Source organism: Salipiger abyssi (assembly GCF_017311415.1).
Classification (GTDB): domain Bacteria; phylum Pseudomonadota; class Alphaproteobacteria; order Rhodobacterales; family Rhodobacteraceae; genus Salipiger; species Salipiger abyssi_A.
On sequence record NZ_JAEKIS010000008.1, the window covers coordinates 1 to 220,631 of the forward strand.

The 220,631-nt window shown below is 65.5% G+C and carries 209 protein-coding genes; 110 read left to right on the forward strand and 99 right to left on the reverse strand.

Going from position 1 to position 220,631, the window contains the following annotated elements; all coding sequences use genetic code 11:
- Positions 1–88: transposase domain-containing protein (locus I6N89_RS12425; protein WP_207018952.1), on the forward strand; the 88-nt coding region annotated here is incomplete at its 5' end.
- Positions 89–90: 2 nt separating this feature from the next.
- Here I6N89_RS12425 and I6N89_RS12430 read toward each other — a convergent pair.
- On the reverse strand, positions 91–294 hold the full coding sequence (locus I6N89_RS12430; RefSeq protein WP_207018765.1) for a hypothetical protein: 204 nt from the start codon (positions 292–294) through the stop codon (positions 91–93).
- Between the two features lie 337 nt (positions 295–631).
- Positions 632–1,126 carry a flavin reductase family protein gene (locus I6N89_RS12435; protein WP_207018766.1) on the reverse strand — a complete coding sequence of 165 codons (495 nt, stop codon included), beginning with the start codon at positions 1,124–1,126 and terminating at the stop codon, positions 632–634.
- Positions 1,127–1,256: 130 nt separating this feature from the next.
- Here I6N89_RS12435 and I6N89_RS12440 point away from each other — a divergent pair, with 130 nt between their 5' ends.
- Positions 1,257–1,871, forward strand: coding sequence for a TetR/AcrR family transcriptional regulator (locus I6N89_RS12440; RefSeq protein ID WP_207018767.1), 615 nt, complete (start codon positions 1,257–1,259; stop codon positions 1,869–1,871).
- Between the two features lie 65 nt (positions 1,872–1,936).
- On the opposite strand, the gene I6N89_RS12445 is transcribed toward I6N89_RS12440, so the two are convergent.
- The 4 genes from I6N89_RS12445 to I6N89_RS12460 all read right to left on the reverse strand — a co-directional run bounded on the left by I6N89_RS12445 (position 1,937) and on the right by I6N89_RS12460 (position 5,424).
- Positions 1,937–3,115, reverse strand: coding sequence for an acyl-CoA dehydrogenase family protein (locus I6N89_RS12445; RefSeq protein ID WP_207018768.1), 1,179 nt, complete (start codon positions 3,113–3,115; stop codon positions 1,937–1,939).
- A gap of 171 nt (positions 3,116–3,286) precedes the next feature.
- Complete coding sequence (locus tag I6N89_RS12450) at positions 3,287–3,904, reverse strand: isochorismatase family protein (RefSeq protein ID WP_207018769.1); 618 nt, start codon at positions 3,902–3,904, stop codon at positions 3,287–3,289.
- A gap of 113 nt (positions 3,905–4,017) precedes the next feature.
- Entirely contained in the window at positions 4,018–4,596 is a 579-nt protein-coding gene (locus tag I6N89_RS12455) for a TetR/AcrR family transcriptional regulator (protein ID WP_207018770.1), read from the reverse strand.
- 150 nt (positions 4,597–4,746) lie between these two features.
- Positions 4,747–5,424, reverse strand: coding sequence for a TetR/AcrR family transcriptional regulator (locus I6N89_RS12460; protein ID WP_207018771.1), 678 nt, complete (start codon positions 5,422–5,424; stop codon positions 4,747–4,749).
- A 291-nt stretch (positions 5,425–5,715) separates the two neighbouring features.
- Between I6N89_RS12460 and I6N89_RS12465 the strand changes: the two genes are divergently transcribed.
- From I6N89_RS12465 to I6N89_RS12490, 6 genes are all read left to right on the forward strand, one after another.
- The gene (locus tag I6N89_RS12465; protein WP_207018772.1) at positions 5,716–8,697 is read left to right on the forward strand and encodes a molybdopterin-dependent oxidoreductase; all 2,982 of its coding nucleotides are present in this window, start codon (positions 5,716–5,718) and stop codon (positions 8,695–8,697) included.
- The gene (locus tag I6N89_RS12470; protein WP_207018773.1) at positions 8,694–9,530 is read left to right on the forward strand and encodes a 4Fe-4S dicluster domain-containing protein; all 837 of its coding nucleotides are present in this window, start codon (positions 8,694–8,696) and stop codon (positions 9,528–9,530) included. Before I6N89_RS12465 ends, I6N89_RS12470 begins: the two co-directional genes overlap by 4 nt.
- Before the next feature lie 333 nt (positions 9,531–9,863).
- Entirely contained in the window at positions 9,864–10,607 is a 744-nt protein-coding gene (locus I6N89_RS12475) for an SDR family NAD(P)-dependent oxidoreductase (protein ID WP_207018774.1), read from the forward strand.
- 61 nt (positions 10,608–10,668) lie between these two features.
- Complete coding sequence (locus I6N89_RS12480) at positions 10,669–11,421, forward strand: SDR family NAD(P)-dependent oxidoreductase (protein WP_207018775.1); 753 nt, start codon at positions 10,669–10,671, stop codon at positions 11,419–11,421.
- Between the two features lie 24 nt (positions 11,422–11,445).
- The gene (locus I6N89_RS12485; RefSeq protein ID WP_207018776.1) at positions 11,446–11,934 is read left to right on the forward strand and encodes a VOC family protein; all 489 of its coding nucleotides are present in this window, start codon (positions 11,446–11,448) and stop codon (positions 11,932–11,934) included.
- Positions 11,935–12,034: 100 nt separating this feature from the next.
- On the forward strand, positions 12,035–12,739 hold the full coding sequence (locus I6N89_RS12490) for a GntR family transcriptional regulator (protein WP_207018777.1): 705 nt from the start codon (positions 12,035–12,037) through the stop codon (positions 12,737–12,739).
- A 274-nt stretch (positions 12,740–13,013) separates the two neighbouring features.
- Here I6N89_RS12490 and I6N89_RS12495 read toward each other — a convergent pair whose 3' ends face one another.
- The 10 genes from I6N89_RS12495 to cehH all read right to left on the reverse strand — a co-directional run bounded on the left by I6N89_RS12495 (position 13,014) and on the right by cehH (position 23,642).
- On the reverse strand, positions 13,014–13,373 hold the full coding sequence (locus I6N89_RS12495) for a nuclear transport factor 2 family protein (RefSeq protein WP_207018778.1): 360 nt from the start codon (positions 13,371–13,373) through the stop codon (positions 13,014–13,016).
- A 23-nt stretch (positions 13,374–13,396) separates the two neighbouring features.
- Positions 13,397–13,858, reverse strand: coding sequence for a cupin domain-containing protein (locus I6N89_RS12500; RefSeq protein ID WP_207018779.1), 462 nt, complete (start codon positions 13,856–13,858; stop codon positions 13,397–13,399).
- 36 nt (positions 13,859–13,894) lie between these two features.
- Complete coding sequence (locus tag I6N89_RS12505; protein ID WP_207018780.1) at positions 13,895–14,782, reverse strand: VOC family protein; 888 nt, start codon at positions 14,780–14,782, stop codon at positions 13,895–13,897.
- A 12-nt stretch (positions 14,783–14,794) separates the two neighbouring features.
- On the reverse strand, positions 14,795–15,673 hold the full coding sequence (locus tag I6N89_RS12510) for a fumarylacetoacetate hydrolase family protein (RefSeq protein WP_207018781.1): 879 nt from the start codon (positions 15,671–15,673) through the stop codon (positions 14,795–14,797).
- Between the two features lie 17 nt (positions 15,674–15,690).
- The gene (locus I6N89_RS12515) at positions 15,691–16,578 is read right to left on the reverse strand and encodes an NAD(P)-dependent oxidoreductase (RefSeq protein WP_207018782.1); all 888 of its coding nucleotides are present in this window, start codon (positions 16,576–16,578) and stop codon (positions 15,691–15,693) included.
- 350 nt (positions 16,579–16,928) lie between these two features.
- On the reverse strand, positions 16,929–17,756 hold the full coding sequence (locus I6N89_RS25455; protein ID WP_236016594.1) for a universal stress protein: 828 nt from the start codon (positions 17,754–17,756) through the stop codon (positions 16,929–16,931).
- 18 nt (positions 17,757–17,774) lie between these two features.
- Complete coding sequence (locus tag I6N89_RS12525; RefSeq protein WP_207018783.1) at positions 17,775–19,694, reverse strand: TRAP transporter permease; 1,920 nt, start codon at positions 19,692–19,694, stop codon at positions 17,775–17,777.
- 83 nt (positions 19,695–19,777) lie between these two features.
- Positions 19,778–20,746 carry a TAXI family TRAP transporter solute-binding subunit gene (locus I6N89_RS12530; RefSeq protein WP_207018784.1) on the reverse strand — a complete coding sequence of 323 codons (969 nt, stop codon included), beginning with the start codon at positions 20,744–20,746 and terminating at the stop codon, positions 19,778–19,780.
- 28 nt (positions 20,747–20,774) lie between these two features.
- Complete coding sequence (gene cehG, locus I6N89_RS12535) at positions 20,775–22,385, reverse strand: salicylyl--CoA ligase (protein WP_268957321.1); 1,611 nt, start codon at positions 22,383–22,385, stop codon at positions 20,775–20,777.
- 114 nt (positions 22,386–22,499) lie between these two features.
- The gene (gene cehH, locus I6N89_RS12540) at positions 22,500–23,642 is read right to left on the reverse strand and encodes a salicylyl-CoA hydroxylase (protein ID WP_207018786.1); all 1,143 of its coding nucleotides are present in this window, start codon (positions 23,640–23,642) and stop codon (positions 22,500–22,502) included.
- Positions 23,643–23,731: 89 nt separating this feature from the next.
- Here cehH and I6N89_RS12545 point away from each other — a divergent pair, with 89 nt between their 5' ends.
- Both I6N89_RS12545 and I6N89_RS12550 read left to right on the forward strand, forming a co-directional pair.
- On the forward strand, positions 23,732–24,136 hold the full coding sequence (locus I6N89_RS12545) for an acyl-CoA thioesterase (RefSeq protein WP_207018787.1): 405 nt from the start codon (positions 23,732–23,734) through the stop codon (positions 24,134–24,136).
- Positions 24,133–24,912 (forward strand): IclR family transcriptional regulator, encoded by a 780-nt coding sequence (locus I6N89_RS12550; RefSeq protein WP_207018788.1) that lies wholly within the window; start codon positions 24,133–24,135, stop codon positions 24,910–24,912. Before I6N89_RS12545 ends, I6N89_RS12550 begins: the two co-directional genes overlap by 4 nt.
- Positions 24,913–24,916: 4 nt before the next feature.
- On the opposite strand, the gene scpB is transcribed toward I6N89_RS12550, so the two are convergent.
- From scpB to I6N89_RS12585, 7 genes are all read right to left on the reverse strand, one after another.
- A complete protein-coding gene (gene scpB / locus I6N89_RS12555) occupies positions 24,917–25,519 on the reverse strand; it encodes an SMC-Scp complex subunit ScpB (protein WP_207018789.1) in 603 nt (200 codons plus the stop codon).
- 2 nt (positions 25,520–25,521) lie between these two features.
- A complete protein-coding gene (locus tag I6N89_RS12560) occupies positions 25,522–26,412 on the reverse strand; it encodes a DUF1403 family protein (protein ID WP_207018790.1) in 891 nt (296 codons plus the stop codon).
- 747 nt (positions 26,413–27,159) lie between these two features.
- Entirely contained in the window at positions 27,160–28,305 is a 1,146-nt protein-coding gene (locus I6N89_RS12565; protein WP_207018791.1) for a helix-turn-helix domain-containing protein, read from the reverse strand.
- A gap of 242 nt (positions 28,306–28,547) precedes the next feature.
- Positions 28,548–29,507 carry a ParB/RepB/Spo0J family partition protein gene (locus tag I6N89_RS12570; RefSeq protein WP_207018792.1) on the reverse strand — a complete coding sequence of 320 codons (960 nt, stop codon included), beginning with the start codon at positions 29,505–29,507 and terminating at the stop codon, positions 28,548–28,550.
- Complete coding sequence (locus tag I6N89_RS12575) at positions 29,507–30,724, reverse strand: AAA family ATPase (RefSeq protein WP_207018793.1); 1,218 nt, start codon at positions 30,722–30,724, stop codon at positions 29,507–29,509. Before I6N89_RS12575 ends, I6N89_RS12570 begins: the two co-directional genes overlap by 1 nt.
- Before the next feature lie 488 nt (positions 30,725–31,212).
- Positions 31,213–31,659 carry a universal stress protein gene (locus I6N89_RS12580; RefSeq protein ID WP_207018794.1) on the reverse strand — a complete coding sequence of 149 codons (447 nt, stop codon included), beginning with the start codon at positions 31,657–31,659 and terminating at the stop codon, positions 31,213–31,215.
- Positions 31,660–31,711: 52 nt separating this feature from the next.
- Positions 31,712–32,890, reverse strand: coding sequence for an alpha-hydroxy acid oxidase (locus tag I6N89_RS12585; protein ID WP_207018795.1), 1,179 nt, complete (start codon positions 32,888–32,890; stop codon positions 31,712–31,714).
- A gap of 355 nt (positions 32,891–33,245) precedes the next feature.
- On the opposite strand from I6N89_RS12585, the gene I6N89_RS12590 reads away from it, so the two are divergent.
- On the forward strand, positions 33,246–34,895 hold the full coding sequence (locus I6N89_RS12590; RefSeq protein WP_207018796.1) for a thiamine pyrophosphate-requiring protein: 1,650 nt from the start codon (positions 33,246–33,248) through the stop codon (positions 34,893–34,895).
- Between the two features lie 192 nt (positions 34,896–35,087).
- Here the strand turns inward: I6N89_RS12590 and I6N89_RS12595 are convergent, their stop codons facing one another.
- Positions 35,088–36,638 carry an FAD-dependent oxidoreductase gene (locus I6N89_RS12595; RefSeq protein WP_207018797.1) on the reverse strand — a complete coding sequence of 517 codons (1,551 nt, stop codon included), beginning with the start codon at positions 36,636–36,638 and terminating at the stop codon, positions 35,088–35,090.
- 457 nt (positions 36,639–37,095) lie between these two features.
- Here I6N89_RS12595 and I6N89_RS12600 point away from each other — a divergent pair, with 457 nt between their 5' ends.
- From I6N89_RS12600 to I6N89_RS12635, 8 genes are all read left to right on the forward strand, one after another.
- Positions 37,096–38,073 carry a Bug family tripartite tricarboxylate transporter substrate binding protein gene (locus I6N89_RS12600; protein WP_207018798.1) on the forward strand — a complete coding sequence of 326 codons (978 nt, stop codon included), beginning with the start codon at positions 37,096–37,098 and terminating at the stop codon, positions 38,071–38,073.
- Between the two features lie 104 nt (positions 38,074–38,177).
- Positions 38,178–38,639: a tripartite tricarboxylate transporter TctB family protein gene (locus I6N89_RS12605; protein ID WP_207018799.1), complete on the forward strand. Its 462-nt coding sequence runs from the start codon at positions 38,178–38,180 to the stop codon at positions 38,637–38,639.
- A gap of 13 nt (positions 38,640–38,652) precedes the next feature.
- Positions 38,653–40,152, forward strand: a complete 1,500-nt coding sequence (locus I6N89_RS12610; protein WP_207018800.1) for a tripartite tricarboxylate transporter permease — start codon at positions 38,653–38,655, stop codon at positions 40,150–40,152.
- A 33-nt stretch (positions 40,153–40,185) separates the two neighbouring features.
- Positions 40,186–41,094, forward strand: coding sequence for an MqnA/MqnD/SBP family protein (locus I6N89_RS12615; protein ID WP_207018801.1), 909 nt, complete (start codon positions 40,186–40,188; stop codon positions 41,092–41,094).
- Entirely contained in the window at positions 41,094–42,539 is a 1,446-nt protein-coding gene (locus tag I6N89_RS12620) for an FAD-dependent oxidoreductase (RefSeq protein WP_207018802.1), read from the forward strand. Before I6N89_RS12615 ends, I6N89_RS12620 begins: the two co-directional genes overlap by 1 nt.
- A 119-nt stretch (positions 42,540–42,658) precedes the next feature.
- A complete protein-coding gene (locus I6N89_RS12625) occupies positions 42,659–44,125 on the forward strand; it encodes an aldehyde dehydrogenase family protein (protein WP_207018803.1) in 1,467 nt (488 codons plus the stop codon).
- Positions 44,122–45,921, forward strand: a complete 1,800-nt coding sequence (locus tag I6N89_RS12630; protein WP_207018804.1) for a thiamine pyrophosphate-binding protein — start codon at positions 44,122–44,124, stop codon at positions 45,919–45,921. Before I6N89_RS12625 ends, I6N89_RS12630 begins: the two co-directional genes overlap by 4 nt.
- Positions 45,922–45,935: 14 nt before the next feature.
- Positions 45,936–47,387, forward strand: a complete 1,452-nt coding sequence (locus tag I6N89_RS12635) for an aldehyde dehydrogenase family protein (protein ID WP_207018805.1) — start codon at positions 45,936–45,938, stop codon at positions 47,385–47,387.
- 2 nt (positions 47,388–47,389) lie between these two features.
- Here the strand turns inward: I6N89_RS12635 and I6N89_RS12640 are convergent, their stop codons facing one another.
- Positions 47,390–48,454 (reverse strand): alpha-hydroxy acid oxidase, encoded by a 1,065-nt coding sequence (locus I6N89_RS12640; protein ID WP_207018806.1) that lies wholly within the window; start codon positions 48,452–48,454, stop codon positions 47,390–47,392.
- A 97-nt stretch (positions 48,455–48,551) separates the two neighbouring features.
- On the opposite strand from I6N89_RS12640, the gene I6N89_RS12645 reads away from it, so the two are divergent.
- Positions 48,552–49,445 (forward strand): LysR substrate-binding domain-containing protein, encoded by an 894-nt coding sequence (locus I6N89_RS12645; RefSeq protein WP_207018807.1) that lies wholly within the window; start codon positions 48,552–48,554, stop codon positions 49,443–49,445.
- Between the two features lie 101 nt (positions 49,446–49,546).
- A complete protein-coding gene (locus I6N89_RS12650; RefSeq protein WP_207018808.1) occupies positions 49,547–50,191 on the forward strand; it encodes a DUF4286 family protein in 645 nt (214 codons plus the stop codon).
- 267 nt (positions 50,192–50,458) lie between these two features.
- Here the strand turns inward: I6N89_RS12650 and I6N89_RS12655 are convergent, their stop codons facing one another.
- From I6N89_RS12655 to I6N89_RS12680, 6 genes are all read right to left on the reverse strand, one after another.
- Entirely contained in the window at positions 50,459–51,553 is a 1,095-nt protein-coding gene (locus I6N89_RS12655) for a DUF475 domain-containing protein (RefSeq protein WP_207018809.1), read from the reverse strand.
- Between the two features lie 287 nt (positions 51,554–51,840).
- Positions 51,841–52,506: a DUF4286 family protein gene (locus tag I6N89_RS12660; RefSeq protein ID WP_207018810.1), complete on the reverse strand. Its 666-nt coding sequence runs from the start codon at positions 52,504–52,506 to the stop codon at positions 51,841–51,843.
- Positions 52,503–52,937 carry a GlcG/HbpS family heme-binding protein gene (locus tag I6N89_RS12665; protein WP_207018811.1) on the reverse strand — a complete coding sequence of 145 codons (435 nt, stop codon included), beginning with the start codon at positions 52,935–52,937 and terminating at the stop codon, positions 52,503–52,505. The genes I6N89_RS12660 and I6N89_RS12665 overlap by 4 nt, the downstream gene beginning before the upstream one ends.
- 15 nt (positions 52,938–52,952) lie before the next feature.
- Complete coding sequence (locus I6N89_RS12670; RefSeq protein ID WP_207018812.1) at positions 52,953–53,864, reverse strand: dihydrodipicolinate synthase family protein; 912 nt, start codon at positions 53,862–53,864, stop codon at positions 52,953–52,955.
- A 3-nt stretch (positions 53,865–53,867) separates the two neighbouring features.
- The gene (locus I6N89_RS12675) at positions 53,868–55,121 is read right to left on the reverse strand and encodes a flavin-dependent oxidoreductase (RefSeq protein WP_207018813.1); all 1,254 of its coding nucleotides are present in this window, start codon (positions 55,119–55,121) and stop codon (positions 53,868–53,870) included.
- A gap of 422 nt (positions 55,122–55,543) precedes the next feature.
- Positions 55,544–56,434, reverse strand: a complete 891-nt coding sequence (locus I6N89_RS12680; RefSeq protein WP_236016595.1) for a helix-turn-helix domain-containing protein — start codon at positions 56,432–56,434, stop codon at positions 55,544–55,546.
- Positions 56,435–56,486: 52 nt separating this feature from the next.
- Here I6N89_RS12680 and pobA point away from each other — a divergent pair, with 52 nt between their 5' ends.
- Positions 56,487–57,665, forward strand: a complete 1,179-nt coding sequence (gene pobA, locus I6N89_RS12685) for a 4-hydroxybenzoate 3-monooxygenase (protein WP_207018814.1) — start codon at positions 56,487–56,489, stop codon at positions 57,663–57,665.
- Between the two features lie 27 nt (positions 57,666–57,692).
- Here pobA and I6N89_RS12690 read toward each other — a convergent pair whose 3' ends face one another.
- Complete coding sequence (locus I6N89_RS12690) at positions 57,693–58,628, reverse strand: LysR substrate-binding domain-containing protein (protein ID WP_207018815.1); 936 nt, start codon at positions 58,626–58,628, stop codon at positions 57,693–57,695.
- Between the two features lie 164 nt (positions 58,629–58,792).
- On the opposite strand from I6N89_RS12690, the gene I6N89_RS12695 reads away from it, so the two are divergent.
- The 9 genes from I6N89_RS12695 (at position 58,793) to I6N89_RS12735 (ending at position 67,794) form a co-directional block, all read left to right on the forward strand.
- The gene (locus tag I6N89_RS12695; protein ID WP_207018816.1) at positions 58,793–60,400 is read left to right on the forward strand and encodes an ABC transporter substrate-binding protein; all 1,608 of its coding nucleotides are present in this window, start codon (positions 58,793–58,795) and stop codon (positions 60,398–60,400) included.
- Positions 60,397–61,500, forward strand: coding sequence for an NAD(P)/FAD-dependent oxidoreductase (locus tag I6N89_RS12700; protein WP_207018817.1), 1,104 nt, complete (start codon positions 60,397–60,399; stop codon positions 61,498–61,500). Before I6N89_RS12695 ends, I6N89_RS12700 begins: the two co-directional genes overlap by 4 nt.
- 32 nt (positions 61,501–61,532) lie before the next feature.
- Entirely contained in the window at positions 61,533–61,883 is a 351-nt protein-coding gene (locus I6N89_RS12705; protein WP_207018818.1) for a RidA family protein, read from the forward strand.
- Between the two features lie 97 nt (positions 61,884–61,980).
- Positions 61,981–62,988, forward strand: a complete 1,008-nt coding sequence (locus tag I6N89_RS12710) for an ABC transporter permease subunit (RefSeq protein ID WP_207018819.1) — start codon at positions 61,981–61,983, stop codon at positions 62,986–62,988.
- Positions 62,981–63,886, forward strand: coding sequence for an ABC transporter permease subunit (locus tag I6N89_RS12715; protein ID WP_207018820.1), 906 nt, complete (start codon positions 62,981–62,983; stop codon positions 63,884–63,886). Before I6N89_RS12710 ends, I6N89_RS12715 begins: the two co-directional genes overlap by 8 nt.
- Position 63,887: 1 nt before the next feature.
- Positions 63,888–64,709: an ATP-binding cassette domain-containing protein gene (locus I6N89_RS12720; protein ID WP_207018821.1), complete on the forward strand. Its 822-nt coding sequence runs from the start codon at positions 63,888–63,890 to the stop codon at positions 64,707–64,709.
- On the forward strand, positions 64,706–65,563 hold the full coding sequence (locus I6N89_RS12725; RefSeq protein ID WP_207018822.1) for an ATP-binding cassette domain-containing protein: 858 nt from the start codon (positions 64,706–64,708) through the stop codon (positions 65,561–65,563). Before I6N89_RS12720 ends, I6N89_RS12725 begins: the two co-directional genes overlap by 4 nt.
- 12 nt (positions 65,564–65,575) lie before the next feature.
- Positions 65,576–66,679 carry an alpha-hydroxy acid oxidase gene (locus I6N89_RS12730; RefSeq protein WP_207018823.1) on the forward strand — a complete coding sequence of 368 codons (1,104 nt, stop codon included), beginning with the start codon at positions 65,576–65,578 and terminating at the stop codon, positions 66,677–66,679.
- Positions 66,676–67,794: an NAD(P)/FAD-dependent oxidoreductase gene (locus I6N89_RS12735; protein ID WP_207018824.1), complete on the forward strand. Its 1,119-nt coding sequence runs from the start codon at positions 66,676–66,678 to the stop codon at positions 67,792–67,794. The genes I6N89_RS12730 and I6N89_RS12735 overlap by 4 nt, the downstream gene beginning before the upstream one ends.
- Before the next feature lie 58 nt (positions 67,795–67,852).
- On the opposite strand, the gene I6N89_RS12740 is transcribed toward I6N89_RS12735, so the two are convergent.
- The 10 genes from I6N89_RS12740 to I6N89_RS12785 form a co-directional block, all read right to left on the reverse strand.
- A complete protein-coding gene (locus I6N89_RS12740; RefSeq protein WP_207018825.1) occupies positions 67,853–69,379 on the reverse strand; it encodes an acyl-CoA dehydrogenase family protein in 1,527 nt (508 codons plus the stop codon).
- Complete coding sequence (locus I6N89_RS12745; RefSeq protein WP_207018826.1) at positions 69,376–70,251, reverse strand: amidohydrolase family protein; 876 nt, start codon at positions 70,249–70,251, stop codon at positions 69,376–69,378. Before I6N89_RS12745 ends, I6N89_RS12740 begins: the two co-directional genes overlap by 4 nt.
- Positions 70,252–70,271: 20 nt before the next feature.
- Positions 70,272–72,089: a feruloyl-CoA synthase gene (locus I6N89_RS12750; RefSeq protein ID WP_207018827.1), complete on the reverse strand. Its 1,818-nt coding sequence runs from the start codon at positions 72,087–72,089 to the stop codon at positions 70,272–70,274.
- A gap of 22 nt (positions 72,090–72,111) precedes the next feature.
- Entirely contained in the window at positions 72,112–72,555 is a 444-nt protein-coding gene (locus tag I6N89_RS12755; protein ID WP_207018828.1) for a MarR family winged helix-turn-helix transcriptional regulator, read from the reverse strand.
- Positions 72,556–72,570: 15 nt separating this feature from the next.
- The gene (locus I6N89_RS12760) at positions 72,571–73,890 is read right to left on the reverse strand and encodes a TRAP transporter large permease (protein WP_207018829.1); all 1,320 of its coding nucleotides are present in this window, start codon (positions 73,888–73,890) and stop codon (positions 72,571–72,573) included.
- Positions 73,890–74,429 (reverse strand): TRAP transporter small permease, encoded by a 540-nt coding sequence (locus tag I6N89_RS12765; RefSeq protein ID WP_207018830.1) that lies wholly within the window; start codon positions 74,427–74,429, stop codon positions 73,890–73,892. The genes I6N89_RS12760 and I6N89_RS12765 overlap by 1 nt, the downstream gene beginning before the upstream one ends.
- A 2-nt stretch (positions 74,430–74,431) precedes the next feature.
- Entirely contained in the window at positions 74,432–75,475 is a 1,044-nt protein-coding gene (locus tag I6N89_RS12770; RefSeq protein WP_236016596.1) for a TRAP transporter substrate-binding protein, read from the reverse strand.
- A gap of 103 nt (positions 75,476–75,578) precedes the next feature.
- Complete coding sequence (locus tag I6N89_RS12775; RefSeq protein ID WP_207018831.1) at positions 75,579–76,352, reverse strand: crotonase/enoyl-CoA hydratase family protein; 774 nt, start codon at positions 76,350–76,352, stop codon at positions 75,579–75,581.
- A 19-nt stretch (positions 76,353–76,371) separates the two neighbouring features.
- Positions 76,372–77,136 carry an SDR family NAD(P)-dependent oxidoreductase gene (locus tag I6N89_RS12780; RefSeq protein WP_207018832.1) on the reverse strand — a complete coding sequence of 255 codons (765 nt, stop codon included), beginning with the start codon at positions 77,134–77,136 and terminating at the stop codon, positions 76,372–76,374.
- A 364-nt stretch (positions 77,137–77,500) separates the two neighbouring features.
- Positions 77,501–78,199: a FadR/GntR family transcriptional regulator gene (locus tag I6N89_RS12785; protein ID WP_207018833.1), complete on the reverse strand. Its 699-nt coding sequence runs from the start codon at positions 78,197–78,199 to the stop codon at positions 77,501–77,503.
- 217 nt (positions 78,200–78,416) lie between these two features.
- Between I6N89_RS12785 and I6N89_RS12790 the strand changes: the two genes are divergently transcribed.
- The 6 genes from I6N89_RS12790 to I6N89_RS12815 are packed head-to-tail and all read left to right on the forward strand — an operon-like array spanning position 78,417 to position 85,261.
- On the forward strand, positions 78,417–79,520 hold the full coding sequence (locus I6N89_RS12790) for an ABC transporter permease (protein ID WP_207018834.1): 1,104 nt from the start codon (positions 78,417–78,419) through the stop codon (positions 79,518–79,520).
- A complete protein-coding gene (locus I6N89_RS12795; RefSeq protein ID WP_207018835.1) occupies positions 79,517–80,356 on the forward strand; it encodes an ABC transporter permease in 840 nt (279 codons plus the stop codon). Before I6N89_RS12790 ends, I6N89_RS12795 begins: the two co-directional genes overlap by 4 nt.
- Complete coding sequence (locus I6N89_RS12800; RefSeq protein ID WP_207018836.1) at positions 80,353–81,165, forward strand: ABC transporter ATP-binding protein; 813 nt, start codon at positions 80,353–80,355, stop codon at positions 81,163–81,165. Before I6N89_RS12795 ends, I6N89_RS12800 begins: the two co-directional genes overlap by 4 nt.
- Positions 81,162–82,142 carry an ABC transporter ATP-binding protein gene (locus I6N89_RS12805; RefSeq protein WP_207018837.1) on the forward strand — a complete coding sequence of 327 codons (981 nt, stop codon included), beginning with the start codon at positions 81,162–81,164 and terminating at the stop codon, positions 82,140–82,142. Before I6N89_RS12800 ends, I6N89_RS12805 begins: the two co-directional genes overlap by 4 nt.
- Before the next feature lie 39 nt (positions 82,143–82,181).
- Positions 82,182–83,813 carry an ABC transporter substrate-binding protein gene (locus I6N89_RS12810; protein ID WP_207018838.1) on the forward strand — a complete coding sequence of 544 codons (1,632 nt, stop codon included), beginning with the start codon at positions 82,182–82,184 and terminating at the stop codon, positions 83,811–83,813.
- A gap of 50 nt (positions 83,814–83,863) precedes the next feature.
- Complete coding sequence (locus tag I6N89_RS12815; protein WP_207018839.1) at positions 83,864–85,261, forward strand: M24 family metallopeptidase; 1,398 nt, start codon at positions 83,864–83,866, stop codon at positions 85,259–85,261.
- 527 nt (positions 85,262–85,788) lie between these two features.
- On the opposite strand, the gene I6N89_RS12820 is transcribed toward I6N89_RS12815, so the two are convergent.
- Together I6N89_RS12820 and I6N89_RS12825 are read right to left on the reverse strand one after the other, a co-directional pair.
- On the reverse strand, positions 85,789–88,158 hold the full coding sequence (locus I6N89_RS12820; RefSeq protein WP_236016597.1) for a DUF1989 domain-containing protein: 2,370 nt from the start codon (positions 88,156–88,158) through the stop codon (positions 85,789–85,791).
- A 77-nt stretch (positions 88,159–88,235) separates the two neighbouring features.
- On the reverse strand, positions 88,236–89,579 hold the full coding sequence (locus I6N89_RS12825; RefSeq protein WP_207018840.1) for an NAD(P)-binding domain-containing protein: 1,344 nt from the start codon (positions 89,577–89,579) through the stop codon (positions 88,236–88,238).
- A 176-nt stretch (positions 89,580–89,755) separates the two neighbouring features.
- Here I6N89_RS12825 and I6N89_RS12830 point away from each other — a divergent pair, with 176 nt between their 5' ends.
- The 6 genes from I6N89_RS12830 (at position 89,756) to glnT (ending at position 96,205) form a co-directional block, all read left to right on the forward strand.
- Positions 89,756–91,048: an ABC transporter substrate-binding protein gene (locus I6N89_RS12830; protein WP_207018841.1), complete on the forward strand. Its 1,293-nt coding sequence runs from the start codon at positions 89,756–89,758 to the stop codon at positions 91,046–91,048.
- Between the two features lie 4 nt (positions 91,049–91,052).
- Positions 91,053–91,694, forward strand: a complete 642-nt coding sequence (locus tag I6N89_RS12835) for a helix-turn-helix domain-containing protein (protein ID WP_207018842.1) — start codon at positions 91,053–91,055, stop codon at positions 91,692–91,694.
- A 196-nt stretch (positions 91,695–91,890) separates the two neighbouring features.
- Positions 91,891–92,781: a class II glutamine amidotransferase gene (locus I6N89_RS12840; RefSeq protein ID WP_207018843.1), complete on the forward strand. Its 891-nt coding sequence runs from the start codon at positions 91,891–91,893 to the stop codon at positions 92,779–92,781.
- Positions 92,782–92,784: 3 nt separating this feature from the next.
- Positions 92,785–93,486 carry a GXGXG domain-containing protein gene (locus I6N89_RS12845; protein WP_207018844.1) on the forward strand — a complete coding sequence of 234 codons (702 nt, stop codon included), beginning with the start codon at positions 92,785–92,787 and terminating at the stop codon, positions 93,484–93,486.
- A gap of 10 nt (positions 93,487–93,496) precedes the next feature.
- Positions 93,497–94,822, forward strand: coding sequence for an FMN-binding glutamate synthase family protein (locus I6N89_RS12850; RefSeq protein ID WP_207018845.1), 1,326 nt, complete (start codon positions 93,497–93,499; stop codon positions 94,820–94,822).
- Positions 94,823–94,888: 66 nt separating this feature from the next.
- The gene (gene glnT / locus I6N89_RS12855) at positions 94,889–96,205 is read left to right on the forward strand and encodes a type III glutamate--ammonia ligase (RefSeq protein WP_207018846.1); all 1,317 of its coding nucleotides are present in this window, start codon (positions 94,889–94,891) and stop codon (positions 96,203–96,205) included.
- Positions 96,206–96,354: 149 nt separating this feature from the next.
- Here glnT and I6N89_RS12860 read toward each other — a convergent pair whose 3' ends face one another.
- Entirely contained in the window at positions 96,355–97,290 is a 936-nt protein-coding gene (locus I6N89_RS12860) for a GlxA family transcriptional regulator (protein WP_207018847.1), read from the reverse strand.
- A 119-nt stretch (positions 97,291–97,409) separates the two neighbouring features.
- Between I6N89_RS12860 and I6N89_RS12865 the strand changes: the two genes are divergently transcribed.
- From I6N89_RS12865 to I6N89_RS12985, 25 genes are all read left to right on the forward strand, one after another.
- Positions 97,410–98,660 (forward strand): sarcosine oxidase subunit beta family protein, encoded by a 1,251-nt coding sequence (locus tag I6N89_RS12865; RefSeq protein WP_207018848.1) that lies wholly within the window; start codon positions 97,410–97,412, stop codon positions 98,658–98,660.
- A 10-nt stretch (positions 98,661–98,670) separates the two neighbouring features.
- Positions 98,671–98,952: a sarcosine oxidase subunit delta gene (locus tag I6N89_RS12870; protein ID WP_207018849.1), complete on the forward strand. Its 282-nt coding sequence runs from the start codon at positions 98,671–98,673 to the stop codon at positions 98,950–98,952.
- Positions 98,949–101,894: a sarcosine oxidase subunit alpha family protein gene (locus tag I6N89_RS12875; RefSeq protein WP_207018850.1), complete on the forward strand. Its 2,946-nt coding sequence runs from the start codon at positions 98,949–98,951 to the stop codon at positions 101,892–101,894. The genes I6N89_RS12870 and I6N89_RS12875 overlap by 4 nt, the downstream gene beginning before the upstream one ends.
- A complete protein-coding gene (locus I6N89_RS12880; protein WP_207018851.1) occupies positions 101,887–102,444 on the forward strand; it encodes a sarcosine oxidase subunit gamma in 558 nt (185 codons plus the stop codon). The genes I6N89_RS12875 and I6N89_RS12880 overlap by 8 nt, the downstream gene beginning before the upstream one ends.
- Before the next feature lie 2 nt (positions 102,445–102,446).
- The gene (gene folD, locus I6N89_RS12885; RefSeq protein WP_207018852.1) at positions 102,447–103,349 is read left to right on the forward strand and encodes a bifunctional methylenetetrahydrofolate dehydrogenase/methenyltetrahydrofolate cyclohydrolase FolD; all 903 of its coding nucleotides are present in this window, start codon (positions 102,447–102,449) and stop codon (positions 103,347–103,349) included.
- A 102-nt stretch (positions 103,350–103,451) separates the two neighbouring features.
- Entirely contained in the window at positions 103,452–104,336 is an 885-nt protein-coding gene (purU, locus tag I6N89_RS12890) for a formyltetrahydrofolate deformylase (protein ID WP_207018853.1), read from the forward strand.
- A gap of 216 nt (positions 104,337–104,552) precedes the next feature.
- Positions 104,553–105,266: a FadR/GntR family transcriptional regulator gene (locus tag I6N89_RS12895; protein WP_207018854.1), complete on the forward strand. Its 714-nt coding sequence runs from the start codon at positions 104,553–104,555 to the stop codon at positions 105,264–105,266.
- Between the two features lie 365 nt (positions 105,267–105,631).
- Positions 105,632–107,011, forward strand: a complete 1,380-nt coding sequence (locus I6N89_RS12900) for an ammonium transporter (RefSeq protein ID WP_207018855.1) — start codon at positions 105,632–105,634, stop codon at positions 107,009–107,011.
- Positions 107,012–107,035: 24 nt separating this feature from the next.
- On the forward strand, positions 107,036–107,209 hold the full coding sequence (locus I6N89_RS12905; protein ID WP_207018856.1) for a hypothetical protein: 174 nt from the start codon (positions 107,036–107,038) through the stop codon (positions 107,207–107,209).
- Between the two features lie 83 nt (positions 107,210–107,292).
- Positions 107,293–108,426, forward strand: a complete 1,134-nt coding sequence (locus I6N89_RS12910) for an aminomethyltransferase family protein (RefSeq protein ID WP_207018857.1) — start codon at positions 107,293–107,295, stop codon at positions 108,424–108,426.
- Positions 108,427–108,516: 90 nt separating this feature from the next.
- A complete protein-coding gene (locus tag I6N89_RS12915; protein WP_207018858.1) occupies positions 108,517–109,119 on the forward strand; it encodes a dimethylamine monooxygenase subunit DmmA family protein in 603 nt (200 codons plus the stop codon).
- Positions 109,116–110,063, forward strand: a complete 948-nt coding sequence (locus I6N89_RS12920) for a PDR/VanB family oxidoreductase (protein WP_207018859.1) — start codon at positions 109,116–109,118, stop codon at positions 110,061–110,063. The genes I6N89_RS12915 and I6N89_RS12920 overlap by 4 nt, the downstream gene beginning before the upstream one ends.
- A gap of 11 nt (positions 110,064–110,074) precedes the next feature.
- Positions 110,075–111,115, forward strand: coding sequence for a heme-dependent oxidative N-demethylase family protein (locus tag I6N89_RS12925; RefSeq protein WP_207018860.1), 1,041 nt, complete (start codon positions 110,075–110,077; stop codon positions 111,113–111,115).
- A 534-nt stretch (positions 111,116–111,649) separates the two neighbouring features.
- Positions 111,650–111,742, forward strand: coding sequence for a pyrroloquinoline quinone precursor peptide PqqA (gene pqqA, locus I6N89_RS12930; protein WP_076694518.1), 93 nt, complete (start codon positions 111,650–111,652; stop codon positions 111,740–111,742).
- Between the two features lie 23 nt (positions 111,743–111,765).
- Positions 111,766–112,662, forward strand: a complete 897-nt coding sequence (gene pqqB / locus I6N89_RS12935) for a pyrroloquinoline quinone biosynthesis protein PqqB (RefSeq protein WP_207018861.1) — start codon at positions 111,766–111,768, stop codon at positions 112,660–112,662.
- Positions 112,659–113,408, forward strand: a complete 750-nt coding sequence (gene pqqC / locus I6N89_RS12940) for a pyrroloquinoline-quinone synthase PqqC (RefSeq protein ID WP_207018862.1) — start codon at positions 112,659–112,661, stop codon at positions 113,406–113,408. The genes pqqB and pqqC overlap by 4 nt, the downstream gene beginning before the upstream one ends.
- Complete coding sequence (pqqD, locus tag I6N89_RS12945) at positions 113,408–113,680, forward strand: pyrroloquinoline quinone biosynthesis peptide chaperone PqqD (RefSeq protein ID WP_207018863.1); 273 nt, start codon at positions 113,408–113,410, stop codon at positions 113,678–113,680. Before pqqC ends, pqqD begins: the two co-directional genes overlap by 1 nt.
- A gap of 97 nt (positions 113,681–113,777) precedes the next feature.
- Positions 113,778–114,887, forward strand: a complete 1,110-nt coding sequence (gene pqqE / locus I6N89_RS12950; protein ID WP_207018864.1) for a pyrroloquinoline quinone biosynthesis protein PqqE — start codon at positions 113,778–113,780, stop codon at positions 114,885–114,887.
- A 132-nt stretch (positions 114,888–115,019) separates the two neighbouring features.
- Positions 115,020–115,664, forward strand: coding sequence for a hypothetical protein (locus I6N89_RS25465; protein ID WP_236016598.1), 645 nt, complete (start codon positions 115,020–115,022; stop codon positions 115,662–115,664).
- Positions 115,665–115,876: 212 nt separating this feature from the next.
- Positions 115,877–116,503, forward strand: a complete 627-nt coding sequence (gene gfa / locus I6N89_RS12960) for an S-(hydroxymethyl)glutathione synthase (protein WP_207018865.1) — start codon at positions 115,877–115,879, stop codon at positions 116,501–116,503.
- A gap of 122 nt (positions 116,504–116,625) precedes the next feature.
- A complete protein-coding gene (locus tag I6N89_RS12965) occupies positions 116,626–117,348 on the forward strand; it encodes a LuxR C-terminal-related transcriptional regulator (RefSeq protein ID WP_207018866.1) in 723 nt (240 codons plus the stop codon).
- Positions 117,349–117,352: 4 nt separating this feature from the next.
- The gene (locus tag I6N89_RS12970; RefSeq protein ID WP_207018867.1) at positions 117,353–118,510 is read left to right on the forward strand and encodes an FIST N-terminal domain-containing protein; all 1,158 of its coding nucleotides are present in this window, start codon (positions 117,353–117,355) and stop codon (positions 118,508–118,510) included.
- Complete coding sequence (locus I6N89_RS12975; protein ID WP_207018868.1) at positions 118,507–120,741, forward strand: PAS-domain containing protein; 2,235 nt, start codon at positions 118,507–118,509, stop codon at positions 120,739–120,741. Before I6N89_RS12970 ends, I6N89_RS12975 begins: the two co-directional genes overlap by 4 nt.
- A gap of 216 nt (positions 120,742–120,957) precedes the next feature.
- Positions 120,958–121,626, forward strand: a complete 669-nt coding sequence (locus I6N89_RS12980) for a hypothetical protein (RefSeq protein ID WP_207018869.1) — start codon at positions 120,958–120,960, stop codon at positions 121,624–121,626.
- A complete protein-coding gene (locus I6N89_RS12985) occupies positions 121,623–121,976 on the forward strand; it encodes a hypothetical protein (protein WP_207018870.1) in 354 nt (117 codons plus the stop codon). Before I6N89_RS12980 ends, I6N89_RS12985 begins: the two co-directional genes overlap by 4 nt.
- 27 nt (positions 121,977–122,003) lie before the next feature.
- On the opposite strand, the gene I6N89_RS12990 is transcribed toward I6N89_RS12985, so the two are convergent.
- Positions 122,004–122,810: a quinoprotein dehydrogenase-associated SoxYZ-like carrier gene (locus tag I6N89_RS12990; RefSeq protein ID WP_207018871.1), complete on the reverse strand. Its 807-nt coding sequence runs from the start codon at positions 122,808–122,810 to the stop codon at positions 122,004–122,006.
- A gap of 125 nt (positions 122,811–122,935) precedes the next feature.
- Between I6N89_RS12990 and I6N89_RS12995 the strand changes: the two genes are divergently transcribed.
- Both I6N89_RS12995 and I6N89_RS13000 read left to right on the forward strand, forming a co-directional pair.
- Positions 122,936–123,940 (forward strand): quinoprotein relay system zinc metallohydrolase 2, encoded by a 1,005-nt coding sequence (locus I6N89_RS12995; RefSeq protein WP_207018872.1) that lies wholly within the window; start codon positions 122,936–122,938, stop codon positions 123,938–123,940.
- A gap of 51 nt (positions 123,941–123,991) precedes the next feature.
- Positions 123,992–125,107 carry an NAD(P)/FAD-dependent oxidoreductase gene (locus I6N89_RS13000; RefSeq protein ID WP_207018873.1) on the forward strand — a complete coding sequence of 372 codons (1,116 nt, stop codon included), beginning with the start codon at positions 123,992–123,994 and terminating at the stop codon, positions 125,105–125,107.
- Positions 125,108–125,117: 10 nt separating this feature from the next.
- On the opposite strand, the gene I6N89_RS13005 is transcribed toward I6N89_RS13000, so the two are convergent.
- The 5 genes from I6N89_RS13005 to I6N89_RS13025 are packed head-to-tail and all read right to left on the reverse strand — an operon-like array spanning position 125,118 to position 129,417.
- Positions 125,118–125,546: a hypothetical protein gene (locus tag I6N89_RS13005; protein WP_207018874.1), complete on the reverse strand. Its 429-nt coding sequence runs from the start codon at positions 125,544–125,546 to the stop codon at positions 125,118–125,120.
- Between the two features lie 14 nt (positions 125,547–125,560).
- Positions 125,561–126,229, reverse strand: coding sequence for an ABC transporter ATP-binding protein (locus I6N89_RS13010; RefSeq protein WP_207018875.1), 669 nt, complete (start codon positions 126,227–126,229; stop codon positions 125,561–125,563).
- On the reverse strand, positions 126,226–127,194 hold the full coding sequence (locus I6N89_RS13015) for an ABC transporter substrate-binding protein (protein WP_207018876.1): 969 nt from the start codon (positions 127,192–127,194) through the stop codon (positions 126,226–126,228). Before I6N89_RS13015 ends, I6N89_RS13010 begins: the two co-directional genes overlap by 4 nt.
- A 57-nt stretch (positions 127,195–127,251) precedes the next feature.
- Entirely contained in the window at positions 127,252–128,223 is a 972-nt protein-coding gene (locus I6N89_RS13020) for a YVTN family beta-propeller repeat protein (RefSeq protein WP_207018877.1), read from the reverse strand.
- A 9-nt stretch (positions 128,224–128,232) separates the two neighbouring features.
- Positions 128,233–129,417, reverse strand: coding sequence for an ABC transporter substrate-binding protein (locus I6N89_RS13025; RefSeq protein ID WP_207018957.1), 1,185 nt, complete (start codon positions 129,415–129,417; stop codon positions 128,233–128,235).
- Between the two features lie 168 nt (positions 129,418–129,585).
- On the opposite strand from I6N89_RS13025, the gene I6N89_RS13030 reads away from it, so the two are divergent.
- From I6N89_RS13030 to I6N89_RS13045, 4 genes are read left to right on the forward strand one after another with little or no spacing between them, the layout of a single operon-like run.
- Complete coding sequence (locus tag I6N89_RS13030; RefSeq protein WP_207018878.1) at positions 129,586–130,077, forward strand: DUF3280 domain-containing protein; 492 nt, start codon at positions 129,586–129,588, stop codon at positions 130,075–130,077.
- Entirely contained in the window at positions 130,074–130,625 is a 552-nt protein-coding gene (locus I6N89_RS13035) for an SRPBCC family protein (RefSeq protein ID WP_207018879.1), read from the forward strand. The genes I6N89_RS13030 and I6N89_RS13035 overlap by 4 nt, the downstream gene beginning before the upstream one ends.
- Complete coding sequence (locus I6N89_RS13040; RefSeq protein WP_207018880.1) at positions 130,609–131,553, forward strand: YncE family protein; 945 nt, start codon at positions 130,609–130,611, stop codon at positions 131,551–131,553. The genes I6N89_RS13035 and I6N89_RS13040 overlap by 17 nt, the downstream gene beginning before the upstream one ends.
- On the forward strand, positions 131,550–132,350 hold the full coding sequence (locus I6N89_RS13045; RefSeq protein ID WP_207018881.1) for a quinoprotein dehydrogenase-associated SoxYZ-like carrier: 801 nt from the start codon (positions 131,550–131,552) through the stop codon (positions 132,348–132,350). Before I6N89_RS13040 ends, I6N89_RS13045 begins: the two co-directional genes overlap by 4 nt.
- A gap of 149 nt (positions 132,351–132,499) precedes the next feature.
- On the opposite strand, the gene I6N89_RS13050 is transcribed toward I6N89_RS13045, so the two are convergent.
- The 7 genes from I6N89_RS13050 to I6N89_RS13080 form a co-directional block, all read right to left on the reverse strand.
- A complete protein-coding gene (locus tag I6N89_RS13050; protein WP_207018882.1) occupies positions 132,500–133,039 on the reverse strand; it encodes a PQQ-dependent catabolism-associated CXXCW motif protein in 540 nt (179 codons plus the stop codon).
- Entirely contained in the window at positions 133,036–133,878 is an 843-nt protein-coding gene (locus I6N89_RS13055) for a substrate-binding domain-containing protein (protein WP_207018883.1), read from the reverse strand. Before I6N89_RS13055 ends, I6N89_RS13050 begins: the two co-directional genes overlap by 4 nt.
- Complete coding sequence (locus tag I6N89_RS13060; protein ID WP_207018884.1) at positions 133,859–134,386, reverse strand: c-type cytochrome, methanol metabolism-related; 528 nt, start codon at positions 134,384–134,386, stop codon at positions 133,859–133,861. Before I6N89_RS13060 ends, I6N89_RS13055 begins: the two co-directional genes overlap by 20 nt.
- An 80-nt stretch (positions 134,387–134,466) precedes the next feature.
- Positions 134,467–136,269 carry a methanol/ethanol family PQQ-dependent dehydrogenase gene (locus I6N89_RS13065; RefSeq protein ID WP_207018885.1) on the reverse strand — a complete coding sequence of 601 codons (1,803 nt, stop codon included), beginning with the start codon at positions 136,267–136,269 and terminating at the stop codon, positions 134,467–134,469.
- Between the two features lie 118 nt (positions 136,270–136,387).
- Positions 136,388–136,801, reverse strand: coding sequence for a c-type cytochrome (locus I6N89_RS13070; RefSeq protein WP_207018886.1), 414 nt, complete (start codon positions 136,799–136,801; stop codon positions 136,388–136,390).
- A 31-nt stretch (positions 136,802–136,832) separates the two neighbouring features.
- Positions 136,833–137,657, reverse strand: coding sequence for an S-formylglutathione hydrolase (fghA, locus tag I6N89_RS13075; protein WP_207018887.1), 825 nt, complete (start codon positions 137,655–137,657; stop codon positions 136,833–136,835).
- Positions 137,658–137,660: 3 nt separating this feature from the next.
- Positions 137,661–138,788 (reverse strand): S-(hydroxymethyl)glutathione dehydrogenase/class III alcohol dehydrogenase, encoded by a 1,128-nt coding sequence (locus I6N89_RS13080; protein WP_207018888.1) that lies wholly within the window; start codon positions 138,786–138,788, stop codon positions 137,661–137,663.
- A 166-nt stretch (positions 138,789–138,954) separates the two neighbouring features.
- Between I6N89_RS13080 and I6N89_RS13085 the strand changes: the two genes are divergently transcribed.
- A complete protein-coding gene (locus I6N89_RS13085) occupies positions 138,955–139,575 on the forward strand; it encodes a hypothetical protein (RefSeq protein WP_207018889.1) in 621 nt (206 codons plus the stop codon).
- A gap of 24 nt (positions 139,576–139,599) precedes the next feature.
- Here the strand turns inward: I6N89_RS13085 and I6N89_RS13090 are convergent, their stop codons facing one another.
- The 5 genes from I6N89_RS13090 to nadA form a co-directional block, all read right to left on the reverse strand.
- On the reverse strand, positions 139,600–140,007 hold the full coding sequence (locus tag I6N89_RS13090; protein ID WP_207018890.1) for a type II toxin-antitoxin system VapC family toxin: 408 nt from the start codon (positions 140,005–140,007) through the stop codon (positions 139,600–139,602).
- Complete coding sequence (locus I6N89_RS13095; protein ID WP_207018891.1) at positions 140,004–140,246, reverse strand: type II toxin-antitoxin system Phd/YefM family antitoxin; 243 nt, start codon at positions 140,244–140,246, stop codon at positions 140,004–140,006. The genes I6N89_RS13090 and I6N89_RS13095 overlap by 4 nt, the downstream gene beginning before the upstream one ends.
- A 74-nt stretch (positions 140,247–140,320) precedes the next feature.
- Positions 140,321–141,169, reverse strand: coding sequence for a carboxylating nicotinate-nucleotide diphosphorylase (gene nadC, locus I6N89_RS13100; protein WP_207018892.1), 849 nt, complete (start codon positions 141,167–141,169; stop codon positions 140,321–140,323).
- Positions 141,169–142,731 (reverse strand): L-aspartate oxidase, encoded by a 1,563-nt coding sequence (locus tag I6N89_RS13105; RefSeq protein ID WP_207018893.1) that lies wholly within the window; start codon positions 142,729–142,731, stop codon positions 141,169–141,171. Before I6N89_RS13105 ends, nadC (I6N89_RS13100) begins: the two co-directional genes overlap by 1 nt.
- A 4-nt stretch (positions 142,732–142,735) precedes the next feature.
- Complete coding sequence (nadA, locus tag I6N89_RS13110; protein WP_207018894.1) at positions 142,736–143,788, reverse strand: quinolinate synthase NadA; 1,053 nt, start codon at positions 143,786–143,788, stop codon at positions 142,736–142,738.
- Between the two features lie 237 nt (positions 143,789–144,025).
- Between nadA and I6N89_RS13115 the strand changes: the two genes are divergently transcribed.
- Entirely contained in the window at positions 144,026–144,223 is a 198-nt protein-coding gene (locus I6N89_RS13115; protein ID WP_207018895.1) for a hypothetical protein, read from the forward strand.
- Positions 144,220–145,560: an amidase gene (locus tag I6N89_RS13120; RefSeq protein WP_207018896.1), complete on the forward strand. Its 1,341-nt coding sequence runs from the start codon at positions 144,220–144,222 to the stop codon at positions 145,558–145,560. The genes I6N89_RS13115 and I6N89_RS13120 overlap by 4 nt, the downstream gene beginning before the upstream one ends.
- 3 nt (positions 145,561–145,563) lie before the next feature.
- Here the strand turns inward: I6N89_RS13120 and I6N89_RS13125 are convergent, their stop codons facing one another.
- On the reverse strand, positions 145,564–146,457 hold the full coding sequence (locus tag I6N89_RS13125; protein ID WP_207018897.1) for a LysR family transcriptional regulator: 894 nt from the start codon (positions 146,455–146,457) through the stop codon (positions 145,564–145,566).
- A gap of 223 nt (positions 146,458–146,680) precedes the next feature.
- On the opposite strand from I6N89_RS13125, the gene I6N89_RS13130 reads away from it, so the two are divergent.
- From I6N89_RS13130 to metC, 10 genes are all read left to right on the forward strand, one after another.
- A complete protein-coding gene (locus tag I6N89_RS13130) occupies positions 146,681–147,397 on the forward strand; it encodes an isochorismatase family protein (protein WP_236016599.1) in 717 nt (238 codons plus the stop codon).
- Complete coding sequence (locus I6N89_RS13135) at positions 147,394–148,362, forward strand: polysaccharide deacetylase family protein (protein ID WP_236016600.1); 969 nt, start codon at positions 147,394–147,396, stop codon at positions 148,360–148,362. The genes I6N89_RS13130 and I6N89_RS13135 overlap by 4 nt, the downstream gene beginning before the upstream one ends.
- Entirely contained in the window at positions 148,359–149,288 is a 930-nt protein-coding gene (locus tag I6N89_RS13140; protein ID WP_207018898.1) for a polysaccharide deacetylase family protein, read from the forward strand. Before I6N89_RS13135 ends, I6N89_RS13140 begins: the two co-directional genes overlap by 4 nt.
- Positions 149,285–150,601, forward strand: a complete 1,317-nt coding sequence (locus tag I6N89_RS13145) for an amidase (protein ID WP_207018899.1) — start codon at positions 149,285–149,287, stop codon at positions 150,599–150,601. Before I6N89_RS13140 ends, I6N89_RS13145 begins: the two co-directional genes overlap by 4 nt.
- Positions 150,602–150,873: 272 nt before the next feature.
- On the forward strand, positions 150,874–152,895 hold the full coding sequence (locus I6N89_RS13150; protein ID WP_207018900.1) for a hydantoinase/oxoprolinase family protein: 2,022 nt from the start codon (positions 150,874–150,876) through the stop codon (positions 152,893–152,895).
- 1 nt (position 152,896) lies between these two features.
- Entirely contained in the window at positions 152,897–154,837 is a 1,941-nt protein-coding gene (locus I6N89_RS13155) for a hydantoinase B/oxoprolinase family protein (protein ID WP_207018901.1), read from the forward strand.
- A gap of 53 nt (positions 154,838–154,890) precedes the next feature.
- Entirely contained in the window at positions 154,891–156,219 is a 1,329-nt protein-coding gene (locus I6N89_RS13160; protein WP_207018902.1) for an NAD(P)/FAD-dependent oxidoreductase, read from the forward strand.
- Between the two features lie 13 nt (positions 156,220–156,232).
- Positions 156,233–156,976, forward strand: coding sequence for a VOC family protein (locus tag I6N89_RS13165; RefSeq protein WP_207018903.1), 744 nt, complete (start codon positions 156,233–156,235; stop codon positions 156,974–156,976).
- On the forward strand, positions 156,973–157,821 hold the full coding sequence (locus tag I6N89_RS13170) for a sulfurtransferase (protein ID WP_207018904.1): 849 nt from the start codon (positions 156,973–156,975) through the stop codon (positions 157,819–157,821). The genes I6N89_RS13165 and I6N89_RS13170 overlap by 4 nt, the downstream gene beginning before the upstream one ends.
- Before the next feature lies 1 nt (position 157,822).
- Positions 157,823–159,004, forward strand: a complete 1,182-nt coding sequence (metC, locus tag I6N89_RS13175; RefSeq protein ID WP_236016601.1) for a cystathionine beta-lyase — start codon at positions 157,823–157,825, stop codon at positions 159,002–159,004.
- Positions 159,005–159,010: 6 nt separating this feature from the next.
- Here the strand turns inward: metC and I6N89_RS13180 are convergent, their stop codons facing one another.
- The 11 genes from I6N89_RS13180 to I6N89_RS13230 form a co-directional block, all read right to left on the reverse strand.
- Positions 159,011–159,958, reverse strand: a complete 948-nt coding sequence (locus tag I6N89_RS13180) for a LysR substrate-binding domain-containing protein (RefSeq protein WP_207018906.1) — start codon at positions 159,956–159,958, stop codon at positions 159,011–159,013.
- Positions 159,959–160,065: 107 nt separating this feature from the next.
- Complete coding sequence (locus tag I6N89_RS13185) at positions 160,066–162,375, reverse strand: molybdopterin-dependent oxidoreductase (protein WP_207018907.1); 2,310 nt, start codon at positions 162,373–162,375, stop codon at positions 160,066–160,068.
- Position 162,376: 1 nt separating this feature from the next.
- Complete coding sequence (locus tag I6N89_RS13190) at positions 162,377–163,366, reverse strand: ABC transporter ATP-binding protein (RefSeq protein ID WP_207018908.1); 990 nt, start codon at positions 163,364–163,366, stop codon at positions 162,377–162,379.
- On the reverse strand, positions 163,363–164,382 hold the full coding sequence (locus I6N89_RS13195) for an ABC transporter ATP-binding protein (RefSeq protein ID WP_207018909.1): 1,020 nt from the start codon (positions 164,380–164,382) through the stop codon (positions 163,363–163,365). Before I6N89_RS13195 ends, I6N89_RS13190 begins: the two co-directional genes overlap by 4 nt.
- The gene (locus I6N89_RS13200) at positions 164,348–165,187 is read right to left on the reverse strand and encodes an ABC transporter permease (RefSeq protein WP_207018910.1); all 840 of its coding nucleotides are present in this window, start codon (positions 165,185–165,187) and stop codon (positions 164,348–164,350) included. The genes I6N89_RS13195 and I6N89_RS13200 overlap by 35 nt, the downstream gene beginning before the upstream one ends.
- A complete protein-coding gene (locus I6N89_RS13205) occupies positions 165,184–166,209 on the reverse strand; it encodes an ABC transporter permease (RefSeq protein ID WP_207018911.1) in 1,026 nt (341 codons plus the stop codon). Before I6N89_RS13205 ends, I6N89_RS13200 begins: the two co-directional genes overlap by 4 nt.
- Positions 166,206–167,804, reverse strand: a complete 1,599-nt coding sequence (locus I6N89_RS13210) for an ABC transporter substrate-binding protein (protein ID WP_207018912.1) — start codon at positions 167,802–167,804, stop codon at positions 166,206–166,208. Before I6N89_RS13210 ends, I6N89_RS13205 begins: the two co-directional genes overlap by 4 nt.
- 58 nt (positions 167,805–167,862) lie before the next feature.
- Positions 167,863–169,200, reverse strand: coding sequence for an LLM class flavin-dependent oxidoreductase (locus I6N89_RS13215; protein WP_207018913.1), 1,338 nt, complete (start codon positions 169,198–169,200; stop codon positions 167,863–167,865).
- Positions 169,201–169,754: 554 nt separating this feature from the next.
- On the reverse strand, positions 169,755–170,993 hold the full coding sequence (locus tag I6N89_RS13220) for an amidohydrolase family protein (protein ID WP_207018914.1): 1,239 nt from the start codon (positions 170,991–170,993) through the stop codon (positions 169,755–169,757).
- A gap of 21 nt (positions 170,994–171,014) precedes the next feature.
- Positions 171,015–171,284, reverse strand: a complete 270-nt coding sequence (locus tag I6N89_RS13225; RefSeq protein WP_236016602.1) for a hypothetical protein — start codon at positions 171,282–171,284, stop codon at positions 171,015–171,017.
- Positions 171,285–171,300: 16 nt separating this feature from the next.
- The gene (locus tag I6N89_RS13230) at positions 171,301–171,666 is read right to left on the reverse strand and encodes a Rieske (2Fe-2S) protein (RefSeq protein ID WP_207018916.1); all 366 of its coding nucleotides are present in this window, start codon (positions 171,664–171,666) and stop codon (positions 171,301–171,303) included.
- Positions 171,667–171,802: 136 nt separating this feature from the next.
- Between I6N89_RS13230 and I6N89_RS13235 the strand changes: the two genes are divergently transcribed.
- Entirely contained in the window at positions 171,803–172,231 is a 429-nt protein-coding gene (locus tag I6N89_RS13235; protein ID WP_236016603.1) for a MarR family winged helix-turn-helix transcriptional regulator, read from the forward strand.
- A gap of 3 nt (positions 172,232–172,234) precedes the next feature.
- On the opposite strand, the gene I6N89_RS13240 is transcribed toward I6N89_RS13235, so the two are convergent.
- From I6N89_RS13240 to I6N89_RS13270, 7 genes are all read right to left on the reverse strand, one after another.
- Positions 172,235–173,167 (reverse strand): DMT family transporter, encoded by a 933-nt coding sequence (locus I6N89_RS13240; protein ID WP_207018917.1) that lies wholly within the window; start codon positions 173,165–173,167, stop codon positions 172,235–172,237.
- 27 nt (positions 173,168–173,194) lie between these two features.
- Entirely contained in the window at positions 173,195–173,647 is a 453-nt protein-coding gene (locus tag I6N89_RS13245; protein WP_207018918.1) for a hypothetical protein, read from the reverse strand.
- A gap of 14 nt (positions 173,648–173,661) precedes the next feature.
- Complete coding sequence (locus tag I6N89_RS13250) at positions 173,662–174,654, reverse strand: ABC transporter substrate-binding protein (RefSeq protein ID WP_236016604.1); 993 nt, start codon at positions 174,652–174,654, stop codon at positions 173,662–173,664.
- Positions 174,651–175,838 carry a Gfo/Idh/MocA family protein gene (locus I6N89_RS13255; RefSeq protein WP_236016605.1) on the reverse strand — a complete coding sequence of 396 codons (1,188 nt, stop codon included), beginning with the start codon at positions 175,836–175,838 and terminating at the stop codon, positions 174,651–174,653. The genes I6N89_RS13250 and I6N89_RS13255 overlap by 4 nt, the downstream gene beginning before the upstream one ends.
- Positions 175,828–176,766, reverse strand: coding sequence for a PDR/VanB family oxidoreductase (locus I6N89_RS13260; RefSeq protein ID WP_207018919.1), 939 nt, complete (start codon positions 176,764–176,766; stop codon positions 175,828–175,830). The genes I6N89_RS13255 and I6N89_RS13260 overlap by 11 nt, the downstream gene beginning before the upstream one ends.
- Positions 176,767–176,895: 129 nt before the next feature.
- On the reverse strand, positions 176,896–178,032 hold the full coding sequence (locus tag I6N89_RS13265; RefSeq protein WP_328805877.1) for an alpha-hydroxy acid oxidase: 1,137 nt from the start codon (positions 178,030–178,032) through the stop codon (positions 176,896–176,898).
- Positions 178,033–178,151: 119 nt separating this feature from the next.
- A complete protein-coding gene (locus I6N89_RS13270; RefSeq protein ID WP_076698566.1) occupies positions 178,152–179,432 on the reverse strand; it encodes a Rieske 2Fe-2S domain-containing protein in 1,281 nt (426 codons plus the stop codon).
- Between the two features lie 505 nt (positions 179,433–179,937).
- Here I6N89_RS13270 and I6N89_RS13275 point away from each other — a divergent pair.
- Both I6N89_RS13275 and I6N89_RS13280 read left to right on the forward strand, forming a co-directional pair.
- Positions 179,938–181,839: a TRAP transporter permease gene (locus I6N89_RS13275; RefSeq protein WP_236016606.1), complete on the forward strand. Its 1,902-nt coding sequence runs from the start codon at positions 179,938–179,940 to the stop codon at positions 181,837–181,839.
- 123 nt (positions 181,840–181,962) lie between these two features.
- Positions 181,963–182,517, forward strand: a complete 555-nt coding sequence (locus tag I6N89_RS13280; RefSeq protein ID WP_207018921.1) for a hypothetical protein — start codon at positions 181,963–181,965, stop codon at positions 182,515–182,517.
- A gap of 64 nt (positions 182,518–182,581) precedes the next feature.
- Here the strand turns inward: I6N89_RS13280 and I6N89_RS13285 are convergent, their stop codons facing one another.
- From I6N89_RS13285 to I6N89_RS13330, 10 genes are all read right to left on the reverse strand, one after another.
- Complete coding sequence (locus tag I6N89_RS13285; RefSeq protein ID WP_207018922.1) at positions 182,582–183,613, reverse strand: 2-hydroxyacid dehydrogenase; 1,032 nt, start codon at positions 183,611–183,613, stop codon at positions 182,582–182,584.
- 2 nt (positions 183,614–183,615) lie between these two features.
- Positions 183,616–185,385: a thiamine pyrophosphate-binding protein gene (locus I6N89_RS13290; RefSeq protein ID WP_207018923.1), complete on the reverse strand. Its 1,770-nt coding sequence runs from the start codon at positions 185,383–185,385 to the stop codon at positions 183,616–183,618.
- A gap of 34 nt (positions 185,386–185,419) precedes the next feature.
- Positions 185,420–186,184, reverse strand: coding sequence for a hypothetical protein (locus tag I6N89_RS13295; protein ID WP_207018924.1), 765 nt, complete (start codon positions 186,182–186,184; stop codon positions 185,420–185,422).
- Between the two features lie 140 nt (positions 186,185–186,324).
- Positions 186,325–187,440 carry a TRAP transporter substrate-binding protein DctP gene (dctP, locus tag I6N89_RS13300; RefSeq protein ID WP_207018925.1) on the reverse strand — a complete coding sequence of 372 codons (1,116 nt, stop codon included), beginning with the start codon at positions 187,438–187,440 and terminating at the stop codon, positions 186,325–186,327.
- 43 nt (positions 187,441–187,483) lie between these two features.
- Positions 187,484–188,794, reverse strand: coding sequence for a TRAP transporter large permease (locus I6N89_RS13305; protein ID WP_207018926.1), 1,311 nt, complete (start codon positions 188,792–188,794; stop codon positions 187,484–187,486).
- The gene (locus I6N89_RS13310; RefSeq protein ID WP_207018927.1) at positions 188,791–189,309 is read right to left on the reverse strand and encodes a TRAP transporter small permease; all 519 of its coding nucleotides are present in this window, start codon (positions 189,307–189,309) and stop codon (positions 188,791–188,793) included. Before I6N89_RS13310 ends, I6N89_RS13305 begins: the two co-directional genes overlap by 4 nt.
- A 44-nt stretch (positions 189,310–189,353) precedes the next feature.
- Positions 189,354–191,417, reverse strand: coding sequence for a hydantoinase B/oxoprolinase family protein (locus I6N89_RS13315; protein WP_207018928.1), 2,064 nt, complete (start codon positions 191,415–191,417; stop codon positions 189,354–189,356).
- Positions 191,414–193,477, reverse strand: a complete 2,064-nt coding sequence (locus I6N89_RS13320) for a hydantoinase/oxoprolinase family protein (RefSeq protein WP_207018929.1) — start codon at positions 193,475–193,477, stop codon at positions 191,414–191,416. The genes I6N89_RS13315 and I6N89_RS13320 overlap by 4 nt, the downstream gene beginning before the upstream one ends.
- 355 nt (positions 193,478–193,832) lie before the next feature.
- A complete protein-coding gene (gene nadC / locus I6N89_RS13325; protein ID WP_328805878.1) occupies positions 193,833–194,684 on the reverse strand; it encodes a carboxylating nicotinate-nucleotide diphosphorylase in 852 nt (283 codons plus the stop codon).
- 199 nt (positions 194,685–194,883) lie between these two features.
- On the reverse strand, positions 194,884–196,425 hold the full coding sequence (locus tag I6N89_RS13330; RefSeq protein ID WP_236016607.1) for an aldehyde dehydrogenase family protein: 1,542 nt from the start codon (positions 196,423–196,425) through the stop codon (positions 194,884–194,886).
- A gap of 200 nt (positions 196,426–196,625) precedes the next feature.
- Here I6N89_RS13330 and I6N89_RS13335 point away from each other — a divergent pair, with 200 nt between their 5' ends.
- A complete protein-coding gene (locus I6N89_RS13335) occupies positions 196,626–197,417 on the forward strand; it encodes an IclR family transcriptional regulator (RefSeq protein WP_207018930.1) in 792 nt (263 codons plus the stop codon).
- Between the two features lie 122 nt (positions 197,418–197,539).
- Positions 197,540–198,070 (forward strand): MarR family winged helix-turn-helix transcriptional regulator, encoded by a 531-nt coding sequence (locus I6N89_RS13340; RefSeq protein ID WP_236016608.1) that lies wholly within the window; start codon positions 197,540–197,542, stop codon positions 198,068–198,070.
- 57 nt (positions 198,071–198,127) lie between these two features.
- Here the strand turns inward: I6N89_RS13340 and I6N89_RS13345 are convergent, their stop codons facing one another.
- From I6N89_RS13345 to I6N89_RS13355, 3 genes are all read right to left on the reverse strand, one after another.
- On the reverse strand, positions 198,128–199,117 hold the full coding sequence (locus tag I6N89_RS13345; RefSeq protein WP_207018931.1) for a TAXI family TRAP transporter solute-binding subunit: 990 nt from the start codon (positions 199,115–199,117) through the stop codon (positions 198,128–198,130).
- Positions 199,118–199,378: 261 nt separating this feature from the next.
- Positions 199,379–200,203 carry a universal stress protein gene (locus tag I6N89_RS25470; RefSeq protein WP_236016609.1) on the reverse strand — a complete coding sequence of 275 codons (825 nt, stop codon included), beginning with the start codon at positions 200,201–200,203 and terminating at the stop codon, positions 199,379–199,381.
- Positions 200,204–200,292: 89 nt separating this feature from the next.
- Positions 200,293–201,051, reverse strand: a complete 759-nt coding sequence (locus tag I6N89_RS13355) for an IclR family transcriptional regulator domain-containing protein (RefSeq protein ID WP_207018932.1) — start codon at positions 201,049–201,051, stop codon at positions 200,293–200,295.
- Between the two features lie 107 nt (positions 201,052–201,158).
- Here I6N89_RS13355 and I6N89_RS13360 point away from each other — a divergent pair, with 107 nt between their 5' ends.
- Genes I6N89_RS13360 through pcaF form a run of 3 tightly spaced genes read left to right on the forward strand, consistent with a single transcriptional unit; the run spans position 201,159 to position 203,769 of the window.
- Positions 201,159–201,878, forward strand: a complete 720-nt coding sequence (locus I6N89_RS13360) for a 3-oxoacid CoA-transferase subunit A (RefSeq protein ID WP_207018933.1) — start codon at positions 201,159–201,161, stop codon at positions 201,876–201,878.
- Positions 201,878–202,570 (forward strand): 3-oxoacid CoA-transferase subunit B, encoded by a 693-nt coding sequence (locus I6N89_RS13365; protein WP_328805879.1) that lies wholly within the window; start codon positions 201,878–201,880, stop codon positions 202,568–202,570. Before I6N89_RS13360 ends, I6N89_RS13365 begins: the two co-directional genes overlap by 1 nt.
- Positions 202,570–203,769, forward strand: a complete 1,200-nt coding sequence (pcaF, locus tag I6N89_RS13370) for a 3-oxoadipyl-CoA thiolase (RefSeq protein ID WP_207018934.1) — start codon at positions 202,570–202,572, stop codon at positions 203,767–203,769. Before I6N89_RS13365 ends, pcaF begins: the two co-directional genes overlap by 1 nt.
- Before the next feature lie 5 nt (positions 203,770–203,774).
- Here the strand turns inward: pcaF and I6N89_RS13375 are convergent, their stop codons facing one another.
- The gene (locus I6N89_RS13375) at positions 203,775–204,692 is read right to left on the reverse strand and encodes a LysR substrate-binding domain-containing protein (RefSeq protein ID WP_207018935.1); all 918 of its coding nucleotides are present in this window, start codon (positions 204,690–204,692) and stop codon (positions 203,775–203,777) included.
- 75 nt (positions 204,693–204,767) lie between these two features.
- Here I6N89_RS13375 and pcaD point away from each other — a divergent pair, with 75 nt between their 5' ends.
- The 5 genes from pcaD (at position 204,768) to I6N89_RS13400 (ending at position 208,384) form a co-directional block, all read left to right on the forward strand.
- Positions 204,768–205,550, forward strand: a complete 783-nt coding sequence (gene pcaD / locus I6N89_RS13380) for a 3-oxoadipate enol-lactonase (protein ID WP_207018936.1) — start codon at positions 204,768–204,770, stop codon at positions 205,548–205,550.
- Positions 205,547–205,930: a 4-carboxymuconolactone decarboxylase gene (gene pcaC, locus I6N89_RS13385; protein WP_207018937.1), complete on the forward strand. Its 384-nt coding sequence runs from the start codon at positions 205,547–205,549 to the stop codon at positions 205,928–205,930. Before pcaD ends, pcaC begins: the two co-directional genes overlap by 4 nt.
- Entirely contained in the window at positions 205,927–206,655 is a 729-nt protein-coding gene (gene pcaH, locus I6N89_RS13390; RefSeq protein WP_076698633.1) for a protocatechuate 3,4-dioxygenase subunit beta, read from the forward strand. The genes pcaC and pcaH overlap by 4 nt, the downstream gene beginning before the upstream one ends.
- 1 nt (position 206,656) lies before the next feature.
- Positions 206,657–207,262: a protocatechuate 3,4-dioxygenase subunit alpha gene (gene pcaG, locus I6N89_RS13395; protein ID WP_207018938.1), complete on the forward strand. Its 606-nt coding sequence runs from the start codon at positions 206,657–206,659 to the stop codon at positions 207,260–207,262.
- 69 nt (positions 207,263–207,331) lie between these two features.
- On the forward strand, positions 207,332–208,384 hold the full coding sequence (locus I6N89_RS13400) for a 3-carboxy-cis,cis-muconate cycloisomerase (protein ID WP_207018939.1): 1,053 nt from the start codon (positions 207,332–207,334) through the stop codon (positions 208,382–208,384).
- A gap of 97 nt (positions 208,385–208,481) precedes the next feature.
- Here I6N89_RS13400 and I6N89_RS13405 read toward each other — a convergent pair whose 3' ends face one another.
- A complete protein-coding gene (locus I6N89_RS13405) occupies positions 208,482–209,429 on the reverse strand; it encodes a LysR substrate-binding domain-containing protein (protein WP_207018940.1) in 948 nt (315 codons plus the stop codon).
- A 112-nt stretch (positions 209,430–209,541) separates the two neighbouring features.
- Here I6N89_RS13405 and I6N89_RS13410 point away from each other — a divergent pair, with 112 nt between their 5' ends.
- The 10 genes from I6N89_RS13410 to I6N89_RS13455 all read left to right on the forward strand — a co-directional run bounded on the left by I6N89_RS13410 (position 209,542) and on the right by I6N89_RS13455 (position 218,558).
- Positions 209,542–210,576, forward strand: coding sequence for a CDP-6-deoxy-delta-3,4-glucoseen reductase (locus tag I6N89_RS13410; protein ID WP_207018941.1), 1,035 nt, complete (start codon positions 209,542–209,544; stop codon positions 210,574–210,576).
- Between the two features lie 25 nt (positions 210,577–210,601).
- The gene (locus tag I6N89_RS13415; protein WP_207018942.1) at positions 210,602–210,913 is read left to right on the forward strand and encodes a putative quinol monooxygenase; all 312 of its coding nucleotides are present in this window, start codon (positions 210,602–210,604) and stop codon (positions 210,911–210,913) included.
- Positions 210,914–211,005: 92 nt separating this feature from the next.
- The gene (locus tag I6N89_RS13420; protein ID WP_076694356.1) at positions 211,006–211,485 is read left to right on the forward strand and encodes a VOC family protein; all 480 of its coding nucleotides are present in this window, start codon (positions 211,006–211,008) and stop codon (positions 211,483–211,485) included.
- Between the two features lie 170 nt (positions 211,486–211,655).
- Positions 211,656–212,387: a dienelactone hydrolase family protein gene (locus tag I6N89_RS13425; protein ID WP_207018943.1), complete on the forward strand. Its 732-nt coding sequence runs from the start codon at positions 211,656–211,658 to the stop codon at positions 212,385–212,387.
- 503 nt (positions 212,388–212,890) lie between these two features.
- On the forward strand, positions 212,891–213,358 hold the full coding sequence (locus I6N89_RS13430) for a CoxG family protein (protein WP_207018944.1): 468 nt from the start codon (positions 212,891–212,893) through the stop codon (positions 213,356–213,358).
- Positions 213,355–214,218: an FAD binding domain-containing protein gene (locus I6N89_RS13435; RefSeq protein ID WP_207018945.1), complete on the forward strand. Its 864-nt coding sequence runs from the start codon at positions 213,355–213,357 to the stop codon at positions 214,216–214,218. The genes I6N89_RS13430 and I6N89_RS13435 overlap by 4 nt, the downstream gene beginning before the upstream one ends.
- Before the next feature lie 8 nt (positions 214,219–214,226).
- Entirely contained in the window at positions 214,227–216,515 is a 2,289-nt protein-coding gene (locus tag I6N89_RS13440) for a xanthine dehydrogenase family protein molybdopterin-binding subunit (protein ID WP_207018946.1), read from the forward strand.
- Position 216,516: 1 nt separating this feature from the next.
- Positions 216,517–216,996, forward strand: coding sequence for a (2Fe-2S)-binding protein (locus I6N89_RS13445; RefSeq protein WP_207018947.1), 480 nt, complete (start codon positions 216,517–216,519; stop codon positions 216,994–216,996).
- 174 nt (positions 216,997–217,170) lie between these two features.
- Positions 217,171–217,605: a nuclear transport factor 2 family protein gene (locus I6N89_RS13450; protein WP_207018948.1), complete on the forward strand. Its 435-nt coding sequence runs from the start codon at positions 217,171–217,173 to the stop codon at positions 217,603–217,605.
- Positions 217,602–218,558 carry a fumarylacetoacetate hydrolase family protein gene (locus I6N89_RS13455; protein WP_207018949.1) on the forward strand — a complete coding sequence of 319 codons (957 nt, stop codon included), beginning with the start codon at positions 217,602–217,604 and terminating at the stop codon, positions 218,556–218,558. Before I6N89_RS13450 ends, I6N89_RS13455 begins: the two co-directional genes overlap by 4 nt.
- 255 nt (positions 218,559–218,813) lie before the next feature.
- Here I6N89_RS13455 and I6N89_RS13460 read toward each other — a convergent pair whose 3' ends face one another.
- Positions 218,814–219,482, reverse strand: coding sequence for a dienelactone hydrolase family protein (locus I6N89_RS13460; protein WP_207018950.1), 669 nt, complete (start codon positions 219,480–219,482; stop codon positions 218,814–218,816).
- Positions 219,483–219,548: 66 nt separating this feature from the next.
- On the reverse strand, positions 219,549–220,586 hold the full coding sequence (locus I6N89_RS13465) for an OmpP1/FadL family transporter (protein ID WP_328805880.1): 1,038 nt from the start codon (positions 220,584–220,586) through the stop codon (positions 219,549–219,551).
- Positions 220,587–220,631 lie beyond the last annotated feature (45 nt).

Consider the following 220,631-nt stretch of genomic DNA (forward strand, 5'->3'; position numbering starts at 1 on the left):
AGCGTGGCTTGCTGATGTCCTCGACCGTATCCACGATCACAAGATCAACCGCCTCGACGAACTGCTCCCGTGGAACTGGAAGTCGTAGGATCAGGCGACGGTATCAACCGGTCGGTTACGGTTGTTGGCGGCGGCCAGCGCATCCTGCGGAAAGGCCAGCGAGACCCCCGCCATGCCCTGCGCCTTAGTGCCGAAACCGGTCAGATACGTGCCGTTCGTCGCCCAGGCAGGCGCGGCGGCGCAGGCCGCGCACCAAATGGCCGCGCCCGCAAGCGCCTTATTCAATTTTCTCATGTTGCTCCTCCCATTTCAGCGCCATGCCCCTCGGTTGCGATATGCTGCCATCGGACATCGTGTGTGGCTGTCTCCACCTCACCCACACGCGATTTGCACTCGTTCGGCCTGAATTACCCCTCCCACGAACGGCCGGCGCCCCAAAAACCGTAATCACAATTTCTTTATTGCGCAACGAATTTCACAAATTGGAATTTTAAGGTCGGCGCGAGACCCACCTCCAAGGCTCCGAAATTACGAAACTATTCCTTTTATGAATGTTGAGTTGCTGAGAAATCATGCGTGTTTTTGCTCGAACCTCCCCGCCCGCCCCACGCGGCAGGGAGGAATCGCGCGCTTACTCCAGCGCCTGAGCCGCTGCGGAGGCAACCGGGTGAAACCCGCGCTGGTAGTAGTAGACCGGCGCGCCTTCGCTGACCTCGGCGGCGTCGACCCGCCCCACCAGGATCGTATGATCGCCGCTTTCATGAGCGGCGTGGCGCGCGCAGTGCAGCGTGACAAAGGCACCGCGCAGCTTAGGGATGCCGTGGATATCGGCCTCAAAAGCGTTGCCGCCGAATTTCTCGGCGCCGCGCCGGGCGAAGCGCATGGCAAGCTCGGTATGCGCCGCATCGACGATATGGATATTCCAGCGCCCGGCGGCCTGAAACGCCGCGTGGCAGTCGGCGCTGTCGGCCAGACAGACCAGCACCAGCGGCGGGTCGGCCGAGACGGAGCAGAAGGCGCTGGCGGTAAAGCCCCGCCACCGCCCGTCCGCATCGGTTGTGGTGACAATCGTCACGCCGCTGGGAAACGCCCCCATGGCCTTGAGAAACTGTTCTTTCGGGATCATGAACCCTCCTGTCGGGATCGGGCCGCACAGTGCCGGCCTATGTGTTGTCTTGCCGGTCCGCTGGGGTACAACGGGGACGGCAGTGCCGCACGGCCCGAAATAAAGGCCGCATGGCGGGAAAGGACGAAAGATGCAGGCAGACCCGGCAAAGACGCGCCCCGCGTCGGGCGAACGCGTGACGATGATCGGCGATGCCGCAATCGAGGTGCTGGCCAGCAAGGGCAGCCGCGGGCTCACCCATCGCGCGGTGGACCTGCACCTGAGCTGGCCCGAGGGCACGACGAGCCGCTATTTCCGCACCCGCGACGCGCTGCTGACGGCGGTGGTGCAGCGGCTGATCGAGGTCGAGGTCTCCGATATCGACGCCTGGCGCGGTGCCGCCGAGACCGACGGCCCTATCACCCGGCGCCGCATCGCGCGGGTTCTGGCCAATGCGCTGCGCCACTGGGTCAGGGGCCGCACCCGCCAGCTCGCCCGCTACGAGCTCTCGCTCGAAGGGCTGCGCCGCCCGGCCGTGCATGATGCGCTGATCGCTGGCCGCAAGCAGCTCAACGGTATCGTGGCGCGGGCGCTGGAGGCGGACGGGTTTCCCGCCCCCGAGGCACAGGCGACGCTGCTGGTCTCTGCCATTGACGGGCTCTGCCATGATTACCTCCTGCATCCCGAGATCGCCGTGGATGCCCGCGATGTCGAAGACATGCTGATGCGCTGGCTCGACGCCGAACACGTCGCGCCCCGCAGCTAAGAAACGGGGCGTGTGGCTGGCACGCACCCGCCGCCACACACCCCGACACCGGTGGGGAGCCCCGCTTAGACGAAGGGGATATCGGGCTCCATCCCGGCCAGCACCCGGCCATAGAGCTCGGCATTGGTGCTGAACAGCAGGAAGGCATGGACCGAGATCGTACGGATATCGCGCAGGATCGCCGGCAGCGGATCCTTGAGATGGATCGCACTCGCACCCGAGCCCTGCTCGACGATCTCGCAGACCTCGCGGGCAAGCTTGATCGTCCAGGCAATGTCCGAGCGGCAGCGCACGCGGGTTTCCATATCCCACGCCGCGCCGGTGGCCATATGCTCATCGACGATCCCGGTCAGCCGCGCGGCATGGAATTCCGCCTGATCCAGCTTCGCCGTCGCCTCGGCCAATTGCAGATGCGTGACCGCCGCCTCGGACTGTTTGGAATAGCTGGTATAGGTGATGCCGCGCTTGCCGATCCGCTCCTTGAAGAGCCGCAGCGCCTTGCGCGCCAGCCCCAGCGGCGTGCCCGTCGAGACGGCGCACATGATCGGCACGAAGGGCTGCCGGTAATACGGATTTTCCGAGATCGACGAAGGCCGGCCCTTGCCGTGCACGATATCCATGAAGGGCACGGTGCGGTGATCGGGCACAAAGGTTTCCGGCAGCCGCACCGCGTTCGAGCCGGTGCCGATGAAGCCCGAGACATGCCAGTCGTCCTCGACCTCAAAGGCCTCCTTGGGGATCAGGCAGGCGATGGGCGGGCCACCCTCCTCCGGCATCATCGGCGCAAAGATCCAGCCGGCGTGATGCTGGCCCGAGGCAAAGGCATACCGCCCGGTAACCAGATAGCCGCCCTCGGTGCGACGGCCCTTGCCGCTGGGGGCGAACACCCCGGCAGAGCGCGGCTTGTCGCTGGCGAGGACCTCCTCGATCGCCTGATCGCCAAAGGCGCAGATCATGTGCCCCACGGCGTTGTAGATGCAGGCCACCCACGACGCCGAGGCATCGGCCTCGGCCAGCGCCGCATAGGTTTCAAGCTGCTCGCTGGTCGTGGCCTGGCTGCCGCCGTAAGACCGGGGCAGCGTCATCTTTTCGAGCCCGCCGGCAAAGATCGCCTCGACGGCGGCATCCGCCGGGCGCCGCAATTGCAGCGTCTCGGGCGCGCTCGCCGCGATGGGATCCGCCGCCGCCTCTGCGTTTTGGACAAGCGTCATGGATCCGACAGTGTCGGTGAATTGCTGGTTCATAGTCTCCTCCCAAATCTGCCCGAGGCCAGCCGCCATCGGGGCAAAACGCTACACCTGTAGCGATTCCGAAGTTAGGCGGGAGAAGATGATCGCGCAATAGATTTTTTGCCCCTCGGGATGCGGCAGATGCGGAAGGCACACGCGATGCCTTCCGCAAAGGGCTGCGAAGCGTCACCCCTTGGCGGCCATGAAGCTGGCGATCAGGTTGCCGTAAAACGGCAGATGCGCGCCCATGTTTTCGGCCAGCGCCTGCCCGGTGGGCTTGCGCCAGTCGGCCTGCAACTCGGCGGCCACCGCGACCCAGGTGATCGGCTTGACACCGCCCTGCACCATGCGGGCGACGGCGACTTCCTGCACCAGCTTGTTCCAGGTGCCCGACGCGTCGATCACCGCGTAGACGTCATAGCCCGCCTGCACTGCCGAGAGCGCCACGAAGGCCACGCAGACCTCGGTCGAGACACCCGCCACGATCAGCTTCTTGCGCCCGGTCTTTTCGACCTCGGCAACGAAATCGGCATTGTCCCAGGCGTTGATCTCGCCGGGGCGCTGGATCACCGGCGCGTCCGGCAGATGGCCGGTGATGACCGGCAGCACCGGGCCATTCGGCCCGTCCTCGGCAGAAGTGGTGATCACCGTCGGCAGGCCAAAAGACTTCGCCGTCTTGGCGAGCCCTTCGACGGCGGTCAGAAATTCCGGGACGCTCTGGTCCTGCACACCGTTGGACAGGCCAGTCTGGTGATCCACCAGCAGGACGGCGGCGTTTTCCGGGGTCAGTCTCTCATTGCTCATAATGCTTTCCTTCCTTGTCGTGAGCGCAGGGTTTCAGGCCCCGTCCGGGCGGCTCACAGACCCGGCGGGGATGTCGCGCCAAATGGACCTATCGGTCCACAATGGCCAAATTTTTAGTCGAGCGCGCCCAGATAGGCCGCGAGCGCGTCTTCGAGCGCGGGGTGGGCACAGCGCGCGCGCGCCAGCACCTGAAAACCGGCGAAGGCGGTCAGCAGCATCCGCCCCAAGCGCCTAGGATCATGCGCGGCGTTGATCTCGCCCGCTGCCTGCCCGCGCGCCACGGCCTCGGCAAAGTGCTCCTCGATAAAGCGAAAATCCGACTCGACCCGCGTATGCACCACCGGATCATGCGGCGACATTTCCACCGCCTGGTTCACGCTCATGCAGCCGCGCGAAACGTCTCCCACCTCCACAGCACCGATGACAGAGCGAAAGAACGCCTCGATGCCGGCACGCGCGCTGTCTTGCGACAGATAGCGCAGCATCTCGGACCGCCGCGCCTCGCGATAGGTATCGAAGGCGGCAAGGAACAGCCCGTGCTTGTCGCCGAACCCGCCATAAAGGCTGCTCTTGCTCAGTTTGGTCGCCGCAAGCAGATCCTGAAGCGAGGTTGCGTCGTAGCCCTTGGTCCAGAAAACCGTGAGCGCCGCGTCGAGCACCTGCTGTGTGTTGTATGCCTGTGGCCGCGCCATGGGTGTTGTCCTCTGCCGTCCCGCGACCCTACGCCCGCGACAGGACCGGGTCCAGAGACGGGCATCTCTTCTGGTAACAGGGATAATGATTCCGGACTGAATGGTCCACAATAAATCGACCGAGCGACATCACGGGTTCGTGATAGCGTCTCAGTCTGATCGCCACCAGGAAAACACCGCCGGCCCGCGCGCATTGAGTGCAGCACCCGTCCTGTCCAACGCCGCCCCGATTGCAGCCTCTTCCGCGCCGAGCGCACGCAGCAGCATCGTTACCGTCTCGTGAATAAACCCCTCGCCCCCTGCCCCGCCGGCAATGCGCTTGAGAGCGGCAAATGTGATGCCGACGCAGATCCAGGCGGCGTTGTCCACATCCGTGATGCGGAAAGCACCACGGGCCCGCCCCTCGCGGAGATCGGCGAGGATGTATTGCAGCAAGAGGTTGTCCTGCGGCAGCTCCTGAATATGGCTGGTGAAGGCGGCAAAGCTGCGGTCGCTCAAACCGCGATAGAGAAACAGCTGAAACCCCATCGCCACCCGCTCGACCGGCGCGGACAGCGGGCTGTAGACCTCTTCCATATCGAGGATCATCTGCCGCGCCAGATCCGCGCCATGGGCAGAGACCGCATCTTCTAGCGACGGGAAATACTTGTAGAACGTGCCCTTCGAGATGCTCGCCACCTTGAGGATGTCGTCCAGCGTCGCCGGGATTTCCTTCGGGCCAGGGTAATGCGCGCCGACCACCGAGAGGATCTGCTGCCGCCGCCGTTCGCGCCGCATCTGCGCGACGCGCGGGCGGTGATCGTGCTTTTCCGGTTGTTCCTCGCCCATCGCCGCGCCTGCTCTCCGCTCGCTTCGACCTCTCATAAGCCATGCCGCCACGAGGGTCCATCGGGGCGGGATTCGCGACGCCTGCCAGCAAGGGCGCACAGCGCTGTATCCCCAAGCTGCTGATATTTTCCAAAAAACAACAAAATAAAGAAATTGTTTGACGGATCGTCACGCCAGTGCGAGCCTAAAGTCATACTGACCTTCAAGTTCATTTTGAAAGTCAGGCGGGAGACGGACCCGCGCCGACCCAGTCAAGGAGCCGGCGGCGGGGACGAGGGAGGAAGGACATCAATGACCCAAACGCTCAAGCTCAGGACGATTCTGTCCGCGCTTCCGGGGGCCGTGCGGCTGGCCGCCCGGCTGCTCGATCCGGTGAAGGCACATCTGGAAACCGGCAATCACACGGTGCAGCTGCGCCTGCGCGACGGCAGCCTCAGCCGCCACATCACCTTCAAAAAAGGCAAGATCACCGCCGGTTGGGGGCGGCATGAGGCGCCCGATGCCGAGATCGTCTTCATGGACACATCCACGGCGCTGAAGATGCTCCAGCCCAAGACGGATTACGCCTTCCTCATCGACGCGCTGAAGAACTTCAAGATCACCCAGACCGGCGACGACGCGGTGCTGCTCTGGTTCGGCCAGCTCGTCGATACGATCAACACCGCCAGCATGAAGCGCGGCACCAAGATGCCCGACGGCACCATGCGCTATACCAACCTCACCAATGGCGGGCCGCTCTTCGTCTATGTGAAAGACGGCAAGATCCTGCGGACCACGCCCATCGACCTCGCCGAGGACGACGCCGAAAGCTGGACGCTGGAGGCGCGCGGGCGCAGCTTCACCCCACGCCGTCAGGCAACGCTCAGCCCGCATGCGCTGGGGATGAAAAGCCAGGTCTATTCCGACAAGCGCATCCTCCACCCGATGAAGCGGGTCGACTGGGATCCGAACGGCGAGCGCAACCCTCAGAACCGCGGCAAATCCGGCTATGAGCGGATCAGCTGGGACGAGGCCTTCGACCTCGTCGCCTCGGAAATCCGCCGGATGAAGACCGAGTACGGCCCCGGCGCCATCGCCGCGGCACCTCCCGCGCATCACCAATGGGGCAATCTCAACTACTGGCTGAGCGCGCTTCTGCGCTTTTCCAACCTCATCGGCGCGACGCGGGTCGAGTTCAGCCCGATCAGCTGGGAAGGCTGGTACTGGGGCGCGACCCATCATTTCGGCAACAGCATCCGGCTCGGCCTGCCGGGCTTTTACGGCACGGTGCAGGATTGCCTCGATCATGCCGAGCAGATCGTTTTCTGGGGCAGCGACCCGGAGACGACCAATGGGATCTATGCCGGGTTCGAAGGCACCGAGCGGCGGCTCTGGGCCAAGGAGCTGGGGATCGAGTTCATCCATATCGACCCGCACAAGACCGCCACCGCGCAGCTCTTGGGCGGCACCTGGGTGCCGGTCCGCCCGGGCACCGACGCGGCGCTGGCCATCGCGATCATGCATGAATGGATGGAGAGCGGCAGCTACGACAAGGACTATGTCGCCACCCGCACCACCGGCTTTGACGAATGGGAGGCCTATGTGCTGGGCCACGAGGACGGCGTGCCGAAAACCCCCGAATGGCAGGAAGAGGAAACCGGCGTGCCCGCCCATGTGGCCCGCGCGCTGGCCAGGCAATGGGCGGGGAAAAAGACCTATCTCGCCGCCGGGGGCCTTGGCGCCGGGTTCGGCGGGCCCTGCCGGGGCGGCGGCGGCGCGCAATGGGCGCGCGCCATGGTCATGCTGATGGCGATGCAGGGCTGGGGCAAGCCAGGGATCAATTTCGGCAACCTCCAGATGGGCGCACCGCAGGATTACAATTTCTACTTCCCCGGCTATGCGGATGGCGGCATCTCGGGCGACGTGGTCAACAGTGCCAGCGTCATGCACAACTATGTGCGCATGCCGCATATCGTCACCATCAACCCGGTGAAACAGGCGATCCCGCGCCAGCGGCTGGCCGATGCCATCGTGACCGGCAAGGCCGAGGGCTACTACTGGGACGGGTTCTCGGCCGAGGGCCAGTTCGTCAAGATGGAATACCCGCGCCCCGGCTTTTCGCCCGTGCATATGTATTACCGCTACGGCGCCTCGTCGCTGGGCACGGTGCCGGGCTCGAACCGCATGGTCGAGGCCTATCGCCACGAGAGTCTCGAAACGGTCGTCACGCAGGCGATCTGGATGGAGAACGAGGCGCAGTTCGCCGATATCATCCTGCCCGCCTGCACCTCTTTCGAGCGCGACGACATCTCGGAAAGCGCCAATTGCGCGGGCTATATCCATCACAACCAGAGCCAGCTCAATCACCGCGTGATCGTGATGCAGCACAAGGCCATCGAGCCGCTGGGCGAGTCGAAATCCGACTACCAGATCTTTGCCGGGATCCTGACACGGCTCGGCATGGGCGCGATGTTCACCGAGGGCGGCTGTTCCGATCTGACCTGGTGCAAGCGGATCTTCGAGTCGACCGATCTGGCGGACAAGATCAGCTGGAAGGCGTTTCTCAAGAAGGGCTACTACATCGTGCCCACCCCCGCCGATCATGCGCAGCAGGAGGTGGATATGCGCTGGTTCGCCGAGGGCCGCACCAAGAACCTGCCCGAACCGAACCCGCTTCCGGCGGTCTACAGCCAGGGCTTCGGGCAAGGGCTCGGCACCCAATCGGGCAAGTTCGAGTTTGTGCCCGGCTCGCTGAAACGGCTGGGCGATCTCGACCCGGCACGCCCCGCGGTCAACCGCTACATGCGCCCGCCCAACACGACGACCAAGGCCGGAGACTCGCCCTGGCCCCTGCAACTCATCACCGCGCATCCGCGCTACAGCTTCCACACCCAGTCGGACGGCAAGAACAGCGCGGTCAACGAGATCGCCGATCACCGCGTGTTGGTCGACGGCCACCGCTACTGGATCGTGCGGATGAACCCCGAGGATGCCGCCGCGCGCGGCGTCGCCGACGGCGAGCTGGTCAAGGTGCATAACGACCGGGGCGCCGTGCTCTGCGCCGCGCGGGTGACGCCGCTGATGGCGCGCGGGGTGATCGGCTCCTGGGAATCCTGCGCCGAATACGATCCCGTCGACACGCCTGACGGGCCGGTGGATCGCGGCGGATGCCTCAACCTGCTGACCCCCGCCCGGACCATGAGCCGCATGGCCGACGGGATCACCCCCAATAACTGTCTCATCCAGATCACCCGCTGGGCGGATGTGAACGCCACCGAGGAGGCCGCCGCATGAGCGCGAAATGGACCCTGACCGTGGATCTCGATCTTTGCGTGAACTGCCACAACTGCGTGCTGGCCACCAAGGACGAGCATATCGGCAACGACTTCCCCGGCTATTCCGCCGCCCAGAGCGGCGCCGGGGTCGACACGATCCGCATAGACAAGCATCAGCGCGGCAGCGGTACGCAGGTCGAGCTGACCTATGTGCCGCGCATGTGCGGCCATTGCGACGATGCCCCCTGTCTCAAGGCCGACACCACCGGCGCGCTGCGCAAGCGCGAAGACGGGATCGTGCTGCTCGACCCGGAACAGGCACACGCACCGGGGCTGGAGGCGCTCTGCCCCCTCGGCATGATCCGGCGCGACGCAGGCACGGGTGCGGCGCATCTGTGGAGCTTCGACGCACATCTGCTCGATACAGGATGGGAGATGCCGCGCGCCGTGCAGGCCTGCCCGACCTCGGCGCTGCAATGCGCAAAGCTCGACAATGACGCGCTGGCGCAGCGGGTGGCGCGTGACGGGCTTGAGGTTTTTCCCGGCATGGAGGCAGCGAAACCGAGGGTCTATTACAAGAACATGCAGCGGCTCACCCATGCGCTTGTGGCCGGCACGGTCTTGCAGGAGACAGACGGGCGGCCTGACTGCGCGGCGGGCATCACCGTTGCCTTGCACGAGGACGGCAAGGAACGGGCACGCACCGTGACCAACGGATTCGGCGAGTTCGCCTTTGCCGAGATCCCGCCGCAGGTCAACCGGATCGAGCTGCGCCTCTCGACACCGGACGGCGCGGAAAAAACGGTTCCGCTGGAGCTGTCGCACCCGCATCCGGTCGAAATCCGCCTCTGAACAGACGCAGGCCCTGCCCAAGGCCAGGCGTGCGTGATTCCCATCGGATCGCGCCTGCCCAGCAGGGTACGGGCAGATTCCCGCCGCACAGAGCCCGATGCGCCCGGCTCTCATCCGGCGATATGTCAGCCGGCACAAAGCTTTGATATCAAAGAAAATCCACTTCCCGGCCCGACCGTTCCAGAACGGTCGGGCTCGGTGTCGTACCCGCCTACCCAAGATCGGGATTGACAATTTTCCATTAAATTACAATTTTGGAAAATATGGAGATGCGGCGACCAACGCATCTCTCCCGGCCCCGGAGGAGGAGGCCGGCAATTCTGGGAGGAAAACATGAAGGGTCTTAAGGGTAAGACAGCCATTGTCACCGGCGGTGCCAATGGTATCGGGAAGGCGTTTGTCATGCGCCTTGCCGAAGAGGGCGCCAATGTGGTGATCGCCGATATCGCCCCGGCAGAAGAGGTCGTGGCAGAGGCGGAAAAGCTGGGCGTCAAGGCGCTGGCCATCCATTGCGACATGTCCTCGGGCGAGAGCATCGCCGCGATGGGCCAGCAGGTTGCCGACGAGATGGGCGGCTGCGACATCCTCGTCCACAACGCCGGTATCTATCCGGCGCAGCTTTTCGAAGAAATGTCCTTTGACGACTGGCGCCGGGTGCTGACAATCAATCTCGACTCGATCTTTCATCTGACCAAGGCGGTTTTGCCGGGCATGAAGGAAAAGGGCTGGGGACGGATCATCGCGATCTCCTCGACCACCTTCCACTCGGGTCTCGCCTATAACAGCCATTACAGTGCCTCCAAGGCCGGGCTGATCGCCTTTGCACGCGCCCTCGCCTCGGAAAGCGGCGAGTTCGGCATCACCGTGAACACCATCGCGCCCGGCCTCGTGCGCACGCCCACCACCGAAGGCGGCCCGCAATCGCAATGGTTCGACATGCTGGCACAGCAACAGGCGATCAAGCGCACCGAGACACCCGCCGACCTTGTCGGGCCGATGGCGTTCCTCGCCTCCGACGACGCCGCTTTCGTCACTGGGCAGACCCTGCTCGTGGATGGCGGCTGGCGCTTCGTCTGACCATCCCCCCTGCCCCGCTCCGGCGGGGCACATATCCACCGAAACCGGAAGGAGAACCGCCATGGGACGCGTTCAGGGAAAATCCGCCATCGTCACCGGCGCCGGCAGCGGCATGGGTCAGGCCCATGCCCGCGCGCTGGCCCGCGAGGGCGCGCAGGTCTTTGCCACCGATGTCAACGAGGAGGGGCTGGCCGAAACCCTGCGCCTCATCACCGAGGCGGGCGGCACGGCCAAGGTGCGCAAGCATGACGTCTCCAAGGAAGAGGACTGGGAGGCAGTCGTGGCCGAGGCCCTCGACGCCTTCGGCAAGATCGACATTCTGGTGAACAATGCCGGCGTCTACACCGTCGCCAATGCCGAGGACTGCACGCTCGACCAGTGGGATTTCGTGATGAATATCAACGCCCGCGGCACCTTCATGGGCGTGAGGGCGGTGATACCGCATATGAAGACCACGGGCGGCGGCGCGATCGTTAACGTGTCGTCGAATTTCGCCATGGTGGGCCGGCCCGGCTTTTCCATCTACTGCGCCTCGAAGGGCGCGGTGCGGCTCTTTACCAAGGCGGTCGCCGCCGAGGTGGCGGAGGACGGCATCCGGGTGAACTCGCTGCATCCCGGCGTGATCGCGACCCCGATGACGGCGGATCTGATTGCCACGCCGGAAGGGCTCGACCAGCTGCTCGGCGGCGCACCGCTGCGCCGCGCGGCGCAGCCGGAGGAGATCGCCAACGCGGTGCTCTACCTCGCCTCCGACGAGTCCCGCTTCATGATCGGTTCGGAGCTGGTCATCGACGGCGGCTATGCCAGCGTCTGAAACGAAACAGGAGGAGAGAGAAACATGACACATGAAAACCTGCCCGGGCGGCTGTTCCAGATGGGCATTGTCGTGCCCGACATGAAGGCCGCCATTGCCTATATGCAGACCACCATGGGCACGGGCCGCTTCATGACCCTGCCCGCCGAGCCGAAGGTGACCTGGTTTCGCGGCAATATGGAGGAGGTCTCCTACGAGATGGCCTTCGGCTATTTGGGCGATATGCAGATCGAGCTGATGATGCCGGTCTCCGGGCGCTCGACCTATGCCGAATATCTCGAACGCGTGCCCACAGGCGGGGTGCATCACCTCGGCTTCGAGGTCACCGAGTTCGACCCCGCCGTGGCGGAGATGGAGGCCCGTGGCTTCCAGGCGGTGCAGAAGGGCAGCTTTGGCGACACCCGCTTCAACTATTACGAACACCCCGACGATAAGGGCACGCTCGTCGAAATCCTCTATCTCGACAGCGCCGTGAAGGAGATGTTCGCCACAATCGCCGATCAGAGCTTCTGACCCGGCCCACCGCGCGGGGCGATGCGGAGTTGTTGCCGGATTGCCCCGCGTGTAGTTTGTCCTCCGGACGGCAGGCCGGTGGCTTGGAAGGGTAAGGCTCATGCAAAAGAAATCCGGCGAGACCGGCAGCAAGGCAACCGTCGCGGAAAGCGTCTACGACCGGATCCGTTGGGACATTATCCTCGGCATCCTGCCGCCGGGAAAGGTGCTGAAATCCGACTGGATGCGCGGGCAGTATTCGGTGGGCATCAGCCCGCTGCGCGAGGCACTGACCCGGCTCTCCTCCGAACGGCTGATCGTCGCCGAAAGCCAGCGCGGCTTTCGCGTCGCGCCGCTGGACGAGGACGAGGTGCAGGACGTGCTGAACACGCGCATCCTGATCGAGACGCAGGCGCTGCGCGATGCCATCGCCACCGGCGACGTCGCCTGGGAGGGGCGGATTCTGGCGGCTTATCATGTGCTCTCGCGCACGCCGATCCCGCAGCCGGGCGAGACCGGCTCTTTCGACTGGATCGAGGCGCACAAGGATTTCCACATGCAACTGCTCTCGGCGAGCAGCTCGCGCTGGCTGAAATATCTCGCCGGGCTTCTGTTCGATCAGTCCGAGCGCTACCGCGCCTTCCGCACAGCACACAGCGCCGAGGCGGCGCTGACTCGCGATGTCTCGCAGGAACACGAGCGCATCCTGAGCGCCTGCCTGGCCCGCGAGGCCGAGGAGGCCTGCGACGCGCTCGAAGCGCATTACCGCTCGACCTCGCAGGCGGTGATCAGCGATCTGCACGAGGGCAAGGCGCCGGAGATGTAAGGCCTCGAGCCAGACGCTCCCAAACACCGAGTGCTGATGTCGGCCGCGCCATCGTCGACCGGTGGCGTGGCGCCACGGCGGAACGCACCCCGCGACTTTGCAGGAGGCATGCCTTCGGCATGACGATGGCGCGTCTCTCGGCGTTTGCTTGCAAACGCCTGCCGGCAACACGTCGCTTGCGATGTGTGAGAGGCGGTTCCCCGCTCATGTAGGGTGGGCAATCTGCCCACCGCTCTCTTCAAGACCCGGCCCGCAATGCGGGCCGGGCACACACTCACGCAAAGACCGGATTCACATCCATATAGATGCGGTAATCGGCAATCTTGCCGTCCCGGCAGGTCCAGATATTGGCACAGGGCAAGGTGATCGACTGGCCGTCCTTGCGGTCATAGGTCACCCCCAGCTTCACGATCACCGTATCACCGCTTTCCCAGACATCCTGGATGTCATGGTGAATCCCGTCGATCCCGGCAAAGAAATCGCTCACCGCCTGCGCCGCCGCCTCGCGGCCGACCGCCGCCGGGAAATTGCCGAAGGTGAACGAGCCGTCCTCCGTCAGCAGTTCCGCAAACGCCTCGGGCTTCATCGCGTCGACCCGGCCAAAGACCGTCTCCGCCAGCTCTTTTCCGTTCATGATCTCTCCTCCCTCTCTCATGATCACTCCGGCAGTTGCGGCGGCGTCAGGAACTCCACCTGGTTGCGCCCGCAAACCTCGACGACCTTGTCGAAATCCTCGGGCGCAAGCCCGACGAGCCCCTCGAACATCTCGACGTAGCGGCTCTCGGGTTTCATCGCGAGGGTGAAGAGAATCCGCGCCGTCTTGTCGCCGGTGATGCGGAAACCATGGATCTTGCCGCGCGGCATATAGACGTGATCGCCCTCGCCCACATCGAACGCCTCGTCGCCGAGCTGAAAGCGCAGCGAGCCTTCCAGCACATAGATATACTCGTCCTCGTTGTGGTGGATGTGCAGCGGCACGCCGCCGCCCGGCGGTGCCACCTGGATAAAGGTCAGCAACTCGCCCTCGGGCTCGTTGACGATCTTCCAGACGAGATCCATCCCCATAAAGGAAATGACCTCCCCCGCATCCGCCGCGATATACTCTTTCGGTGCCGACATATGCTCCTCCTGTGCTCTGGTGTCGGTTTGGCCGTCTCAGTCGAGAAACCCTTCCGGCGGGGGCGTGCCCCACATATTGGCGCCGAGCTGGATATCCTCCCAGACCTTGCCGCTCTTTTGCGGAAATTCCTGGTGGTAGGGGCGCGGATCGTAGCAATCCAGCGCCTCATTCACCCGGTCCAGCTCGCAGAACAGCTCGATGATCTGCCCGTCGGCATTGCGGTGATAGGTCGAGATATTGTGCCCGATCCCATGCCGCACCGGCCCCCAGACCAGCGGAATGCGGTCCTGCGCCAGCCAGTCGCAGGCGTCGCGGATATGGGTCCAGTCGCGCAGCTCAAAGGCGATGTGGTGCATCTTGGTCTTCTGCCCCTGCACCAGATTGATGGTGTGGTGATCCGGGCCGCAGCGCAGGAAGGCAAAGAAATCGCCCATCCAGTCGCTGACCTTAAATCCCAGAACCTCGCAGTAGAATTTCACCGTCGATTGCACATCGGTGCAGTTATAGGCCACATGGCCCAGCTTGTTCGGCACGATGCCCTGCGGCTGAAACCCGATATTGGCGGTCTCGGCCGAGACGAAGGCCTCGATATTCGTGCCCTTGTTGTCGCTGAACACCAGCGCCTCGGAAATCGAGGGCTGCGGATCGGATTGGCGCTTGGCGCTCAGCCCATGGCTCTCGATCTGCCTGGCATACTCGCCCAGATCGGTGCCCGGCGGCAGCTGAAAACCCAGCGTGTCGCAGCGGGCTTCCGACCCCTTGCGCAGCACCACCGTGTGGTGATCGGCGCTGGCCGAGAGATAGGCGGCGGCGCTGTCGCGCGCGACGAGCGTCAGCCCCATGATTTTGGTGTAATGCTCGATCTGTGCGTCCAGATCGGGGGTTTCAAAGACCGCATAGACGATACGGTTGACGGTGATCATGAGTGTCCTCCCTCAGACGAATGTGTTTTCCAGCGTACCCAGCCCCTCGACGGTGACGCGTGCCACATCGCCGGGTTTGAGGAATTCCTGCGGATCGCGGCCAAAGCCCACGCCCGCCGGGGTTCCAGTGGCGATGATGTCGCCGGGCTCCAGTGTCATCATCCCGGCCAGATGCCGCAGGATGTCGGCGACGCCGAAGATCATCCGCCCGGTATTGGATTTCTGCTTCACCACACCGTTGACGGTCAGTTCGATGTCGAGATCGCCGGGGTCGGCCACATAGCGCGCCGGGGTGATCCAGGGGCCCGTGGGCTGGAACTTGTCCCAGGATTTCTGCATCACCCAGTCGATGCCCACGAAGGGCCGGTTGTGAATCCAGTCCCGCGCCGAAAGGTCGTTCAGCACGGTATAGCCCGCCACCGCCTCCAGCGGATCGCCCTTGTCCGAGGGGCCGTAGCGGCGGCCCATGACGATGCCCAGCTCCGCCTCCCAATCGTACATCTTGGCGCCCTCGGGCAGCGGAATCTCTTCGCCATGCGCGGCGAGACAGGTCTGCGGGCGCATGAAGCCGTAGGGAAACTCCGGCAGGTGGGTGACCTTCATCTCTTCGAGATGGTCGTGGTAATTGGTGCCGATGCAGACCAGCTTGCGCGGATTGGCGATGGGCGTCTCATAGGCCAGCGTTTCCGGGTCGAGCCCGTCACCGCTCACATTCTCGCAGGCGGTGGCGATCTCGTCCTCATAGTGCGGCCAGTCGGCAAAGACCGCCTCCAAGGTCTCAGGCGCCCTCTCGCCCAGAAGCGCGGCGAGCGTATGGGCACGGCCCGCCACGAGCACCATCGGTGTCGCCGAGCCGTCGATCCGCGCCGTTCCCAGCTTGTACTCCGTCATCGTGTTTGTCCTTTTCGTCATTTTCCGGGAACGGGCAGCCCAGCCGCCGAGGCGACAGCGGCGTAAAGCGAGGCGACATCGGTGTCGCCGTAACCGGCGGCGATGGCGCGGTCGTAAAGCGGTACGGCACTCGACAGCACCGGCATCGGGCAATCCGCATCGGCGCCCGCCGTCTCGATCAGGTGCAGATCCTTGGCCAGCATCGCGGTCGAACCCAGCACCTTGTCCCAGTCGCCACTGGCCATCCGGCCCGCCCGCGCCTGGAATTGCAGCGACGTGCCCGCTCCGCCGCGCAGCGCCTCGATCAGCCGCGCCTGGTCGAGCCCCATCTTGGCGCCAAAGGCCAGCGTCTCGGCGGTGGCCGCGAGATTGATCCCCACCAGCAGGTTGGCGCAGAGCTTGGCCTTCATCGCGGCGCCGAAACCGCCCATGTAAAACAGGTTCTCGGTCAGCGTCTCCAACACCGGGCGCGCCGTCTCGAACGCCGCCTCGTCACCGCTGAGCAGAAAGGTCGCGCTGCGCGCCGCCACCATCGGGGGCAGCCCGCTGATCGCGCCATCGAGCAGGACCCCGCCCTTTGCCTCGACCATCGCCGCCTCGCGCGCCTTGGCCGCTTCGGAAAGAGTGGAAAGCTCCACCACGATCTTGCCGGTGCAGTCGCCGCCGGCGATCCCCTCGGCGCCCGAGATCACCTCGGCCAGTGCGTCGTCGGACGGGATGCAGCACAGAATGATATCCGCCTGCTCCGCCACATCGCGCGGCGAATCCGCCATCTTCCCTCCGAGCGCGATGAAGTCCTCACCCGCGCTTCGCCGGTAGCCCAGCACCTCATGTCCGTGTGCGATCAGGTTCCTGGTCATCGGCAATCCCATATTGCCGAGACCGATCAGTCCAACCTTGCTCATGCCACTCCTCCTCCGGGCAGGCGTCGTTGTCGCGGGCGGCATTTGGTGCGCCCTATGTAGAGGCGTTCCAGACCGCTCTCCCCTGCAAAATCCGGAACACCGCGCCGCAGGATCTGCGGCGACTCGAGTCGATTATTGGAAATTATTTATAATTTCCAAATTATGGGTATCACCGGAAATCGGGAGCTGTCAACAAAGATACAGAAGAATCTGGACCGATTGTTCCAAATTATCGTGTGATCGGGGAAACCCGCTCACGGCGACCCTTTTCCATCCTCGAAAACCAGAGCGCGGCGCCCCTTTCCAGAGACGCCGCGCTTCTGTTTCTACCGCAAGAAATCGCCAGTTTCTTAGTGCGACATCAGCACCGGAACACGCGCACTGCGCAGCACCTCATGGGTCACACCGCCGAACATGTCCTGCGAAAATTTGCTGTGCTCATAAGCGCCCATCACAATGAGCTTCGCGCCGATCTCGTCTGCTGTGGCCTCGATAAGCTGGGCGATGCTCTGATGCCGGGGCCGCTTGTGCAGATGCAGCGCCTCGACATCGTGGCGTTGCAGATGCGTGACGATCCCCCCACCGGGCGGCGGCGCCTCGGGCTCGGCGCCCACGGTCAGCACGGTGACCCGGCGGCGGTCGGTCTCGAAAATCGCCATCGCGTCATTGAGCGCCCGGGCTGCCGAGCGCTTGCCGTCCCAGGCGACGAGCGCGTGATCGGCCAAACCCGGCGCGTTATAACCATCGGGCACGATCAGCACCGGGCGCCCGCTGCGCAGCGCCAGCATGTCGGGGCTGGCGGCGCGATGTTCTTCGTTGGGCAGATGCGACTGCGCGCCTGTCACCACCAGATCGTAGCTACGCGCGATCTGGCTCGGCGGCAAACTCCCCACCTCCCCCGGATCGAGAAACGCCACCCGCTCCGACAGCCCGGCCAGCGCCGCCTCTTCGTGGAAAAGCGCAATCGCCGCCTGCATGTCGTCGCTCTCGACCGTCTCCAGCTTTGCCCGCAGCTCTCCCGACAGCCCGGCGCCGTAGCGGTCGATATAGGAGGGACCGTTGCGGAACACGCCGGTGAGCCAGCCATCGTGCTGGCGGACGATCTTCAGCGCGTGGCGCAGGCTGCTGAGAAAGGCGGCCTCGCCGCTATAGGCCAGAAGGATGTTCCGGAATGCCATATGCGTCTCTCCCCCGCCTCAATGCCCGTTCTCGGGATGCGGCGCGCGCGCCAGCTCGGCCCGGCCCAGCCGCCAGAGCAGCGCCAGCGCCACGAAACCCGCTGCGTTGATCCAGAGCGTCCTGTCGCCGCCCACCCCCGGCGGCAGCAGCAGCGCCACACCGGCAAGCCCGGTCAGCACCCGGCGCAGCGCCCCGGTCGGCCCATGCAGCCAGCCCACGAACGCCGCCGAGATCGCATAGACCCCCAGCACCGCCGTCACCACCGCCAGCGCGATCTGCATCGGCTCACCGATCAGCAAGAGCGCCGGCGAGAAGACGAAGAGGAAGGGCACGATATACGCGGTCCAGCCAAAGCGCATGGATTCCCAGGCGGTGGCCATGGGCGGCGCCTTGGCGATGGCGGCGGCAAAGAACGCGCCGATGCCGATGGGCGGCGTCACCATGGACATCATCCCGAGGTAGAAAATGAAGAGATGGGCCGCAATAGGCTCGACTCCCGACTGCACCAGCGAGGGCGCGATCAGCACCGCCAGCAGCAGGTAGACCCCCACCGTCGGCATGCCCATGCCCAGCACCAGGCAGACCACGGCAGAGATCAGCAGCAGCGTCAGCAGGCTGCCCTTGCCCAGCCCCACCAGCGCGAAGGTGGCGGCAAAACCGAGGCCCGTGACGTTCAGCACGCCGATGATGAACCCCGCCGCCGCCGAGATCATGATGATATCGACAATGGAAAAGCCGGTCTCCTGCGCCGCGCTCCAGAGCTCGCGCAGCTTCATCCGGGTGGCGCCGTAGCCGGTGGTGAGCCCGATCCCCAGCGCCATCGCCCCGCCCCAGAGCGCGGCGGTCTCGGCGCGCTGGTTGAACCAGAAGAGCGCCGCGACAATGGCCGCGAAAGGCAGGATAAAGACCCAACCCTTGCCCAGAACGGCGCGCGTGGCGGGAATGTCCTCGGTATCCAGCGGACGGATCTGCTGCTTCGCCGCCTGAAGATCGGCCTGCGCAAAGAGCGCCACGTAGTAGAGCAGCGCCGGCACGATGGCGGCCACGACGATCTCGGAATAGGGTTTTTGCAGGATATCGGCCATCAGGAAGGCCACCGCCCCCATCACCGGCGGCGCGATCTGCCCGCCGGTCGAGGCCACGGCCTCCACCGCAGCGGCGGTGGTGCGGCGAAAGCCCGACTGCACCATGAGCCGGATCGTCACCACGCCGGTGGCGACGATATTCGACACCACCACGCCCGAGATCGACCCGAAAAGCCCCGAGGCCACGATCGAGATCTTGGCCGCGCCGCCGCGCTGCCGGCCCATGGTGGCCATGGCGATATCGTTGAAGAACTCCGCCCCGCCCGAGCGCAGCAGGAGCTGGCCAAAGAGCACGAAGGCCACCACCACCGTCGCCGCCACGTTCAGCGTCAGCCCCAGCAGCCCGTTGGGATCGAAGGCGAGATAGACCGCCATGCGCTCCGGCGCGACCTGGCGGGTTTGCAGCACGCCCGGCACCAGATGCCCGATCAGCCCGTAGCCGACGATGACCGCGACCACGATGACCAGCGTCCAGCCCACCGTGCGCCGCAGCCCCTCCAGCACCAGCAGGAACAGCGCGGCCCCGGTGATCAGCGCGTCGGCGGGCAGGCTCATGGCACGCGACACGAGGCCCGGATAGGCCACAGCCACGTAGAGCCCCAGCCCGAGCCCCGCCAGCGCCAGCAGCCAGTCGAGCGGCGCGCCGGGGCGGTCCTGCTTGCGGGCGGGTTTGGTCAGGAACACCAGCGCGAGGCTGAGACCCAGCACCAGCGCGAGGAACTGCTCGGTGTAATAGGAATAGCCCAGCCGCGAGGGCAGGTCGGCGGCCTGAAACACGGTCAGAACCGTGAGCAGGCCCGCGAGGATCCCGACGATCAGCGGTTTGGACTCGGTGCCGGTCTGATGGTCCACGAAAGCGCCTCCTTGTGCTGGAAGAGTGCCGGAAAAGGCAGGGCACGCGCGCGCCCTGCCCCGGATCGGTCAGGCAAGCCGGATCAGCCGGCGGGCGACATCTCGATCCCGCGCGCCTCAAAGAACGCCTTGGCGCCGGGGTGATACTCGACCCCCGGATAGGCCTTGTAGGCGGTCTCCAAGTTCAGCGCGCGCAGCGGCGGATAGGCCTCGCCGATGGCCTCTTTCTGGTCGAAGACCACGGCCAGAAGCTGCTCGATCTTCTCGTCCGGCACATGTGCGCCGGCGAGCAGCACATTGTCCCAGGTGACGAACTGCATCGGCTCGGCCACGCCCACGCGCACCGGCGCCGGGGTCACTTCGGTGAAGTAGAAGGCGGGGCGCACCTCTTGGATCTTGGCCAGCGTTTCGTCATTGGCCTCGACACTCAGAAAACGCACGCCGCCGACCGACGCGTCGACCTCGGCCACTTTCGGCCCGCCCACCGCGAAAAACGCGCTGTCGACCCGGCCCGACGCCATGTCGTCGGAGCCGCGGATCAGTTCCGGCACCGGCACCTGTTTCACATCGTCCCAGCTCAGCCCCCCGGCGGCGAGGATGGCCGAGATATGCGAGCGCGCGATGGGAAAGGCATCCCAGCCCGAGGGCACGCTTTTGCCCTTGAGATCCGCGACCGATGTCATGCCGGAGCTTTCCTTGACATAGAGCCCGACCGGGAACGGGTTGATCCGCGCCACCACCCGCAGGTTCGGCATTGCCATGCGATACTCGCCCGAGCCTTCGACGGCGGTGATCACATCGTTGACATCGTTGAGCGAAAACTCCGCAAGCTGGTCGTTGACCGCCTGCATCATCTGCGCATTGCCGCCATAGGGCTGCACCACCAGCGCCATGGCGCCGCTGTCGCGTGCCTCGCCGGCGATCACCGTGGCCATAGTGTTCCAGACCGAGCCCTGCGGCGGGGTCGAGAAGGACATGACCTGCGCCTGTGCGCCGGCGCCGAGCCCGGCGACAAAGGCCGTGGCCAGGCAGATGCTCCTGAAAATCGTCATTGCGTTTCCTCCCTTTTCAATCCTGCGGTCAGCCAGCGACCAGCGCCTGACGGTCGATCTTGCCGGTGCCGGTCTTGGGCAGCTCGGCCACGTATTCGAACAGCCTTGGCGACTTGAACGGCGTGAGCTGTGCCTTGACGTAATCGCGCAGTTTCAGTGTCTGTTCGTCGCTCGCCGCCACGCCCGCGACGAGGCTGACAATGGCCCGCAACGCCATGCGCTTGTCGGCAAGCTGCACCGCCAGCACCGCGCATTCATGCACATCCGGGTGCTCGTTCAGACAGCGCTCGACCTCCAGCGGCCAGACCCATTGCCCGGAGACCTTGATCAGATCGTCGGCGCGGCCCTGGAAGTAATAGAACCCGTCGCGTTCGATGAAGCGGTCGCCGGTATAGATCCAGTCGCCGCGCATGGTCTCGGCGGTCTTGTCCGGGCGGTTCCAGTAGGTCGGCGCCGAGGAATGCCCGCGCACGAACATCACCCCCTCCTCGCCCGGCTCGGCCGGCACGCCGTCCGGTGTCTCCAGCCGCACCTCATAGCCCGGCACCCGCGCCCCCGCCGCGCCGATCCGGTGATCGTCAAGCGCGTTCGACAGATACACATGCAGCAGTTCGGTGGAGCCCAGCCCCTCGGTCGGCCCATGGCCCACCAGCTCTTTCCAGGTGTTATAGACATCTTCCGACAGGATCTCGGCGGCTGACATGGACTGGCGCAGCGAGCTCAGATCATGCGCCTCCAGCGCGGCACTGCGGGCGAGCGCCGTATAGAGCGTCGGCAGGCCGAACAGCACCGTCGGGCGATAGATCTCGATGGCGCCCAGCACCACGTCGGGGCGCGGCTGGCCCGGCATGAACAGCGTCGTCGCGCCGGTGCAGAACGGAAAGACCAGCGAATTGCCGAACCCGTAGGCGAAATAGGCCTTGGGCACGGAATAGCAGATATCGTCCTCGCGCAGCTTGAGGATATGGTCGCCGAAACTCTGCTGGATATAGGCCATGTCGTGATGCAGATGCACGATGCCCTTGGGCCGCCCGGTGGAGCCCGAGGAATACATCCAGAACGCCATGTCGTCGGGGCCGGTATCGGCGGCCTCCAGCTCGGTCCCGTGGCCGTCGAGGAAGGTCGCCGCCCCGATCCGGCCCGGCCCGGTCACATCGCCATTGGTGACCACGATGGTCTCCAGCTGCGTGCCCTTCAGCGTGTCGCCGGAAAAGATCGCCGACAGCTCCGCATCGACCACCGCATAGCGTGCCTCGGTATCCTGAAGGAAATATTGCAGCACGTCCGGACGGGTCTGGATATTGAGCAGAACCGGCACGAACCCTGCCCGAACCGCACCAAAGAACGCAGCCGCAAAGGCCGGCGTGTCGTCGAGAAAGAACGCGATCCGCTCGCCGCGCGCCAGCCCGGCATCGGCAAATGCATTGCCCCAGCGCGCCGCCTCGGCGATCAGCTCGGCATAGCTCATATGCCCAAGCGGGCCGATCACGGCGGTCTTGTCGGGGTTCCGGCTCAGGTTCTGCCAGAGGATTTCGGACCCGTTCGGGTGATCGGCCTTCACATAGCCGATCTCGTCGGCGCCGGGGGTGCGCTCGGCGACGGGGTCGGGGATGGCGCCGGTCGCATGTGTGCTGGTCATATCCGTCATCTGGTCTCCGTGACGTCGGCAAACGGGGGCCGTGGGGCGCCCGCCAAAGGCGCCCTGCCCCTCTCGTTGCAGGGGTTGAGAGAACCGGGGGCCGCGCCCCCGCGTTCAGCCGTGAACGGCGCTGTAGGCTTCGTAATCGGCGGCGAATTTCGGCGCGATCTGATGCAGCCGCTCCGGCGTCATCCGGCCCGAGCGCATCAGGTAATCATGCGCGAAATCCATCGGCGCGAGCCGCAGCTTCTCGCCAAAGCTCTCGTACCAGGTGGCCGAGGTGTTGGCGGCATCGACGATCTTGCGTGCCACCGGCGGGCGCTGCGCCTGATAGGCGGCCAGCGCCTCGTCGATATCGTCGTGATCCTTCAGCGCATGGATGAGCGCAATCGCGTCCTCCATGGCCAGCCGCGTGCCCGACCCGATGGAGAAATGCGCCGTATGCACCGCATCGCCCAGCAGCACGTTGCGCCCGGCGATCCAGCTTTCGCACCAGAGCCGCGGGAACTGCCGCCAGTTGGATTTGTTCATCACCAGATCGGTGCCCTTGAGCACATCAGCAAACAGCGTGCTGCACAGCTTGGCGCTTTCTTCCTCGCTCATCGCGTCAAAGCCAAAGGCCTTGTAGGTCGCATCCTCGCATTCGACGATGAAGGTGCTGCGATCCGGCGCAAAGCGGTAGTGATGCGCGTTGAGCGGGCCCTTGTCGGTCTCGATAAAGGTCTGGGTCAGCGTATCAAAGGGAATGGTCGCGCCGAACCAGGCGAAGTGGTTGTCGAAATACTCGATGGTCGGCTTGAACTGGTCTTCCAGCGACTGGCGCATCAGCGAGTTCAGCCCGTCGGCGCCGATCACCAGATCCGCGTCGAACTCGTCGAGCGATGAGATATGGGTCTTGAAACGGATCTCGACGCCCAGGTCGCGGGCGCGGTCCTTGAGGATCTCGATCAGCTCCAGCCGCCCCACGGCGGTAAAGCCCACGCCGTCCAGCGTCACCTGCCCCTTCGGCAGGTTCAGCGTCATGTCCTGCCAGCGCTCCATATGCGGCACGATCAGGTCATGGGTCTCGGCATCGTCGGCTTTCAGGAAATCGAGCGCGCGGTCGGAAAACACCACACCGAATCCAAAGGTCGCGCCTTCCGGATTCTGCTCGGTCACCCGCACTTTCACATGCGGCAGCAGCCGGCGGATCAGGATCGCGGTGTAGAGCCCACCGGGCCCTCCCCCCAGAATTTCGATGGTCGACAGCTGAGACATCCTTCCTCCCTCCCGAAGCTATGGACGTAGAGGGATGAATAAGATAAAATTCTAAATCGTGCAATCATTTTTACAATACGGAAAAATCTATGCCTCTTCTGATGACCGTCGACGTGACTTTCGGAGACTGCGATCCTGCCGGTATCGTCTTTTATCCGAACATTTTTCGCTGGATGGATGCGGGCTTTCAAAAGCTGCTGCGCCCGCTTGGCGGGCACCAGAAACTCTGCCGCGAGCTCGACAGTCTCGGCCTCGGCCTTGCCGATGCGCAGGCACAGTTCCGCAGCACGATTCGAGACGGCGACCAGCTTGAGCTGCATGTCTCGGTAGCCAAATGGTCGGCACGCAGCGTCACCCTCGGTTATGAGGGCCGGGTCGGCGACCGGCTGGCTTTCGAGGGCCGCGAAGTGCGCTGCCTTTTCAAACGCGGCGAGGACGGTATTGTCGCGGGAGACATGAACGCCTTTCGCGAGAGGTTGGAGAAAGCGGAATGACGGACGAGGTGGGCCACGGGCTAAAATCGCTGGACACGGCGCTTGGTGTGCTGGCCTTCATGGCGCGGCAGGACGGCCCGCTCACGCTTTCCGACATCGCGCGCGGTTGCGACATGCCGCCAAGCAAGGTGCACCGCTATCTCGCCTCCTTCGTCACCGCCCGGCTGGTCCGGCAGGAGGGCCGCTCCGGGCGCTACGATCTCGGGCCGGAAGCGCTGCAACTGGGGCTCGCCGCCATCGGCCGGCACGATTTCGTCAACAGCTCCGCCGACGGGCTGCCGGATCTGGCGGCGCAGACGGGCATGACGGCGCTGCTCGCGGTCTGGGCCAATGACGGCGCCACGGTGGTGCGCTGGCAGCGCGGTCTCTCGCCCACGGTGACCTCGATCGGGCTGGGCACGACCCTGCCGCTGCTGACTTCCGCCACGGGCCGGATCTTTCTCACCTACGCCCCGCAAGCCGCCATTCGCCGCATGCGCGAGGCTGAACTGCGCCGCGCCGCGCGCCAGACCGCGCTACTGCCCGATGTACCGGCGACGTCCTCGGGGTTAGAGACGCTTCGCGACACGATCCGCGCCCAGGGCTTCGCTTCGGTGGACAGCAACTTCATTCCCGGCCTCGTCGCCGCCGCAGCCCCCGTGCTCGACTGGCAGGGCGAGGCTCAGGCCGTCGTGACCATCTTTGGAGTGGACCCGGCGACCATCACTCCGGACTCGCCCCAGGTCCGGGCGCTTCTGGACTATTGCGCCGCATGCTCGGTGGTCCGCGCCGCCTGAGCCCTCAGCCCCCGGCGGGCACAGTCAGCCCGTCATCCTCCAGCCGCTCACGGTCGGGCAGATCGCTGAGGCTCTCCAGATCGAAGGCCACGAGGAACTGCTCGGTGGTCACGAAAGTATAAGGCGCCCCCCGGCGCGGGCTGCGCGGACCGGTGGCGATGAGCTTGCGCGCGTTCAGCCGCCCGATCAGGTCGCGCGCGATCTCCTTGCCAAAGATATCCTTGAGCCCGTCGCGGGTGATCGGCTGGTGATAGGCGATGGCCGCCAGCACCGCGATGTCGAACTCGTTCAGGTCGAGCACCTGCTGCCCCACATCCGCCGCCGCCCGGATCGCCGGCGCATAGGCCGGACGGGTGCGCAGGATCCAGCCGCCGGTCACCGCCGCCACCGCAAAGGCGCGGCCTTCCAGATCGGCGGCAAGATCCTCGACCAGCAATTCGACCGAAGCGCCCTGCCCCACGACCCGCGCCAGATCCTCGCGCGGCACCGGCGACGCGCTGGCGAACAGCACCGCCTCGATACGCCGCATCCATTCGCGCCAGCGCAGCTCCGGCGGCAGATCCGCGAGATCGCGGTCGAGATCCGGTTCGGCGCGGTCCTCTGCCATGCTCACACCCCGTAAAGCCGAAAGGTCTCGCGCCCGGTCAGTTCACGTACGGCTCCGAGCGCCACCAGCCGATCGCAGAGCCGGCGCGCGGCGCGTGGAGACATCAGGTGTTTCAGACCGGAGGCGCTCACCGCATCCTGCGAGAGGAACAGCGCGACCGCTTGGTCGGCGCTCTTGGCGCGCAGCTTCGGTGCGACGGCTTCGAGCCTGGCCACGCGCCGCGCAAGATCGCCCGCGAGCCGGATCGCGTCCGCGGTTGCCGCCGTCACCGCGACATGGCAGGCCTGCCGCAGTGCATCGCCGGACCGGCGCAAATCCTGACGCTTGATCCCCGTGGCGAGCAACGGGACGACATGCCGCCAGCGCAGCGCGCGCGCCAGGGCGGTATCCGCCAGAATCAATGCGGTGGCTTCATCGCGGGGGAATTCCATCAGAACCGCCTCCAGAACGGCCGCCGCTTGGGCGATTGGCCCGCCCTGCCCCGCGCTCAGCCAACCGTCGATATGGCCGGCGGCATGATCGGGAATGGCGCGGCGCAGAGCGGCGTCCGACAGCGGGTGTGCGACAGCCCGTCGCCAGCGCAGATAGATCTCTCCCGCCGGCCCGGGATGATCGCCGGGCCGCAGCAGATGCAGCGTGTCGCGGAGTTCGGCGGCGCGTTCCGGGCGTCCGGACCATGCAACACAGGCTTCGGCCGCGTAGAGCCCCAGACGGTCGCGCAATAACGATCCCGGTACGTCTGGCCGCGCGAGAAGCCCGTGCAGTTGCGACAATGCAGCGCCCGACAAAAACGCCACATCTTCCAGCGTTGCCGCGCCGCCCCTGGTGACCCAGCCAGGCAAGAGAGGTAGGGTTTTGTCGGTCGGTGTTTGTTCGGTTGCATTGCGAGCCATGATGGAACGCTATCGGGGCGCGGCGCTTTGCACCAGAATTTCCTGCTCAAACGGCCCCTGTCCAGCGACCTTCGCTATGTCCGATAATTACAGAATCCGGCAATGCTGAGCGTTTGGAAAGTTGTCTGGACTCCGCTCAAAGCCCGCATATCCGTGAGCTTCTCACTGTGTCCCGTGTTCGCTCGTAACCTTTTCCTTAGATCACAATTCGTGACTTCTCGGCAATGCAATTCGGCGTTTGTCGATGACAAAACTGTTCGGCGAAGACGGTCTTATGGAGGTCGTGTCATCCGCGTGAGATCCACTGATACGACCCGCCGGAAACGGGTTTCATCGGATCTTGCGAGGTGTCTCTTTTCGACAGTGGTGCCGCGTTCTGTTTCTTGGATGCGAGCCCGCTCCGTTATGTGTTTTAGCGCCTTCAAGGCCCTTCAGCCTTGCGTTTCGGGTAGAGGTTTACCGGGGTAACCCCGAAGAAGACACAGGGCGGTTTACCCCGGTAAACTGATGCACGGTTCGAGCATTGATATGGAACTCTAGATGCGACGCGGTGAGCCTGGACCATTTGGTACGTCAGTCTGGTTTAATGTGTCTTTCCCTACGATACCTCGAATTTACCGCGGTAACGTCGCGCTTTCCGTCAAGGCGCTTCGTGATCGCTTTTGGTGCAGCGGTCAGGCTATGATATCGCATTTTTAGACGGTTCGACTGAACGCAGGCAAAGCATCGAACTTTCCCTGCGTCATTCTAAGCAAGCTTCTTTTGGCCCACTGATCGGGAAGGAACGATCCGGCCTCTGGCGATGGGTTGCCCGTCTTCAAAGCGTTTCACCATGGTCATCAGATAGTGTTTTGGGCTCTTCAATGACGCTAATTTTTCGGCCAGATAATCGAGGGCGAGAACGGTGTTTGTCCACCCCAAACCGACGAGCGTCTTGGCAACCTCTGTCTCGTTCAGTCCCATGAAAGAAGAAAAATCCAATAGGATGCCGATGGCTTCTTTCTCGTTCGTGGGAGCTTTGGGATAGAAGCTACCGATGCTTTCGGTTTGGGCCCAGAGTTCAGACAGTTCATGTTGGTTGAAGGTGTCGGGTTGATCATAATTTTTTTCTTTTGGTTTTGACTCTATGTGCCGGACAGTTTGACCGGCATCGACGGGTTCGATGTCCGGCAATACCGCGGTTTTCGGTTCGTCGCACTGGTCGGGTTCAAAGCTCTCAGTGGTCTGAAGATTGGCTGTCAGCCTGTCGATCTCCGCTTCGATCTCATCGAGCTCTGCATGGCTTGTGGTCTTGCGGCGGAGGGCATTGCGAAGCCGCTCGCGCAGGGCGTCGAGGCAGTGGGGAAGGGAGGTGCCCCTCGAAGCGAGGCTGCGGAGGATCGCGCTGAAGGCGGCGCTCACGCGGTTCTTGCGTTGGCGCAGCACCTGCCGCTGTTCTTCGAGATCGTCGCGCAGTGCGAGCAACGCGTGATAGCGGGCGAGCAGGGGGGCGAGGTCGATGCCATAGGCGAAGACGATCTTTCCGTTTGCGTCGCGTTCGGGGAAGCGCCGTCCGTTTGCGCTCAGATTGCGCCGCACAAGTCCGAGCTGTTCAAGCCGCGCTTCGCCTCTACGAAATCGCCGTTCCTCCATGCCGCAGGCCCGGTTCAGGATCTCCGCGATGTTCATAAAGGACACGTTCAATCCGGCAGGATCGAGCGGCCCGTGGGGCAGGACAGAGAGGTGGGCCCGCAGGACCATCACGTCGCGATCCGCTAGACCGAGCGGTCGGCGCAATTCGGTGACGAGAGACAAAAGCTCCCAGCGATCCACAGCCCTACGGCTGGATCCGGTGTTTGGGCAAACCTCAATCGTTTGCCCGCGCGGCTGCGCCGCGGACATCAATGTCGTCATTTTGATCTTCAGACGGCAAAATTTACCCGTTCACCGAAAACCGGTGTTGAAAAGTTCTCGTCAAAAGGCTAGAAAGGCTTTGCTACAAGACCCATCGAGCCCTCTCCGGAACACTGCTTTCGGGGGGGCTTTTTCTTTATGCCGGTGTCTGCTCCTCTTGTCGTTGCCTCAGGTATCGTTTCTAGTATCCCTGATTTACCTGTGTAAATCGGATTTTCTGTTTTTTTTCATATACTTAAACTTCATTCTTTGTGCTTTTTCTCAAGCGCGGCGATCATGGCATCGATCTGTTCACCAAGCTGGTCCAAAAGATCCGGGGGAGCGGCCTTGCTGGTCTTGACCACCAGTTGCTGCGGTTTGCGCAGCGTCGAAACGCTGCCGCCCAGATAATCGCGGCGTGTGGCCGCCGGGGCAGGGGAGGGCGCTTTGCGCACCCGGTCGGACTGCACCGCCTTTAGCAGCGCGTGAAAGCGCTCGACGCTGTCGCCGCTCTCGGGATCGATAAGTCCGAGCGCTTGTTTCTGTGAGATCCCGTGACGCCCCATCTCGCTGATGAGCTTGTCCCAGTTCCGGCGCCCGACGCCACGCGCCGGCCCGATGGCCAGCACCAGCTCTTCGCCGAGGGACTGGTAGCTCTTGACCATGAAGTTAATCAGCGTGCGCGAGACGTTCAGGAACTCGGCGATGTCCTTCTGCTCATAGCCGGCTTCGAGCCCCTGCGCCGCAGCGCGTGCGCGTTCGATATAGCTCGTCTCCAGGCGCGCGGAATTCTCGATCCCTTGTGCGACAAAAGCCTCGCGGTCGTCCATCTTCGAGACGAAGGCCTTGATCCGGGGCAGGCCGAGACGACGCGTCGCGGCAAGCCGGCGGCGGCCCACGACGATCTCATAGGTCTTCTCCGCGCCTTGCACGATCCGCACGAGGATCGGGATCTGCTGGCCGTTCTCGCGAATGCTGTCGATCAGGCTGTCGAGATCTTCGTTGACGTCGATGCGGTCGCGGATCCGGCTGTCCTGGATCTGGTCGACCGGAATTTCCTGATAGGTGCGGTCGGCGCCGCCCTGGGTCGCGGCCCGGATATATTTGTCGCTCGCCGCGCCGCCCTTGATGATCGGCTTGCGCTTGGCGAGCGGCTTGCGCTCTGGGGCGGAGCTGTCGGCGGAGGGCTGAGCGGCGTCCGTGCCGAATACCGATCTGGCCATCAGGCTGCCTCCTCATTCGTCTGAAGCCGTCCGCGCCCGACCATGATCTCGCGCTCGATCTCCCTGGCGATGCCATGCAGACTTTCGAGAATGCGGTCATAGGTCTTGCGGGTGAAGCTCGACGGATCGACCTCGAGCAGCGGGTTCATCGTGTTGCCCGCGTCGGCGATGGCGGTCGAGCTGAGGAAATCGGTGTTCAGCATCGAGTTGCCGAGCGTATTGCGCAGGAAGGAACTCAGCTGCAACTGCGCCGGATCGCTGGGAGAGTATCGGGTCAGCAGAATGCGGACGAAATCGAAGCGCTTGTCGGGATCGACACCTTCGATGCTCTCCAGCGTGCTGGAGGCGAGATCGAGGAATTTCACCAGGCTGACCACGTCGAGCATGCCCGCCGAGAGCGGGATCAGCATCGAGTTGGACGCGTAAAGCGCCGCGATCACGCAGAACGACATATGCGGCGGCGTGTCGAAGATCACCACGTCATAAGCGTCTTCGACAAGGCTCAGCGCATCCGAAATCCTGGAGTAGAAGGGGATGCCCTTTGCCGCCGCGCTGGCGGTCTCGTATTCGAACTCGGTGAGCGAGATCGAGCCGGGAATAATGTCGATATTCGGGAAATAGGTCGCCTGTATGGCGTCCGCGATCGGAACGCGGCCCTCGTCGCCGCTCTGTTCATCATAGCGCAGGACATCGTAGATCGACGGGATATTGTCGAGATCCGCCTGAATGTCGAAAAGATCGGAACAACTTGCCTGCGGGTCCAGATCGACGAGCAGAACCTTGAAGCCACGCAGCGCGAGGAACTGTGAAAGATTGACCGCGGTGGAGGTTTTGCTAACGCCGCCCTTGAGGTTGTAGATCAGCAGTTTGGTGGTTTCCTCGCCGTCGATCTTGCCCGGAAACATCTCGATAGGCAGCTTGCCGGCGTCATAGAGTGCGCGCTGGACCTCGTGGATTTCCTCAAGCGAAAAGGTGCGGCGGTTGCCGGGCTCCATCACGCCTTCCGGAAGACCGTCGATTGTCTTCAGATGGTGGCGCAGCGTGTTGTAGTTCATCCGGAAAGCGATATCGGCCATTTCACGGATAGTGAAACGGCGCAGCCCCTTGTCGGACTTGCGCGTATCCGGTGCGTGGAGTCGACTGGCCTGTTGACGCAGGGCGTGATCCAGCGCATCGCTGAAGTTGCCGAGAGTCTCGGAGCCAAGAAGCTCTCTCATCTGCTCTGTCCTCATCTTTTGTGTTTTCTTTTCACTTACATCAGCAAACCCTCGTAAGTCTACAGAAAGCTGATGAGACGCAGACTTCCCGGCGAGGCTTTGGGGCTGATTTGCAGCATGTATTTTCGATAAAACTATTACAAAACAGATTCTTACCCTGTTTCCTGATATCTTCGCTCCCACGCGGGCTTATTCACATTTTATCCACAGCCTCATGTTTCCTTCCGCATATCCTCTGGGGTTTAGACGGAAAGCGGGCGCGTTTCGGCCTGATTCACGCATGATGCCTCGCGTCGAGATTCGGTTTTGGCGCGAGGTACATAGGCACAGAATGAGCGGTGCTGGCAGGTTACGTGCGGGCCGTGTCGGGAGTGTCGGCAGGGCAGGGGGGTACAAACGCCGCAGAGGCCGACAGGCATATGCCGTCGGCCTTCGGTATCAGTGCGGATTGTTCTGGGAAAAAATCCCAATAACGGGATTCGATGCCGCTAGCGCAGCACCAGGACCGGGATATCGCTATGCGTCACCACCTCGTTGGTCTGACTGCCGAGGAGCACGCGATTGACGCCCCGGCGCCCATGCGTCGCCATCACGATCAGATCCGCCTCCGACATCTTTGCCGCCTGAAGGATGCCTTCTGCGGGCCGCTGGTCGCCGATATGGCTCGGCTCGCACGCGACGCCCGCCTTTTTCGCCAGGGCGCACGCGGCGCCGAGGATGGCGTGGGCATGCTCCGCTTCGTGGGCTTCGTAGCTCTGGATCGCCTGCACCGCATGTTTCGGCGTCTCGCGTGACATATCCAACGCCGACCACATCTCTGTCACCGTCACCACGACAACATCGGCGCCGACTGTCTGGGCCAGTGCGACGCCATGCTCGACGGCCTTGCCGGCAAGCTCGCTTCCATCCGTCGCAATCAGGATTTTCTTGTACATTGGCTCTCCTCCATGCCGAACCCCTGGCCTCTCGGGCGGGGTTCCGTTTCGCCTATTCCGCCGCTTTGCCGAGCGCCATTTTCTCTGCGGGTTGTCCGAAGAGAACGGGCATGGTCTTCAGCGCCTGCGGGCTATCGACGCCGATCTGCGCCATCGCAGAGCGCATCTCGGCGATCAGGATCTCCATGCATTGCGCGGTGGTCGCCTGACCACCCGCTGCGGCGGCATAGGCAAAGCTTCGTCCGGCAAAGACCATATCCGCGCCAAGCGCCGTGCCCTTGACGATATCCTCGCCACCGCGCACGCCGCCGTCGAAAAACACCGGTATGTTGCCCGGGGTCGCCGCGCGCACCGCCGGCAGAAGATCGGCGGTCGCCGGCGAGGATTCGAGCTGCCGCCCGCCATGGTTCGACACCCAGACCGCATCCGCCCCTTCGCGCACGGCGCGGGCGGCGTCCTCGCCGTTGGAGATGCCTTTGATGACGAGACGCCCCTGCCAGGCCTCGCGGATGCGCTTGAAGTCGTCCCAGGTGGTGCCGAACTTGTTGCGCTTGCCGGCAAAGGCGCCGACCTTCTGTGTATTCTCGGATTTCGCATAGGCGGCATAGTTCCGCATCAGCGGGGCGCCGGCCAGCAAGGTCTCGATGCTCCAGCGCGGATGCAGCGCCAGATCGGCCAGCAGCCGGGGCGTATAGCGCAATGGCAGTTCGAACCCGTCGCGGATCGAGGCGTTGCGGCGCGAGGGCGCGGGCACATCGACGGTCAGCACCAGCACATCGGTGCCGGCCTCGCGCGCGCGCTCGATCAGGCCAAAGGTGATCTCGTCGGATTTCGCGATATAGAGCTGGAACCAGAAGAACTCTTCCGCCGCCTCTGCCGCCGCTTCGATCGTGGTGGTGGCCATGGTGCTCAGTACGAAGGGCAGCTTGGCCTCGCGGGCGCTACGTGCCAGCATCAGGTCGAGCCCGGGCCAGGCGACATTGGCCATTCCCAGCGGGGCCACGCCGAGCGGTGCGCTATACTCTTGTCCGAAGAGAGAAACCTCTGTGCGGATATCGGCGCCGACGAGCCGGCGCGTGGCAAAGACCATATCCTGAAGCGCGCGGCGGTTGCGATGCGTGCTGGCGCTGTCTCCGGCGCCCCCGGTCAGGTAATTATAGGCGAAACGCGGCATGCGCTGTCGCGCCCGCTTTTCGAGATCCGCGACATTGGCGATCCTGGCTCGAAACATTCTCCCCCCTTCGAAACGCGACCTGCTCGGGGCGAGCTTGGCGCAAAAGCCGCGCGCGCGCCAATATTCTGCGCCGAGGCGTTGGATAGGTCACAGATATGCATGATGCCCCATGCACGGACGGAAAACGTCGGTTGCGACGGTGGTCATCATATTCAGCACAATGGGAAACTGCCGGATCGTGGCTATGCATGCGATCTGCCATATCCTGAAAGACACCATATGTATTTTACTCACCGTATGAACTGCCGCAGGCTCGCCGCGTGTGCCCCGTCAGTCCGGCAGGGCGCGGAACAAGTCTGTCTGTCCGCGCGGTTTCCGTGTCCCCCGGTCAGGCGGTCGCAAGGGAGGTGACATGAAGGTCGGTGAGGCAATCGCAGAGATCCTGAAACGGGAGGGTATCGAGGTCGTGGCCGGATACCCGCTCAACCACATGCTCGAATACAGCGCCAAGGCGGATATCCGTCCGATCATCGTGCGTCAGGAACGGGTCGGGCTGCATATGGCCGACGCGATCTCGCGCATGACGTCGGGCGAAAAGATCGGTGTCTTCGTCATGCAGCACGGCCCTGGCGCCGAGAACGCCTTTGGCGGCGTGGCGCAGGCCTATGGCGAATCCGTGCCGCTGCTGGTCATGCCCATGGGCTATGACCGCAAGGCCGCGCATGTGGAGCCGAATTTCAACTCGGTGACCAGCATGCGCTCGGTGACCAAATCCGCCGAGCCGATCACCAGCGGCGCCGATGTGCCCGATATCATGCGCCGGGCGTTCTCGCGGCTGCGCAACGGGCGGGGCGGTCCGGTGCTGGTCGAGATCCCCAAGGATATCTGGCAGGAGGAGGTGCCCGAGCCGCTCGATTACGTGCCGGCCAAGATCGCGCGCTCGATGCCCGATCCGGCAGAGATCGAGGCGGCGGTGGATCTGCTGCTCTCGGCCAAGCGCCCGGTGATCTATGCGGGGCAGGGGGTGCATTACGCCAAGGCCTGGCCGGAGCTGAAAGAGTTCGTCGAGCTGTCGGGCATTCCGATCTGCACCAGCCTTGAGGGCAAGAGCGCCTTTCCCGAAACGCACGAGCTGGCGCTGGGGTCAGGTGGCGCCGCGATCCCGCGCACCGTGCGGCATTTCCTCGACCGCTCCGACGTGATCTTCGGTGTCGGGTGCAGCTTTACCAAGACCTCCTTCGGGGTCGCGATGCCGAGCGGAAAGACCGTCATCCACAACACCAACGACGCCAATCATCTGGCCAAGGATATCCCGCTGGAGATCGGCCTGCTGGGCGACTCGCGGCTGACGCTGACCGCGATGCTGGATGTCATGAAAGCCCGACTATCCGGCCCGCGCGACCGCAGCGCCGTGGTCGCCGAGATCAAGGAGGTGCATGAGGGCTGGCTGGCCGAATGGCTGCCCAAGCTCACCTCGGACGAGGCGCCGCTCTCGCCCTACCGCGTGCTGTGGGATCTGCAAAAGACCGTGGACATGCCCAACACCATCATCACCCACGATGCCGGCAGCCCGCGCGACCAGCTCTCGCCCTTCTGGCAGTGCGAGACGCCGCTCAGCTATATCGGCTGGGGCAAGACCACGCAGCTCGGCTACGGGCTGGGGCTGGCGATGGGCGCCAAGGTGGCCTGCCCGGACAAGCTCTGCATCAATGTGTGGGGCGATGCGGCCATCGGCTTTACCGGCATGGATTTCGAGACCTGCGTGCGTGAGCGTATCCCGATCATGTCGGTGCTCTTGAACAACTACTGCATGGCGCTGGAGCTCGACGTGATGCCGGTCTCGACCGAGAAATACCGCTCGACCGATATCAGCGGCAACTATGCCGACATGGCGACAGCCTTCGGCGGTTATGGCGAACGGGTGACCCGGCCCGAGGACATCGTGCCCGCGATCCTGCGCGGCATCGAGAAGACGCAGCAGGGCATTCCGGTGCTGCTCGAGTTCATGACCTCGAAGGAAACCGTCACCTCGCGCTACAAGGTGGAAGAGCTGACGATCTGAGGCAACCCGTTGCGCGGTGTGCTCCCCCCGCCGCGCAACCTGCTCTTCCCCGATCCGCCCGGCGTTTTGCGCCGGGCGGTTTTCCTGTGTTTGGGGGGGATCAAGTGATCCATATCGGTGGCTGCGGCGCGGAAAATACCAGGCGCGGCTCTCATTGCAACGTTGGCAGGGATCGCGTCAGGAACCGGAAGCCTACCCCTCCCGCCGCGCAGCCCCCAGCCCTGCCAGCCGCCCGAACAGCACCGAACGCCCGAGCCCGTGCTGCGGAAAGCCGCCATGGCTCTCGCCGGCGCAGAACAGCCCGGGGATCGGAGCGCCGTCGAGAGCGATCACCCTCGCGCCCGCGTCGATGCGCAGCCCGGCGAGGCTGTCATGGATCATCGGCGTGGCCCAGGCGGCATAAAACGGCGGGCGGGCGATCGGATAGCGCGGTTGGGGTTTGCCGAAATCCCGGTCGACGCCCTCGGCGACAAAGCAATTGTACCGCGCAATCGTCTCGGCGAGTGCGGCCCGGTCCAGCGGCGTGCTCTGATAGGGGTTGTCGAGATTTGCGACCAGCTCGCCCAGCGTATCGCCTCGCGCGAAATACTGCGGGTCCACATACGGTGGCTCGGGCGTCCAGCCCTCGCGTGCGACCGCGTCGGCGTCGAAGATCGCCCAGACCGGGCCGCCGCCATCGGGTGCGCCCTCGCGCCTGCAATAGCCCATCGCGGCATCGAAAAACGCCTGGTCCTCGTCCTCCTCGTTCCAGAACCGCCTGCCGGCCTGATTGACGAGAATGACGTTCTGCCAGTCGCTCACCGTCAGACCGGTGGCGCGTGCGCGGGGGAAATGCGGGCTGTCAGTACGGTATTTCAGGCGTTTGTAACCCCAGCGGCAGCCGATGTGGTGGGTCTTTGCCATCACCAGACAGGTGCCCGCCGTCTGCGCCGCCGTGCCCCAGAGCGAGGCACCATAGGCCAGCGCGGCAATCTCGCCATCGCCGGTCTGCGGTGCCACCGGTGCACCGACCTGCTGGTATTCTTCGGTGAGGCGCGGATCGAAAATGCGCCGGAAATTCACATTGCCGGTGCTGCCGCCGGTGGCCAGTACGATGCCGCGCCGGGCGGTGATGGCAAAGGGGCCGGCCGGCGCCGTGCCTTCCACGATCTGCGGCTGTCCCTCCGGCCCCGGCGCGATCCGCGTCATCCGGTGGCCGAGGCGGAAATCGACCCCCAGCCGCCGCGCGCTGCGCTCGAGTGCCCGCACCAGACCCGAGCCGTTGCGCCCGCTCTCGCGCAGCGCCAGCTCTTCGGTGACGGGCCATTCCTCGCAGCGAAAGACCCTCGGCACGCTTTGCGGCCCGACCGATTTCACATCGAGCTTCACCGCCGTTGGCGTGTCGATAAAGCGCACGCCATGCTCGGCGAGGAACTCATAGGTTTCCACGCTGTGATCGGCATAGGCGCGCACCAGATCGCGGTCGCAGAACCGGCTTTCAGGCAGATCGTGGCGGACCCAGTCGCGGAAGACCGCATCCGGCGTGTCCTCGATCCCCAGCCGCGCCTGAAGCGCGTTGCCGCCGCCGAGATGGATATTGCCGCCGCTGACGATGCCGCGCCCGCCGATATCGTCGCAAAGCTCGATCATCGTTACCGAGGCGCCTGCCGAGGCGGCGGCGACAGCGGCGGCAAGCCCCGCCGGGCCGGCGCCGATCACGGCCACATCGGTATCGCTTTTCGGGGTGTGCGTGCTGTCTGCCATGGCGGAGGGTCCGGTAATTGTCTTTGGATGCCTGCGCCCCGCATGTTGCGGCCCGCCAGAGGGCGCGCACGACTCGGGGCCGCGTCATAAGACAACTGCGGAGATACTCAGCAAAATACTGATTTTGTTTCGCTTGATACGCCTATGCTATGTGTGCCGGAGCGACGCGTGGCGATCTGGGGTAGGGGGATCGAAAAAGCGCATTGTGCAGTCAGGTTTCATATGAGCACCATATGAAAGTATTGTGGGTTCGTATTTTACATTGATTTGGGATTTGGGTCACCGTGACGAACGGGGAGCTTCGAGCGAACCGGAGCATTTGCCGCAAGGTCGGGCCGTCAGGCCGATCTCGGCAATAGCGCAAGCAGATGGGAGGAGAAACGTCTGCGACCGCGAACATGCCATGTCGTTCGGTACCCCGGCACATCGCCGATAAGAGAGATCCAGGGAGGATATCATGAAACGACTGATTGCAAGCGTTGCCGCCGTTGCGACGCTCTTGCTGCCGAGCCTTGCGAGCGCCGATGAGTGGCCGTCGCGGCCGCCGACCATCATCGTGCCCTATTCCGCGGGCGGCAGTTCCGACACCATGGCCCGTGCCGTGGCGCAGTTTCTAAGCGAGAAGCTGGGTCAGCAGTTCATCATCGAGAACCGCGGCGGTGCCGGCGGCAGCATCGGGGCGTCCGCCGCGGCCAAGGCCGAGCCGGACGGCTACACCTTCCTGTTCGCGCCGACCGGTGTGGCGGTGATCAACAAGATGGTCTACGGCAATCTCGACTACGATTTCGAAGAGGCGTTCGTGCCGGTGATCCGGCTCAACAAGAGCGCCATGGTCTTCGTCGCGAACCCCGATGCCGAGGCCAGCACCTTTGCCGAATTCGTTGCGGCTGCGCGGGCCGAGCCCGGTCAGCTCAATGTCGGCATTCCGGGCATCGGCAGCACGCCGCATATGCTGCTGGCCGAGACCGCCCGGCGTCTGGATCTTAAGGTGAACGTGATCCCCTACAAGGGCGGCGGGCCGCTGTCCAACGATCTGGTCGCAGGCCAGCTGATGTACGGGGTCGACGGGTTGCAGGGCTACACCTCGCAGCTCTCCAGCGGCACGCTCAAAGCCCTTGCCGTGGGCACCGAGGATCGCATGTCGCTGTTCCCGGACGTACCGGCACTGAACGAGACCGGCGTGGAGGAGTTCGCCGATTTCGGAACCTCGGGGCTCCAGTCGATCTGGGCGCCGGCCGGCACGCCGGATGAGATCATTGCCAAGATGAACGGCGCGATCAACGAGTATCTCGACGGCGAGGCGGGCAAGAAGCTGCTGACCTCCATGGCCATGGATCCGGTTGGCGGCAGTCCCGAGGATCTCACCAAGGCGGTGGACTCGCTTACCGCGCTCTGGGGTCCGGTGGTCGAGCAGCTGAACATCAGAAAAGACTGATATCGCGGCTCCGGCCGTGATGCCTGCTGTCCGCCGCATCCATGGCGGGCAGCACCCGGCGTCTGGCGGGTCGTTCAGGTTCGGATAGGGAGGAAATTCGCAACATGCAGGAAGTAAGAGTCAATAAAACGGTCGGGGCAGGGCTGGTTTTCATCGCCTTCGCAATCGCGTTCGCCTTTGGCGCGCTACAGCTTGATCTGGGAACGCTGAGCCAGCTCGGGCCGGGGTATTTCCCCTTCGCCATGGCGATGCTTCTGCTTATCCTCGGGGTCGCCAGCCTGGTCGAGGGTTTGCGCAAACCCGATGTCTCGACCGTGATGATCCCCTGGCGCCCGATCATCATGATCGTCTTGGCGCTGCTGTTCTTCGGATCGACGATCCGGGGTCTGGGCCTGATGCCGACGCTGTTTCTGACCATCTTTGCCGCCGCGATGGCCGACAAGCGCAACACGCTGCTCTCGGCCACCTGCCTGAGCGCGGTCATGTCGGTCTTTTCCTGGCTGGTGTTCAAGGTCGGGCTCGGCGCCGTCGTGCCGACCTTCGGGCCCTGGCTCGTGAGCTATTGAGCGAGAGAATATCATGGAGCTTATCCAACATCTCGAACTGGGTCTGAGCGTCGCGCTTGCGGCGGAGAACATCCTGTACTGCTTTCTCGGTGTGCTGATGGGCACGCTGATCGGGGTCCTGCCGGGCATCGGGCCGGTGGCGACCATCGCGCTGCTGCTGCCGATCACCTACGGTGTGCCGCCCGAGTCCGCACTGGTGCTGCTGGCCGGCATCTATTACGGCGCGCAATATGGCGGCTCGACCACCGCGATCCTGCTCAGCCTGCCGGGCGAATCCTCGGCGGCGGTGACGGTGCTCGACGGTTACCAGATGGCCCAGCAGGGCCGCGCCGGCGCGGCGCTCGCCACGGCGGCGCTGGGGTCGTTCTTTGCCGGCACGGTCGCCACCTTCGTCATCGCGCTGGCCTCGCCGCCGCTGACCAAGCTGGCGATGAGCTTCGGCGCTGCGGAATATTTCTCGCTCATGGTTCTGGGTCTGCTCGGCGCGGTGTCGCTGGCCTCCGGTTCGGTGCTGCGTGCGATCACCATGGCGGTGCTCGGTATTCTGCTCGGGCTTGTGGGCCAGGACGTCTATACAGGCGTCACCCGCATGACCATGGATATCCCCGAGCTGATGGACGGCGTGTCCTTCTCGGCGTTGGCCATGGGGATCTTCGGTCTGGGCGAAGTCGTGCGCAACCTGCGCTCGCCCGAGGACCGGACCGTCACCAAGAGCAGCATCGGCCGGCTGATGCTGAGCTGGCAGGAGATCAAGCAGATCGCCATGCCGGTTGTGCGCGGCACCGGCATCGGTTCGGTGCTGGGCGTGCTGCCGGGCGGCGGGTCGCTGCTCTCCTCCTTCGTCTCCTACACCACCGAGCGCAAGATGGCGAAAGACCCGTCGCGCTTCGGCAAGGGGGCGATCGAGGGCGTCGCGGGACCGGAAAGCGCCAACAATGCCGGCGCGCAGACCTCCTTCATCCCGATGCTGACGCTGGGCATCCCGTCGAATCCGGTGATGGCGATGATGATCGGCGCGCTGATCATCCAGGGCATCACCCCGGGGCCGAATGTCATCAACGAACGGCCCGAGCTGTTCTGGGGCGTCATCGCCTCGATGTGGCTCGGCAACCTGATGCTGGTGGTGCTGAACCTGCCGCTGATCGGGGTCTGGGTGCGCCTGCTGACGGTGCCCTACCGGTTCCTGTTTCCGGCCATCGTCGGCTTCTGCTGCATCGGGGTGTTCAGCGTGACCAATAGCGGTTTCGGCCTCTATGTCCTGCTCGTGGCCTTCATCTTCGGCTTCATCGTCTGGGAACTGGACTGCGAACCGGCGCCGCTGCTGCTCGGCTTCCTGCTCGGGCCGATGCTGGAGGAGAACTTTCGCCGCGCGATGCTTTTGGCGCATGGCGAGATCGGCACCTTCGTGGTGCGTCCGATCTCGGCGGGGATCCTGCTGGTGGCCGTGGTGATGATCCTGATCGTCGCGCTGCCGAATGTGCGGAAATCGCGCAACGAGGTGTTTGTCGAATGATCGGCAGCCCCCACGCATCGCCGGAGCCCGGCGGTGCGTAACACCAAAACCGAAGACCGGCTCTGTCCCCGCCCGCTGCGGGTGCATCTGATCGACCGGCCCAGCACGCGGGCCATCCTGTCCGGGCGTCTTTCGGCGCCCGGGCTGAAGCTTGAGTTCTGCCACGCCAGCACGCCGCCGCAGGGTTTTCGCCGGATGGTGCGCGAAGGTGCCTACGATATTTCCGAGCTGCCGCTGATGACCTTCCTTCAGGCCCGCGCGATAGGGCGGCCGCTGACGCTGCTGCCGGCGGTGGTCATGGGCCGGTTCCAGCACCGCTTTCTCGCCGCCCGTGCGGACGAGTGCTGGGGGCCGGAGGCGCTGCGCGGCAAACGCATCGCCGCGCGCTCTTATTCGGTGACGACGGTGACGCTGGTGCGGGCGATCCTCTGGCACCAATACGGCATCGCGCCCGAGGAGCTGCACTGGCTCTGCACCGACGACTCTCATGTGGACGGGATCTGCGACCCGCCGCATGTGCAGCGTCTGGACGCGCAGGGGCGCAGTCTCGAAGAGCTTTTGCTCGACGGCACCGTCGATGCGGCGGTGCTGGGCCGCGAGATCACCCATCCCGGGCTGCGTTGCGTGATCGCCGATCCCGACGCGGCGGCGCTGGACTGGGTTGCGCGCACCGGGGTCACGCAGATCAACCACATCGTCGCGGCGGATGAGGATCTGGTCACAGGTCATCCGGAGGCGGTGCGGCAGATCTGGCGGATACTCGGTGAAGCGGCCCGCGCCGCGCCGCAGTCTGAGCTGGGATATGACGTCACGCCCTTCGGGCTGGAGGCCAGCCGCAAGAGCCTGGAGTTCGCGCTGGACTGCGCCTTTGAGCAGGGGCTGGTGCCCGAGCGGATGGAGCTGGAGACGCTCATCCATCCGGCGCTGCGAGATCTGGTCTGATGCCTGAGGCGGCGTGCTACGAGGTCATCGTCGTGGGTGGCGGCGGCGCGGGACTCGCGGCGGCCACGGCGGCGCAAAGCGGGTGCAAGACGCTGCTGGTCGAGCGGCGTCCGGCGCTTGGCGGCACCACCGCCATCTCGACCGGACTGATCAGCGCGGCGGGCACGCGGGCGCAGCGTCTTGCGGGCATCGCCGACGATACGCCGGAGCGGCATTGCGACGACATGCTGAGCGCCGGTCAGGCGCAGGCCGAGCGCAACAACGCCGCGCTCACCCGCCTGCTGGCCGAAGAGGCGCCCGCCACCGTCGACTGGCTGGCGGCTCTGGGCGTCACTTTTGGCGGGCCATTCCCCAGCCCCGGCGCCAGCCGCGACCGGATGCTGGTGCCCTTGCCCAATGCCGGGTCTTACATCTTCCACCTCGCCCGCGCCTTCCGGCGGGCAGGGGGGACACTGCGACTGGGTGCGGCGGTCGAGGATCTGATCGTCGAAGAAGGGAGGGTTGTCGGGATCGTAGCGGAGGGTCGCCGTATCACCGCCACGCGCGGGGTCATTCTCGCCTCGGGCGATTTCTCCGCCCACAAGGCACTGCGGCATGAATATCTGCCGCGATACGATGCGATGCCGGCGATCAACACGCACAGCGTCGGCACCGGGTTCGAGCTCGGCCTGAAGCTCGGCGGCGAGATCCTCAACGGCGACATCGTGCGCGCCGGCCAGCTGCGCTTTCCGCCGCCGGAGGGGCAGGGCAGTCTGGTCACCCGACTGCCGCCGCGTCGCTGGCTGGCCGAGCCCATGCGGCTGGCGCTGAAGCACCTGCCGAAAGCGCTTCTGAAGCCGGTGACCATGCCGTTTCTCGCCACCTATCTGACGCCGGACGCGGCTCTGTTCCGGGAGGGCGCAATCCTGCTGAATGCCGAAGGTGAGCGCTTTACCGATGAGACAAAGGCGCCGGGCCTCGCGGTGTCGCGGCAGCCGCAGGGGCAGGCACATATCGTCTTCGATGCCCGCATCGCCGCGCATTTCGACACGCCGCCCAATGCCATTTGCAGCGCGCCGGGCGTCGCCCATGCCTATCTGCGCGACTTTCGCCGTTATCGCGGGGATCTGGTCACTTCCGCAGCTTCGCCCGAGGCACTGGCACAGGCGCTGGGGATGCCGCCCGAGCGGCTCTCGGCCTCGCTCCCCGAGGGCTGGGCGGCAGGTCCGCTCTACGCGCTGGGGCCGGTGCGCCCGGCGATCTCCACCACGATGGGCGGGCTGCGGGTGGACGAGAACCTGCGCGTGCTGCGCGCCGATGGCGGGGCCATTCCCGGGCTCTTTGCCGCCGGCTCGGTGGGCTATGGCGGGCTGGTGATCGTCGGGCAGGGCAACAATCTCGGTTGGGCCTTCACGTCGGGCCGTCGCGCCGGGCTGAACATGGCGAGAGACGAAAGAGATATCTGACACGTATCATTCGGGACAAATTTCGTATTATCAAACCATTCACGAATGAACTTAGGTGAGGACAAGCCCGGTGCAGCAGAGGAGCGCGCCGTGCGGAAGATATAGGGAGGAGTGCCGGAATGGCGGAGAGCGAGTATCGTGCGCGGCTGCTGATCGGCGGCGAACTGGTCGAGGCTGCGGACGGGCGCTGGATGGAGAGTTACGATCCCACCACCGGTGCGGTGCTGGGCTATGCCGCCCGCGCCGGGACCGCCGATGTCGACGCGGCGGTCGAGGCCGCGAAACAGGCCGGGCCGGGCTGGGCCGGGATGTCGATGGACGGGCGCATCGGCTATCTGCGCAAGCTGGCGGCGGCGATCCGCGCCCGGGCCGAGGAGATCGCCGATCTCGACGCGCGCGACACCGGCAACCTGCGCAAGCCGATGCTGGGCGATGCGCTGCGCGCCGCCGACCGGCTGGAATACTATGCCGGTCTGGGCCATGCGGTGCAGGGCGCGAGCTACCCCGCCACCCCCGGCCATCTGCATTTCTCGACCCGCGAGCCCTTTGGCGTGGTGGCGCGCATCGTCGCCTTCAACCACCCGTTCTTTTTCCTTGCCTCTCGCATCGCCGCGCCCTTGGTGATGGGCAATACCGTGGTGGCGAAATCCCCCGATCAGGCGCCGCTCACCGGGCAGATCCTGGGCGAGATCTGCCGCGAGGTGATGCCCGCCGGAGTGATCAATATCCTCAGCGGATCGGGGGCCGAGGCCGGCGACGCGCTGGTCGTGCATCCGGAGGTGAAGCGCATCGGGTTCATCGGTTCGGTCGGCACCGCGCAGCGCATCAGCGCGCGGGCCGCCGGGGCCGGGATCAAATGCGTGACCCACGAGCTGGGCGGCAAGAACATGATGATCGTGATGCCCGATGCAGATACCGAAAAGGCGGCGAAGCTCGCGGTCGACGGGATGAATTTCCAGTGGCAGGGCCAGTCCTGCGGTTCGACCAGCCTGCTGGCGGTGCATGACGCGATCTATGACGAGGTGATGGAGAAGATCCGCGCGCGAATGGCAGAGATCCGTGTCGGCGATCCGTTCGACGCGGGCGCGGGCATGGGGCCGCTCATCAGTCAGGCGCATTTCGACAAGGTCTCGGGCGCCATCGCCAAAGGCCGCGAGTCCGGCGCGACGCTGCTTTGCGGCGGCGGGCGCCCGGAGGGCGCGGATTTCGCCGAGGGCTACTGGATCGAGCCGACGCTCTTCGGCGACGTCCCGCCGGACTCGGCGCTGGCCACCGAGGAGATCTTTGGCCCCGTGCTTTCGGCGCTGCGCTGGAGCGACCCTGCGCAGATCGCTGCCATCGACGCAGCCTCGCCGCTGGGCCTGACGGCTGCGGTGGTCGGACAGGATATCGACCGGGCGCTCGCCTTCGCGCGGCATCTGCGCGTGGGCTATGTCTATGTGAACTGCGTCGGCCCGCATTATGTCGGCGTGCCCTATGGCGGGCTCAAGAACAGCGGCGTCGGGCGTGAGGAAGGGCTGGAAGAAATGCTGAGCTACACCGAGACGAAATCCTTCAATATCGCGGTGCCGGGGCTGGGCGCATGAACGATACGCCGAAACACCCCCCGCAGCTCCGCTATCCCGCGAAACAGGTCGGTGACGGGCTTTACGGCTCGGACCATGTGGTCGACCTGCTGCAACGGATGGGCACCGAATATGTGTTCATCAATCCCGGATCGAGCTTTCGAGGCATCCATGACTCGCTGGTGAATTACAACGGCAACCGCGATCCCGAGATCTGCCTCGTCACCCATGAGATGATCGCCATCGCCATGGCGCATGGCTATTGGAAGGCAACGCGCAAGCCGGCGGTGGCGATCCTGCACAACCTCGTGGGGCTGATGAGCGGTTCCATGGCGATTTTCAACGCTTTCTGCGATCAGGTGCCGCTGCTCATCCTCGGCGGCAGCGGCCCGGCAGACCCCGAGCAGCGCCGCTTTATCGACTGGGCGCATTCGGCCAACACGCAGGGCGATCTGGTCCGGCCTTATGTGAAGTGGACCGACGAGCCGCCGACGATTGCCGCGACGCTCGAGTCCATGCTGACCGCGCATCGCAAGGCGCTGACGGCGCCGATGGGGCCCACCTATGTGTCCATCGACGCGGGCCATCAGGAGCAGCGCGCCGACGATCTGGTGCTGCCCGATCCGAAGCTGCCGCGCTATCAGGCGCCGCACGCGGTCTATCCGCATCCCGATCTGGTGAGGCAGGCCGCCGACCTGCTGCTGGGCGCCGAGCTGCCGCTGATCATTGGCGGCCAGTTCGGCACCGAGGCACGGGTCACGCCGCCGCTGACGCGGCTGGTCGAGCTTCTGGGCGCGGCCTATATCGACGACCGCTCGATTGTCTGTCTGGCGACGGATCATCCGCAGAACCTCAGCGGCGACCGCGAGATCCGCAGCCGCGCCGATGTACTGCTCTGCCTAGATTGCCGCGATGTGACGGCGGCGACCGGCGGATATGGCGCCAAGCGCAGCGGCATCATGGGGGTGGGCAGCGCCGCCGATGAGGCAAAGGTCATCGACGTCTCGCTGAACGATCATTTCGGCAATTCCTGGTCACGTTTCGGCGGCCCGACCGCACCGAGCGACCTGCATCTGCTCTCCGACCCGTTCCTGACGCTGGAGGCGCTGGTGGCCGAGGTCGAGTCCCGTCTGACGCCCGAATTCGCCGCAACCGCGGAGACGCGGCGCGCGGAGCTGGCCAGCCGCAAGACGGCGCTCACCGAAAAGCGCGCCAAGGCGCTGGAGAGCCGCTGGTCGGAGAGCCCGATCCCGCTCGCGCGGGTCACGCAGGAGATCTATCAGGCGGTCAAGCAGGATGACTGGTGTCTGGTCGTGCGCAATCACCGCACCTGGCCCGAGGGTTACTGGAAATTCGACCATGCCGGCCAGTATCTGGGTGGCGACGGGGGCGGCGGCGTCGGCTATGGCGCGGGTGCTGCCGTCGGCGCGGCGCTTGGGCTCAAGGGCAGCGGCAAGCTGCCGGTGGCAATGATCGGCGACGGCGATTTCATGATGACCCCTGGCGCGCTCTGGAGCGCCATGCATCACGAGGTTCCGCTGCTGCTGGTGCTGCTCAACAACCGCTCCTGGGGCAATGACGAGCTGCACCAGCGCGAGATCGCGCATCAGCGCGGCCGCTCTGCCGCCACCGCCCATATCGGCCAGACCACCCGCGACCCCGATGTCGATCTGACCTCGCTCGCGCGCAGCTTCGGCGCCTTTGCCGCAGGGCCGGTGGAGGAGGGCGCGCGGCTGGCCGAAGTGCTGGCCGAGGCGGTCGAGCATGTCCGCAAGGGCGGGCTGGCGGTGGTCGAAGTGATCACCGCGCTGGAATGACGAGGAGGACACCCATGCTGGAAGCATTGCATCATATCGGCGGCGAGTGGCGCCCCGCTTCGGGTTGGCACGAGCGCCGCGATCCCGCGACCGGTGCGCTGGTCGGGCGGTTCGCAGACGGTGGCGTGGCCGAGCTGGATGCGGCGGTCGATGCCGCGCGCGTGGCCTTCGACACCGGCGCCTGGGCGCAATCGCCGCGCCTGCGCCAGACGGTGCTGCTGGCCTGGGCCGATGCGCTGGAGCGCGATGCCGACACGCTCGGCACGCTGCTGTCGCAGGAAAACGGCAAGGTGCTGGGGCAGGCGCGCAACGAGGTGGTGAAGACCGCCAGCGTGATCCGCTATTATGCCGGGCTGGCACGCGCCTCGACCGGCGGGCTGGTCGAGATGGCGCCGGGCGAGTTCGCCTCGATGCTGCGCGAACCCATCGGCGTGGTCGGCATCATCGTGCCGTGGAATGCGCCGGTCTCGCTGTTGGCACGCTCGCTGGCGCCGGCGCTGGCCGCCGGGTGCAGCGCGGTGATCAAACCCGCCGCGCAGACCTCGCTCATCTCGGCGGCGGTGCTGAAACGGCTGACCGATATCCCGGCGCTGCCGGCGGGCATTGTCAACATGATCATGGAAAGCGGCCACGCGGCGGCGCAGCGCATGGTGGCGCATCCGGATGTGGAGATGATCAGCTTCACCGGCTCGACCGCCATCGGCAAGCGTATCATGGCGGCGGCCTCCGAGACGCTGAAACGGGTGTCGCTGGAGCTGGGCGGCAAATCCTGCTGCATCGTCTTCGAGGATGCCGATATCGCCGACATCGCACCCAGGCTGGTGGGCGCCGCGATTGCCATTTCAGGGCAGCAATGCGTGGCGGCGCGGCGCATCCTCGTCCATGCGTCTCGCTATGACGAGATGAAGGCCGCGCTGACGGCGGCGGTGGGCAAGGTCGTGGTCGCGGGCGGCATGGAGAAGGGCGCGCAGATGGGGCCGATGATCGACCTCGCGGCGCGCGACACGGTGCATGCGCGCATTCAGGAGGCGCTGGAAACCAGCGCCGAGGTGATCGTGCCGGGCGGCGTGCCCGACGATGCCCGCCGCGACGGTGCCTTTCTGCTGCCGAGCCTGGTGGCGCATGACGACACCGGCGCGTTCTTTTGCCAGGAAGAGATATTCGGCCCGTTCATCGTGCTGGAACGGTTCGAGACCGAGGCCGAAGCGGTGGCCATGGCCAATCACACGACATTTGGTCTGTCGGCCAGCGTCTGGACCCGCGATGGCGCGCGCGGCTTCCGCATCGCGCGGGCGCTGCGTGACGGGGTGGTCTGGCTGAACGATCACGGCAAGCTCAACGCCGAGGCCGAGGCGGGCGGTTACCGCCAGAGCGGGCTGGGCCGGCTCTATGGCCATGAGGGGCTGCACGACTTCCAGGAGCTGAAGCAGGTCTATCAGAATGTCGGCGTCGCGGGCGCCGGCTGAGCTCAGGGCAGGATCGGCACATCGGAGGCGATCAGGCAGGCGGGCGTCAGCTCGCTAAGCCGGGTCGCGCCGACCAGCGCCATGGTGGCCGCGATTTCCTGCGCCATGAGCGCAAGAAGCTGGCGCACCCCGGCCTCGCCCCCGGCGGCCAGCGCCAGCCCCTGCAACTTGCCCAGACCCACCGACGAGGCGCCAAGCGCCAGAGCTTTCACCACATCGCTGCCCCGCGTCACGCCGCTGTCGAAGAGGATCTCGGCGCTGCCATTCACGGCCGCGGCGATGCGTCCCAACTGCGCCAGCGCCGAGGGCGCGTGATCGAGCTGCCGCCCGCCATGGTTCGAAACATAGATCGCATCCGCCCCCAGCTCGACGCCCCTAAGCGCGTCCTCGACGCTCATGATGCCCTTGAGCGCGATGGGCAGGCGGGTCATCTCGCGCAGCTTGGGCAGGATCTCCCAGCTTACGGCGGCCTGATAGGCGGCGCGGGTGGCGTCGGGCGTGTTGGGTAGGGCAGCGCGGTCGGGCGCGCGGCGCGAGGAAAAGCGGTTGGCGATGTCGCGCTCGCGGCGGCCATAAACCGGCGAGTCCACGGTCAGCGCGATGCTGAAGAACCCCGCCGCCTCGACCCGTTTCAGCGTGTCGGCCAGCCAGCTTTCGTCGCCGCGAATGTAGAGCTGGAAGAGCAGGGGGCCGCCGGCCTCCGCCGCCACCGCCTCAAAGCTCGGTTTCGACAGGATGCCGGTGCAGGCGGTCGTGCCCGCCGCCACGGCGGCCCGCGCGGAGGCCGTGGCGCCCTCGGGGTGCAGCAGGTCGAGCGAACCGATGGCGGTGGGAAAGACCGGCAGCGCGAGCTTGCGGGCCATGACGGTGGTCGACAGATCCACCTGCCGCACATCGCGCAGCGCCTGGGGTATCAGCGCGATCCGCTCAAAATCCGCGGCGTTGCGGCGCAGCGTGGTCTCGCTCTCGGCCCCGCCCATCAGGTAATCCCAATGCGCCTGGGGAAGCCTGTCGCGCGCGGCTTTCGAAAGAGCGGCCAGCGTCGGCCAGTCGGATGTGTCTGCCATGGAAAATCCTCCGTAGCAGAACCGTAACGATAGGATTCATGTTGAAAACTATCGCCTCAGTCTTGAAGAATATCCGGGGAGTATAAGGGAGGGGATCATGGAGCTTCGCCATTTGCGGTATTTCGTTGCCGTGGCCGAAGAGGAGCACATCACGCGCGCGGCGCAGCGGCTGGGCATCCAGCAGCCGCCGCTGAGCCAGCAGATCCAGTCGCTGGAACGCGAGATCGGCGTGCAGCTGCTTCAGCGCAATCCGCGCAGCGTCAAGCTCAACGCGGCGGGCCGGGTGTTCCTGAACGAGGCGCGCAAGGTGCTGTCGGCCGCCGACAACGCGGTGCGGCGGGTGCAGGAGTTCGACATGGGCAAGGAGGGCAATATCCGTGTCGGCCTGACGAATTCCTCGTCGCTGCACAAGAAGGCGCTTGAGATCATCCGCACCTGCCGCTCAGAATATCCGCTCATCGACTTCAAGATCGAAGAGGGCAACAACCACGATCTGCTGGTGGCGCTGGAGCAGGAGATGATCGACGCGGCCTTTCTGCGGGTCGATCCCGAGGGCTCGGAGACCGTCGCCTTCATGGGCATCGATATGGAGGATCTGGTGGTGGCACTGCCGCTGGGTTCGCCCTTCGCGGATCACGACGAAATCGCGCTCGCGGATCTGCGCGAGCAGAGTTTCATCCGTTACGGGCAGGGGGTTTCGCTCAGCATCTGGCCGCATATCGAAGCGCATTGCGAGCAGGCAGGCTTCCATCCGAAGATTTCCGAGGAGACGATCCGCATCCTGCCCGCCGTTCACCTTGTCGCGGCGGGCTTCGGGGTGACCCTGCTGCCGAAATCGCTGGAGACGGTGGGCTCGACGCAGCTTGCCTTCCGACCCTTGCGCCAGCAGGACAGGCTGCGGGTGCCCCTGTCGCTTGCCTATCGGCGGCATGCCGATGCGCAGGCGATCCGGCGGTTCGTGCGGGTGGCTGCGCAGTTGTCTTCGATCTGAATATCGCGGGGATATGAGAGCGGACATGGGGAGTCTTTTTCCCGCGCGGCGAACTCCTCTAGGCTTGCCGGGCTGAGTTTCCGCAGGAGTGCCCGCATCGGATGAGTGCAATCCTTTTTGTCAAATTGCGGCCGGCGCCGGACTGGGAGGCGAGATTCAAGACCTGGTGCGAGACCGAGCATATTCCCGACCGCATGGCGGTGCCGGGGTTTTTGAGTGCGCAACGATATCATTCGGTCGGTGATTATGGCTGTCTCGTGCTTTACGAGATGGCCGATCTTGACGCGCTGCGCACGCCGGAATTCGAGCGGCTCATGGTCGAGCCGAGTGACGAGACAAAATGGATGATCCGCCACCTGACCACGGTCAGCCGCTTTCTCGGCACCGAGGTCGGGCGGATGGGCGAGCCCGACCGGGCGGCGAAATACCTGCACTGCGAGGCCTATGACGTGGCCGAAGGCGACAGCGATGTTTTTGCCGAATGGCTTTCTGAGGAACGGCTGCCGCAGATGGCGGACAGTGCGGGGTGGAGCGGGGCGCGGCATTATCTGTTAAAGGCCTCGGATCCCGGGCGTCATACGCGGCTGGTCATTCATCACGCATCAGGGCCGAAAGCACCGGCGATGCCCGGCAGCGTAGAGGACGCTCCGTGGCGGGGCTCCCTGCATCAGATGAGCTTTTCGCGGTTCGGCGAGGCGTTTCGGGCGGAACGGCCCAGGCGGCGCCGGATGCGCGGGGCGTCCTAGGGCGGTGGGCAGATTGCCCACCCTACGAGCGGTGTCCAGGTCGGCCTTGCCATCGCCGGCCCGCGGGTTGGCGAACCGCCCGCTGAACCTATTGATTTATCCTGGCCAAGTCCGAAAGACCTCGACACGCAGCGCAGATGTTGACAAATCGCCAGCCCTAGGGGGCGGGCCGGCGATGGCAAGGCGGCGCGAAGCGCCTTGATTCCTTGCCACGACAACGCACCACAGTAGGGTGGGCAATCCGCCCACCGCTATCAATGAAACAACCTACCCCGCCGCCTCACCGCTTTTCCGGTTCCAGCGGATCGACGACCAGAGCGACAGCCCGATCAGCGCGGTGCCCGCCAGCCCTGTGATGACCTCGGGGATATGCACCAGAGATTGCGCATACATCACGATCGACAGCGCGATGATGGCGTAAAAGGCGCCGTGTTCGAGATAGCGGTACTCGGCCAGCGTGCCCTTTTCGACCAGCATGATGGTCATGGTGCGCACATACATGGCACCGATCCCCAGCCCGATGGCGATCACGAAAAGATCCTGGCTGATGGCAAAGGCGCCGATCACGCCGTCGAAGGAAAACGATGCGTCGAGCACTTCCAGATAGAGGAAGGCGCCCAGCCCGCCGCCGGCCGCTGCGCGCGTCGTCTGAGTGCGGTCGAGCATGCCGCCCAGAACCTCGACCAGCAGGAAGGTGAGCAGGCCCCAGATGGCCGCCGGCAGGAAGATCGCCGCGCGCGCGGGTTCGAGAAACTGGGTAAAGCCGAAAACCAAGAGCAGCACAAAGGCGATCTCGATGCCGCGAATGCTCGCGACGCTGGTCACCCGCTGTTCGAGCCAGTGCACCCAGTGCACGTCCTTCTCGTGATCGACGAAAAAGCTCAGCCCCACCATCATCAGGAAGGTGCCGCCAAAGGCCGCGATGGGCAGATGCGCGTCATGCATGATGCGGGCGTATTCGGCGGGCTCCGAGGCGGCGAGCACGAGCGCCTGCCAGGGTCCGATCTTGGCGGCGATCACCACGATCAGCAGCGGGAACACGATGCGCATGCCGAACACCGCGATCAGGATGCCCCAGGTCAGAAACCGGCGCTGCCATTTCGGATCCATGGTCTTGAGCTTGTTTGCATTCACGATGGCGTTGTCGAAGGAGAGCGAGATCTCCAGGATCGCCAGCACGCAGCAGATGAAGAAGATCGTGAGCATGCCGCTCACCGTGCCGGTCTTCTGCCAGCCAAGCGCGCCGCCAAGCACGAGGCCGGCGGCGGTGACGACAATGGGCCAGAAGAAATAGCGCAAGAGGCTGGTCTGCGACGCCGCCCCTGCGGCGCCCGCGGAGTGCGAGGACGTTTTGGTGGTCATAGGAATATGTCCGGTCGGCGGCATTGGAAACGGCGGCGCCGACATCACGAAAGCGCCGACACTTTCGCCAGAGGGGCCCGGTCGCCGATTCTGGATCGCGTCCCACATAGGGGCGGCGATGGTCACGTCTTAGAAGGTCTCATCCGCTCCTTTCCAGTCGGGTTTCGCATTCCCCTGCGATGCGTTGCGCAGATGCGGCATATTGCGCACAGATGCGTGGCGCGCAGGGTCCGATGTGAGATCGTCGGCCCGCGCCTGCAAGATCCCTGCCGGCGCGGGCCCCGGGGTCAGCCCGCCTGTCCGGGCACCCGGTCGCCGAAAGCTTCATAGCCGCGGTAGCGGCCCTTGCCGAACCAGTCGTGTCGTGTCATGCGCTCGCGGAAATCGGTGTCGCGCGCGGCGGCGCGTTCGGGTGAGCTCAGCGCGTCGGGCGAGGCCAGATAGTGGATCGCCAGCCGTGTGTAGGTCTCCGGCTCCGAGATCGGCAGCGTAAAGCGCCGCACCGCCAGCCAGTCGTCGCAGCCCATCAGAAGCGGGATGTGATCCTCGACCATCCAGGCGTCGAACTCCTCCTCATCCTTTTCGGGCACGTTGAACATCGCGGTGAAGATCAGCGGCGCGGTGATTGCCGCCTCCAGATCGCCATGCCGTCCCAGTTCCTTGCCGATATAGCGGGTGAAGTTGCTGACATGCGACAGCATCCACTTGGTCTCGTCGCTGGGATCGGTCTTGATCACCTCGTATTCCGGCGTCTTCAGTACGTCGGTCGAGCTCATGTCGTAGACCACGAGATAATCGCCGGCATTGTCGCTCGCCCGGTAACGCTGCACCCCATGCCAGCCGTCGAGCACCATGCGCACCGGGATATGGTCGGTGTCGTACCAGGTGTTGAAGCGATCCTCCCAGGAGGGATCGGGGGTCATCTCGGAGAAGAGAACGGTCGGGCCGATCATGCCGTCACCCCGCTTTCCGCGTGGAAATAGGCGAGTGCCGCGTCGGCCACCTCGACATCCTCGATGGCGGTGCCCGAGCTGATGCCGATGCCGCCGACGATTTCGCCGTCAGCCGTCACCGGAAGGCCGCCGCCGATGATGCAGAAATGCCCGCCATTGGTGATGTGGATGCCAAAGGTCGGCTGCCCGGGCTGGCAGAGGTTGCCATAGACCTGCGTCGGTTTGCGGGCGCAGGCGGCGGTAAACGCCTTGTCTATGGCGATGGAGATGCTCGAAATCTTGCCGCCGTCCATCCGGTCGAAGGAGATCAGATGCCCGGCGGTGTCGCAGACGGCGATGCACATCGGAATGCCCATCTCCTCGGATTTCAGGCGGGCGCCTTCGATCAGAATCTTCGCCTCGGCGATGGAGAGTGTTTTTGTGGTCAGCATGGGGTCCTCCGGCGGTCAGGGCGCGGTGAGATCGGTGGTATCGAGATAGGCGTGCAGCGCGGTCAGCGCCTCGCCCGTCACAGGTTCATAGGGCGGGTAGGGCAGGCCGGCCTTCACGCCCAGATGGTTGAGCGAAGCCTTCATGACAGCCGCCAGCCCGTAGGGCATCCAGCGCGCCGGCCAGACCGCTGTCTGCCGCTGGATGCGCGACGCCTCGTCGATATCGCCCCTCTGCCAGGCCTCGGTGATCTTGCGGATCAGAAGCGCGGCAGGCGGCGGCAGGGTGACGCCGGAGCCGCCGAGCAACAGGGTCGGCAGATACATCTGCATCGTGGTGAAATAGCGCGCGTGCCCGGCGGTTTCGATCTCGGCGATGAGCCGCGACACCCGCGCCAGATCGCGCGAGCTTTCCTTGACGAAGTCGATGCCGGGAAGCTGCGCGAGCTCGACAGTGGCGGGAACCGAGAGATCGGTCCCCGGCCCGGCATTGAGATAGAGCATCATCGGCAGATCCGTCTCGGCCAGCACCGACTGGTAATAGCGCACCAGCTCCGACATCTTGGGCGGCCCGCCGGTCGGACGATTGGGCGCCAGCAGCTGCACCGCCTGCGCCCCCTTGTCCGCGGCGTGATGCGCCAGATCCACCGCCGTGCGGAACGAGGGGTGCGAGACCCCCACAACCACAGGGCGGCGCCCGTCGACAAACTCGATGGTCTTGTCGACCAGTTCCTTGCGCGCGGCATAGTCGAGATACTGGTATTCCTGCGCCTCGACGCCGGCGGCGATGATCATCGCCGCGCCGCAGGTCTCGACCGAATAGTCGATGATGCCCTTCAGAGCATCGAAATCGACGCTCAGATCTTCGGTGAAGGGGGTGAGCGGTGCCACGATCGAGCCGGGCAGCCGCAGGTCTGCGTTGAGGGCCATGACTTATTCCGCGTTGAGTTGTTCTTTGGCGAAGCCGGCGATGCGCTTGTAGCTTGCCGAGATCTCCGCCAGCTCCTCGTCCGAGATCAGATCCTGAATCCGGTCGAATGGCTGGTTGCCCGAGCGTTCGTAGACCTCGCGCAGGATCGCATCGGGCGGGTTCTTGCGGTTTGTCAGAACGACCTGCGCGGTCTTGGCCACGCGCTCCTTGTCGTAGAGCTGCAAGGCCTCTTCGGTCAGGCCCTTTTCGGACAGGCGCTGCGACAGGATCTTGCCGTCGAGGATCGACTGGCCGGCGCCGTTCGAGCCGCGCGGATACATCGGGTGCGCCGCGTCGCCCAGCAGGGTGGTGCGCCCGAAGGTCCAGGTCTCGACCGGATCGCGGTCGACCATCGGAAAGATCAGCGGGCGCGGCGTCTGACGCAGCAGCTCGGGCACGTCGAGCCAGTCGAAATGCCAGTCCTTGAACGGCTCGAAGAAATCCTCCAGCTTGGCCGGCTTGTTCCAGTCCATGCTGTCGGGTTTGGGGCGTTCCTGGGTGACGACCCAGTTCATCAGCTGGTTGCCCTCATCGTCGATATTGTCGCGGATCGGATAGACCATGATCTTGCCCACGGGCATCCAGCCGACGCGGATGGTGTTCGCGCCGCTGAGGAACGGCTTGAAGGGCACGACGCCGCGCCAGATCGTCAGGCCGGAATAAACGGGTTCGCCCTCGTCGGGATAGAACTGCTTGCGGATAACGGAATGGATACCGTCCGCCGCGACGCAGATCCGTGCCCGCACCGGATCGAGCAGGGTGCCGTCGGGATCCTCGAAGGCCACGGTCACGCCGTCGCCGGTGTTCTCCACGCCGACGCAGCGATGCCCGGTCACCACGGAGTCGGGGCCCAGCCGGTCGATCACCGCGTTCAGCAGCACCTGCTGGAGATCGCCGCGATGGATCGAATATTGCGGCCATTTGTATCCGGCATTCATCCCCGCCGGCTCGGTATAGATATGCTGGCCGTATTTGTTGAAATAGGATGCATCCTTGGTCCGGATGCCGACCTTGTCGAGCTCGGGAAGCAGCCCGAGGCTGTCGAGCTGTTTGACCGCATGCGGCAGCAGATTGATCCCCGCGCCAACGGTGCCGATCTCAGGGATCGCTTCGTACACCCGGCAGCCAATCCCGCGTTGATGCAGGAAGAGGGCGAGCGCGAGACCTCCGATTCCTCCGCCGACAATTGCGACGTCCATGACGACTTCTTTGCTCATCTGCCAACGTTCCTCCTCTAAGCGCGTGGTAGAGAGGAGGATCATCTATATTATAAACCGCTGTAAAATATCTTCACGGTCAGTGTGCATATGATGCGTGTATCAGAGATGTCGGCAACGCAGTCTTTCCCGTGCGCTCAGGTGGCGTTCAAGCCGCCCAGAAAGGGCGGGCATAGCATCGGGTCAGTCTTTTTTTGCGGGATCCTCGCCAAGGCGGACTTGGATGCCCGCTGCCGCTTCAGATCGGGCCATGCTGCCTGACATTGTGGTCAAGAACGTCTCTGCTCGTGTGGTAAAATGAGGGGCATAAACCTTCGCCGCGACCGGCGAAGATCGCAGCAAAGGTACTCTGGCGATGAAAAGCTGCGGCAGAGGTTTAGAGCGCCCGCGACTGCGGACAACGCCGGCTACATTGCCGGAGCTCAGATCTCGCCCGCGACCCGCGTGCGATATGCGGTGGGCGTCTCGCCCATGCGTGCCCTGAAACGACGCGTGAAATAGGGCGGGTCGGCGTAGCCTAGCCGATACCCCACCTCGGCCACCGGCAGCCGGGTGAAGGCGAGGTGGCGGCAGGCCTCGGTCATCATCGCTGTTTCGAGATACTGCGTCAGCGTGGCGCCAGTGTCTCGGCGCACGATGCGGTTCAGATGCCCTTGGGTCATATGCAGCGCGTGGGCGTAGTCGGCCGCGCTCCAGCCCTCGGTCAAATGCGCCGATATCAGCGCATCGAGCCGCTGCATCTGACGGGTCATATCCTGCTCTGGTGCAGGCATCTGTGTACCGTCCTCGGCCAGCGTGGCGAGTAGTGCATGCGACAGGGCGACGAGACGCTGTGCGCGAAATGTACCAGATTTATCGTGGAGATGTGCAATCTGCGCGATCAGGCCCGCCGCCGTTTCCGACAGGATGCCGTGATGCGGCGCCCCAAGCCAGGCGCTGAGCGCCGGTGAGTCCGGCCCCAGCCTTTGCACCACCGGCGAGGGCAGCGACAGCACGATCCCCTCGGTGCCTCTGTCGAAGGTAAAGCCGTGCACGACCTGCGGCGGAACATAGAGGAAATCCCCGTTCCCCAGCTTTATGTCGTGCCCGTCTAGGGTTGCTCGCGCCGTACCCTGTTCCATGTGAAAGACCTGGGCCATCTGGTGGTGTCGGTGCGGCGAGATTTTCCAGTCATGCAGCCGTGCGCGGTCGAACACTCTCTCGCAATGGATGACGTCGGGAAAGGCGCTGGTTTCTCCGAAGAGATTGAAGGCGGGGATGGGGCTGTTCTCGCGCATGCCTGAAAAGTACCAGTCATTGCCGCGCGCGTCCATTCCGGCGCTGCCGGCCTGCGGTTAGTTTGACAGCAGATCGGAGGAGACGCACATGACCGCATCGACCACACAAGTCGCCATTATCGGCGGCGGGCCGTCCGGCCTGCTGTTGTCGCAGCTGCTGAACAAATCGGGGGTCGAGACCGTCATTCTCGAACGTTCGACCCGCGAGCATGTATTGTCGCGCATCCGGGCGGGTATTCTGGAATGGCGCACCGTCGAGCTGCTGCGCGAAGCCGGTGTCGGCGCGCGCATGGATGCCGAAGGCATTCCGCACGATGGCTGCTACATGACCGATGACGAGTTGATGGTGCGTATCGACTTCAAGGAACTGACCGGCAAGCAGGTCATGGTCTACGGCCAGACCGAGGTGACACGGGATCTGTATCAGGCGCAGGATGCCGCCGGCACCACGGTGCTGCACGAGGTGTCCGATGTGGAAATCCACGATCTCGATCAGACGAAATCCTACGTCGAGTTTACCCACCAAGGTGCGCGCAAGCGGCTTGAGTGCCTCTATGTGGCGGGGTGCGACGGCTTCCATGGCGTCTCGCGCAAGACCATCCCCGAGCAAAAGCGCAGGGAGTTCGAACGGGTCTATCCCTTTGGCTGGCTCGGGATCCTGTCGGAAACGCCACCGGTGAACGACGAGCTGATCTATTCCAACTCGCGCCATGGCTTTGCGCTGGCCTCCATGCGCAACGAGAACCTCGTGCGCTACTACGTGCAGGTGCCGCTCAGCGACAAGGTTGAGGATTGGTCGGACCAGCGCTTTTGGGACGAATTCTCGCGCCGCATCCCGTCGGAGGCCGCCGCGCGTCTGGTGACCGGCCCCTCTATCGAGAAGAGCATCGCGCCGCTGCGCAGCTTTGTCTCCGAACCGCTGCGCTGGGGCAATCTCTTCCTGGTGGGCGACAGCGCCCATATTGTGCCGCCGACCGGGGCGAAGGGGCTGAACCTGGCCGCCTCGGATGTGTATTATCTCTACACCGCGCTGGTCGAGGCGGTGAAAGGGCAGGGGAGTGCCGGCATCGACGCTTATTCCACCCGTGCGCTGGCGCGGATCTGGAAGGCGATGCGATTCAGCTGGCAAATGACTACGATGATGCACCGGTTCGATGGCGAGGACGCCTTTGCCGAGCAGATGCGCAAGGCAACGCTGGCGCATCTTGCGACCTCCGAGGCCGCCCGGCGCGATCTGGCAGAGAACTATATCGGCCTGCCGTTCTGACGACGCGCGGTTCCGGGGGCGGACCGGTCAGGTCATGGCCTTGTCCGTCTCGGAGATTGCCAGTTCGCCCTGATCCACGTCATAGCGTTTCAGTCTTGCGCGCAGCTCCTCCACCACTCGCTCCGTCGCCATGGAAGGCGGGCGCGAAGCCGGCAGCATGATCCAGACATTCATCGTGGTCAGTGGCACAACAGGCCGGCGCGCCAGCTTGTCCTCGTCATAGCCCAATCCGACAAAGGGCGGCACGATGGAGACACCGGCGCCGCCGGCGACGAAATCGCAGGCGGTCTCCGACATCGGCACCTCGACCACTGCGCGTTTCTGCACGCCGCGCAGCTGAAAGGCGCGGTCGATGGTCATGATGGAGCAATCGTCGCGCGCCAACCCGACAAAGGGTTCGTCCTTGAGATCCTCGACCCGGATCAGCCGCTTGGACGTGAGCGGATGCGCGGCGGGCAGCGCGCAGATCATCGCGAAACGCATCACCAGCTCAGAGCGCACATTGGGATGCTCGAAGGGCTGTACCGACAGGCCGATGTCGATCTGCTGGCCCTCGACCAGCTCGGCGACTCGCGGGCTCGACTGGCTGGTGATCGAGATGTGCATATTCTTCTGCGCGGCCATCAGCGGGCCGAGCGCGTGGGCCAGAAAACGGGCAGAGAGCGCCGGCGGCGCGGCGATGGTGACCTCGCCCCACTCGCGATCCCGCACCGCGCGGGCGAGCTTTTGAATCCGGTCCGTACCCGAGAACAGGCGCGAGACTTCGGAGGCCAGAAGCTGTGCATCTGAGGTCGGCAGCATCCGGCCTCCGCTGCGTGTGAAGAGCCGGAAACCGCAGTTTTCCGAGAACGATTTCAAGAGTTTGCTGACGGCGGGCTGGGAGATTCCCAGCCGTTCACCGGCGAGCGTGACGGATCCCGTTTCCATCACCGCGTGAAAGGCTTCGAGCTGGCGAATGTTCATCCCGGCGGTATCCCCTGGTCAACCACAGTATGAGGTTTCGTTATAAAGCTTGGAGAATAAGCGATTTGACTTTCATGTTAGCCTGCCGCTCGCATGGTGTCATCCGGGAAAACCAGCTGGGCAACGCCAAGGATGAGACACATGCGAAACAGGAAGGTACTGAAATGAATAAACTGGCATATCTGTGCGGCGCCGCCGCGCTCGCCCTCGCGCCGGCTGCCCAGGCTCAGGTGCTCACGGTCTGCCTCGAAGGCGCGCCGGAGATATTCAACCCCGAGTTGACCAGCAACGGCACCACCGCCTATGTGCTCGGCCAGATCTATGACGGGCTCGTCTCGGTCGAGCGCGGCGGCTCGGGGATCGAGCCGGCGTTGGCCGAAAGCTGGGAGGTCTCGGAAGACGGCAAGACCTACACCTTCCACCTGCGCGAAAACGTGAGCTGGCAGTCGAACGATGCCTTTACGCCCACCCGTCCGATGAACGCGGATGACGTGGTCTTCACCTTCGCGCGGATGATGGACCCCGAGCACCCGTTCTACGAGGTCTCGGGCGGCAATTACCCGACCTTCAACGCCAAGCTTGCGGACAATCTCGACGCGGTGGAGAAGATCGACGAGCACACCGTCGCCTTTACCCTGAAAGCGCCGCTGGCGGCGTTCATCGGCACCATGGCGCATGGCTCCATCGGCATCACCTCCGCCGAATATGCCGATGCGATGATGGCCGCCGGCACGCCCGAGCAGATGGACCTGCAACCGATCGGCACCGGCCCCTTCCAGCTTCAGGCTTATCAGACCGACGCCATTGTCCGCCTGCTGCCCTTCGCGGACACCTGGGGCGCGGGTATCGGTGACGATCTGCGCACGCCCATGGTGGACGCGGTGGTCATGGCGATCTCTGGCGATGCCACGGTCCGGCTGCAACGGGCGCTGGCCGGGGAATGCCTGATCGGGCTCTACCCCAACCTGGCCGACAAGGAGACCATCGAGGCCTCCGACACCGTCGACGCGGTGCAGACCCCCGTCGCCTCCACCGGCATGCTGCATTTCAACTTCGGCGAGGAAAAATTTCAGGACCGGAAGGTGCGTCAGGCGCTGGCGCAGGCCATCGACATGGAGAACCTTGTCGAGGTCGTCTATAGCGGCATGGGCCATGTGACCGGCGCCGTGGTGCCGCCGGCGCTCTGGGGCCATGCGGAGGATATCGCCCCCTGGCCCTACGACCCGGAGGCAGCCAAGGCGCTGCTGGCCGAGGCCGGCTATCCCGACGGGTTCGACACCCAGGTTTGGGCGGTGCCCGTGGCGCGTCCCTACATGCCGAACGGCCGCCGTGCCGCCGAGATCGTGCAAGCCGACTGGGCCGAGATCGGCGTGACAGCCGAGATCGTGACCTATGAATGGGCCGAATACATCCAGCGCGCGCGGGCCGGCGAGGCGCAGGTGGGTATGTTCGGCGGGATCTACGATTTCCCCGATCCCAGCCAGATCCCCAACAACTACCTCACCTGCTCGCCCGAGGGCAAAACCGCGCCGTCGAATATCGGCGCCTGGTGCGACGATGGCTTCAACGCGGTGATGCGCGAGGCCGGCTCGATCACCGATCAGGAGGAGCGGATCGCGCTCTATCACGAGGCGCAGCAGATCGTACATGACGAGGTGCCGGTGGTCGTCCTCGGCGGCGCCGACACCATCACTGCGGTGAACAAGAGCGTGAAAGGCTATGTGCCGGCGATCTTCGGCTCCTCGCGCCTGTCGGGGGTGAGCGTCGAATGAAAGTGACTGTGATTGGCGCCGGGATCCTCGGCGCCAGTACCGCCTATCACCTGGCCCTTGCCGGGCATGACGTGACCGTCGTCGATCAGGAGCATCAGGGCAAGGCGACCCTGGCGGGGGCGGGTATCGTCTGCCCCTGGGCCACCAAGCTCGACGAGCCGGAATGGTACAAGATGTACGCCGCCGGGGCGCATTACTACGAGGAGCTGGTCGCGGGGCTCGCCGAACGCGGGCAAAGCGATGTCGGCTACCGCAAGGTCGGCGCGCTGGTGACCGCCGAAGACCCCGATGTCTACGACGCGGCGGGCGAGCGGCTGGCGCGGCGCACCGCCGAGGCGCCCGAATCCGGCGGCTTCGAGGAAATCTCACCGGAGCAGGCGCAGGCGCATTTCCCGCCGATCAATCCTGCGTTCAGGGCTTTTTACGTGCCGGGTGGCGCTCGGGTGAATGCCCGGCAGCTCGCTCCGGCCATGCTGCGCGCGGCGGTGGCGCTTGGCGCGACATTCCTCAGCGATCTCGCCACGCTGGAGCTCGACGGCGCCTGCGCCAAGGTGCTGGACGGGCGCGGCGAAGAGATCCCTTCGGACAAGATCGTGGTGACCGCCGGCGCCTGGGCCGCGCAGATTCTCGGTCCGCTGGGGCTGCATCACCCGGTCAAGCCGCAACGCGGGCAGATCCTGCATTTCGGCATGAAGGGCGCGGATACCTCGCGCTGGTCCGTGCTGCTGCCGATGGCGAGTCACTACCTGCTGGCCTTCGACGACAGCCGCGTCGTGGTCGGCGCCACCCGCGAGGACGGCAAGGGCTTCGACTACCGGGTGACCTGCGAAGGCCAGCACGAGGTGCTGAGCGCCGCGCTGCGCTACGCGCCAGGGCTCGCCGATGCCACGCTGCTGGAAACCCGCATCGGCTTCCGCCCCGCCCCGCCCGGGTTCCGTCCGATCCTCGGCCCGGTGCCGGGCATCGATGGGCTGATCCTCGGCAACGGGCTCGGTGCCGCCGGCCTGACCATCGGACCCTTCGCCGGCCGTCAGCTCGCCCGCATCGCTGCGGGAGAGACCCCCGAGCTCAGCCTCGATCCCTACAGCCCCGCCGCCTGAGCGGGACCAACCTCAAGACCGAAAGACAGACAATGACCAAACGCTTCAACTCCCGCCCGCATCTTCACGGCGGCGTCGTCCATAACGGCGTGCTCTACGCCTCGGGCCATGCGGCGACCGATCTCGATCTCGACATGAAGGGCCAGACCGCCGAGATCTGCGAAAAGCTCGACGCGCTTCTCGCGCAGGTCGGCAGCGACAAGACAAAGCTGCTGCACGCCCGCGTTTACCTGTCGGACATGTCCGCCAAGGCGCAGATGAACGAGGCCTGGATGGAATGGCTCGACACCGCGCACATGCCTTCGCGCGCAGCCATTGGCGGCTGCGATCTGGGCGATCCGAAACGGCTCGTGGAAATCGTGGTGACCGCTGCGGTCGACTGAGGTCTGCATACGCGCGGCCCCCTTCCCCTTGGGCCGCGCCGACCGCCGGGTCGCGCGTCCCTTTCGGCGCGACCCGGCCTTTGGAAAGGATGCATCCTTGCTCCGTTACCTTCTGGGAAAGCTGGCGGTGCTGGTCCCCACCTTTTTCGGCATCACCATCGTCGCCTTCGGCTTTGTCCGGGTGCTGCCCGGCGATCCGATCATGCTGATGGCTGGCGAGCGCGGGCTGACCCCGGAGCGGCACGCGCAGCTGATGGCGCAATACGGCTTCGACCGGCCGCTCTGGCAGCAATATCTCTCCTATCTCGGAGATCTGTTCCGGGGCGATCTGGGCACGTCGCTCGTCACCCACCGCCCGGTGGCCGAGGACTTCCTGACCTTCTTCCCCGCCACGATGGAGCTGGGCCTTTGCGCCATGGCGCTGGCGATTTGCATCGGCCTGCCGCTGGGGGTGCTGGCGGCGGTGAAGCGCGGCAGCTGGTTCGAGCAGATCTCGATGTCCACGGCGCTGATCGGCTATTCGATGCCGATCTTCTGGTGGGGGCTGCTGATGATCATCCTGTTTTCCGGCACGCTGGGCTGGACCCCGGTCTCGGGTCGGATCTCGCTGATGTATTACTTCCCTCAGGTCACCGGCTTCATGCTGATCGACAGCCTGATCTCGGGACAGGCGGGCGCCTTCCGCTCGGCGGTGCTGCACCTGATCCTGCCCTCGGTGGTGCTGGCGACGATCCCGGCGGCGGTGATCGCGCGGCAATCGCGCTCGGCCATGCTGGAGGTTTTGTCAGAGGATTTCGTGCGCACCGCACGGGCCAAGGGGCTGGGCCCCGCGATGGTGGTGGGCCGTCACGCACTGCGCAACGCGCTGATCCCGGTGGTCACGGTGATCGGGCTTCAGGTCGGCTCGCTCATGGCGGGCGCCATTCTCACCGAGACTATCTTTTCCTGGCCGGGCATCGGCAAGTGGATCGTCGATTCCATCTCGAAACGCGACTACCCGGTGGTGCAGGGCGGCCTGCTGGTCATCGCCGTGGTGGTGATGATCGTGAACCTGATCGTGGATCTGCTCTATGCCGTCATCAATCCGAGGATCCGTCATGGCTGATCCCGCTACACTTGAAGCAAACGACGCCGGCACGACCCGCGCCGCGCTGGCCGGGTTCTGGAGCGATTTCCGCCGCAACCGGGGCGCCGTGATCGGGCTGACGGTGATCGGCCTGCTGGTACTCGTCGCGCTCTTTGCGCCGCTGCTCGCGCCACATGACCCGACGCAGCAATACCGCGACGCGCTGCTGCTGCCGCCGGTCTGGGAGACGGGGGGCCGGGGAGCGTATCTGCTCGGCACCGACGCGCTCGGGCGCGACATCCTCTCGCGGCTGATCTTCGGGGCACGCTATTCGCTGCTGATCGGGTTGATGGTGGTGACCATCGCGCTGACCGGCGGCATCGCGATCGGGCTGATCTCGGGCTATTTCGGCGGCTGGATCGACACGCTGATCATGCGAGTGATGGACGTGATCCTCGCCTTCCCCTCGCTGCTGCTGGCGCTGGTGCTGGTGGCGATCCTCGGCCCCGGGCTCACCAATGCGATGATTGCCATCGCGCTGGTGCTGCAACCGCATTTCGCCCGGCTCGCCCGCGCCAGCGTGATGAGCGAGAAGACCCGCGAATACGTGGTCGCTGCGCGCATCGCCGGTGCCTCGCCGCTGCGGCTGATGGTGCGCACGATCCTGCCCAACTGCCTCGCGCCGCTGATCGTGCAGGGCACGCTTTCCTTCTCGACCGCGATCCTCGACGCCGCCGCGCTCGGCTTTCTCGGGCTCGGCGCGCAGCCGCCCACCCCGGAATGGGGCACTATGCTCGCCGATGCGCGCGAGTTCATCCTGCGCGCCTGGTGGGTCGTGACCTTTCCCGGCCTCGCCATCCTGATCACGGTGCTCGCGATCAACCTTTGCGGCGACGGGCTGCGCGACGCGCTCGATCCCCGGTTGAAGAGGAGCTGAGATGTCCCATCTTCTCGAAATCCGCAACCTGACGGTGACATTCGACACTGCCAGGGGACCGCTCACCGCCGTCTCGGGCATCGACCTGCATGTGGACGCGGGCGAAGTGCTCGCCATCGTCGGCGAAAGCGGCTCTGGAAAGTCGGTGGCGATGCTGGCGGTGATGGGGCTTTTGCCCGACACCGCCACAGTTAACGCCGATCTGATCCGCTTCGACGGCACGGACCTCATGGCATTGAGCCCGCGCGCCCGCCGCCGCGTCATCGGCCGGGACATCGCGATGATCTTTCAGGAGCCCGTCGCCTCGCTGAACCCCGCCTTCACCGTCGGCCTCCAGATCGGCGAGGTGCTGAAAAAGCATCAGGGCCTCGGACGTGCCGCCCGCCGCGCCCGCACGCTGGAGCTGCTGGAGGCGGTCGGCCTGCCCGACCCGGCGGGCAAGCTCACTGCCTTTCCGCACCAGATGTCGGGCGGGCAGTGCCAGCGTGTGATGATCGCCATGGCCATCGCCTGCGCGCCCAAGCTGCTGATCGCCGACGAGCCGACAACGGCGCTCGACGTGACCATTCAAAAGCAGATCCTCGACCTGCTCATCGACCTTCAGGAGGAGAGCGGCATGGGGCTGATCATGATCACCCATGACATGGGCGTGGTGGCCGAAACAGCCGACCGCGTCATCGTCCAGTATCAGGGCGTGAAGCGCGAGGAGGCGGATGTGCTGTCGCTCTTCGAGGCGCCGCAGGATTCCTATACCCGCGCGCTGCTCTCCGCGCTGCCCGAGCGCGGCAGCGACGGGCCGCTCGACGGGGTGGCGTTCCAATGAGTGCCCGGCCTCCCATCGTGCTCGAAGCTCAGGGGCTGATCCGCGACTATGCCGGCAAGGGCGGGTTGCTGCGCAAGGCCAGACCCGTGCGTGCGCTGAAAGGCGTCGACCTGGTGCTGCGTCAGGGCCGTACCCTGTCGGTTGTGGGCGAGTCGGGCTGCGGAAAATCCACCCTCGCCCGGATTCTGACGCTGATCGACCCGGCCACGGATGGCACATTGCTCATCGACGGCAAGGCGGTGGACATCGCCCGCTTTCGCCCCTCGGCGGAATTGCGGCGCAAGGTGCGTATCGTCTTCCAGAACCCCTATGGCTCGCTCAACCCGCGCCAGAAGGTCGGCGACGCGCTGGCCGAGGAGCTGCTGCTCAACACCGGCCTTGGCGCGGCGGAGCGGCGCGCGCGGGTCGGCGAGATGCTGGAGCGCGTGGGCCTGAGCGGCGCCCATGCCGGGCGCTACCCGCATATGTTCTCGGGCGGGCAGCGCCAGCGCATCGCCATCGCCCGGGCGCTTATGGTGAACCCGCGCATCCTGATCCTCGACGAGCCGGTCAGTGCGCTCGACCTTTCGGTACAGGCGAAAGTTCTGAACCTGCTGACCGATCTGCAACGCGATTTCGACCTCTCCTACATCTTCATCAGCCACGACCTTTCAGTGGTGCGCCGGATCTCGGACGAGGTGATGGTGATGCAGGCCGGCGAGGTGGTCGAGCGCGGTAGCCGCGACGCCGTCTTCGGCAATCCGCAACACCCCTATACCCGCCAGCTTCTCGCCGCGACACCCTCGACCGACACCGGCGCCATCCGCGCACGGCTGGCCCGCCGTGCCGCGCTGCGTGCCGCACGCGGTGCCTGACAGGAGACCACGATGACAGAGCAAGACGAGGTCCGCCGCGACGACCGCTACGCGACATCCCAGAAATACGCCTCGATGCGCGGCATCCGCGTGGCGGCGCGGCGGGCGCTGCCGGAGACCGTCTGGAACTACCTGCATTGCGGCACCGGCGACGAGGTCACCGCCCGCGCCAATGTGTCAGCCTTCGACGACTATCTCTATGAGGTGCCGCTCTTTGCCGGGGTCGCCAATCCCGACACCAGCACGAATTTTCTCGGCGAAGCGCTGTCCTTCCCAGCCCTCACCGCACCCTTCGGCGGTGGCGAGACGCTGTTTCACCCCGACGGCATGCTCGCCGTGGGCCGCGCCGCCCATGCCGCCGGCATCCGCCAGATGGTACCCGTCGCCGCCGGGCACGCGCTGGAGGAGGTGCGCGCCGCCTCTCCCGCCGCGCTGGTCTTTCAGATGAGCTTCTGCGGCAGGGAAAGCCATGTCATCGACATGATGCACCGGGCCAAGGACGCGGGCTATCGCTATATCTGTGTGACCTATTCGCCGATCCGCCAGTGGCGCGAGCGGATGATGGAGGATCGCTTTTCCATGCCCGGCGCCGGTGCGCCGTCGAATTTTGGGCCCGGGAAGTCCGCTCCGGCGATGCTGCAAGAACTGCTCGACTTTACCGAACCGCGCTGGAGCTGGGAGCAGGCGGCGCGGGTGATCGCCGAGGCGCCGCTGCCCTGCCTCGTCAAGGGTGTGACAAGCCGTGCCGATGCGCGCGCCGCGCTGAAGGCCGGGGCGCATGGGCTCTATGTCTCCAACTACGGCGGCCGGACCATCGACCGCGAGCCCGCCGCGATCACCACGCTCGCCGAGGTGCGGGCCGAAGCCGGCCCCGATGTGCCCATCGTCTTCGACAGCGGTATACGGCGGGGCAGCGACATCGCCACCGCCCTGGCGCTCGGGGCCGATGCCGTGGCGCTTGGCCGAAGCTGCGCTCTGGGTCTCGCCGCCGACGGAGAGGCCGGGGTGACGCGCGTGCTGGAGCTGCTGAGGGATGAGTTCTGGACAACCCTCGGCCATCTCGGCTGTTCGACCGTCGGCGATCTCGGCCCCGGCATCTTTCGGGCCCGCCCATGAGGGTTGTGGTCATCGGCGCGGGTGCGATCGGGACGAACATCGCTTACCGGTTGGCGGTCAGCGGCGCCGAGGTTGTTCTCATCGACGGTCATGCGCCGGGGTTGGGCACCAGCGGCGCGTCGTTTTCTTGGCTGTCCTCCTTTCCCCAGCTTGCATGGCCGGAACCGCAGGGCCGGCGCAGCCTGCGCCTTTCGGTCAACGCGCATTTCGACCGGCTGGCGGAAGAGCTGGGCGGCGACTGGCTCGACTGGTGCGGCACGCTGACCATGGAAAGCGCGGTTCCCGATTTCGACGCGGCGGTTGCCGCCGCGCGCGCGGCGGGTGCGCAGCTGGAGGTGATGGGCGGGGCCGATCTGGCCGCCGTCGCACCCCAGCTGCGCCTGCCGGAGGGAACCCGTGTGGCCTTCGAGCTGCGCTCCGGCTGGGTCGATGCCCCGGCGATGACCGAGCAGTTGATCCGGGTGTTCCGGCTTTCGGGCGGGGTGTTGCGTATCGGGTCTGAGGTGACCGGCATTTGCCGCAGCGGAGCCCGGGTGACGGGTGTCTTGCTGGCGGATGGCAGCCGGTTGGAGGCCGATACGGTGGTGAATGCCGGTGGGGCCTTTGCCACCCATATCGCCGCGATGGCCGGTCTTGCCCTGCCGATGGAGCTGGTGCCGGGTATGATGATATATGCGGGGGCCGGCTGCGCAGACCTGCCCCGGCAGGTGATCAATGGCGCCGGCTGGATGATCCGGCCCGACCGCCGGGAAGGTACTGCGATCCACTGGCGGGGCGAGGCACTGACTGCGGTGCATGGGAAAAACGGCAATCATGGCGTCGCCATGCTGGCCGATGTTGCGCGGGCGCTGCCGGCGCTTGCCGGCCTCACACCGTCTCGCCAGCGTATCGGCATCCGGGCCATGCCGTTCGGCGGCCCGGTCATCGGCGCGTTACCCTGGCTGGCGGGCTATTACTGCGCCGTCTCCCATGGCGGTATCGGCTGGGCGCCGATCTGGGCCGAGCTCGCGACGCGGGAAATCCTGGACGGCGAGACCGTGCCGGAGCTTGCGGCGCTGCGACCTGCGCGCTTTTACTACGATTTGTCCGAAGACGAGCTGTCCGCGGCGCGATGAGCGCAGAACAGGCTCCGTCCGGGCCGCCCCCGCGATGGGAGGGCAGCCCGGTACATCTTCAAAATCTGCGCCGGGCGACGGTGCGGGCGAGCCGGAGATGCTCTTCGTCACCGCCCGCCGCGATCCGGCACCAGAGCGCCCGAAAGAGCAGTTCTCCGGTCAGCATCATGAAATCATGCGCCTTTTCCAGCGGATCCGTGCCCATCTCCGCGCGCATCTCCTGCCACCCGGACAGCAGCGCGAGGCCATTCGCATCATCGCCGACAAGCTCCTGCACAAGATCCGCAAAGGCATCCGCTCCGCCGGGATCGCGCAGGCCGCGCGTCGCCAGCGCTACCGCATGGATGCCGTTCGCTCCTTCGTATATCGCGGTGATCCGCGCGTCGCGCCAGGTCTGCGACACCCGGTATTCGGTGAGGTAGCCATAGCCGCCCAGCACCTGAATCCCGAGATCTGCGGCGGTGATGCCGGCTTCGGTGCAGAACACCTTGCAGACCGGGGTGAGGAAATCGACAAGCGCGCGGTTTTCCCCCAGCGCCAGCTCGACCATGGTGAGATAGGCCATGGCCCGTGCGCCAAGCGCCAGGCTGCGCTGGGTGTCGAGCATCCGGCGCACGTCCGGGTGATCGGCCAGTACCGCCTCGCCGCCGTCGGGCCTGCGCCCCTGTCTGCGCTCTTCGGCATAGGCGGCCGCGATCTGATGGGCGCGCGAGGCGTGTGCGACGCCCTGAAGCGCCACGTCGAGACGGGCGTGGTTCATCATGGTGAACATCGCCATGAGCCCGCCGCCCTCCTGCCCGATCAGCTCTGCCCGCGCGCCGTCAAAGGCCAGCTGGCAGGTGGGGGAGGCGTGCAGGCCGAGCTTTTCCTCGATCCGTGTCACGGCGATGGCGTTGCGCTCGCCGTCCGGATCGGAGTCGCAGAGGAAGAGCGACAGGCCCTTAACGCCGTCCTCGCCGGTGCGCGCGAGCACCAGATGCAGGACGCCCTCCGACAGATCCTGATCGCCGCCGGAGATAAAGATCTTTTCTCCTTCGATCCGCCAGCCATCGCCGTCTCGGGTGGCGCGGGTGCGGATGCGCGACAGGTCCGAACCCGCTCCGGGCTCGGTCAGGCACATGGTCGACAGAACCTCACCCGCCGCCAGACGCGGCAGCCAGGCATTTTGCTGCGCCTCGGAGCCGAATTTCAACAGGGTCGAGATGGCGCCGGGGACCAGATTGCAGACCATCTGAAGACTGTGATTGGCGCCGGAGAAAATCTCGGACACGCCCGCTGCGACGGCGGCGTTCTGCGCCATGCCGCCATGATCTTCGGGCGCGGTCAGCCCCTGCCAGCCGCCTTCGGCAAGCTGGGCATAGGCCTCGCCGAACCCGTCGGGCATGCGCACGCGACCGCCCTCAAGACGGCAACCCTGCGCGTCGCCCTTCTCGTCAATGGGGGCGATCACGCCTTCGGCAAAACTGGCGAAATGGCCGAGGATCTCTTCGGTCAGCGTGTCGTCCCAATCGGGCAGGCGGGCCGCCCCGGCCACGCCGCGCAGACAGGTGAGGATATCTTCGACCGGGGCCTTGAACGGGATCACGCCGACACCCCCAGCAGCCGCATGGCGTTTTCCTTGAGGATCAGCGGGCGCACCTCGTCCTTGAACTCGGCCTTGTCGAAGGCGTTCAGCCACTTTTCAGGCGCGATCATCGGCCAATCGGAGCCGAAGAGCATTTTGTGCTTCAGCAGGCTGTTTGCATAGCGCACGAGGATCGGCGGGAAGTATTTCGGCGACCAGCCCGAGAGGTCGATATAGACGTTGGGTTTGTGGTTCGCGACCGACAGCGCCTCTTCCTGCCAGGGGAAGGACGGGTGCGCGAGGATGATCGGCATGTCGGGGAAGTCGACGGCGAGATCGTCCATATACATCGGGTTGGAGTATTTCAGCCGCATCCCGTTGCCGCCTTTCATCCCCGACCCGACCCCGGTCTGACCGGTGTGGAACAGCGCAGGTTTGCCGCTTTCCGCGATGGCCTCGTAAAGCACATAGGCGTCGCGGTCGTTGGGATAGAAGCCCTGCATCGTCGGGTGGAACTTGAAGCCCTGGATGCCGTGGTTCTCAACCAGATCGCGGGCCTCGCGCGCACCCAGCTTGCCCTTGGCCGGGTCGATGGAGGCGAAGGGGATAAGGATGTCGGAATGCTTCGCCGCCGCGTCCGCCACTTCGTAATTGTCATAGCGGCGATAGCCGGTCTCGCGCTCGGCATCGACCGGGAAGATCACCGCCGCGATGTTCATCTCGCGGTAATGCGCGGCGGTCTGGTCGATGGTCGGCGGATGGCTCCAGGGCGCACCGAAATACTGCGCCATGGTCGCCTGCAACTCGTCATAACCGTCATCGTCGTGGCAGCCGCAGGCCTCTTCGGCATGGGTGTGGAAATCGATGGCGCGGACCTTGGAAAAATCTACCATTTTCCTCTCCTCTTTACGTATCAGACGCGGATCAGCGCGGGGTCGTCATTGTCGTAGAGCCGTTCCAGCAGCTCGGCGCGGCGGGTGATGATCTTGCGGGTGTTGAGCGAGCCCTTGTCGGTCACCTCGCCGTCCTTCACCGAGGGCGGCTCGGCCAGGATGATGGCGCGTGCGATCCGCTTGGCAGAGCCCGAGGCCTCGCGCGCCATGCGGCGCAGCACATGGTGGATCTCCGCCTGAAGATGCTCGTCGATCACCGCGCCTTCCGAGACGTTGTCGCCCTGCACATGGTCGGGGCGGGGGAAGATAAACAGCCCGATCTCGCCCCGGTCATGGCCGCAGATCACCACGTCCTGCACCAGATCGCGCAGGGTTTCGAGCGCGTCGAGCCGCAGCTTGCCCGCCTGCACCCAGGTGCCGGTGAGCAGCTTGAAATCCTCCGAAACCCGCCCGTCGAAGGCCAGCCCGCGCGACGGGTCGGCATCGTCGACAAAGCGCACCGCATCGCCAGTGACAAAGAACCCGTCCTCGTCGAAAGCCTCGGCGGTCTTGGCGGGATCGTTGAGATAGCCGGGCATGACATTGTCGCCCCGGACGCGGATTTCGCAGCGCATATCCGCATCGGGCAGCAGCTTAACCTCGACGCCGGGCAGCGGCACGCCGATCACGCCGGAGCGTCCGATGGGCTCGTGCACCATGACGTTGGCGGGCGCGGTTTCAGTGAGCCCCCAGGACGAGATCATCAGCGGCAGCCTGCCACGCTGCTCGATGGCCATCTCTTCGAGCCGGGTCCAGATGTCCTGTGGCAGCGAGGCGCCAGCATAGAACAGCATGTCGAGATCGCGGAAATAGGCCTCGCGCAGCGCGCGGTTCGTCTCCATCTCGTGAACCAGCATCGAAAAGCCGACGGGCACGTTGAAGGCAAGGGTGCCGGCCTTGTCGGTGACGTTCTCGACAGTCCGTCCGAACAGCGCCTTGGTGGGCTTGCCGCTGTCGATATAGAAGGCGCCGCCATGCATCAGCATCATGTTGACATTGTGCGAGCCGCCAAAGACGTGGTTCCACGGCAGCCAGTCGACGATGCGTGGCTTGCGTTCCTTGATGAAGGGCAGCACCGAAGACATCTGCGCCTGGTTTGCGCACATCATCCGCTGGGTGGTCAGCACCCCCTTGGGGTCCGAGGAGGAACCGGAGGTGAAGAGGATCTTGGCGACCGTGTCGGGGCCGACCTTGGCATGGGCGGCCTCAAGGTCAACGCCCGCGTCGCCCTTCAGCAGCTCGGTAAAGGGGGTCACCTTGCGCGGCGCGCCTTCGGTGGCGGAGGCAACAATCTCGATCCCGTCGAGATCGGGCAGGGCCAGCGCCTTGGCGTAGCGCGCGGCATCATCGACAAAGGCCATGGCCGGGCGGGTCTTGGCGATCGCGTATTGCACGCGGAAATGCGCCTCTTCGATCAGCGCGTATTGTTCGGCCAGCGGCACGCTGGGCACGCCCGCCCATTGCGCGCCAAAGGACAGTAGTGCGTGGTCGACGGAGTTGCCGGACATGATCAGGATCGGCGTTTCGGGGCCAAATCCGCGCGCGATCAGTGCGCTGGCGATGGCTTTCACGCTGTCGAGCACCTCCGCATAGGAGAGCTCGCGCCACCCGGCGCCGGAGCGCTCGGCGAGATAGATCGCCTCGGGCGTCTCGCGGGCCCATTTTTCCAGCCAGAGTCCGGTATGTGCCACCACCGGATCGAGCGGCAATTCGGAGGTCAGGATGATTTCGCCCTGCGCACCGATCTGTTTACGGACGGCGTGGCGCGCAAGCGTCAGCCCCGTCGTTTCGTCCTTCATGCCTTCCTCCCTCAGATGGATGTCAGCCACTGCCGACACTCCGCAAGAATTTCACGAGCGTTTTCAGTTCGGTTTTCGAGAGCCCAGAGAACAGCCGCGCCTCGTGCGCGAGAACCGCCGCCTCGGCCTCGGCCCAGAACGCCGCGCCATGCGTGGTGGCGCGCAGCGCGTATTGCCGCCGGTCGCCCTCTACCCGGTTGCGCGAGATGAGATCGGCGCTTTCCAGCTCGTCGACCAACACCACCACGTTCGACCGTTCGATATGCAGCGCCTCGGCCAGGCGGCTTTGCGAGATGTTCGGATTCTCCACGATGATCGCCAGGGCCGAGAACGAGGTCATTCGCAGCCCGAAGGGTTCCAGCGTGCGCGCCATGTCTTCGCGCACGGTCAGAAAGCTGCGCTTCATGTTGTAGCCCACGAACTGGCGCAGGTTCTCGTCGGTGATCTCTTGAATGTCCTTGGCCATCTCAGCCCTCCTTTTTCATCCCACCAGATCCACGAGCCAGTAGCTTAGGACCGGGAAGCTCACGAGGATGGCGATACGGAAGAACTCCGCAACGATGAAGGGTGTGGTGCCGCGAAAGATCTGCGCGGTGGGAATGTCCTTGGCCATTGCCGAAATCACGAACAGGTTCATCCCGACAGGCGGCGTGATCAGCCCCATCTCGACCACGACCAGCGAGATGATCCCGAACCACATGGCCTGCTGTTCCGGCATCAGACCGAAATCCAGCGCCATGACCGTGGGAAAGAACACCGGCACGGTGAGCAGGATCATCGACAGGCTGTCCATGACGCAGCCCATGACCAGGTAGAAGGCGATGATCGCCATCAGCACCACCATGGGCGCCACCTGCGCGGCGGAGAAATAGGCGGCAAGCTCGGTCGGCATCCGGCTCAGCGCCAGCGCCACGTTGAAGAGATCGGCACCGAAGACGATGGCAAAAATCATCGCTGTGGAGCCGGCGGTGTCGATCAGACAGTCGAGGATCGCCCGTGCGTTCAGCCCGCGCGTCGCCAGCCCGGTGATCAGCATCAGCACCACACCGACCGAAGCGCCCTCTGCCGGGGTGAAGAAGCCGCCGTAGATCCCGCCCAGAACCACCACGAAGATGCCGACGATGTGCCAGATGTCCTTGAGGCTGCGCAGCCTGACTGACATCGGTGCACGCTTGTGGGTGGGGCCTTCGTTCGGGAAGAGCCGCACATAGACTGCGATGGCGATGCAGAAGCCAATCACCGCCAGCACGCCGGGAATGGTCGCCGCGAGGAACAGTTTCACGATGTTCTGTTCGGTCAGCAGCGCATAGATGATCAGCACGACCGAGGGCGGGATCAGAATGCCCAGCGTGCCGCCTGCGGCGAGCGAGCCCGAAGAGAGCGCGCCGGAATAGCCGTGCTTGCGCATCTCGGGCAGCGCCACCCGTGCCATGGTCGAGGCGGTCGCCAGCGACGAGCCGGAAATCGAGCCGAACATGGCGCAACCCGCCACCGCTGCCATGGCGAGGCCGCCGCGCAGATGGCCGATCCAGGCGTTGGAGGCGGCAAAGATCGCCGCCGAGATGCCGGCGCGGGTGGCGAGATGGCCCATCAGGATAAAGAGCGGCACGATAGCCAGCTCATAGGACATGAACTTGTCGACCCAGACGGTGTTCAGATAGGCGAAAAGTGCGTAATGGCTGGCAAGCGCCACATAGCCCAGGGCCCCGACCAGCCCCATCGCCAGCGCGATGGGCATGCGGATGAAGATCAGGCCGAGCAGTGCCACGACCATGATGATTGAGATCGTCAAGGGATCCATCAGCGCACCTGTATCGCCCGGAAGATGTTGGAGATCATCGGCAGTGCGGTGACAAAGGCGATGATCGCGGAAAGCGTGGTGCCCAGGATGGCGGGCATGTAGACCCACCAGATCGGCGCGCGCAGCAGCATCGTGCGGTCGCCATAGCTGTGCATCTCTTCAAGCCCGATGCTCAGCCGCCAGGCCAGAAACGCCCAGGCGAAGGCAAAGACCAGCGTCCAGAGCCCGTCCATGCGGCGCTGCACCGAGGGTGGCAGCCAGCCGGTGAACAGGTCCACCATCACATGGCCTTTGGTCAGCTGGCACAGCGGCAGGAACAGCGAGGCGCAGGCGGCGCAGGCCAGTTCCACCAGCTCGAAATCGCCCCGGATGCCGCCAAAGCCGAGATTGCGCATCAGCACTGAGGCCGAGACGATGATGGCGCTGACAAAGATCACCAGCCCGCCGAGGCCCGCGCAGGTATAGGACAGCCCCCGCAGGATGCGGGACAGAGGGTTTGGTGCCCCCTGCCACGCTTCGGTTTCGCCGCGTTCGGCCATGATCAGCCCTGCGCGTCCAGCAGTTCGTTGGCGCGGGCGACGACGGCGGCGCCGTCATGGCCCGCGTCGTTGAGCTTGGCGATCCAGGCGTCATAGATCGGCTGCGCGGTCTCGCGCCACTTGGCGATCTCTTCGGCCGGGATGGTGTGGATCTCGTTGCCCTGCTTCTCCACCACCGATTTGCCGAAAGCCTCGAACTCGTCGAACTGCGCCCCGATGCGGCGCGAGAGCTCGGGGCCCGAATGATCGTCGATCACCTTGCGTAGATCGTCCGACAGGCCTTCGTAGCGGCGTTCGTTCATCACCAGAGCGAAGGTGTTGGCATAAAGCCCGCGCGACCCGGCAGCGGGTTCGTTGGTGATCGAGGTCAGCTCCTGAAGCTTGAAGGCGGGCACCACCTCATAGGGCAGGCAGCAGCCGTCGATCACGCCGTTCGACAGGCCCACGACCATCTCGGTCACCGGGAAGAACACGGTTTCGGCACCAAGCCCCGCCAGCATCTCGCCGGTGGCCTGGTTGGGCGCGCGCAGCTTCAGCCCGGTAATATCGGCGGCTGTGTTGATCTGTTTGCCGCGCGTGTGCAGCTTGCCGCCGTCATGGGTATGGAAGGCCAGCGGCTTCAGGCCGCGGTATTCGTCGGTTCCGAACTCGTCCATCAGCGCCTGCATCGCGACCGAGGTCTTTTCGGCATTGGTGACCATGAAGGGCAGGGCAAAGGTCTCGGCCAGCGGGAAGCGGTCGGGCGTGTAGACCGGCAGGCTCCACGAGATGTCGGCGATGCCCTGGCGCGCCTGATCGGCGAGCTGCGGCGGCTTGCCGCCCAGCTGCATGGCGGGGAAAATCTGGATCTCGATGGCGCCATCGGACGCGTCCGAGATCTCCTTACCCCAGACTTCGAAAAAGCGGGTCTGCATCGGGGCCACCGGCGGCAAGAAGTGGTGGAGGCGCAGTGTCACCTCGGCGGCATGCGCCTTGGTGAGATAGGCGGGGGTGGCCAGAGCGGCCCCCATGGTGGCAAGGGCCATGCGGCGGGTCAGTCGCGTCATGTGAAATCCTCCCTGGGTCATGACAGGCATTCGGCCGGCGAAACCGGCGTGGTCTTGGGACGGGCGGGCGCGCTCCTCTTTCGCGCCCCTCCCGAGGCTCAGCTCAACGAAAGACCGGCTGGCGTTTTTCGAGGAAGGCTTTCAGGCCTTCCTCCGCGTCCAGACTGGTCTGGGACACGGCGGCGCACATGCTTTCCATGAAAAGCCCGTCCGCCTTGGACATATCTTCGATCCGGCTGATCGCCTGGATCATCATGTAGTTCGACAGCGTGGCGTTTTTGGCGATCTTGGCAGCGAGCTTGCGCGCCAGGGCCAGCGCCTCGCCTTCGCCCACCGCGTAGTGGGTCAGGCCAAGCGAGAGCCCCTCGTCGGACGTGTATTTGCGCCCCGTCAGCATCATCTCGCACATGCGGTCGGCGCCGAGGATCCGGCCCACCCGCACCGAAGCGCCGCCACCCACGAAGATGCCGCGCATGCCCTCGGGCAGCTGGAAAATGGTCGAAGGCTCGGCAATGCGCACATGGGTCGAGGCCGCGAGTTCCAGGCCGCCGCCGATCACCGCGCCGAACATCGCCGAGATCACCGGAAGGCCGCCGAACTGGATCTTGTCCATAACCGCATGCCAGCCACGCGAGTGGCGCATCGTGCCCTCGGCGTTGCGCGCCACATGTTCCGACAGATCCAGCCCCGAGCAGTAGTGCCCCTCGGTTCCGGTCAGGATGACCACGCGCACGCCTTCGGGCGGCGCGTCGAAAAACGCCGAGATCGCGTCGAGCAGCGTGTCGCACATGGCGTTGCGCTTGCCGGGGCGGTTCATCGTCAGGGTGGCGACCGGGCCGTCGATCTCGACCTTCAGAATGTCCTGCGTCTGGGTCATGGTGGTCTCGTCTTTCATCTTATTTGATCGGCATGCGCGCGGCGGCGTCGAGGCGTATGGTGGTGCCGTTCAGCATCGGGGTTTCGACGATGGCCTGCACCAGACGGGCGTATTCGTCGGCATCGCCCATGCGCGACGGGAAGGGCACGGATTTCAGGATCTCGGCGCGGATGTCGTCGGGCAGCCCGGCGCTCATGGCGGTCTCGAAAAGGCCCGGCGCGATGGCCATCACCCGGATGCCGAACCTTGCCAGTTCGCGCGCGGCGGGCAGGGTCATGGAGGCGACGCCGCCCTTGGAGGCGGAATAGGCGGCCTGGCCGATCTGCCCGTCCTCGAAGGCCACGGAGGAGGTGTTGACGATCACCCCGCGTGCGCCGTCCGCATCGAGCGGTTCGGCCTTGGCCATGGCGCGGGCGGCGATGTTCATCACCGCATAGGTGCCCAGAAGGTTGACGTTCAGCGCCTTGGCGAAGGCGTCGATGGTCAGGCTGCCGTCGCGCGGCAGGATGCGGCTCGCGGTGCCGATCCCGGCACAGGAGACGACGATGCGGGGCGTGTCGAGTGTGGCTTCGATCTTGTCGAAAGCCGCCTCGACCGCTGCCGGGTCGCTGACATCCGCCGCGATCCCGATTCCGCCGATCTCTGCCGCCGCCGCCTCTGCCGCGCTCTGCGACAGGTCGAGCACGGCCACCGCTGCGCCCAGCTTTGCCAGCCGTCTTGCCGTGGCCAGGCCGAGCCCGCTGCCCGCGCCGGTCACGACCGCAACCATGCCGTCGATCTTCATGATGATCCTCCCGTTTGGAAAATAGATGAACGGATATAATTGTTATGTCAACTAACAATTATTTAGATGAACCATACGATCGCGAAGGATGATATTTCTATTTTATAACAGAATATTGAGGGGGACTCCCCTCGCCAAAAGACACCTCTGAGATTCGCATGTTTGCGCAATCTTCGATTTTCGGAGGATGGTTTTGGGGGTGCCGTGGGGCAGCGAGTCAGGGCGGCGGGGCCGGGTCTGCGTGTCTGGACAATGACCAAGACACCGCGCAGGCGCGTCGCGCAAACGTTCGATTGCGTCCTGGGAAAGATCAATGAGCGGCGGGCAGTGCCCCAGGCGCGACGGGGTGCCTCGTGATGTGCGCTTAGCCGCCTTCGCGCATGAACCGGTGTACGTCGTTCAGATGGCGCCGCATGGCCTGTTCGGCCCCGTCGAGATCGCGGGCGGCGACGGCCTCGTAAACCTCCCGGTGGCCAGCGATGCAGAGGCGGCGGCTGTCCTGCGTGTCATGCGCGCGGATCCGTCCTTCCTGCGTGCGATCGGCCACCATCTTGCTGACGCCGAGCACCAGGGGGTTGCTGCACATCCGGGCCAGCACCAGGTGGAACTCGATGTCCATCTGCAAGGACTGTTCGGGCGGGAGATATTCGTGGCTGGCGGTTAGCACGGTTTCGAGCTGAAGGATATCGGCCCGGGTGGCGTTCTGTGCCCCCAGTCGGGCCAGATGCGGCTCGATCAGGTTTTCGATCTCGATGGCATGATCGGCGGAGGCGGGCAGTTCGGAGAGATCCTCGTGAACCGACCCCGCATCCTTGTGAAACCCGGTCACGATGGATTGCCGCCCGTGATGGCGCTCGATCAGCCGCTTGTTTTCCAGCTCTTGCAGGGCTTCGCGGAGCGAGGTGCGGGACACCCCAAGCGATTCGGCCAGCTTTCGCTCTGCTGGAAGCGCTTGGCCGGGCGGGAAATGCCCCGAGGCAATCAGCTGTTCGAGATGGGCCGTCAGCTCGGCGCTGAGCGACCGCGGGCGGCGCCGAAAGGCAGGCGCGGGGGCGTTTTTCATATCTCTCCCTACTCACTCGAACACATTGGTTTACTCTTTAGACCAAAATGCCAGCCGAAACACAACACCGCGCATGCGAGAGGCAACTGCGCGAATCTTGAGCATTTCCACAGAAAAACAGACATTTTGGGCAGAGCTTCAGCGGCCGGTACTTCCCGACTAAAAACCAACTGCTCTACTGGTTGGACCAGTTGAGACGAAAAGCGAAGACCGAAGAATGTCCTCCTTCCCGAACAGCGAGCCGACCGCCAGCGCACCCGTGCGTCAGCGCATTGCGCGGCTGCTGCTTGCGACAGCACGCCTCGGCCTGAAATCGCGGGGCGTGCTGGCAAAGACGGCGAGCGCGGTGCTGGTCATCGTGCTGATCGTCTCGCTGACCTTTCTCGCCTCGCGGGTGTTCACCGCCGATCCTGTGAACCTGTTTGTCGGCAACTCGGCCTCTACCGAGACCCGCGAGAAGGCGCGCGCGGAGCTTGGTCTCGCCGATCCGCTGCCGGTGCAATACCTGCATTTTCTCGGCGGTCTGACGCGGGGCGATCTCGGGCGCTCCTACCTGACCGGCCGCCCGGTTTCTGCCGATCTGATGAGCCGTCTGCCCGCGACAATCGAGCTTGGTCTCTACGCGCTGATCCTCGGTATCGCTGGTGGGATAGTGGCGGGCGTGCTGGCGGCGGTGAACCAGGGCGGCGTTCTGGATGCGACCATAAGGGCGGTGACCATCGGCGCGCTGTCCCTGCCGCAGTTCTGGATCGGGCTGATGCTGCTTTGGCTGTTCTTCGTGAACCTGCAATGGCTGCCCGGGCCGTCGGGCCGGTTGCCTATCGGCATGACACCCCCCGACCGGATCACCGGGCTCTATGTGGTGGACGCGCTGCTGCACGGCCAGACGGATCTGGCGATCCGTGCGCTGCGGCAACTGGTGCTGCCGGTGATCACCCTGGCGCTGGGGGTCTTTGCACCCATCGCGCGGCTGGTGCGTTCGGCGATGGTCGAGTCGCTGGAGTCCGACTACATCCGCACCGCGCGCGCGATGGGCATATCCACCACCCGCATCTGGTTCGCCTATGCGCTGAAGCCCGGCCTCTTGTCGGTGCTGACCATCGCGGCGGGGCTTGTAGGCTGGGTGCTGGCGGGCTCGGTTCTGGTCGAGAGCATCTTTGCCTGGCCGGGCATCGGACAATTCGCCCTTACCGCGATCAAATCCTCGGACTATCCGGTCATCCAGGGCTTCGTGCTCTATGTCTCGGTGGTCTATGTGGTGATCTGGGCCATCCTCGAATATGTCTACAGCCGGGTCGACCCGCGGGTGCGGGCACAATGAGGGCGGCCGTCGCAACTCGTCGCCCGACGCGCGTCTGGTCGCTGCGCCTCGGCGTGTTGCTGCTTCTGGCACTGGTCGGCACCGGACTCTTCGCCATGGTCTGGACGCCCTATCCCCCCGGCGCGATGGGAGTTGGCGGGGTCTATCAGCCGCCAAGCATAGCCCATCCCTTCGGCACCGACCGGTTGGGCGCCGACATCCTGTCGCGGACGATGGACGCGGCGACCACCGATGTGGGCATCACCGTCGCCGTCGTCGCGCTCTCGCTTGTGGTCGGCAGCATCTGGGGCAGCTTCGCGGGGTTCTTCGGCGGCTGGTTCGACTACGTGACCATGCGCCTCCTGGAACTGCTCAATTCCTTCCCCTCGCTGCTGCTGGCGATGCTGGTGATTTCGATTGCCGGGCCCGGTGTGCTCAAGGTGATCTTTGTCGTCGCCGTGCTGCCGCTGCCGGACTACGTGCGGCTGATCCGGATCGAGATTCGCTCCAAGAAGACCTGGCAATTCGCAGATGCCGCACGGATGGTCGGGCGGCGCCCGCTCGGCGTGCTCTTTGCCCATCTTCTTCCCAACAGCCTCCGGCCCGTGCTGAGCTATGCCTCGGTCAACGCCTCCTGGGTGGCGGCGACCATCGGCGCGCTTGGCTTTCTCGGGCTGGGGATCGAGCCCGGTTCTGCCGAATGGGGCTCGATGATCTCGCGCGGGCAGGATGCGGTGCTTTCGGGGAAATGGTGGGTCTCGTTCTTTCCGGGGCTCGGGATCTTCCTGCTGGCGGCAGCCTTTCACCTGATCGGTGACGGGCTTGCGGATGCGCGTACGAAAGGCGGGCGGGCATGAGCGGCGCCGTCGGCAAGCCGCTGCTGGAGGTGCAGGATCTGTCCGGCGGCTTCGTCGGCCCAGATGGTGAAATCGTCCCGGTGCTGAACGGCGTGTCCTTTGTCGTACAGGAAGGCTCCTTCTTCGCGGTCGTCGGCGAATCCGGCAGCGGCAAATCGCTGACGGCGCTGGCCGCGCTGGGGGTGATGCCGCAGGGGTTCCGCCGCACCGCAGGGGCAATCCGTTTTGACGGCACCGACCTGCTGACGCTCGACGAGGCGCGGCTGCGGAATATCCGGGGCTCGCAGATTTCCATCGTGTTTCAGGACGCGCGCGCCGCGTTGAACCCGGTCTTCACCGTGGGTCAGCAGATCATGGATGTCTGTCGGATGCACCAGAACCTCAGCCACCGAGAGGCACGGCGCAAGGCCGAGGAGATGCTCGATCGGGTGCGCGTGCCCGAGGCGAAGCGGCGGATGAGGCAGTATCCACACGAGTTCTCCGGCGGAATGGCGCAGCGCGCGCTGCTCGCCATGGCGCTGATCTGCCAGCCGCGTCTGCTGATCCTCGACGAGCCGACAACCGGGCTCGACGTGACGATACAGGCCGACATTCTCGACCTCATCGTCGAACTGCGCGCAGCCGGAAATATGACGATCTGCCTGATTACCCACGATCTCGGCATCGTGGCCGAGAGCTGCGACCGGGTCGCCGTCATGCGCCACGGATCGGTCTGCGAGACCGGCGATTGCGCGCAGGTGCTGAGCGCGCCACGCCACCCCTACACACGCGAGCTGATCGCCAACAGTCAGTTGGAGGATGTCGCATGAGCGGGGCCCCGGTGCTGAGCGTGCGCGATCTGCGTAAGGACTACGACATTCGCGGACTCGGGCGGCGCCGCACACTCAAGGCCGTCGACGGGGTGAGCTTTGACGTCTATCCGGGCGAGACCGTCTCCATCGTGGGCGAAAGCGGTTCGGGAAAATCGACCATTGCTCGCTGCGTCACACGCCTGACCGATGCCACTTCGGGCGCCGTCACGCTGGCCGGCACCCCGGTGCTGGATCTGAGCGCGCGGGCTTTGCCGGCGATCTATCGCGATTTGCAGATGGTGTTTCAGGATCCGAATTCCTCGCTCGACCCGCTGATGCGGGTGCGCGATCTGCTCGACGAGCCGCTGCGCCTGCACACCAAACTGGACAAGGCCGCCCGCGCCGCAAAGATCGCCGATCTGTTGCGCGCGGTCGATCTGCCCGAGGACATGGGCGCGCGCCTGCCGCATCAGCTGAGCGGCGGTCAGCGCCAGCGTATCGGCATCGCCCGCGCGCTGGCGGTCGATCCCAGGGTGATAGTTCTTGACGAGCCCACCGCCTCGCTCGACGTGTCGATCCGCGGGCAGATCATCCGGCTGCTGAAGCGGCTCCAGGCGGAGCAGGGCATCGCCTATGTGCTCATCAGCCACGACCTCGCGGTGGTGCGGCGGATCTCCGACCGGGTGCTGGTGATGTATCTCGGCAAGACCGTCGAGGAGGGCAGCGCCGAGGAGATCTTTGGCGCGCCCGCCCATCCCTACACGCGCGCGCTGCTCTCCGCCGCGCCGAAGATCGCCTTTGGCGAAAGCCGCACCCGGCTGAAGCTGGAGGGCGAGATCCCGAGCCCGGTCGATCTGCCGCCCGGCTGCCGTCTGGCCGGACGCTGCCCGCTGGCGCGGCCGGAGTGCCGCCGCGCCGATCCGCCCCTTCTTCCCATTGGTGGCACGCATCGTGCCGCCTGCCCGGTAACTGTGCATGAGACGCAGCGGGCCTGAGAACGACCACAACAAAAACCCCAACAGGAAAGGTAAAATATGCTGACGATAAGACAGATTCCCGACCGCTTGCGGGCCCTTGGCTCGGCGGCGCTGACCGCGGGCCTTGTGTTCGCCGCGGGCACCGCCGCCGCCGAGGCGACGCTCACAACCGCATGGCCCAACGATGTGACCAGCCTCGACCCGGTGGCCACGTCGAACTCGCCCGACATGGCGGTGGCGTTCAACGTCTACCAGGGGCTCGTGGGCTTCTCCTTCGAGCGCAACGAGGAAGGTTCCTATATCGCGCAAGGCTCGGCGCTGGCGCCGGCGCTGGCCGAAAGCTGGGAGCTGGGCGAAAGCTCCGCCACGTTCCATCTGCGCCCCGACGCGACCTTCTACCCCTCGGGCAACCCGGTGACCGCCGAGGATGTGAAGTGGAGCCTGACGCGGGCGCTCAACGGGCTGAACGCGCAGGATCTTACCACCAACGGCATGCAAAGCCCCGACGATGTCGAGATCGTCGACGAGCACACCGTGACCCTGCATTTCCGCGATGCCGACGGCTCGCCCGTGGCGCCGACCACGACGACACTGGCCATCTACATGATGCCGCAACAGTCGATCGTCGATTCCGTCGCGGCGATGGAACATGCCACCGACGCCGATCCCGATGCCTCGGACTGGCTGCGCGCCAACACCGCCGGCACCGGCCCATATTATGTGTCCGACCACCAGCCGGGGCAGGAGCTGAAACTGAGCGCGGTGCCGGATCATGCGGCGGACCCCTATTACACCGATATCATCATCCGCATCGTCAACGATGCCAATATGGCCTCGCTGCTGCGTGCGGGCGAGATCGACATGGGCGAATACAACCTCTCGATCACCGATATGAATTCGCTGGAAGAGGCCGGTCTGACCATCGCCTCGGAACCCGCGCCGCGCATGACCTATCTCGGCCTTGCCGCCGATAGCGGCCCCTTTGAAGACAAGACGGTGCGTCAGGCCGTTGCCTATGCGCTGCCCTATGACATCATCGTGGATGCGGTCTATTTCGGTCGCGCCAAGCGCGCGCTTTCCTTCGTGCCCAGCACGTCGAGCGCCGCGACCGATGCCTGGGCGATGTATGATACCGATATCGAGCGCGCCCGCGCGCTGATGGAGGAGGCCGGCAGTCCCGAAATCTCGGTCCCACTGCATTATGGCAGCACCAACCGCACGCAGGAAGATATCGCGCTGCTGATTCAGGGCAGCCTGAGCCAGATCGGTATCGACGTGACGCTGACCCCGCATACCGACGCGGAACAATGGGATGTGGTCAACGCCCGCTCGCAGCCCGCCGACGGCGTCGCCCCCGCCGCGCCTGAAATGGTGCTGTTCAACTGGGGCGCCTGGGCGGACGATCCCAAGATCCCGGTCGGCTTCTCCTCGACCACCGGAGGCGTGAACAACTACTCGCTCTGGGCCGATCCGTCGGTCGACGAGATCAACTCCTCCTGGCAGATGCGGCCCAACTCCCCCGAACGCGACGCCGCCTACAAGGAAGCGCAAGAGATCATCGCCGACGCGGCTGCCGTGATCCCGATCACCTATGCCGACCGCGCCGTGGTGCTGGCGCCCGGTATCACCGGCGCCTCCTTCATGGTTTTCCCGCAAAGTCGCTTTGATCTGCTCGAAGCCGCGGAGTGAGGCCCCAGCCCTTCCCTGACCACAGACGACACAACAAGGACGATAAGTGAATGACATCGACCCAGGCATGCGAGCGGTTGCTGGACGGTTTCGAGCCGGATTTCGACTTCGAACCGGCCCTTCCGATCCCACCGGCGGAATTCGCCGAGCGTATCGAGCGGCTGCGCCGTGAGGCCATCGTCGCCGAACACGATGCCATTGTCGTCAATGCCAATGCCGGCAACGGGTTTTCCGTCACCAACGGGTTCCTGCGCTATCTGTGCGACTGGACCAGGGAAGGGGTTCTGGTCATCCCGACCGATCCGTCGAAGGGGATGCATCTGTTCTCCTTCTACACCGAAAACGTCATCTTGCCGCCGGGGGGAGAGCCCCTCGGCGTCGAGGCCATCTGGCAGATCAGCCCGTTCAGCCTCGAATATGGCGGCCGCAGCGGTAACCGGCAGCGCAGCACGGTCGGCGCGGTGAAAAAGCGTCTGGTCGAGCTGGGTTGCGCGCGCGGCAGCATCGCCGTGATCGGCGACGAAAGCTCGGGCTGGGTCTGGGCCGGGCTGCGGGAAGAGCTTCCCGGTGCGAAATACACCGATGAGACCCGCACGGTGCAGCGGATGCAGAGCATCCTGTCGCACAGCGAAAGGGCACAGGTGCGCAGCGCCGCGCAGCTCGCCGATATCGGCTATCAGGCCGCCTGCCATGTGACGCGCCCCGGCGTGAGCGACTATGAAATCTATGCCGCCTTCACCTTTGCGCAGATGTCGCGCGGTGGCGAAAGCGGCGATGGTTATCAGATCGGCATCAACCAATGGGGCACCGCCTGCGGCAAGCCCTACGGCCACCGGGTGCGCGCCGGAGATCTCATCAATATGTATGTCTCGGCGGTCTCCTATCACGGCTACTGGGCGCAGACTGCGCGCATGATGGCGGTGGGCGAGATCACCGCCCGGCAGGAGGAAACGCTGGAAATGTGCACCGACGCGGTGCGGCGGGCGGAAAAGCTTATCCGGCCCGGCGTGCCCTTCCGCGATCTGCACGCGGCGGCGTTTTCCGCCTATACCGAGCGCGGCTACCTCAAGGACGACGTGACCGCGACCATGCCCTATAACTGGGAGGCGATGGAGGATGGCAGCCCCCGGCTGGTGCCCGAGCAATACGTCCCCGACGCCGATTACGAGGCGCAGGGCCGGCGGCTCAACCATGTCTACCCGGCGACGCGCGGCCCGCATAACCCCAATCTCGGCCACAGCGTCGGCAGTTTCGGCAATCCGAAGTTCAACGTGACCTCGCACAACACCGCGCACGCCGAGCCGGGCATGGTCTTTGTGCTGCACGCGCAATGGCTCGACCCGCTGAGCGACGGCGCAAATATCGGCGATTGCTACCTGATCACCGAAGACGGTTATGAAAACCTGAGCTGCCATTCATCGCTGGAGACGATCCGGATTTCAGTCTGAGCGGAGCGCGGTCAGGCGCGCGATCGCGCGCGCCGGTGCGGGCTCACGACGAAGGGCAGATCGTGACTTCCAAAGCTATGCCACTCGGTTTCCGACCTCCAGCAACTTGGCTTCGAAAGCCTTGGCGGGAGTGCAATAGCAAAGGCATTTTTTCGGGGTGGTGTTGAGCGTCTGACAGGGCGCTCTGAGAACTTTGTCGTTTATGGTCGTCGGGTCCGCGGTAAGTGGTTGCGCTTGGTATTTTACAAGAGTTCGATGTATTCGAACACGTCGCGCCTGGCATGGTCCCGTTGCGGATATTTCCGTCGCCTGACCCTTGCTCGTTTCAGGCAAGTCATGCTCCTGGCTGCTCTCGGGGCCAGCCATCGCAATCCGATCGTGAAGACCTGTGCTGACCGTCTGCGCGCGGCAGCTACGCCCCGCAAGTTCGTGATCGCTGTCGGCGCATGAAAGCACCGCACAATAGCGACCGCATTAGCCGGTCGCACCAAATCTGGGCCTGTCAGCCAGCCAGCAAAGTACAGGTGCTAGCTACGGGGGCGGGTCTTTTGCGGGTCGTAATGGGGGAAGGCGGCGACCCGGGCGGGATAGCGCTTCAAATGGCCGTCGAGCTGGCCGACCTCGACCTCGGTGCCGGGCTCGGCATGGGCCACGTCGATCCGGGCCAGCGCGATCCATTGACCGGTGCGGGGTGAACGCATCGCCGAACAGACCTCGCCCACCTGGGCGCGGCCGATGCGGATGCAGTCGCCATGCGCGACGGCGTTCTGCCCCTCGATCTCCAGGCCGACGAATTTGCGCGCGGGCGTTTCCTTGCGCCGCAGCAACGCCTCGCGCCCGACGAAATCGGCGGTCTTGGTTTTCAGCGGCACGGTAAAGCCCACGCCCGCCTCGAACGGGTCGGTCTGGTCGGAGAAATCGTAGCCGGCAAAGACCAGCCCGGCCTCGATGCGCACCAGATCCAACGCGGCGAGCCCCATGGGTTTCATCCCCAGCGGCTGGCCCGCCTCCCAGATCGCGTTGAAGATTTCGGTGCCGTGTTTGGGATGGCAAAACACTTCATAGCCCAACTCGCCTGTGTAGCCGGTGCGAGAGATCACCACCGGCACGCCCTCGGGGCCGCCCAGCCGCGCGGGGGTGAAGCGGAACCAGCCCATCTCGCTCAGTTCGGGCTGATGCGGGGCCGTCCAGAACAGCGCGGAAATCAGCTCGCGCGATTTCGGGCCCTGCACCGCGAGATTGTGCATCTGGTCGGTGGAGGAGCGGATCATCACGTTCAGACCCAGCCGCGCCGCCTCTTCGCGCATCCAGACGCCACCCTCGTCCGAGCCGCCGATCCAGCGGAAATTATGCTCGCCCAACCGGAAGAGGGTGCCGTCGTCGATCATGCCGCCGTGGGGGTAGCACATGGCGGAATAGACCACCTGGCCTATGCCCAGCTTTTCCACGTTGCGGGTCAGCACCCAGTTCATCAGAGCCTCGGCATCGGGGCCGGTGACCTCGAATTTGCGCAGTGCCGAGAGGTCGGTGACCACCACGTCGTTGCGGCAGGCCCAATAGCTTTCCACCGTGTCGCATTCGGGGAAGCTGTTCGGCAGCCAGAACCCGTTGTAGTCGGCAAAGTCGCGGGTCATGGCGGCGAAACTGTCGTAAAAGGCGCTTTGACGCGTCATGATCGGGTCCTCGTCGGGGGTCGGGCGCCAGGCGGTGGCGCGGGAAAAGCATTCCTCGGCGCCATAGGTGCGCACATGGATGTCGGTCAGATGCCAGCCGTTGGCCGCCGAAGTGTCGTCGGGGCAGGCCGAGGAGACGCAGACCAGATCGGTCAGGGCGCGCAGCAGCACGTAATCGCCGGGGCGGCTCCACGGTTCATCCGCCACCATGACGCCATGAGCGTCGATGGCGGTGTTGAAGAAGAAGTTCGCCGCCATCCAGCCGGGGCGGCCGGGGATGTCATAGGCGGAGAGTTCGGCGTTGAAATTGTCCGAGCAGTTGGCGTGGCCGGGATAGCCGATGTCGTCGTAATATTTCGCGTTGCAGGCCAGCGCAAAGGCATCGTGGCGGCCGCAGGTGTCCTGCACCACCTCGACCAGCGGGGTCAGATCGTGGTCGAAATACTTCCCGTGCAGGCCGGGCATCGGGTAATCGTGGCCCTGAAGGGTGCGGGTGGTGGTCACGTCGAGCGGGTGAAAGACGCCCTTGTCCACCTTGCGCGCATCGAAACACTGGAAATCGGTGCACTGGCGCCCGTCCACATCCATGATCTGGATGTATTCGCCCTTGGCGACGCGATAGGCCCGCGCGGTGGCCGAGGCGACGCGCAGATCCAGCACCGGATCTGCGAGCGGATCGGGCAGGGCGAACTGCCCCGCCTGCCGCGCCTCGGCACGGGTGATGGTGACGGTGAGAGGCGTCGCGGTGGTCTGAGCCTCGAAGTCGGGCGCAGGCGCGGGGGCGGTGACCAGCAGCCAGCCCGGCCCCTGCGCCATTGCCTCGGCGCTGTCGCCAGCGGGGCTGGTGCCCGAGAACAGCCCGACGCTGCGCGCGCGGCTGACGTCGATGCCGCGCTTGGTCAGCCCCAGCCGCAGTCGGGCCATGCCCGGCGCACCGCTGGCCAGAACCGAACGCAGCCCGTCGCCAGAGGCGCTGGAGACCAGACCCAGAAGGCCCGCATCGACGTGCCCGTCCGGGTAGGCGGCCAGCAGCTCGGCGCGCTGGCCGCCCTCGGCATTGATGACAGAGACACGGTCGCCCTGTTTGAGCTCGACCATGAGCGCCCCGCCGCCGGGAACGGTGTGGCGCTCCTCGCGCGCGGCGAGGGTGTAGGCCGCGGCGCGCCGTGGGAGGGAGGCTCTGGGTGCGCCGGGGCGGAAGGGCTGGCCGATTTTGTCGAGCAAGGTCGGTCTCCATCGAAGAAAAAATCCGGGGCAAACGCGGTCCCCCGGATCAGGGGTAGGAGGGCGGAGGCCCGTCTTCAGTTCTGAAGATAGGCTTCCATGCTGTCGTCGAGCGCGTCTTTCCACGGCGTGTGGTGCACGGGTGCCATGGTGCCGGTGATCACCGATTCATAGCAGTTGTTGCGGAAGGCCATGATGTCCTTGGCCTTGTGCTTTTTCCACTGCATGAAGGCTTCGGTGGCGCCGTCGACGTTGAAGCTCGGATAATCCGTGTCGGCGATCAGCTCCTTGATGTAATCTGCCTGATATTCGATGGCGTATTTTACATCGTCGGAGGCCTCTTCGCGCTCCACGCGTTCTTTCACATCCGCTTCCAGAACCGCCTTGTCCTCGGGCACCGCGATGCGGCCCATGATGATGTCGCGGACATACCAGGCCTGGGCGTCGAACATGTTGAAGGTGAACCACTGGTCCTGCATGCCCAGATAGAACATCTTGGGGTTATGCACATAGACCACGCCCTTGTAGAGATCGGCGGTGGCGAGGCGGTTGGCGGTCTTCAGGCGCAGATCGTCGGGCAGGAACGGGAAATAGTGCTTGTAGCCGGTGCAAAGGATGATCGCGTCCACGTCCTTGGTGCTGCCGTCCTTGAAATAGACGGTCTTGCCCTCGACGCGCTCCAGCGCGGGCTTTTCTTCCCAGTTGTCCGGCCAGTTGAAGCCCATGGGCGCCGAGCGGTAGCAGCTGGTGATCGACTTGGCGCCGTATTTCCAGCATTGCGAGCCGATGTCTTCGGCGGAGTAGGACGACCCCATCACCAGCACGTCCTTGCCCTCGAATTCGCGCGCGTCGCGGAAATCGTGGGCGTGCACGATGCGGCCGTTGAACTGGTCAAAGCCGGGGTATTCGGGCACGTTGGGCGAGGAGAAGTGGCCCGAAGCGCAGATGACGTGATCGAACCGTTCCTTGTAGACGCGGTCTTCGGTCATGTCGTGCACGGTGACCTCGAACTCTTCGGCTTCGGCGTCGTATTCGACCCAGCGGATCACCGACGAAAAGCGGATCCACTTGCGCACATCGGCCTTCAGCATGCGGCCTTCGATATAGTCGAAGAGCACCGCGCGCGGCGGGTATGAAGCGATCTGCTTGCCGAAATGTTCCTCAAAGGAATAGTCGGCGAATTCCAGGCCCTCCTTGGGGCCGTTGGACCAGAGGTAGCGATACATCGAACAATGCACCGGCTCGCCGTTCTCGTCCACGCCCGTGCGCCAGGTGTAGTTCCACAGCCCGCCCCAGTTCGACTGTTTCTCGAAGCAGACGACTTCCGGGATCTCGGCCCCTTTGGCGGCGGCGGACTGGAAGGCGCGAAGCTGGGCAAGGCCGGAGGGGCCGGCGCCGATGATGGCTACTCGTTTGGTCATTCGTGATCTCCCGTGGGTTCCTGTTGTGGTATGAACCAATAATATAAATTGGTTCCTTTGGTTGACTCTGGTTTGGTCCAAAAGCTTCCCTCTGGTCAACGAATTTTCTTTGTGGGAATATCTGTAAGGAGGGGAAATGTGAGGATTTGCCCTCTTTTTAAGCGACAGAGGACCACATGAGCGCAGTGTCACTGGCCCAACGCCTTGCCGTTTCCGGGAGCCTTCCGCGACTCAGCGTGCAGGAACGCGCCCCCATCCGCATCGGCGCATTGGTGCCGCTGACCGGCTCGGAAGAGTTCTGGGGGCGGCCCGGACTGGATGGCTGCCGGATCTGGGTCGACTGGATCAACGAGCACGGCGGCATGATGGTCGGCGGGCGCCGGCATCTGGTGGAGCTGGTCGAGGCGGATAGCGCGCTTGGGGCCGAAGCGGCGCTGGAGGCGGCGCGGCAGATGGTCGAAATTCGCAACGTGAGGCTGATGCTCACGCTGGGTGGGCGAGACATAGGCCTGGCGCTAGCCTATCTGATGGACCGGCGGGTACTGACCGCGACGCTGCTGCCCTCGGACCTGTCGCCGGATCACCCCACGCTGATCGCGCCTGCGGAGGTGCATCCCTTCTTCAATGTGACTGGCGTCGAATGGCTGGCGCGGCACCGGCCCGAGGCGCGGCGCGTGGCGCTGTGTTCGCAGGCCGACGAAATGGGACTGCCCTCGCTTGCCACCTACCGCGCCGCCTGCCGTGTGGCAGGGCGCGAGATCGTCGAAGAGGTGCAATACGATGCCGAAACCGGCGATGCCGGGGCCATTTTAAAGACGATGCTGGCGGCGGAGCCGGATGTGCTCTGCTGGTGTTCCTCGGCGCCGCCGATGATCGAGGCGCTGACCGTTGCCGCCTACAAGGCGGGGTTTCAGGGCGAGATCCTTGCCTGTACCTGCGATCACTACGACCGGCTTGTCGAACAGACCTCGCCCGCCTTCATGGAGCGCTTTACCTTCCAGTTCCCGGATTTCGACGATCCGGCGCTGGAGCGGGCGGAGTTCTTCTTTCGCCGCCCCAAGACCTTTTTCGACACGTTCAACGAGCGTTTCCCCGACGCGTGGACGGCGGTGAGCTGGGAATATGCCGCGATCCTCGACCGCTGGCACGACGCGGTGGAGATGGCCGACAGCCTTGCCAGCCCGTCGGTGCTGGCGGCGCTCAAGCGCGGGCGCAGCATGCCGCATACCTTCGGCATGGCGCGCTGGTGGGGCACCGAGGTCTACGGCATCGACAATGCGCTGGTGGGCGATTGGCCGGTGGTGGCGATCCGCGACGGCAAGGCGCGGATCCAGGAGTTCGGCTCGGTGCTCGACTGGCTGGAAGCGCATGGCGAGACGCTGATCGAAGAGCTGGGCGCCAAGGGGCAGCTTTGGCACCAGCGCGTGAAACCGGATCTGGCGCAAGCCATGTCGGACAAGGAAGACTGATATCATGCCCCTGAAAAAACGCGGCGCGGTGCTGTCGCAGAACCCCCATGCGGTGAGCGAGGCGCGGGAAAAGAACCTTGAGGTGGCGATCGGCCGTCAGGTGCGGGAGCTGCGCAAGCGCCAGCGCATGACTGGCGGCGATCTGGCGAGCAAGACCGGGCTGTCGGTGGGTATGCTGTCCAAGATCGAGAACGGTGTGATCTCGCCTTCGCTCAACACCATGTCGGCGCTTGCCAACGCGCTTGGCGTACCGCTGGTGCAGCTGTTCTCCGGCTTCGAGGAGCCGCGCGGCGCGATGCATGTGAAGGCGGGGCAGGGGGTCGAGATCGAGCGCGCGGGCACGCGCGCGGGCCATCAGTACAATCTGCTGGGCCATATCGGCTCGAACAATTCCGGTGTGGTGGTCGAGCCCTATCTGATCACGCTGACCGACGAATCCGAGCGTTTCCCCACCTTCCAGCACGAGGGGATCGAGTTCCTCTATATCCTTGAGGGCCGCGTCAGCTATCGCCACGGCGATCAGAGCTATCTTCTGGAGCCTGGCGACGCGCTGCTCTTCGATTCGGATGCTCCGCACGGGCCGGAGGAAATTCTCGCGCTCCCGCTGCGCTATCTGTCGGTCATCACCTACCCGCAAGCGGGCTGAGATTGCATATTTTGCTCACGCTGTGAGCGGAAATGCCGAAAATCCCACGAATATGACCAAGAACTGGGCAAATTCCAGCTGACCTCGGAAATCTTCCTCTGAGGTCAAAAACTTTCTTGAAGAGAAAATAGATTTCCCCTTAGTGATGTTACAGCGGCGCAATCGCGTCCCGGATAGATTCATTGCGGAGAACACCATGTGTGGCATCGTTGGGCTGTTCCTGAAGAAGGATGACCTGCGCCCCAAGCTGGGCGATATGCTGACCGATATGCTCATCACCATGACCGACCGCGGCCCGGACAGTGCCGGGATCGCGATCTATGGCGATGCGGCCGAGGGCAGCACCAAGATCACGGTGCAGTCGAAGGCACCCGAAACCGAGTTCGCAGGGCTTGAGGCCGCGCTGAGCGAGGCGCTTGGTGCGCCGGCGACCGTGACGGTTGTCGATACCCATGCGGTGCTGACCGTGCCCGAGGACAAGGCCGCCAAGGCGATTGCCGTTCTGGAAGGCAAGGGCCTGCGCATCATGGGCTCGGGCGCGTCGATGGAGATCTACAAAGAGGTCGGTCTGCCCAAGGATGTCGCCGCACGCTTTGGCCTGCGTCAGATGGGCGGCAGCCATGGCATCGGCCACACCCGCATGGCGACGGAGTCCGCCGTGACCACCATGGGCGCGCACCCGTTCTCGACCGCCGAAGATCAGTGCCTGGTGCACAACGGTTCGCTGTCGAACCACAACCAGATGCGCCGCAAGCTGGCAAAGAAAGGCGTCTTCACCCGGTCGGAAAACGACACCGAGGTGGGCGCGGCCTATATCTCCTCCCGCATCGCCGATGGCGCAACGCTGGGCGAGGCTCTGGAAGGCACGATCGACGATCTCGACGGGTTCTTCACCTTCGTGACCGGCACGAAGACCGGCTTTGGCGTCGTGCGCGACCCCATCGCCTGCAAGCCGGCGGTGATGGCCGAGACCGAGGACTATGTCGCCTTCGCCTCGGAATACCGCGCCTTCGCCGATCTTCCGGGCATCGAGGCCGCCAAGGTCTGGGAACCCGAACCCGCCACCGTCTATTTCTGGGAGCGCTGAGCCATGACCACCACTTTGGACAAGACCGTGCTCGACATGACCGCCACCGATCTGCGCGCGGTCAACACCACCCTACAAGCCGCCGCGAAGGCGCAGGCCAACGAGGCCTATGTCATCACCAACCCGCGCGGCAGCCATGCCATGGCCTGCGGGCTCGACGGTCCGCTGAACGTCACGATCAAGGGTTCCACCGGCTATTACTGCGCCGGGATGAACAAGGAAGCCTCCGTCACCGTCGAAGGCTCTGCCGGGCCGGGCGTGGCCGAGAACATGATGTCCGGTGTCGTCACCATCGAAGGCGATGCCAGCCAGTATGCCGGGGCTACCGGCCATGGCGGTCTGCTCAACATCAAGGGCAACGCCAGCTCGCGCTGCGGCATCTCGATGAAGGGCATCGACATCGTCGTGCATGGCAATATCGGCCATATGTCGGCCTTCATGGCGCAGAAGGGCAACCTAGTGGTGCTGGGCGATGCCGGCGATGCTCTGGGAGATTCGCTTTACGAGGCGCGGCTCTTTGTGCGCGGTTCGGTGAAATCGCTGGGCGCCGACTGCATCGAGAAAGAGATGCGGCCCGAGCATATCGAGACGCTCAGGGAACTGCTTGAGAAGGCGGGCGCCGATGCCAAGCCGGAAGAGTTCAAGCGCTACGGCTCGGCCCGCAAGCTCTACAATTTCAACATCGACCACGCCGACGAATACTGAGGAGCGCGACATGGAAAAGACACCGCAAACCGATCCGCGCCAGAGCTGGACCTTCTCCAACTCGATCAACTCGGAAATCCGCCGTGCGGCGGCGACGGGCATCTACGACATTCGCGGCGGCGGGGCGAAACGCCGGGTGCCGCATTTCGACGACCTGCTGTTCCTTGGCGCGTCGATGAGCCGCTACCCGCTCGAAGGCTATCGCGAGAAATGCGAGACCTCCGTGACGCTCGGCACGCGCTTCGCCAAGAAGCCCATCGAGCTGAAGATCCCCGTGACCATCGCGGGCATGTCTTTCGGCGCGCTGTCCGGCCACGCCAAAGAGGCGCTGGGGCGCGGCGCCACCATGGCGGGCACCTCGACCACCACCGGTGACGGCGGCATGACCGAGGAAGAGCGCGGCCATTCGGAAAAGCTGGTCTACCAGTATCTGCCGAGCCGCTACGGGATGAACCCGGACGATCTGCGCCGTGCCGATGCCATCGAGATCGTGGTGGGGCAGGGCGCCAAGCCGGGCGGCGGCGGCATGCTGCTGGGCCAGAAGATCACCGAGCGCGTCGCGGGCATGCGCGATCTGCCGGTCGGCATCGACCAGCGGTCGGCCTGTCGTCACCCCGACTGGACCGGGCCGGACGATCTCGAGATCAAGATCCTCGAGATCCGGGAAATCACCAACTGGGAAAAGCCGATTTATATCAAGGTCGGCGGCGCGCGCCCCTATTACGACGTTGCGCTGGCGGTGAAGGCCGGGGCTGATGTGGTGGTGCTCGACGGGATGCAGGGCGGCACCGCCGCCACGCAGGATGTATTCATCGAACATGTCGGTCAGCCGACGCTGGCTTGTATCCGGCCTGCGGTTCAGGCGCTTCAGGATCTGGGGATGCACCGCGAGGTGCAGCTTGTGGTCTCGGGCGGGATCCGCACCGGCGCGGATGTGGCAAAGGCGCTGGCGCTTGGGGCCGACGCGGTGGCCATCGGCACGGCGGCGCTGGTGGCGCTTGGCGACAACGATCCCAAATGGGAAGCCGAATACCAGAAGCTGGGCTCGACCACCGGCGCCTATGACGACTGGCACGAGGGTCGTGACCCGGCGGGCATCACCACCCAGGATCCCGAGCTGATGAAACGGCTCGATCCGCTGGCGGCGGGCCGTCGCCTGCGCAACTATCTGAACGTGCTGACGCTGGAATGCCAGACGCTGGCGCGGGCCTGCGGCCATAACCACGTCCACAATCTCGAGCCCGAGGATCTGTGCGCACTTACCATGGAAGCCGCCGCGATGGCCCAGGTGCCGCTCGCGGGGACCAACTGGTATCCGGGCAAACCCGGCTTCTGAGCCGGATCGAAAGAGGGGCCATCGGCCCCTCTCTCTCCATCGGGACACGCAACAGGGAACACCAAGATGAGCAAACTTGCCAAATTCGCCGAGGAAAAAGGCGTCAAGTATTTCATGATCTCCTACACCGATCTGTTCGGAGGCCAGCGGGCGAAACTGGTGCCTGCCGCCGCGATCGCGGATATGGAGGAGGACGGCGCTGGCTTTGCGGGCTTCGCCACCTGGTTCGACATGACGCCGGCGCATCCCGACATGCTGGCCGTGCCTGACCCGGACGCGGTGATCCAGTTGCCGTGGAAGCCGGATGTCGCCTGGGTGCCCGCCGATTGCATCATGGAAGATACCGCTGTCGAACAGGCGCCGCGCAACGTGCTGAAAAAGCTGATTGCCGAGGCCGCCGCCGAGGGGCTCCGGGTCAAGACCGGCATCGAGGCGGAGTTCTTTATCCTGACACCCGAGGGTGACAAGATCTCAGACCCTTACGACACGGCGGAAAAGCCCTGCTACGATCAGCAGGCGGTGATGCGCCGCTATGACGTGGTGGCCGAAATCTGCGATTATATGCTGGAGCTGGGCTGGGGCCCCTACCAGAACGACCATGAGGACGCCAACGGCCAGTTCGAGATGAACTGGGATTTCGACGATGTTCTTGTGACCGCCGACCGCCATTCCTTTTTCAAGTTCATGGTGAAATCGGTCGCCGAAAAGCACGGGCTCCGCGCCACCTTCATGCCCAAGCCCATCGAGGGGCTGACCGGCAACGGCTGCCACGCGCATATCTCGGTCTGGGATCTGGACGGCAAGACCAACGCCTTTGCTGGCAATGCCGGTGGCCAGATCGGCGAGGTCGGGCTTTCCGAGCAGGGCGGCTATTTCCTCGGCGGCATCATGAAGCACGCCGAGGCGCTGGCGGCGATCACCAACCCGACGGTGAACAGCTACAAGCGCATCAACGCGCCGCGCACCATGTCGGGGGCCACCTGGGCGCCCAACACGGTGACCTGGACCGGCAACAACCGCACCCACATGGTGCGCGTGCCGGGGCCGGGCCGGTTCGAGCTGCGCCTGCCCGACGGCGCGGTGAACCCCTATCTGCTACAGGCGGTGATCATTGCGGCGGGGCTTTCGGGCATCCGCAGCAAGGCCGATCCGGGAAAGCGCTACGACATCGACATGTATGCCGAAGGCCACAGCGTGACGGACGCGCCGAAACTGCCGCTCAACATGCTGGACGCCATTCGCGCCTATGATGCGGATGAGGAGCTGAAGGCGATGCTGGGCACCGATTTCTCGGCCTCCTACATCAAGATGAAGCACCAGGAATGGAATTCCTTCGTGTCGCATTTCTCTAACTGGGAGAAACAGCACACGCTGGACATCTGATCCGCGACGTCCCTGTGGCGGCCCGGCAAGGGGCCGCGCGTCTTGGGCCCGGCTTTGTGCCGGGCTCATTTTGTTGGGGGCGGTGGGCAGATTGCCCACCCTACGGTAGAGCCCTGCCCGTGGCGCGGCTCCCTTGTGCGCGGGTCCCGCTACGTCCGTCGCAGCTTCGATGGCTCGTGTCCGTAGAGCCGGCGGAACGCGTCTGAGAAATGCGAGGGCGTGGAAAACCCTGTCATCTGCGCGATCTCCGACAGCGACAACCGGGTCGAGCCGATCAGCTCGCGGCCGGTTTCCAGCCGGATCCGGCGGTATTCCTCCATCACGGAATGCCCCAGCGCGGCGCGGAACTGGCGCTGGAGCTGGCGCGCGGACAGACCCGAGAGCGAGGCAATCTGCTGCTGATCGAGCGGGTCGGCGATATGGCTTTCCATCAGCTCTAGCGCGCCTTCGACCGCTTGCGGCAGCGCCCCGTAGCGGGCGGCGATGGACACCCGCTGCGGCGCTTCGGCGCCCCGGATTTCGGTCTGGATGAACCAGTCGGAAATCCGCTGCGCGAAGCGGTTACCGAAATCCCGCGCGATGATCGCGTGCATCATGTCGAGCGGCGCCGAGCCCCCGGCGCAGGTATAGCGGTCGCGGTCGATGACAAAGAGCCGCCGTTCCAGCAGCCAGTCGCCCGGCATCGCGTCGAAATCGTCATAATGGTGCCAGTGCACGGTAAAGCGCCGGTCGTTCAGCAGCCCCGCACGAGCCAGCAGCACCGCCCCGCCCGAGATCCCGCCAAGCGCCACGCCGTTGCGGTCGGCCTGGCGCAGCCAGCTCAGCACCGCCGGGTCGGTGACGCGGGCGGGATCGCCTCCCGCCACGACGAAGACCAGATCGTAGAGCGGGATGGCATCGCGATAAAACCGCGCGTCGAACTTCGCCCCGACCGAGGACAGAGCCTCGGTTCCCGTGGTGGATAGCAGCGTGATGTCATAGGCCAGATCGGGCGAAAACAGGTTGGCCGCGCGCAGCGGCTCCAGCGCCGCCGCCGTCGACAAAAGCGCGTAGCCATCGACCAGCAGGAAAGCGATTCTGCGCATGGGCGGCCCTTTTCAGAATTTCCGATATCACGTCCTTTTTTCGATATTATTTGTCCTGAAACAAGAGGAACGCCTGAGATTTCGCCGATACAAAGGGTTGGACCGAAGGAGCGACCCGCATGATATTCTCAGGTTTCAAAGTCGTCAAAGAGGCCCTGAACGGCTACAAGGGCTGGGGTCCGCTGTGGCGCAATCCGGCTCCGAAACCGTCTTATGACATCGTGATCATCGGTGGCGGCGGGCATGGGCTTGCCACCGCCTATTACCTGGCAAAGCGTTATGGGCTAAGCAATGTCGCGGTGCTGGAAAAGGGCTGGATCGGCTCGGGCAATGCCGGGCGCAACACCACGATCATCCGCTCGAACTATCTGCTGCCGGGCAACCAGCCGTTCTACGAGCTGTCGATGAAGCTCTGGGAAAATCTCGAGCAGGACACCAATTTCAACTCGATGGTCAGTCAGCGTGGGATCATCAACCTCATCCATTCCGACGGCCAGCGCGACGCTTATCGCCGGCGCGGCAATGCCATGATGATCTCGGGCGCCGGGGCGCGGCTGCTGAGCCGCGACGAGCTGCGCCAGATGGTGCCGTTTCTCAACTTTGACAATGCGCGTTTCCCGATCAAGGGCGGGCTGATGCAGGAACGCGCGGGCACCGCGCGCCATGACGGCGTGGTCTGGGGCTATGCGCGCGGCGCGGACCGGCTGGGCGTGGACATCATCCAGAATTGCGAGGTCACCGGCTTCCGCATCGAGAACGGTGCGGTGCAAGGGGTAGAGACGACGCGCGGGATTATCGGCGCGGGCAAGGTCGGCGTTTCGGTCGCGGGCAGCTCGGGCAAGGTCATGGGCTATGCCGGGCGCCGCCTGCCCATCGAAAGCCACGCGCTTCAGGCTTTCGTGTCCGAGGGGCTGAAGCCCACCATTCCGGGGGTGATCACCTTCGGCGCGGGGCATTTCTATGTCAGCCAGTCCGACAAGGGCGGGCTGGTCTTCGGCGGCGACATCGACGGCTACAACTCCTATGCGCAGCGCGGCGGGTTGCCGGTGATCGAGGATGTGCTCGAAGGCGGCATGGCGCTGATGCCGATGATCGGGCGGGCGCGGCTGCTGCGCGCCTGGGGCGGGTTGGTCGATATGTCGATGGACGGCTCTCCGATCATCGACCGCACCGATGTCGACGGGCTCTATTTCAACGGCGCCTGGAACTACGGCGGGTTCAAGGCGACCCCCGCCGCCGGGCTCACCTTTGCGCATCTGCTGGCCACCGACACGCCGCACGAGACCGCGACCGCCTTCCGCTTCGACCGGTTCAACCGGGGCTACGTCCTCGACGAAAAGGGCGTCGGCGCCCAACCCAACCTGCACTGAGGCCAACGACATGCTGATCCCTCATCCTCTTCTCGGCCTTCGCGACGCGCAGGAGTTCACCTATCTGGGCGATGCGTCGCTGCTGAACCGCCCCGACCCAGTCGCGCCGGGTGCCGAGGCCGCGTTCTGCGACTACGTCTTTCTGCGCGACAACCCGGCGGGCGTGCACCGCGAGCTGTGGTTCCACGAGCAGGGCGACCGTTCCTGGCTGGTCGTCACCCGCAACACGGTGACCCACGAAATTCTGAGCGCCGAGCTGGCGTCCGACGTGAAAGCGGGGGCCGCGCAATGACCCGTCTCAATGGCGGTCTGATCGACCGCACCCGCCCGCTGAATTTCACCTTCAACGGCAAAGCCTATCGGGGGTTCGAGGGCGACACGCTGGCCTCTGCGCTGCTCGCCAATGGCGTGCGGCTGATGGGTCGCAGCTTCAAATACCATCGCCCGCGCGGGGTGATCGCGGCGGGCAGCGAAGAGCCCAACGCGCTGGTGGAGCTGCGCGAGGGTGCCCGTCAGGAGCCCAACACCCGTGCCACGGTGGCCGAGCTTTACGAGGGGCTGAGCGCGCGCTCGCAGAACCACGTCGGCCCGCTGCACCGCGACCTCATGGCGGTGAACGACCTCGCATCGCCGTTCTTCGCGGCGGGGTTCTATTACAAGACCTTCATGTGGCCCAAGGCGTTCTGGGAAAAGCTCTATGAGCCCGCGATCCGCAAGGCGGCGGGGCTCGGCAGCCTGTCGATGCTGCCCGATCCCGACGCCTATGACCGGGGTTTCCTGCATTGCGACCTGCTGGTGATCGGCGGCGGCGCGGCGGGGCTTTCCGCCGCGCTGACAGCGGGTCGCGCAGGCGCGCAGGTGGTTCTGGCGGATGAGGATTTCCGCCTGGGTGGGCGGCTGCTGATGGAAAGCGACCTGCTGAACGGCGCGCCCGCGAGCGACTGGGTCGAGACCGTGCGCGCCGAGCTTGAGAGCCTGCCGAATGTGCGGATCATGACGCGGACCACGGTGTTCGGCGTCTACGATCACGGCGTCTTTGGCGCGGTGGAGCGGGTGGCGGATCATCTCGCGACCCCCGGCGACAAGGTGCGCCAGACGCTGTGGCGGATCACGGCGAAACGCGCCGTGCTCGCGGCGGGGGCCACCGAGCGGCACATTCCCTTTGCCGATAACGACCGGCCCGGCATCATGCTGGCGGGCGCGCTGCGGGCCTATGCCAACCGCTGGGCGGCGCTGCCGGTGGCCGACGCAGGCGATGCGGTCGCGATTTTCACCAATGGCGATGACGGCCACCGCACCGCCTGCGATCTGCTGGCGAAAGGGGCCAAGGTTCTGGGCGTGATCGACACCCGCGCCGATGCGGTGGCGCAGGGCGACTACCGGGTGTTCGCGGGGGCGCAGGTCACCGGCAGCAAGGGGCGCCTCGGCCTGACGCAGATCGAGATCACGCAAGGCGGGCACTCCTCATGGCATGCCGTGGGCGCGCTTGGCGTCGCGGGAGGCTGGAACCCCAACCTGCATCTGACCTCGCATCATCGCGGCCGCCCGCACTGGGACGAGTCCCTGCTGGCCTTCGTGCCGGGGCAGGGCGGGCCGCAAGGGCTGATCGCGGCGGGGGCCGCTGCGGGCAAGGGCGGTACGGCGGAGGCGCTGGCCGACGGGAAACGTGCGGCACAGGCAGCGCTGAGCGATCTGGAGATTGCCGCGCCCGAGATCATGCTGCCTGATGCGGCGGACACGCCCTCGGCGCAGCAAGCCTTTTGGCATGTGCCCGGCAAGAAACGCGCCTGGGTGGATTTCCAGAACGACGTGACCGTCAAGGACGTCAAGCTGGCGCATCAGGAAAACATGCGCCCGGTCGAGCATCTCAAGCGCTGGACCACGCTGGGCATGGCGACCGATCAAGGCAAGACCTCGAATATCTCCGCTCTGGCGGTCATGGCCGAGCTGACCGGCAAGACGATCCCCGAGACCGGCACGACGATTTTTCGTCCGCCCTATACACCCGTCTCGCTGTCGGTGCTGGGCGGCGGCGATACCGGACAGCATTTCCGCCCGCACCGGCTGACCCCGACCCATGACTGGGCCAAGGCGCAGGGCGCGGAATTTGTCGAGGTCGGCCAGTGGATGCGGGCGCAGTATTTCCCGCAGCCGGGCGAGACCCACTGGCGGCAAAGCGTCGATCGCGAAGCGCTTGCGGTGCGCAGTGCTGTGGGGCTTTGCGACGTGACCACGCTGGGCAAGGTCGATGTGCAGGGCGCCGATGCCGGCGAATTCCTGAACCGGCTCTACGCCAATATGATGGGCACGCTGAAGGTGGGCATGGTGCGCTACGGGCTGATGCTGCGCGAGGACGGGCACGCCTATGACGATGGCACCTGCGCGCGGCTGGGGGAAGACCACTATGTGGTCACCACCACCACCGCGAACGCCGGTCTGGTCTACCGCCAGATGGAATTCGCACGGCAATGCCTCTGGCCCGAGCTGGACGTTCAGCTCATTTCGACCACCGATGCCTGGGCGCAGATCGCCGTGGCAGGGCCGAAGTCGCGCGAATTGCTGAGCCGGATCGTCGACGGGTTCGACCTCTCGAACGAGGCGTTTCCCTTCATGGCCTGCGCGTCGCTCACCATCTGCAACGGCCTTCGGGCGCGGCTCTTCCGCATCTCCTTTTCGGGCGAGCTGGCCTATGAGATCGCCGTGCCCGCCCGCTACGGGCACGCGCTGATGCAGCGGCTGATGGAGCAGGGCGCCGATCTAGGCGTGACGCCCTACGGCACCGAAACGCTGGGCGTGCTGCGCATCGAAAAGGGCCATGCCGCCGGCGCCGAGCTGAACGGCCAGACCACGGCGCAGATGCTGGGGCTGGGCCGGATGGTCTCGCAGAAGAAGGACGGCATCGGCGCGGTGATGTCCCGCCGCGAGGGGCTGGATGCCGACCGCCGCCGCCTCGTCGGGCTGAAATCGGTTTCGCCGCAGGAGCAGGTGGCCGCCGGATCGCATCTTTTCACCGAAGGCGCGGCGCAGACCATGCAAACCGATCAGGGCTGGGTCACCTCGTCCTGCTACTCGCCGCATCTGCAAGGCTATATCGCGCTGGCCTATCTCGAAGATGGCGACAAACGCCTGGGCGAGATCGTCACCGCCGCCAATCCGCTGGAAGGCCGCGAGCTGCGCGCCGAAGTGGTCTCGGCGCATTTCGTGGACCCCGAAGGAGGACGTCTCCGTGACTGATTTGCTTCCCGTCACCGCCATGGGCGACAGTGCGCCGCGCAGCGAGAGCTTCGGTCCGCTGACCCTGTCCGAGAATGCCGGTCTGGCGCTTGCCTCGCTTGCGTTGCGCCAGGGGCAGGATGCGCCCACGCCCTTTGGCCTCACGCTGCCGGATGTGGCGCGGGCCGTCACCTCGGGTGAGCTGGGCGCCTTCTGGACCGGGCGCGGCCAATGGATGATCGAGGCCGAGGGCAAGGCCGAAAGCGATTTCGCCGCCGCGCTGAAGGCCGAGGCGCCGGGCTGCTCGGTCACCGAACAGACCGACGGGTTTGTCGTCTTTGAGGTCGTCTCGGAGGCGGGCACCGCCCCGCTGGAGGCGCTGATGTCCAAGCTCGTCAATATCGACCCGAAAACGCTTGGTCCCGGATGCTGTACCCGGACGGGGCTTGAGCATATGACCGTGTTCCTGGTCCGCCGGTCCGAAACCCGGCTGGCGGTGATCGGAATGCGCAGCCTTGCGGGATCGCTGTGGCATGCCCTGTCGCAAGCGGCCCACCGATTGGAGTACTGACCATGTCTGCAAAGATCATCGACGGCAAAGCCTTTGCCGCGACTGTCCGCGAAAAGGTGGCCTCCCATGTGGTCCGTCTAAAGGCGGATCACGGCATCACCCCCGGTCTGGCGGTGGTGCTGGTGGGCGAAGATCCGGCATCCCAGGTCTACGTCCGCAACAAGGGCAAGCAGACCGTGGAATGCGGCATGCAGAGCTTTGAGCACAAGCTGCCCGCCGAGACGCCCGAAGCCGATCTTTTGGCGCTGATCGACCGGCTGAATGCCGATCCGGCGGTGCATGGCATCCTCGTGCAGTTGCCGCTGCCGGGGCACATGAACGCCGACGCGGTGATCAACGCCATTGATCCGGCCAAGGATGTGGACGGGTTCCATATCTCCAACGTGGGCCTGCTGGGGACGGGACAGAAGAGCATGGTGCCCTGCACGCCGCTGGGCTGTCTGATGATGCTGCGCGACCATCTGGGCAGCCTCTCGGGGCTGAACGCCGTGGTGCTGGGGCGCAGCAATATCGTCGGCAAGCCGATGGCGCAGCTTCTGCTGGGCGAAAGCTGCACGGTGACCATCGCGCATTCGCGCACCCGTGACATCGAGGAGGTTTGCCGCCGCGCGGACATTCTCGTGGCAGCTGTCGGCCGTCCGCAGATGATCAAGGGCGATTGGGTGAAACCCGGTGCGACGGTGATCGACGTGGGCATCAACCGCATCGACGCGCCCGAGAAGGGCGAAGGCAAGACCCGGCTTGTCGGGGATTGCGACTACGACAGCTGCGCCGAGGTGGCGGGTGCCATCACGCCGGTGCCCGGTGGCGTCGGTCCGATGACCATCGCCTGCTTGCTCGCCAACACGGTGACGGCCTGCTGCCGCGCCAACGGCCTTTCCGAGCCCGAAGGGCTCACCGCCTGATCCCGTCCAATGGGTCGGCGGCTCAACGATCCATAACAAACGCAAAACCAACACTGTACCGGCGCCTGTCAGGGGGGCGCCCGGCATCTGGAGACCAAGACCATGACGAAATACTGTCTGACCGTGACCTGCGCCACCACACGCGGGATCGTTGCGGCCATCGCCACCTTCCTGGCCGATCACGGCTGCAACATCACCGACAGCTCGCAGTTCGACGATGCCGAGACCGGTCGGTTCTTCATGCGCATCAGCTTCGATTCCCAGGAAGGCGCGGCGCTTGAGACGCTTGAGGCGGATTTCGCCAAGATCGCCGAGGATTTCGCGATGCAGTTCGCCTTCCACGACGAGAGCGTGAAGATGAAGGTGGTGATCATGGTGAGCCGCTTCGGCCACTGTCTCAACGACCTGCTCTACCGTGTGCGCATCGGCGCGCTGCCGGTGGAGATCGTCGCAGTGATTTCGAACCACATGGACTACCAGAAGGTTGTGGTGAACAGCGATATTCCGTTCCACTGCATCCGCGTGACCAAGGAGAACAAGCCGCAGGCCGAGGCCGCGATCATGAAGGTGGTCGAGGAAGCCGGTGCCGAGCTGATCGTGCTGGCGCGTTACATGCAGATCCTCTCCGACGAGATGTGCAAAAAGATGTCGGGGCGGATCATCAACATTCACCATTCCTTCCTGCCGTCCTTCAAGGGCGCCAACCCCTACAAGCAGGCCTTTGCCCGCGGCGTGAAGCTGATCGGCGCGACCTCGCATTACGTGACCGCCGATCTCGACGAAGGCCCGATCATCGAACAGGACACGGTGCGCATCACCCATGCGCAATCGCCCGACGATTACGTCTCGCTTGGCCGCGATGTGGAAAGCCAGGTGCTGGCCCGCGCGATCCACGCGCACGCCAACCACCGTGTGTTCCTGAACGGCAACAAGACTGTGGTCTTCCAGGCCTCGCCCGGCAGCTACAGCTCGGAAAAAATGGGGTGATCGCCTGTCCGGGCTTCGCCCGGCAAACGCTCCGGGGGGAGCGTTTGAGGCGATCACGGGCAGAGCCCAGGGGCAGCCGGTCCGGGTTTTGCCTGCAACCCCGCGAGTGCTTTGGAAAGAGGCGCGTCCCTCGCGCCTCTTTTTGCATCCGGGCGCGGGCACTGGACCAGAGCGCGAAAATTGGTCTAATTGGCATAGTTTCCAAAGGACCATGCCTTGGCCAATTCCTCCCTGCCGTCCTCCGGCGCCTATCTGCCCGGTGCCACCGTCAAATATGTGATCGAGACGCTGTCGACGCGGATCGTCACGCAGGAATATGCCAGTGAGGAAAGGCTGCCCTCGGAGCGCCAGCTGGCGCAGGATCTGGGCGTTGCCCGCAACACTGTGCGCGAGGCGCTGGATCAGCTCGAGGCGCGCGGCATGATCCGCCGCCGCGCCGGGTCGGGCTCTTTCGTGACCTACGATCCCGATGGCGAAAACAGCGCCACCTCGCCGGTGGCCGCCGATGTCGGGCCGCTCCAGCTCCAGGTGATGCGCGGCATTCTCGAACCCGAGATGATGCGGCTTGCGGTGGTCAACATGACGCCGAGGCAGATCGAGGCGCTGTCGGTGGTGCTGTCGAAGATGGAGGCGGTGCAGGCCGATGCCACCGCCTTTGTGCGGCTGGAGGAGGAATTCCACCGGCTGATCGCCGAGGGCACCGGCAATCCGCTGCTGCTCGCCTGTTACAACCTCGTGTTGGACGCGCGGCGGCAGTCCTTCCGCACGGCCATGTACCGCCGCCATCTGACGCCCGCGCGGATCGCCATTTACCAGCGCGGCTACAACGGGCTCTTCAACGCCATCGCAGCGCGCGACATCGAAGAGGCCAGCGAGTTCATGAAGCTGTCGCTGATCGAGGATCAACGGATCCTGCTTCAGGAAGACTGATTGGCCCAACCAATTTTGCGCAGCCTGAGGATACTCTGCAGGTGACTTTCCGGTCGGTTCGCGGACGCGAATCCTTTTGCCGCCCCGATGGCCCGGCGCGCTCTGGTCCATAAGGCACAGGCGTTTCGGTGCTCGCCTGTCTTCTCCCGGCGCATAGAAATTCATCTCCCAACCGGAATCATGGGCATTTTGTCTAGGAATTAAGCGTCAAGAAAATTCTTAAGAGGAAAAAAGTTTGACTAAGGGTGAGTATTTGCGATGAGCTGTTGTCACGAAGTGATCCAGTTGCCGTAATTGGTTCAAACCACACGAACGCAAGCCACGGCGGCCGGATTGAGAAACAACCTAAAGACAGGGAGAACGGCTTGGAACAAGATCTGGCATCCTTGGCGGCCACTGTGGCGGAGCTGAAGGCAAATGCCGCAGCGACGAACGGCACGCTTTCCGAGACTTTCTATTACTTGACGATCCCTCTCATGGTGCTGATCCATGTCGGGTTCCTCGCCTATGAGATGGGCGCCTCGCGCTCCAAGAACGCGCTGGCCTCGGGCATCAAGAACATCCTCGCCTTCGCGATGATCGTGCCCTTCTTTTACTTCGTCGGCTGGTGGATCTACTGGGCCTTCCCCACGGGGCTGTCGCTGAGCGAAGGCGCCATGGGCATTTCCGGCCTCGCCTATGCCAATGATGTGGCGTTGCCCTGGAACCAGTATATGGGCCCGAACCTCGACGACCGCGCCTCGGGCGTGTTCTGGGGGGCGTTCGTGCTCTTTGCTGCGACCACCGCTTCGATCCTGTCGGGCGGCGTGATCGAGCGCATCAAGCTGACCGGATTTGTGGTGCTGGCCATCGTGTTGGGCGCGTTTATCTGGATCCTCGCGGCTGCCTGGGGCTGGCACGCGGACGGCTGGCTGGTAACCAAGTTTGGCTATCACGATTTCGGCGCCGCGGGTGTCGTGCACATGATCGCGGGCTTCTTCACGCTGGGCGTGCTGATCAACCTTGGACCGCGGATCGGCAAGTTCAACGCCGATGGCAGCGCCAACCACATCGCCGGGCACTCCATGCCGCTGACGCTGATCGGGCTGATGCTGATCATCGCGGGCTTCTGGGGCTTCCTCATGGGGTGCGTCATCGTTCCGGGCGAAGCCTGGTCCTGGGGCAACGCCATCGAGGCGACGATCTACGGCACGCCGATGACCCTCTCGGGTATGACCTTCAACACGCTGATGGGTTTTGCCGGCGGCATCATCGGGGCCTGGATGGTCACCCGCGATCCGTTCTGGATGATGTCCGGCGCGCTTGGCGGCATCATCTCCTGCGCCGCCGGTCTCGACGTCTGGTATCCGCCGATGGCCTTCGTGATCGGCTTCATGGGTGCCTGCGCCATGCCCTTCGTCGCCAGCTTCATCGAGAAGCGCGGCATCGACGACGCAGTGGGGGCCTTTGCGGTGCACGGGTTCCTGGGCCTCTGGGGCGTCATCTCGGTCGGCATCGCGGCGCAGGGCTATCCGGCGCTGTTCGGCGAGGACGTGATCACCATCTCGTTCACTGGCCAGCTTGTCGGCGCGCTCGTCATGGGCCTGCTGGGCTTTGTTCCCGGCTATCTCGTGTCGTTCGTGCTGAAAGTGACCGGCCAGCTGCGCGTCCCGGAAGAGGCCGAGATCATGGGTCTCGACGCGGTCAAAGTACCCGCGAACGCCTATCCCGAGGGGCTGCACGCCTCGGTCAGCCCCGCAGAATGATCCTGACAAGGAAAGGACAGATCCATGGAAGCCCCTTTTGAAGCAACCTCCTGGGACGGGATCACCGGCGCCATCTACGCAGGCTACGGCTCTGTCGAAGGGCTCTGGCTGGCGCTCTGCCTGCTGATGATCGTCGTCGCCATCGTCTTTGGCTGGCGCCACGAGGAACACGCCTACAAGGCGACCAAGAAAAAGTAAGGCCACAAGGCCACGATCCGGCAGCCCTCGCGCCGCCGGGTTCCCCTTTGAAACGAACACGAGCGACCGGAAGGGCAAACGGCATGATGACATCGTGGAGATTTTCCGCACTGGCGGACCGGCACCGCGCCATGGGTTCCAATCTCGAAGACTGGAGCGGCATGGGCACCGCCTGGACCTATGACAAGGATCAGAAAGAGGAATACGAGGCCATCCGCACCAAGGCGGGCGTGATGGATGTCTCCGGTCTGAAAAAGGTCCATCTGAACGGGCCGCACGCGCAATACGTGATCGACAAGGCCACGACCCGTAATATCGAGAAACTCAAGCCCGGTCGCTCGACCTATGCGACCATGCTGAACGACGCCGGCAAGTTCGTCGACGACTGTGTGATCTACCGCATGGGGCCGCACAGCTTCATGGTGGTGCACGGCTCGGGTGCCGGCCACGAGCAGCTGTCGATGTATGCGGCGGGCCGCAATGTCGTGATGACGTTCGACGACGATCTGCATGACATTTCGCTACAGGGTCCGCTGGCGGTCGACTATCTGGAAAAGCATGTGCCGGGCATCCGCGACGTGGTCTATTTCAGCCATATCCAGACCACGCTGTTCGGCAAGCCGGTGATGATCTCGCGCACTGGCTACACCGGCGAACGCGGCTACGAGATCTTTTGCCGCCGTCAGGATGCGGTCGAGATCTGGGACACCATTGTCGCCGAGGGCGCCGAGATGGGCATCATCCCGACCCGCTTCACCACGCTCGACTGGCTGCGGGCGGAAAGCTATCTGCTGTTCTTCCCCTATGACAACTCGGAAATGTACCCGTTCGAGGACGAGGCCGCAGGGGACACGCTGTGGGAGCTGGGGCTCGATTTCACCGTCTCTCCGGGCAAGACCGGGTTCCGCGGCGCCGAGGAGCATTACCGACTGAAGGGCAGGGAGCGCTTCAAGATCTACGGCGTGAAGCTGGAGGGCACCGAGCCCGCCCCCGAGGGTGCGCCGCTGCTCAAGGACGGCGCGCCGGTCGGTGTGGTGACCATCGGCATGTATTCCGAGCTGAACGGCCACAATGTCGGCATTGCGCGGATGCCGGTGGATTGTGCCGTGGATGGCACGGCGCTGTCGGTCAAGTTCGAGGACAAGGAGGTGCCCGCCGTGGCGCATTCCATGCCCTTCTACGATGTGGACAAGAAGCGCCGCACCGCCAAGGGGTAAGCGGCCCGGTCCTTTCAAGCCAAGACCTTGCGAGGCGGGGGCAGACAGGCCCCCGCCTCCTGAGAGCCAACAGGAGGCGCAGGTAAACCCATGCCCAACGCAGAATTCTCTCCATCGATCGACTCGCGCCCGACCTATGCCGGGCTGGTCTCGCAAGGGGCCGCGCACGGGATCATGGTCGCTGACGATGCCGGTGCCGAGGCGCTTTGCGATCTCGCCGGCTCCGATGCGTCGGTGATGGACCACGCCCATGTGCTGCTGGTCGGTGCCGCCGCTGGCACCGTCGCGCGCATTGAGGCGCTGAAACCCAGAGCGCTGCATGGCGCACCGGATCTCGATGCCGCCACGCCGCTGATCAAGCGTCTGCTGTCCGAGGCGCGCATGGGCACGCATCTCTATCTCGCGGGGTCCGAAGGGCTGATGGGCCTTGTCTCCGCGCTGGCCACCGCCGAGGGGCTGCCGCTTGATGCGATCCAGATGGAGCATCGCGGTTCCATCGCGCGGCGGATGCAATGCGTGCATTGCAAGGGCATCACCGAGGACGTCACCACCGACCCCTTCATATGTTCCCATTGCGGGCTGACGCTCTTCGTTCGCGATCACTTCTCGCGCCGGTTGGGCGTGTTCCAGGGCGTTTGCGTCGATGCCGAGGCGCCCGGCGAGGTGCCCGAGACGCAGGAGATCCGCGCATGAGCAAGCTGGCCCTGAAAGTCACCGCCGTTGAAACGCTGTCGCCGCTGGTCAAACGTTTTCGCTTCGAAAGCCCCACCGGCGCGCCGCTGCCGGTGTTCTCGGGTGGCGCCCATATCACCGTCGAAATGCCGGAGGGCGAGATCGTCCGGCGCAACTCTTATTCGCTGATCTCCGATCCCTATGATGGGTCGGGCTACGAGATCGCGGTGCGGCGCGAGGATCGCGGCCGTGGCGGCTCGCGCCACATGCACACAAAGGTCCGCGAGGGCGATGAGATTACGGTTTCCGCGCCGGCGAACCATTTCCAGCTCGATTTGCGCGCACGCAAACATGTGCTGATCGCCGGTGGCATCGGCATCACGCCGTTTCTGTCGCAGCTGAAACAGCTCGGCATGGAGCAAAAGCCCTTCGAGCTTCATTATGCCGCCCGCTCGCGCGAAGAGGCGGCGGGGCTGAAACTGCTGCCCGGCGCGGCGCATATCCATATCCACATCTCCGACGAAGGCGCGCGCATGGATCTGGGCGCCATACTCGACGGCCAGCCGCTGGGCACGCATGTCTATACCTGCGGGCCGGACGGGCTGATCACGGCGGTGGCCGATCAGGCGGCACGGCTGGGCTGGCCGAAAACCTCGGTGCATTCCGAAGCCTTCACCGCGCCGCCGCCGGGCGAGCCGTTCGAGGTGGTGGTGAAATCCTCGGGCAAGACCGTGACCGTGAAAGCCGACCAGAGTCTTCTGGAAGCGCTCGAGGCCGCGAAGGTCGAGATCGACTATTCCTGCCGCGGCGGCGCCTGCGGCCGCTGCGAGACCCATGTGACCGCCTGCGACGGCCGCATCCTGCACAACGATCACTGGCTGAGCGAGGCAGAGCGCGCCGAGCAGAAAACAATCATGCCCTGCATGTCGCGCTTTAAGGGCGCGCGGCTGGAACTGGACCTCTGAGGAGCAGACCCATGACCATGCAATTCAACGAAGAGTCCTTTCGGGGCGATTACACCTTTCGCAACTCGCCTGCTGCCATCCGCCGCTTTCCGTTCCCCTTCGACCGCGACGAATACATGTACTCGGTCAATATCGAGCAGCATCCCGGCGGTCCCGAGGGAAGTCCCTTCGAATTCGCTTTCGATGTGGACGAGCACTACGTCGCCGAGATGAAGGACCGCGAGATCACGCTCGCCGAAGATCCGATGCGCTGCCAGTCGCTGCCGCATATGGAACTGGCGGGCTGGGATCTGCTGGAGCTGATCATGGTGTCGAAGGCGCGGGACTATCCCGAGCTTTTCAAGCTGAGCCGCGACGGCAACGCTTGGCACTGGATCAACAAGCCGCTGGGGATCGACAAGAAGTTCACCTTCCTCGACCCCACCACGCTGCCCTGCGGCCCGTTGGAGTATATCACCCGCCAGGCGCAGGGCGATTTCGCGCTGCTGCACGAGCGCGAGGGCAATCTCTGGCTTGACGCAGGCATGGTGACCTCGCAGGCCGACTGGTCGCTTGACTTCGATGTTGGCATGAATTTCTTCGAATGGCACGCGCCGGTCCCCAAGGCGCGCAAGATGGGCGTGTTTGACAAGGCGTTGAAATTCCTGCTCGCGGTCACACAGGAGAAATCCTATCGCCGACTGAACTGGACGATGACGGTCAACCCGCGCCTCGATACCAGCCCTGAGAACTATCACAAATGGGGTCCGGAAAAACGCACCATAACGCCCGAGAATGTCGGTGCGAAACAGTTCCTGCGGGTCGAGCTGCAAACCTTCTGGCGGCTGCCGCGTTCGAACGCGCTGGCCTTCCCGATCCGCTGCTATCTGTGCAATCTCGAAGACATCGCGACCCAGCCGAAATGGGGCCGCCGTCTGCACAGGGTGCTGCGCGATATCGATCCGGATCTGGCGGAGTACAAGGGCTTTGCGGTAAATCAGAAAGTTATCTTGGACTACCTGTCGCAATTCGACGACGGCGCCGAGACCTCGCCCGGCATCTTCCCGGACTGAGCGGTCGCCGCGCCGCGCAGGCAGTGTGGATCGGTGGAACCGGAGCGCGGGGCAGGTCGTTGCCCCGCGCGACCGCGTTATCGGCATCAAGAAACTTTTTCTGCTTGGCAATTATGACTTTTTTCCTGAGGAAACCGCGCTGCGGCAGAAATTTATCTCGATGTCGACTGCAATCTCGATGCCGTTCTGCGCGCGGCACTCCTAGACGCTCAGTTGTGCGTAAACCGCTCCCATGGCCGTCGCACTTGAGGGTGGTGTGCTGCCCACTCTGGAATGTGCCCCATGGCTCAAGTTTCATCCGATAATGAGGGTTATGTTAAGTAATCTCTACCCGTCTAGACGCTCTAGTTCGGACGCTTTCGCTTTCTTGAACCGGGCCGCCCTGATCTCGAGAAAATGCATCTGGAGCGCCCGCTGTTACCGACCAAAGTCTAAGCGCTTCTTAGAAGATAAGAATGGCCAGCCTCAGCCGCGATTTGGCAGTCTTGCCGATGTTGACGCGAGTCACACAGACCGAAGTAGAGGAGGAAACCCATGGCCTGGAGCAAGCCCGTTATCCGCGAAATCGAGTGCGGTATGGAAATCAACATGTACGGCCCGGAGCACGACGACGGCGTGCTGTTCTGATCTGACGCGCGCGGGAGGATAAGATGACGTTCCGCGCGCGCATTCTCGGGGCGGCTGCCGGCGGCGGGCTGCCGCAATGGAACTGCGGCTGCGCCAATTGCAACGCCGCCCGCGCCGGCGAGATCCCGGCGCAGACCCAGAGCTCGCTGGCCGTTTCGGCCAATGGCACCGACTGGGCGGTGCTCAACGCCTCGCCCGATATCCGCGCCCAGTTTGCCGCCACGCCAGAGCTGCACCCGACGGGTCTGCGCGAGATGCCGCTCTGCTCGGTGCTGCTCACCAATGGCGATATCGACCATGTGGCAGGGCTTTTGACGCTGCGCGAGATGCAGGCGTTTACGCTCTACGCCACGCCCGGCATCCACGAGGTGCTGGCGGCGAATCCGATCTTTTCCGCGCTGAACCCGGGGGTTGTGACCCGCGCCGATGTGGCGCTCGACAGCCCCGCCGAGATCGCGCCGGGCCTCACGGCCACGCTTTTCGCCGTGCCTGGCAAGGTGCCGCTCTATCTGGAGGGCGAAGAGGTGCAGACCGATCTCATGGGCGAGCAGACCGTGGGGGTCGAGCTGAAGGCCGGCGCGGATACGGCCTATTACATCCCCGGCTGCGCGCGGCTCGACGATACGCTGTGCGACAGGCTGTCCGGCGCCGCGCTGGTATTCTTCGACGGCACGCTCTGGCGCGATGACGAAATGGTCCGCGCGGGGCTCGGCCAGAAGACCGGCAAGCGTATGGGCCATATGTCGATGAGCGGCGCGGACGGCTCGATCGCAGCCTTCGCCGGGCTCGATATCGGCAGGAAAGTTTTCGTTCACATGAACAACACCAATCCCGTGCTCCGCCCCGGCTCGGAGGAGCGCCGGCAGGCGGAGGCGGCGGGATGGACCATCGGTCAGGACGGCATGGAGGTAACGGCATGACGATGACACGCGACGCATTCGAGGCAAGGCTGCGGCAGATCGGGGCCGAGCGCTATCACGATCTACACCCGTTTCATCACCGGCTTCATGGCGGCGGCTGCACGCCCGAAGAGGTGCGCGCCTGGGTGATCAACCGGTATTACTACCAGCATTCGATCCCGATGAAGGACGCGGCTTTCATGTCCCGCGTCGAGGATCCGGCCCTGCGCCGCGCCTGGCGGAGCCGGATCGAGGATCACGACGGCACCGAGACCAACGAGGGCGGCATCCGCCGCTGGCTGCGGCTGGCGGAGGCGGTGGGGCTCGACCCCGATTATGTCGCCTCCTGCGAGGGCGTGCTGCCGGCTACCAAATTCGCCGTCGATGCCTATGTGCGCTTTGTCCGCGACAAGACGCTGCTGGAGGCCGTCGCCGCCTCGCTCACCGAGCTTTTTGCCCCCGCGATCCACGCCAATCGCATCGAGGGGCTGCTCGAGAATTACGATTTCGCCGATGACAGCTCGCTGAGCTATTTCCGCAACCGGCTGAAGGAGGCACCGAAGGACGTGGCATTCGGGCTGAAATGGGTGCTCGACCATGCGGACACCGCCGAGAAACAGGAGATGGCGGCGAAAGCGCTGATCTTCAAAACCGATGTGCTCTGGTCGCAGCTCGATGCGCTCTGGGGCGCCTATGTCGAGCCCGCGCGCATCCCGCCCGGCGCCTGGCGCCCCGGCGAGGGGTTGCGCGCCGCCGAGGCCGCGTGATGTCGCCCGCCGACATCCCCGCCCTGCCCCGCGGCGTGCGCCTGCACTGGGACCGGGTGCGCGAGACCTGGGTGCTGCTGGCGCCGGAACGCACGGTGACGCTTGACGCGGTGGCCCATGCCATCCTGTCGGAGCTCGACGGGATCCGCAGCTTTGGCGAGATCACCGCGGCACTGGCTGCGAAATACAACGCCCCGCAGGAGCAGATTGCCGCCGACAGCGCCGGGTTCCTCAGCGCGATGCACGACCGCCGCTTTCTGGATCTGCGATGACCTGCCCGTCAGTTCCACATAAGCAGCGTCTTCTCTTTTCAAATACGCAAGGCGCGGCCTTTGCCACCCGGCCCGCCGCCGCAGAAAAAGGCGCCTCATGACCGCCCGTCCCCCCATCGCCATGCTGGCCGAACTCACCCATCGCTGCCCGCTCGCCTGCCCCTATTGCTCGAACCCGGTCGACCTCGCCCGGCAGGAGAACGAGCTTTCCACCGCCGAATGGAGCGACGTCTTCAGACAGGCCGCGGATCTGGGCGTATTGCAGCTTCACCTCTCCGGCGGCGAGCCCGCCACCCGCCGCGATCTCGAAGAGCTGGTGCAGGCCGCCCGCGACGCCGGGCTTTATACCAACCTCATCACCTCGGGCATCGGCCTGACCGAGCGCCGGCTGAAGGCGCTCGACGACGCCGGGCTCGACCATATCCAGCTTTCGCTGCAAGGCACCACGCCCGAGATGGCCGACGAGATCGGGGGCTACAAGGGCGGTTACAAGCGCAAGCTGATGGTGGCGGAGTGGATCGCCGCAATCGGCTTTCCGCTCACCCTCAACGCGGTGCTGCATCGGCGCAACCTGCACCAGCTTCCCCGCGCGCTGGAAATGGCGGTGGAGATGGGCGCCCGGCGCATCGAGGTCGCCACCGTGCAGTTCCATGGCTGGGCGCTGAAGAACCGCGACGCACTGATGCCGACCCGCACCCAGGCCGAGGAGGCAACGCGCATCGTGACCGAGGCGCGGGCAAGGCTGAAAGGCACGCTGGTGATCGACTACGTGCCCGCCGATTACCATTCCGACTACCCCAAGCGCTGCATGGGCGGCTGGGGCTCCACCGGACTCAACGTGGCGCCCGATGGCGTGGTGCTGCCCTGCCATGCGGCGCAGAGTATCCCGCATCTCAGCTTCGACAATGCGCGCGAAAAGCCCCTGTCGGACATCTGGTACGAGGGCCGCGCCTTCAACGCCTATCGCGGCACGGACTGGATGCCCGAGCCATGCGCGAGCTGCGAGCGCAAGGAGGTGGATTTCGGCGGTTGCCGCTGTCAGGCCATGGCGCTTGCCGGCGATGCCGCTGCAACCGATCCGGTCTGCGTGAAATCCCCCCACCATATCGACCTGCAAGCCCGCGCCGAAGCCCATGCGGCGGCGGAGGGCGCGCCGCTCGTCTATCGCAGCGCGCCCGGAAAGCCCGTGCCCGAACCTGCGGAATAGGCCACCCGGTTTGCGACCTCTGGCTGTATTCCGGGGGTGTCCGCGCTCGGATAGACTGAGGCCCAGTCTTCGACACCCGAGAGGAGCCATGACCGCCGAGGCCGTCCCCATGTCCATTCGCAGGGATCCGCGATGACCGCCGCGCTGGACGTGCCGGGCGCGGCGCTGCGACCGGCGGAGCTGCTGGCGCTGCGCGATCTGGCCCCCTGCCCCGCAGAGGCGGCGCGACCGGGCGACTGTCTGCTGGTGGCGGATTTCCGGCCGTCGATGCTCTGGGGGCTGATCCGCGCCTTCCGCTCTGTCGCCGCCGCCGAGGCGCTGGCGCTGATCGGCTGGCACGCCGATCTCGCGGGCGGGCGTGTCGGGCTGCTGGCGCTGGGGGCCGGCGCACCGCTCACGGTGCCGCTGCGCGCCGGTGGCATGGCCGAGGTGATCGCCGGGATGGTCAGCGCCCATGACACCGCCTCTGCGCTGGCCTCGGCGGGGCAGCTCGACGACCCGCCGCTCGACCGCGGCCTCGCCGGGCTGGCGGCGCTGGTGCCGGATCCGGCGGAGCTGGTGATCGCCTCGGGTTTCGGCATGCCGGGCGTCGGGCTGGCGGCACGGCTCGATCTGCTGGCCAGCCGCCACGCGCTGCGGCTGCTGCATGTCTCCGATAGCGGCCATACCGAGGAGATCGGCGCCGAGATCGCCGGCCACGCGGCGCTGGCGCTCGATGCGAGCCTGCCGCCGGAAGCCGTTGCCGGGATGCTGGCCGGCGGGTTCCGGATCGGCTGAGCGCACCCCGGAAACAGACAGAACGATCTGCAACCACGCCGGATAGCAGGCGATTCGATCCTCATTTCGGGAGCGGGAATGCCATTCATACCGCCATCGGCCCGCATCACAGCCGATACTTACGGCTGAATTGCCCGAATCCCATTGAGGCTCCACGCTTGGGCAGGGGTGCCCGGCGAAAGCGGCGCTCCAATGGGAGGAGACAACGCAATATGGGACTTCTGGACAAACTCTTCGGCGGCGAGGACGGGCCCGCCGCGCAAAGCTACAGCCACGTCAAGATTCACCCGTCGGTTGACAATGGCGTCAAACCGGCGAGCCCCGGCTTTTCCGGCGGCACGCTTAGCTGCAAATGCAGCAGCAACCCGGTGGTGGTCACGGTCTCGGCGCAGACCGCGCATAACCATGTCTGCGGCTGCACCAAATGCTGGAAACCCGAGGGCGCGATCTTTGCCCAGATCGCCGTCGTGGGCCGCGATCAGGTCGAGGTGACCGAAAATGCCGACAAGCTGGAGATCGTCGATGCCTCGGCTGCGATCCAGCGCCATGCCTGCAAGGGCTGCGGCGTGCATATGTATGGCCGCATCGAGAATACCGGCCACCCGTTCCATGGGCTCGATTTCGTGCATACGGAGCTGTCGTCGCAATCGGGCTGGTCGCCGGCGGAATTCGCCGCCTTCGTTTCCTCGATCATCGAATCGGGGGTGGACCCGTCGCGCATGGACGAGATCCGCGGCCGGCTGCGCGAGCTGGGGCTGGAGCCCTACGATTGCCTGTCGCCGCCGCTGATGGACGCCATCGCCACCCATGTGGCCAAGCAGAGCGGCGCTTTGAAATAGGGCCGATCTCCCGCAATCCCGGTTCTGGCGCTTGCGGCTCACCGCTGCTGGCGCCGGACCGCATCTCTACCGTTGCGCGAATGAATTGTCATACGCTAACCTCCCGATGGGAGGAGATTTCAATGAAAGACATGACCGGCACCCCGCCGCCGGGTGCAATCCAGTCCGTGGCGATCGTCGACGACCATCCGCTTTACAGCGATGCGCTCGCCGCCGCGCTGGAACTGGTGTTCCCGGATTGCCAGGTGGAAAAGGCCCAGACGCTCGGCGGCGCGTTGGCACTGGTCGAGAGCGGCTTTACCCCCGATCTCGTGATGTTCGACCTCAAGCTGCCCGATGTCAGCGGCATCTCGGGGTTTCAGCGGCTGCGCGAGGCGCTGCCCGACGCGCCGATCCTGGTGATCTCGTCGCTGACCTCGGCGCAGGTGGTGCAGGCGCTGATGGCCGAGGGCGCCGCCGGTTTCCTGCCCAAGGATGCGCCGGCGCCGCTGCTGCGGCAGGCGCTGCACGAGATCGCCGCGGGGCGGAAATACGTGCATTCGGGCTATCAGACCGGGCAAGGCACCGCGCCGGACGCGGCCTTCGAGAACCTGCATCCCAAGCTGGCCGAGCTCACCCCGCAGCAGCAGCGCATCATGAAGCTGATCTGCGCTGGCAAGCCCAACAAGCAGATCGCCTATGAGCTGTCGCTGGCCGAGGCCACGGTCAAGGCGCATATCACCGCGCTGCTGCGGCGGCTGGGGGTGCAGAACCGCACCCAGGCGGCGGTTCTGGTCGAGGGATCGCAGCCCGCCACGGCCATCGGCACCCGCGACGCCGACGCCCAGGCCTTTCTGAGCCACTAGCCGCATGGGGCCGGAGCGCGCGCCGCCACGCTATGTGAAGATCGCCGTCTCGCGCGACACCGGCGCGCGGGCGGCGGTGGATGAGGCGCTGAGGCAGATCGACCTGCCGGAGACCTGCTTCGTGCTGGCCTTCGTGCCCGAGGGGCTGCCGCTCGACACCGTGGCGCAGGCGCTGGAGGCGGGGGCCGACGGTGTGCCGGTCTTTGGCTGCACCACCGCCGGCACCATCACCCCGGAGGGTTACGAGACCGAGGCGCTGCTGCTGCTTGCCTTCCCGCGCGAGCATTTCCGCTGCGCCTCGCTGCTGATCGAGCCGCTGAAACCGCTCTCGATGAAGACCATCGCCTCGCAGGTGCGCGCCCACGCGGCGCGGTTCCAGCGCACCGCCGGCTGGAATCGGCTGGCGCTGATCTTTGCCGACGGGCTGTCGAAACAAGAGGATCTGCTGGTCGCCACGCTGGAGGCGGCGCTGCGCGAGATTCCGATCTTCGGCGGCTCGGCGGGCGACAATCTGGCGTTCAGGGAAACCTTCGTGCTTCAGAACGGGCGGTTTCACACCAATGCAGCGCTGCTCCTGCTGCTGGAGACGGATCTGGCCTTTCAGGGGCTGGGCTTCGACCATTTCCTGCCCACAGAGCAACAGATGGTCGTCACCGAGGCGATCCCCGAGGAACGGCTGGTGCTGGAGATCAACGGCGCCCCGGCGGCGCTGGAATATGCCCGCGTCGTCGGCTGCCCGGTGGAGCAGCTCTCGCCGCAGATCTTTGCCGAGAATCCGATGCTGGTGCGGCAGAACATGAACTATCACGTCCGCGCCATTCACGACGCACCCGGCGCGCATGCGCTCTCCTTTCTGGGTGCCATCGACGACGGGCTGATCCTGACGCTGGGCCGGGGCAAGGAGATCCTCGAGACGCTCAGGGCAGAGCTCGACGTGAAGGGCCCGCGCGACGCCGCGCCGGATTTCGTGCTGGGCTTCGACTGCGTGCTGCGCAAGCTGGAGATCGAGCAGAAACAGCTCTCCGGACCGGTGAGCGAGATCTTTCGCGAGCGCCGCGTCGTGGGCTTCAACACTTATGGCGAGCAGCATTGCGGCGTGCATGTGAACCAGACCTTCGTGGGCGTCGCCTTTTTCGATCCGGGGCGGAGGGAATTCGCATGATCGACCACGAAGAGCCGCTCGAAACCCAGGTCGCGCGGCAGGCCAAGATCATCGACGCGCTGATGCGCCGCGCCAATCGCCAGCACGAGGTCGGCAGCTCGGCCTATGGCGCGTTTCAGTCGGCGATTGCTCTACAGGCGCAGGTCTGGGCCAAGACCCGCGATCTCGAACGCACCACATCCGAGCTGCGCCATGCCCGCGACGACAGCGAGCGCATGCGCAAGAACCTCGCCGATGCGCTTTCGGCGATGGACGGCGGGGTGGCGCTCTTCACCGGCGGGCGGCTGGAGGTCTGCAACGACATCTTCCTGCGGCTGCTGCCGGATATCTCGGGCCGGCTGCAACCGGGCCTGCCGGTCGAGGAGTGTTTCGCCGCCATGGCCGAAAGCCGCCATCTGGTGACCGTCGAGGGCAGTTTCGACGTGGCGCTGGCGCAGGCCCGGCGCGGGCGGGTCGGCGCCTCGGTTGTGTCGCTGGTGATCGAGCTGGCGGGCGACCGCTGGTATCAGATCAATCTCCAACGCACGAGCGCCGAGAATCTGGTGCTGCTGCTGACCGAGATCACCGCCATCGTGCGCCGCAACCGCTCGGAAAAGGAGCATCTGATCGACCGGCAGGCGGATTACCTGCAAGCGGTGTTCGAGAACATGACCTCGGGGGTCTGTACCTTTTCGCCGGCGGGCGCAGTGACCATGTTCAACCGCCAGTTCCGGCAATTGCTCGGCCTGCCCTATACCATGCTCCAGACCGGCACCGATTTGCAGCGGCTGCTGGATTTCGTTGCGCAGCACGGGCTTATCGCCGAGGCGGCAGAGCACGACATCGCTCATTGGCTCGACCGGCTGGAGCGGCAGGGCCGGCTGCGGCGCCGGGTGCGCCACGCCACCGGCCGGATGCTGGACCTGCACGCCCACCGGCTGCCCGATGGCGGCGTGCTGCTGGAGCTGAAGGACGTGACGCTCGAAACCCGCGCGACGGAGATGCTGGAAAACCGGGTGACCGAGCGCACCGCCGAGCTGACCCGCGCCAACGAGCAGCTGCGCGAGCAATACGAGGAGAAGGCTCGGGTCGAGGAGGAGCTGCGGGTTGCCAAGGAACGCGCCGAGGCGGCGGTCTCCTCAAAGACGCGGTTCCTTGCGGCGGCGAGCCACGATCTGCTGCAACCGATCAACGCCGCCAAGCTGCTGATCGCGACCCTGTCGGATGCCGCCTCGGACACGCGCTTTGCGCCGATGGTCGAGCGGCTGGGCGGGTCGTTCTCCTCCATCGAGCAGCTGCTGCATTCGCTGCTGGATATCTCGCGGCTGGAAAGCGCCGACCGCGCGCTGACCCCCACCGAGGTCTGTCTCGGCACGCTGATGCGTAGTGTCTGGGAGGACCAGATGCCGCTGGCGCAGCGCAAGGGGGTGCGGCTCGACATGGTGCCGAGCATGGTCTTCGTGCGCTCGGATCCGGTCTATCTGCTGCGCTCGATCCAGAACCTGGTGGTCAATGCGATCCAGTATACGCCCGAGGGCGGGCGGGTGCTGGCCGGCTGCCGGCGCAAGGGCGGGCGCGTGGAATTGCAGGTCTGGGATACGGGCATCGGCATCTCGCGGAAGGATCAGAAGCGCATCTTCGAGGAGTTCGCGCGCGCCGACAATGTGCCGCTTGGCTCGGGCGTCGGGCTCGGCCTGTCGGTGGTGGACCGCACCTGCCGGCATCTCGGTCACAAGGTGAGGGTGCGCTCGAAACCGGGGATCGGCTCGGTGTTTTCCATCGAGATGGAGGCAGTGTCGGGCCGCTCCGCCGGGGTGCAGGAGGGCTGCCGCCAGACGCCTGCCGAAGACTACGAACTCGATCATATCGTGCTGGTGATCGAGAACGACCCGGATGTGCTCTACGCCTTTACCAGCAAGCTGGAGCAATGGGGGGCGAGCGTGCTGGCGGCGCGCTCCACCGAAGAGGCGCTGGGGCATCTGCGCGACATCGGCATGCCGCCGGATATCGTGCTGGCGGATTACCAGCTCGATGACGGTGACACCGGCGACCGCGCCATTGCAGCGATACGGCAGGCCAGCGGCGTGCATGTGCCGGCGATCATGATCACCGCCGACCGCAGCAACGCGCTGCTGAAGGCCGGCGCGGAACAGGGGTTTTCGGTGCTGACCAAGCCGGTGCAGCTGTCCCGGCTGCGCCCTCTGATCGAATGGAAGATCCGCTGGCAGGCGCCGGAGGAGGCGGAGGTCTGAGCGCGGCGCGGGGAGCAGGATTTTCCCGAAAATCCTGCGGGTCCGAAAAATTTTCTCGAAAATTTTTCTCCTGCCCGTCGCGCGGGGGGCATCGCCGGAGGGGCGTATTTTCAAAGAGAAGATGGGACTGGCCCGGCCCCGGGATACGGCACAGACAAAAGTCGGCAATGACAGGCGGGGCGTGGGGAATAGGCTGGAGACAGGGAGGATTCGAACATGCGCAGGACATTCGCTTTGATGGTGGCGCTGGCCTGTCTCGCGCTGCCCGTGGCGGCGGCGACGACCGAGGCGGGCCAGACCTACGATCTGCTTTTCAGACAGGGCACGCTCGACGATGTGGGGCGCGACAAGGTGCTGCGCTACATCCGCGACGTCACCAACCCCGCCAAGCCCGAGGCGGCGGAGCGCGACACCGGCGAGATCGCGCTCTCCTTCACCGAGGGCGAGGCGGTGCTGGCCAATCTGCAATTCCTTCAGGACGGCAAGCACCGCAATCTCGGCAGCTTTCCCGCCAGCGTCGGCAACCCGATGATCATGGTGTTCTACGAGGCGGTGATCCGCGACATGGCCGAAACCGCCGGCGGTTCGCCCTTCTATATCCGCAACCGCGTCAAGGAGGCGCTGACCCGTCCCGCCGAGACCGAGACCGGCGAGGCGTCGTTTGCCGGCGGCACGATCGAGACCCGCACCGTCACGCTCCGCCCCTTCGCCGAGGATCCCAACCGCGCGCGGATGATGGGGTTCGGCGATCTGGAGCTGCGGGTGACCATGTCCGAGGCGGTGCCCGGCTGGTATCTGAGCCTGGTGGCCACGGCGCCGGGGGTCGGCGAAAGTGATGAGGGCTACCGCTCGGAGCTGCGCTTCGACGCGGTGGCAGAGCCATGATCCGCGCGGCACTCGCGGCGCTCGCGATCACGCTGCCGGGGGCGGCGCTGGCGCAGAGCGTGGCCGAGCGGCTCAACGATTACCCGACGGAGGCGCGGGCGGATTACGTTTTCGGCTGCATGGCGGCAAACGGGCAAAACCGCCAGGTGCTGCGGCAATGCGCGTGTTCCATCGACGAGATCGCCGCAATCCTGCCCTATGACGCCTATGTCGAGGCCGAGACCGTGCTGTCGCTGCGCCTTACCGGCGGCGAGCGCATGGCGGTGTTCAACAGCTCGGTGGCGGCCAATACGCTGGTCGCAGAGCTGCGCCGCGCCCAGGCCGAGGCCGAGGTGGTGTGTTTCTTTTGAAAGGGCGTGGTGGGTTGAAAACCCACCCTACCCGCTGGCTTTGGGCAGATCGGTTTCGAAGAGATTGCCGTCCGTATCCGTCGCCCGGACCCGCAGCGAGGGCGCGCCATTATCCGTATAGGAAAAGCGGAAGGCCGGGTTTTCGCTGATCGAAATGCCGCCCTCCATTGCAAAAAGCCGCTCCTCCCCCTGCCACACCTCCAGATGGTCGATGAAATGCGCCGGGATAAAGAGCTGGGTGATCTGGTCGCGTTGCAGCCCGGAATAGTTCGGATGCCGGATCAGGATCTGCGCCTCGCGGCGGGGCGTCGACATGGCGGGGGCCTCGCCGAAGAGCCGCAGCTTCATCCGTCCGAGCCCGGCCAGCGCCGCCTCCGGATCCTTGGTGGCTGGCGCCGAGCAGCCGCCCGAGGCTTTCACGAAACGCCCGGCCATGCGCAGCCCCTGCGGCGTGCCGGCGATGACCCGAAGGTTGGAATACTGGTTCACCCGCACCCGCATCTCGAAATCGAGCGGCGCCATGGCTTCGGAAAAGGAAAACTCCGCTGCCACCGGCGCGGGGTTCTCGTCGATCACCACCGTGGCGGTCTCGATGCGCTGTGCCGGGTCGGTCTGCACGATATGCACCGGCACCGTCGCCGCGTCCTCGGCGCGATAGGGCGCCTCGACGGTAAAGAGCCCGTTGGCGGGCGCGATAGGGGCCTCGCCCACCACATCCTCGCGCAGGCTGTCCCATGTCGGGCTGTCGGTGAGCGGGTTGGCGGTCTCGGCGGCACAGAGCGGCGCGGCGAGAACCGCCGCCAGCACTGCCGCGTGGATGGTGATACGGTCCATGCTTCTCCTCCTCGCATGGGATATGCGGCGCAGTATGCCAGAAAACCCCGGCGACGGATACCGAGCGCATGGTCGGTATGGATCGCGGCCGCGTGCGGCGCGAGGCTGGGACGGAGAGGACGGAGATGTTCGAAGCGGTGGTGACGCTTTGCGCGGCGCTGGCGGGGGCGCCCTGCCGCGAGGCGCTGGTGCCGGGTTACGAGGCCGACACGCATGCCGCATGTCTGGCGGCGTTGGCCGAACGGCCCGTGCCGGGGGCGGCGTGCCAGAGCGCCGGCGACCCGCTGCCGGTCGAGGAGATCGCGCCGGGGGTCTTTGTGCATCTCGGCGCGATTGCCGAGCCGGATGCGGAGAATGGCGGCGACGTGTCCAATCTGGGCTTCGTGATCGGAAGGGACAGCATCGCGGTGATCGACAGCGGCGGCGCGGCTTGGATGGGCGAGGCGCTGTGGCGGGCGATCCGGGCGCGCAGCGAGTTGCCGGTGAGCTATGTCATCCTCACCCATATGCATCCCGATCATGTCTTTGGCGCCAGCGTCTTTCCCGACGCGCAGGTGGTGGGCCATGCGCAACTGGCGCGCGCGCTGGCAGAGCGGCGCGACAGCTATCTGGAGAGCTTCGCCCGGCTCATCGGCACGCCGCGGTTCCTCGGCACCGAGAGCCCCGAGGTCACCACCGGCATCGACGGCGCCGCCTCGCTCGATCTCGGCGGGCGGATGCTGGAGCTGCGCGCCTGGCCCACCGCCCATACCAGCACCGATCTGACCGTGTTCGACCGTGCCACCGGCACGCTCTTTGCCGGCGATCTGGTCTTCGACCACCATACGCCGGCGCTCGATGGCAGCCTGCGCGGCTGGCAGGTGGTGCTGACGGAGATGCGGGAGATGGAGATCGCGCGCCTGGTGCCCGGCCATGGCGGGCCGGTGCTGGACTGGCCCGAAGGTGCCGCGCCGCTGGAGCGCTATCTTGAGGTGCTGGCGCGGGACACGCGGGCGGCGCTCGATGAGGGCATGCGGCTGGGTGAAGCGGTGACGCGCATCGGTGAGAGCGAGGCGGCGCACTGGCAGCTCTTCGAGGCCTATAACGCGCGCAACGCCACGGTGGCCTTTACCGAGCTGGAATGGGAATAGCCCTGCGGATCGGGGCTTTCGCTTTGCCGCGTCGCACGCCAGAACGGGGCCATGGACAAGGTCGACATCATCATCGCCGGCGCCGGGGTCATCGGGCTGGCCATCGCAAGAGCGCTGGCACGGCGCGGCGCCGAAGTGCTGATCCTGGAGCCGGAGCCCGCCTTCGGCACCGGCACCTCTTCGCGCAATTCCGAAGTGATCCATGCGGGGATCTATTACCCGCCGGGCAGCCTCAAGGCGCGGCTCTGCGTCGAGGGGCGGCAGCGGCTTTACGACTACGCCGCCCGCTACGACATCCCGCACAGACGCTGCGGCAAGCTGATCGTTGCCACCTCGGATGAGCAGGTTTCGGCGCTGCACGACATCCGCGCACGGGCGGAGGCGGCGGGCGTGCACGACCTGCGGTTGCTCGATGCGGGCGCGGCGCAGGAGATGGAACCGCAGCTCGCCTGCAAGGCGGCGCTGCTCTCGCCCTCGACCGGGATCGTCGACAGCCACGCGCTGATGCTCTCGCTGCTGGCTCAGGCGGAGCAGGCTGGGGCGCTCTTGAGCCTCGGCAGCCGGGTGACCGGCGTTGCGGTGACCGGTGAGGGCTTCGAGGTCACCACCGAGGATACGGCGACGGGCGAGACGTTCACGATGGGTGCCCGGCAGGTCGTCAACGCCGCCGGGCTGCATGCCTCTGAGCTTGCCGCGCGCATAGACGGGCTGGCGCCCGAGCATGTGCCGCAGACGCTCTATGCGCGGGGCAATTACTATGGCCTGCCCGGACGACCGGCCTTTTCGCATCTGATCTATCCGGTGCCCGAGCCGGGCGGGCTCGGCGTGCATCTGACGCTGGATCTGGCCGGGGGCATGCGCTTTGGCCCGGATGTGGAATGGATCGAGCGGGTCGATTACAGCGTCAACGGCGCCCGCCGCGCGCATTTCGAGACGGAGATCCGCAGATACTGGCCCGACCTGCCCCGCGAGGCGCTGGCCCCCACCTATTGCGGTATCCGGCCCAAGCTCTCCGGCCCGGGCGAACCGGCGGCCGATTTCCGCATCGACGGGCCGGCGCGCCACGGGGTCGCCGGGCTGGTCAACCTCTTCGGCATCGAAAGCCCGGGGCTCACCGCATCGCTGGCGATTGCCGAAGAGGTCGCGGAGATGCTGCGGCCCGCATAGGCCGCGCCCCTTACTGGATCGAGATATCCACCCGCTGGCTTTCGCCCTTGGAGCCCGGGATCTTGAGGTAATACTGCCCCGGCTTGATCGCCAGGAATTCGATTTCCATCGTGCCGGCCTCGTCGAATTCCACCGACTCCAGGCCAAAGGGGCGGATCTCAAGCCCGTTCACCACCACCTCGTTCACCCAGATCGCCCGAAAGAAGCCCGGCCCCTCCAGCGCCAGCTCGCCAGAACCGTCGGCCTCGATCTCCAGCTCATAGAGCATGCCGGATTTCAGCGTGATCGGCCCCTCGGCCAGCGGCTGGCCGACCGAGAGCAGGATCTCCGGCATCTCGCCCTTGTTCGAGGCCGAAAGCACCCCGGCAAAACCGAATTCATGAGCGGCGGCGGGAAGCGAGAACAGCGCCAGCGCGGCGGCGAGGATCGGGGTTTTCATGAATAGCGTCTCCTTCAGATCAGATGGGGGCTCAGCGTGGCAGGGCTGCCGCGCAATTCGAGAACCCGGCTGGCTAGGCGGTCGGCCTCGGCTCTGGCATGGGTGACAAAGAGCGTCGCCGGGCGCAGCTCCGAGATCAGCTCTTCGGTGAGGGTCAGCATGGCGTCCGCGAGTGCGGGATCGAGCGAGACAAAGGGCTCGTCCATGATCAGCAGCTCTGGGCGCCCGGCAAAGGCCCGCGCCAGCGCCAGCCGGCGCTGCTGGCCGAGCGACAGGCTGCGCGGAAACGCCTCCTCGCGGCCCGAGAGCCCGACGCGGGCCAGCATGGCGCGGGCGCGGCGTTCGGGGATCTCGGGATGCACCAGCGTGATGTTGCTGAGGGCGCTGCGCCACGGCAGCAGCGTCGGCTCCTGAAACACCATCGCCATATTGGCCGGTCGCGCGACACTGCCGTCGAAATCGCGGTCGAGCCCGGCGAGGATGCGCAGCAGGGTGGACTTGCCGACCCCCGACGGCCCGAGCAGCGCCACCGTCTCGCCGCGCGTCACCGAGAAATGCACATCGCGCAGCACCAGCGTGTCGCCAAAGCGCTTGGCGGCAATATCGACGCGCACGGCGCCCGTCTCCGTCTGCACCAGCCGCAACGGAACCGGCGCCTCTCCGCTGCGCAGACCCGGGGTCATTGCACCGCCGCGAAGAGCCCGTCGGGCACCGCGTCCGCCTGTCCCACCAGCTCTGCGCCGCCCAGTTCCCCCATCAGCGCCAGCAGCTTGCCGGCGGCCTCCGCATCGACCGGGCCGCGCGCCGGCACGCCGGCCAGCCAGTCGCTGCGCAGCTGCTCGAACTGCGCAGCGCTCTTCGCGTTCATCATCGGGCGGATCGCTTCCCAGGCGGCGGGATCCTCTGCAAGCATCGCCTTGGCCTCGCGGCTCGCCTCGTAAAAGCCCTGCGCGAGATCGGGATGCGCTTCGAGGAAATCGCCCTTGAAGTAATAGCCCAGCAGCGGCACGTCCGGGTCGAGCCCCAATGCCGCCGCCGCGGTCTCGACCGAGATCAGCTCGCGCATGCCGGCGGCCTTCATCTTGGCGAGGAAGTGCCAGAAATTGATGGCGCCAGCCAGATCGCCCCCGAGCCCGGATTTGAAGATCAGCGGCGGCGCACCAAAGACCTGCTCGGTCTCGGCCTTCAGATCTACCCCGTATTCCTGCTGCGCATAGGCGCGCAGGATCAGCCAGCTCTTGTCCAGCGGCCCGCCCGCGATGCCGATCTTGCCGCCCACCAGATCGGCCAGCGTTTCCGCCTCGGAGCCTTCGGGCACCACCAGCCCGCCCACGGCGCGGGAATAGGGCACGACCACGTAATCCTTGCCCTCGGCGCGCTGCCGGGCGACCCAGATCCAATCGGCCACCGCCATATCGGCCTCGCCGCCCTCCACCGCGATGCGGGTGGCACCGTTATCGGCATAGGGCATCATTTCCAGCTTGAAGCCGTGTTTCTCGTCGAGCCCGTTCTCGGCGATGGTCTCCAGCTCCCAGTTCACCGTGCCGATCTTGAGCGTCGCGGCGCGGATCACCGGCAGATCCTGCGCCAGAGCGGCACCGGCGACGACAACCGCGCAAAGCGCCGTGGCAAAAGTTCGGATGCGCATATTCTCTCCTCCCAGAATTCGCGCCTCGTTCGGGCAGGATGCCCCGCCCGTCTCGGTTTAGTCGGGCGTGATCGCCACGCCCCAGGGCTGCTGGCCCACCTGGATCGACTTGATGGCCTTTTCGGCGGCCACGTCGATCACCGTCACATCGTTGGAATTGCCGTTGGTGGTCACCAGGAACTCTTCCCCCGGTGTAAACGCCATCTGCCAGACGCGCTGTCCGACCATGATATAATCGACAACCTCCAGCGAGGCGCCGTCGATCACCGCCACGCGATTCGCCGGCCCCAGCGCGACAAAGATCCGGCTGCCGTCTTCGGTCACTTTCACGCCCACCGGCTGGAGCCATTCCGGCAGCACGCCGGGCACCTCGAAGCCGATCTTCTGCTTCAGCGTCGGCGTTCCGTCCTCGGCGATATCGATCACCGAAACGGTGCCGCCGATCTCGGCGCTGACAAAGAGCCGCCGCCCGTCGCTGGTATATTCCGCGTAGCGCGGGCGCTGATCGACGAGGATATTGTGCTTGATCTCGTAATCCCCGGTCGAGATGAAATGCGCCATATTGGTGGTCTCTGACGTGTTCACCACCCAGTTGGTATCGGGCGAGATCGCCATGCCCTCGGGCTCCACCCCCACCGGCACCTCGGCAAGGATGCTGTGGCTTTCGGTATCGGTCACCGTTACCAGATTGTCGTCCTCGTTCGCGGTATAAAGCGGGTTGCCCTCCGGATGGATCACAAAGAGCTCGGGATCGGGGCCGGAGGGCAGCGTGTAGAGCTCTTCATAGGTCTCGGTGTTGAAGACCCGCACCGTGTCGTCGTCGGAGGCGCAGACATAGAGCAGCGCGCCGTCGGGCGAGAGGGTGATGCCGCGCGGCCGGTTGCCGCCCTCGAATTCCTCGATCACCTCCCAGCTTTCGGTGTCGATCACGGTGATCGTGTTGCCGCGTTCGTTCGAGACAAAGGCCTTGCCGGCCAGGGCGCCGGTGGCGGCGAGGCAGAGCGCGGTGGAAAGCAACAGTCGTGTCATGTCGGTCCTCTACTCAAAAGCGGTACAGTTGGACTCGGGCCGGTCGAGCCCCATCGTGTCGAGCGGCGAGACCTGGTGCAGAAAGCCCTCCTGCGGGCTGACGCTGACGGTGATCCGCCCGTCATAGAGCAGCAGCGGCTGGCGCAGCTGGCCGTTCCAGTCGCGGAAGGTGACCTTCTGGCCCTTGAAGGCGGCGAGCTCGAACGCGTCCGACAGGATATAGTCCTCCACCGTCTCGGGCTCTGCCGAAGAGGTGCGGGTCACCGCCTCGCCCAGCACACGCAGCGCCAGCCAGGCGTTGTAGTCCTCCTCCATCACACGCCGCTGCGTGAGCTTTTCGAACCGCGTCTGGAACTGCGTCGCGCCCCAGGCCTCGTGCGCGCCGTGCATGGTGACGGGCCGCAGCCCGGCGCTGCCCATGACCGGGCGCGGGGTCCAGAGGTGATAGGGCAGATAGGCGGCGAAATAATCGGTGGCGTCGGCTGCGATCACTACGTCATGCGCCTCGGCGCCCTGCATGAAGGTGGGGAGCTGGCGCTGCACCATGACGTGGCCGCTATCGGTGCGCCGGGCACCGCCGGTATCCTCGAATTCGCGCTCCTCGACGATGGTGGCGCCGAACTTGCGCGCCGCCTGCCGGTAGGCCTCGGCCAGCGCCCGGTCCTCGGGGTTGGAGCCCGAGACCAGCAGCCAGCGCTTCCACTGCTTCCAGATGGCGAACTGCGCCACCGCATCGGCCCGCATCGCGTAGGAGGGCGCGACATGCAGCAGGTTGGCGCGGCAGGCGTCGCTGCGCAGCGCGGCCTCGGGGGCGCGGGTGTTGAAGACCAGCGCGCCGCCCTCTGCCGCCTGATCGCTGAGCGCCTCAAGCTCGGCGGATTTCGCATCCACCACCACATAGCGGATGCCGTCGGCGAGCAGCGCCGCCATCGCCTGCTCCGCCTCTTCGGGCGTGGTGCTGCGCGTCACGGTCTCATAGCTGTGACCAAGGAAGCGGCCCGTGGTGGCATTGTCCTCCTCGGCCAGCGCGGCGCCGGCAAAGGCCAGATCCTCGGGTCGCAGATCGTAGCGCGAGATCGGCAGAAGCTCCGGGTAGTCGACCCGCAACACCGCCGCACGCACCTCCAGCGCCTGCGCGGCAGGAGCATAAAGCCCCGCGAAAACGGTGAGAAACGCCGCCGCCAGCAGCGGCATGAGCCTTGTCAGCAATGTCTCCTCCCTTAGCCCGTCTGTTTTTGTCGGGCTTTCTCCACTCTGCACCCCGCCCGGGTGGTCGCGGAACCGATACTTTTGGTTCGGTTGCCGGGATCAGGGTAGCGGCGGCACCATGAGAGGCGACTCTTAATTTCTAAGAAGGGAGACATGCTGACCCGTATCGTCATCCTGAGCCTCATGCTCTGCGGCGCGGCGCATGCGCAGGAAAAGGTTGCCTTTTTCGGCATCGCCTATCTGGACAGCTCGTTGCAGACCGCCGAGCTGGGGCAGGATCCGGCAGAGGCCGCTCGGCTCACCATGCTGGAGGAGCTGGTGCGCGAGCGCTTCGCCCGGGGCGGCTATGAGCTGGTGGATCTGGCGCCGGTGGCCGAGGCGCGTTCGCGCATCGTGAACCCTGCGAAATGTTATGGCTGCGATGCCCGTATGGCGGCCAAGCTCGGCGCCGATTACGCGCTCGTGGGCGAGGTTCAGAAGGTCTCGAACCTGATCCTGAGCATGAACCTGCAACTGCGCAGCGCGGAGAGCGGCGAGACGGTCAAAGGCCGCGTCGTCGATATCCGGGGCAACACGGATGAAAGCTGGCTGCGCGGCATGCGCTACATCCTCAAAACCGCGTTCTTCAAGGAGGAGGAAGAATGAACAGACGACATTTGCTGATGTCGGGGGCGGCGCTCTCGCTGCTGCCCAGCATGGCCCTGGCCCACGGGCCGACCCGGCAGAAGATCACGCTGACCACCGAGCTGGCCGCCGATCCTGCCGAGGTCTGGGCCGCCATCGGCGATTTCCAGGACATGAGCTGGCACCCGGCGGTGGTGTCGCAGGAGGGCGAGGGCGGCAACGAGATCGACGCCACCCGCGTGCTCTATCTCAGCGATGCCGGCCCCGACGGGCCGCGGATCGACGAGATCCTCTACAAATACAGCGACGAGAAGATGTCGTACTCCTACCGCATCACCGAGGTCGCGGTGGAGGTGCTGCCGGTCACCAATTACTCCTCACACCTCACCGTGATGCCGCGCGACGGCGGCGGCTCGGTGGTGGAGTGGCGCGGTGCCTTCTATCGCGGCTATCCCAACAACGACCCGCCGCCCGGGCTGAACGACGAGGCGGCGATTGCGGCGGTCTCGGCGGTCTATCAGGCCGGGCTCGACGCGCTGGTCGAGCGGTTCGGTGCGCCGGGCGCCTGATCTGGCGCTGTGGCTGGCGCTCACCCTCGCCGCCGGCCCGGTGGCGGGGGATATCGCCTTTGTGACCTGCCAGAACGGAGACGCGGTCAGCGTCCTCGACTTGTCCACCGGTGAGGAACACGCGCGCTGGAGCGTATCCGGCAAGCCGGCGGGTGTGGCGGTGGGCACGGGCGGCACGGTCTATACCGTGTCGCCCGACAGCAAGTCCGTGCGCCATTTTTCCGCCGCTGGCGAGTTGCTGGCGGAGGTGACGCTGGACGGTGGCCCGATCGGTGTCGCCCATGATGCGCAGCGGGGCCGGCTCTTTGTGTCAGACTGGTACAATGCGAGGCTCTGGGTGCTCGACGACGAGACCCTGACGCTGCTCCGCACCCTGCCGGCGGGCGCTGCCCCGGCAGGTCTGGCGCTGTCGCGTGACGGCGCCGTTCTCGCCGCCGCCGAGCGCGATGCCGACCGGGTTGCGCTCTACGACGCCGAGACGCTGACACTGCGCCACAGCGTGCCGGTGGGCACGCGGCCCTTCGGCCTCGGCTTTGCCCCGGACGGGCGGCTGTTCGTCGGCAATGTCGGCAGCAACGATGTGACGGTGATCGACCCCGGCGCCGGCGTGGCTCTCGCGACGCTGCCGGTGGGCGAGCGGCCCTATGGCGTGGCCTTCGCGGCGGGGCGGGCCTTTGTCACCAACCAGTATGAGAACACCGTCAGCGTGATCGCGCTCGACGATCTGCGCCCCGTGGCGACGCTGGAGGTGGGCGACTACCCCGAGGGCATCGCCGCCACCTCGGACGGGCGCATCGCCGTGGCCAACTGGTTCGACAACACGCTGAGCGTGATCGACGCCGTCACGCTCGACACCGTGGCACTGCTCGACACCGCCGACGGGCCGCGCGCCTTCGGCGCCTTCATCCTGAAAGGAGAGATGCCGTGAAACCTCTTGCGCTGGTGCTGTGCCTCACCGCCCTGCCCGCCTGGGCCGGCGAGGCCTGGGATTCGGTCCGTTATCAACTCTATGGCGAGCGGGTGCTGCTCGATGGCGCCGGGGTGATCGCGCTCGACGCGCCTTATCGCACCGACAATGATGCGCGTACCCGCATCGCCGCGCAGATCGCGGCGCCGACCGGCGGGCGCATCGGCAAGGTCACGGTGGTGCTCGACGAGAACCCGATGCCGGTCTCGGCGGTTTTCGTCCTCAACCAGCCGCAGCCGCGCTTCTTCTTCGACACGACGCTGCGGATCAACGGCCCGACGCCGGTGCATGTGGTGGCCGAGATGACCGACGGGCGGCTCTTCGTGACCGAAGCCTTTGTGAAAACCTCCGGTCAGGGCGCCTGCGCCGCGCCGCCGGGCACCGACCCGGAGGCGGCGCTGGCCACGCTGGGCGATATGGTGCTGTCGGTCGGCGACACGCTGCCCGGCGGCGCAGCGGCGCGCCTTGCGGGGCTCGCGGAAAGGCTGCGGCGGCTCGATGTGGATATCTCGCACCCGTCGCATTCCGGCATGCAGATGGACCAGATCACCCTGCTCTTCATCCCGATGCGCTATGTGGAGCGCGTCGAGATCGACACCGATGCCGGCGGTTATGTCGAGATGACCGGCAGCATCTCCCTGTCGGAGAACCCGCAGGTGAGCCTCTCGGTCCCCGGCGCGACGCGCTCGGTGGATGTGACGATGACCGACACCAAAGGCACTGTAACCGCCGCGCATAAGGATCTGGCAGGATTCTGAGTGGTGAGGCGCGGTGGGCAAATTGCCCACCCTACACAACATACGGACCGCCGGGAGCGGCCCCCGCCCTTTCATCTTTCCGCAAAATACTCCCGCCGGAGGCGTCCGGCCCGCGACATCAGGCAGAGACCGGGCCGGTACGCGCCGCCTCAGTCACCCTGCGGCGGCACCCACGGCGTGGCCCGCTCGGTCGGATAGTCCTGAAACACCCAGCCATCGGTGCCGTCCGGAAACCAGTAGACCGTCTCATACCCATAGCCGAGCGCTCGTTTCGCGGCGTTCCAGCTCATCCAGCACTCCGCCAGGCAGAAAAACAGCAACGGGTGTGCCTTGTCGCCGCCGCTGGCCGCCACCAACCCGCCGCGAAAATAGGTCTCCGTCACATCGGCCAGCGCGCCATAGCCGACATTGGGCAGCCAGAGCGCGCCGGGGATGCTGTCGCGCGGCTTGTCGCGCCAGATCGTGCCCTCGGGCAGGTTGGCGGGTTTCGGTGCCTGCGGCAGAACGTCGACGAATGCCACTTCACCCGTCTGCCAGAGCCTGTGCGCCGCCTCCGCATCGACCACAATGGCGCCCGCCAGCGTGTCGGGCACCGGCCCCCGGTAATGCTCCATCCGGTAGCCCCCAGGTTCCGGTTCCCCGGCAAGCGCAAGCGCCGGCAGCAGCAGCACCGCCAGCGCCCGGATCACTGGGTGACCTCCATCACCCCGTCGCCCATATCGGTGATCAGCGGCACGCCCGCCTCGGCGAGCAGCGCGTCGATCTCGTCCTGATTGCGGCGGATCAGCGAGTTCAGCTTGCGCTGCCAGACCTTCTCGCCCTGCCGCACCCCCATGGTGATGCGGTAGAAGAGCTTGGGAAACGCCGCCTCCTTCAGCAGCGGGGTCGCCTTGAGCCCGGGATGATCGCGCTTGACCAGCGGCCCCGCGATGGGCCCCCAGAGCACGGCGGCGGCGATCTCGCCGGCCTCGAGATCGTCGAGCATATCCACGGCAGGGCTTTCATGGCGCCGGTCGACCACCAGCCGATAGGGCCGCGCCTTTCCGATGAGCCCGTTCTTGGCCATATGCGTGGCCGGGGGCGAGCCCGCGACGATGCCGATGGAGAGCCCCTGAAGCCGCGGATCCGAAAGCTCTGTCACATCGGCGAGCGGACCGTCCGACGGCACCACCAGCACATAGGCCGAGGTCATGTAATGGTTGGAGTTCAGCACCAGCTCATGGCCCTGGGCATAGCCCATTACCACATCGCATTTCCCGGCCTTGAGCGTGTTGCGGATGAAGCCGGTGGCCATCGGATACCAGGTGTAGCGCACCGGCAGATCCAGCTTGGAGGCGATCAGCTCGGCGAGCTTGTTCTCATAGCCAGATCCGTCCTCCATCGACATCGGATCGTTGGCCGGATCGGCGCAGACGCGGAAGGCGCTGTGCGAGACCAGATCGGAGGTCTGCGCGAGCGCCGGCACGGCCCCGAGCGCCAGCAGAGCCGCCAGCGCCAGGGTGCGCAGATCACGAGCCCATGCAGGCATCTTCCATCTCGGCAAAGACCTCGCTCTTGGCTTCTTTCTTGGGCGGGCGGCCACGCGGAATCGCGCCGGAGCCATGCGCCTTGAGATAGGTATAGATGTCATCGAGATAGCACATAACGTTGGGGTTGGTGCCGAAGGCGGGCATCACCGAGTTCTCGGCGGCGCCGACCTTTTGCCGGCCATTGGTCACCACATCGAGGAAATCGTAGTAATCCATGTCGATGGCGGAATTCTTCAGCGCCGGGGCATAGGTCGAACCTTCGCCGTCGGGGCCGTGGCAGACATGGCACTCGGCGTGATAGCGGCGGAACCCCGAGAAGGTCGGCCAGTCCACCGTTCCGTCCTCGGCCACGTTGAAGGTGGGCACACCGTCCTCGGTAAAATAGCGCCCGTCTTCCTCGTAATCCACCGCGATATTCGGATCGTCCATCGAGACTTTGTCCGCCGCGGACAGCGCGGTGGCCGAAAGCATGCCGGCGGCTGCGAGAAGGGTAAGGTGTCGGATCATGGTCAGCTCGTCCTAGGGGCGTTTTGATGGGTGAGGGCCGGCGGGGTCACAGGATCCCGCCGGCCGGCGATGGCTGTGGATCAGTCGGGAAGTGCGAAGACCGTCAGCTGGCCACCGAGCGCGGTGTAGTCGGAGAGCGCGGAATAACCGCCCACGGCCCCGAGACCGTCATTCGGGTTGGTGAGGCCAGCCGCGAGGCCGATCCCGGCCCAGCCGCCGACGCCCGAGAGGATGCCGACATATTGCTTGCCGTCATGCTCGTAGGTCATCACGTTGCCGATGATGCCCGAGGGGGTCTTGAAGCGGTAAAGCTCGTCGCCCGTCTCGGAATCCACCGCCTTCAGGTAGCCTTCGAGCGTGCCGTAGAAGACGATATCGCCCGCTGTGGCAAGCGCGCCGGACCAGACCGAGAACTGCTCGGGGATCGACCACTTGATCTCGCCCGCGATATTGTCCCAGGCGATGAAGTTGCCCATGCCGCCATGGCTGTCCGGCGCCGGATACATCGCCAGCGTCGCGCCCACATAGGGCTGACCGGCGGTGTAGCTCACCCGGAAGGGCTCGTAATCCATGCAGACATGGTTCGTCGGCACGTAGAACAGCCCGGTCTTGGGCGAGTAGGAGGCCGGCTGCTGGTCTTTCGAGCCGAGCGCCGCCGGGCAGATGCCGGTCGAGTTCACGTCCTCGCCGTTCTGCTCGGTCGAGTATTCGGCCACCACCGCCGGACGGCCATAGGTTTCCGACTCCGGGTCCATATCGACGCCGCTGGTCCAGTTCACCGCCGGGTCGTATTTCTCGGCCACCATCAGCTCGCCGGAGAGGCGGTCCATGGTGTAGGCGATGCCGTTGCGGTCGAAATGGGTGAGAAGCTTGCGCATCTCGCCATCGACCTCCTGGTCGGTGAGGATGACCTCGTTGACGCCGTCATAATCCCATTCGTCATGGGGCGTCATCTGATAGACCCATTTGGCCATGCCATCGTCGGGATCGCGCGCCATCAGGGTCATCGACCAGCGGTTGTCGCCCGGCCGCTGGCTCGGGTTCCAGGTCGAGGGGTTGCCGGTGCCGTAATAGATCAGATCGGCCTCGGGATCGTAGGAATACCAGCCCCAGGTGGTGCCGCCGCCGATCATCCACTGATCGCCTTCCCACGTGTTGGTGCCCGAATTCTCGCCCACCGGCTCGCCGAGATGGGTGGTGTTCTCGGGATCCATCAGGATGTCGCTGTCCGGCCCCATGGAATAGGCGCGCCATTCCTGCTCGCCGGTCTCCATGTTGTAGGCGGTGACATGGCCGCGCACACCGAACTCGCCGCCGGAGATGCCGACGATCACCTTGTCCTTCACCGGCAGCACGGTGGCAGTGTTGGTCTCGCCCTTGGATGCGTCACCGTTCTGCACCTCCCAGAGCACCTCGCCGGTGTTGGCGTCGAGCGCCACCACCTTGGTGTCGGCCTGATGCAGGAAGATCTTGCCATCGGCATAGGCGACGCCGCGGTTCACCGTGTCGCAGCACATCACCGGAATGACGTTCGGATCCTGCTTGGGCTCGTAGCGCCACTTGATGCGACCGTTGTCGTTGAGATCGAGCGCATAGACGATGTTGGGGAATGGGGTGTGCACGAACATCGTGTCGCCCACGACCAGCGGCGAGCCCTCATGCCCGCGCAGAACGCCGGTCGAGAAGGTCCACGCGACCTGAAGATCGCCCACATTGTCCTTGTTGATCGTATCCAGCTCGGAATAGCGCTGGTTGGCGTAATCGCCCGTCTGGATCGCCCATTGCGAAGGGTTGTCCATCTGGGTCATGAGATCGTCGTTCGCCATCGCCATGGAAGCGGCACACAGGGCCACCCCCGACGTCAGAAGCGTCAGCCTTTTCATTTCCTTCTCCCTTGGGTTTCGGCGGTTTCCGCCGGCGGCCCGCGTCAGGCGGCCGCGTTTGTCCTGTGGAGCCGGCGCCTCTTCTCCTCCCGCCGGATCCCGGATGTGCTGGTGTCGGTTAAGAGCCTCCCTCCATGCTGAACGTTGCAAGATATGCGATCACGTCGGCGCGCTCTTCCTCCTTGCGCAGGCCGGCAAAGGACATCTTGGTGCCCTTGGCGAAATCCCGCGGTTTCTCCAGGAATGCGGCCAGTTCTTCCGGCGTCCAGGTGCCGTCCTTGGCAGAAAGCTCTTTGAGCGCGTCGGAATAGTCGAAATCGGGCTGGGCGGCGATCTCGCGCCCCACGACCCCGTTCAGAACCGGGCCGGTCTTGGCCTTCGCCCCCTCGCCCACCGCGTGGCAGGCCTTGCACTTGCGAAAGACCCTTTCGCCGTTCTCGGGGTCGCCAGTCAGGTCGCCATGGCTGTCGGCCAGGGCCATCCCGGCCGACAGAAGCGTCATGCACGCGGTTGCGAGCAGTTTTTCGAGCATAAGGTCCTCCTCCCTAAGGTCAGCTCTGAAGTCAGGTCAGCCTTTCCGCATGCCAGGCGACATGGTCGCGCGCGAAACTGTTCACGAAGAAATACGAATGGTCGTACCCCTCCTGCATCCGGAACGTCGCCGGCTGGCGCCGCTTGGCGATGGCTGCGGCCAGCGCCTCGGGCTTCAGCAGGTCGAGAAACTGGTCGCTCGCCCCCTGATCCACGAGAATGTCGCCCTTCCAGCCGTGCTCCTCCAGCAGCAGCGTGGAATCGTGGGCGGCCCAGCAGCCCTCATCGTCGCCGAGATAGGCCGAGAGCTGCTTGCGCCCCCAGTCCGACCGGGTCGGATGCGCAATCGGCGCGAAGGCCGACAGGCTGTCATACATCTCCGGGTTGCGCATCGCGAGGGTCAGCGCGCCGTGGCCACCCATGGAATGGCCGGTGATGCCGTGACGGTCCTGCACGTTCAGTTCCGAGACGATCAGATCCCGCAATTCCTTGGTGATGTAGTCGTACATCTGGAAATGCGGCTTCCACGGGTCGCGGGTGGCGTTCACATAGAACCCCGCCCCCTGCCCCAGATCGTAGGCCTCGTCATTGGCCACGCCCTCGCCGCGCGGCGAGGTGTCGGGAAACACCACCGCGAGGCCGTGCTTCGCCGCGTGTTCCTGAAACCCGCCCTTGGTCATGGCGTTTTCATGCGTGCAGGTCAGCCCCGAGAGATACCACAAGAGCGGCACCGGGCCGTTCGCGGCCTGCGGCGGCATGTAGACCGCAAAGGTCATGTCGCAGCCGCAGACGCTCGAAGCGTGCTTGTAGACGGATTGGACCCCGCCGAAGCTCCGGTTTTCCGAGACGGTTTCCATGGCTCAGTATTCCACCACCGCGCGGATCGATTTTCCCTCATGCATCAGGTCGAACCCGTGATTGATCTCTTCAAGCTTGAGCTTGTGGGTGATCATCGAGTCGATCTCGATCTTGCCGTCCATGTACCACTCGACGAATTTCGGCACGTCGGTACGGCCCTTGGCGCCACCGAAGGCAGTGCCCTTCCAGACCCGGCCGGTGACAAGCTGGAACGGACGGGTGGAGATCTCGGCCCCGGCAGGTGCCACGCCGATGATCACCGACACACCCCAGCCGCGATGCGAGCATTCCAGCGCGTCGCGCATCACCTTGACGTTGCCGGTGGCGTCGAAGCTGTAATCCACCCCACCGATCTGGTCGGCGCCGCGCTTCGTCAGGTTGACGATCTCCTGCACGGTGTTCTCGACCTTCGAGGGGTTCACGAAATGGGTCATGCCGAACTTCTTGGCCATCTCGGCCTTGTCGTCGTTCAGGTCGACGCCAATGATCATGTCGGCACCCGCCATGCGCAGGCCCTGGATCACGTTGAGGCCGATGCCGCCCAGACCGAAGACAGCGGCGGTCGAGCCGATCTCGACGCCGGCGGTGTTGATCACCGCGCCGATGCCGGTGGTGACGCCACAGCCGATATAGCAGATCTTGTCGAAGGGCGCGTCATCGCGGACTTTCGCCAGCGCGATCTCGGGCATCACCGTGTGATTGGCGAAGGTCGAGCAGCCCATGTAGTGATAGATCGGCGTGCCATCCAGCATCGAGAACCGCGTGGTGCCATCGGGCATCAGGCCTTGACCTTGGGTATTGCGGATCGCGGTGCAGAGGTTGGTCTTGCCCGACAGGCAGGACGGGCATTCGCGGCATTCCGGGGTATAGAGCGGAATCACATGGTCGCCCGGCTTCAGTGTGGTGACGCCCTCGCCCACTTCCAGCACGACACCGGCGCCCTCATGGCCCAGGATCGACGGGAAAAGCCCCTCAGGGTCGGCGCCCGAACGGGTGAATTCGTCGGTATGGCAAAGCCCGGTGGCCTTGACTTCGATCAGAACCTCGCCCGCCTTCGGGCCTTCGAGGTTCACTTCCATGATTTCCAGAGGTTTGCCGGCCTCGAGGGCCACGGCTGCACGGGTTCTCATGCAGATTCCTTCCTGAGTAGTCCGTTTACGACTTCGACGCTCTGCGGCGGTTGCCCAGAGTATGGGTGCGCGGTCGCATACCGAACAATACAGCCAATGGTGGGTATTCCCCGGTATGGACTTGGCGCGCACCCTGTCCCACAGTTCGCGAAGGGAGGAAAGCACGATGTGGGACGTCAAAACCGTGGCTTTCGGGGCGTTGCTTATCGCCTGTGCAACACCGCTCACGGCCGCCGATTTTTCGGACCCGAGATGGCCCTGCATCCAGCGCAAGGTGGAGCGTCTGTCGGTCGGCCTGATGTGGCCCGAACCGCTGGCCAAGCTGAAGCTGACGCCGGAAACCGATGCCGCCGTGGACGAGCTGGCCGAGACCCTGGCGCTGCGCAGGGTGGATCTCGAATCGGCGCGCGCGGCGGTGGCCGGTTTCGCCGAGGCGCATGGCGGCGGCACGCCGCTGATGGGCGAGGTGTTCTCGCGGGTCTTCGACAGGCTGTCCTCGCGGCGCACCCGGATCATCTCGGGGATCGGAGACTTCTCGCTGAGCCAGATCGCGCTGTCGGAAAAGATCGACGCGGCGCGCGCCGAGATGGACACGCAGATGGCGCAGGACGCGCCGGATTACGACAAGGTGGACGCGCTGGAGGAGCAGCTCGACTGGGATCAGCGCATCTTTACCGACCGGCAGAAGACGATCACCTATCTTTGCGAAACCCCGACCCTGCTGGAAAAGCGGCTCTACGAGATCTCGCAGATGCTGCATGCGGCGGGGCGCAAGGATGGCGGCTGAGCGCCGCGCCTTGCGGTAAGCCTGTCAGGAAAACGGATCGAGGATGCGCGCGCCGGTGGGGGCGAAATCCGAGACATTGCCGGTAACGACGGTCGCGTCGCGCGCCAAAGCCTGCGCGGCGATCATCAGATCGGCGCCGGAATGGCCGAGCCGGGCGGAGAGGTCGCCCCAGATCACCGCGTCCGAGGCGGTGAAGTCGAGCAGCCGGTCGGCAAAGACCGTGACCGTGCGCTCGATCCAGGCGCGCAGGTCGCGTGCGAAATCCGGGTTCTTGGGCTCTTGCAGCCGGATGCCGCGCTCGATCTCGCCCAGCGTGATGACGCTCAGAAACAGATCGGTCTCGGCCTGCGCCGCGAGCCACGCCGCCACCTTGGGCGCACGCTCCGCCCGCCGTGCCGCCGAGATCACATTGGTGTCGAGGATCAGCGTCAAAAGGCCACGTCCCTCGGCGCCGCCTCGGCGCGCGGGATGTCGTCGCCGGGAAAGGCCAGGAGATGCTCGGCAAAGCTGCCGCGATTGGCGCGCGCCGCCTCGGTCAGCCTGTGGTACTCCTCGGCAGAGACCACCACGACGGCGGGCTTGCCGCGCCGCGATACCTCCTGCGGGCGCCCGGCCAGCGCCGCCTCGACCACCGCGCTGAAGCGGTTCTTGGCGTCCTGCAAGGTCAGCATGGCAATCTCCTGTCTAGCTATCTGGCTAGATAGGTTCTCGCACCCTCTCTGTCAAGCACGCCGCCCCGCCCGGTTCAGAAATCGAGCCCGAGATCCAGCGTCTTCGCGGAATGGGTCAGCGCGCCGGCGGAGATGTAATCCACCCCGGTCGCGGCGACCTCGGCGATGCGCTCCAGTCGCATATTGCCCGAGGCCTCCAGACAGAGCCGCCCGGCGGTCAGCCGCACCGCCTCGCCGATCTCGCCCGTATCCATATTGTCGAGCAGCACCGCCTCGGCGCCGCCCTCGTCCAGCACCTCTTCGAGCTGGGCCAGCGTGTCGACCTCGATCTCGACCCGGATCATGTGCGAGGCCCGCGCCTTGATCGCCTGCAAGACCGGGCGCACCCCACCCGCCGCTGCGATGTGGTTGTCCTTCACCAGGATCGCGTCGGAGAGCGAAAAGCGATGGTTGAACCCGCCGCCATGCAGCACCGCCTGTTTCTCGACGATGCGCAGGCCGGGAGTCGTCTTGCGGGTACAGGTGATGCGCGCCTGCGTGCCCCCGGTCTCGGCGACAAAGGCGGCGGTCATCGTGGCGATGCCCGAGAGCCGCCCGGCAAAGTTCAGCGCCACGCGCTCGGCGGAGAGGATGGAGGCGGCATCGCCTTCGATCTCCATCAGCACGTCGCCGGGCGCGATGGGCGCGCCGTCGGGTGTCAGCACGCGCAGCTCCAGCGCCGGATCGACCATGTGAAAGGCGATGCGCGCGATCTGCATGCCCGAGACGATCCCCGCCTCACGCGCCCGGATGCGCGCGCTGTAGCGGGTGCGGTCGGGGATGACGGTTCGGGTGGTGAGATCGCCATAGGTGCCCAGATCCTCCATCAGCGCGGCGCGGACCAGCGGGTCGAGGATCATGTCGGGCAGCGGAGGGAGGGACATCAGGCGGGTTCCTTCTGAAAACGGGCGCGAAGGGCGAGCGCCTCATCGAGCGTCATGCGGCTGCGCGTGCCGGTCTCGCCGGCGCTCTGCGGCCGGTCCGAGCGGAAATGCGCGCCCCGGCTTTCCTCGCGCAGCCAGGCGGCGGCGGCGATCAGCGTGGCGGTGGCGGTCATGTTGCGCAGCACCGCACAGCCGGGCTGCGCCGCCTCGACGGCAGCGATCTCGCGCAGGCAGTTTTGCAGGCCGCCGGCATCGCGGATCACTCCGGCGCCTGCGGTCATCGTCAGACGCAGACGGGCCACAAGACCTGGGTCGGGCAGCTCGGCGGCGCCGGTCTCGGGCAGGCTCACCAGCGGTGCGCCGGGCCTGTCGCCCAGCGTCTCGGCAATATCGGCGGCGCAGCGGCGGGCATAGACCAGCGCCTCCAGAAGCCCGTTCGAGGCCAGACGGTTGGCGCCATGCAGCCCGGTCGAGGCGACCTCGCCGCAGGCCCAGAGCCCGGCGATCGAGCTGCGCCCGGCGGCATCGGTCGCCACGCCGCCCATGTGGTAATGCGCGGCGGCAGCGACCGGGATCGGCTCGGCCACCGGATCGAGACCGGCGGCCATGCAGGCCTCGGTCACAGAAGGGAATTCCTCCCGAATTCGGGATCCCAGCGCCGCGCGTGTGTCGAGCACCGGGCGCAGCCCGGCCTGGCTCTGGGCATAGACGGCGCGCGCCACCACGTCGCGCGGCGCGAGTTCCAGATCCGGGTGCTGCCCGGTCATGAAGCGCGCGCCTCGTTTGTTGAGCAGCACCGCCCCCTCGCCGCGCAGCGCCTCGGTGGCGAGCGGCGCCGGGTCGAGCCCGATATCCATGGCGGTCGGGTGGAACTGCACGAATTCCATATCCGCCATCACCGCGCCGGCGCGCGCCGCGAGCCCCGCACCCTGCCCCCGGATCCGCGCGGGATTGGTGGTGAGCGCATAGAGCCCGCCGGAGCCGCCCGCCGCCAGCAGGCAGACGGCGGTTTCCAGCAGCACCGGCGCGCCACCCGAGGCGGGCGCGATCTCGACCCCGCTCAGGCGCCCCGCGTCGCAGCGCAGCCCGGTGGCGACATGCCCGTCCAGCACCTGCACCGAGGGCGTCGCCTGCACCTGCGCCACCAGCGCGCGCATGATCTCGGCCCCCGCACGGTCGCCGCGCACGCGCACGACGCGGGCAAAACCATGCGCCGCCTCGCGCGAGAGCAGATAGCCGCCGCTGGCATCGCGGTCGAAGGGCGCGCCCAGATCGGTGAGGGTCAGGATATGGTCGCGCGCCTCCTGCGTGACGGCGCGCGCGACCTGCGGATCGACGATGCCGGCGCCGGCGCGCAGCGTGTCTGCGGCATGCGCTTCGGGGCTGTCGGGCACGTCCATCGCTGCCGCGACACCGCCCTGCGCCCAGGCCGAGCTCGCGCCCTCGCCCAGCGGATCGGGCGAGACCAGCAGCACCGGACGCGGCGCCAGCGCCAACGCCGCATAGAGCGCCGCGAGACCGGCGCCCAGAATGACCACCCGACCGGTAGAAACCTGTTGCATGATCTCAGGCGCTCAGACGCCGCGACATGTCGATCATCCGCTGCACCGCCTGACGCGCGCCCTCGGCGACCTGCACGTCGACCTCGACCGCGCCCTCCATGCTGTGCAGCGACCAGAGCACCTTCTCCAGCGTGATCTTCTTCATGTAGGGGCACATGTTGCAGGGGCCGACAAACTCGATCCCCGGCAGCGCGTCGGAGATGTTCGACGCCATCGAGCACTCCGTCACCAGCAGCGCCTTTTCCGGCTGCTCGCGCGTCACATAGTCGATGATGCCGCTGGTCGAACCGGAGAAATCCGCCTCCGCCACCACATCGGGCGGGCATTCCGGGTGCGCGATGATGCGGGTGTCGGGCTGCCAGTCGCGGAAATCCTTCAGCTCCTGCGCGGTGAAACGCTCATGCACGATGCAGGAGCCGTCATACCAGACGATGTTTTTCTGCGGCACCTGCCTGGCGACGTTCTGCGCAAGGTACTTGTCCGGCGTCATGATCACCGTCTCGGCGTCGAGCCCGGCGACGATCTGCGCCGCGTTGGACGAGGTGCAGCAGATATCCGACGCCGCCTTCACCTCGGCGGAGGTGTTCACATAGGTGACCACCGGCGCGCCCGGATAGCGGCGGCGCATCTCGGCGATACCGTCGGGCGTGATGCTTTCGGCCAGCGAACAGCCGGCCTCCATGTCGGGGATCAGCACGGTTTTCGACGGGTTCAGGATCTTGGAGGTCTCGGCCATGAAATGCACGCCGCATTGCACGATCACATCCGCCTCGACCTTGGTCGCCTCGATGGCGAGCTGAAGGCTGTCGCCCACCACGTCGGCGATGCCGTGATAGATGTCGGGCGTCATGTAATTATGCGCCAGGATCACCGCATTGCGCTCTGCCTTCAGGCGGTTGATCGCCTCGACATAGGGCGCATGGATCGCCCAGTCGGCAGGCGAGAGCACGCGGCTCATACGGGCATAGATATCGCTCTGGCGCTCCGCCGCTTCCGGCGACGGGGCGAGATCGTAATACGCGCCGAGCGTCTCGGCGATGGCGGTCTGATCGAGCATTTCGGGGCTCCTCTCTCCCGGGCTTCGGCCTAATCGTTTGTGTGTAAACAAAAAACTGCGTCAGGCCGGACCACGCGTCTTAGACCGGCGGCGACGCAAGGGCAACCGCCTTTGCATTTGCCGGGAAAAACCGGTGCCGGATGCATGTTCCGGGAACAGATGCTGTGACCAAAGCCACGCTGTCCGGAGGGGCGCGCCGCGCCTATGCTCGGCGTGAAAGAGATGAGGACCGCCGCGATGCCCGAAACACCCGAGACCCAAGCCGCCGCGCTCGCCCGTCTGGGCCTGCGCATGGAGGCCGCCGACCCCGAGCGCATGGCGATGCTCGCAGCGCAGCTCCGCGCCGATGCCCTTCACCTGCGCCGCAAGCTGCCCTTCGGGACCGAACCGCTCGGCGGGCCGGTGAGCGGCCGGCCGCAGGAGCCTGAGGCGTGAGCCCCTGGACCCTGTCGGCGGCCGCCGAGGCGATGCAGGAGGGTAAACTCACCGCACGGGCGCTGGTCGAGGACTGTCTGGAACGCATCGACTCGCGGCCCGAGCTTGCCGCCTTCGTCACTGTCACCGCCGAGACCGCCCGGCGTGCCGCCGATATGGCAGACAGCGCCTCGGCGCGTGGCCCGCTGCATGGCCTGCCGCTGGGGCTGAAGGACATCATCGAGACCGAGGGCGTGCGGACCGCCGGCGGCTCGCGACTGTTCCTCGACCGGGTGCCGGCGCTCTCGGCCGCGCTCTGGGATCGGCTGGAGGCGGCGGGCGCGATCCTGCTCGGCAAGACCACCACCTGGGAATTCGCCATCGGCGGCACCAGGCAGGATCTGCCCTTTCCGCCGGCGCTGAACCCCTGGGATGTGACGCGCGAGACCGGCGGCTCCTCCTCCGGCTCGGCGGCGGCGGTGGCGGCGGGCATGGTGCCCGGGGCCATCGGCACCGATACGGCGGGCTCGATCCGGGTGCCCGCCGCGTGGTGCGGCTGTGCCGGGCTGAAGCCGACGCAGGGGCTGGTGAGCCGCGCGGGCATCTACCCGCTGTCGCACACGCTCGACCATGCCGGGCCTATCGCCTGGACGGTGCGGGACTGCGCGCTGCTGATGAGTGCGCTGGCCGGCCCGGATCCCCGCGACCCTTCGACCCGCAACGCCCCCGCGCTCGACTGGCTCGGGCGGCTGGATGGCGGCGTCTCCGGCCTGCGGATCGGCATTGCCGAGGGGCTGCTCGACGATATCGACGCGGAGATGGCCGACGGCATCGCCGCCGCAGGTCGGGCGCTTGTGCATGCGGGCGCCGAGCTGGTGCCCGTGACCCTGCCGCCGCTGCGCGATTTCGACGCCGCCTGCAACATCATCACCCGCTCCGAGACCTTCAGCTATTACCGCGACGCGCTCGCCACCCGGCCCGAAGCCTTCGGCGAGGAAACCCGCGCCCGGATGATGGCGGGCGGGCTGGTCGCGGCGGCGGAGTATATCGACGCGCTGCGCATCCGCACCGAACTGATCGAGGCGATGGAGCGGCTGTTCACCGGGGTCGACCTGCTGCTCGCGCCGCTCGCGGGCTCGACCGCGCCCGAGGCCGGCAGCGCCACCAGCTATGCGCGCCTCGCCACACGGCCCTTTTCCGTCACCGGCAGCCCGGCGCTCTCGGTGTGCAGCGGCTGGGGATCGGACGGGCTGCCACTCTCGGCGCAGATCGTCGGGCCGGCCTATGGCGACCCCATCGTGCTGGCGGCGGGCGCGGTGATCGAGCAGGCGCTTGGCGAACGCGACCGGCGGGTTTGAGGCTCAGCCGTCGCGGGAGAGCGCCTCGGCGAGGAAATCGACAAAGCAGCGGATTCGCGGGCTGAGAAACCGCGCGTCGTGATAGATCGCGTAGAGCGGCACGCCCTCGGCAGGCGCGAACCCGTCGAGCAGCGGCACCAGCCGTCCCGCCGCCAGATCCGCCTCGACCACATGCCGCGACAGGCAGGCGATGCCGAGCCCGGCCAGCACCAGCCCGCGCAGCATCGAGCCCTGACTGGCGCTGAATGCGCCCTGCACCGGAACCGCCAGCGCCTGCCCCGCATCCTCGAAATGCCAGGTGTTGAACATCGGCCGGGTGCTCAGCAGGCAGGTATGCTGCGCCAGATCGCGCGGATGTGCAGGCGTTCCTGCGCGGGCGAGATAGGCCGGCGTGGCACAGATCACCAGCGGCGACGAGCCGATGCGGCGCCGGATGAAACTGTCGCGCGCGGGGGTCTCGTGTGTGATGGTCAGGTCGACCGCGTCCTCGATCGGATCGGTGAAGCCGTTGCGCAGATGGAATTCCACCGCCAGCTCCGGATATCGCGCGTGGAACTCCGCCATGACCGGCGCGATGCGCGTCTCCGCCACCGAGGCCGAGACAAAGACCCGCAGCAGCCCGGCAGGCCGCCCGGCGCCGGCGCTGAGGCTCGCCTCCGCCTCCGAAAGCGCCGCGACCGCCTGACGGCAGCCCTCGTACCAGGTGCGGCCCTCGGCGGTGGCGGCAAGCCGGCGCGAGTCGCGATCGACCAGACGCAGGCCGAGCTGCGCCTCCAGCCGCGCGACGGTTTTCGAGACGGTGGAGGGCGTCAGCCCCAGCCGCCTTGCGGCAAGGGAAAAGCTGCCCTCCTCGATGACGGCGGCGAAGACAAAGATGTCGGACTTGCGGTGCAGCATGGTGGCGCGACTATGCCGCCGGGTCCGGGCACAGGGAAGAGCGGCAACAGGGAAGGCGCTACGTTTCGGGCCAAACAGGCCCCGCGGCCTCTGGCGCTCTGCGCAAAGTTTGGGCGACACAAAGAAATAATTCAGCATTCTTCAATAACAGATATCAGGACAATTCATGTTATATTGACTGTTTGCCGCCGGGCCGGATCTTTGGCGACATGGAGACCCGGGCATGACTCACACCCATTTCGATCAGGTCGCCCGCGACACCGGCGACGACCCGTTCGGCGCCGCCGCTCGCGCGCATTTCGAGGCCTGGATGGCACGCGACCCGCTCACGCCTTTCGGGCTGGGCAAGCGGCCTGCGCTGATCAATGTCGACCTGCAACGGCGCTACACCGATACCGGCAGCTTTGGCACCGCCTATCCCGGCCACCCCGAGCAGTTCACCGCGATCGATGCGCTGGCAAGCGCTCTGCGCGGCCTCGGCCTGCCCGTGGTCTGGACCTATGTCGCCTACCGCCCGGACGGCAGCGATTGCGGGCTCTGGGGACGGCGTTCGACCTCTCCCACCGCGATCCATACCGTCACCGAAGACCACCCTCATGCGGAACTCGACCCGCGCCTCGACGTGGACCGCGCCCGCGATCTGGTGTTGCGCAAGCGCATGGCATCGGCGTTTTTCGAGACACATCTGCCCTCGTATCTGCGGCTCGCGGGTGTCGACAGCGTGATCGTCACCGGCGGCGCCACCTCGGGCTGCGTGCGTCAGACCGCGGTCGACGCCATGTCCTCTGGCCTGCCCGTCACCCTGCCGCTGGAATGCGTGGCCGACCGCGAACCCGGCCCGCATTACGCCAATCTCTACGACATGGCGACGAAATATGCCGACATCCGCCCGGTTGTCGATGTCCTCTCCCATCTCGCCCATCTGAAGGACCAGAAATGAGCCTTTTGCCGACCAAACCCGGTTTCATGGCCGGGCGCAGCGTGCCGCCCGAGCCCGGATATTATGACTACGCCCCCTATATGGGCCGACCAAAGATAACATGGCCGGAGGGCAAGCGTCTGGCCTTCTGGGTCGCGCCCAATATCGAATTCTACGAGCTGGCCCCACCCGCCAGTGAGGCCCGCGCGGTCTGGTATCGGCCCGAGCCGGACGTGCTCAACTACGCCATGCGCGATTACGGCAACCGCGTCGGTTTCGACCGGATGGCCGATGTCATGGCGGCGCATGGCGTGCGTGGTTCGGTCTCGCTCAACGTGGCGGTCTGCGACCATTACCCGAAGATCATCGAACGCTGCTGCGAACTGGGCTGGGAGCTCTTCAGCCACGGCATCTACAACACCCGCTACATGTACGGCATGAGTGAGGACGAGCAGCGCCGGGTGATCCGCGACGCGCGCAAGACGATCCTGCGGGTCTCGGGGCAGCGCCTCGACGGCTGGCTCTCCCCCGCGATTTCGAACGAGCTGGAAACGCAGGATCTGCTCGCAGAGGAAGGGCTGCTCTACACGCTCGATCTGTTCCACGACGACCAGCCGATGCCGGTGAAGACCCGTTCGGGTAAGAAATTCACTTCGCTGCCCTATATGATGGATGTGAACGACGTGCCGGTGCTGAACTTCCAGAGCATCTCGCCGCAGGATTACCTCCAGCTCATCAAGGATCATTTCGACCAGCTTTATGCCGAGGGCGAAGAGAGCGGCACCGTCATGTGCCTGCCGCTGCACCCCTATCTCATCGGCCAGCCGCACCGGCTGTGGATCCTCGATCAGGCGCTGGATTACATCTGCTCGCATAGCGGCGTCTGGCTCGCGACCGGGCGCGAGATCGCGCAGTGGTTCAACGACCACCATTACGATGAGATGGAGCGCTGGATCGCCGGCCTTGGTCAGGAGGGCGGGGAATGAGCGTGCCCGAGAGCTATTTCGACTATCCGAACCGCCGCGAGGGGGTCGATCACGACCGCTTTGCCTTCCGGTCCTTGCGCGATGCGCCGCCGGTGCAATGGTCGCACGGTGGCAAGCTGGCGCTCTGGGTCACGCTGCATCTGGAGCATTTCCCGCTCAACATGCCGGGCAAGCCGCTGCTGCCCATCGGCGGGTTCGATCGCCCCGGCGTCAGCGTCTGGGATTATACCGAACGCGATTACGGCAACCGGGTCGGGATCTTCCGCCTGATGCGGCTGCTCGACCGGCACGGCATCACGCCCACCGTGGCGATGAACGCGGCGGTGGCAGAGCGCTGCCCGCCGCTGATGGAGGCGATGCTGGAGCGCGGCTGGGAGATCGCGGCGTCTGGCGTGGATATGGGCCATCTGCACCATGGCGAAATCCCGCCCGAGGAAGAGGCGCGGCTTGTCGCCGAAAGCTTTGCAACGCTCAGACGCATTTCCGGGCAGGCGGTGACCGGCTGGCATTCGCCGGCGCATTCGCAATCGCCCCGCACCGCCGATCTGGTGGCCGCCGAGGGTGGCCAATGGATCGCCGACTGGATCAATGACGACATGCCCTATCGCTTCCGCACAGATGCGGGGTCTCTGGTGCAGATGCCGCTCAGCTACGATCTGTCCGACCGCAAGGTGATGCAGCTTCAGGCCCAGCCCGCCGCGATCTGGTCCGGACAGGTGGAGGCCGCGCGCGATCTGCTGCTGTCGGAGACCGCGACCTATGGCGGGCGCATTCTGTCGCTGTCGCTCTCGCCCTGGGTGGCGGGGCGGCCCGCCAAGATCGCGACGCTCGACCGGCTGTTCAGTTCGCTGCTTTCCGACTCGGAGGTGAAACCCGCGACCGGCGGCGCGCTGGCCGCAGACTGGGCGGCGCAGGTTCCCGCATGACCGGGCTGCCGCGCCCGGCCTCCGGCGATCTCGCCGCGCTCGACGCGATTGCGGCGGCAGACGAGATCCGCGCGGGTCGGCTCACCAGCGAGGCGCTGGTGCAGGCCTGTCTCGACCGGATCGCCGTGCGCGACGAGGCGGTGCGCGCCTGGACCCATCTCGACCCCGAGGCGGCGCTCGCCGCCGCCCGCGCCGCAGACCGCAGCGCGCCGCAAGGGCTGCTGCATGGCGTGCCGGTCGGCATCAAGGACGTGATCCGCACCGCCGACATGCCCACCGGCATGAACTCCCCGCATCACCAGAGCGACGGCCCGACGCAGGACGCGGCGGCGGTGGAGATCCTGCGCCATCACGGCGCCATCGTGCTGGGCAAGCTCGACACGGTGGAATTCGCGGTGAACGGACGGCGCGCGGCCACGCGCAACCCGCATGATCCGGCCCACACGCCGGGCGGCTCCTCCAGCGGCTCCGGCGCGGCGGTCGCGGATTTCCAGGTGCCGCTGGCGCTCGGCACCCAGACCGGCGGCTCGGTGATCCGCCCGGCGGCATTCTGCGGCGTGCCCGCGATGAAACCGAGCTGGGGCAGCGTGCCGACCGAGGGCATGCGGAGCTGCTCAGCAAGCCTCGACACACTCGGCTGGTATGGCCGGTCCGTCCGCGACCTTGCACTGCTCTGGCGGGCCTTCCAATGGCAGGCCGCCCTCCCCGTCGCCCCAGAGATCGCCGGCCTGCGCATCGGGCTCTGCCTGTCGCCGGTGGCAGACCTCCTGCAACCGCCGGCGCTGGCGGCGCTGGCCATGGCGGCAGAGGCGCTGCGCGGCGCGGGTGCCGAGGTGATCCCGGTCGAGCTGCCGGAACCGGAGGGCGCGCGGCTTTCCGAGGCGCATAAGACGGTGATGCAGGGCGAGATGCGCGCCACCTTTCTGAACGAGGCGCTGCGCTTTCCCGATCTCTACCCCGAGCTGCGCGGCATCGTCACCGCGCCGATGCAAGACGATTTCCTCGACGCGCTCGATTTCGCCGCCGCGATGCGGCCCCGGACGGATGCGCTTTTTGCGCCTTTCGACGCGGTACTCACCCCGTCGGCACCCGATGTGGCGCCCATCGGGCCGGAAAACACGGGCGGCGCGCTCTGCAACCGGATCTGGACACTGCTGCATCTGCCGGTGATCCACCTGCCGCTGCCGCACGGCCCCGGCCTGCTGCCCGCCGGCGTCTCGCTGATCGCGCCGCGCGGGCGCGACGCGGCGCTGCTGAATACGGCGACAGCGCTGGAAGGGCTCTTTGCCACCTGCCCGCCGCGCGGCGCCTGATCTTTACATTACACTGTGTTCTATGTGAGCGCGCCATCCAGTGCCGAGAGGGCGCCGGTTCCGCGCCCCGCGAAGAAACCATGACAAATAAGCACGAAGCCTGCCCGTTTTCACACATATCAGCGGTGAAAGCTGCGTATTTCATCATCATTCCACAAACCGACAATACATACTGACATATTATAGCTAAAAGCATTTACATCATCTCTACGCATGTCATGACGGTATCCATGAGGCCGCGCGCGTCGCAGCCGCTGTGACCGAGGACAGGAATGATACGCATCGGAATTGATATCGGGGGCACCTTCACCGATTTCGCCGTCTGGCAGGGCAAGGAAGGCTTCGACCGGATCCTGACGCACAAGACCCCGTCGACCCCGCCGGATTTCGCCGAGGGCATCAAGACCGGGCTGCGCGATCTGCTGCCGCGCATCGAACGCGCGCCTGACGAGCCGATCCTGATCGTGCACGGCATGACCGTGGGCACCAACACCGTCATCGAACGCTCCGGCGCGCCGCTGGCCCTGCTGGTCACCGAAGGGTTCAAGGATATCCTGCGGCTCGGGCGGCTGCGGGTGCTGAAGCCTTTCGACATGTTCTCCTCTCGCGTCGAGCCGCTGATTGCGCGCTCGGAGGTCTATGAGATCGACGAGCGCACCGCCCCCGAGGGTCGCGAGATCGCGGCGCTCGACACCGGCGCCTGCGTGACCGCCGCGCGCAACGCCAAGGCCAAGGGGATCCATACGCTGGTGGTCTGCTTCCTGCATTCCTACGCCGCCCCCGCCCATGAGTTGGCCGCGCGCGACGCGATCCTTGCTGCCGAGCCGGATATGGACGTGGTGCTGAGCCACGAGGTCTGGCCGCAGGAGGGCGAATACGAACGCGCCACGCTGGGGGTGCTCAATGCCTTTGTAAAGCCGGTGATGTCGGCCTATCTGGGCGAGGTCGAGAGTTTTCTTGCCGAAGAGCTGCCCGAGGCGCGGCTGTTCGTGGCAAAATCCAATGGCGGCATGATGTCCTCTGCCGAGGCGCGGGTCTTCCCGGTGCACACGCTGCTCTCCGGCCCCGCCGCCGGGGTCACCGCGACGCAGTTTCTGGGTCAGCTCACCGGGCAGGACGACCTCTTAACCATGGATATGGGCGGCACCTCCACCGATATGTCGCTGGTGCGCGACGGGCGCTCGATCACCTCCAACGGCTCCGAGATCGGGGATTTCCCGCTGACCCTGCCGGTCACCACCATCGAGGCGATGGGCGCCGGCGGCGGCTCGATCCTCTGGACCGACGGCGCGGTTCTGCGTGCCGGGCCGCGCAGCTCCGGCGCCCGCCCCGGCCCCGCCTGCTACGGGCGCGGCGGCACGGAGCCGACACTTTCGGATGCTTACCTGCTCTGCGGCTATCTCGGCGACGCGCTGCTGGGCGGCGATCTGGTGCTCGACCGCGCGGCCTCCGAGGCGGCCTTTGCCCCCATCGCCGAAACGCTGGGCACCGGCACGGCGGAGGCGGCGGACAATGCGATCACCGTGGCCACCGCCACCATGGTGGGCCGCGCGATGCCCTACATGGCGCGGCTCGGCGTCGATCCGCAGCAGCTCACGCTGGTGCTGTTCGGCGGCGCGGGCTCGATCCACGGGCCGCTGCTTGCCGATGAGCTGGGGATTTCCCGCGTGCTCGTGCCGCCGACGCCCTCGGTCTTTTGCGCGGCGGGCTGTCTCGTCGCGCCGGTGATCCACGACGCCGTGCGCTCGGTGCGCGGCCCGGTCGAGGTCGAGCCGGTTTTCGAGCAGCTCGAAGCGCAGACCCGCGACTGGCTCGCGGGGCAGATCGAGCCGGGTTGGCTGCTCGGCACCTCGATCGAGCGCTACGCATCAATGCGCTATGTCGGCCAGTCCTTCTCGCTCGACGTGGCGCTGCCCGAGGGGGGTGGACGTGCGGAGGCCGAAGCGGCCTTTCACGCCGAACACCAGCGCGTCTATTCCCATGCCGACCCCGCAGCGCCGGTGGAATTCGTCGAGCTGCGCGTGCGCATCGTGGGCTTGCTGCCCACCCCGCCGGGCGGAGACAGCCGCAGCGCGGGCACCGGCGAGGCCGCCCCCACCGGCCACCGCCCGATGCGCTTTGCCGGGCAGACCGTCGACGCGGTGCCGATCTATGCGCGCGGCGATCTCGGCGCCGCGGCCTCGGTCGACGGCCCCGCGATCATCGACCAGGTGGACACCTCGATCCTCGTGCCCGCGGGCTTCACCGCCACGGCGGGCGAGATCGGCGAACTCGTTCTGGAAAGGAAGGCCTGAGATGGACGCGATCCGCACCGAGGTGATGCGCAACCGCTTTGCGGCGCTGGTCGAGGAAGCCTCGATCATCCTCTACAAGACCGCCCACACCACCTTCATCAAGCAGACGCAGGATTATCAATGCGCCATGTGCACGGTGGAGGGCGAAGTCTTTGCCTATCCCCGCTCCAACGGGGTGGCGACGCTGGTGGGCCTGTCGCTGAAACCGGCCATCGACCGGATCGGGGTCGAGAACATCCACCCCGGCGATGTGATCATCACCAACGATCCGTTCTCGACCGAGGGCATGTGCACCCACACACCCGACATTTTCACCCTGCGCCCGATCTTCCATGAGGGCGAGCTTTTGTGCTTCTCCTGGGCGTTTGCGCATGTCTCGGACGTGGGCGGCGCGGTGCCCTCCTCGATTTCGCCGTCCTTTACCGAGATCTTCCAGGAAGGGCTGCGCATGCGCCCGGTCAAGCTCTTCCGCGAGGGGGAGCTCAACGAGCAGCTCAAGGACATCATCTCGGACAACTGCCGTATCCCGTCCGAGACATGGGGCGACATCATCGCCATGTGTTCGGCGCTGTCCTCCATGGACCGGCGGATCATCGAGCTGGTGGAGCGCTACAGCGTCGACGACCTGACGGCGGGTATCCGTGAGGTGCTGGCCTATGGCGAGGCCAAGGCGCGCGAGGTGATCTCGGATCTGCCGGACGGGTCGTGGAGCTTTTCGGATTATATCGAGGTGGTCGCGGGCCAGCCGCTGCTCTTGCGCTGCACGATGACGGTCACCGGCTCGGATGTGCTGCTGGATTTCACCGGATCCTCGCCGCAGGTGCAGGCCGCGTGCAACTTCGTCACCGGCGCGGCGCCGCACCCGGCGCTGGTGCGCTGCTTCGTGGCCTATCTGCTCAGCTCCTCGCCCGAGATGCCGATGAATGGCGGCATCGTGCGCCCGATCCGCACCCGCGCGCCCAAGGGCGTGATCATGAACGCCGAGTTCCCGGCGGCCTCGGGCAACCGTGCCGCCTCCTACACCCGCATCTACGACCTCGTGCTCGGCTGCCTCAATCAGGCGATCCCCGAGGCGCTGGCGGGCGGCGGTGGTTCGCAGGCGGCGATCATCGCCGCCTCGGTCACCGACCCGCTGACCCGCAAGCCCAGGGTCTCGGTCATCCAGCCGCTGATCGGCGGCTCCGGCGGGCGGCGCAGCATGGACGGGATCGACGCCATCGACACGCCGTTCGGCTTCCTGCGCTCGGCGCCCACCGAAAGCGTGGAGCACGAGATGCCCTTCCTCGTGCGCCGCTTCGGGCTGGTCACCGACAGTTTCGGCGCGGGCCGCTACCGCGGCGGCGCGGCGCTGGAGATCGAGCTGGAGAACCGCAGCCACGAAGCCACCTTTTCGGTGCGCGGCTGCGACCGGTTCACCTTTCAGCCCTGGGGCGTGGCCGGCGGCGCTGCCGGTCATTGCGGCGGCGGCTGGAAGAACGGCGAACCGGTCAGCATGATCGAGCTGCAAAAACTCGGGCGCGGCGACCGGCTGCATCTGCGCTCCCCCTCGGGCGGCGGCTTTGGCGACCCGCTGGAGCGCGACCCGGAGGCGGTGCTGCTGGATGTCCGCGACGGGCTGTTGAGCGAAGCGCGCGCGCTGGTCGATTACGGCGTGGTGATCCGCGACGGCGCGCTCGATCTCCAGGCGAGCGGGGCCGCGCGGGCAGAGGCGAAAGCCAGGACCGAACCGCAAGACGGGCTCTTCAATGTCGGCGCCCAACGCCGCGCCTATGAGACCGACTGGCCGGAACCCTCCACCGTGGCGCTCTCCATCGGGCTGCTCGAGGCGCCCTCGGGCCTGCGCTCGGCGGTCAAGACCTGGGTCACCGAACGCCAGCCCAAAGGCGCCGACCCCGAAACCGTAAACGCCCTGCTCAAAGAGGGGCTCGCACAGATCCTGTGAGCCCGCCCCGGCCCGTCACCGGGCCGGCCCACCCAGACAGAACGAGTGAGACCATGCATCAACTTGCCACCGTGCCCTCCGACACCGAGCTTCCGAAATCCGCCGATGTCGTCGTGATCGGCGGCGGCATCGTCGGCGCCTGCACCGGGCTCTTCCTCGCCGAGGCCGGGTTCAAGGTGGTGATCTGCGAAAAGGGCGAATTCGGCGCCGAGCAATCCAGCCGCAACTGGGGCTGGGTGCGCAAGATGGGCCGCGACCCGCGCGAGCTGCCGCTGGCGATCCAGGCCTTCGAGGAATGGAAGGGGCTCAACGCGCTCACCGGCGAAGAGACCGGCTTTCGTCAGCAGGGCATCACCTATTTCGCCGAGACCGAAGAGATGATGGCGAAATACCTGCACTGGCTCGACTACGCCAGGGAATACCAGCTCGACACGCGCGAGATTACGTCCGACGAGCTGAAAGAACTGGTGCCCGGCATGGCACGCGACTTTGCCGGCGGGCTGCACACGCCCTCGGACGGCATGGCCGAGCCCGCGCTTGTCACCGCCGCCGTGGTCACCGGCGCGCGCAAATTCGGCGCGCTGGCCTTTTCGCGCTGCGCGGTGCGCGGGGTGGAGACCGAGGCCGGCAAGCTCTCCGGCGTTGTCACCGAGAAGGGCGCGATCAAATGCCCCTTTGCAGTGCTGGCGGGCGGCACCTGGTCGACGCTCTTTGCGCGCAATCTCGGCATCCGCATCCCGCAGCTCAAGTTCCTCGCCAACGTGATGCGCACCGAGCCCATCGCGGGCGGCCCCGAGGGCTGCGGCTCCGGCCCCGGCTTCGGCTTCCGCAAGCGGCTGGATGGCGGCTACAACGTCTCGATGCGCTCGGCGCATCCGGTCGACATCGTGCCCGACAGCTTCCGCTTTTACCGCGATTTCCAGCAGGCGCTGAGCCACGAGAAAAAGGCCATGCGGCTGCGCGTGTCGCGCCGCAGCTTCCACGAGCTGATGGTGCCGAATTCCTGGAAGCTCGACGCGGTCTCGCCCTTCGAGAAAGAGCGGATCCTGAACCCCGAGCCCGCGCACAAGATCCTCGACGAGGCCAAGGTGAATATCGGCAAGCTGTTCCCGGCGCTGAAAGATATCAGGATCGCCGACCGGATCGGCGGGCAGGTCGATGCCACCCCCGACGCGCTGCCGATCATCTCCGGCGTGGACGACATCCCCGGCCTGCATGTGGCCACCGGGTTCTCGGGCCACGGCCTTGGCGTCGCGCCCGGCGCGGGGCGGATGATCGCGCAGATGATCCAGGGCAAGACGCCACTGGTCGACCCCGAGCCATATCGCCTGTCGCGCTTCACCGACGGCACCAAGATCGAACACTGGCCCATCGGGTTCTGAGACGGAGTCCTCCATGACCACCCCCATCGACCATATCGTACTGCTGGTTCACGATCTCGCCGCCGCCACCGCGACGTTCCAGGCGGCCGGGTTCAGCGTGTTGACCCGCAAGGACGCCACGCAGAAGGGCGGCGCGAGCTATCGCTTCGTCTGTTTCGCCGACGGCAGCTATCTGCTGCTCACCGCCTTCACGCCCGAAGGCGCCGCCAGCCACCGGCTCGGGCCGATCCTCGCCGAGACCGAGGGCCCCGGCGACTGGTCGCTCACCGTGCCCTCGGTGGACAAGGCCAGCGCGTTCGGCGCGGCGGCGGGGGTGACGCTGGGCACCACTCATGACGTCGCCAACGATGTGGAGGACGGCCATTGGGCGCTGCGCCTGCTTTTGACCGGCATCGGCGCCGGCGGCGATGACGCGCTGCCCTTCCTGATCGAGGATGTGCAGGGCCGCAACCTGCGCATCCCCGCCGCCGTGCCGCATGCCAACGGCGCCACCGGCATCGCCGAGCTGACCGTCGCCGCCGCCGATCCGGAGGGCTCCGCCCGGCGTGTCGCGGCGCTGGCCGGGCTGCCGCAGCCGCTGGGCGCACGTCTCACCGTCACGCCGGGCCAGTCGCTGCGCTTCGTGCCGCTCGACCCGCAGGGGCTTGGCACCGCGCGGACCGGAGGCTGCACCGGCATAAGGCTCTCCGGCGTGACCGCGCCGCTCGCCGGGATCGAGGGCAGCGCGCTGCGCGTCACCGCGGGGGTGCCGGCATGAGCGATGCCTTCCTGATCGAACCCGACGCGCTCGAAGCGCGGCTCGGCACAGAAAACCTGCGGGTGCTGGACTGTTCCTGGGCAATCCCCGAGGCCGGGCGCAACCCGCGCGCCGATTTCGAGGCGGCGCATATCCCCGGCGCGCAGTTCTTCGATCTCGACCGTGCGTCGGACCCCGACAGCCCGCATCCCAACATGATGCCCTCGGGCGCGCATTTCGGCACCTATGTGGGCGCGCTCGGCATCGACGCGGGCTGCCAGATCGTGCTCTATGACGACAGCTATGTCTCGGCCCGGGTCTGGTGGATGTTCCGCAGCTTCGGCCACGAGCGGGTGCGCATCCTCAACGGCGGCTGGAAGCGCTGGAAAGCCGAGGGCCGGCCCATCGCCAAGGGCGCGCCCGAGACGCCGGAGCCCGCCTTCTTCCCGATCCGCAACCAGCCGCGCGGCATCGCCGGCTGGGAAGAGATCCGCGATGCGCTGGAGAAGGGCGCGCAGGTTGTCGACGCGCGCAGCCCCGAGCGGTTTTCCGGCGCAATGGACTCGGGCTATCCCGGTGTCGCGGGCGGGCATATGCCCGGCGCGGTCAACCTGCCCTGGCAGGTCATGCTGCCGCAATCGGGCGATTTCACCTTCCTACCCCCCGCCGATGCCGAAGCCGCCTTTCGCGCCGCCGGCATCGACCCCAGCCAGCCGGTACTGTCGACCTGCGGCTCGGGCGTGACCGCCGCGATCCTGGTGTTCCAGCTCGCCCGGCTGGGCCGCGCGGCGCGGCTCTATGACGGCTCGTGGCACGAATGGGGCCAGCGCGACGACCTGCCCCGCATCAGCGAAGGGGTCTCCTGAGATGACCGAACCGAAACCCGAAACCCTCAACCCCACGAAACTGATCCAGGCCGGGCGCCCCGAAGGCGGCGACGGTCTGCCGGTCAACCCGCCGGTGGTGCGCGCCTCGACCTTTTCCTTCCGCTCGATGGAGGCGTTCAACGCCACCGCCGCCACCCCCTTTGACGCGCCGTTCTATGGCCGTGTGGGCACGCCCACGAGCTTTGCCTTCGAGAGTGCCATGGCCGAACTCGAAGGCGCCCATCGCGCCATCGCCTACCCCTCGGGTCTGGCGGCGATCATGGCGGTCTACATGGCCTATCTCTCGGCAGGCGATCATGTGCTGATGGTCGACAGCGTCTATGGCCCGGCGCGCCGCACCATGGTGCGAAGCCTGTCCCGCATGGGCGTGAGCGTGGATTTCTACGACCCCTCCATCGGCGCGGGGATCGAGGCGCTGATCGGCCCGGAAACCCGGCTCATCTACATGGAATCCCCCGGCAGCGGCACGTTCGAGGTGATGGACGTGCCCGCCATCGTCACCATTGCCCGCAAACACGGGATCGTCACCGCCATCGACAACACCTGGGCGACGCCGCATTACTTCCGCCCGCTGGAGCACGGCGTCGATGTCTCGATCCACGCGGCGACGAAATACATCACCGGCCATTCCGACGCGATGCTGGGCGTGGTGGCGGTGAGTGAGGCGGCGCATGACGCACTGCGCCGCGCCACGCAGGATCTCGGCATGGTGGCGGGCAGCGAAGAGGTCAATCTCGGTCTGCGCGGGCTGCACACGCTGGACGTCCGGCTGGCGCGGCACGATGCCAACGGGCGGGCGCTGGCGACATGGCTGGCGACGCGCCCCGAGACCGGCCGCATCCTGCACCCGGCGCATCCCGACTGCACCGGCCACGCGATCTGGAAACGCGATTTCGCCGGCGCCTCCGGGCTCTTTGCGGTGGAGCTGCCGGGCTGGGACGAGGCGCGCATCAATGCCTTCCTGCGCGGCATGGCGTGCTTCCGCATCGGCTTTAGCTGGGGCGGCTATGAAAGCCTCGCCCTGCCCGCCCATCCCGAGAGCCGCGAACATCCCAAATGGAAAGGCGGGCCGGTGCTGCGCTTTCATGCCGGTCTGGAAGATCCCGCCGACCTGATCGCCGATCTCGACCGCGCCTTTGCCCGGGCCGCAGCCGAAGCGTGAGGCGCCTCAGCGCCCGCGCGCCAGCGCCGGGTCGGCGGGATCGGCCGTCCCGATCGGCATCCGGGTGGCGTTGCGGAAATACTCGTCGATATATGTCTGAAACCGCGCCCCCACCAGCGAGGTGCGGTTGGGCTGGGTCAGCAGCCCGATCTCGCGCATCAGTGTCGGGTGGAAGGGCCGCGCCAGCAGCCGGTTGCTCTCGCGCAGATAGGGCGAGAAGGGCGAAATGATCGACACCCCCGCGCCGGCGGCGACGAAATTGCACACTGCCTCATGGGTGGTCGCCTCGACCACCACCTTGCGCGGCAGACCCAGCCGGTCAAAGATCTGGTCGATCTGGAACCGGGTCGGCGAAGAGCGCGGGAAACCGATGAACGGGAAATCCGCCAGATCCTGCGGCTCGATCATGCGCTTGCCGGCCAGCGGATGATCCGGCGGCATGATGCAGACGGCGGGCTCCGCCGAGATCAGCTCGACATCGAGATCGCCGGTGAAGGCGGGCAGCGACACCAGGCCGAACTCCACCTTGTCGGACTGCACCCAATCGACGATGCGGTCGTGGTGATCGACCTCGAGATTGACGGTGACGCCGGGATTGTCCCTGAGAAACTGTGAGATGATCTGCGGCAAAAGCCCGTTGCCGTAAAGGCTGATCGTGCCGATGCGCAGCTCTCCGATCTCCAGATCGCGGATCGCGAAGGCGCGGCGGTTGAGCTCCTCCAGCCCCGAAAACAGCGAGCCCACCTCCTCGCGCAGCCGCTTGGCCTCGGGCGTGGGGATGGTGCCGTGCCGGGTGCGACGAAACAGCGTGTAGCCGAGGCTCTCCTGCATGTCGGCCATCAGGCGGCTGACGGCGGGCTGCGAGATCTGGAGGAACTCCGCCGCCTTGGTCATGCTGCCCAGAAGCATCACCGCACGGAAGGCCTCGACCTGGCGCATCGTCAGTTGCCGCATACTCTTGACCTCCGTACCCTCTCCGCCCTGCCGCGTCTTCTTTCCCTTGGCAGGGGACTTTTTCCCGGCATTGGGGGAAGATGCCCGTTCCGGTTGCGGCTTACCAGTCATTCTTGCCCGTTTTCCTGTCGCTGCACGATCCGGGGCGGCTTGTGGCTGCGGATCGGGCGCGGCGGCGCGTCGAGCCGCGCCAGCTCGACCAGGCAGCTCTGCGCAGCGCAGCCCTGCCCCATCTCCGAACTGCCGATATCGCGGGTCAGGACGTTGGGGTTGCTGCCCCGGTCCTCGCGCCCGTCGGGATCGTAGGCCGAGCCGGTGGCCAGCATCGCCACGTCGTCATGCAGCGCCGGGTCGATCTGCGCCCAGGCGTGGCAGGCACCCCGGTCGTTGAAGATCCGCAGGATATCGCCCTCGGCAATGCCCCGCTCGCGCGCCGCCTTTTCCGAGATCCGCACCGGCTCCAGCCCGTCCCGCTTGCCCTCGGCGACATAAGCGCTGCCCTCCATCTGCCCGTGCAGCTTGCGCGCCGGCTGCGGCGTCAGCAGGTGCAACGGATAGCGCTTTGCAAGCGGCGCGCCGAGCCATTCCTCAGGATCGAGCCAGGCCGGGTGGCCGGGCTGGCGGCCCTCGGTTTCTTCGATGAGATCCTTCTGGAACAGCTCGATCCGGCCCGACGGCGTGTTGAGCCGGTGCGCCTCCGGATCGGCGCGGTAATCTCCGAACATCACATAGGTTTCGGGCGGTGCCGGGATCTCGGCATAGCCCTGCGCCCAGAAGCGCTCGAAATCCGGCAGCGTCACGCCGCGCGCGGCCATCTCCTGCACGGCGCGGCCATAGGAGTGGCGGATCCAGCCCATCTCGTCGCGCCCGCCGGTAAAGGCGTCGCGGTCGCCCAGCCGCTCGGCGAGATCGGCGAAGATGTCGAAATCGTTGCGCGCCTCGCCCTGCGGCGGAACAAGCTGCTCCATCGCCAGAAGATAGGGCTCGCGCGAGGAGCCGCCGAGATCGTTGCGCTCCAGCGAGGTGGTGGCGGGCAGCACGATATCGGCGTGGCGCGCGGTGGCGGTCCAGTGGCATTCGTGCACGATCACCGTCTCGGGCCGGCGGAACGCCTCGCGCAGCCGGTTGAGATCCTGATGATGGTGGAACGGATTGCCGCCCGCCCAATAGACCAGCCTTATATCGGGATAGGTGCCGGTCTCGCCCATGAAGCGATACTGCCCGCCGGGATCGAGCAGCATGTCGGCCACCCGCGCCACCGGGATCACCGATTTCGCCGGGTTCGGCCCCATGGGCAGCCCGTGCAGCGGCGTGCCGAAACGCGGATTGCCCTGCCCGTTGGTCGAGCCGTAGCCAAAGCCGAAACCGCCGCCGTGCAGACCGATCTGTCCCAGCACCGCCGCCAGCGCCGCCAGCGCCCAGAACGGCTGTTCGCCGTGGCGTGCCCGTTGCAGCGCCCAGTTCGCAGCCAGCATCACCCGCTTGCCGGGCAGCGAGAGGGCAAGCGCGCGGATCGTCTCTGCCGGGATCCCGCAGATCTCCGCCGCCCACTCGGCAGTTTTCTCGATGCCGTCGCTGTCACCCGCCAGATAGGCGGCGAAGGGCCTGAACCCTGCGGTATAGCGGTCGAGAAACGCGCGGTCGTGCCGGCCCGCCCGGATCACCTCGCGGGTCAGCGCGAGGATCAGCGCGGTGTCGGTATTGGGCCGGATCGGCAGCCACTCCGCCTCCGCCCCGTCGAGATCCGCCCTGGAGGGCGAGATATTGACCAGCCGCAGGCCCGAGAGCTGCGCCAGGAACCGCCCGTGCACATGGGTCGAGGCACCGCCCGACTGCACCGCCCAGGTCCGGTCCGGCAGCCCGCCGAAGGCGAGGAAGATATCGCAATGCGCGGCGATGCTCTCGGCGGAGGTCAGATGCGAGCCGATGGCGGCCTTGGTGCCCAGCACGCGCGGGATAAAGGCCTGCGCGGCGCCGTAGCTGTAATTCATCACCTGATCGGTGGAGCCGCCAAAGGCATAGAGAAACCGCCGTATCAGCGTGCGCGCATGGTGGATGCGCCCGGCGGAGGACCAGCCATAGGAGCCGCCGAAAATCGCCGCGTCGCCATGATCGCGCCGCACCCGCGCCAGCTCGCCCGCCGCGCGGTCGAGCGCCTCGTCCCAGCCGACCTGTATGAAGTCGTCCTCACCGCGCCCGGCACCGCCATCGCCCTTCAGCCAGCCCGCGCGCACCAGAGGCGCGGCCACGCGCAGCGGCGAGGTCAGCATCTCGGGCCAGGCGTGAATGAGCCCCGAGGGCTCGGGGTCGTGCTCGAACGGCTCGATGCGGCGCAGCTCGCCATCCACCACCTCGGCGCGGAACGCTCCCCAATGCGAGGCGGAGAGTCGCAGCCTCGTCTGATCGCTCGTACCCATCTCAGCCCCCCGTCGCCGCCTGCACCGGCGGTGACTCACGTTCTAGGGGGGCGAAGTCCCGGGCGAAATGGCAGGCGACAAGATGCGGCAGCCCGTCGTCGGTGAGCGCCGGGCGCGCTTCGGCGCAGATCGCCTGCGCGTGGCGGCAGCGGGTGCGGAACGGGCAGCCCGAAGGCGGGTTCACCGCCGAGGGCACATCGCCGGTCAGCCGCTCGCCGCGCATGCCGCCGGCGGCATCGGGAATCGAGCTGGTGAGCGCGCGGGTATAGGGGTGGCGGCGCTCGGCCCAGACCGATTCCGCGTCGCCCAGCTCGACGATCTGGCCGAGATACATCACCGCGATCCGGTGCGAGACGTAACGCACCACGCTCAGATCGTGCGAGATGAACAGGAAGGACACCCCCAGATCGCGCTGAAGCTTAGTCAGCAGGTTCAGCACCTGCGCCTGCACCGAGACATCCAGCGCCGAGACCGCCTCGTCGCAGACGATCAGCTCCGGCTCCAGCGTCAGCGCCCGGGCGATGGAGACCCGCTGGCGCTGCCCGCCCGAGATCTGGTGCGGATAGCGGTCGAGCAGATGCAGGCCAAGACCCACCTGCGCGGCCAGCTCCTCGACCCGCGCGCGGCGCTCGGCGGCGCTGCCGCGCCCGTGGATCTTCAGCGGCTGCTCGATGCTGCGGCGCACGGTGTGGCGCGGGTTGAGCGAGCCCATAGGATCCTGAAACACCATCTGCACCCGCTGCGCGGCGGCGCGCCGGTCGGCGGCGGAGGTGCCGAGCGCCTGCCCGCCCACCACGATAGAGCCCTCCTGCGGGGTGTTGAGCCCCACGACGCAGCGCGCCAGAGAGGATTTCCCGCATCCGGATTCGCCCACGAGCCCCAGCGTCTCGGCCTTGTTCAGCGTCAGGTTCACGCCGTCCACCGCGCGCAGCGGCCCCGCCGGGGTCGGGTGGTGCAGCGAGAGGTTCACCAGTTCCAGAGACCGGGTCATGCGAGGGCTCCGTCGACGGGGAAGAAACAGCGCACCGCGCGGGCGCCGGCGCGGTCGAGCGGCGGGCGCGCCTCGCGGCAGCGGGCGGTGGCCCTGGCGCAGCGCGGCGCAAAGAGGCAGCCCTCGGGCCGCGCATCGGGCGCGGGCACGGTGCCGGGAATATCGCTCAGCGCCTGCCCGCCATGCACATAGCTGCCCGACGGCCGCGCGGCGAGCAGGCCTGCGGTATAGGGGTGTTTCGGGCGGCTCAGCACTTCGGCCACCGGGCCTTCCTCGACCACGGTGCCGGCATACATGACGATCATCCGGTCGGCGACCTCGCCCACCACGCCCAGATCGTGGGTGATCAGGATCAGGCTCTGCCCGGTGCGTTTGCGGATCTCGGTCAGCAGGTCGAGGATCTGCGCCTGCACCGTCACGTCGAGCGCCGTGGTCGGCTCGTCGGCGATGACCAGCTTGGGGTCACAGGCGATGGCCATGGCGATGGTCACCCGCTGCCGCATCCCGCCCGAAAGCTGATGCGGGTAATCGCCGAACCGCAGATCCGGACGCGGCAGCCCGACCTCACCCAACAGCTCGATGGCGCGCGCCTTGGCCTGCGCCTTGCTCATGCGGGCATGCGCGATGAGCACCTCGGCGATCTGCGCGCCGACGCTCAGCACCGGGTTCAGCGCCGAGAGCGGATCCTGAAAGATCATCGCCAGCCGGTTGCCGCGCAGCCCCCGTAGCTTGCCCTCGGAGGCGGTGGCCAGATCCATGCCTTCGAAGACGATCTTGCCGCTCTGCCCCGCCTTCAGGTTCTTCGGCAAAAGCCCCATCACCGCGAGCGAGGTCAGCGACTTGCCGCAGCCGCTCTCGCCGACGATGGCCAGCGCCTCGCCGGGGGCGACATCAAAGCTCAGCGCCTCCACCAGCGGCACGCCGGGGCGCAGGTCGATGCGGACATCCTCCAGGGACAAGAGCGGCGCTGTCGTCACCGGCTCAGCCCTTGCGGAGTCGAGGATTGAGAACGTCATTCAGCGCGTCTCCGATCAGGTTCAGGGCCAGCACGGTCAGCACCACGGCGCCCGCGGGGATCATGGTGATGTACCAGGCCATGCGCAGCGCCGAGCGGCCGTTGCCGATCACCCCGCCCCAGCTCATCATGTTGGGATCGCCGAGGCCGAGGAACGAAAGCCCGCTCTCGATGATGATGGCATTGGCGACCAGCAGCGAGGTGGCGACGATGATGGGGCCGAGCGAGTTGGGCAGGATCTCGGCCAGCATGATGCGCCAGTCGGGCATGCCCATGATGCGGCAGGCCTGCACAAAATCCAGCGTCTTGATGCGCAGCACCTCTGCCCGCACCAGCCGCGCCACCATGGGCCAGCTCACCAGCGCGATAGAGGTCACGATGGTGCCGATGGACGGGCCGATCAGCCCGACGATCAGGATCGCCGCGAGGAAGGAGGGCAGCGTCTGGAACGCGTCGGTGATGCGCATAAGCATGTCGCCGATCCAGCCGCCGAAATAGCCCGAGACCAGCCCCACCGCAGCGCCCACGATGGCCGAGGCCAGCGCCGCCGAGAGCCCCACCAGCAGCGACACCCGCGCGCCATAGACCACCGAGACCAGCAGGTCGCGACCGAGCGAGTCGGTGCCGAGCAGCAGATCGGGGTTCTGCCCGGGCCAGAGCATCGGGCGGGCGACCATCTTGTACGGCCCTTGCGGAAAGAGATAGGGCGCGGCCAGCGCCATGGCGACGAAGAATAGCAGCAGCGCCAGCCCCACCGCGCCTGACGGGTGGCGCAGGAAGCGCCGGATTTGCGACGGGGGTTTCATTTCAGGCTCACCCTGGGATCGAGAACGGTATAGAGCAGATCCACCGCCAGATTGACGATGACGATGGCGAGCGAGCTGACGAACATCACGCCCAGCAGCATGGTGGTGTCGCGTTGGAACACCGCGTCATAGGCGGTGCGCGCCATGCCCGGCAGGCCAAAGACCGTCTCGACCACCACCGCGCCGCCGAGCACAGTGGAGACCTGAAGCCCCGCCATGGTAACGATGGGCAGCAGCGCGTTGCGCAGCGTGTGGACATAGATCACCCGGGTTTCGCTCAGCCCCTTGGCGCGGGCGGTGCGGACATAGTCCTGATCCATCACCTCCAGCATGGTGGAGCGCGCGAGCCGGGCATAGATCGCCACGTAAAAGGTGCAGAGCGCGGTCACCGGCATCACCAGATGCGCGGCCATATCCTTGACCAGCGCCCAGCCGGTATAGCCCGCCGAAACCGTGGTGAGACCCGCGATGGGGAACCAGCCGAGCTTGACCGAGAACACCAGCACCAGCAGCATCGCAACGACGAAACTCGGCGCGGCATAGAGGACCAGCGCCACCGCATTGATCCCCATATCGGTCAGCGTGCCGGCCCTGCGGGCCGAAACCACGCCCATCACCGTACCGATGGTGACCGAAAACAGCAGCGACAGCACCACCAGCGCGGCGGTGGTCGGCAGCCGGGCGGAGAGCACCTCCCAGACCGGCGCGTTCATCCGGTAGGAATAGCCCAGATCGAAGGTCAGAAGCTGCGCGACATAATTCCAGAACTGCACCAGCAGCGGCAGGTCGAGCCCGAAGCGCGCGCGCAGATCGGCCATCTGCTCCTGCGTCATGTCGGCACCGCCGGCAATGACCGTGACCAGATCGCCCGGCGCCATCTGCATGATGACGAAATTGCCGATCACTACCAGCGCCATGACAAGAAACGCCTGCCCGAGCCGGCCCAACAGGAAACGCGCCCAGGGCGGGAGGGCCAGACGCGCCGCAGGGGCGCGCCGGGCAGAGGTATCGGTCAGGCTCATGCGTCTTTATGCACGTCTGCGAAGTTGCCGAAGAAGCTGAGCGCGCCCTGAACGTAATCCTTCACATTGGTGCTCGTGATCGTCTTCTTGGCATCGTAGACGAGCTGGATCACCGGCACATCCTCCATCGCGACGGCCTGGAAGTCGGCATAGAGCTGTTTGCGTTTCTCCAGATCGGTCTCGATCGCCGCCGCTTCGAGCAGCGCGTCAGCCTCGTCGCTGGCATAGCCCGAGCCGTTCGAGAACGGCACGCCGTCCTTGATGTTCTTCGACCAGTAGAACCGCTGCACCCCGATCGCCGGATCGGCGCCGGCAGAGGCGGTGTAGCTCGTCAGGTCGAAATCGTGGTCGGTATAGACGCGCTTCACGTAAGCCGCGAAATCGTTCACCCGCGCCTCGGCATTGATGCCGATCTCGCGGAACTGCTCGCGCATGTACTCGGCGGCGCGCGGCGGTTCCTCGCCATATTGCACCGCGTCGATCACCATGGAGAACCGCCAGCCGTCCTCGCCGCGCGGATAGCCCGCCTCGTCGAGCAGCGCCTCGGCCTTTTCCAGATCGATATCGTAATTCGGCACCCCCTCGGTGGTGTAGAACGCCTTTTGCTGAACGTGCAGAGGGCCGGTGCCGGGGCTTGCGAGACCGAACCAAACGTTTTCGGCCACCCATTTGTTGTCGATGGCAAAGTTCAGCGCCTGGCGCACGCGCTTGTCCTGCCATTGCGGGCGGCGCAGGTTGAAATCGCACAGGTGAATGGAGGGTGTATGCTCATAGCCCGCGCCGTTCACCTCGAACCCGTCAAGGCTCTGGAAGCGCAGGATCTCGATTGTGGGAAGCTGGCTGGACCCCACCAAATCGGCCTCTCCGGTCTCCAGCATCGCAGCCCGGGTCGAGCCGTCGGAGATGTAGCGGAAAATCAACTGGTCGATCAGCGGCTTGCCCTCGTCCCAGTAATCGGGGTTGCGCTCCATCACCAGCGTCTCGCCGGGGGCGTAGCTGACGAATTTATAGGGGCCGGTGCCGATGGGCGAGAGGTTGGCCGGGTTCTGCTGGATGTCGGTGCCGACATAGACATGCGCCGGCAGCATCGGGCTTTCCTGCGCGTTCAGCGCCGACATCATCGCGGGCGCCGGCTTGGTCAGCTTGAAGACCGCGGTCAGCTCGTCCGGAGTCTCGATCTCGGTGACATTGGCAAAGGTGGCGCGGCCACGACCGTGGAACACCTTGAGCACTTCCATCACCGAAAAGCGCACGTCTTCGGAGGTGAAGGGCTCGCCGTCATGCCACATCACGCCGGGGCGCAGCTTGAAGGTGACGGTCAGCCCGTCCTCGGAGACCTCCCAGCTTTCGGCAAGCTGCGGCTCGGGGGACATGCCTTCGCCATAGGTCAGCAGGCCGTCCATCATCTTGCCCGAAACCGCCGCCTCGCCGCCGCCGGTGCTGAGCGCGGCGTTGAGATAGACCGGCACCGGGCCGGTGGCGACGGTCAGCGTGGCGCTGCCTTGGGCACGGGCGAGCGGCGGCAGGGCGGGGATGGCAACGGACGCGGCAAGACCCGCGAGGATCTGTCGGCGGTTCGGCTTGAGCGGTGACATGGGTTGGATATCTCTCTGTTGCGGCAGTTGGGAGGTGTCCGGGTTGGCCCGGATCGGTTCAGTTTGCGGAAACGGGTTCGCGCGCCGGGGCGGCGGCCTGTGCCGGGTGCGGTGGTCGGTCCAGGCCCAGATGGTCGCGCAGCGTGCTGCCCTCATAGGCGGTGCGGAACAGACCCTTGGCCTGAAGACGCGGAATGATCTCGTTGACGAAATCGTCCACCGGCCCCGGCAGATAGGCGGGCAGGATCATGAAACCGTCAGCGGCGCCAGAGGTGAACCAAAGGGCCAGATCTTCGGCAATCTGGTCGGGCGTGCCCATCACCAGCCGGTGGCCGGAGCTGGCGCCGACATAATCGCGCAGCTCGCGGACGGTCATGTTCTTCGTCCTGGCCAGCTTGCGCAGCACCACCGAATGGCCCTGCATCATATTGGTCTCGGGCAGCTCGGGCAGCGGCGCGTCGAGATCGCATTGCGTGAGATCATGCCCCACCCGGTCGCAGAGCGCGCGCATCGCCGCATCGGGATCGGAGAGCGCGCCGAGGGCGGCGACCTTTTCCTTCGCCTCCTCCTCGGTGCGCCCGATGACCGGCATCACGCCAAAGAGGATCTTGAGCGCGTCGCGCGGACGGCCCGCCGCCTCCACCAGCCCGCGCAGCTTGTCGGAGAACACGGTCGCATCCTCCAGCATCTGCTGCGAGGCAAAGACCACATCGGCGGTGCGCGCGGCGAAATCGAGCCCGGAGGGCGAGGCGCCGGCCTGAAGGATCACCGGATAGCCCTGTGGCGGGCGGTTGGCATTGAGTGGCCCCCTGACGGAGAAATGCTCGCCCTCGTGGTTCAGCCGGTGCATCTTCGAAGCATCGACATAGGTGCCACTCTGCTTGTCGCCGACCATGGCGCCATCGTCCCAGCTGTCCCAGAGCCCCTTGCAGACATCGAGATATTCCCGCGCGCGGCCATAGCGTGCGGCGTGATCCGGGAAGGGATCGGTGCCGAAATTGCCCGCCGCCTCGGGGCTCGCCCCGGTCACAACGTTCCAGCCGGCGCGCCCGTTGCTCATGCGGTCGAGCGAGGCAAAGGCGCGGGCGATGTTATAGGGTTCGGAATAGGTGGTGGAGACGGTGGCGGCGAGGCCGATCTTCGAGGTTGCGGTGCAGAGCGCGCCCAGCAGGGTCAGCGGCTCGAGCCTCGTGACGTTCTTTGCGGGCGCGTCCGGCGCGCCGTGCAGGCTGTCGGCAAAAAAGGCGATGTCGAAACAGCCGCGCTCGGCGGATTGCACCGCGCGGGTGATCAGATCGAGGTTTTCCGAGCCGAATTCGGCGTCGGGCATGCGCCAGCCCGCAACATGATTGCCAGCGCCGCTGGTCAGGAGGGCAAGATGCATCTTCCGCGACATGTCAGGTCCTTTTCGCCTTGTGCCGAAATCACAATCCGAGACATCCGCCGGTCGCGTCCCGATCTGCGAAGGTCGCTTATACATTTGTTTGTGTCCGATTTTCCCGCAAGAGAAATAATTTCATGTCATAGCTAGAAGCCGAGTTATCCGCCAAGCGCTCAGGGATTGAGCGGTTAAGGGCGGGTGTTGCGGCTTATTTGAACGCAGATCGCCATCAAAACGCCGTATCGCCTCACGAACGGCATCTTGAATCACGCCGGCAGCCGCAGAACGGACCCACGCATAATATAATACTATCTATATATCATCGCCACGGCATGGATCGCCCCAGACGCGCCGCGCAGCGGAAGGACGGTGAGACCACCGCAAAAAGGCGCGCCGCAGAGCCGTGCGGGCACCTCGCGCCAAAACGGAAGACAGCCCGCGCGCATTGCGGCGGGCTGTCTCGGTAGATGCAATGAAAGGTCTTGCGCGCGCCCCGTCCTTCGATGTCGGCGCATCGCGGGTGTCCAGGACTATGGCCCCGCGACAGGCGGAACCACATGCGTGTATCTTCAGCCGGCCTTACGGGCCTCCAGCTTCCATTCCGACATCGTCGGCGCCAGATTGAAGAGCTTCTGCGCGTTGCCGCCCAGAATGTCGCGCTTGGCCTGCTCGCCGAGGAAGGGCAAGTCGTAGATCGTGCTCGGCAGGTCCATGTCCCAATGCGGGTAATCCGAGGAATAGAGCAGCTGGGTCTCGGCATTGATCATCTTGAAAGTGACCTCCAGCGCCTCGCGGTTGTCCACCAGCTCCATCGGCTGCGACGAATAGAACATCTCGCGCATGTAATCGCTGGGCTTCTTCTTGAGCAGCGGCGCGTCCGAGGTGCGCATCATGTATTCGTTGTCGAGCCGCTGCATGAGGAAGGGAATCCACGCGAGGCCGCTTTCGATCCACATGGTGCGGAGCTTGGGGAAACGCTCCGGCATGCCGTTCATCACCCAGTTTGTCATGTGGATGATGTTGCAGAAGGCGAACCCGAGCGCGTGCACCGAGATGAACTTGTTGAGCTGCGACAGCGAGGAATCAGACCAGTTGTAGACCGCGTGGAAGCCCAGCGGCATGCCGTGTTCCTCAAGTTTGGAAAAGATCCGCATATTGGCGTTGTCGTGGATCGGGCGCTTGAGATAGCCCGTCGAGAGGAAGCCCACGACGCCCTTGCGCTCGGCGAACTCGTCGATGATGCGCTCGGCCTCGTGCGGCTCGTTGATCGGCAGATAGACCATCGAGCACATGCGCTTGTCTTCTTCGAGAATGCGCTCGCACAGCCAGCGGTTATAGGCGCGCGCCATGGCGACCTCGACCTCGGGCTGCGGATGCGTGGCCAGCAGCAGCATCGGCGTCGGGAAGAGGCAGGCCATGTCCACGCCGAGCGCGTCCATCCAGCGCCGGGTCAGCGTGATGTCGCGATGGGGCGTCGGCGGCACCGTCTCCTTGCTGCGGCCGGGATAGCGCGTCACGCGGCCCGCCATGTCCTGCGAGCCGATGGCCTGCGGGATCAGCCCCGCGCGCCCGACATTGCCCGCCGAGAGGCCGAGATGGCGCAGCACCGGATCGTCCATGTATTGCAGGATCTCCGGCAGCGCCTCGGTCTCGTAATGGTGGCTGTCGACGTCGCAGATGAAGAAGTCTTTGTAGTTGCGCTCCAGTGCCTGTTTCCTGGCGTTCTTGAGAAGCTTGGTGGTGTCGAACTCCTTGATCGCCGGATCGGCGTCGGAACTGTAATTCAGTGGGTTCTGGGGCATTGTCATTTTGGCGTTCCTCCCGCGCGTTCAGTGTTTCAGCGTCTGCCACATGCCGAGCTCGAAGGCGGCCATGTCGGCGGCCTCCAGAATGCCGGTGGCGGCAATGGCGACCTCGGTCGCCGAAATGTCGTTGCCCTTGGGAAAGGTCTCGACCGCCTCGTCCTCTTCGTGCAGCCGAGCATAGACGCGCACGACCTCGGCAAAGAGCGCCTGCACCTGTTCCAGGCTCAGCCCGCCGGCCTCGGGGGCGCGCAGGGCACGAAGGACATCGTCGAAAGCGGCGTCCACGGGGCGCATATCCGCGCTCATTTTCTCAAACCTCGACATAGATCTGCGCGTCCCGTTCGATGACCTTGTAACGGCTCAGGCGGATTTTCGGATCGCCGATGGCCTCGCCCGTCTCGATCTTGAATTCCCAGCCGTGCCAGGGGCAGACGAAGTGCATTTCGGTGGTGTCGAAACTCTGGCGGACGGAGCGTTTCTGCTCGTCCAGCTCATCGCAGACCCGGGGCATCTTCAGCCCTTCGCAGACCGGGCCGCCCTGATGCGGGCAGATGTTCCTGTACGCCACGACGGTGTCGTTGTGGCGGATAACACCGATCTCGACCCCCTCGATCTCAAAGATTTTGGCGGTCGTATCGCTGAGATCGGCCGTCGCGCAGAGCAGTTTTTCAGGCATGGTTTCCCTCCCAATTTAGTACGATCATCTTACTATTTAAATTAGTAAGATTGTCTTACTATATGGGTTGACCTATCCTCTGTCAAGCTGACGAGGATCGGGGATCGCGATGGAAAACAAGGACATACCGATTCCCATGTCGCAGCGGCGCGGCCTTGGCGCCTCGCTGCGACTCGCGCATCACCTTTATGGGAAGCGCTTGCAGAAGCGCCTGATCGCCGCAGAGCTCAGCATGGCGCAGTACATCCATCTGCGGACGCTGAAGGAGGAGGTGCGGATCTCGCAATCGGAGCTCTCCGCCCAGCTCGGGATCGAAAAGGCCTCCTCGACCCGGGTGCTGGACGAGCTCGCGCAGCGCGGGCTGATCCGGCGCGACCGGCACAAGCAGGACAAGCGCATGCTGGTGGTCAGCCTCACCGAGGCCGGGCATGCCAAGATCGACGAGGCGATGGATACCGCCCGCGTCATCGCCGATATCGCGTCGGAGGATTTCGACGAGGGCGAGCTGCTTCAGCTCTTCCGGGCGCTCGACAAGATGATCGACAACCTGTCGGCGGAGAGCTGAGCTTCAGCGCAGCATCGGCGAGACGGCGAGCAGGACCACACCCGCGCCGGCCAGCAGCGACGCGATGTAAAAACGGCGCCCGGGCGGTTTTTCGGTCTTGAAGATGTGGCCGGCAAGCCAGGCGGCAAAGAACATCTCCACGGAGGCGATGATCGCAACCGTCGCGACATCGGCCAGTTGCAGCGCAAAGAACACCACGATCTGACCGATGCTCATCGAGCCCGCAGCAAGCAATTGCCATGGGCTCGGCAGCCGCATCCCGGCCAGGCCGGCGCACAGCCGGCCCGTCCGCAGCGCCGAGGCTCCGAACCAGCCCAGACCGGTCAGCGCCCCGATGAACGCTCCGAGCAGCGGGTCGGGCATCGTCTGCATGGCGAGCTTGCGGGCAACGAAAGACCCGCCATAGCTCGCCGCCGATCCCAGCGCGAGCGCCCTGCCCTTGCGCTGGTCGGGATTGGCACTTTGCGAGAAAGCGCTGAGCAGACCGCTGCGCCCGAAGCTGCGCATCATCATGATGAGCACGCCCGCCGTCACCAGCAGAAAGGCGACGACCGTCACCGGGGTGATAACCTCGCCCAGCAGCAGCACCGCCAGGACGGCAGCAAAAACCGGGATCAGCCGACGGATCAGGCCGGTTTCGATCGCGCCGTTCAGCTCGACCGAGCGGAACAGCGTCAGCCGGCCCAGCACATTGCCCAGAATACCGGCGCAGACGAAATATCCGATGCCGATCAGCGCAGCAAGATCGGCGCCGGGCAGCGGTGGGCCGATGAACAGCCAGAGGCCCCCCGACATGGCGGCGGTCATCAGAACCGAGACCAGCACATCATTGCCGCGCCCCTCGGCGGAGCGCGCGCTTTTGACGATGGCGACCGAACTCAGTGCGTAGCAGAAGGCTCCCAAAGTCGCGAGGAGCCCCCCGATCAGTGCCGTCATCGGGGCCGGTCTGCGGTTGCGCCGCGCTTATCCGGCATCGGCAAGGAGCTGTTCGAGGAAGCGCTCGGAGGACATGACCTCGCGCGTCGGCATCTTCTGCTGCTCGTCGGTCAGTTCGGACTCGGGCGAATAGGTCAGCCCCTGCCCGTCCCAGAACCACCAGTAGATGATTTCGCCCTGCTTGCCCCGGATCGGCATCCGGAAGGTGGGGAAATGCCGCTGCGCGCGCGGGATCTCGATCTCGCCGGCCTTGGAATGGCTGAGTCCGAGCTTTTTCAGCACGCCACCGAGCGGCACCATGGCCATTTTGCCCTCACGGATCTCGGCGAGCGAGGTCACATTGTCCGGGCGCGTCGCGCTCGGACCCTTGAGGAACTTGACCACGGGCGGATAGCTGGGGTGGACATGGGTGACCTGAACATAGGCCAGCCCCTTGTCCGTAGCGATTTCGACGATATCGCCGGGTGCGTATTCTTCCACGTTGGGACTCCTTTTCAGAGACTGTAGGCTTCCAGAGTGGACGGGTGAAACAGCTCCTCGACCTTGACACGGCGCGGCGAGAGGCCCTGGCTCGCATGGTAGTCGAGAAACTTGTCCAGCGTCGCGACGTTATCGGCGACACCATAGCTCCACGGGTCGTTGCCCATCAGGGTCTGCACCCGCTTCAGGTTGTCCTCGACGAAAGGCATGGTGACCTTGGTGGCCGAGGTGTCAAAGAGCGCCTCTTCGGCCAGCCGCTTGGACGCGGTGAAGGCCTTGAGCAGCGCGGCGGGCAGGAACGGGTATTCCTCCACCAGAGTACGGCGCACGCCGAGAACATGCATGATCGGGAAGATCCTGGTGCGGCGATAGTAATCCTCGGCGGCGGAGATACTGTCGGCAAACAGCCGGCCCACATGCGGATGGCCTTCGGCATAGCAGCGCGGCCAGCGCGGGCCGACAAAGCCGTCGATCTCGCCATCGGCCAGCATCTGGTTGAGCGTGCTGCCCACCGGCGCCTCTTCCATGGTGATGTCGTCGGGCAGCTGCACCTTGATCTTTTCCGGCCGCCCGGCGGTGTCCATGCCACCGCGCACCCAGGTGATATCGGAGGGCTTCACGCCGTAATCGTCTTCCAAGATGCCACGCACCCAGACGTTTGCAGAAAGCTGGTACTCGGCGATGCCGATGCGCTTGCCCTTCAGATCCTCGGGCTTTTCGATGCCCTTGTCGGTGCGGATATAGACCGAGGTATGACGGAAAGCGCGGCTCAGGAAGACCGGGAGGGCGACGTAATGCGGCTCGCCCCGCGCGACCGAGATCGAGTAGGAGGACAGCGACAGCTCGCTGATATCAAAGGCCTGATGACGGAAGGCGCGGAAGAACATCTCTTCCGGCGACAGCAGCATCGGGATCGGATCGACACCGTCGATCTGCACCCGCCCGTCCACGATGGCCCGCGTCCGGTCGTAGTTTCCCATCGCGAGGGAAAGCTTGAGATTCGTCATCGTGGAAACTCCTGGTGTTGTGCCTTGCATTGGTGCCGCAGCGCGACGGTCTGACCCGAGGCGGCGGATGTCAGGATGGCGTGGCAAACCTCAAGGCTCGCCCGCCCCCATTCGCCGGACTGGACCGGCGAGGTATTTTCGCGCACCGCACCGACCAGCGCGTCGAGCACCGTCTTGCGCGGCGCGGGGCCGAAAGGTGCCTCGATAAAGCTGCGCTCGGTATCGCCGTAGACCTCGATCCCGTCGGGGGTGAGGCGCAGGTCGGCGCGGTCGCACATGGCGATCACCGGGCCGAAATGTTCGTTATGCTCGGCCTCGATGGTCTTGCCGCTGCCAAAGGTGCGGGTGGTCTTGAGCCGCGCCTCGTCCTCGGGGCTAAGATCGGCCAGCGCGCGCCGCGCGCCGCCATAGGCGTCGGGGTTCTTGACCTGGCCGAGCTCGCCGACATTGTTCATCCAGATATCGCTGTCGAAATGCGCGTAGCCGGAATAGGTCAGGTTGGCGATGCAACCGGTCTCGAAGGTCATGAGCGCGGTAAAGGCGCCCTCGGTGGGCCGCTTCGGATCCCAGGCGCCGGTCATGGCGATAATCTTGTCGGCCATGCCCCCCGCGAGCCGCCGCACCACGTCGATCTGGTGGATCGCCTGACTAAAGAGGACGCCGCCGCCCTCTTCGGTGCGCAGCTCTTCGGGGCGCCGGGGGCGATAGAGGAAGTCGGTGTAGTTCAGCGCCTGGATCATCCGCAGCGCGCCGAACTCGCCGCTGGCGATGCGGCGGGCGGCGATATCGATCGGCAGATCGAAGCTGTGGCTCGGCCCGACGATCAAATGAACCCCTGCCTCGCGCACGGCATTCACCATGATATCGGCATCTTCCATCGAGATCGCCAGCGGCTTTTCGACGAGGATATGTTTGCCGGCCTTCGCGGCGGCCAGAACATGGTCCACATGCATCTGGTGCGGCGTGGCGATATACACGGCCTCGACCGACGGATCGGCACAAAGCGCCTCGACGGACTCGTAACCGGTGCCGCCGTAGTCGCGCTCGAACGCGGCACGGCTTTCGGCGCGGGGCGCCGCGGCGGCGACCAGCTTCACGCGCGGGTCGGCGTCGAAGGTCGGCACCATGAGCATGAACGCACGTCCCAGCCCCACGACACCGAGGCGGACGGGATCAGAGGTCAAGAACCAACCTCCCCGATTTGGCGCGCGACACGCAGATCATGATGTAATCTTCTTTTTCCTCGTCCATCAGCACCATGTCCCGATGATCGACGTCGCCGCTCAGCAGTCGGGTCTTGCAGGTGCCGCAGGTGCCGCTCTCGCAGGAGCTGACGGTTTGCAGCCCGGCATCGCGCAGCGTCTCCAGGATCGAGCGATCGTCGGGCACGGTCAGGGTCTTGCCGGTCTTCTTCAGCTCGACCTCGAAGGGCTCGTCATCCTCGCGCACCACGTCGACGGGTTTGAAATCCTCGAAATGGATGCGCCCCTCGGGCCAGTGGCCAGACACCGCCTTGATCTCTTCCATGAAGGGCTTGGGGCCGCAGCAGAACACATGCGTCGCGCGCGGCGTCAGGAAGTCGTCCCAGAAATCATAGGAGTTCTCGGGGTTGCCATCGTCGTGATGCACGATGATCCGACCATCGAAAGCCTCGTTCAGCTCTTCGAGATAGGCGGAGTCCTCGGCGCTGCGGCTGCAATAGATGATCCGCAGTTCCTTTCCCTTCTTCGCGAGCTGGCGCGCCATCGCGTAGATCGGCGTGATCCCGATGCCGCCAGCGATCAGCAGGTATTTCGAGACATCGGTCAGCGGGAAATCATTCTCGGGCACCTCGACCGTCAGCTCGTAACCTTCGGTCGCCTCTTCATGCATCGACACCGAGCCGCCGCGCGATTCCGGCTCGCGCTTGACGGCGATGACATAGGTGTCGGGATCGCTGCCGTCATTGACGAGCGAATAGCGCCGCATCGCGCCCGAGGGCGTCTCGACGGTGATATGCGCACCGGCGTCGAAGCTGGGCAGATCGACGTCATCGACCGGTGCAAGGGTGAATTCCGTAATGCCTGGAGTCAAAGCGCGCCGCTTTTCGACACGCATCTTGAACTGCTCCATAAGGTCCTCCCAGTCTGTTCGCGGCTGCTATAAGTTAGATAGCTAAGTTAATACTGTCAACGATCCCCGGGGGTTCAAGACGCGGAAAACAGATATTTTTTATCTATCTATCCGAGAGCCTTGCCGGAATCAGCACAGTTCGACCCCGGCAAGATGCTGGCGACCCAGCTCCCGGGGCCGCTCGCAGCCGATCAGGATCATGGTGCGCTCCAACTCGTCGGCGAGAATCGCAAGCGCCCGGTCGACGCCGTCGCGCCCGCCGGCGGCCAACCCGTAAAGCGGCGCCCGCCCGAGCAACACGCCATGCGCACCGAGCGCCATCGCCTTGACCACATCGCTGCCGCGCCGGATGCCACCGTCGAGCAGCAGTGTGGCGCCATCGTCGAGCTGATCCGCGATCCGTTCCAACACCGAAACCGTCGCCGGCGCGCCATCGAGCTGCCGCCCGCCGTGGTTCGACACGATAATCCCATCGGCACCGGCCTGACGCGCAAGCACCGCATCCTCGGGGCACATGATCCCTTTGATCAGGAGCGGCCCGGACCATTGTTTGCGGATGCGGCGCACATCGTCCCAGGAGAACTGCGGGTTGCGCTGCGAGCGGGTGAAATCGGCAAGCTCGGCATTGCTGGCGCCCTTGCCGAGGAACCGCTCCAGATTCTCGAACCGGGGCCGCTTGCCGCCGAGCCACACGGAGGCGAGCCAGCGCGGATGCAGCAGCCCGTCGAGCACCACCGGCGCGCTCATCCGGATCTCATGCGAGAAGCCGTGCCGCAGATCGCGCTCGCGCTTGCCGCCCACCAGCGAGTCGAGCGTGAGGATCAGCGCCGAATAGCCGGCGGCCTCGGCGCGCTCGATCAGCGCCTGCGAGAAATCGGGCTTGCCCCAGGGGTAGAGCTGAAACCAGCGCGGCGCGGCGACACGTTCGGCGATGGTCTCCATCGAGGTATTCGAGGCGGTGGAGAGCGTGAAACCGATCCCCGCCTCTGCGGCGGCACCGGCGATGTGCAGATCGCCATCGGGCCAGTAAATCCCATTGAGCCCGGTCGGCCCGATCAGGAAAGGCGCGGCATAGCGCTGGCCGAAAATCTCGGTCGAGAGATCGACGCGCCCGCCGCCGAGCAGCCGGGGCGTCAGGCGCAGATCGTCCAGCGCCTGACGGTTGGCGCGCAGCGTCGTCTCGTCCTCCGCTCCGCCATCGAGATAGTCGAACACGACCCGCGGCAGCCGGGCGCGGGCCAGGCGGCGGAGGTCGTCGATATTCACGGCATGCTTCATCTGTCGGTGGTCAACCCGTCACTGCCCCGCCCCCACCAATGCAGGGCGCAAAAAATCCGCCCGGGCCACGTGGGCGCCGGGCGGATCCGGGAGCAAGCGAGAAAGGGTTATTCCGCGGCCTGAGTGGCGCCCGTGGGCTTCACCAGCGTGCGCCAGTCCACCTCTTTCGGATAGACACCCTCATGCGAGGCGATATTCGCCTGCGGCACGTCGGAATCTGTGCCGATCGCGGTGCCGCCCTCGGCGACTTTCTTGGCGGCATCGGCCATCAGGCGGCGGAACTCGACGATGGCGAGGTCCGAGGCGCCCAGCGTGTCGGTGTGACGCTGCACGCGGCTGCCCATCGAGACCCACATCACGATATCCTCGTTCGGGATGCCGTCGACGCCGGTGAAGTGCCCTTCCTTCATGCGCTCGCGATCCTGCATGAAGTCGTTCTCCAAAGTCCGCACCGTGCGCCACTTGTGGTCGACATCGACGCCCGGCACCGCATGGGCGAACTTGCGCCATTCCTCGGTCGAGGGCACGTTCGGGCCGCCGAAGGCGATGAAGTGAAACGCGGTCTCGTCGTCGTTGATCGGCACGATGACGCTGGCCACCTTGTAGTTGTTGTTCGGCGGGATCAGCGAATAGTACGGCGCGACGAATTCGGTGATGCGCAGATAGTTATGAGTGGCCGAATTCTTGATCGGCTTGCGGATCGCCGCGTAGTGGAACCCGTAGCTGGTGGTTTCCGTCTGCATGCGCGGCGACTTGTCGGTCGACGGGCGATACCAGGATTTATCGTCGGCGGAGGCGCCTTCGACACGCGCCGGCACCATGTTGGAGGAGTGCAGCGACGAGGAATGCGCGCTGTCGATCTGGCCCTCGTGGATCTGCGCCCAGTTGGCCGGCACGCGGATCTTGAGGATCGAGACCGGCGTGTCCTCTTCGGGGGCAAAGGCCGGCGCCTGGAATTCGGGCATTTCGTCCTTGTCGCCGAGCCAGGCCCAGACGAACCCGCCCCATTCGCGCACGGGGTAAGAGCGCGCCTTGACCTTGTCCATCAGCGGGCTGCCCTCAGGCTCCGACGACATCGCGACGACATTGCCGTCCACGTCCATCTTCCAGCCGTGATAGAGGCAGCGCAGACCGCATTCCTCGTTGCGCCCGTAAACCAGCGACGCCTTACGGTGCGGGCAAAGCTCGTCGAGCATGCCGAGACGGCCCTTGGTGTCGCGGAAGGCGACATAGCTTTCGCCCAGCACTTCAACGCGCAGCGGCTTTCCATCGGGTTCGGCGACTTCTTCCATCAGGCAAACCGGGGTCCAGTGTTGACGCATCAGTTTCGCCATGGGCGCATCGCCGGTCACGCGGGTCAGCAGTTCGTTTTCTTCAGGCGTAAGCATTAAGGCCTCCCTCCAGCAATCAACCGAGCCGACAGTTATGCCGGCTGTTTTCTTGTTCTTAGCTATCTAAGTAATGTCTGTCAAGAGCGCTTGCCCGGCGATTGACCCTGCCTGTGCGCGGTGCCGCGGAAGTCATCTCTGGAAAAGATACAAAGTTGACATACGAAAACCCGCCATTAAACATAGATCTCTAAGAATCTACATTTCCGGGGGAGGATTCCACGACTTCGCAAGGGTCGCATCCTCATCCGGTCAGGGGAAAGCGCAGCGCCGGACAGTCCGGCCCGCGCAGGAAAACAGGGAGGCAATACATGATATTAGAGACCGCCAGCTTACGATTCGCGAGCGTCTCCGACGTCACCTCATATAAGAGGTTCGAGGTGCGCAGCGCGGTACCGGCCCATAGCTGCGGCCGGCTCAACCTGTCGCGCCGGGGCGCGACCGACGGAACCATGCCGGAATGCGAATCACCCGCGATCCGCAACCGGAACACGGGACAGGCATAATGATTCCCTCACTAACGGAAACCGGCCGCCGCCGAAGCCTCGGCCCCCGGATGCGCAAGGCCGTGGTGATCCTCGCCGCCGCCTTCGCCATCTGGGTGATATATGCAAACCTCTTCGTCATCTCCGACCCGCTGATCCTCGGGATCCTCTTTATCTCGGGGATCTTCACCATCCTCTTCCTCGCCGTCGGCGCGACGTCGCGGGCGCCTGACGAGATCCCGTTCTACGACTGGATTCTCTCGGCGCTGAGCCTCGCCTGCGGCATTTACTTCTTCATGAGCACCGATGCGATCGCGGATCGTATCAGCCTGCTCGATGCCTTCACGCCCGATCAGCTGTTCTTCGGCTCGGCGCTGCTGTTCCTCACGCTCGAAGCGACCCGCCGCACCACCGGCCTGGGTCTGACCGGCGTTGTGATGCTGTTCCTGATCTACAACCTCTTCGGTTACCTCCTGCCCCCGCCCTTCGGGCACCGGGTCAGCGAGTTCAGCTATCTGCTCGACATCCTGGTCTTTACCACCGACGGGCTGTTCGGTGTGCCGATCCAGGTCGTGGCGAGCTACGTCTTCCTCTTCGTGATGTTCGGCACCTTCCTGTCGAAGGCCGGCGGCGGCGATTTCTTCTTCAATCTTGCCTCGCTGATCACCGGCCGCTCGCGCGGCGGACCGGCGAAGATCGCCGTCATTTCCTCTGGCCTCTACGGCACGATGTCGGGCAGTCCGACGTCGGACGTGGTGGCCACCGGCTCGATCACCATCCCGGTGATGAAGCGGCTGGGCTACAGCGCGCGCTTCGCCGGCGCCGTCGAGGTTGCCGCCTCCACCGGCGGCAGCGCGATGCCGCCAATCATGGGCTCTGCCGCCTTCATCATGGCCGAGTATTCGGGGATATCGTACAACGAGATCGTCCTGGCCGCATTGCTGCCGGCGCTCTTCTACTATGCCGGCGTCTTTGCGCAGGTGCATCTGCGTGCCGTGAGGCTCGATCTGCGCCCCTCCGAGGGCGAGATCCCGACCGTGGCCGAGACCTTCAAGACCGGCTGGGTGTTCCTGATCCCCATCGTGGGGATCATTGTCGCCCTGATGCTCGGCTATTCGCCGACCTTCACCGCCGGTGTGGGCGTCGCGGCGACCATTGTGGCGTCGATGATCCTCAAGGAAACCCGGATGACGCCCTGGCAGATCGTCGAGGGGCTGGGCACTACGACGCTCCAGATCCTGCCCGTGGCCGGCGCCTGCGCCGCCGCCGGGCTGGTGATCGGCGGGCTCTCGATGACCGGCCTCGGTATGAAATCGGCCAATGTGATTCTGGAACTGAGTAACGCGCAGCCGATCCTGACGCTGGTGATCTCCGCCGTGGTCACGATCATTCTCGGTCTCGGGATGCCGACGCCGAGTGCCTATATCCTCGCCGCCGTTCTGGTCGGGCCGGCGCTGGCAAAGCTCGGCTTCCCGACGCTGCCGAGCCAGATGTTCCTGCTCTACTATGCGATCCTCTCGGCTCTGACTCCGCCGATTGCCGTGGCCGCCATCGCCGCCTCGGCCATCGCCGACGAAGACCCTTTCAAGATCGCCTTCTCGGCGGTGCGGCTCGCGGTGGTGGGCTTCCTGCTGCCCTTCGCCTTCGTGTGGAACCCCGGCATCCTGTTGGCGCTGGATCCGCTGTCGAACACGCTTGCCGTGGTCGGCGCGGCCATGGCGACGGGGGCCATCGCGATTTCGGTCGAAGGCTCCATGGGGCGCAACCTGAGCACGCTTGAGAGGCTGCTGCTGACACTCGCGGCAGTGGGCGCGGTCTGCCCCTACCCGGTCATAGCGCTGGTCAGCATGCTGCTGATCGCCGCGCTGGTCGGGCGGCACCTGCTGCGGCTGCCAAAGGCGGCGGAAAAGAAAAGTGCCTAGACGCGCTCATCCGCCCTTTTAGACAAACCCTCATGTGGCCATCCTGACCGGTGGCCACATGGCCGTTCCGGGGGGCGTATTCGGCGTATCCCGTGAACCAGACGACAACAGGATTTTCCGCGGATGCCAGACAGTTCGAATACCCTCGGCGAGGCCCCGGATACGGAGGCCCGCCGCGTTGCCCTTTCCCTATCGGTCAGTGAAGCGCACGCCGCCCGCATCGCCGCGACGCTCACCGGTGCGATGGCCGAGCTCCGGCAGCAGCCCTGTGTCGAGACATTCGAGTTCAGCGAAAAGCCGGACGGCACGACGCGGCGGTTCCGCATTGCGCTCGGCGTCCGCGACATGGCCGAGAGCGATGCAAACCCGCTCGACGGGCTGGCCGCAGAGATGGGCGCAGATCCGCATGTGACCGCCTCGACCGCACAATGCCGCGCCAAACCGGCAAACCCCGCACCGCCCGCGCAGAAGGTGCCGGCCTTCTGGAAACGCTGGACGGTGAGCATGATCGCCGTCTATCCGGCGCTGATCGGGCTGGTCTACGGGCTGAGCCCGGTGACGGCGAATATGCCGAAACCGATCTCGCTCTTCATCGTCGCGCTGCTTCTGACGGGGCTGAACGCGCGCTATCTGGTGCCCTTCCTGAACCGGCATCTGCAAGGCTGGCTGTTCAAGTAGGGCGTCCGATCAGGCGCGAATGTGACAGGGGCCCGCGATGTCGTCGCGGGCCCCTGTTCTTTCGTCATCCGATGCTGTCGAGACGTTTTCGCCAGTCCGTCTCGACCCCGGGGTTTCTGGTGTAGAGCGGCAGATCCCCCGTCATCAGCCGGGTGGCGTTGTCCACCAGCACCTCGGGCATGACCGTGTAGAGGTCGATCGTGTGGCCGAGGATATGCGGCGTCAGGATCACCCGGTCGAGCGAGCGCAGCGGATGGTCCATCGGCAGGGGCTCGGTCTCGGTCACGTCGAGACCCGCCCCCGCGAGATGGCCGTCACGCATCACCCGCACCAGCGCGTCCTCATCGATGAGCCCACCGCGCGAGGTGTTCACCAGGATCGCGTCGGATTTCATCTTCCGCAGCTCCGCCTCGCCCAGCATGCCTTTGGTCTCGGCGTTCAGCGGCACATGCAGGCTGATCACATCGGCCTTTTCCAGCAGCTCGTCGCGGCCCACCAGACGCACGCCCGCAGGCGCCGTTTCCGGCGTCAGGAACGGGTCGTGCACCAGAATCTCCGCCGGCTCCCAGGCCGCCAGGCGCGCGATCACCCCGCCGCCGATCCGGCCCGAGCCGATGAGCCCCACCGTCCGGCCGCGCAGCATCCGCCCGTACATCACCTGCGGGCGCGGCGCGTTCTCGCGCAGCAGACGCTCGGATTCATGCAGCCGGTAAAGCAGCACGAGCATCAGCATCACCGTCGCCTCGGACATCGCCAGAAAGTTTTCCGGCGTCGCCCCGTTGGCCACCAGAAGCCCGCGTGCGGCGCAGGCCTCCAGATCGACCGCATCCACCCCGATGGTCGGGAAGACCACCGCGCGCAGCCGCGGCGAGGCGTCGAGATCCGCCTCGCTGAGCCGCGACCGCGAGCTTGCCACGATCAGGTCGACATCGGTGAGGAGCGCGGCGCGCTCCTCCTCCGACAGTCTGCGCGGCACGCCGGGCACCACCTCTGGCCCCCGGATCACCTCCCAGCCTTTTTCCGTGAGCATGCCGGAGGCGCTGTCGAGCACATCCGAAAGCACCGGATCCTGGGCGATATAGATCTTCGGCGCCATGGTCATTCGCTCCGCGTCAGGCCGGCGACCATGTTGGGGTTGTAGCCAGGCTGGACACGGGCGTCGATCACCACGCTCTTGCCCTCCTGCACCATGGCGATGCCCTTGCGCACCGCCTCGACCAGCTCGCCCGCCGTCGTGACCGGGCCGATGCCTTCGCAGCCCTGCGCGCGCGCAACGCCTGCGATGTCGATATCCGGATCGCCGATGCGCTGGCCGATCCACTTGTTCTCGACCGGGCGGTTGCGCGCCACCGCGACGCGCTCCTGATGCACCTCGTCATTGTAGAAGGAGCGGTTGTTCGACACCACCGCCAGGAACGGCGTGCCGTAATGCGCCGCCGTCCAGAAGGCCGAGGCCGCCATCATGAAGTCGCCATCGCCGAGCACCGCCACCGGCAGCCGGTCGCTGTCCTTCAGTGCCAGCGCGGCCCCGATCAGCATGCCCGGACCCGAGCCGATCCCGGCGCCGCCATCGGAGCCCAGGAAGTCGAGCGGGTGGCGGAAATGCCAGCTCTCGCCGGCCCAGCCCAGCGGCAGCCGCACCATCGAGGCGCAGACCCCGTCCAGACCCTCGCCGAGCGCGCCGGCCAGCGTCATGATGTCGAGCGGCGTATCGGCGGGCGGCGCGTCGAGCGCCGGCTTCACCGGCAGATCCTCGGGCAGCGTGCCCGCGCCCACGCCGAGCGCGTCGGCAAGCGCATGCACCGCCGCGTCCGGCGTGCTGGCAAGGTGCAGGTCGAGCGCCGGCAGCGCCTGATGCTCCATGCCCCAGCCATTGTGCAGCTGATAGTCGATGGAGGCCTGAATGACCTTGGCCTTGATCTCGCCGCCGAGCTTCAGCGTGCCGGCCACGTCGAGCCAGTCGAGACTGAGGATCACATCGGCGCGGCGCAGCACCTCGCCCGCCGCGTCGTCGATGAAGAAGGCCGGTTTGCCGCGATGTTGCGGGTGGTCGGTCGGGAAGGAGGCGCCGATACGGATATCGGTCAGCACCTCGGCCCCGAGCGCCTCGGCCAGCGCCACGCGCCGCGCCCAGTCCGCCGGATCGCGCGACACGCGGCCCGCCAGGATCACCGGGGTCTTGGCGCCCTTCAGCAGCTCGGCAGCCTGCGCCACGCCCGTGGCCGAGGGATCGGCGGGCATCGGCGGCTGGTAGCGGGCGTAATCGGGCAGCGCCGGCACGCTCTCATGCTGCTTTTCCTGGATCGACACGTCGAAATTCACATAGGTCGGCCCGAAGGGCGCGGTGCGCGCGATCACATCGGCGCGCAGCATGGATTCGATCGCCGCGCCCATCGAGGCGGGCTGGTCGTCCCATTTCACGTAATTGCGGATCATCGACGCCTGATCGCGGCAGGTGTGCAGCCAGTCGATCCAGGGCCGCCGCATCGCCGCATCCACCGGGCCGGTCGCGCCATAGATCAGCACCGGCACCCGGTCGCACCAGGCGTTGAAGATCGCCATGGTGCCGTGCATGAGACCTACATTGCTGTGCAGGATCACCGCCAGCGGCTCGCCCGTCACCTTGGCATAGCCGTGGGCGATGGCCACCGCATGTTCCTCGTGCAGGCAGAGCAGCATCTGCGGATCGTGGTTGCCGAGCTTGTTGACCAGGCTGTCATGCAGCCCGCGAAAGCTCGACCCCGGGTTCAGCGCAACGTATTTCACGCCAAGGCCTCGCAGCACTTCCGCGAAGATATCGCTGCCCCAGACCCCGTTATCCTCCGACGGGAGCGGCGTTTCCACGCGCTGTGGTGTCAGATCGTTCATATTGTCTTCTCCTTCATATGTTCCGATTGATGTTTCAATGTTGGCTCAGCAGGCAGCCGAAGCCCTCGGGCCGGTCGGACAGACCGGCGCGGCGCAGCAGATGCCACGCCATGACCTGGTTGCTGGTGATCACGGGTTTGCCGAGGATCGCCTCCAGCGGCGCCACGGTCTCAAGCGAGCGGATCGCGGTGCAGCTGAGGAAATACGCCTCTGCCTCGGGGGTCTGCCGCTGGCGGGTCAGATCGTACCAGAGCGCCGGATCGGCCTCGGCCATCTCGGCGGTGGTGTTGAGACCCTGGCCAAAGGCATCGGCAACGGCGATGCCGTGGCGGTTGAGAAAGGCAACCTCGCTTTCGACGATATGGTCGAGATAGGGCGTGACGAGCACGATGTTGCGCGCCGAAAGCGCCTCCAGCGCCGCGATCACCGCCTCTGACGTCGCCACCACATCGCTACCCGACGCGGCACGCGCCCGCGCGAGGATATCCGCCTCGCGTGCGGCGCTCTGGGTCGAGACGGCGGTGCAGTGGAAGCCCACCAGCGCGGGCGCCACATCGCCGACCAGCGCCGCGGCGCCGTCGATATCGCGCGTCATCGCGTCGAGCTCTTCGGGCGAGCTGCCGGTGAGCCGCAGCCGCGTGACATGCAACGAGATATCCCGCGGCATCATCGCCGCAAGCTCGCCCTCCGCCACGCGGTTGCCCGAGGGCATGATGATGCCGAACCGGGCACGCGCGCCAAACCGGACCCGGCCCGAGGCCAGATCCGGTGCAGCACTGTTTGTCGTCTCTGTCGCCATGTGGCTTTCCATCCAAAGTTGACGGAGCCCCCGCCCGCGCAATGGGAGAAAGGCGCGGACGGGGGCGTTTCGGGCCCGGGTTGCGGCGCGGAGGAGGCGCCCGCCCTGAGAGGGTGGGAGAGACCGCGGGCCCGTTTTGGTTATTGACCGAGCTTCGAGAACACCTCGCGCTCGAGCAGTTCGGCAAAGGCCTCCGGATCGCCCTCGACATCCGCGACGAGCCCCTTCCAGCGCTCCAGCGTCTCGATATGCTGGCGCACGATCGCCTCGGCATCGGCCGATCCGCCAAGCTTGACGATATCGGCGGCCACCGCGTCGAGTTCGCGCGAGCGGAAATCCTCCATCGCCTCGTTGTAGGCGTCATCTGGTTGCCAGAAGACGATGCCCTTCTCCTCACCGGCGGTGCGGGCCGAGGCCTCCTGATCGGCATAGGTCTTGGTGATCTGCGCGATCCGGCCCGGGATCTTCGACAGCAGCGCCTCGCGGTTCGCCGGGTCGAGCCTGTCGACCGAGCCCTTGTTGAAGACGAATTCGCCAAGCCCGTGATAACTGCCGATGGGCTGATCGACGATGCTGCGCACGGAGTCGATCAGCCCCAGCGTCTCCAGCCAGGCGAGGTTGCCGACGGCGCAATCGACCTGCCCCTGTTGCAGCGCCGGACCGACCTCGCTCGCCGGCAACGACACCGGCACGGCACCCAGCGCGTTGATCAGCCGGACCGCAAAACCGCCGGTGACGCGGATCTTGCGCCCCGACAGATCGGAGAACTGTTCGATGGGCTCGGCGCACATGAGATACCAGGGCGAGGCCGCGTGCCCGCCCAGCCAGACCGCATTCTGATGCTCCAGATCGGCGATGCATTCGGCGCAGTTCAGCATCATGGTCTCGTTGGTCGCGCCGGCGGCGGCCCAGAAGTTATCCGCGAAGGGCAGCAGCTCGGGCAGCATCGCCACATGCGGGATCTCGCTGGAATTCAGCGTGGGAACGATGAAACCGCCATCGACCACCCCGTCGCGGATACCGCCCAGCGTGGCATTGCCGCCAAGCATCTGGCCGCCGACAAAGACCTGCGCCGAAAGATCGCCGCCGGTGGTCTCCGACAGATCTTCGAAAAACGCCTGCGCCTCGACCGCCTCGATCGCCAGCGGCGGCATGAAAGTGTTGTACATCAGCCGGTCCGCGCTGGCGGCGCTGGCCATGCCGACAATCGCGGTGCCGGCGAAAAGCCCTATCAGTTTTTGCAGTCTCTTCTGCATTTTCGTTTCTCCTCCCTAAATCCGGCCGTTCGTCCGGCCGCTCCTAAAGTCCCATAACTCTTGGCAAAAACAGCGTTATCTCGGGGAATGCGATCAGCAGACCGATCACCGCGAGATCCACCACCAGGAACCACAACACCCCCCTGAAGATCGTCGTGAGCGGCACGTCAGACCCCACGAGCGATTTCACGGCAAACACGTTCAGCCCGACCGGCGGCGACATCAGGCCGATCTCGACGAATTTCACGATCAGCACGCCCATCAGCGTCAGGTCGAGCCCGACCGTCTTGAAGATCGGCAGCATGATCGGCAGCGTCAGGAACAGCAGGCCGAGCGGGTCGAGAAACATCCCCAGCACCAGAAAGCAGGCGCCGGAGATCAGGATCACCGCGAGCGGCGAGATGTTCGCTTCCGCCATGAACTGCGCCAGGAACATCGGCAGCCCAGAGAAGGCCAGGAACCGCGTCAGCAACACCGCGCCGAGCACGATGAAGAACAGCGTCGCGGTGCCGACAAGCGCGTCCCAGAAGCTGGCCTTGATCACCGGCCAGGACAGCGTGCCATTGGCGAGCGCAATCACGAAGGTCAGCGCCGCGCCGAACGCGCCTGCCTCGGTGGCGGTGACGATGCCGCTATAGATGCCGCCGATCACCCCCAGCACCAGCACCGGCAGCGGCCAGATGCCCGCCATGGCGCGGAACTTGGCGCTCCAGCTTGTGCGCTCGCTGTCGCGCGGGGCCACATGCGGTTGCAGCTTGGCGCGCAGGATGATCATCAGCGCAAAGGCCAGCGCCGAGATCAGACCGGGAATGATACCGGCCACAAAGAGCTTGATGATTGAGGTCTGCGCGAAAACGCCGATCAGGATCATCAGCACGCTTGGCGGAATGAGCGAGCCCAGCGTGCCCGCCGAGGCGACCACCCCGGTGGCCAGCCCCATATCGTAGCCGGTCTTCTTCATCTCGGGCAGCGCGATGCGGCCCATGGTCAGCGTGGTGGCGAGGCTCGACCCCGACGCAGCCGCGAACCCGGCGCAGGCAAAATTCGTCGCCACCGCCACGCCGCCGGGCAGCCAGCCCAGCCAGAGCCGCGCCGCATCGAACAGCGCCGTGGTCAGGCCCGAGCGGAAGGCCAGCGCGCCCATCAGCAGGAACATCGGGATGGCCGAAAGCTCCCAGCTGGCGGCGGTCTCGAAGGGGATGAGGCCGAGGATGCTGAAAGCGGCGTTCCAGCTTGTCAGGATCGCGATGCCGACAAAGGCCACGAGCCCGAGCGCCAGCCCGATGGGCACCCGCAGGGCGATGAGGAACAGCGCGACCCCCATGCCCCAAAAACCGATGGCAAGCGAACTCATGGCAGCGCCCCCGTCTCGGTTTCTTCGTGGGCAGCTTGGTCGTGGCGGACAAAGCGCATGATCTGCACGGCAAGCCCGAGCAGCGACACGATCACCACCAGCCCCATAGCCAGCACCGGAATCCACCGCGAGGGCCAGGTCGGCAGGAAAAAGGCCGAGGTCTGGATCTGCTCGGACACGGCGGTGGCGCGCATCGCCTCGACCCCGATGCGCCAGGCGAGCAACCCGCCATAGACCGCCATCAGCACAGAGGTCAGACAGTCGAGCAGGATGCGCCAGCGCGAGGACAGCAGATCGCTTACGAGGCTCGCGCTGATATTCTGATCGGTGATCTGCACATAGGCGATGGGCAGAAAGATCAGCGTCACCATATAATAGCGCGAAACGATCTCGGTGGTGCCGGAGAGTGGCACGCCGACAACATAGCGGAGCCCGACATCGCTGACCACATGCAGCACCATGAGCGCCATCACCACGCCCGAAAGCGCGACGGCGATCTCGCTGATGCGGATCACGCCCCGGGGCATCCGGCGAAGGGGGATATGCGAAGAGGCTGCCATTACGATGCCTTCGACATATCCGCCGCGTCCGGCGTGCCGCCCTGCGCCGTGTGGCGCTGCGCGATGCCGGCGGGGATCGCCTCGGTCCAGCAACGGTCGATATCCGCCGCCGTCAGGGCGGTGCCGCGTTCGTCCGCAAGACGCTGCGCCGCTTTCCAGAGCCGCCCGCGCATCGAGGCACGCAGGGGCACCGGCAGGGTAAAGACATGCTCGATCAGCCGTGCCCAGGCCTCTTCGGTCCAGACCGCCTCATAGGCGTCGCGTTCGGGTCCGAAGTTGAACATGGCGGGCTGCCCCTGTCCGCCCCGCTCCTTCCGCAGCGTTTCGGTGGCGGCACTATCCACCGCGCCGTCTTTCAGCACGACACCATAGGCATCGCGCGCCGCCTGCTCCGAGATCAGCCCGTTGCGCAGATCGTGCAGCACCATTTCCGGGTCGCGCTCGAAGGGCGAGCCATAGCCGCCACCGCCCGGTGTGAGCACGCGCAGCACATCGCCGCAATCGACCTGAAGCGAGTCGATCTTGTCGAGCGGCTCGAACTCCGCCGCGCCGGAGCGCCGGATATAGACCGCGGCCTTTTCGCCGCATTGCCCGCCGAGAACCCCCCAGGGCCGGAACCGGTGCCGTTCCTGACCGCGCGCGGTCACCAGACAGTCATGCTCCAGCACCTCGAATTCGAACACGATGCCAAGCCCACCGCGATGCTTGCCGGCGCCGCCCGAGTCCGGGCGCAGCGCGTATTTCAGGATGCGCACGCCCGAGACGCTCTCGACGATCTCGATGGGGCTGTTGCGCAGGTTGGCGATGTCCACCACGTCGCGCGCATTCAGTCCGTCGCCATCCTCGTGCCCGCCGGTGCCGCCCACCATGGGCTCCAGCACGTTGACCTTGAGCCCGCCCTTGGCGAGATCCGGCTCGGTAAAGACGATAGGGGCGATATAGCCCGCGCCTGCGGCGGGGATCTCGCGCGGCAGCGCCTGCGCCAGCGCGCCGCGAATGGCGTCCTGCACCCGCACGCCGGTGGTGGTGCGCAGCCCGACCGCCGCCGGCGCCTTGCAGTTCACCACAGAGCCCGGCTGGGTCACCACGCTGACCGAGCGCATCAGCCCGGCATTCACCGGAATGTCGCGGTCGATGGTCAGCAGCACGAACATGATCGTATAGACCAACCAGGGATGTGCCTGCCCGTCCGAAAAGATGTTGAACGCGGTGCGAAGCTGCGAGTCGGTGCCGGTGAAATCGACCTCCATCTCGTCGCCCTTTACGGTGAGCGCGACACAGAACTTGATCGGAATGTCCGAGACCACATCGTCGTCGAGATAATCGGCAAAGCGGTAGGTGCCGTCGGGAATGCCCGCGATCACCGCGCGCGCGCGCATCTCGCTGTAGTTCAGCACGTCGCCCATGGCATCGGTGACACCGGCGAGCCCGTATTTCTCCACGCATTCGCCGACCCGCCGGTCGGCCACGCGCAGCGCGGTCACCATGGCCTTCAGGTCGCCCCAGTTGTCATGCGGCACCCGGCAGTTGCAGAGGATGAGGTTGATCAGCTCCTCGTTCAGCTCGCCCGCCTTGTAGAGATGCGAGGGCGGAATGCGGATGCCTTCCTGATAGATCTCGTAGCTCGACGGCGAGAGGCTGCCCGCGACGCGGCCGCCGACATCGGTCGAATGCACATAGGCATAGGCGAAACAGACCAGCGTGCCGTCGTGAAAGATCGGCGCCAGCAGGCTGATATCGGGCAGGTGCGAGGAAAGCCCCGCGCTGCGATAGGGGTCGTTGCAGATCAGCACGTCACCCGGCGCGTAGCTGTCGAACGCGCCGATCATCGACGTGAAGTCGAGATTGGCGAACATGGTGATGCCGATGCTGTGCGGGTAACCGAAGATCTCGCCCTCGGGGGTGACAAGCGCCACGCCGAGATCGGCGGTTTCGTTCACAAAGGCGGTGTGGCCGGTGCGTTGCAGCGCATAGCCCATCTCTTCGGCGATGGAGCGGAAGCGCTGGACAAAGATATCGAGCTGGGCGGAATCGGTGCGCAGGGCGGAGAGTTTCTCGGTCACTGGCGTTTCTCCCGCTTGGCGTTGGTCAGGAGGAGGTTTCCGGCGGCATCGCAGCGGGCGGTAAAGCCCGGCGTCACAACCGTGGTCGTGTCGAACTGCTCGACCACGGCAGGGCCCGCGACGCTGTCGCCCGCGCAGAAATCCTCGCGGCGATAGACCGACGCCTCATGCGCCTGCCCGCCGTGATAGATCGGGCGGGTGCCGATGGCGGCGAGCCCCCCGGCGTCATCGCGCTGCCTTGCCGGCGGCAGCGACGGTTTCGCGCGGCGCCCAAAGACCCGCACCCGCAGCGACACCAGATCCACCGCCGCGTCGCGCTCGCTGTTGTGATAGAGCGCCTCGTAGGTGTCGTGGAACGCCTCGGCCAGCCGCTCCGGTGTCAGCGCGCCGATGTCGAGATCGGCGGGCAGCGTCACGTCGACGTCGAAGGCCTGACCGGCATAGCGCATATTGGCCGAGCGCACGATTTCGATCCGCTCGATCATCGGGTTCTCGGCGGCGAGCGCGTCGCGGCCCTCCTGCTCCAGCTCGCCGTAAATCGCGCGCATGGTGTCTGCGTCGATCCCGGTCAGCGGTTTGCGCAGGCTGCGGATGTAATTGTACTGGTAATCGGCGATGGTGGCGCCGAGCGCGCACATGGTGCCCGGCGACGGCGGCACCAGGATCTGCCCGATCCCCACCTCCTCGGCCAGCAGGCAGGCATGGGTCGGACCCGCGCCGCCAAAGGCGATGAGCGTGAAGTCGCGGGGATCGAGCCCGCGCTTGGTCATCATCGGAAGGATGGCGCTGGTCATCGTCGCGGTGCCGAGGCGCAGAATCGCCTCGGAGGCATCTTCGGCAGAGCAGCCCAGCCGCTCCGCGATCCGCCCCACCGCGGCAAAGGCATTCTCTGCCTTGAGGCTCAGCGAGCCTCCGGCGAACTTCCCGGCGTCGATGTAGCCCGCCACCAGATAGGCATCGGTCACCGTCGCCTCGGTGCCGCCTCGATTGTAGCAGGCCGGCCCCGGCTCGGCACCGGCGCTTTGCGGGCCGAGCTTGAGGATGCCGAAGGGATCGAACCAGGCGATGGAGCCGCCGCCTGCGCCCACGGCGAACACATCCACCGTCGGCATGACGATGGGAAAATCGCCGATCTCGGCATCGGTGGAATAGACCGGCTCCTCATCGCGGATGATCGAGAAATCGGCGCTGGTGCCGCCGATATCCAGCGTCACCGCGTCGCCGACACCGCTCAGCCCGGCGACATAGGCCGCCGCCACCACGCCCGAGGCCGGACCGGACAGCATGGTGTTGACCGGCTTGGCCTTGGCGCTCGACGCGCTCAGCACGCCGCCGTTCGACTGGGTGATCTGCAACGCGGTGTCGAGCCCGACCTCCTGCGTGTCGATCACCAGATTGTCGACATAGCGGCTCATGATCGGCTGCACATAGGCGTTGAGCGAGGCGACGCTGGCGCGCTCGTATTCGCGGATCTCGGACCAGAGATCGGAAGAGCAGGAGAGGTAGAGATCGGGGCGCGTTTCGCGGATGCGCTCGGCGAGCTGCCGCTCCACCGCGTCGCTGTTATAGGCGCCAAGCAGGCAGATCGCGACGCTCTCGACCTCGGGCGCAAGCTGCGCGATCACGGCGTCGATGGCGGCGAGCCCGGCGGAGGCATCCGCGTCGTCGCCGCGCACCGGGATCTCATAGACGTCCTGACGCGCCACGATGGTCGAGGGCAGCGAGGCCTTGAGGTTGAAGATGTCCTTCTTCCGCAGCCGCGCGATTTCGAGAATGTCGCCATTGCCCGCGCTGACGATCAGCGCCGAGCGGGCGCCGCGACGTTCCAGCACGGCGTTCAGGGCGATGGTCTGGCCATGCACGAAATACGAAATCGCGTCCGGCGCGCTGCCCACCGAGGACATCAGCTCGCGAATGCCGCGCGCCACTGCTCGGGACGGTGCGGAGGGCGTGCTGGCCACCTTGTGGGTATGCGAAGCGCCCCCATCCAGCGCCAGCAGGCTGAGATCCGTAAAGGTCCCCCCGATGTCGATGCCAAGCTGAAAACTTACGTCGCTCACATTGTCCTCCCCGAACGTCTGCGTTTCCCATTTCGTAACTTGATTCCATATTTCATAATTTCGGTCAACCGGAGTCGCCGGGGAGAGACGCAGAAAACATGTATCGGGTCTGCGGCAAAAGCCGCGCCAGAGAGGATCGGGGAGGCGATAACCCTCTGGAAAACAGTTACTTTACTCAAAGGCGAAGGCCACAGCCGCGCGAGGGCGACACCGCCGCCCGCCGCGACCGCAGCTCCTGCCATGGCGGTTACGCTCTTGTTCGATTTTCGCGTAACGGGTGAGAGGGCGGCGGTGCCGCCCCCTTGCAGGGATATGTGCCGGACTGTCTCCATGCCCGTCTCCCCGCCCCGGCGCCTCAGAAATCCAGCCCGAGATCGACGGTGCCCGCCGAATGCGTCAGCGCGCCGGAAGAGATGTAATCGACCCCCGTCGCGGCGATCTCGGCCAGCCGGTCGAGACGGACATTACCGCTGGCTTCGGTCTTCATGCGGCCGCCGATCCGGCGCACCGCCTCGGCCATGTCCTCGGTGGTCATATTGTCGAACAGCACCGCCGCCGCGCCGCCGACCTCCAGCACTGCGTCGAGCTGCTCCAGACCGTCGATTTCGATCTCGACCACCACCATATGGCCGACATTGCGCTGGACGGCCTCCAGCACCGGGCGCACACCGCCCGCCGCCGCGATGTGGTTGTCCTTGATCAGGATCGCGTCCGAGAGCGAGAAGCGGTGGTTGAAGCCGCCGCCATGCAGCACCGCGAGCTTTTCCAGGATCTTCAGGCCCGGCGTGGTCTTGCGAGTGCAGGTGATCCGCGTGCCGGTGCCCTCGACGGCGCGGACATAAGAGTTCGTCAGCGTGGCGGTGCCCGAAAGGCGACCGGCGAAGTTCAGCGCGACCCGTTCCGCCGCGAGGATGGAGGCGGCATTGCCGTTGATGCTCATCAGCCGGTCGCCGGGTTTGCAGGCGGTGCCGTCGAGGATCTCGATCTCGATCTCAAGGCTCGGGTCGATCAGCCGGAAGGCCAACGCTGCGGCCTGCATGCCGGAGACCACCGCCTCCTGCCGTGCGTTCAGGCTGGCGCGGTACTGGCGACCCGCCGGCAACACCGAGCGCGTGGTCACATCGCCGCCGGCACCTAGATCTTCCATGATCGCGTTGCGGATCGCGGGTTCGAGAATGATGTCGGGGACGGGTTCGAAATTCGGCACGGAAAAGTCCTCTTGGTTGGGTAGCTGCGGCCCCCGCACCGAACCTTCGGAACCTTGGCCGGAAGGCGGGGACGTTCGATGTAGCGCCTGCCATATGGCGGGCAGACGGCATCTGTCGGGGCCGCGCACCGCTCCCCCCGATCCCCGCGCCTGCCCGGTGTTGCGGGACGGAGCCGTCCGGCCCCGTGCCGCGCGGTGGTTATTGACCGGCCAGGTTGATGTGGACGTTCTTCTCGTGGGTGAAGGAGATCAGCTCGCCGATGCCCTCCTCGCGTCCGATGCCCGACTGCTTGACGCCGCCGAAGGGTGCCCCGAGAAAATGCCGCCCGACCTCGTTGATCCAGACAAAGCCCGCCTCGACCCGCGACGCGGCGCGGTGGGCGGTGACCAGGTCGCGCGTCCAGATCGCGCAGGTGAGGCCAAGCTCCAGCCCGTTGACCTCCTCCAGCATGGCGCTCTCTTCGCGCCATTTGCGCACGGCGAGCACCGGGCCGAAGATCTCTTCGCGGGCGATGGTCATCTCGGGGGTCACATCGGCAAAGATCGTCGGCGCGATGAAGCACCCATCTGCAAGATCGCCCTCGGTAACCGCATGGCCGCCGGTGACGGCGCGGGCGCCCTCGCTCTTGGCGCTCTCGATATAACCCATCACCCGGTCGAACTGGGTGCGGCTGACGATGGCGCCCATGGTGGTCTCGGGATCGGTGGGAATGCCCGGCTTGTAGCGCGCGATCTTGTCGGCCACATAGGATAGCACTTCGTCGTGGATATCCTCGTGCAGGAACGCGCGGCTGGTCGAGCCGCAGGACTGGCCGCACCAGCCGAAATTCATCCCGGCGACAAGCGCGTCGGCGATCTTTTCGGGCTTGCTGTCGGGATAGGCGATCAGGGCGTTCTTGCCGCCAAGCTCCAGCAGCACCGGCTTGACCGTCGCGCTGGCGCTTTTCATCACCGCGCGCCCGGCGGGCACCGAGCCGATCAGCGTGACCTTGGCCACGTCCGGGTGCTCCGCCAGCCCTGCACCGGCCTCGACGCCGCCCGGCAGCACGCTGAACACGCCCTTGGGCAGCAGCCCGTCGACGATCTCCGCCAGCCGCAGCGCCGAGAGCGGCGCCTGCACCGGCGGCTTGATGATCACCGAATTGCCCGCCGCCAGCGGCGCCGCCATCTTGCCGCCGCAGAACATGAACGGGTGGTTGAAGGCGAGGATCCGCGCCACCACACCCAGCGGCTCGCGCAGGGTCATGTTCACCCGTTCGGCGCCCATCGGAATGGTGTCACCCTTCATCTCGGTGACGAGACCGGCAAAGAGATCCATCTGCGCGGCGGCAATGGCGGCGTCGCCGCGCATCTCGGTATAGGGGTTGCCGCAATTGGCCGAGTCGATCATCGCCAGCTCGTCGCCATGCTTGCGCAGCAGGGCGGCGATTTCCTTCAGGATGCGCGCACGCTCCAGCGGCGGCACATCGCGCCATTCCAGAAAGCCCTTGCGCGCGGCGGCGACGGCGGCGTCGACATCGTCGCGCCCGGCGGTCGCCACCGGGGTCAGCACCCGCCCCGTCGCCGGGTTCAGCGTGTCGTCATAAACTCCGCCCAACGGCTTGTGCCAGGCACCGCCGAAATAGAGATCGGCGTGCTGCGGCAGCACCTGTTCGATATCGAAATTCAAACTGTCCGGCACGATAGCTTCCTCCCATCCGTCGTTGACTTCGAAATAACTTAGATCTCTAATAGATGTCAAGCAGCCGCATCTTTTCTCATGACCGCCCCCGAGAGGTGTCCGGTCAATCGCAGTCGCGCGGAGGGCTTGACCACGCGCACCCATCATGTGCAGGACTTAATACCGGTGCGAAAACCTCCCTCCGAAGACATGGCGGCACCGCGGTCCAGAGCGGAAAGGTCAGCCTGACGCCGTCGAAAAAAGAACAAAAGGAAAGCCGCGTGGAAGGAAAAGCCAGCTCTCGCCAAAGCGTTCAATCCGTCGTCGTCGGCGCCCGGCTTCTGGAGGCCCTTGCCCGCCAGAACGATGCGATGTCGCTCTCGGCCATCGCCAAGGTCGCCGATATGGCCCCGGCGAAGGCTCACCGTTACCTCGCGGGCTTTATCGAAACCGGGCTAATCAGACAGAGCGAAACCACCGGACTCTACGATCTCGGGCCGCTCTCTCTCGACCTCGGGCTGGCGGCGATCCGGAGGCTCGACGTTGTGGAGCTGGCCTATCCGCTGATGGTCGCCCTCCGCGAAGAAACCGGCGAGACCACCTCGCTTTCGGTCTGGGGCAATTTCGGCGCGACGCTCGTGCGCTGGGTGCCGAGCAACGCACCGGTGAACATCACGGTAAATGTAGGCTCTGTTCTGCCGCTGCTGACGTCGTCGAACGGCCGCGTCTTTGCCGCGCATCTGCCGGCGGAGAAGGTCGAGCCGCTGATCGAAAAGGAGCTGGCCGAGAATGCCCCCGCGCTGGCGGCGGCGGGGATCGAGAAACGCGCGGATGTCGAGCGCATCCTGCAACCTGTGCGCGAGACCGGCATCGCGGCTGCGGTCGGCCTGGTGGTGCCCGCCATCGCGTCGCTGAGTTGCCCGATCTTCGACCGTACCAATTCGGTGGTCGCCGTGGTGACGGTGGTGGGCATCACGGGCATGATTTCGACCGATGCAGACAGTCCGGTCTCGATGAAGCTCCGCGACACCGCGCAGCGGATCTCGGAAATGCTCGGCGCGCGGGCGGGCTGAGCTCCGCCGGCGCCGCACCGCCATTGCCCACAACCACAGCGAGCAGAAAAGCGCCAATGCCGAGTGCGTGGATGGTGCCGCAAGCTCTTGGCAAAATCGTTCTTTATTGATTTAGTCACCTAATGAACGAACAGTCGACATGCCCCGGCCCATCCATCGAGTCGCCCCGAAGCGAAGAACGCCTGGCGCGGCTCGTACGCCTCGCCGCGCGCGGCTTCAACCGCTCGCTCCAGATCCGCCTGAACACCCAGAACGTGACCTTCGGGCAATGGATCTTTCTGCGCATCCTTTGGAACGAGGACGGGCTGTCGCAGCGCGAACTGAGCGAACGCGCGCATCTGACCGAGCCGACCGCGCACACCGCCCTGCTCCGCATGGAGGAACTGGGCTATATCGTGCGCCGGAACATCGAGGGCAACAAACGCCGCCAGCACGCCTTCCTGACCGAGCGCGGCTGGGAGCTGCGCGACCAGCTCGAGCCGCTGGCCGTCGAGGCCAATGATCTGGCTGTCGCGGGGCTCACCGAGGACGAGCAGCATATCCTGCGCAAAGCGCTGGCCACGATGATCCGCAACCTCGAACAGGACGAGGCGGACGCGGCGCGGCGCGGCATGCGCATGCCGCCGACCAAGGGCAAGAGCGCAGCGGAATAAACAGAAAACCGGCGCCCGGTTTCCCGCGCGCCGGCTGCTGTTTCTCCGGAAAGGCCCTTACTTCAGAAGACCCAGCTCCTCGTAGGCCCGCTTTGCGCCGGGATGGAACGGCAGCGTCTTTTGCGACACCAGAAGCTCGGGCGTGAGCTGTTTCATCGCACTGTGAACCGAACGGATCTCGTCGATATTCGTGGCGATATCCTTGGCCAGCGTATAGGCGGTTTCCTCGGGCATCGTGTCGGTGGTGACCAGCAGCGCGCCCAGGGCGAGCGTGTCGATGGGCTCGGCCTGGTTGGTATAGCTGCCGCCCGGGATCTCGTAAGACACGGTGCCGAATTTTTCGTTGGTCTTCTCGATGATCTCCTGCGGGATATCGAGCAGCACCACATCGGCGTTCTTGTCGACGCTCAGGAAGGACGAGTGACCGACAAAGATGCCGTTGATCACCATGTCGATCCGGCCGTCGGTCATCAGGTCGGCCTGCTGCGCAGAACCGCCGCGCACCATGACGCCGCCATTGCCCTCGATGGTCTCTTCGTCAAAGCCCACCTCGTCGAGAATGTAGGTTGTGATATTGGCCACGATATTGCCGGCGTTGTTGTTGCCGACGCGGATCGCGGCGCCGGATTTCGCCAGATCGTCGAGGCTGTCGATATCGTATTCGTCGGCGATGGATTTCCGCAGGAAGAAATGCATCGGCGCCCAATTATACATGTAGCCGATTGCCTGAAGCCCGGTGATCGGACCCTTGAACGGATCTTCGCCGTCGAGCGCCAGCTTGACTTCGGCATCGTGGGCCAGGCCCAGGTCGGTGCGGTTGCCCGACAGCAGGGCGATATTCGCAAACCCGCCACCGGTCGCCTGGTACGTGACGACCCCATCGGAATCCGACGTCTTTACCGCCCGGTCGATCCCCGCGCCCAGCAGCGACCAGAGCCCCGACGGGTTCCCCCCGGACAGCGTGACATTGAGGCTTTCCGCAGTGGCTCCGCTGCCCATGACACAGATGCCGATGGCAGCAAGAAACGTTGCTACTTTGGTTTTCATGTAGTCCTCCCTCTCAAACGCAGCACAGACATCGCATGATAAGATCTCTAACATTAGATATCTATGTTACATCCTTTTTATATCTTCACCCCATCAACCAGTCAACGACCAAGTTGGAGCGATATTCACAAATAAATTCAGGTAGATAGATCGAAAAAACGCAGCAAGAGTGCCCCGTCCCTCTGCCGGCGCGCTCTTGCGTTCAAGCACGACTCCCGCTGGTCGTCGCAGCGCCGGACCACCCAGTTCGCCCGCAGCGACTCAGTGAGACATGAAAACCGGGATCTTGATGCTGCGCAGCACATGGTGCGTGACGCCGCCGAACATGTCCTGCGAGAACTTGCTGTGCTCATAGGCGCCCATCACCACCAGCTTCGCACCGATCTCGTCAGCGGTGGACTGGATGATTTCGGCAATGCTGCGCTCGGGGCGGGCCAGCGGGATATGCTCGGCATCGACCCCGTGCCGTTCGAGATGCGACATGATCCACTTGGCGGAAGGCAGATCGTCGAGCACATTGCCCACTGTCAGGATCGACACCTTGCGCGGCTTGCGTTCGAGCACCGCCATCGCATCGTTCACCGCCCGCGCCGCCGAGCGTTTCCCGTCCCAGGCGACCAGCGCGTGGCTGGCCATGCTGTCGGCCTCGTAGCCATCGGGCACGACAAGCACCGGGCGCCCGCTGCGCAGCGCGATGATGTCGGGGTTGACCGCACGGTATTCGTCCATCGGCAACTTCGGGTGGAACCCGGTCACCACAAAATCGAAGTTCCGCGCGATCTCGGACGGTGCGGAGCGCCCGATCACGTCGGGCATGACAAATTCACAGCGCTCGCCGATACCGGCGGCGGCGGCTTCCTTATCGAAGGTATCGCGCAGATCCGCGACCTTTTCGCGCTCGGCATCCTTCAGCCTCAGGCGCAGATCCTCGCTCAGCCTCAGGATCTGGTCGAAATAGGACGTGGCACCGCTATACATCCCGGTCAGCCAGGCGTCGTGCCGTTTGGCGATCTGCACCGCGTGACGGAGGCTTCCGGGGAAGGCGGCGCTTCCCGTATGCGCCAGCAGGATATTCTTGATGCTCATGGTTCGCTCGCGTTGCACAGGGCTCGATATTGGGTAACGCGAATATTATTAGATGTCTATTATTATTTGGACACCCTGCGAAACTGCCCCTATATCAACCGCTTGAGCCCCGCCTGCACCTTCAGCAACCTCGGCAGATAGGTCTCCACCATCTGCTCGGCATTGCCGGCGCTGGCCGCCATGCCGGTGTTGAGCGCCGCGACGACGCGGTCGTGCCGGTCGATCAGCGGCACGGCGATCGAGCGCAGCCCGATCTCGATTTCCTGGTCGATGATCGCATAGCCCTGGCTGCACGCCGCGTCGATCCGCGCCATGATCTCCTCGGGATCGGAGATGGCAAAGGCGGTGCGCGGCGACAGGTCCGAGGCCTCGACCCGCGCCCGCGCCTCATCGCGCGGCAGCGCCGCCAGCAGCACCCGGCCCATCGAGGTGCTGCATGCCGGCAGCCGCGATCCGGGCATCAGCCCGATGGACATCACCCGTTTTTGCGCGGCGCGGGCGATATAGACGATCTCGGTCTCGTCCAGCAGCGCCACCGAACAGCTTTGGCCGATCTGCTCCGAGAGCTGGTCGAGCCAGGGCTGCACGATCTGCGACAGCGGCAGCGAGGCCAGCGCCGCCACGCCCAGACGCAGAACACGCGGCGTCAGCGTAAAGAACTTGCCGTCGTAATCCGCATAGCCCTCGCGGTGCAGGGTCAGCAGCACCCGCCGCGCGGTGGCACGGTCGAGCCCGCTCGCGACGGAGGCTTCGGAGATGGAAAGGCGCGGCGTGTCGCTACCAAAGGCCTCGATCACCCGGAGCCCCTTTGCCAGCGAGGCGATGTAATCGGTGGGTTTGTTCGACATGCGAACAGAATTAGCCACAATGTGAACAAATCTCAATATATGAACAATTGGACTCGCCCCCCTGCCCGCAGCGGCAGTATTCCGGCGGCAGAAATGGAGGACCTTATATGAACAAAGTCACGTCCACCACGGCCGAGGCGGTCGCGTCGATCCCCGACGGCGCCCGGGTGATGATCGGCGGTTTCGGCGGCTCCGGCGCGCCGATCGAGCTGATCCACGCGCTGATCGACCGCTTTCGCGCCACCGGCAGCCCGAAGAACCTCACCGTCATCAACAACAATGCCGGCAACGGATCCATCGGCATCGCCGCGATGATCAAGGCGGGCATGGTCGCAAAGATGGTCTGCTCCTTCCCGCGCTCGTCCAATGCCGAGGCGTTCAACGAGAAATACCTCGCCGGCGAGATCGAGCTGGAGCTGGTGCCGCAGGGCACGCTGGCCGAACGCATCCGCGCCGCCGGCGCCGGCATCCCGGCCTTCTACACGCCGTCGAGCTACGGCACCGAGCTGGCCGAGGGCAAACCGACCGAGGAATTCGACGGCAAGATGTATGTGCGCGAGCGCTGGCTCAAGGCCGATGTCGCGCTGATCAAGGGCCAGAAGGGCGACCCGATGGGCAACCTCACCTACCGTCTGGCCGGGCGCAACTTCAACCCGCTCATGGCGATGGCCGCCGACCGGACCGTCGCGCAGGTGGCCGAGCTGGGCAAGCCCGGCAGCATCGACCCCGAGCAGGTCATCACCCCCGGCATCTTTGTCGACACCGTCGTCGAGGTGCCCGAACCGCAACAGGAAGAAGTGCTCGTGCGCACGGGAGTGGTCTACTGATGTCCGATTTCAACCTGATGGAAGACAAGCTCTCGAACGCCCAGATCGCCTGGCGCGCGGCGCAGGATATCGAGGACGGCTCCTATGTGAATCTCGGCATCGGCTTTCCCGAGCTGATCGCCAAGTTCCAGCCCGAGGGCCGCGACGTGACCTATCACACCGAGAACGGCGTGCTGGGCTTCGGCGCCGCCCCCGAACCGGGGCAGGAAGACTGGGATCTGATCAATGCCGGCAAGAAGGCGATCACGCTGAAACCCGGCGCGTCGTTCTTTCACCATGCCGACAGCTTTTCGATGGTGCGCGGCGGGCATCTCGACCTGGCCGTGCTGGGCGCCTATCAGGTCGCGCAGAACGGCGATCTGGCCAACTGGCGCGTCGGCTCCAAGGGCGTGCCCGCGGTGGGCGGCGCGATGGATCTGGTGCATGGCGCCAGGCGCGTGGCGGTGATCACCGACCATGTCACCAAGGATGGCGGCCCCAAGCTGGTCGAGACCTGCACCTTCCCGCTGACCGGCGTCGGCTGCGTCACCCGCGTCTATACCTCGCTCGCAGTGGTGGATGTTCAGGACGGCCATTTCGTGCTGCGCGAAAAACTGCCCGCCATCTCGATGGAGGCGCTTCAGGCGGTGACCGGCGCCACGCTGCATACCGACGGCCCCGTCGGCGACCTGATCGTACCGGAGGATCTGTGATGACCGATGTCTATATCTGCGACTATATCCGCACCCCCGTGGGCCGCTACGGAGGCGCGCTGTCCGCGGTGCGGGCCGACGATCTGGCGGCGATCCCGCTGCGCACGCTGGCCGAGCGCAACCCGGGGATGGACCTCGCCGCCATCGACGAGGTGATCATGGGCTGCGCCAACCAGGCCGGCGAGGACAACCGCAACGTGGCGCGCATGGCGCTGCTGCTCGCGGGCTATCCCGAAACCGTGCCCGGCACGACGATGAACCGGCTCTGCGGCTCGGGCATGGATGCGGTGATCACCGCCGCCCGCGCCATCAAGGCCGGCGAGGCCGAGCTGATCGTCGCCGGCGGTGCCGAAAGCATGAGCCGCGCGCCCTTCGTCATGCCCAAGGCCACCGCCGCCTTCACCCGCGCCAACAGCGTCGAGGACACCACCATCGGCTGGCGCTTCGTCAACCCGCTGATGAAGGCGCAATACGGCGTCGACAGCATGCCCGAGACGGCGGAGAACGTGGCCGAGGATTTCGACATCTCGCGCGCCGATCAGGATGCCTTTGCCCTGCGCTCGCAGCAAAAGGCCGGCGCGGCGATGGAAAACGGCCGCCTCGCGCAAGAGATCGTCGCGGTGACCATCCCGCGCCGCAAGGGCGACCCGCTGGTGGTGGATCGCGACGAGCATCCGCGCCCCGAAACCACGCTCGAAGCGTTGCAAAAGCTCAAGACCTTCGTGAAGGCCGATGGCACGGTGACGGCGGGTAACTCCTCGGGCGTCAATGACGGCGCGGCGGCGCTTGTGCTGGCCAGCAAGGCGGCGGCGGAAAAACACGGGTTGCGCCCCATTGCCCGCGTTCTGGGCGGCGCCACCGCCGGCGTCGCGCCGCGCATCATGGGCTTTGGCCCGGCGCCGGCATCGAAGAAGCTGATGGCGCGGCTCGGGCTGACGCAGGAGGATTTCACGGTGATCGAGCTCAACGAGGCCTTTGCCTCGCAGGGGCTCGCCACGCTGCGCGATCTAGGCATCGCCGATGACGACCCGCGCGTGAACCGCAATGGCGGCGCGATCTCCATCGGCCATCCGCTCGGCATGTCGGGCGCCCGCATCACCGGCACCGCCATGCTCGACCTGAAGCCGGGCGAGAAATCGCTCTCGACCATGTGCATCGGCGTCGGCCAGGGCATCGCCATCGCGCTCGAAGCGCTCTGAACCGCTCACCGGCGGGCGGCATCCTCCTTCGCCCGCCGGTGCAGCAGCCGCGCTAGAAGATCGGCGGGGCTGTTCTCGTCGAAGGTGAACTTGCGGGTGAGCCCCACCGCCCCCGCCATGTACTCCGATCTGAGATCGAGCGCGGCGAGGCTGCCGCGCGCCAGCTCCCGCTCCACCACACCGCGCGAGATGAACCAGAGCATCTCCGAATGCTCCAGGAGCGTCAGCGCCGCCGGCAACGCCACCGTCTCGAAGACCGGCGCGACGTCCGACAGCCCCATCGCCGCGAGATACTGGTTGACGTTCTGCCGGATGATCGCGCCGGGATTGGGCAGAATGAGCGGATAGCGCAGCAGCGCCTCCTCCACCGGCAGATCCAGCGCCGGGTGGCCTGCCCGCGCCACCAGCAGGATCGGCTCGTCATAGAGATATTCGAAAGACAGGCCCGGCATGTCGGCGGCCTGCGGCATGCGCCCGACCATCAGGTCAATCTTGCCGCCGCGCAGCCTGTCGAGAAGGTAGCGGTTCGGCCCGGTGACGATGCCGATCCGCGCATCCGGACGGGCCTGCGAAAACGCCAGCGCCACCGAGGGGAAGAAGCCGCCCGCCACGGTCGGCAGCACCCCCACCTTGACCAGCCCCGCCGCCGCCTGCCCCGAGAGATCGCGCACGCCGGCCTCAAGGCTTTGCAGCGACGCGCGGGCATGGGCGCGGAAATTCTCGCCCGCGGGCGTCAGCACCGCGCGCCGTCCCGTGCGCTCGAAAAGCTGCGCGCCGAGCAGCGCCTCCAGCTCCGAAATGGTTTTGGACAGCGCCGGCTGCGACACGTTGCGCAGCCGCGCGGCGGCCGAGATCGTGCCCGCCTGGGCGACGGTCAGAAACGCCTCCAGATGGCGCAGCTTCAATCCGTTCGGTATATTCATTTGGTTATGGTTTTGCCGCCAGATTGTATTTTTGTAAAGCCATGGTTTATGCCAGATTGCCGCCAGGAGGATCTCATGCAGGCATTGAAACGCGACTGGGGCAGCATGCATCTGCGTGTCACCGAAGGTGACGGCACGGCGCTGGTCTTCATCAACTCGCTCGGCACCGATCTGCGGATGTGGGACGATGTCGTCGCCCGTCTGCCCGAGGGCTGGTCGAGCCTGCGGATGGACAAGCGCGGCCACGGGCTGAGCGGCACCGCGCCGCAGGGCTACGGCATTGCCGATTTGGCCGGGGACGTGCTGGCCGCGATGGATCATGCCGGGCTGAGCAAGGCGGTGATCGTCGGCTGTTCCATCGGCGGGCTCATCGCGCAGCATATCGCGCTGATGGCGCCGGAGCGGGTGATCTGCCTTGTGCTGTCGAACACCGCACCGATGCTTGGGCCGGCGGATGGCTGGCTGAGCCGTATCGACGGCGTGCGCGCCAACGGCATGGCGGCGATGGCCGATGGCATCCTGCCGCGCTGGTTCGGCCCCGACATGCTGGCCGCGCCCGAGGCCGCCCTGTGGCGCGCCCTGCTCGCCCGCACCGATCCGGAGGGCTATATCGCCACCTGCGCCGCCATTGCCGGAACCGACATCACCGACCGGCTGGGCGAGGTCACCCAACCCGCGCTGGTGATCGGCGGGCAGCACGATCAGGCGACGCCGCCGGAGGTGGTGGAAAAGCTCGCCGCCGCCCTGCCCCGCGCCGATCTCACCATGTTCGACCGCGCCGGCCACCTACCGGCAATCGAGCAGCCCAAGCTTTTCACCCGCACCCTGACGAAATTCGTGGAAAGGACCATCCAGTGAGCGAGAGCTTCGACAAAGGCATGCAGGTGCGCCGCGAGGTGCTGGGCAATGCCCATGTGGACCGCGCCGAGGCCGGCAAGACCGAATTCGACCTGCCGTTTCAGACCCTGATCACCGAAAGCGCCTGGGGCACCGTATGGGCCTCCGACCGCATCACCCGGCGCGAGCGCTCGATGCTGACCCTCGCGCTCCTGGCGGCGACCGGCAATTTCGAGGAGATCCCGATGCATATCCGGGCCACCGCCAATACCGGCGCCTCCAAGGAGGATGTCGCCGAGGCGCTGCAACATGTGGCGATCTATGCCGGCGTGCCGAAAGCCAACCACGCACTCAAGCTGGCCAAGCAAACCTATGCGGAAATGGAGGAGAGTGAGAAATGACTGACCTGGGACCGCTGATTCCGCGCAACCGCGCGATCCACCCCGAGCCCTATGACCCGGGCTACAAGACGAGCGTCGCGCGCTCGCCCTTCCTGCCGCTGCTCTCGATGGAGAGCACCCCGTCGGAAGAGACCGGCCCGACCTTCGGTCACGGCATGATCGGCGCGCTCGACAACAACCTGATCCTGAACTGGACCAAGGGCGCCGCCCCCGCCGTGGGCGAGCGTATCCTGGTGCATGGCCGCGTGCTCGACGAGATGGGCCGCCCGGTGCCGAACACGCTGATCGAGATCTGGCAGGCCAATGCCGGCGGGCGATACCGGCACAAGAAAGACACCTATTTCGCCCCGCTCGACCCGAATTTCGGCGGCTGCGGACGCACGATCACCGACGACAACGGCTATTACGAGTTCCTGACGGTGCGTCCCGGCGCCTATCCCTGGCCCAACCGCGCCAATGACTGGCGCCCGATGCATATTCACGTCTCGGTCTACGGTCACAGCTTTGGTCAGCGGCTGATCACGCAGCTCTATTTCGAGGGCGACCCGCTGATCGACCACTGTCCGATCGCGGCCACCATCAAGGACCGCAGCCAGCTCGACCGTCTGGTCGCACCGCTGGATTTCTCGAAGTCGCGCCCGCTCGACTTCCTCGCCTACAAATTCGACATCGTGCTGCGCGGCCGCCGCCAGACCATGTTCGAGAACAAGCTGGAGGGTATGTAAGATGGTCCAGAAACTCGACGTTCTTCAGGAATCCCCATCGCAGACCGCGGGCCCCTACGTGCATATCGGCCTGATGCCGACCTATGCCGGCAATGGCGGCTACTATGACGAGGAAGTCGGCACCACGCCCTTCGTCGACGAGAACAAGGCCAAGGGCGAGATCATCGAGATCGTCGGCTCGGTCTTCGACGGCACCGGGTGGGCGATGCGCGACGCGCTGATCGAATCCTGGCAATGCGATGCCGCTGGCATCTTTCCGGGGCAGGACGGCGCCGATCCCAGCTTTACCGGGCATTGCCGCTTCGCCGCAGATGCGGAAAGCGGGGAATTCACCCTGCGCACGGTCAAGCCCGGGGCCTATACGGGCCGCGGCGGGGTCGCGAACGCACCGCATATTTCGCTCTGGGTCGTGGCGCGGGGCATCAATATCGGGCTCAACACCCGGATCTATTTCGAGGACGAGGACAACAGTGCCGACCCGCTGCTAGCGCGGATCGAGCAGCGTCCACGGGTGAACACGCTGATCGCCAAGAAGACGGGCGATGGCACCTACCGCTTCGACATCCGGCTGCAAGGTCAGGACGAGACGGTTTTCCTCGACCTGTGAGCGGGCAAAACGGATAAGGAAAGGGGCGGCGCGAACCGCCCCTTTTGTCATGCGAAGGAAAGATCTGCGATGAGCGTCTCGGTATTCGATCACCTCTGGCTCGGCGGCCTCTTCGGCGATGCCGACATGGCCGCCATCCTCGCGCCCGAGCGGCAAATGACGCATATGCTGACCTTCGAGGCCGCCTGGTCGCGCGCCTGCGGAAAGGCCGGCCTGTTCGAGCCCGGCGCGGCGGAAACAGCGGCGCGGGCCATCGAGAACGCCGATATCGACTTCGCCGATATCTCTGCGGGGATGGGACAGGACGGCGTGCCGGTGCCGCGCCTCGTCAAGCAGCTCAAGGCAATCGCCCCGCCCGAGGCCGTACACAAGGGCGCCACCTCTCAGGACGTGGTCGACACCGCCATGGTGCTGATGCTGCGCGAGGCCTCCGATCTCATCGCCGCGCGGCTCAGCGCGCTTGACGCAGCGTTCGGCGAACTCGACGCGCGGTTCGGGGACGCGCCGCTCATGGGCCGCACAAGGATGCAGGCCGCGACCGAAATGACCGTGCGCGACCGACTGCTGGCATGGCGCCTGCCGCTGAGCGCGCATCTCGCACGCCTCGGCGAGCTACGCCCACGCGTCGAACGGGTCCAGATCGGCGGGGCCTCCGGAGACCGCAAAGCGCTCGGCGACAAAGCCGATGCGGTGGTGACGGATGTCGCGGCGGCGTTGGGGCTCGCCCCTACGGGCAAGGCATGGCACGCGATGCGCGACGGGGTGGCGGAATATGCCGGCCTTCTGTCGCTCGTCACCGGAACGCTTGGCAAGTTCGGGCAGGACGTGGCGCTGATGGCGCAACAGGGGATCGAAGAGGTCGCGCTTTCGGGCGGCGGTGGCTCGTCGGCGATGCCGCACAAGCAGAACCCGGTTTCCGCCGAGCTGCTGATCACGCTGGCGCGGTTCAACGCCGTGCAGGTCTCGGCCATGCATCACGCCGTGGTGCATGAACAGGAACGCTCAGGCACCTCTTGGGCGCTTGAATGGATGGTGCTTCCGCAGATGCTGATGACCACGGGCACCGCGCTCGCCCGGGCGCAGGAGATCTGCGGCGCGGTCACCCGGCTCGGCTCCCGCTGAACCACCGCTCGCGCGGCGCCGGAGCACCGAAAACCGCTCCAGAAAACATTCTGTTTTCTCATGAACAGGCCTTGAGGGTGCCTTTGTGCCCCTGGGCTCAGTCCATGTCAGGCGAAACGGACCGCCCGGATGCCATTGTGTCGTGAAGCCAATCACGAAAAGCGACCAAGGGCGGGTAGGCGCCCATCTCCTGATGGAAGACGAGATAGCCGACGCTGCGCGATTTGGCGGACAGATCCGACACATGCACCAGCCGCTTCGCGGAAAGATCGTTTTCGATCAGCTCGTTAGGCGCCAGAGCCACGCCAAGGCCGCGCACCGCCGCCTGCAAGAGCATGGTGTAATTCTCAAATGTCAGCAGCGGTTGTTGCCGGAGGATATCCAGTTGCAGCTCGCCGAAGAGCCCCAGCCAATTCGAACGTTCGGACGTGTGCAAAAGCGCATGCACATTGGCCAGCCCGCCCTTGTCGGAACGCCGGATCGCGTCAGCGATCTCTTCGGTTGCGACCGCCCGAAGCTCCAGATGGATCAGCTCCTCCCAGACCGCATCAGGCCCCGGCGCGGTGGTAAAATCGATCAGCGCATGCAGGTCGCCCGGGCCGGAATGGGGCCGCGAGGGAAGCCGCGTGGAGAACTCCACAGTGACATTCGGATGGGCCTGGAAAAAGCTCGGCATTCTTGGAATTAACCAAAGGCTTCCGAAGGTTGGCGGAATTCCCAGCCGCAGCACCCCGCCCCGGTCGCCCAGCGTGATCGCCTCTGTCGTGGCGGCGGCGAGGTGGGTCAGCACCTGCCTGATCTGCTCGGCGTAATAGGCGCCGGAGGCTGTCACCGCCACCTGGCGCCGACGGTTCTTTTCCAGCAGCGCGACCCCCAGAAGCTCCTCCAGCCCGCTCACCTGACGGCTCACAGCGCTCTGGGTCAGCGCAAGCTCCTCGGCGGCAACCGTGAAGCTGCCGTTGCGCACCACGGCCTCAAAAGCCGCAAGTGCGGAAATCGCCGGCGTCAGGCGGCGCGCGCGGCGGTGATCATTCTGATTGATCATGAACTCGATGAGTTAACGTCATTTGGCAGCCTCCCGGACGCTGATTATAGAATGGTTCCAGATTTAAGCAATCGCGCCGTCGAGGCGGCGCTTGCGCCAAGGGAGGAAAACCATGAGCTACCGTGTCGAGCTGCAACCGAGCGGCAAAACCTTCGACGTCGAAGAAGGCGAAAGCATCCTGAGCGCCGCGCTCGACTCGGGACATCAGCTTGCCTATTCCTGCCGTCGCGGCACCTGCGCGACCTGCCGCGCCAAGATCACCAGCGGCACCGTCGATTACGGCGAATATATCGAGGCGATGCTGCCGGAATCGAAAAAGGCCGAGGGCTTTGCACTGCTCTGCCAGGCCTCGCCGCTGAGCGATCTGGTGATCGAGGCGGAAGAGCTGAAGCTTCAGGCGCAGCAGCCGAAAATCATCCCCTGCCGCGTGCATGCCATCGACCGGCTGACCGACGACATCATCGTCATGCATCTGCGCCTGCCTCAGAACGCCGAGTTCCGGCACATCTCGGGCCAGTATGTCGACATCCTGCTGAAGGACGGCCGCCGCCGCTCCTATTCCATCGCCAACAAACCCAGCGTGCACGGGGTCATCGACATCGAGCTGCACCTGCGGCATTCGCCCGGCGGCGCCTTCACCGATCACGCCTTCTCGAACATGAAGCCGCGGGAGATCATGAAATTCGAAGGCCCGCTCGGCACCATGTTCCTGCGCGAGGACAGCGACAAGCCGATCGTTTTCCTCGCCAGCGGCACCGGCTTCGCGCCGATCAAGGCGATCATCGAATACGCGCTTTCCGAGGGCATCGACCGCCCGATGACGCTCTACTGGGGCGGACGTACCGCGCAGGACATCTATATGCGCGAATTGGCCGAGAGCTGGGCCAAAGAGCACGGCAATTTCAACTTCGTGCCCGTGGTCTCCGAGCCCGGCGCCGACTGGACGGGCCGCACCGGCTTTGTCCATCAGGCGGTGCTGGAGGACATCCCCGACATGTCCGGCCATCAGGTCTATGCCTGCGGCAACCCCAATATGGTCGACGCCGCGCGCGACGAGTTCTCGCGTCTGAACGGGCTCGACGATGCGGAATTCTTTGCAGACCCCTTCACCACCGAAGCCGACCTCGCCAAGGCCGTAGCCAGCTGATCCGGCCCGGAGGGGGAGCGCCGAAATGGCAAAGACAAGCGTGACCTATGTGGTGAGCTTCGAGATCAAGCCGGGCCAGGAGGCGCGGTTTCGGGCCGCCCTCGATCCGGTGCTCGACGCCATGCGCGACGAAGAGAGCTTCGTCTCCTCCGCGCTCGGCCAGGATGCCGCGAACGAAAACCGGTTCCTGCTGCACGAGACGTGGTCGGACGAGGACGACGTGACGAATGTGCAGCTCAAGCGCCCCTACCGGGACGCGATGAACACCGCTCTGGACGAGATCCTGGCCAAGCCGCGCGAGGTGACCGTCTGGCGCCCGCTGCGCAGCGACGGATGAGGACAGCGCACCCCTAACCGTCGGCCCGGCAGATGACGCCGGGCCGGCACCCACAACCCTGAAGACCGCGAACCCCAAGGAGGAGACTACGCATGCTCGAAATCGCAGATCCAATTTTCAAACCCGACAACCAGAACTCTGTCGTCAAGCCGCTGATGATGACCCACGGCACGATGGAATGCCGTAACCTCACGGAATCGCGCAAGTTTCTCGAGGAATTCCTCGGCATGGAATGCGTGCGTCACAACCCCGATGGGATGCATGCGCGCTGCGGCATGAAGTTCTCCATCGTCTGCATCCAGACCGAAAAGCCCGGCAATACGCTGACCATCCTGAACCACTGGGGTCTGGATGTGGAAAGCAAAGAAGCCGTGGACGAGGCCCACAAGGCCGCGCATGAGATGAAGGACAAATACAAGATCAAGAGCATCACCGACCCGATCGTGCGGCACGGGATCTACTCTTTCTATCTTGAGGATCTCGACGGCAACTTCTGGGAGATCGAGTATTACGACGGCGGCTCGGTCCACGAGGACGCCTTCGATTTTGGTGACCAGTACGAAGATGCCTGAGCAGTGAGACGGGGCGCCCGGTGTTGGGGCCGGGCGCCCTGTCGAAAAAGACCGGAGGCCGGCGCGTCCGGCATCGAAGAAAGGCCGGATACCCGCTAGATACAAAGCCTGCTATGCATTAGGCTCACATCTGGCGGGGGAGCGCCGGAGCAAAAAGGGGAGGAGACCCGATGATCGAAATTAAGGTGCCCTACGAGATCGGCGGGCGCAGCTATGCGGGCCTGATCGTCTGCGACGATGACGCCGCCGCGGCCGGGCGCCCGGTGCTGTTCATGCAGCCCGACTGGTACGGGGTCTGCACCGAGACCATCGCGCAGGCGCGCGAGCTGGCCGAGGGGCGCTATGTGGTGCTGCTGGCGGATATGTTCGGCACCGATTACGACGCCGAATCCAAGGATTTCAACCAGCTGCTCCAAGGCATGCTCGCGGTTCACAAGGATCTGGGCTTCACGCTCGATTGCGGCGGCACCGCCTATAATCAGATGCTGGCCGAGGCCGAGGCTCAAGGGCTCATCACTTCCGACACGCCGAAATACGCGGTGGGTTACTGTGCCGGCGGCGGCTTTCTCATGGAGCAGGCCCGCGCCGGCGAGGATTTCGACGCGCTCACCGTGCTGCACATCACCAACCCCAACCCGGTCGTGCCGGGCACACCCTGCAAGGTGAAGGGGCGGGTGATGGCGATCCATGGCAGCGCCGACCCTGTCACCTCCAAGGAGATGATGACCGAGCTGGAAACCGAGCTGACCAATGTCGGGGCCGAATGGCAGACGGTTCTGTTCGGCGGCGCGGTGCATTCCTTCTGCGTCCCCTCGGCGAATTTCGAAGGCGCCCAGTATGACGAAAAGCTCTGCCGCAAATCCTATCGGATGATGCACGACTTCTTCGCCGAGACCGCCTGACACCGGTTTTTGCAGGATCGCAGAGCCTGAAGCCCCCGGCCTCCTCCACCGAGGCCGGGGGAATTTTGGCGTTTGATCTTGCGAAATAGTCATAAATGGCTTCCGTCGCCTTCGACCGCCACTATCGAAGAGCGCGCCATGCGCCGATAAGTCAAAAGCTCTCCAGCGGCAAAAAAACTCAGATAATACACTTATAATCAATGGTATAATCCAAATGACGGCACCAAGAGAGCCTAAAAATTCAACGCCGAAATTTCGATCAAGGAAGAGTCAGGCCATCCTTCTCCAGGTCGCACCCCTTAGAAACATTCCAAATAATCATCACACCGGTGAAGATTCATCATTTCCGTATCTCCAGTGAAAAGGGTAAGATAACGTATACTGTGCTATGTATCCCTGGGGAGCTGGGATCGTAGAGCCGACAGACATAGGGAGGAGAGAATGCAGTATTCCGCCGCATTGCGGGCTGGCACCCGTGCCTTTGCACAGATGGTGATCGCCAAATGAAACTTACCGGAAAAATCAGCGTCGCCGCTCCGCGCGACCGCGTTTTCGCCGCCGTCCGCGACGCCGAGTTCTTTGCAAGCTGCGTCGACGGCGTCAGCGACATGAAAGAGATCGACGACCGGAACTATACCGCCGTGCTCAAGACACGGGTTGCCTATATCCGGTTCGCCTTCGATGTCGAGGTGCAGATCACCCGCATCGAGGAACCCTGTCTCATCGAGGCCCAGGTCACCGGCACACCGGCGGGCATCGTCGGGCGCCTGACCTCGACCGCGCTTACCGAGCTGCACGAGCAGGATGGCGAGACGATCATCGAATACACCATCGACTCGCATCTGACCGGGCGTCTCGGCAGCATCGGCCAGCCGGTGCTGAAGTCGAAGGCACGCGAGATGGAGAAGGAATTCACCAAGCGCCTGCGCGCGGCCTTCGATCTGGCCCCCGCGGAAGGGGGCAAGGCATGAACGCATTCGAGCTTGCCCTGCCGGACACCCTGGCAGGCGCGGTCTCGCTGCTCGATCCCGAGGATCCGACGATCCGCGTGATGTCCGGCGGCACCGCGCTCATGCTGATGATGAAGACGGATGTGTTCCATCCGACCCAGCTCATCAGCCTGCGCCGCATCGAGCCCGGCTATTCCCAGATGGGCCTGCTGCCCGATGGCAGCTTTCGCATCGGCGCCATGTCGACCCTGTCGGACATGGAGCATGACGACGCGCTGGCGGGCTTTGCCCCGGTGATCCGCCAGACCATGAAACTGCTGTCGAATGTCCGCGTGCGCAATGTCGCCACGGTCGGCGGCGCGCTGGCACATGGCGATCCGCATATGGATCTGCCGCCGGTGCTGGTGGCACTCGACGCGCAGGTGGTGACGATCAGCCCCGAGGGCGAGCGCACCATCCCCGTGGCCGAGCTGCATGCGGGCTATTACGAAACCATCCTCTCGGGCAACGAGCTGATCAAGGAGGTCATCATTCCGCCCCAGCACGCGCGGCGGGCGAGCTATCTGAAATGCACCACGCGGGCGGTCAAGGACTGGCCGGCGCTCGGCGTGGCACTCACCACCGATCTCGACGGCGATACCGCGCGGGATACCCGGCTGGTGATCGGCGCGGTGGGCGAAAAGCCCATCCGTGTCGCCGAGGCCGAGGCCGTCATCGACGGGCAGATCCTCTCGGACAAGACCATCGCCGAGGCCGCCGACGCCGCCGCGGAGTCGGTCGAGACCATCGAGGACGAGCTCGGCTCTGCCGCCTACAAGACACAGCTGGTGCGGGTGTACGTGAAACGCGCGCTACAGCAGGTTGCCAACCAGAACGCCTGAGGTGTGACATGAACGACCAGATTACCCAGATCCGTGCTGTCGGGCAGTCTCACCCGCGGCGCGAGGCCAGGGAAAAGGTGACCGGACGTATCGAATACATCCACAACCTGCGCCTGCCGAACATGCTCTACGGCAAGATCTTCCGCAGCACCGTGGCCCATGCCCGGATCGTCAGCATCGACACCAGCGAGGCCGCCGCCTGCCCCGGCGTCGACATGGTGCTGACCGGCGAAGATATCCGCAAGATCATGCCAGATCCGCATTTCGGCGTGATGTTCCACGACCAGCCGGTTCTGGCGCTCGACAAGGTGCGCTATGTCGGCGAACCCGTCGCCATCGTGCTGGCCTCCGATCCCAATGTTGCCGCCGAGGCGGTGGCGCTGATCGACGTGGACTATGACGAACTGGAGCCGGTCTTTGACGAGATGGAGGCGCTGAGCGCCGAAACCTTCGTGCATGACGAGCTGAAACCCGGCATCCCGGAAATCCAGTTCCTCAAGGGCGTGCGCGACACCAATGTCGGCTTTCCCTATCAGCTCCGCCATGGCGGCGATGTCGACAAGGCTTTTGAAGAAGCCGACCGGGTGTTCGAACACACCTTCCGCACCCACCCCTCGGCGCATGTGCCGCTGGAGCCCCCCGTCACCGTGGCCGAGCCCACCGGCGCCGGGCTGACGCTGCACACCGCCAATCAGAGCCCGTCTTTCGTTCGCTACGAGATCTCGCGGCTGCTGGGCTGGCCGCAGCACAAGATCCGGGTGCGCGTGCCCTATCTGGGCGGCGGCTTTGGTGCCAAGCTCTGGATCCGGCTGGAGGCGCTGGTCGCCGCCGCGGCGCTGCTGGCGAAACGCCCGGTGAAGGTCTCGCTCAGCATGGAAGAGCAGTTCTACACCATCACCAAGCACGGCGCGACGCTGAAGATCAAAAGCGGGCTCGACAAGGACGGCCGCATCACCGCGCGCAAATGCGAGGTGTTCTGGAACGGCGGCGCCTATGCCGATATCGGCCCGGCGGTGGCCTTTCACGCCGGCATGACGGCGGCGGGCCCCTATGACATCGAGAATGTCGCCATCGACTCCTTCTCAATGTACACCAACCGCCCCGTCGCGGGCGCCATGCGCGGTTTCGGTCATCCGCAGCTCATCTGGGCCTACGAGAACCACACCGACATGATGGCGCATGAGCTGGGCATCGACCCGCTCGAATTCCGCCGCCGCAATATCCTGCGCGAGGGCAAGGAGCACGCGACCGGCACCGCGCTCAACACCTCGTCGGTGGAAAAGGTCCTCGACCGGGTGGCCGAGCGGCTCCAATGGGGCAAGCCATTCGAGCGGGGCGAGGGCACCGTCAAGCGCGGGCGCGGCTTTGCCATCGGGATCAAGGCGTCGATCGCGCCCTCGACCTCCGAGGCGATCGTGCGGCTCGGCGCCGATGGCAGCGCCACCTTGATGTGCAGCAGCGTCGATATGGGCCAGGGCTCAGACACGGCGCATGCGCAGATCGTGGCCGAGGTGCTGAACATGCCGGTGGAGATGGTGCATGTGGTGCATCCCGACACCGACGTGACGCCCTATGACACCGGCACGCTGGGCTCGCGCTCGCTCTATCACATGGGGCACGCGGCACGGCTGGCAGCCGAAGACGCCAAGGCCAAGCTCGAAGAGCTGGCGGCGGAGGTCGGCGCGCAGCCCGGCTCCAACGTGCCGATCTGGGAGCTCTTCGCCCGCAAGAACGGCATGCCGGTCGGCCATGTGGTCGGCACCGCGAGCTTCATCCCCGACGGTCACATACCCCCCGATCCGATGACCGGGCAGTCGCCGCATATCACGCCCTACTGGATGCTGGGCGCCACCGGGGCCGAGGTCGAGATCGACACCGAAACCGGGCGCGTCACCGTGCTCAGGATGATCAACGTCGCCGACACCGGCACCCAGATCAATCCCAAGATCGTCGATCACCAGATCTCGGGCGCCTCGATCATGCAGCTTGGCCAGACCATGCAGGAGAAGGTGCATTTCGATTTCGGCCAGGTCACCAACGCCTCTTTCGCCGATTACAAGATCCCGAGCATGCTCGACATTCCGCAGATCGAGACCAGCGTGCTCGACGGCGCGGAGGCCGACGGGCCCTTCGGCGCCAAGGGCGTCGGCGAGACCGGCTCGTTCTGCGTCTCCTCGGCCATCGCCAACGCCGTGTTCGACGCGGTGGGCGTGCGCGTCTCGGAGATGCCGATCACCGGCGAAACGGTCTATCGCGCCATGCGCGCGGCGGCGGGCGAGCCGCTGGAGGAGGAATGAGATGAAAGACGTCATGACCCAGACGATTGACTTCACCCTGAACGGCAAAGCGGTCAGCGCCGAGATCCAGGGCCACTGGACCTTGGTCGACCTGCTGCAACAGGGCTTCGACCTCTACGGCGCGCGGCAGAGCTGCGGCCAGGGGCTCTGCGGCTGCTGCACGGTGGTGCTGAACGGCAAGCCGGTCTCCGGCTGCCTCTTCCTCGCGGCGCTGGCCGATGGCGCCACCATCGAGACCATCGAGAACAACGAGGAGACACTCGATCCGGTGCAGGAGGCGTTTATCGAGGCGGGCGCCTTTCAATGCGGCTTCTGCACCCCCGGCTTCGTGCTGATGACGCGCCAGCTCATCGCCGAGATCCCGGAGCCGAGCGAAGAGGAAATCCGGCTATATCTCACGGGCAACCTCTGCCGCTGCGGCACCTATCCGCAGATCATCGAGGCCGTGCAGAAAGCCGCCGCGCGGATGCGCGCGGCCTGATCCCCTCGCCGGCGCCCATCGCGGCGCCGGCCCCTCCAGGACCCGACAGCATCGTCATTGCGTCCCCGCCGCGCGCGGGGGCGCTCCTGCTGTCGTGCGCACAGCACGCTTCCGGCGTCGTGCGCGCAGCACGCTGCCGACATCCCGCGCGCAGCACATAGAAAGGACAAAGACATGGACACCCTACAGCGCCTTGCCATCGAGGCGGAGTGCAGCCGCCTCATGACCACGTTTTCGCTCTGCACCGACACGTTCGATTACGACCGCGCGCTTGGGCTCTTCGTGCCCGACTGCACCTTTCAGCGCGCCGATGAGGTCTTCGAAGGGCTGGACGGGCTGCGCTTTGTGCTGAACCGCCGCAACCCCGAACGCATCACCCGCCACATCGTCAGCAATATGCTGATCGACGTGAAAGACGAGACCACCGCGACGGGCCAGGCCTATGCGCTGGTCTTCGGCCATGTCGGCGCGCTCGACGAGAATGGCGAGGCGCCGCTCGGCGCGCCGGATTCGCTGGTGATCTTCAACGGCGGCTTTACCCGCACCGATGAGGGCTGGCGCATCAAGACCTGGCGCATCGACCTCAGCTTCCGGAGGAAAGCCGCATGAAACTCGTCACCATCGACTGCATCCCCGGCGGCCAGCCCGGCGCGGTTCTGGAAAGCGGCGAGATCCTGCATCTCGCCCGCGCCGCGACCCCCGGCACCGCCGAGACCTGGCTGCCGCCGCATCTGCGCGACATCCTCGGCGCCGGATCCGAAGGTCTGGACCTCGTGCGCCGCATGGTCGCGCGTGTCGAGGAGACGGGCATCGATGCCCGCGAGGCCCTGCGCGCCTCGGGCGCCCTGCTGCCCGAGGGCACCCGGCTGCTCGCCCCCCTGCCCTCCCCCCGGCTGATCGTCTCGGTCGGTCAGGCCTATCGCGGCCATGTGGCCGAGATGAAGGGCAAGCCGCCGTCGGAGCCGCATGGTTTCCTCAAAGCCCCCTCCGCCGTGACTGGCCCCTTCGCCGACATTCCGCTGCCGCCACAGGCCCCCGACATGGTGGATTACGAGGGCGAGCTTTGCGTGGTGATCGGGCGCACCTGCCATAACGTGAGCGAGGAAGAGGCCATGGCCTGCGTCGCCGGCTACATGGTGACCAACGATATCTCCGCCCGCGACCACGTTCCGCTGATCGGCAAGGCCAGCACCACACCCGAGGCGCGCCACGCCTGGGATCTGGTGCATATGGGCAAGCAATATCCCGGCTTCTCGCCGATGGGTCCGGCGCTGGTGACGGCGGACGAGATCGCCGACCCGAACGCGCTGGAGCTGGTCACCCGGGTCAACGGCGCGGTGATGCAACAGGCCAATACCGACGATTTCATCTTTCCGCTGGCGCGGGTGATTTCGTATTTCTCGCAATGGTACGCGCTGGCGCCGGGCGACATCATCAGCACCGGCACGCCGGGCGGCGTCGGCTACGGGCACGACCCCAAGGTGCTGATGCGGCCGGGCGATGTGGTCGATGTCACGGTGACCGGCCTCGGCACGCTGAGCAACCGGTTCGTCGCGGGGTAAAGGGGGGTGGGCAGGACTGCCCACCCTACAACCGTACGTCGCCCCGGCGCGGGACAAGGCCGAAGGCCGCCGCGCAAGCGCCGGACCGTCCCCGCGGTCTGGCGCTTTGGTGACGCCAGCGCGATGTATCGAGGTCTTTCGGATTTGGCCGGGATAAATCGAGAGGCTCAAAGGTACGAGCGCCAGCCCACGATCCGGCGCTTGCGCGGCTTGCGCATATGACGAGTGTAGGGAGGGCAATCTGCCCACCCCCCTTTACCCGATCTCGGCTCCAAACAACGCCATCGTCCGCGCCCAGGCGAGCTTGGCCGATTCCGGCTCGAAACTCGGGCGCCGGTCGCAGTTGAACCCGTGATCCGCGCCCTCATAGACATGGACTGGCGTCTCCGGACGCCGCGCCCGCACATCCTCGTAATTCTCCGGCGGGATGCCCTTGTCGAGCGCGCCATAGTGCAAGATCACCGGCGCCTGCGGCACCTCATCGGCATAATCCTGGATCAGCCGGCCGTAATAGCCCGACGCCGCCGCGATCCCCGGCAGTCGCGTCGCGCCGAGAAAGGCAATCGTCCCGCCAAGGCAGAAGCCGACAATCCCCACCTTGCCATATTGCGCCAGCTCGGCCCGCGCCGCCTCCACATCCAGCATGCAGGCGGCAATATCGAGCTTCGGCACAAAGGCGCGCGCCTTGGCGATCTCTTCCGGCGAATAGCCCGAGACGAACCCCGGCTCGATCCGGTCGAAGATCGCCGGCGCCAGCGCCGCATAGCCCTCGGCGGCAAAGCGGTCGCAGACATCGCGAATATGCGCATTCACCCCAAAGATCTCCTGAATCACCACGACCCCGCCGCGCGGGGCCGTGTCGGGCAGGGCGAGATAGCCACCGAGACGGTGGCCATCGCTTGCGGTCAGCTCAATGTCGGACATGCGGTTCCTTTCCAGAGTATTGACGGCGAGGCGATGAGGCGCACCCGACGCCCCGCCGGAGAGATGTCAGAATTTCCAGGCGTACCCCACCGAGACCACCACGAAATCGGTATCCATATGCGCGCCCTTGCTGGGGCCGGACCCGTCCGCGCGCTCGCCGAAATCATACTCGATCCCGCCGCTCAGCTCACGACCGTTGCCGAAATCCTTGGTGAAGCCCGCCGCGATCACATTCGAGTCGATGGCCGGGATCAGCGGGATGGCATTGACGAAATCGTCGTCGAAATGCCGGTCGGCAAAGGTGACGCCGCCGCGCAGGGTCAGATCCGGGCGCATCTGATAGGACAGCCCGACGCGATAGACATTCTGGTCGCGAAACCCGAACACGTCGTGAAACTGCGTGTCGGTCCAGTTGATCCGCAGGTAATCGGCGGCCAGCGTCAGCTTGTCGCTCAGGTCCACCGCGATGCCCAGACCCCATTGCTCGGGCAGGTCGATCTCGCCATCGACGCTGGCCAGCACATCGTCCGAATAGCCTTTGAGCTCGCCCATCTCGATCTTGCTGCCATACATGGCGCCGATGGTCACCGTTTCGGTCGGCTGCCACATCACGCCGAACCGCAGCCCCGCGCCGGTGGCGAATTCCATGCCGTGATCGGGCACGCCGGGCAGGTTTTCGAGGTTCAGCCCGTGAATCCCCAGCGCCAGCGAGGCACCAAAGGCCAGGTTCGGCGCCGCTTTGTAGGTGACTGTCGGCAGCACGATGGTGGACTGGTAGAGCCCCTCGGTGCCGTCCGAGGCACCGGTGAAAAGCTGGTCGTCATATTTCGCGCTGCCACCGCCGGCAGCTGTCGAGATACCGATGGTCCAGCGGTCGTTGAGCGGGCGGTTATAGCCGATCTCCGGCACCAGGGCAAAGCCGGTGCCCTCGTTGTCCAGCCCGCCGAAGCGGCCCTCGGTGCGCAGCAGGATCATCTGCGAATTGAGGTCCAGCCGGTGGCCGACAAAAGCCATGCCCGCAGGGTTGTTGGTAACCGACCGATTGGGGCCGCCTGCCTGAGGCTGGGGTTCCGAGGTAAGACACGTGCATAACGACGTCGTTATGCACGTGTCTTATTCGGAGGAGCCATGCTGGGCGAGGTTCTGGGT

Excerpts from the sequence above, each read along its gene's own strand:
- I6N89_RS12430 (WP_207018765.1), bottom strand. The coding sequence starts at position 294 with ATGAGAAAATTGAATAAGGCGCTTGCGGGCGCGGCCATTTGGTGCGCG.
- I6N89_RS12435 (WP_207018766.1), bottom strand. The coding sequence starts at position 1,126 with ATGATCCCGAAAGAACAGTTTCTCAAGGCCATGGGGGCGTTTCCCAGC.
- I6N89_RS12440 (WP_207018767.1), top strand. The coding sequence starts at position 1,257 with ATGCAGGCAGACCCGGCAAAGACGCGCCCCGCGTCGGGCGAACGCGTG.
- I6N89_RS12445 (WP_207018768.1), bottom strand. The coding sequence starts at position 3,115 with ATGAACCAGCAATTCACCGACACTGTCGGATCCATGACGCTTGTCCAA.
- I6N89_RS12450 (WP_207018769.1), bottom strand. The coding sequence starts at position 3,904 with ATGAGCAATGAGAGACTGACCCCGGAAAACGCCGCCGTCCTGCTGGTG.
- I6N89_RS12455 (WP_207018770.1), bottom strand. The coding sequence starts at position 4,596 with ATGGCGCGGCCACAGGCATACAACACACAGCAGGTGCTCGACGCGGCG.
- I6N89_RS12460 (WP_207018771.1), bottom strand. The coding sequence starts at position 5,424 with ATGGGCGAGGAACAACCGGAAAAGCACGATCACCGCCCGCGCGTCGCG.
- I6N89_RS12465 (WP_207018772.1), top strand. The coding sequence starts at position 5,716 with ATGACCCAAACGCTCAAGCTCAGGACGATTCTGTCCGCGCTTCCGGGG.
- I6N89_RS12470 (WP_207018773.1), top strand. The coding sequence starts at position 8,694 with ATGAGCGCGAAATGGACCCTGACCGTGGATCTCGATCTTTGCGTGAAC.
- I6N89_RS12475 (WP_207018774.1), top strand. The coding sequence starts at position 9,864 with ATGAAGGGTCTTAAGGGTAAGACAGCCATTGTCACCGGCGGTGCCAAT.
- I6N89_RS12480 (WP_207018775.1), top strand. The coding sequence starts at position 10,669 with ATGGGACGCGTTCAGGGAAAATCCGCCATCGTCACCGGCGCCGGCAGC.
- I6N89_RS12485 (WP_207018776.1), top strand. The coding sequence starts at position 11,446 with ATGACACATGAAAACCTGCCCGGGCGGCTGTTCCAGATGGGCATTGTC.
- I6N89_RS12490 (WP_207018777.1), top strand. The coding sequence starts at position 12,035 with ATGCAAAAGAAATCCGGCGAGACCGGCAGCAAGGCAACCGTCGCGGAA.
- I6N89_RS12495 (WP_207018778.1), bottom strand. The coding sequence starts at position 13,373 with ATGAACGGAAAAGAGCTGGCGGAGACGGTCTTTGGCCGGGTCGACGCG.
- I6N89_RS12500 (WP_207018779.1), bottom strand. The coding sequence starts at position 13,858 with ATGTCGGCACCGAAAGAGTATATCGCGGCGGATGCGGGGGAGGTCATT.
- I6N89_RS12505 (WP_207018780.1), bottom strand. The coding sequence starts at position 14,782 with ATGATCACCGTCAACCGTATCGTCTATGCGGTCTTTGAAACCCCCGAT.
- I6N89_RS12510 (WP_207018781.1), bottom strand. The coding sequence starts at position 15,673 with ATGACGGAGTACAAGCTGGGAACGGCGCGGATCGACGGCTCGGCGACA.
- I6N89_RS12515 (WP_207018782.1), bottom strand. The coding sequence starts at position 16,578 with ATGAGCAAGGTTGGACTGATCGGTCTCGGCAATATGGGATTGCCGATG.
- I6N89_RS25455 (WP_236016594.1), bottom strand. The coding sequence starts at position 17,756 with ATGGCATTCCGGAACATCCTTCTGGCCTATAGCGGCGAGGCCGCCTTT.
- I6N89_RS12530 (WP_207018784.1), bottom strand. The coding sequence starts at position 20,746 with ATGACGATTTTCAGGAGCATCTGCCTGGCCACGGCCTTTGTCGCCGGG.
- cehG (WP_268957321.1), bottom strand. The coding sequence starts at position 22,385 with ATGACCAGCACACATGCGACCGGCGCCATCCCCGACCCCGTCGCCGAG.
- cehH (WP_207018786.1), bottom strand. The coding sequence starts at position 23,642 with ATGTCTCAGCTGTCGACCATCGAAATTCTGGGGGGAGGGCCCGGTGGG.
- I6N89_RS12545 (WP_207018787.1), top strand. The coding sequence starts at position 23,732 with ATGCCTCTTCTGATGACCGTCGACGTGACTTTCGGAGACTGCGATCCT.
- I6N89_RS12550 (WP_207018788.1), top strand. The coding sequence starts at position 24,133 with ATGACGGACGAGGTGGGCCACGGGCTAAAATCGCTGGACACGGCGCTT.
- scpB (WP_207018789.1), bottom strand. The coding sequence starts at position 25,519 with ATGGCAGAGGACCGCGCCGAACCGGATCTCGACCGCGATCTCGCGGAT.
- I6N89_RS12560 (WP_207018790.1), bottom strand. The coding sequence starts at position 26,412 with ATGGCTCGCAATGCAACCGAACAAACACCGACCGACAAAACCCTACCT.
- I6N89_RS12565 (WP_207018791.1), bottom strand. The coding sequence starts at position 28,305 with ATGACGACATTGATGTCCGCGGCGCAGCCGCGCGGGCAAACGATTGAG.
- I6N89_RS12570 (WP_207018792.1), bottom strand. The coding sequence starts at position 29,507 with ATGGCCAGATCGGTATTCGGCACGGACGCCGCTCAGCCCTCCGCCGAC.
- I6N89_RS12575 (WP_207018793.1), bottom strand. The coding sequence starts at position 30,724 with ATGAGAGAGCTTCTTGGCTCCGAGACTCTCGGCAACTTCAGCGATGCG.
- I6N89_RS12580 (WP_207018794.1), bottom strand. The coding sequence starts at position 31,659 with ATGTACAAGAAAATCCTGATTGCGACGGATGGAAGCGAGCTTGCCGGC.
- I6N89_RS12585 (WP_207018795.1), bottom strand. The coding sequence starts at position 32,890 with ATGTTTCGAGCCAGGATCGCCAATGTCGCGGATCTCGAAAAGCGGGCG.
- I6N89_RS12590 (WP_207018796.1), top strand. The coding sequence starts at position 33,246 with ATGAAGGTCGGTGAGGCAATCGCAGAGATCCTGAAACGGGAGGGTATC.
- I6N89_RS12595 (WP_207018797.1), bottom strand. The coding sequence starts at position 36,638 with ATGGCAGACAGCACGCACACCCCGAAAAGCGATACCGATGTGGCCGTG.
- I6N89_RS12600 (WP_207018798.1), top strand. The coding sequence starts at position 37,096 with ATGAAACGACTGATTGCAAGCGTTGCCGCCGTTGCGACGCTCTTGCTG.
- I6N89_RS12605 (WP_207018799.1), top strand. The coding sequence starts at position 38,178 with ATGCAGGAAGTAAGAGTCAATAAAACGGTCGGGGCAGGGCTGGTTTTC.
- I6N89_RS12610 (WP_207018800.1), top strand. The coding sequence starts at position 38,653 with ATGGAGCTTATCCAACATCTCGAACTGGGTCTGAGCGTCGCGCTTGCG.
- I6N89_RS12620 (WP_207018802.1), top strand. The coding sequence starts at position 41,094 with ATGCCTGAGGCGGCGTGCTACGAGGTCATCGTCGTGGGTGGCGGCGGC.
- I6N89_RS12625 (WP_207018803.1), top strand. The coding sequence starts at position 42,659 with ATGGCGGAGAGCGAGTATCGTGCGCGGCTGCTGATCGGCGGCGAACTG.
- I6N89_RS12630 (WP_207018804.1), top strand. The coding sequence starts at position 44,122 with ATGAACGATACGCCGAAACACCCCCCGCAGCTCCGCTATCCCGCGAAA.
- I6N89_RS12635 (WP_207018805.1), top strand. The coding sequence starts at position 45,936 with ATGCTGGAAGCATTGCATCATATCGGCGGCGAGTGGCGCCCCGCTTCG.
- I6N89_RS12640 (WP_207018806.1), bottom strand. The coding sequence starts at position 48,454 with ATGGCAGACACATCCGACTGGCCGACGCTGGCCGCTCTTTCGAAAGCC.
- I6N89_RS12645 (WP_207018807.1), top strand. The coding sequence starts at position 48,552 with ATGGAGCTTCGCCATTTGCGGTATTTCGTTGCCGTGGCCGAAGAGGAG.
- I6N89_RS12650 (WP_207018808.1), top strand. The coding sequence starts at position 49,547 with ATGAGTGCAATCCTTTTTGTCAAATTGCGGCCGGCGCCGGACTGGGAG.
- I6N89_RS12655 (WP_207018809.1), bottom strand. The coding sequence starts at position 51,553 with ATGACCACCAAAACGTCCTCGCACTCCGCGGGCGCCGCAGGGGCGGCG.
- I6N89_RS12660 (WP_207018810.1), bottom strand. The coding sequence starts at position 52,506 with ATGATCGGCCCGACCGTTCTCTTCTCCGAGATGACCCCCGATCCCTCC.
- I6N89_RS12665 (WP_207018811.1), bottom strand. The coding sequence starts at position 52,937 with ATGCTGACCACAAAAACACTCTCCATCGCCGAGGCGAAGATTCTGATC.
- I6N89_RS12670 (WP_207018812.1), bottom strand. The coding sequence starts at position 53,864 with ATGGCCCTCAACGCAGACCTGCGGCTGCCCGGCTCGATCGTGGCACCG.
- I6N89_RS12675 (WP_207018813.1), bottom strand. The coding sequence starts at position 55,121 with ATGAGCAAAGAAGTCGTCATGGACGTCGCAATTGTCGGCGGAGGAATC.
- I6N89_RS12680 (WP_236016595.1), bottom strand. The coding sequence starts at position 56,434 with ATGGACGCGCGCGGCAATGACTGGTACTTTTCAGGCATGCGCGAGAAC.
- pobA (WP_207018814.1), top strand. The coding sequence starts at position 56,487 with ATGACCGCATCGACCACACAAGTCGCCATTATCGGCGGCGGGCCGTCC.
- I6N89_RS12690 (WP_207018815.1), bottom strand. The coding sequence starts at position 58,628 with ATGAACATTCGCCAGCTCGAAGCCTTTCACGCGGTGATGGAAACGGGA.
- I6N89_RS12695 (WP_207018816.1), top strand. The coding sequence starts at position 58,793 with ATGAATAAACTGGCATATCTGTGCGGCGCCGCCGCGCTCGCCCTCGCG.
- I6N89_RS12700 (WP_207018817.1), top strand. The coding sequence starts at position 60,397 with ATGAAAGTGACTGTGATTGGCGCCGGGATCCTCGGCGCCAGTACCGCC.
- I6N89_RS12705 (WP_207018818.1), top strand. The coding sequence starts at position 61,533 with ATGACCAAACGCTTCAACTCCCGCCCGCATCTTCACGGCGGCGTCGTC.
- I6N89_RS12715 (WP_207018820.1), top strand. The coding sequence starts at position 62,981 with ATGGCTGATCCCGCTACACTTGAAGCAAACGACGCCGGCACGACCCGC.
- I6N89_RS12720 (WP_207018821.1), top strand. The coding sequence starts at position 63,888 with ATGTCCCATCTTCTCGAAATCCGCAACCTGACGGTGACATTCGACACT.
- I6N89_RS12725 (WP_207018822.1), top strand. The coding sequence starts at position 64,706 with ATGAGTGCCCGGCCTCCCATCGTGCTCGAAGCTCAGGGGCTGATCCGC.
- I6N89_RS12730 (WP_207018823.1), top strand. The coding sequence starts at position 65,576 with ATGACAGAGCAAGACGAGGTCCGCCGCGACGACCGCTACGCGACATCC.
- I6N89_RS12735 (WP_207018824.1), top strand. The coding sequence starts at position 66,676 with ATGAGGGTTGTGGTCATCGGCGCGGGTGCGATCGGGACGAACATCGCT.
- I6N89_RS12745 (WP_207018826.1), bottom strand. The coding sequence starts at position 70,251 with ATGGTAGATTTTTCCAAGGTCCGCGCCATCGATTTCCACACCCATGCC.
- I6N89_RS12750 (WP_207018827.1), bottom strand. The coding sequence starts at position 72,089 with ATGAAGGACGAAACGACGGGGCTGACGCTTGCGCGCCACGCCGTCCGT.
- I6N89_RS12755 (WP_207018828.1), bottom strand. The coding sequence starts at position 72,555 with ATGGCCAAGGACATTCAAGAGATCACCGACGAGAACCTGCGCCAGTTC.
- I6N89_RS12760 (WP_207018829.1), bottom strand. The coding sequence starts at position 73,890 with ATGGATCCCTTGACGATCTCAATCATCATGGTCGTGGCACTGCTCGGC.
- I6N89_RS12765 (WP_207018830.1), bottom strand. The coding sequence starts at position 74,429 with ATGGCCGAACGCGGCGAAACCGAAGCGTGGCAGGGGGCACCAAACCCT.
- I6N89_RS12770 (WP_236016596.1), bottom strand. The coding sequence starts at position 75,475 with ATGACGCGACTGACCCGCCGCATGGCCCTTGCCACCATGGGGGCCGCT.
- I6N89_RS12775 (WP_207018831.1), bottom strand. The coding sequence starts at position 76,352 with ATGACCCAGACGCAGGACATTCTGAAGGTCGAGATCGACGGCCCGGTC.
- I6N89_RS12780 (WP_207018832.1), bottom strand. The coding sequence starts at position 77,136 with ATGAAGATCGACGGCATGGTTGCGGTCGTGACCGGCGCGGGCAGCGGG.
- I6N89_RS12785 (WP_207018833.1), bottom strand. The coding sequence starts at position 78,199 with ATGAAAAACGCCCCCGCGCCTGCCTTTCGGCGCCGCCCGCGGTCGCTC.
- I6N89_RS12790 (WP_207018834.1), top strand. The coding sequence starts at position 78,417 with ATGTCCTCCTTCCCGAACAGCGAGCCGACCGCCAGCGCACCCGTGCGT.
- I6N89_RS12795 (WP_207018835.1), top strand. The coding sequence starts at position 79,517 with ATGAGGGCGGCCGTCGCAACTCGTCGCCCGACGCGCGTCTGGTCGCTG.
- I6N89_RS12800 (WP_207018836.1), top strand. The coding sequence starts at position 80,353 with ATGAGCGGCGCCGTCGGCAAGCCGCTGCTGGAGGTGCAGGATCTGTCC.
- I6N89_RS12805 (WP_207018837.1), top strand. The coding sequence starts at position 81,162 with ATGAGCGGGGCCCCGGTGCTGAGCGTGCGCGATCTGCGTAAGGACTAC.
- I6N89_RS12810 (WP_207018838.1), top strand. The coding sequence starts at position 82,182 with ATGCTGACGATAAGACAGATTCCCGACCGCTTGCGGGCCCTTGGCTCG.
- I6N89_RS12815 (WP_207018839.1), top strand. The coding sequence starts at position 83,864 with ATGACATCGACCCAGGCATGCGAGCGGTTGCTGGACGGTTTCGAGCCG.
- I6N89_RS12825 (WP_207018840.1), bottom strand. The coding sequence starts at position 89,579 with ATGACCAAACGAGTAGCCATCATCGGCGCCGGCCCCTCCGGCCTTGCC.
- I6N89_RS12830 (WP_207018841.1), top strand. The coding sequence starts at position 89,756 with ATGAGCGCAGTGTCACTGGCCCAACGCCTTGCCGTTTCCGGGAGCCTT.
- I6N89_RS12835 (WP_207018842.1), top strand. The coding sequence starts at position 91,053 with ATGCCCCTGAAAAAACGCGGCGCGGTGCTGTCGCAGAACCCCCATGCG.
- I6N89_RS12840 (WP_207018843.1), top strand. The coding sequence starts at position 91,891 with ATGTGTGGCATCGTTGGGCTGTTCCTGAAGAAGGATGACCTGCGCCCC.
- I6N89_RS12845 (WP_207018844.1), top strand. The coding sequence starts at position 92,785 with ATGACCACCACTTTGGACAAGACCGTGCTCGACATGACCGCCACCGAT.
- I6N89_RS12850 (WP_207018845.1), top strand. The coding sequence starts at position 93,497 with ATGGAAAAGACACCGCAAACCGATCCGCGCCAGAGCTGGACCTTCTCC.
- glnT (WP_207018846.1), top strand. The coding sequence starts at position 94,889 with ATGAGCAAACTTGCCAAATTCGCCGAGGAAAAAGGCGTCAAGTATTTC.
- I6N89_RS12860 (WP_207018847.1), bottom strand. The coding sequence starts at position 97,290 with ATGCGCAGAATCGCTTTCCTGCTGGTCGATGGCTACGCGCTTTTGTCG.
- I6N89_RS12865 (WP_207018848.1), top strand. The coding sequence starts at position 97,410 with ATGATATTCTCAGGTTTCAAAGTCGTCAAAGAGGCCCTGAACGGCTAC.
- I6N89_RS12870 (WP_207018849.1), top strand. The coding sequence starts at position 98,671 with ATGCTGATCCCTCATCCTCTTCTCGGCCTTCGCGACGCGCAGGAGTTC.
- I6N89_RS12875 (WP_207018850.1), top strand. The coding sequence starts at position 98,949 with ATGACCCGTCTCAATGGCGGTCTGATCGACCGCACCCGCCCGCTGAAT.
- folD (WP_207018852.1), top strand. The coding sequence starts at position 102,447 with ATGTCTGCAAAGATCATCGACGGCAAAGCCTTTGCCGCGACTGTCCGC.
- purU (WP_207018853.1), top strand. The coding sequence starts at position 103,452 with ATGACGAAATACTGTCTGACCGTGACCTGCGCCACCACACGCGGGATC.
- I6N89_RS12905 (WP_207018856.1), top strand. The coding sequence starts at position 107,036 with ATGGAAGCCCCTTTTGAAGCAACCTCCTGGGACGGGATCACCGGCGCC.
- I6N89_RS12910 (WP_207018857.1), top strand. The coding sequence starts at position 107,293 with ATGATGACATCGTGGAGATTTTCCGCACTGGCGGACCGGCACCGCGCC.
- I6N89_RS12915 (WP_207018858.1), top strand. The coding sequence starts at position 108,517 with ATGCCCAACGCAGAATTCTCTCCATCGATCGACTCGCGCCCGACCTAT.
- I6N89_RS12920 (WP_207018859.1), top strand. The coding sequence starts at position 109,116 with ATGAGCAAGCTGGCCCTGAAAGTCACCGCCGTTGAAACGCTGTCGCCG.
- I6N89_RS12925 (WP_207018860.1), top strand. The coding sequence starts at position 110,075 with ATGACCATGCAATTCAACGAAGAGTCCTTTCGGGGCGATTACACCTTT.
- pqqA (WP_076694518.1), top strand. The coding sequence starts at position 111,650 with ATGGCCTGGAGCAAGCCCGTTATCCGCGAAATCGAGTGCGGTATGGAA.
- pqqB (WP_207018861.1), top strand. The coding sequence starts at position 111,766 with ATGACGTTCCGCGCGCGCATTCTCGGGGCGGCTGCCGGCGGCGGGCTG.
- pqqC (WP_207018862.1), top strand. The coding sequence starts at position 112,659 with ATGACGATGACACGCGACGCATTCGAGGCAAGGCTGCGGCAGATCGGG.
- pqqD (WP_207018863.1), top strand. The coding sequence starts at position 113,408 with ATGTCGCCCGCCGACATCCCCGCCCTGCCCCGCGGCGTGCGCCTGCAC.
- pqqE (WP_207018864.1), top strand. The coding sequence starts at position 113,778 with ATGACCGCCCGTCCCCCCATCGCCATGCTGGCCGAACTCACCCATCGC.
- I6N89_RS25465 (WP_236016598.1), top strand. The coding sequence starts at position 115,020 with ATGACCGCCGCGCTGGACGTGCCGGGCGCGGCGCTGCGACCGGCGGAG.
- gfa (WP_207018865.1), top strand. The coding sequence starts at position 115,877 with ATGGGACTTCTGGACAAACTCTTCGGCGGCGAGGACGGGCCCGCCGCG.
- I6N89_RS12965 (WP_207018866.1), top strand. The coding sequence starts at position 116,626 with ATGAAAGACATGACCGGCACCCCGCCGCCGGGTGCAATCCAGTCCGTG.
- I6N89_RS12970 (WP_207018867.1), top strand. The coding sequence starts at position 117,353 with ATGGGGCCGGAGCGCGCGCCGCCACGCTATGTGAAGATCGCCGTCTCG.
- I6N89_RS12975 (WP_207018868.1), top strand. The coding sequence starts at position 118,507 with ATGATCGACCACGAAGAGCCGCTCGAAACCCAGGTCGCGCGGCAGGCC.
- I6N89_RS12980 (WP_207018869.1), top strand. The coding sequence starts at position 120,958 with ATGCGCAGGACATTCGCTTTGATGGTGGCGCTGGCCTGTCTCGCGCTG.
- I6N89_RS12985 (WP_207018870.1), top strand. The coding sequence starts at position 121,623 with ATGATCCGCGCGGCACTCGCGGCGCTCGCGATCACGCTGCCGGGGGCG.
- I6N89_RS12990 (WP_207018871.1), bottom strand. The coding sequence starts at position 122,810 with ATGGACCGTATCACCATCCACGCGGCAGTGCTGGCGGCGGTTCTCGCC.
- I6N89_RS12995 (WP_207018872.1), top strand. The coding sequence starts at position 122,936 with ATGTTCGAAGCGGTGGTGACGCTTTGCGCGGCGCTGGCGGGGGCGCCC.
- I6N89_RS13000 (WP_207018873.1), top strand. The coding sequence starts at position 123,992 with ATGGACAAGGTCGACATCATCATCGCCGGCGCCGGGGTCATCGGGCTG.
- I6N89_RS13005 (WP_207018874.1), bottom strand. The coding sequence starts at position 125,546 with ATGAAAACCCCGATCCTCGCCGCCGCGCTGGCGCTGTTCTCGCTTCCC.
- I6N89_RS13010 (WP_207018875.1), bottom strand. The coding sequence starts at position 126,229 with ATGACCCCGGGTCTGCGCAGCGGAGAGGCGCCGGTTCCGTTGCGGCTG.
- I6N89_RS13015 (WP_207018876.1), bottom strand. The coding sequence starts at position 127,194 with ATGCGCATCCGAACTTTTGCCACGGCGCTTTGCGCGGTTGTCGTCGCC.
- I6N89_RS13020 (WP_207018877.1), bottom strand. The coding sequence starts at position 128,223 with ATGACACGACTGTTGCTTTCCACCGCGCTCTGCCTCGCCGCCACCGGC.
- I6N89_RS13025 (WP_207018957.1), bottom strand. The coding sequence starts at position 129,417 with ATGCCGCTGCTGGCGGCGGCGTTTCTCACCGTTTTCGCGGGGCTTTAT.
- I6N89_RS13030 (WP_207018878.1), top strand. The coding sequence starts at position 129,586 with ATGCTGACCCGTATCGTCATCCTGAGCCTCATGCTCTGCGGCGCGGCG.
- I6N89_RS13035 (WP_207018879.1), top strand. The coding sequence starts at position 130,074 with ATGAACAGACGACATTTGCTGATGTCGGGGGCGGCGCTCTCGCTGCTG.
- I6N89_RS13055 (WP_207018883.1), bottom strand. The coding sequence starts at position 133,878 with ATGCCTGCATGGGCTCGTGATCTGCGCACCCTGGCGCTGGCGGCTCTG.
- I6N89_RS13060 (WP_207018884.1), bottom strand. The coding sequence starts at position 134,386 with ATGATCCGACACCTTACCCTTCTCGCAGCCGCCGGCATGCTTTCGGCC.
- I6N89_RS13065 (WP_207018885.1), bottom strand. The coding sequence starts at position 136,269 with ATGAAAAGGCTGACGCTTCTGACGTCGGGGGTGGCCCTGTGTGCCGCT.
- I6N89_RS13070 (WP_207018886.1), bottom strand. The coding sequence starts at position 136,801 with ATGCTCGAAAAACTGCTCGCAACCGCGTGCATGACGCTTCTGTCGGCC.
- fghA (WP_207018887.1), bottom strand. The coding sequence starts at position 137,657 with ATGGAAACCGTCTCGGAAAACCGGAGCTTCGGCGGGGTCCAATCCGTC.
- I6N89_RS13080 (WP_207018888.1), bottom strand. The coding sequence starts at position 138,788 with ATGAGAACCCGTGCAGCCGTGGCCCTCGAGGCCGGCAAACCTCTGGAA.
- I6N89_RS13085 (WP_207018889.1), top strand. The coding sequence starts at position 138,955 with ATGTGGGACGTCAAAACCGTGGCTTTCGGGGCGTTGCTTATCGCCTGT.
- I6N89_RS13095 (WP_207018891.1), bottom strand. The coding sequence starts at position 140,246 with ATGCTGACCTTGCAGGACGCCAAGAACCGCTTCAGCGCGGTGGTCGAG.
- nadC (WP_207018892.1), bottom strand. The coding sequence starts at position 141,169 with ATGTCCCTCCCTCCGCTGCCCGACATGATCCTCGACCCGCTGGTCCGC.
- I6N89_RS13105 (WP_207018893.1), bottom strand. The coding sequence starts at position 142,731 with ATGCAACAGGTTTCTACCGGTCGGGTGGTCATTCTGGGCGCCGGTCTC.
- nadA (WP_207018894.1), bottom strand. The coding sequence starts at position 143,788 with ATGCTCGATCAGACCGCCATCGCCGAGACGCTCGGCGCGTATTACGAT.
- I6N89_RS13115 (WP_207018895.1), top strand. The coding sequence starts at position 144,026 with ATGCCCGAAACACCCGAGACCCAAGCCGCCGCGCTCGCCCGTCTGGGC.
- I6N89_RS13125 (WP_207018897.1), bottom strand. The coding sequence starts at position 146,457 with ATGCTGCACCGCAAGTCCGACATCTTTGTCTTCGCCGCCGTCATCGAG.
- I6N89_RS13130 (WP_236016599.1), top strand. The coding sequence starts at position 146,681 with ATGACTCACACCCATTTCGATCAGGTCGCCCGCGACACCGGCGACGAC.
- I6N89_RS13135 (WP_236016600.1), top strand. The coding sequence starts at position 147,394 with ATGAGCCTTTTGCCGACCAAACCCGGTTTCATGGCCGGGCGCAGCGTG.
- I6N89_RS13140 (WP_207018898.1), top strand. The coding sequence starts at position 148,359 with ATGAGCGTGCCCGAGAGCTATTTCGACTATCCGAACCGCCGCGAGGGG.
- I6N89_RS13145 (WP_207018899.1), top strand. The coding sequence starts at position 149,285 with ATGACCGGGCTGCCGCGCCCGGCCTCCGGCGATCTCGCCGCGCTCGAC.
- I6N89_RS13150 (WP_207018900.1), top strand. The coding sequence starts at position 150,874 with ATGATACGCATCGGAATTGATATCGGGGGCACCTTCACCGATTTCGCC.
- I6N89_RS13155 (WP_207018901.1), top strand. The coding sequence starts at position 152,897 with ATGGACGCGATCCGCACCGAGGTGATGCGCAACCGCTTTGCGGCGCTG.
- I6N89_RS13160 (WP_207018902.1), top strand. The coding sequence starts at position 154,891 with ATGCATCAACTTGCCACCGTGCCCTCCGACACCGAGCTTCCGAAATCC.
- I6N89_RS13165 (WP_207018903.1), top strand. The coding sequence starts at position 156,233 with ATGACCACCCCCATCGACCATATCGTACTGCTGGTTCACGATCTCGCC.
- I6N89_RS13170 (WP_207018904.1), top strand. The coding sequence starts at position 156,973 with ATGAGCGATGCCTTCCTGATCGAACCCGACGCGCTCGAAGCGCGGCTC.
- metC (WP_236016601.1), top strand. The coding sequence starts at position 157,823 with ATGACCGAACCGAAACCCGAAACCCTCAACCCCACGAAACTGATCCAG.
- I6N89_RS13180 (WP_207018906.1), bottom strand. The coding sequence starts at position 159,958 with ATGCGGCAACTGACGATGCGCCAGGTCGAGGCCTTCCGTGCGGTGATG.
- I6N89_RS13185 (WP_207018907.1), bottom strand. The coding sequence starts at position 162,375 with ATGGGTACGAGCGATCAGACGAGGCTGCGACTCTCCGCCTCGCATTGG.
- I6N89_RS13190 (WP_207018908.1), bottom strand. The coding sequence starts at position 163,366 with ATGACCCGGTCTCTGGAACTGGTGAACCTCTCGCTGCACCACCCGACC.
- I6N89_RS13195 (WP_207018909.1), bottom strand. The coding sequence starts at position 164,382 with ATGACGTTCTCAATCCTCGACTCCGCAAGGGCTGAGCCGGTGACGACA.
- I6N89_RS13200 (WP_207018910.1), bottom strand. The coding sequence starts at position 165,187 with ATGAAACCCCCGTCGCAAATCCGGCGCTTCCTGCGCCACCCGTCAGGC.
- I6N89_RS13205 (WP_207018911.1), bottom strand. The coding sequence starts at position 166,209 with ATGAGCCTGACCGATACCTCTGCCCGGCGCGCCCCTGCGGCGCGTCTG.
- I6N89_RS13210 (WP_207018912.1), bottom strand. The coding sequence starts at position 167,804 with ATGTCACCGCTCAAGCCGAACCGCCGACAGATCCTCGCGGGTCTTGCC.
- I6N89_RS13215 (WP_207018913.1), bottom strand. The coding sequence starts at position 169,200 with ATGTCGCGGAAGATGCATCTTGCCCTCCTGACCAGCGGCGCTGGCAAT.
- I6N89_RS13220 (WP_207018914.1), bottom strand. The coding sequence starts at position 170,993 with ATGACAATGCCCCAGAACCCACTGAATTACAGTTCCGACGCCGATCCG.
- I6N89_RS13225 (WP_236016602.1), bottom strand. The coding sequence starts at position 171,284 with ATGCGCCCCGTGGACGCCGCTTTCGACGATGTCCTTCGTGCCCTGCGC.
- I6N89_RS13230 (WP_207018916.1), bottom strand. The coding sequence starts at position 171,666 with ATGCCTGAAAAACTGCTCTGCGCGACGGCCGATCTCAGCGATACGACC.
- I6N89_RS13235 (WP_236016603.1), top strand. The coding sequence starts at position 171,803 with ATGTCGCAGCGGCGCGGCCTTGGCGCCTCGCTGCGACTCGCGCATCAC.
- I6N89_RS13240 (WP_207018917.1), bottom strand. The coding sequence starts at position 173,167 with ATGACGGCACTGATCGGGGGGCTCCTCGCGACTTTGGGAGCCTTCTGC.
- I6N89_RS13250 (WP_236016604.1), bottom strand. The coding sequence starts at position 174,654 with ATGACGAATCTCAAGCTTTCCCTCGCGATGGGAAACTACGACCGGACG.
- I6N89_RS13260 (WP_207018919.1), bottom strand. The coding sequence starts at position 176,766 with ATGGAGCAGTTCAAGATGCGTGTCGAAAAGCGGCGCGCTTTGACTCCA.
- I6N89_RS13270 (WP_076698566.1), bottom strand. The coding sequence starts at position 179,432 with ATGCTTACGCCTGAAGAAAACGAACTGCTGACCCGCGTGACCGGCGAT.
- I6N89_RS13275 (WP_236016606.1), top strand. The coding sequence starts at position 179,938 with ATGATTCCCTCACTAACGGAAACCGGCCGCCGCCGAAGCCTCGGCCCC.
- I6N89_RS13280 (WP_207018921.1), top strand. The coding sequence starts at position 181,963 with ATGCCAGACAGTTCGAATACCCTCGGCGAGGCCCCGGATACGGAGGCC.
- I6N89_RS13285 (WP_207018922.1), bottom strand. The coding sequence starts at position 183,613 with ATGGCGCCGAAGATCTATATCGCCCAGGATCCGGTGCTTTCGGATGTG.
- I6N89_RS13290 (WP_207018923.1), bottom strand. The coding sequence starts at position 185,385 with ATGAACGATCTGACACCACAGCGCGTGGAAACGCCGCTCCCGTCGGAG.
- I6N89_RS13295 (WP_207018924.1), bottom strand. The coding sequence starts at position 186,184 with ATGGCGACAGAGACGACAAACAGTGCTGCACCGGATCTGGCCTCGGGC.
- dctP (WP_207018925.1), bottom strand. The coding sequence starts at position 187,440 with ATGCAGAAGAGACTGCAAAAACTGATAGGGCTTTTCGCCGGCACCGCG.
- I6N89_RS13305 (WP_207018926.1), bottom strand. The coding sequence starts at position 188,794 with ATGAGTTCGCTTGCCATCGGTTTTTGGGGCATGGGGGTCGCGCTGTTC.
- I6N89_RS13340 (WP_236016608.1), top strand. The coding sequence starts at position 197,540 with ATGAACGAACAGTCGACATGCCCCGGCCCATCCATCGAGTCGCCCCGA.
- I6N89_RS13345 (WP_207018931.1), bottom strand. The coding sequence starts at position 199,117 with ATGAAAACCAAAGTAGCAACGTTTCTTGCTGCCATCGGCATCTGTGTC.
- I6N89_RS25470 (WP_236016609.1), bottom strand. The coding sequence starts at position 200,203 with ATGAGCATCAAGAATATCCTGCTGGCGCATACGGGAAGCGCCGCCTTC.
- I6N89_RS13355 (WP_207018932.1), bottom strand. The coding sequence starts at position 201,051 with ATGTCGAACAAACCCACCGATTACATCGCCTCGCTGGCAAAGGGGCTC.
- I6N89_RS13360 (WP_207018933.1), top strand. The coding sequence starts at position 201,159 with ATGAACAAAGTCACGTCCACCACGGCCGAGGCGGTCGCGTCGATCCCC.
- I6N89_RS13365 (WP_328805879.1), top strand. The coding sequence starts at position 201,878 with ATGTCCGATTTCAACCTGATGGAAGACAAGCTCTCGAACGCCCAGATC.
- pcaF (WP_207018934.1), top strand. The coding sequence starts at position 202,570 with ATGACCGATGTCTATATCTGCGACTATATCCGCACCCCCGTGGGCCGC.
- I6N89_RS13375 (WP_207018935.1), bottom strand. The coding sequence starts at position 204,692 with ATGAATATACCGAACGGATTGAAGCTGCGCCATCTGGAGGCGTTTCTG.
- pcaD (WP_207018936.1), top strand. The coding sequence starts at position 204,768 with ATGCAGGCATTGAAACGCGACTGGGGCAGCATGCATCTGCGTGTCACC.
- pcaH (WP_076698633.1), top strand. The coding sequence starts at position 205,927 with ATGACTGACCTGGGACCGCTGATTCCGCGCAACCGCGCGATCCACCCC.
- pcaG (WP_207018938.1), top strand. The coding sequence starts at position 206,657 with ATGGTCCAGAAACTCGACGTTCTTCAGGAATCCCCATCGCAGACCGCG.
- I6N89_RS13400 (WP_207018939.1), top strand. The coding sequence starts at position 207,332 with ATGAGCGTCTCGGTATTCGATCACCTCTGGCTCGGCGGCCTCTTCGGC.
- I6N89_RS13405 (WP_207018940.1), bottom strand. The coding sequence starts at position 209,429 with ATGATCAATCAGAATGATCACCGCCGCGCGCGCCGCCTGACGCCGGCG.
- I6N89_RS13410 (WP_207018941.1), top strand. The coding sequence starts at position 209,542 with ATGAGCTACCGTGTCGAGCTGCAACCGAGCGGCAAAACCTTCGACGTC.
- I6N89_RS13415 (WP_207018942.1), top strand. The coding sequence starts at position 210,602 with ATGGCAAAGACAAGCGTGACCTATGTGGTGAGCTTCGAGATCAAGCCG.
- I6N89_RS13420 (WP_076694356.1), top strand. The coding sequence starts at position 211,006 with ATGCTCGAAATCGCAGATCCAATTTTCAAACCCGACAACCAGAACTCT.
- I6N89_RS13425 (WP_207018943.1), top strand. The coding sequence starts at position 211,656 with ATGATCGAAATTAAGGTGCCCTACGAGATCGGCGGGCGCAGCTATGCG.
- I6N89_RS13430 (WP_207018944.1), top strand. The coding sequence starts at position 212,891 with ATGAAACTTACCGGAAAAATCAGCGTCGCCGCTCCGCGCGACCGCGTT.
- I6N89_RS13435 (WP_207018945.1), top strand. The coding sequence starts at position 213,355 with ATGAACGCATTCGAGCTTGCCCTGCCGGACACCCTGGCAGGCGCGGTC.
- I6N89_RS13440 (WP_207018946.1), top strand. The coding sequence starts at position 214,227 with ATGAACGACCAGATTACCCAGATCCGTGCTGTCGGGCAGTCTCACCCG.
- I6N89_RS13445 (WP_207018947.1), top strand. The coding sequence starts at position 216,517 with ATGAAAGACGTCATGACCCAGACGATTGACTTCACCCTGAACGGCAAA.
- I6N89_RS13450 (WP_207018948.1), top strand. The coding sequence starts at position 217,171 with ATGGACACCCTACAGCGCCTTGCCATCGAGGCGGAGTGCAGCCGCCTC.
- I6N89_RS13455 (WP_207018949.1), top strand. The coding sequence starts at position 217,602 with ATGAAACTCGTCACCATCGACTGCATCCCCGGCGGCCAGCCCGGCGCG.
- I6N89_RS13460 (WP_207018950.1), bottom strand. The coding sequence starts at position 219,482 with ATGTCCGACATTGAGCTGACCGCAAGCGATGGCCACCGTCTCGGTGGC.